The following is a 212,924-nucleotide window of genomic DNA, read 5'->3' on the forward strand; positions in this document are numbered from 1 at the left end:
TGGCGATGCCGCCGGGATGGCCGGTGTTCCAGGCCTTCAGCATGTCGAGTGCTTCGGGACCGCGCACCTCGCCGACGATGATGCGATCGGGACGCAGGCGCAGCGTCGAGCGGACGAGATCGGCCATTGTCACGACGCCCGGGCGCGTGCGCAGTGCCACCGTGTCGGCCGCCGGGCTTTGCAGTTCGCGCGTATCCTCGATCAGGATCACGCGCTCGTCGACCCAGTCCATTTCGGCGAGCAGGGCGTTGGCGAGCGTCGTCTTGCCGGAACTCGTGCCGCCGGCGATCAGGATATTGTAGCGCTGCGTGACGCAGGCCTTCAGCCGATCTGCCGCCGCTTGGCCCATGATGCTATCGGTCACATAGTCGTCGAGGCTGTACAGCCGCTCGGCGGGCTTGCGGATCGAGAAGCAGGGCGCAGTCGATACGGGCGGGAGCACGCCTTCGAACCGTTCGCCAGCGCGTCCCTCGATATGCGGCGGCAGTTCTGCTGACACGATGGGCGCGTCGCTATGCACTTCGGCGCGGGCATGCGATGCGACGAGACGGATGATGCGCTCGACCTGGTCCGCATCCATGCGGATGTGGGTATCGGATCGCGCGCGCCCTCGTCGGAGATCCGCGCATTCTCATCCTCGACGAGGCGACCTCGGCGCTTGATGCCGAGAGCGAGGAGATCATCCAGACGAACCTCAAGGCGATGGCGCGGGGACGGATCGTCATCATCATCGCGCACCGGCTGTCAGCGATACGTCAGTGCGACCGCATTGTTGCCCTGGAAGCAGGGCGGATCGTGGAAGCTGGCACGCATGACGAGCTGTTACGCCGCCAGGGACGCTATGCTGATCTTCATCGGCGGCAGATGGGTGTCTCTCACGGGGGTGCGGCATGAGCAGTTTGGGCCATCACTGGCGCGTGCTGCGGCAGGCGCTAAAGGACGACCGGGACCGATCCGGGCAGAAGCGCCGTTTCAGCGATCCGGAGTTCCTGCCAGCAGCACTGGAGGTGATAGAGCGACCCGTATCTCCGACGGGGCGCATAACGCTTTGGATTCTGATGGCGGGCCTCGTCGCCACCATCGCTTGGCTGGTTTTCGGGCGCGTGGACGTGGTGGCTTCGGCGCAGGGCAAGATCCTGCCCACCGACGCGGTCAAGCTGGTGCAGGCTTCCAACACGGGCGTCGTGCGTCGGATCTACGTACGCGACGGTGAAGTGGTTCGTCGCGGTCAAGCGTTGATCGATCTCGATCCTACCGTGTCGACCGCCGACGAAGCCCAAGCTCAGAAGGCGCTTCTCGCCGCTGAGATCGACGCGGCTCGTGATCGAGCTATCGCGGATGCGCTTGGAGGCCAGGCAATCACCTTCAACGCCCCTGCCGGAACGTCTCCGGAAGTGGCGGAAACGCAGCGCCGTCTTATAGCGGCGCAGGTGGCGGAAAACATGGCGGCGACCGCCAGCATGGCAGCCGCCCGTCAATCCTCCCTCGCCGAGGCGCGCGCAGCCGCAGAGCAAATCCGCAAGTACAACGAGACCTTGCCGGTGCTCGACCGCGAGGTCGATGCCATGGACGGGCTCGCGGCAAAGGGCTATGCTCCTGGTCTCAGGTTGCTGGAACTTCAGCGGCAGCGGCGCGCCGAAAAAGGCGATCGTGACGTTGCCGCCGCTCAGCAAGCCCGCGGCTTATCCGACGCTCGCAAGCTCGGGCAGTCGGTTACCCAGACCCGGGAACAGGCGCGGCAGCAAGCACTCGCCGATCTTGCCAAGGCACAGAACGAAGTGATCATCCGGCGAGAGGAACTTACTAAGGCCCGGCGGCGCTCCAAGTTGCAGCGACTGGTGTCACCGGTAGACGGCAGCGTGCAGCAGCTCGCTGTTCACACGGTTGGCGGTGTGGTCGAGCCGGTTCGTACGCTCATGGTGGTCGTACCGCGGGGCGCACTGAGCGTTGAGGTCAAGGTGTTGAACAAGGACGCCGGCTTTGTCCGCGTGGGTCAACCTGCTGCCGTCAAGCTTGAGGCATTTCCGTTTACCCGTCATGGTACGATCCCGGGTCGGATTAGCTAGATCAGTAGCGACGCCGTGGAAGATCGTAAGTTCGGGTTGGTCTATTTGGCACGAGTTACCCTGCTGAAGACAACCATCAACCGCGGCGACTCGGTTGTGTCCTTAGGACCCGGAATGAATGTCACGGCTGATATCCAGACTGGCTCGGGCGCTGCTTACGCAAGCGTTGAAAACAGTCCCGGGAACAGTTCAGGGGAGGGTATAGTGTAATAGAAATTTGTGTCGCTCGCCGATGTGCGATGCTGCAAGTTAAGATGGAAGCGGGTCCCGGCAACCACAAAACTAAGCAAATACACTACTTTATCAAAAGCTCTCTTTCTCCGAAGAGGGCTTTTTGCGTTAGCACGCCGCCGCGCTCGTCACGCACATCCAACACGCGTTCGGAATGTTGATCGAGTCCTCGGCTCAGCGATGGCGCGGCGGTCGAACCACCGCCGCGATCACCGTCGTGATTGAACCTGGCCCGGCCTGCACCACGTTTCCGCCTGTCATCGCGATACGGCTTGCCTGATGGGTTGCGTCGGTGACGAAGATGTCGCGCACGCCGATCTCCGGCGATGCGATCTTCAGCGTCCGCTGGACTGGGCCTGCGTTGAGGTGGATGAGCACCAAAGTCCGCTGGTCCGTCCTTGTTCAGCACGACGCCCGGTGCGGCGAGCGCGGCCCAAGGCAGAAAATCGGCGAGACAGGCCGCGTGCCCGCGATATTCGCGCAAAGACATCATGGCCGCACCCATGTCGGATAGCGAAGGTGCCGGCGGGCGACGTCGACGAACCGGGCGTCGCGCCGTGCTGCCCAGACGCCGAGCATGTGCCCGATCGCCCAGATCGCGAGGCCCGCGACCCAGAGCCGCAAGCCCAGGCCGATCGCGCCGGCGAGCGTTCCGTTGAGGATCGCCACCGCGCGCGGCGCGCCGCCGAGCAGGATCGGCTCGCTGAGCGAACGGTGGACCGGCGCGTAATAGCCCGGCACGAGGTCGGCACTGCCCTCCATCAGATCAGCGCTCCGCCGCCGAACGAGAAGAACGAGAGGAAGAAGGATGAGGCGGCGAACGCGATCGACAGGCCGAACACGATCTGGATCAGCCGGCGGAAGCCCCCCGACGTCTCGCCGAAGGCCAGGCTGAGGCCCGTCGTGATGATGATGATCACCGCGACGATCTTGGCCACCGGCCCCTCGATCGACTCGAGGATCGAGTTGAGCGGGGTTTCCCAGGGCATAGACGAGCCCGAGGCATAAGCCGGATTGGCGAGCAGCGGCAGACTCAGCGCCAGGGCGAGGGTGGCGTGGCACGCGTGCCGAAGACGGCGCTGAAGGACAGCGGTCATTGGGTATCTCCATGGTCGGGGGAAGGAAGAAAGGTCAGGCGGTAGTCGCCGGTCGCAGCATCGAGGCCATCGATGCGCGCCAGTTCCGAGAGCCGCCGCCCGGCGCCGTCACGCACCAGCACCGCGACGAGATTGATGGTCTCGGCGATCAGCGCACGCGGCACCGTCACCACCGCCTCCTGGATGAGTTGCTCCATCCGCCGGAGCGCGCCGATCGCGCTGCCGGCATGGATGGTGCCGACGCCGCCGGGATGGCCGGTGCCCCATGCCTTCAGCAGGTCGAGAGCTTCGCTGCCGCGCACCTCGCCGATCGGGATGCGGTCGGGGCGCAGGCGCAAGCTGGAGCGGACCAGATCTGACAGGGAAGCTACGCCGTCCTTGGTCCGCATCGCCACGAGGTTCGGCGCCGTACACTGGAGCTCGCGCGTGTCCTCGATCAGCACGACGCGGTCGCTGGTCTTGGCGACCTCTGCCAGCAGAGCGTTCGTGAGCGTCGTCTTGCCGGAGCCGGTGCCGCCGGCGACAAGGATATTGGCGCGCGAGGCAACGCCGTCACGTAGGACCGCAGCTTGAAGGAGCGACATGATCCCGGCCTCCGCGTAATCCTCGAGCGTGAAGACCGCGACAGCGGGCTTGCGGATTGCGAAAGCTGGCGCGGTGACGACTGGGGGCAATAGCCCCTCGAACCGCTCCCCGGTTTCCGGAAGCTCGGCCGATACGCGCGGGCTGCGAGGATGGACCTCGACGCCGACGTGATGCGCAACGAGACGAATGATGCGCTCGCCATCCGCAGGCGTCAGGCGCTCGCCGCTGTCAGCGATACCGTCGCCGAGCCGATCGACCCAAAGCCGTCCATCGGGGTTGAGCATGACCTCGATCACGGCGGGCTCGGCGAGCCAACGCGCGATCGATGCGCCCATCGCCGTGCGCAGCATTCGCGCGCCCCTGACAATGGCTTCCGATCGGATTGCCTCTGCGCCCATCTTGATCCCCGCTTCAATGGCGGGGCCAAGCGTCCCGCGTGCTGGGGATGATTAAGAGACGCAGAAAAAGGCGAAGTTCAATATGGATTTAGCGTCGTAGCGCGGTGGCGCAATAATACAGGCGTTGGCGTAAGACTGTCCTGAGCTTCGGGGAATCGAACGGGTCGACACGAACAGCGCGACACCTACTTCGTCGAAACGCCGCGCCGCTCCGGCGGGATGCGCGACCGGCGCGCGTATCAGCGTGGAGAGACTGGTGTCAGCTCTGGCAGCGTAGCATGCCAAGGCGGAGGACTTGAGTTCGTGTCGTCGCTTGCCGACCCGGATCCCCAACGCCGGTATTCCAACGATGCTGAGCATCGCCGGACCCTTAACCGGCTCCGCCCATCGCAGGTGATCGCGGACTTTCGGGCGAAGATCGTGTCGCCGCAGTCGATGACATATTGGACATCGCGCAGCACGTGAGCGAGGCAGACCTGATGCGCCTTGCCCAGTTCCTGCTGCCCGGCATAGCGATCCGAGATCCAGACGTCGGGCTGGTGTACCGCGTTCGCTTTGACTGCCGGACCTGTAAAGGCCAGTTCGATAACCGGACAGCCCGTTTAAGCTCAAGCCAATCGGTAAGGGTGCAGAATAGGAAGTTCCCGCTAGGCGGGGAACACCATGGGGTAAGTGTTCCGAAAAAACCGACCTAAAAACCGACCTAAAATGAAAATTAGGTCGGTGCTGCCTTGGCGGCACTCGTCTAATTTGTTGATTTCTTTAAGGAAGTTATGGTGGACGCACTTGGGCTCGAACCAAGGACCCGCTGATTAAGAGTCAGCTGCTCTACCAACTGAGCTATGCGTCCATTCCGGCAGCGGTAGGAGATGCTTGGCAGCACCACCGCGTCGGGAGGTGCGCTGTTACCATCCGCGCGGCGGGATGCAACCCCTTTTTCGTTACCAGCGCACAGTTTTGCGATTTTGCCGGTCGATCGACATCAACACGCCCAGACACAGCATGACAGTCATCTGCGCGGAGCCGCCAAAGCTGATCAGCGGCAGCGGTACGCCGACCACGGGGGCGAGGCCCATCACCATCGCCATGTTGATCGAAACGTAGAAGAACAGCGTGGTTGCCAGCCCGGCGGCGGTCAGCCGGGCGAAGCGGCTTTCGGCGTGCTGTGCGACGTTCATCCCCCAATAGATGATCGTGAAGAACGCGGCGATCAGCAGCACGCCGCCGATCAGGCCCCATTCCTCCATCATCGTCGCCAGCGCGAAATCGGTGTGGCCCTCGGGCAGATAATCGAGGTGGCTTTGCGTGCCGTTGAGGAAGCCTTTGCCGAAAATCCCGCCCGATCCGATCGCGATCTTCGACTGGCTGATGTGGTATCCGATGCCGAGCGGATCGCTTTCGGGATCGAGGAACACGAGGATGCGGTTGCGCTGATAGCCGTGCAGCACGAAATTGACCGCGAACGGCACCGCGATACCCACCGCCAGCGCACCGCCGATGAACAGCCTGAGCGGCACGCCGGCCAGGAACATCACGGTGATGCCGCTCGCCATGATCATCAACGCCGTGCCGAGATCGGGCTGCTTCATCACCAGCGCGGCGGGCAGCAGGATCAGCGCCGCAGCCGGCCAGATCGCGCTGAACCGTCGCGTCTCGCCCGCCGGCAGACCATCGTAGAATTTGGCGACGGCCAGCACGATCGCGAGCTTCATCAATTCGGAAGGCTGCAAGCGGATGATGCCGAGATCGAGCCAGCGCTGGCCGCCGCCGCGCACCGCGCCGATCAGTTCGACCAGCACCAGCAGTACGACCAGCACACCATAAGCTGGCAGGGCGGCCTTGCCGAAGGCGGACGCGGGTACGCGCGACAATGCGATTGCACCCAGCAGGAACACGAAGAAGCGGACGCCTTGGGACAGCGCCCAGGGGCGGATGCTACCGCCAGCCGCCGAATACAGTACGAGCAAATCGAAACTGCCGATCGCCAGCGTTAGCAGAATGATGAGCCAGGGCAGTTGCGAGACGGCTTTGGGGACGTAATCGCGTGCACTCATTGGTCCCGCTCCGTGGTCCCGTCGGCGGCGATGCTGTTGCCGGCGGCATTGGTGCGCGCGACCGATTCGGCGGTTGAGACGTCGGCGGCGGTCGCGGCATTGACGGCGGGGGCCTCGGTCGGAGCGGTGACGTTGAGTTCGGTCTGCACCGCGACCGCCGGGGGCGGTGCGTTGGCGGCGGCGCGATAGGCGGTCGCCTCGGCAGCCATGCGCGTGCGGATGTCGCCGCCCCAAGTCGGCTCGAGTTCGGCGAGCGTCGCCATCGCTTTGTCGCGGTCGAACATGTACGTCATGATGTCGCGGCCGATCCCCGGCGTATCGAGGTTGCGCACGGTATGCCCGCCATGTTCCAGCACGACGGCGGTGGCATAGCGTGGCTTGTCGGCCGGCGCGAAGCCGATGAACAGGGCATGGTCGCGCAGCTTGAACGGCAGCGACGCATTCTTGAGCACGCCGCCAGCGCGCTCGGCCATTGAAATACGACGGACCTGCGCGGTGCCGGTCTTGCCGGCGAGCGCAACGCCGGGAATCTGCATGCGGGCCGCGCCACCGGTGCCGCCACCGTTGACCACACCGAACATCGCATCGCGCACCACCGCGAAATGCTCGGCGGAAATCGACAGGTCGGCCGGGGCGGTGGCGTGACCGGCAAGGATGCTGGGATGGAGAATTTTGCCCGACGCGAGCCGCGATGCCATCACCGCAAGCTGGAGCGGGTTGGCGAGCACATACCCTTGGCCGATCGATGCATTGAGCGAATCGGCGACGGTCCATTGTTCCTTATATTTCCGTAGCTTCCATGCCGGATCTGGCACGGTGCCATAACGCTGACTGCCGAAGGGCAGGTCGAACTTCTGGCCCAGGCCCATCGCGCGCGCGACCGGCGCGATCGCGTCATAGCCGACCCGGCGCGCCATCTCGTAGAAATAGATGTCGCAGCTCTGCATGATCGCGTTCTTGAGATCGAGCGGCCCGTGCCCGCGCTTCTTGTGGCAGTGGAATACGCCGTTGCCGACGCGCAGCGCACCCGAGCAATTGACGCGCGTGCCCGGATCGACGCCGGCTGCAAGCAACGCAAGCCCGTTCATCGGCTTGACCGTAGAGCCGGGCGGATAAAGACCCTGCAACACCTTGTTCATCAACGGAACATGATCGTTATCCGACAGCATCTTCCATTCGAGATGGCTGATCCCGTCGGAGAAATTGTTTGGATCGTAGGCCGGCATCGACACCATCGCGAGCATTTCGCCGGTCAGGCAATCGATCACTACCGCAGAGCCCGAGTTGGTGCCGAGCCGCCGCGCCGTATATTCCTGTAGTCCCGCGTCGATCGTCAACCGGGTCGTCTGGCCGGGCGTGTCGGGGCGGGTAGCGAGCTCGCGCACCAGCTTGCCGCGTGCGGTGACTTCGACTCGCTTCGCGCCGGGCTGACCGCGTAACTGACTTTCCAGTGTCTTTTCAAGACCATCCTTGCCGAGTTTGAAACCCGGTACGAGCAACAGCGGGTCTTTGGTTTTGAGATATTGTTCGGCCGACGCCGCCCCGACATAGCCGGTGAGATGCGCCACCGCCGCACCTGCCGGATAGCTGCGCGCAAACCCGCGCGTCGGCGCGACGCCGGTCAGTTCGGGCAAATGGACGCTGACTGCGGCGAACCGTTCCCAATCGAGATTGTCGGCGACCTGCACAGGCTGAAAACCGGCGGCGTGCTTCAGATCGGCGGCGATCCGGGTCATTTCCTCCGGCGGAAGGCCGAGCAAGCGCTGCAATTCGCCAAGGATTCTCTCCTTGTCCTGAAGCAAATCGGGGATCAGATCGACGCGAAAATCGGTACGATTGTTGGCGATCGGCGCGCCGTGACGATCGACGATCCAGCCGCGGCGCGGTGGAATTCGCGTCATGCTGACGCGGTTGCTTTCGGACAACAGGCTGTAATGCGCGTTCTCTGCGATCGCGAGCCAGGTCATTCGGCCAGCCAGCAGCAGCGCGACCCCACCTTGCGCCGCGCCCAGCATCAGCGCGCGGCGAGAAAAGCTATAAGTCTGCGTAGCTTCGGTGACGATACGCGGCGGGCGGCTCATGCCGGTTCGTAATCCCGATCGAGCCAGGCGCAAAGCAAGGAAATGACCGGGAACAGCAGCACAGAGGTGGTCACCTGGAGCAGCAGCACGGTATCGACGTGGGTGCCGAACGGCACCGCGACCAAGCGGCCGCAAATCAGGTAGAAGGCGGTGCCGCCCGCCGCGATCAGCCAATTTTGCCAAAAATCGCGGAACACCAGACGCTCGTCGATCAGATCGATCATGAAAAAGCACAGCGTCCAGGTGGTGATGCCGAGTCCGAACGGCTGACCGCTCACCAGATCATCGAACAGCCCGAGCGCGAGGGGAGCCCACACCGGGATCGCCTCACGCCGGTTCAGTCGCCACGCGAGCAGCATTAGCAGCCCGACGGGTGGCAGAAATGGAAAGGAGGCGATCGTCGGCCAGATGGTGACGCAGGAGCCGACCATCACCGACAGCGCTGGCAGCAGCCGGCCGACGCTTGAATCCGGGGTCTCGTCGAAGGGCCCGCGGCGGCGCGGCGATCTCACGGCTTTTTCGCCTTGGGGGTCGGCACTGGCGTCGGCGTCGGGGCAGGTGCGAGGGCCGGCAGATAGGCACGCTGCACCAGCGCGAAATCGAGCGTGCTCGGCCGTACTGCGGTTTCGGCGAGGACGATGTCACGGCCGTGGCGCAGAACCCGCGCCACCGGAATGTTGGGCGGGTAAATTCCGCCCGCGCCCGAGGTGACGAACACCTCGCCCGGCGCGAAAGTCGCGGCGGCGTTGCTGACCGAGCGGATATCGACCAACCCGTCGCCGCGCCCCTGGGCGAGCGCAGGGAGGCCGTCGCGGGTGCGCCGCACCGGCACCGAGCTTTCGGGATCGGTCAGCAGCAGCACGCGCGCGGTGTTTGGGCCGGATTCGAGCACCTGGCCGATCAACCCCTCGGGGCCGAGCACGGGCTGACCATGTTCCACGCCCTGCCATGCACCGGCGTTGAGCGTAGCGAAGCGTCGCGTGCTCGCTGCGGTGGAACTCACCAGCCGCGCGGTGGTCACCGGCACGCCGACCCGCTCGCGCAGTGCGAGCAGACCCTTCAAACGGCGGTTCTCATAGTTGATCGCGCGCGCGCGCATCGTGATTGCGCGCTCGTCGGCGATCTGTTTGCGCAAGACGGCATTCTGGTCATGGACCGCGATATAGCTGCTCAAGCCCGTCGGCACCGAGCCGACCGAGCGGCCGACGAAGGCGAGCACCGAAGACACCGGCGCGCTCACCTCGGCGATCGCGGTGCGCGCCGCGCCGAACGTGTTCGGATCGAAATAGGACAAAGCGAGCAGGATCGCGCCGACCAGCGTACCCGCCACAGCGAACACATAGGTTGCGAAAACGCCATATTGCGCCCGGCGCGAAAACCCCGGACGCCGGTTATTCGACGGCGCCATCAATCCCTCGTTCGAAGCCCGCTCCGGGGCAATTGGAAGTCTGACGCCCCGTACACAGGGCCGATGATATTGGGTAGCGGTATCGCACGTCGCGACACCGCTATCCGAAAAACATCAGGCGCTGTGCAAGACCCCGCGAAACACCGGGTCTTCGAGCGCGCGGCCGGTGCCGAGCGCGACGCAGATCAGCGGATCGTCGGCGACGGTGACGGGCAGGCCGGTCTCGTCGCGCAGCACCTCGTCGATGCCCTTGAGCAGCGCGCCGCCGCCGGTGAGGACGATACCCTGATCGACGATATCGGCAGCCAGTTCCGGCGCGGTATTTTCGAGCGCGATGCGGACGCCTTCGACGATCGTACCGACCGGCTCGCTGAGCGCCTCGGCGATCTGGCCCTGGTTGATCTGAATTTCCTTGGGCACGCCATTAACGAGATCGCGGCCCTTGATGTGGATCGTCAGGCCGATGCCGTCCGCCGGCGGCTTGGCGACGCCGACTTCCTGCTTGATCCGCTCCGCCGTCGCATCGCCGATCAGCAGATTGTGGTTGCGGCGGACGTAGGAGACGATCGCCTCGTCCATCTTGTCGCCGCCGACGCGCACCGACGTGGTGTAGGCGAGGCCACGAAGCGACAAGACCGCGACTTCGGTGGTGCCACCGCCGATGTCGACGACCATCGAACCGATCGGTTCGGTGACGGGCATGTCGGCGCCGATCGCGGCCGCCATCGGCTCCTCGATCAGCCAGACCTGGCTCGCGCCCGCATTTGAGGCCGCGTCACGGATCGCGCGGCGTTCGACCGAGGTCGAGCCCGACGGCACGCAGATCACGATCTGCGGCCAGCGCATGAAGCGCCGCTGGCCACCGTGGACCTTGTGGATGAAATGCTTGATCATCTGCTCGGCGACATCGATGTCGGCGATCACGCCGTCACGCAGCGGGCGAATCGCCTGGATGCTGTCGGGGGTCTTGCCCATCATCAGCTTGGCGTCGTCGCCGACCGCCTTCACGCGCTTGACGCCGTTGAGCGTCTCGACGGCGACCACCGACGGTTCGTTGAGGACGATGCCGCGACCGCGCAGATAGACGACGGTGTTCGCGGTCCCGAGATCGATCGCCATGTCGTGCGACATGAATTTGAAGAAACGCGAGAAGAAGGCCATTGATCGTTCCGTTCTGAGCCGCCCCTAAAGCAAGGTTGCGGCAATTCGCACAACTCCCAGCGTCGTCTTCATGGCCGGTGCGTCAGAGCTATCGCCCTGATCGCGTGAGATGAATGCGGGTCGCGGGATGGCTGCGCTTGGGCTAGAGCATGACTCATGTCAATACGGCGCCTACCCGAACATCTGGTCAATCGAATCGCTGCCGGCGAGGTGGTCGAACGCCCGGCGAGCGCGCTCAAGGAACTGGTCGAAAACGCGATCGACGCCGATGCGTCGCGTATTTCCATTCGGCTCGTCGCAGGCGGGACAGACCTCATCGAAGTTACCGACGATGGCAGCGGCATGACGCCCGCCGACATGGCGCTCGCGCTGGAACGGCATGCGACGTCGAAGCTGCCGGACAGCCTGTTAATCGATGGGGCGATCGAAGCCGTTGCGACGTTGGGTTTTCGCGGCGAGGCGTTGCCCTCGATCGCGAGTGTCGCGCGGCTTTCGCTCGAAAGCAGGGTGCCCGGCGCGGAAGGCTGGTCGCGAATCGTCGATAACGGTGCGTTGGTGGGTGAGGGGCCGGCGGCGATTCCCCCCGGCACGCGTGTCCGCGTGGAGGCGCTGTTCGAACGCGTGCCGGCGCGGCGCAAGTTCCTGCGCTCGGCACGGTCGGAATATGCCGCCAGCCTCGACGTGGTGAAGCGGCTCGCGATGGCGCGGCCTGATATCGCTTTCAGCCTTGAGCATGACGGCCGTCGTGTGCTGACCGTCGCCGCCAGCGAGACCTTGCCCGACCGCGTGGCCGCGCTCACCGATCGCGGGTTGATCGAGAATGGCATCGGCGTCGATCTGGAGCGCGAGGGCATCGTGCTTGGCGGAATCGCCGGATTGCCGACCTTCAACCGTGGCATCGCCGACCATCAATATCTGTTCGTCAATGGGCGTCCGGTGAAGGACCGCCTGCTCACGGGCGCGGTGCGCGGCGCCTATGCCGAACTGCTCGCGCGCGATCGGCATGCGGTGGTGGCGCTGTTCCTGCAGGTGCCGGGCGATCTCGTCGATGTGAACGTTCACCCCGCCAAGACCGAAGTGCGTTTCCGCGAGCCGGCGCTGGTGCGCGGCCTGATCGTCAGCGGTCTGCGTCGCGCGCTCGACGAAGCCGGGCATCGCAGCGCGCAACGCCCCGACGCCGCCGCGCTGGAGCTGTGGAAATCCGAGCCGATCGCGCCACCAACGCCCTCTCCCCACTTGTGGGGAGAGGGTCGGGGAGCGGGGCAGTACGAAGCGCCGTCCCCCGCGCTCCATGCGGTGTACGACCGCCGCCCATCCTTCGCAGCGCCACCCCCGCAGGCCCGCGCCGAACCGGCCTATCAGCCACCCCCGCAAACCGAACGCTATCCGCTCGGCGTCGCGCGTGGCCAGGTCGCGCGCACCTATATCGTCGCCGAGGCCGAGGACGGGCTGGTGCTGGTCGATCAGCACGCCGCGCACGAGCGGCTCGTGCTGGAGCGGATGCGCAAGGCGATGGCGGGCGGTGGGGTCGCGTCGCAGGCGCTGCTGCTCGCCGAAGTGGTTGAACTCGACGAACCCGCCTGCGACCGGCTCGAAGCCCGCGCCGCCGAACTCGCCGAATTCGGCCTCGACCTCGATCGCTTCGGCCCGCGCGCGATGCTGGTACGCGGCGTACCCGCATTGCTCGGGCAAGGCGATGTCGTCGGCCTCGTCACCGATATCGCCGACGAACTCGCCGCGTTCGACGAAGCGCTGAGCCTCAAGGAACGGCTCGACCATGTCGCCGCGACGATGGCGTGCCACGGATCAGTCCGGGCCGGGCGGGTGCTGTCGGTCGCCGAAATGAACGCGTTGCTTCGCGAGATGGAGGTGACCCCGCATTCGGGCCAGTGCAACCACGGCCGGCCGACCTGGATCAAGCTCGCGCACGGCGACATTGAGAAACTGTTCGGGCGCAAATAGTTCGAGTCAGCCTCCGCCCAGTTGCTCCAGGTACGTTTGGCTGATGCAGGGGGAGTGAGGGATCATCCCTCGCTCACGCGCACCCGTTTGATCCGTGGCATCCGCTCCATATCGGCGGCCTGCTTGATTCCCTGACGCAGTTCGTCGCGCTTTTCGTGGATCGAAGCGATCACCGGGCCGACCGCCACGCCGAGATCGGTCAGCACCGCTTCCGAGAGCTGAAGCGAGCTTTCCAGCGTCTCAGGCACCGCATCGGTCACGCCCGCGCGGTACAACTCGGCGGCATGATCGACATCGCGCGCGCGGGCGATGATCGTCAGATCGGGCACCCAGCCGCGCACGCGCCGCGTAACCTGCACCGTCAGCACCGGATCGTCCATCGTCAGGATCAGTGCCTTGGCCCGTCCGAGGTTGAGGCGATCGACCAACTCGGGTCGCGACACGTCGCCGAAGATCAGCGGATAGCCTTCGCGCCGCGCCGCCGTAACCGTATCGATATCAGCCTCGACAGCGACATAGGGCTGGTTGTGTCTCGCGAGCATGTCCGCCACCATTCGGCCGACCCGCCCGAAGCCGATGATGACCGTGCCTGGCCCATCGCGCGGTATCATCAGGTCTGGCGTATCGTGGCCACCGCTGCGTTGTTCGATCTGCGCCGCCACGCGCCGCCCTGCCCAGGCGAGCAACGGGGTGATGGTGAGGCCGATCGCCGTGACGGTTTGCCAATAGGCGGCGGTGGACGGCGCGATCAGCGCCGCCTGCGCGGCGGTGCCGAGCACGATCAACGTCGTCTCCGACGGACTCGACATCAGCACGCCGGTTTCCGTGGCGATGCCCGATTTGACGCCGCCGAGCTTGAGCAAGGCGAACGTCACCACGGTCTTGACGACGATCACGCCGAGGATGCCGAGCAGCAGCGCGCCCCAATTGTCAGCGATCTGCCGCAGATCGAGGCTCATGCCGACGGTGAGCAGGAACACGCCGAGCGCCAGGCCCTTAAACGGCGCGGTCATCACCTCGACCTCGCTGTGATAGTCGGTCTCGGCGATCAGCAACCCGGCGAGCAGCGCACCGACAATGGGAGACAGACCCGCTGCAGCAGTGGCGAGGCTCGCCACGATCACGATCAGCAGTGACGCGGCCAGGAACAGTTCGGGGCTTTTGGTCCGCGCGGCCTGCGCGAACAGTTTCGGCAGGATGAATCGCCCACCCAGAAACATGACGGCCACGGTTATCAGCCCACGTCCGAGTACGCCGACGAACGCCCAGTCGCCGCCGGTCGCGTTTGGCGAGAAGGCGGCGAGCACGAAGATGATCGGCACCAGCGCGAGATCCTCGAACAGCAGCATCGCGAACGCGGAGCGACCCACCGCGCTGGTCGTGCCCGCGATCGGCAGCACGAGCGCGGTGGAGGACAGCGCCAGTGCGAAACCGAGGCCGATCGCGCCTGGCCATTCCTGCCCGAGCAGATGCAGCGCGGTTCCGATGATGAGGCCAGACCCGATCAGCTCTGCCGCACCGGTGCCGAACACTTGCGCCCGCATCGCCCAGAGCCGCCTGAACGACAGCTCCAGCCCGATCGAGAACAGCAACAGGATGATGCCGAATTCGGCGAACGGCTCGATCGAATGCGCGTCGGAAATGGTGATATAGTAGAGCCACGGGTAGCTCCCCACCAGTGATCCGAGACCAGCCGGACCGACCAGAACGCCGACCAGGATGAACCCGATCACCGGACTGATACGGAACCGAGCGAACGTCGGGATCACGAGACCCGCCGCCCCGAGGATGACGAGCGTATCGCTCAGTCCGTTATTGTCGAGCGCCAATGCCATGACTATCGTGTAGCCAACGCGGAAGGGGTTTGTCAGCCGCCGACTGACGTGAGGGGACGATTGTTGGCAACGATCATGCGTCTCGACCACCGGCGTTGGATGGGAGGGAAGTGATGGCCGCGTTCGCAACACTGATCGCTATGGCTCTTGTCGCGGCGGGGCCGTCCGACGCGCCGGAGGAGGCCAAGGTCGAACGGGCCGCTGGATTACTCCACAACGGCAAAGCCGGTGATGCTCTTGCGCTGCTCGAAACGGCACTGGCCGGTTTCGAGCGCCGTTACTCCAAGGAGAAACGGCGCATTTACTGCGCCCATGCGCCGACGGAAACGTTGTTCTATCTTGTCGGTGCGGCGAAGGATCGGCGCGACGCCGTCGCGATCGGGCCGGGATGGTGCGACGCTCTGTTCATGAAAGGGTACGTGTTGGTCGAGTTGGGTCGGGTAGCCGATGGCCGCCCCGTGCTGGAAAAGGCGGTGGCGATGGCGCCGGCCAACTCGCATTATCAGAACGAATTGGCTTTTAATTATCAGGCGACACGCGAATGGCCGCGCGCGCTCGAACTATACCGCAACGCCTATGACAGCGCGATGATCGGCGAAGCGAGTTCCCGCGTCCTCGAACAAAGCCGCGCGTTACGTGGTCAGGGCTATGTGCTCGTCGAACAAGGCAAATGGGATGAGGCGAAGGCCGTCTACGAAAAGGCCCTCGCGCTCGATCCGAACGATGCGAAAGCGAAGGGCGAGCTTGGCTATATTGCCGAGCATCGCCCCCGCTGACGCCTGATTTTACGCCGAGAGAACGTCGCCCATCTTGGCTTCGAGGTTGACACGAACCGCCTCGAAGAACTGCTCGGTGGTCATCCATGCCTGGTTGGGGCCGATCAGCAGCGCGAGATCCTTGGTCATCTTGCCGCTTTCGACGGTCTCGATGCAGACCTTCTCGAGCGTTTCGGCGAACTTGGTGACTTCGGGCGTGCCATCGAACTTGCCGCGATAGATCAGGCCGCGAGTCCATGCGAAGATCGACGCGATCGGGTTGGTCGAGGTTGCCTTGCCCTGCTCGTGCATGCGGAAGTGGCGCGTGACGGTGCCGTGCGCGGCCTCGGCCTCGACGGTCTTGCCGTCTGGCGTCAGCAGCACCGAGGTCATCAGGCCGAGCGAACCGAAGCCCTGCGCGACCTGATCCGACTGGACGTCGCCATCATAGTTCTTGCACGCCCAGACGAATTCGCCGCTCCACTTGAGCGCCGAGGCGACCATGTCGTCGATCAGGCGGTGCTCATAGGTGATGCCCGCTTCCTTGAACTTGTCCTTGAATTCGGTCTCGAAAACCTCGGCGAACAGATCCTTGAAGCGGCCGTCATAAGCCTTGAGGATGGTGTTCTTGGTCGAGAGGTACACCGGCCACTTGAGGTTGAGGCCATAGTGCATCGAGGCGCGCGCGAAATCGCGGATCGAATCGTCGAGGTTGTACATCGCCAGCGCGACGCCGGGCGACGGGAAATCGAACACTTCGCGGTCGATCTTCGTGCCATCTGCGCCGTCGAACACAAGGCGCAGCTTGCCGGGGCCGGGGACGAGGAAATCGGTCGCGCGATACTGGTCGCCGAAGGCGTGGCGGCCGACCACGATCGGCTTGGTCCAGCCCGGAATCAGGCGCGGCACGTTCGAGATCACGATCGGCTCGCGGAAGATCGTGCCGCCGAGGATGTTGCGGATCGTGCCGTTGGGCGATTTCCACATCTGCTTGAGGCCGAATTCCTCGACGCGCGCTTCGTCCGGGGTGATCGTCGCGCACTTCACGCCGACGCCGTATTTCTGGATCGCCTTGGCGCTGTCGATCGTGATCTGGTCGTTGGTCTCGTCGCGCTTCTCGACGCCGAGGTCGTAATATTCGAGATCGATGTCGAGATAGGGGAGGATGAGCCGCTCGCGAATCCACTGCCAGATGATCCGCGTCATTTCGTCGCCGTCGATCTCCACGACGGGCGTCTTCACCTTGATCTTCGCCATTGATGTCTCTCTTGTGCAGGAGGAGTTTGAGCCAGCGTCTAGGAGCAAGCCGGCGCGGGATCAACCACTGCGGGATGATGCGGCGGTGATTGTGTTGGCCGGCGCGGCGGCGTAGGTCTGCGGCCATGCCTTCTCTCGAAAAACCCGAAATCACCACCTACACCGTCAAATGGCGTTTCGCCGACATGCACCCCGAGGGGCGGAAATATGTGCTGATTGCGGCAGCGCTCACCTTCGCGATGTGGTTGTTGGTGCCGATCCTGACCTGGCCGATGATCGCGGTGACAGCGTGGGTCGCCTTGTTCTTTCGCGATCCCATCCGCGTAACCCCGCAGGCCGAAGGGCTGGTGATCGCGCCCGCCGACGGCCTCATCACGATGATCGAGCGCGTGTCGGTGCCGCGTGAGATCGCGGGGGAACTGGGCGAGTTGCCGCTGGTGCGCGTGTCGATCTTCATGTCGGTGTTCGACGTCCATATCAATCGCACGCCGATCGCGGGGACGATCCGCCAGGTCGTCTATATCTCCGGCAAGTTCCTCAACGCCGATCTCGACAAGGCGAGCGAGGAGAACGAGCGCCAGCATATCGTCGTCGAGGGCCGCGACGGCCGACGCATTGGTTTCACCCAGATCGCCGGACTGGTCGCACGACGGATCGTGCCGTTCGTCAAGACCGGCGACATGGTCGCGCGCGGGCAGCGGATCGGCCTGATTCGGTTCGGTAGCCGTGTCGATGTGTATCTGCCCGAGGATTGCGCCTGTCAGGTCGCGCTCGGCCAGCGCAGCATCGCCGGTGAGACGGTGCTTGGCCGCGTCGGCGGCATCGTCGCGACCGGAATTTCGCAGTGATCGTAACGGTCAGGGCAGTTCGTTAAAATGCGCCGCCCGCTCCGCCGCTCACGACGCGGCCTGCCGCTGCGCGCGGTCGCACCCAATGCCGTCACCGCTTTGGCCTTGTGCTTCGGGCTGACCGGCATCCGCTATGCGATCTCGTCGGATTGGGAAGCGGCGGTGACGATGATCATGATCGCCAGCGTCCTCGACGGACTCGACGGCACGGTGGCGCGGCTGGTGCGCGGCGAGAGCCGGTTCGGCGCGGAACTCGATTCGCTATCGGACGCGATTTCTTTCGGGGTATCGCCCGCAGTGATCCTCTATCTCTGGTCGCTCAAGGACGTGCCGCGTGTGGGCTGGCTGTGCGCGATGGTGTTCGCGGTGTTCTGCGCGTTGCGGCTCGCGCGTTTCAACGCCGCGATCGACCTGCGTGACCAGCCGCACAAATCCGCCGGCTTCTTGACCGGAGCGCCCGCGCCGGCCGGCGCGGCGCTGGCGATGTTGCCGATGTATCTCTGGTTCTGGACCGGGCAACCGTGGTTCCGCTCGCCGGCAATCGTGCTGCCCTGGGTCGCATTGATGGCGATCCTGATGGTTTCCAGCGTCGCGACATTTAGCTGGGGATCACTCAAACTCCGCGATCACATCCGTTTCGAGGCGATCGCGGTCGTCGTGCTGCTCGGGGCCGCGCTGATTTCAGCGCCGTGGCACACCTTGTCGGCCTTGTGCGTGTGCTATCTCGCCACGCTGCCGTTCAGCATCACCGCGTATCGGCGTGTCAGGCGGCTTCGCGAAACGACGCCGGCCGGACCCGCTGTGCCGATTGCACTCGAACCCGCACGCGGCGATCACTGACCACACAATACGGATCGGACGCCGCGATCTCGACTTCACCGCGCAGCAGTGCGGTGATCCGCGGCAGCGCCGGGACGAGCGTGAAAGCGAAAACCCAGATGGCCGCCGTGAACGCCGCGGCGAAGACCATGCAATCGAGAACTGCGACCATTGCTCAACTTCCTGTTTACGCGCGAAGTCGAAGATCAGAAAGCTTCGGGCCCCGGCGATGTTCCATGTACCGCTGATAGACATGGTATGTTCCACCTTTGTACCATTCGTCAAGCTTGATTTTCGCGGAAAGCTCGGCTAACGGGTCCGCCTTCACACCGCATGGGAAGCACACATAGCCGGTGTCCACGGGGTATCCCCGACGGATCACACGCTTCCCAGAGGCACAACCGGAAAGGAACTATCCTATGGCGGCACCTGTCGTCTCCATGCAGCAATTGCTCGAAACGGGCGCGCACTTCGGCCACCAGACCCACCGCTGGAACCCGAAGATGAAGCCTTACATCTTTGGCGACCGTAACGGCGTCCACATCCTCGATCTTTCGCAGACCGTGCCGCTGCTCGCGCGCGCACTCGAGTTCATCAGCGCGTCGACCGCCGCTGGCGGCAAGGTGCTGTTCGTCGGCACCAAGCGCCAGGCGCAGGAGCCGGTCGCGGACGCAGCCCGTCGCGCTGGCCAGCATTTCGTCAACCATCGCTGGCTGGGCGGCATGCTCACCAACTGGAAGACGATCTCGAACTCGATCAAGCGCATGAAGGCGCTCGAAGAGCAGCTTTCGGGCGACACGCACGGCCTCACCAAGAAGGAAGTGCTCCAGCTCACCCGCGAGAAGGACAAGCTCGAACTGTCGCTCGGCGGCATCCGCGACATGGGCGGCATTCCCGACGTGATGTTCGTGATCGACGCGAACAAGGAAGAGCTGGCGATCAAGGAGGCCAACACGCTCGGCATCCCGGTCGTGGCGATCCTCGATTCGAACGTCTCGCCTGACGGCATCGCCTTCCCGGTTCCGGCGAACGATGACGCGAGCCGCGCCATCCGCCTGTACTGCGAAGCCGTGGCGATCGCCGCGACGCGTGGCGGCCATGAGCAGGCTACCCGCCGCGGCACCGATTTCGGCGCGATGGAGCAGCCGCCGGTCGAGGAAGCGCTGACCGTCGAGACGCCGGCCGCTGAGCCGGGCGACGTTCCGCCGGTCGCGGCCGAAGTCGAGATGGCTGTCGAGTCCGAGCGCCAGCTCGACGCCTGAGCGTCGTTGAACTGACATATGGGCGGGGTAGGGCGCAGCTCTTCCCCGTCCTTACCCATATCTGCAAAGCCAAGAGGAAATCGACATGGCAGAGATCACAGCCGCTGCGGTGAAAGACCTGCGCGAGAAGAGCGGCGCGGGCATGATGGATTGCAAGAAGGCGCTCACCGAAGCTGCCGGCGATACGGATGCTGCGATGGATTGGCTTCGCGCCAAGGGCCTCGCCGCCGCCGCCAAGAAATCGAGCCGCACCGCTGCCGAGGGTCTCGTCGGCGTCGAAGTGTCGGGCACCAAGGGCGCCGCAGTCGAGGTGAACTCGGAAACCGATTTCGTCGCGAAGAACGTCCAGTTCCAGACGTTCGTGCGCGATGTCGTCTCGGTTGCTCTCGAAATGGGCGACGATATCGATACGATCAAGGCGACCTCGCTCGGCGAAAAGACCGTCGAGGAGACTTTGGTCACCAACATCGCGACGATCGGCGAGAACCAGACGATCCGTCGCGCCAAGCGCCTCGAAGTATCGGCCGGCGCAGTCGTTCCCTATATTCACAACGCGCAGGCGCCCGGCCTCGGCAAGATCGCCGTGCTGGTCGCGCTGGAAAGCGAAGCGGGCGCGGATGTGCTCGAGCCGCTCGGCAAGCAGATCGCGATGCACATCGCCGCTGCTTTCCCGCTGGCGCTGAACGCCGACGGGATCGATCCTGCCATCGTCGAGCGTGAAGCCGCGATCGCCAAGGAAAAGAACGCCGACAAGATCGCGGGCAAGCCGCCCGAGGTCGCCGAGAAGATCATTCGCGGGCCTGTCGACAAGTTCCTGCGCGAGAACGCGTTGCTCACGCAGGCGTTCGTGATGGACGGCAAGACGCCGGTTCAGGACGTCATCGCCGCCGCCGCCAAGACGGCGGGCACGGCAATCGTGCTCAAGGACTATGTCCGCTTCCAGCTCGGCGAAGGCATCGAGAAGGAAGTCAGCGACTTCGCGGCCGAAGTCGCCGCTGCCTCGGGCGTTCCCGCCAAGGTGTAAGCCTCTGCACCGCCCGCCGCCGATTGCGGCGGCGGGCGGCGTTTATCGTCTGCACGGTTTGACGATATGTTCAGCGTGGTTTCCGCGCTTCCAATCGCGGAGGGCCACGACTAAGGTCCGCCCCGCACCCGCCACTCAGCATGATGGACTCCCGTGAGCGATCCTAAGTTCAAGCGCATCTTGTTGAAATTGTCGGGCGAAGTCCTGATGGGCGAGGGTGGGCTGGCGATCGACCCCGCCGTGACCGCTCGCGTTGCCGGCGAGATCGCCGATGCCCGCGCCGCCGGATATGAGTTGTGCGTCGTCGTTGGTGGCGGCAACATCTTCCGTGGTTTGTCCGCTGCGGCCAAAGGCATCGAGCGCGCGACCGCCGATTATATGGGCATGCTCGCGACCGTGATGAACGCGCTCGCGGTCCAGAATGCCCTGGAGCAGATCGGCGTCGATACGCGTGTGCAGTCGGCGATCCCGATGCAGTCGGTATGCGAACCCTTCATCCGCCGCCGCGCCGAGCGTCATCTCGAAAAGGGCCGTGTGGTGATCTTCGCCGCCGGCGTCGGCAGCCCGTTCTTCACGACGGATAGCGGCGCTGCCTTGCGCGCGGCTGAAATGAAGTGCGACGCGTTGTTCAAGGGCACTTCGGTGGATGGCGTCTATGATGCCGACCCGAAGAAGGTGCCGACCGCAAAGCGTTTCGAAACCGTCGCTTACAGCACGGTTCTTGCGCAGGATCTCAAGGTTATGGACGCCAGCGCCATCGCTTTGTGCCGCGACAACAATATTCCGATCGTCGTGTTCAACATCCGAGAGCATGGCAATCTCGCCGCCGTGCTGCGTGGCGAGGGCGTTTCGACGGTCGTTCAGGCCCAAGGAGAATAACATGGCAGCCTATGACAAGGCCGATCTGGAACGCCGCATGGCGGGCAGCGTTGAAGCGCTCAAGAGCGATCTCGGCGGCTTGCGCACCGGTCGCGCGTCGATCTCGCTGCTCGATCCTGTCACGGTCGAAGTATACGGCTCGCACATGCCGCTCAACACGATCGCGACCGTCTCGGTGCCCGAGCCGCGCATGATCTCGGTGCAGGTGTGGGACAAGAGCAACGTCGGCCCGGCCGATAAGGCGATTCGCTCCGCTGGCCTCGGCCTCAACCCGATCGTCGATGGCACCACGTTGCGCTTGCCGATCCCCGACCTGACCGAAGACCGTCGCAAGGAACTCGCCAAGCTCGCCGGCAAATATGCCGAGGGCGCGCGCATCGCTGCGCGCAACGTGCGTCGTGACGGCATGGACAGTCTCAAGGTCGACGAGAAGAAGGGCGTCATCTCCGAGGACGAGCGCAAGCGCCTCGAAACCGAGGTGCAGAAGCTGACCGATGCGACGATCGCCGATATCGATGCGGCGGCGACGGCAAAGGAAAAGGAAATCCTCGGCAAGTGAGCACCCGGCCTGCCCCGGTTGCACGGATGGCCGCAGGCGGAGCGGTGCCCCGCCATGTCGCGATCATCATGGACGGCAATGGCCGCTGGGCCAAGAAGCGCTTTCTGCCGCGCGTTGCCGGCCACAAGGCGGGCATCGATGCGGTGCGTCGGGTAACGCGCGCCGCGCGTTCGATGGGGATCGACGCGCTCACGCTGTATGCCTTCTCGTCCGAGAACTGGCGGCGGCCCGAGGACGAGATCAGCGACCTGATGACGCTGATGCGCGTCTTCATCCGCTCAGATCTCGACGAATTGGTGCGCGAGAATGTGCGGCTGCGGGTGATCGGCGATTATCGTCGCTTCTCGTCCGATCTGGTCGTGATGGTCGATGACGCGATCGCGCGGACCGCCTCGAATACCGGCCCGATCCTCGCGGTTGCGCTCAATTACGGTTCGCAGGCCGAACTCGCCGACGTCGCGCGTCGTCTCGCCGAGCGTGCGATGCGGGGCGATCTCGATCCCGCCACGATCGACGCCGGGCTGATCGAGTCGCAACTCGACACCTATGATCTGCCGCCGCTCGATCTGTTGATCCGCACCTCGGGCGAGGTGCGGCTGTCCAACTTCCTGCTGTGGCAGGCGGCCTATGCCGAACTGCTGTTCACCGAAACCTTGTGGCCAGATTTCGACGGTGACGCTCTGGCCGATGCGGTCGCGATCTTCGGCCAGCGGCAACGCCGGTTCGGGGGCCTGTGAACGAGGCCAAGGCGCCTAAGCGGCCTTCCGAACTGGCGCTGCGTACGATCGTCGGTATCGCGCTGATTGCGGTCGCATTGGGAGCGATCGTCGCTGGTGACATCGTGTTCTGGCTGGTGTGCGTAACACTTGGGCTGCTTATGATGGCCGAATGGGCCGATCTTCAGGCCACGCCCGCCACTACCAAACGTCTGGCGCAACTCGCGCTGTTCGTGCCCTTGTCGGTGATGGCGCCGATCATGGCCGGACCGAGTTTCTTCACGCTTGGCCTGCTGGCGGGAGCGGGGTTCTTCATCGTCATCGTCACACAGCGGCCGATGCTGGCGGCGGGTGCGATCTATGTCGGGTTGCCGACGCTCGCGCTGCTGGTGATCCGCGAACAGAAGGAAGGCATCGTCTTCACGCTCTGGGTGCTGGCGTTGGTGTGGGCGTGCGATATCGGCGCGTATGCGGCCGGCCGGTTGATCGGCGGGCCGAAGCTCGCACCTGCGATCAGCCCCAACAAGACCTGGGCGGGATTGCTTGGTGGGATGGCGATGGCGGCGATCTTCGGCGCGTTCCTCCACGCCATGTACGGCTTGCCACTGCGACTCACGCTCGCCACGCCGTTCCTCGCGGTGATCGCGCAGGGCGGCGATCTCTACGAAAGCTGGCTCAAACGCCGTGCCGGCGTGAAGGACAGCGGCAATATTTTTCCCGGCCACGGCGGCGTGCTAGACCGGCTCGACGGGCTGGTGCCCGTGGCGCCGGTCGCGGCGTTTCTGGTCATTTTGCCGAGATTTTATTTCTGATGAAGACGATTACGATTCTCGGTGCGACGGGCTCCGTCGGTCGCTCGACGCTGGATCTGGTCGAACGTGAGCCGGACGCGTTCCAGGTGCTCGCGCTGACCGCACACCGCGACGTAACCAAGCTGGCCGAGGCCGCGATCCGCACCAAGGCCAAGCGCGCCGTGGTCGCGGACGAAGCGTGCTTGGGTGCGCTGCGGGATGCGCTGGCCGGCACCGGCATCGCGGCTGCAGGCGGCGCGCAGGCCGTACATGATACGGCCGAGCTTGGCGCGGACCTGACAATGGGCGCGATCGTCGGCTGCGCTGGACTGGAGCCGGTGCTGGCTGCGATCGATCAGGGGCGCACCGTCATCATCGCCAACAAGGAGCCGCTCGTCTCGGCGGGCGACGTGGTGCTGGCGGCAGCGGCGAAGAGCGGCGCGACGCTGCTGCCCGCCGATTCCGAGCACAATGCGATCTTCCAGTGTTTCGACGTGGCGCGACCTGGCCGCGTGCGGCGCATTATCCTCACGGCCAGCGGCGGACCGTTCCGCGACTGGTCGCTGGACCAGATGCGGGGCGTAAGCGTCGAGCAAGCTGTCGCGCACCCCAATTGGTCGATGGGCGCGAAGATATCGGTCGATTCGGCGACGATGATGAACAAGGGCCTCGAACTGATCGAGGCTGCGCGGCTCTTCCCGGTGCCGCATGACGCGATCGAGATCATCCTGCACCGCCAGTCGGTGATCCATTCGATGGTCGAATATGTCGATGGCTCGACGCTGGCGCAACTCGGCCCGCCCGACATGCGTGTGCCGATCGCAAGCTGTCTCGCCTGGCCCGACCGGATGGCGACGCCGATGGCACCGCTCGATCTCGTCAAGATCGGCCGGCTCGATTTCGAAGCGCCGAACTCGGTACGCTTCCCGGCGCTTCGGCTCGCGCGTGAAGCGCTCGATGCGGGTGGTGCGCGCCCGGCGATCCTCAACGCCGCCAACGAAATCGCGGTCGCCGCGTTTCTCGACAGGCGGATCGGCTTCCTCGAAATTGCCGCAATCGTCGAAGATACCCTAACCCGCTACGATCCGCCCGCGCCGGGGGCACTCGCCGACGTTCTCGCCGTCGACGCAGAGGCGCGGGTGATCGCGCGTGAGCGAGTGAAGGATTGCGTTGCGTGACCCACAGCCCCGGCTTCCTGCTGACCGTGCTCGCGTTCGCGCTGGTGATCGGCCCGCTCATTTTCCTGCATGAGATGGGGCATTATCTCGCCGGGCGGCTGTTCGGCGTGAAGATCGACGCTTTCTCGATCGGCTTCGGACAGGAAGTGTTCGGCTTTACTGACAAGCGTGGCACGCGCTGGAAATTCTCGTGGATGCCGCTCGGCGGCTATGTGAAGTTCGCTGGCGACATGAACGCCGCGAGCCAGCCCGGCGCCGACTGGCTGATGCTGCCGCCGGAAGAGCGCGCGAAGACGTTGCAAGCGCGGCCCGTTTGGCAGCGCGCGATTGTGGTGGCGGCCGGGCCGATCGCCAATTTCATCGTCGCGATCGTGATCCTCGGCGGGTTTGCGCTGACATATGGTGTGGATGCCACGCCTTCGGTAATCGGCATCGTCGCGCCGAAGAGTGCGGCGGCAAGCGCCGGTCTCAAGACGGGTGACCGCATCACCAGCCTTGGCGGGCGCGGCGTCACCACCTTCGCCGATCTCGCGCAATACACCGTGCTTCGCCCCGACGAACGGGTGAGCGTCCGCTTCGAACGCGATGGCCAACCGCTCAGCCGCGACGTGACGATCGGCGCGCTGGTGCAGCGTGACGCGTTCGGCAACGAATTCCGCAAGGGCCTGCTCGGCATCGGCCCGGTCAAGCCGGTGCTTCGGCCGGTCAGCCTGATCGAAGCACCGTTCGCCGGAGCGAAGATGACCGGGGAAATCCTGCGCAGCACGCTTGATGGGCTAGGCCAGATCCTCACCGGGCGCCGCTCGGTCGACGAACTTGGCGGGCCACTGCGCATCGCCAAGGTGTCGGGCGAGCAGCTTTCGCTCGGCGCACCCGCGCTGATCTGGATGATCGCGGTGATTTCGATTAATCTGGGATTCATCAACCTCTTGCCAGTCCCGGTGCTCGATGGTGGCCACCTGTTCTTTTACGCTATAGAGGCGATACGGCGGAGGCCGGTGCCGCTTCACGTACAGGAATGGGCGTTTCGCGGCGGGCTTGCGGCGATGCTGGCGTTGATGTTGATGGTGACGTTCAACGATCTGGGATCGTTTGGGCTCTGGAAAAACCTCACCGGCTTGATCGGCTGACGAAGGTGAGGCAGGGCGGGTCCGCGGTGTTGCGATCCGCGAGTATTTTCTCCGATTTGGGGTGGGAAGTGACAGCGATCAAGGTTTCGACGTTCGGAAAGCATGCGCTCGTCACGCTTCTGGCGGGTACGGTGCTTTCCACGATGCCGAGCGCGGCCGACGCCCAAGGTGGCATGCGCGGCGGTGGTGGGCACCGCGGCGGCGGTCAACGCGGTGAAGGCCCGCGCGGCGCTGCGCAGCCGATCCCAATGCCGCCAGCGCCGACCACCGGCGCGGCCGTGGTCGTCAGCGATCCCAACGCCAAGAAGATCCTGACGCTTCGCGTCGAGGGATCGCAGCGTATCGAGCCTGAGACGGTGCTCTCGTACACGCGGCTGCGCGTCGGCATCGCCTATAACAACGAACTGCTCGATCAGGCGATCAAGGATCTGCTGGCGAGCGATCTGTTCGCCGACGTGTCGATCAGCGGCGTCGAGAGCGGCAATATCGTGCTGCGCGTGCGCGAGAACCCGATCATCAACCGCGTGATTCTGGAGGGCAACAAGCGCCTGAAGGAAGACAAGATCACCAAGGAGATCAAGCTCAAGCCGCGCCAGATCTTCACGCGCACCGCCGTCCGGCAGGACGTGGCGCGCATCGTCGAACTGTATCGCCGGCAGGGCCGATTCGCCGCCGCGATCGAGCCGAAGATGGTCACGCTCGACCAGAATCGCGTCGATATCATCTTCGAAATCAACGAGGGTCCGAAGTCCAAGGTCCGTCAGATCAACATTCTCGGCAACGAGGTGTTTTCGGACAAGGCGCTGCGTGGCCAGATGGCGACCAAGGAAGCGCGGCTGACGACTCTGCTTAGCTCGAACACGAGCTACGATCAGGATCGCCTCGCCTACGACCAGCAGAAGATGCGTCAGTTCTATCTGACCAACGGCTATGCCGATTTCCGTGTCACCTCCGCCGTCGCCGAGCTGACGCCCGACAAGAAGGACTTCATCATCACGTATGTGGTGGAGGAAGGGAAACGCTACAAGTTCGGCGACGTGACGGTCGATAGCGACATTCGCGACTTCGACGGCAAGAAGGTCGCCGCCGGCCTGTCGATCAAGAAGGGCGACTGGTACGACGCCAAGAAGGTCGAGGATACGGTCGACAGCCTGAACCAGTCGGCTGGTCTCGTCGGCTATGCGTTCGCGGATACGAACCCCGAGTTCAACCGTGACAAGGACACGCTGACGATGGGGATCAATTTCCACATCGCAGAAGCCAAGCGCAGCTACGTCGAGCAGATCAACGTCACCGGCAACACCCAGACGCAGGACAAGGTGATCCGGCGCGAAATCCGTCTCGCCGAGGGCGATGCGTTCAACAGCTTCCAGGTCAAGCGCTCGCAGGACCGCATCAACTCGCTCGGCTACTTCCAGGACAAGTTCGAGATCAAGCAGAGCCAGGGCTCGGCGCCCGATCGGGTCGTGCTCGATGCCAATGTCGAGGAGAAATCGACCGGCGAGCTATCGCTGTCGGTCGGCTATTCGAGCCTCGAGAATTTCATCATTCAGGCATCGATCACGCAGCGCAACTTCCGCGGCAAGGGGCAGGAGCTGCGCGCGAGCGTCAACTACTCAAGCTATTCGAAGTCGGTCAATCTCGGCTTCACCGAGCCGTATTTGTTCAACAAGAACATCGCCATCGGTGGCGACCTTTTCCGGCGCGATTACAACGCATTCAATTTTAGCGGCAGCGATCGTCAGACGACCTACACACAAGTCTCGACCGGCTTCCAGATCCGTGCGGGCGTGCCGCTCACCGAATATTGGTCGCTCGCGGGGCGCTACGGCCTTACCTACGATCAGGTCGGACTGAATGGGCAGTATTTCAACTCCGACGGCAGTTGTAACGTTCTCGCCGCCGGCAGCTATCTGTGTCAGGCCATCGGCAATCGCTGGACCTCGTCGGTCGGATATTCGCTGATCTTCGATTCGCTCAACAGCCGGTTGCGCCCGACGGCAGGGCAGAAGTTCAGCCTCAGCCAGGATTTTGCAGGGCTGGGCGGCGACGTCCGCTACGTCCGCACGCGCGTCGATGCGACCAAGTACAAAAACCTCGGTGCCGGCTTTATCGGCTCGTTGCACGTCGAGGGCGGCTATATCTTCTCGCTCGAAGGCAAGAAGCCAGCCGGCGTCGACAAAATCCGTATCACCGACCGCTTCTATCTCGGTGAGCCGGACTTCCCCGGCTTCGACATCCGCGGCGTCGGCCCGCGCGTAACGCGCACGCCGTACACCACCGATGCGACGGGCAAGCAGATCCTCGTCACCGACAAGAACAGCATCGTCGACGACGCGCTGGGCGGCAACAAATACTATGTCGGCCGGCTCGAAGTGCAGATTCCGCTGGGGTCGGGCGCGCGTGAACTCGGTCTGCGGCCGTCAATCTACGTTCAGGCGGGTGCCTTGTGGGGCGTGACCAAGCCGGTCGCGACGGCAAGCTTCCCGACCACGATCGATCCGGTTACGGGCCGCGCCACGGTGCAGCCGCAGGTCACGCCGGTTTTGGACAGCACAAGCGGCAAGCCGCTATTCGCCGTGCCAGCCACCGATGGCGCCAATGCGGGGTTGCAGACGATCTGCGCGGTCGGCTATTCAGCGAGCGCGACCACGCCCTGCGTCGGCTCGTCGGTGAACACCGCCGTGACCAGCACCACCGCGCCGTTCCTCGAACAGTTCCTGGGCAATTCGGGGGCGCCGCGAATCTCGGTCGGCGCGGGCGTGAACTGGAACTCGCCGTTCGGGCCGCTCCGAATCGATATCGCCTACGCCTTGAAGAAGGTGAAGGGCGACGACACCAAGCTTGTGACATTCAACGTAGGGACACAATTCTGATGAACACGTTCAAGAAGCTCCTGATCGGCGGCGCGATCGTCGTTCCGGCCGCGTTCGCAGCCAGCGCGGCCACCGCGCAGGTTTCCGGCATCGCGTTCTCCGACCCGGAATCGGTCATCCTCAGCGCCAAGGCGCTCGATGCCGCCAACCAGACGATCGCGAGCACCTACAAGGCGCAGCTCGATCAGGCGCGCGCACGTCAGCAGACGCTCGACACCGAGTTGCAGACGCTGATCGCCCCGCTCGACACCAACAAGGACAAGCAGCTTTCCGACGCCGAAGTCCAGGCCGCCCAGGCTGCCAAGAACCCGGCGCTTGCGAAGCTCGAAGCCGCACAGAAGGCCGGCCAGCAGGAAGTCAGCCGTTTGCGCCAGCCGGCGACGCTCGCTCAGGCCTATGCGATCGAGCAGATCGCGATGAAGTATGATCCCGCGATGAAGGCCGTGGTCGCCGCCAAGAAGGTGAGCCTGCTGCTTTCGGCCGGCGCGATCCAGTATAATGCGCCCGAGGCCGATCTGACCGACGAGATCAAGGCAGAACTCGATCGCCAGACCCCGTCGGTGTCGGTGACGCCGCCCGCCAACTGGCAGCCAAGCCAGCAGACCGGTCAGCTCTTCCAGCGCTATCAGCAGCTCGTCTATTACAGCGCGATGCAGCGCCAGCAGGGCGCGGCTGCCGCACCGGGCGCTCCCGCCCCGGCCAAGAACGCGCCGCAGGGTCGCTGATCGCCTCGCGATGACGGATCAAGCAGAAGTCCGCAGCACTGGCCCGTTCGATATCGCACGGGTCATGGCGGCGCTCCCGCATCGCTATCCGATGCTGTTGGTCGACCGTGTCGAGGAGATCATCCTCGACCGGTCGATCACGGCGATCAAGGCGGTGACGATCAACGAGAGCTTCTTTCAGGGGCATTTCCCCGGTCGTCCGATTATGCCGGGCGTGCTGATCGTCGAGGCGCTGGCGCAGGCCGCCGGCGTACTGGCGGTCGAGAGTCTCGGCCTCGCCGGCTCGGGCAAGCTCGTCTATTTCATGGCGATCGACGGCGCGAAGTTCCGTAAGCCGGTCGAGCCGGGCGTATTGCTCAAGCTCGAGGTCGAGTTCGTCCAGAAGCGCAGCAGCGTCTGCAAATTCGCGGGCCGGGCCACGATCGACGGGCAACTTGCGGCAGAAGCGAACTTCACCGCGATGATCGCCGATCCGCCCAAGGCATAGCGCGGTTTTGGACGCGCTGACCTGGTTCGGGCTGCTCGCGCTGTCCTTCACGCTCGTCTGCTACGCACTGGAAAGCCGATCGCATTGGTGGACGCTTGGCTTTGCGGCTGGCTGCGTGCTTGGGTCAATCTACGGATTTCTCCAAGGGGCGTGGCCGTTCGGCTTGGTCGAGGCGATCTGGGCGGTGGTGGCGCTACGGCGGTGGCTTTCGCTACGCACCTGAGTTGCACTCCCGCTAAGGCTCTGATAGGGGCCGCGCCTTCGCCGCTGGTCGGAAACCAGTGGCTTTCACCGGAGATTTGACGTGAAGAGCAACATCCACCCCGATTACCACATGATCAAGATCCAGATGACCGACGGCACCACGTTCGAGACGCGCTCGACCTGGGGCAAGGAAGGCGATCTGATGCAGCTTGAAATCGATCCGCTCGCACACCCGGCCTGGACCGGCGGCAAGGGCCAGATGCTCGACGCGGGTGGCCAGGTTGCACGCTTCAACAAGCGTTTCGGCGGCATTTCGCTCTCCGGCAAAAAGTAAGCGTTCGGTCGGCGGTCGCGACGCGGCAACGCGTCGCGCGATCGCCGCCGAATTCGAACACGCGGTTGCCGAGGGCGCCGCTGCGGCCGTTCGCAACCGATCTCTTCTACGGAGATTGGTAGCGAGCGGTTTTCGCATGTCCGGCTAAGGGATGCGCCCCAGCGCGACGGCGGGGCGGGGCGTGGATCGGCTGACATGAACGATTAGTGTGTTTTCTTTGCAACTGCGACGTTGTAAGGAAAGCACGATGGTGTTGCGCTTAACCCCGAGTTCCAGTCACCGTGCGTTTCGGTTTCCCGAATTCGCCGTCGCGATCGAACTGGCTGCGCTCGGTATAACGTTCGCGACCGCCATCGCGACCTATTCCGTCGTCCGTACACACGCGCTCGCCGAACAGATGGTGCCGCCCGCGCTGAGCGCGTTCCTGCTGCTTGCCAATTTGCTTCCGCTCGTCGCGATCATCATTCTGGTCGGGCGACGCATTGCCCGCCACCGCGCTCAGCGTTCTGCGGTCGCAGGGGGTGGCCAGCTTCACGTCCGGCTCGTGGCGATCTTCTCGTTGCTGGCCAGCATCCCGATCGTTTTGACCGTGATTGCCGCTTCGTTCATGTTCCAGTCCGGTATCGAATTCTGGGTGTCGGACCGGGCGCGCAGCTCGTTCGAAGCCTCGATGAACATGGTCCGCGATTCGCAGCGCGAGATCATCACGCGCTGGTCGAACGAAGGCCGTGTGATGGCGGCGGATATCGCCAGCGAGTCCGCGCAAATTCCGGTCGGCTCGCCGCGCTTTCCCGCATTCCTGCAATATCAGACATACCAGCGCAGTCTCAGCCAGGCCGCAGTGTTCCGGTACACGCCAACCACAGGAATCGAGCCGATCACGGTGGTGGCGGTGCCCGATCTCGCCGTTCTCGCCAAGCGTGCGGACCCCAAGATCCTCAATATCGTCAAGCGCCAGAACCGGGCCTATGTCGATCTCGCCAAGGATATGGTGTGGGTCGTCACGGCGTTGCCTGCATCCGACAATCTGTATTTGTACGTCGGCACCGGCACGAACGCGGACTTCCTCAACCAGCAGCATGTCGCGGCCGAGGACGTGCTCAAGGATTATCGCGGCACCCAGTCGCGCGCGCGCGCTCTGCAACTCCAGTTCAATGCGGCGCTGTTCGCGGTGGCGCTGCTGATCGTCGGTGTGGCGGTGTGGATCGCGCTCGCCGTGGCCGACCGGCTGGTACGGCCGATCGATGAATTGGTCGGCGCGGCGCGCTTGATCGCCGATGGTGACCTTACCGCGCGCGTTCCCGAACGCGAGGAGCGCGACGAGGTTGGCACGCTCGCCAATGCGTTCAACCAGATGACGAGCCGCTTGCAGGCGCAGACCAGCGCGCTCGAAAGCCGCCGCGCGCTGATCGAGGCGGTGATGTCCGGCGTGACGGCCGGCGTCATCTCGATCGCGCATGACGGCACGATCCGGCTCATCAACCGCTCGGCGGCGACGTTGCTCAAGACCGGCGACGACAATCTCGTCGGCAAGCCGCTGTCGCTGGTCTCACCCGAGCTCGGTGCCTTGATCGAGAGCGAGGATCGCGAGGCGATCGTCGAAGTCGAGTCGACCGGCGAGGCAAAGACGCTCGCGGTGAAGATCACGCGCGCGGGCGAGGGGCCGATCCTGACCTTCGACGACATCACCGGCCAGTTGCTCGATCAGCGCCGCGCCGCCTGGTCCGACGTGGCGCGCCGTATCGCCCACGAGATCAAGAACCCGCTTACCCCGATCCAGCTCGCCGCCGAACGGCTCCAGCGCCGCTACGGCAAGCAGATCCCCGCCGACGACGGTACGTTCGCGCGGCTGACCGAAACGATCATCCGCCAGGTCGGCGATCTCCGGCGGATGGTCGATGAATTCTCATCGTTCGCGCGCATGCCCAAGCCGGTGTTCCGCAGCGAATCGCTCCTAGAGGTCGCCCGGCACACGTTGTTCCTGCACGAAGTCGCGCATCCCGCGATCCGCTTCGTGCTGCAATATGACGAGCCCGGCCCGCTGCTGGTGTGCGACCGCCGCCAGATCGGCCAGGCGCTCACCAACATCATCAAGAACGCGGTCGAGGCGATCGAGGCCAAGGGCGACAGCGAGGGCGGGGCGGTCTCGATGACACTCTCGCAGGAAGCCGATGCCGCGACCATCGTCGTTCGCGACAGCGGCATCGGTTTGCCCGCCGCGCGCGACCGTATCGTCGAACCCTATGTGACGACACGCGCGCGCGGGACCGGCCTTGGCCTCGCCATCGTCAAGAAGATCGTCGAGGAGCATTTCGGCACGATCAGTTTCACCGACAATGAAGGCGGCGGCACCTGCGTGACGATCCGCTTCGATACCGTGGCGCTTGCCGCACTGGACGCCGGTGAGGCTCCCGCCTCCGAAACCCGCGCGGCCGACTATAACCAGAACCGGACCTGACCTATGGCACTCGATATCCTTATCGTCGACGACGAGCATGACATTCGCGATCTCGTTGCGGGCGTCCTTGAAGACGAAGGCTATGGCACCCGAACGGCCGCCAACAGCGACGCCGCGCTTGAGGCGATCTCAATGCGGCGGCCGTCGCTAGTATTGCTAGACGTGTGGCTGCACGGTTCGCGGCTCGATGGTCTCGATTTGCTCGACGAGATCAAGCGGCGCGATTCGACCATCCCGGTGTTGATGATCTCTGGCCACGGTAATCTCGACACCGCCGTCGCCGCGATCCGGCGTGGCGCCGCCGATTTCATCGAAAAGCCGTTCGAGGCCGAACGCCTGCTGTTGATGGTCGCGCGCGCAACCGAGACCGAACGGCTCCGCCGCGAGGTGGCGTCCTTGCGGGCCGTCGCCGCACGCGATGCCGATCTCACTGGCAATTCCGCCGCGATCAACGCGGTTCGCGCCACCCTCAAGCGCGTCGCCGCGACCGGCAGTCGCGTGCTGGTGATGGGCGCGGCCGGCGTCGGTAAGGAAATCGCCGCGCGGCTGTTGCACGGCTGGAGCCAGCGCGTCGATGCGCCGTTCGTGATCGTCAATGCCGCGCGCATGACGCCGGAACGCGTCGATGAGGAATTGTTCGGGGTGGAGGAGGGGGGTGATCTCGTCCGCTCCGGGCTCCTTGAACAGGCGCATGGCGGCACGCTGTTCCTCGACGAGATCGCCGACATGCCGATCGCGACGCAGGCCCGCATCCTGCGCGTGCTGACCGACCAGAGCTTCACCCGCGTCGGCGGCACGCGTATCGTCAAGGTCGATGTCCGCGTCGTCTCGGCGACATCGCGCGATCTGGCCCATGAAATCGCCGAAGGCCGCTTCCGCGAGGATCTCTATTACCGCCTTAACGTCGTGCCGGTGCAGATCCCGCCGCTCGCCGAACGGCGCGAGGACATCCCGGCGCTGATCTCCCACTTCGTCGCGCATTATGCCGCTGATCGCCGCGTGCCGACGCCAGAGATCGCGCCCGACGCAATGGTCGCGCTGCAATCCTACGAATGGCCGGGCAACGTGCGCCAGCTCCGCAACATCGTCGAGCGAGTCATCATCATGGCGCCGGGTGACCGGATTGGCCGCATCGATCTCGACATGCTGCCGAGCGAAGTGCTGGGCGATCCTGGCGAACTCGGCAGCGGCGCAACCGCGATCATGGGATCGCCGCTGCGCGAGGCACGCGAGACCTTCGAACGCGAATATCTGCGCGTCCAGATCAAGCGCTTCTCCGGCAACATCTCGCGCACCGCGAACTTCATCGGCATGGAGCGTTCCGCGCTGCACCGGAAGCTCAAATTGCTCGGCATCACCGAAGGCCGCGAGGAATAGTGGACGAAACCGCCGCGCGCGCCTAGATTGGCGCCGCGACAATCGCACAACCGACGCCGTAAATGGCGCGCTGCGGGAAAAAACCCGCCAAGAACAAAGGATCGACCGATGGCCGACAAACCAGCTTCGCTTCAGGACCTCTTTCTCAACGCACTGCGCCGCTCCAAGACCCCGGTGACGATGTTTCTCGTCAAGGGCGTCAAGCTGCAGGGCATCGTGACGTGGTTCGACAATTTTTCCGTGCTGCTGCGCCGCGATGGTCAATCGCAGCTCATCTACAAGCACGCCATCTCGACGATCATGCCGTCGAGCGCGGTCGATATCGCCGCGATCGTCAACGCGGTCGGCGAGGCGCAGCGTAAGCAGCCGCTGCTTCAGGAAATCTTCCTGAACGCGGTGCGCAAATCGAACGACAACGTCACGATGTTTCTCGTCAACGGCGTGATGCTGCAGGGACACATTGCCGCGTTCGATCTGTTCTGCATGCTGCTCCAGCGTGATGGCATGTCGCAGCTCGTCTACAAACATGCCGTGTCGACGATTCAGCCGGCCCACCCGCTGAACCTCGCAGATGAGCAGGCCGAGACGGAAGAAGATTGAGAGTGACGCTTTGAGTACTGGCTTCGATCGGGACCGCGACGAGTTCGCCCGCGGCGCCCGCGCCATCGTCGTATATCCCGATCATGGCGCCTCGGCCCGCGATGCCGATGCGCGCCTCGACGAGACCGCCGGCCTCGCTGCCGCGATCGGCGTTACGGTGGTGGACAAGGTCGCGCTCCGCCTTCGCGCGCCCAAGCCCGCCACGCTGATCGGCAGCGGGCAAGTCGAGCAGCTCGCCGCGACGGTGCGGATGGAGGAGGCAGGTCTCGTCGTGTTTGACGCGGCGCTGACGCCGGTGCAACAGCGCAACCTCGAAACCGCGCTCGAAGCCAAGGTGATCGATCGCACCGGGCTGATCCTCGAAATCTTCGGCGAACGTGCCGCCACCGCCGAAGGGCGGTTGCAGGTCGAACTCGCGCATCTGGACTATCAGGCTGGCCGGCTCGTACGGAGCTGGACCCACTTGGAGCGTCAGCGCGGCGGCTTCGGCTTTCTCGGCGGCCCGGGCGAAACCCAGATCGAAGCCGATCGCCGATTGATCCGCGACCGCATGGCACGGCTGCGCAAGGAGCTCGATTCGGTCAGCCGCACGCGCGGCCTGCACCGCGAACGCCGCCAGCGCGCGCCGTGGCCGGTGATCGCCTTGGTCGGCTATACCAACGCCGGAAAATCGACCTTGTTCAACCGCCTGACCGGCGCGCATGTGATGGCCGAGGATTTGCTGTTCGCCACGCTTGACCCGACGCTTCGGCAGATCTCGCTGCCCGGCATCGACAAGGCGATCCTGTCCGACACGGTCGGCTTCGTATCGGAACTGCCGACCCAACTCGTCGCCGCGTTCAAAGCGACGCTGGAGGAGGTCGTCTCCGCCGATCTGCTGATCCACGTCCGCGACATCGCGCACCCGGATACGCAGGCCCAGCGCGACGATGTCGAAGGCGTGCTACGCGATCTCGGCGTGACCGAAACGACGCCGCGCATCGAAGCGTGGAACAAGCTCGATCTGCTCGAAGGCGAGGCGCGCGAAGATATGCTCGTCGAAGCCAGCCACCGCGAGGACGTGGTGGCGATCTCGGCCTTGAGCGGGGAAGGGATCGACACTTTGGTCGCGACGATCGGGGCGCTGTTGACCGAGGGGCATCGCCGCTATGCGATCACGCTGGACTCGGCCGATGGTGCGGGCGCGGCCTGGCTCCACGCGCATGGCGAAGTGCTGGGGCAGGAGGTCGATGGCGAGCATGCGCTGTACGATGTCCGCATGTCACCAAGCGATTACGAGCGGTTCCTCACACGCGGTTAGAGGAGTGTGGCCCGCTCTTCGGCAGATGAGGGGTAACGCGAGCATGCAAAAGCGCGATGAGCGCCGGGTCCATGAAGGCGTAGTGGTCAGGGATGTCGAGGCAAATGATCCGCTGACCCTGTAACGCCGATCGGAAACGCTGCTGGAGCTTACGACGGTGAGTCCGCTCCATGACGAAGATGATGTCAGCCCAGGTCACCAGTTCGGATGTCAGCGGATTGTCGGCGTCCGGCTTCGTGCCGGCGGACGTTACCTCTATCGCGGCATGGTTAGAAAAGACGGTTTCCGCTGTGGGGCTGCGCAAGCGATTCTGGCTGCAGACGAACAGGACGTTTTTCACGCGGTTGGGCGTTCGCCCGCCTTCACCGCCACCCAGAGCCGCTCCTGCGCTTCCAGGTCGCGCGTGGCGAAACCTGGATCGGCCGCTTCCATCGCTTTGAACCGCCGCTCGAACTTCGCGTTACCGGCCCGTAGCGCCGCTTCTGGATCGACACCCAGCTTACTTGCCCAGTTAGCGACCGCGAACAGGAGATCGCCAACCTCTTCCTCGCGCTCAGCCTGCGTCGCCGCACCAGCGACCTCGGCCAGTTCCTCGTCGATCTTGGCGCGCGGACCGCTCTCGTCTGGCCAATCGAAGCCGACGCGCGCCGCGCGCTTCTGCAATTTCTCCGCGCGCAGCAAAGCGGGCAGGCCGATTGCGACACCGTCAAGCGCGCCCGGAGCCGCTTTGGCGGCGCGCTCCTCGGCCTTGATCTGTTCCCAGCGGTGCTTGCCGCCTTCGATGGCATCGCCGAAGATATGCGGGTGCCGGCGCTCCATCTTGTCGCTGATCGACGTCACCACGTCGGCGAGCGTGAAATGACCGGCTTCCTCGGCCATGCGACTGTGGAACACGACCTGAAGCAGCAAGTCGCCGAGTTCATCGCGCAACTCCGCCATATCGCCACGCTCGCACGCGTCGGCGACCTCATAGGCTTCCTCGATCGTGTACGGCGCGATCGAGGCGAACGTCTGGGCGCGATCCCATTCACAACCGCTGACCGGATCGCGGAGGCGGGCCATGATCGCTACCAGACGCTCAACCATTGCTGCCCCTCACATGATCCATCAGTTCGATAATATATATTATGTTAAATAAACCCTCATAGGCCGAGGAAGCCGCGCATCCCCGCGCCGACGCCCATCGCCTCCTGCCAAGCCACGACAACGAAATACAGCAGCAGAAAGATCGCCAGCCAGGCCAGCGCCATCTTGATCACCTCGCCGACCGGCAAACGCCGTGCGACCAGCGCCGAGATCGGTAACACCAGCATGATCACGTAGAACATCACGTCGCCGGTCACAGTTCGATCTCCAGCCCATCATATGCCGGCTCGATGCCCGCCGGCAGCCGCGCCGCGAGCGCGGCATAATCCATCGACTGATCCATATGGGTCAACACTGCGCGGCGCGGCCTGACCGTTTCGATCCAGCCCAGTGTCGTAGCGAGATCGGCATGCGTCGGATGATAGCGTTCGCGCAACGCATCGACAATCCAGACGTCGAGACCCTCATAAAGTGACTCAACGATACCAATCATCTCATTGATATCCGTTGCATACCCCAGGCTCTTGCCATCGGCCTCGAAGCGCAATCCCGCAGACGTGATCGACCCGTGCGGCTGATCCGCAACCCGGATCGCAATATCGCCGATCACGAGCGTGTCGCTCAAATCCGCCACCGCCACTGTCGGCGGATAGCCGCCGGCACCCGCGAAGACGTACGGAAAGCGCGTCATCAGCGAGCGCGCGGTCCAGGGTCTCGCGAAGCCTCGCACCGGATGTCCGAGTGCGTGATAGACCTGTCGCAGATCGTCGATGCCGTGCGTGTGGTCGGCGTGATCGTGAGTCCAGATCACCGCATCGACGGTCGCGACCTGCGCCGCCAGCAACTGCGCGCGCATATCGGGTCCGGTATCGACGAGGATGCGCGTCGTTGCGGTCTCGACCATAATCGAGACGCGCGTGCGGGCGTTGCGCGGATCGGTAGGATCGCACGCGCCCCAATCATTCCCGATCCGCGGCACGCCCGATGACGTGCCCGATCCGAGAACCCGCACCTTCATGCGCGCACTTTGCTGAACAGCGCGTAAAAGTTTCGCGCGGTTGCCCCTGCCAATTCCTCGACGCTTTGCCCACGCAAGCCGGCAAGGAACGCGGCGGTGTCCGCGACGAACGCAGGTTCGCCGGTCTTGCCGCGGTGGGGCACGGGCGCGAGGAACGGCGCGTCGGTTTCGATCAGAACCCGGTCGAGCGGCAATCGCGTCGCGGTCGCCTGCAAATCCTTGGCGTTCTTGAAGGTTACGATGCCGGAGATCGAGATGTAGAAGCCAAGATCGAGCGCGATATCCGCGAAGGCGTCGCTCGCGGTGAAGCAGTGGATCACACCGGGGAAGGCCCCCTGCTCCATCTCTTCGCGCAGGATCGCGGCGGTGTCGTCCTCGGCATCGCGGGTATGGACGATGATCGGCAATTGCGTTTCGCGCGCGGCGGCGATGTGGGCGCGGAAGCTCGCTTGCTGTCGCTCGCGGTCGCTCTTGTCGTAATAATAGTCGAGCCCGGTCTCGCCGATGCCGACGACGCGCGGGTGGCGGGCGCGCTCGATCAGCCGCGCGGTGCCGACATCGGGATGCTGATCGGCCTCATGCGGGTGAATGCCGACCGTCGCCCACACATCCGCCTCGCGTTCGGCGGTGCCGAGTACCATGTCCCATTCGCTCTCGCGCGTCGCAATGTTGAGCATCACCTCGACACCGCGCGCGCGCGCGTTGGCGAGCACCTCCTGCTGTCGGTCGCCCAAGCCGTTGTAATCGAGATGGCAATGGCTGTCGGCGAACATCAGGCGTCCGCCTCCGCAGGCAGTTCGAGTCGCGGAAACAGCCCGACCGGCTGATCGAGCTTGAAATCGCTTTCCGCTAACGGCGAATACCAATGCGATCCGATCGCGGTGAAGTTGCGCAGTCCGGGTGCGATCCCCATCCGGTCGAGCAAGGTGGCGGCGCTACCCGGAATGATCGGCGCGATACCGACGGCAAGCTGCGCGATGCAGATATACAACGTCGCCAGCACCGTCTCCATCCGGGCCGGGTCGGTCTTGCGGAGCGCCCAGGGCGCTTGCTCATCGATATACGCGTTGCAGGCATAGACCGCTTGAATCCAATGCTCGGTCGCGTGCGACAGCGCGAGATCGCCGAATGCCGCCGGCATCGTCTCGTGAACCGCCTTCCCGACAATCTCGAACAAGGCCTCGTCCGCTGCGTCGTGACCGTGAATCTCAGGCGGACCGCCGTTGCAGTTCTTGAAAATCTGCGCGAGCGTGCGCTGCGCAAGATTGCCGAAGCTGTTGGCCAGTTCGGCATTGACCCGCGTCACGATCGCCTCGGCCGAATAGCTGCCGTCCTGACCGAAGCTGACTTCGCGCAGCAGGAAATAGCGCACTGCATCGACGCCGAACCGAGCGATCAGGTCGGCCGGATCGGTGACATTGCCGAGCGACTTCGACATCTTCTCGCCGCGGTTGAGCAGAAAGCCGTGGCCGAACACCGTCCTGGGCAAAGCCAACTTCGCAGACATCAGGAAAGCCGGCCAGTAAACCGCATGGAATCGCACGATATCCTTGCCGATCAAGTGGAGATCGGCCGGCCAATATTTTGCCATCGTCGCGGCGTCGTCGGGATAGCCCACGCCGGTCAGATAATTGGTCAGCGCGTCGACCCAGACGTACATGACGTGCCCGTCACTGCCCGGCACCTTCACGCCCCAGTCGAAGCTGGTACGTGATACGGATAGGTCGGCGAGTCCGCCCTCGACGAAGCGTAGCACCTCGTTGCGGCGGCTCTCCGGGCGGATGAAGTCGGGGTTGGCGGCGTAATGGTCGAGCAGCGGCTGCTGGTATTTGGAGAGCCGGAAGAACCAGCTTTCCTCGGCGGTCCAGGTGACCGGCGTGCCCTGCGGCGAAAGCTTCACGCCCCCTTCCCCGTCAACCAGTTCCTTCTCGTCGTAATAGGCTTCGTCGCGAACCGAATACCAGCCTTCGTAGCGGCTCAGATACAGGTCGCCGGCGTCCGCCATCGCCTGCCAGATCGCCTGGCTGGCGCGATGATGGTTCGGTTCGGTGGTGCGGATGAAACGATCATACGAGACGTCAAGACTGTCGCACATCGCCTTGAACAAACCAGACATTTCATCGGCGAGCGCGCGCACCTCGACGCCTTTGTCGCGCGCGGTCTGAACCATCTTGAGGCCGTGTTCGTCGGTGCCGGTCTGGAACCGAACGTCGCGCCCGGCCTGCCGGTGGAAGCGGGCGATCGCATCGGCGGCGATCGCCTCATAGGCGTGGCCGATGTGCGGCTTGCCGTTGGGATAGCTGATTGCGGTCGTGATGTAATAGGGTTCGGACATAGGCGGCTCCTAGAACATCACACCAAGCAATTGAAGCCTCCGCCGAGGCGCCGGCTATTTCGCGAGCGCTGCCACCAGCCCCGCCATCTCGTACACCGTTCCCTGCGCATCGAGCGACAACCCGCGTGCGCTCGCTGAGAGCGCCCGCGCGGCATCATAGCTGTCCAGCGCGACCCGCAAGCGTTCGCCACGCCGATCGCGCGCGCTTTCGGCGATGAAGGCAGGTGCGCGGTCTAGAAACGCTTCGTAGCGCGGCTGCGCAGCCTTCAGCGCGAGCGCCTTGGCGAGTTTCACCCGCCGCGCGTTGCTGCGGTCGCCATCCTGCGCGATCGCCGCCAGCACGCCGTCGAGCGCGGCGAGATCAAGGCCGGCGAACCCCAGCGCCCGTCCCGGCGAACCTGCGCCAGCCCGGACCAGCGCCGCCACCTCGGCGTCATCCGCCTTGCCGAGATGTTCGCGCACGATCCGCTTCATGTCGCGCTCGCCGAGCGGATCGAAGCGCAGCAGCCGACAGCGCGACCGGATCGTCGGCAACAGCCGCCCCGGCGCATGGCTGATGAGGATGAAGATCGTCCCCGCTGGCGGCTCCTCAAGGCTCTTGAGCAACGCGTTGGACGCGCCGGGCCGCTCGACATCGTCGATCGCGTCGATCAGCACGACACGGCGCGATGACAGCGACGGCTTCATCGCGAACATCGGTAGCAGCGCACGCACCTGCGCGATCGGAATACTGCGCGCCAACTCCTGCCCCGTCTTGTCCGATTCTTTGGGCAAGCGCCTGAGTTCGCGGTAATCCGGGTGCGATCCCGCTTCTATCAGCCGGCGTGTCTGATGGTTTTCGGGCACGTCGAACCCCGGCGGCAGCGTGTCCGGCGCTGCCGCATCGGCGAGCAGCCGCATCGCGGCCGCACGCGCGAAGCTGGCCTTGCCGATCCCCTCGGGGCCGGCGAACAGCCATGCGTGGTGGAGCGTATCTCCCGCCATCGCCGCCGCAAAGGCCGCGTGCGCCGCATCGTTGCCGACCGGCAAAGTCATGGCAGCAAATCGGCCAACCCAGCCAGCAGCGCCACGGTCACGCTGTCGGGATCGGCCGCCGCGTCGATCATTCGGAAACGCGTCGGCTCGTTCGCGGCGAAGCGCCGGAACGCGGCAGCGACATCGGTGTGGAAGGCGTCATCCCGCGCGGCAAAGCGATCCGCCGCCGCGCCATCGCGACTTTCCGCCCGCGCGCGCCCCTGTTCGACCGGCACCTCCAGCACGAAGGTCCGATCGGGCAACAGCCCGCGCGATCCGAAGCCATGCAGCGCGAGGATCGCGGCATCATCGATCCCGCCGGCCAGCCCCTGATAGGCGCGGCTGCTGTCGAGATAGCGGTCGCAAATCACCCACGCACCCTCGGCGATCGCCGGAGCGATCGTCTTCTCGACATGATCGGCCCGCGCGGCGGCGAAAAGCAACGCCTCACTGCGCACGCTCCAGCGCGTTTGGGCGCCGTGGAGAAGCAGCGCGCGGATCGCCTCGGCGCCCTCGCTGCCGCCGGGCTCGCGCGTGACGACCACCTCCAGCCCGCGCGCGCGCAACGCCTCGGCAAGCCGCCGCGCCTGAGTCGATTTACCCGCCCCCTCCCCGCCTTCCAGCGAGATGAAGCGACCGCTCAAGCGCCGAACAATCCCGTCAATCCGGCCCATACGCGACCGAAGAAACCGGCTTCGGCGACATCGGTCGCGGCAACCAGCGGCAGCCGCTGGGTCGGCATGTCAGGCGCGGTGACGACGAGATCGGCGATATGCTGGCCAGCCTTTATCGGCGCCTTGATCGGCCCGTCATACGCCACCTTGAGCGTCATTTCCGAACCGACACCGGCGGGCAGAGTGGCGGTCAGATCCTTGCCAGCGACGAGATCGACATGGTTGCTCGTGCCAAGCTGGACCTCGGCGGTTTCGACCTTCTTGCCCTTGCGTGCGATCGGCTTGGCCTGCCAAGAACGGAAGCCCCAGTTCATGAACTTGACCGATTCCTCGGCGCGCTGGCCGTAGGTGCCGAGCCCGGCCAGAACCATCACTAGCCGGCGGCCGTTCTGGATCGCCGAGCCGGTGAAGCCATAGCCGGCCTCTTCGGTATGGCCGGTCTTGAGGCCATCGGCACCGGCGACGCGGCCGAGCAGCGGATCGCGGTTTTCCTGCTTGATCGCAGCACCCGCGCCGAGCGTCTTGCCCCAGGTGAAATCGGTCCGCGAATAGAATTTTTTGTACAAATCCGGGTAGTTGGTGATCGTCGCCTTGGCGAGCGCGGCAAGGTCGCGCGCAGTCACATAGGTCACGCCGCCATCGGGCCAGCCGTTCGACGTGCCGAAATGGCTGTTCTTGAGGCCGATCTTCTCGGCATCGCGGTTCATCCGCTCGACGAACGCCGGCTCGGTGCCCGAAATCCCTTCGGCCAGCACGACGCACGCGTCGTTCCCCGACAAGGTCACAATGCCATAAAGCAGATCGGCGACGCTGACCTTCTCGCCGGCTGACAGGAACATCGTCGAGCCCTGCGAATGCCACTTCTTCCACGTTTCGGGCTGCATCTCGAACTGCTGGTCGAGCTTGAGCTCGCCCTTCTTGATGAGATCGAAAGCGACATAGACCGTCATCATCTTCGCAAGCGATGCCGGCGGCATGCGGCGGTCGGCATCCTTCTGGTACAGGATCGACCCGGAGGACATATCCTCCATATACGCGACGGGAGCGGGCGTATCGAATTGCGGCGCGGCGGCGAGGCCGGGCTGGACGACGAGCATCGCGAGAACAGAGGCGGCGATCAGTTTCTTCATTTCAGGCGGTCCCGTTACGCTAAAAGTCTACTCGGTATGGCTTACACGCGCGTCGCGATAGCCGCGCCGCGCCACTTCGTCACGCGCGCGATTGGCGGCGGCGACATTGCCATACGGGCCAAGCTGAACGCGGTACAGCCCGCCGCCGCCAACCACGCGCCCGCCGAGCGACCGCGCGAGATCATTGGCGCGTCCTGCCGCCGAAAGCGCGGCGACCTGCACCACATAGCCTGAGCGCGGTGCTGGCGCGCGCGATTCAACGCGAGGCTGGCTGCGCGCAATTGGCGCGGGCGCTGGGTAGCGTGCTCCCGCTACCGCCGCCTCGTCGATATGCGCTGGCGGACGCGGCGCGGCCGGACGGACATCGGCGTGTCGGGGCGGCGCTGCGGCGGACGCCTGAGCATAGTGCGGCACGCGCTTGCGCAGCGCTTTGAGCAGAACTTCGGGCGCGTCGATCCGCGCGGAGGCTGCCGCGCCGGATCGCAATGCGGTTTGGTCCTGCGGGCTGGGCATCGCTGATCGCACACGTACACCAGCGCCGGGCGCGATGCCGAGCGCCTGAAACGCGTCCGCCGACAACAGCGCCGTACCGCCCGGCGCGAGGTAATCGCCGACCCGCGCAAGGATCGTATGACCGCTGCCAAGTTCGGTCAGTTCGACGAAGCTGCCGGGCGCGGCGCCCGCCGCCGCTACAGAAACGCCAGCGCCGCCAGCATCGGGTTGCGCCACCGCGACCATATCGAACAGCGGACCGCCCGATGTCGCGCGTGGGCCAGAACCTTGCGGCAAGTCCCGCGGCGGCCCATCCTGTGGACCTGCGGCAGTTTGCATCGGCTGCGACCAGCCCACGCGCGGCTGGTCTGCGGACGGTGGCAATTGCCTGTCAGCGGCGCCAAGCGCGGCGGAGAGAGCGATCAGCAGCAGCATTTACTGCGACACCGCATCCGACAGCAGCCCCACCGACAACGCGTAGAAATTCGAACAATTGTAATCGAGGATCACACGGTAATTCCCGGTCAGCAGATACGCGGTGTTGCCAGGGCCGTCGGGTTCGATGAGCGTCGCCAGCACCGAATCGCCGGGCCAGGCGCGGGTCTGCGACGCGATGCCGAGCGCGCGCCATTCGGCCATCGTCTTCCAGCCGCTATGCCGCTGGAAGACGCGCGGGCAGCGGGGGCTGAGCGTCCGGTTGACGATCTGCGACCGATCAAATCCAGCCGGCACGTTTACCGCGAAGCCCCAAGGCTGGCCCGGCCGCCAGCCGGCATTGGCGAAATAATTGCCGATCGAAGCAAGCGTGTCGGCATCGCTCGTCCAGATGTCGGCCCGTCCATCACCGTCGCCGTCGCGCGCGAGCCGGTTGTACACCGATGGCAGGAACTGTGGCCCGCCGGTCGCCCCCGCCCAGCTTCCCACCAGCTTGGCGCGCGGTACGCCGCGATCGATCATCTTGAGTGCGCCGATGAACTCGTCGGTGAACAGATCGCGGCGCCGTCCTTCATAGGCGAGCGACGCGAGCGCGCGCGGCAGATCGAACCCGCCCATCACCACGCCGTAATTGGTCTCATTGCCCCAGATCGCCACCATGATCGATTCGGGAACGCCGGTTTCCTCCTCGATCTTCTTGAGGCGCCAGCGCTGTGCCTGATACGCGCTGCGGCCTCGGCTGATCCGTTGCGCATCGACATGCGCGATTCGGTACGGTGCGAACGGCGGGACCGCCGTGCTGGCCGGATTGCCGGGCTGCTTGCGATCGAGATCGATCACGCGCTGGTTGAGCGTCAGTGTCGGCATCACCGCATTCAGCGTCGCCTCCGACACGCCTTGCGCGCGCGCCTGCACACGCAACTGGCCAAGGAAGGCCTGAAAACCGGCATCGTCCTGAGCGCACGCCGGTAGCGCAAGCATGGCCGCCAACGCCGTGCCGATCGCCGATAAGGTTTTGCAAAACACCCGCATGCGAAGACTCTGGCACAAGCCCGCGCCGACATGAACCCCCAAAGGCCGTAGCTCTTGCACAAATCGGCGTTCCGGCTCTAAGCGGGGCACGCACGCGGAGAGATGGCCGAGTGGTTTAAGGCAGCGGTCTTGAAAACCGCCGTGGGTGCAAGCTCACCGTGGGTTCGAATCCCACTCTCTCCGCCAATCCCGCTCTATTGCGGGCGAGCAATCGATCCACCGCTTGCCCGCGCAGATGTAGCTTCGAACCGACATCATCGTGTCTCGCGAATGCAGCGTTACTGACACAAATCGCCCCTAGTTGGTCGCCAGCCGGCCAAAACAACGCGAAGCCGGCTCTGCCCAAGGGGACATCATTTGACGAAATTCATATCGGCCGGCGCGCTCGCCGCGCTGCCAATCGCGCTGTGCGCGCCCGTTCTCGCGCATGCCGCGCCCATCGCCGCACCGGCTGATGCGCCCGCCACCGAGCAGATCGCCGACGCGGACATAGTGATCGTGACCGGCACGCGCGATCGTGGCGTGACTCAGTTCAACTCGCAATCGCCGATCGATGTACTGCCGGCCACCGCGCTCGACGCGAGCATCTCGGGCGATCTCACCGACACGCTCGCGCAATTGCTGCCCTCCTTCAACGTGCAGCGGCTGCCCGCCGCCGACGGTCAGGCATTCGTGCGCCCCGCCACGTTGCGCGGGCTGTCGGCCGATCAGACGCTCGTGCTGGTCAACGGAAAACGCTACCACCGTTCCGCCCTGCTCGGCACGCGCGGCGCGCAGGCGCCAGATCTCGCGACGATCCCGGGCCTGGCCATCAAGCGTATCGAAGTGCTGCGCGATGGCGCCTCGGCGCAATACGGCTCCGACGCGATCGCGGGCGTGGTCAACATCATCCTCGACGATCAGCCCGGCCTCAGCGCCTTCGGCCAATATTCGCAATATTACAAAGGCGACGGCAAGGAATATCAGAGTGGTATCCAGGGCGGCGTGGCGCTCGGCGACCGTGGCAGCTTCGTCTTCACCGGCGAGTACGACCACTCCGAGGCCACTTCGAGAACCCGGCAGCGCCCCGACGCGATCAAGTTCCAGGCCGCCAACCCGACGCTGTCGGTGCCGAATCCGGTGCAGCGCTGGGGCCAGCCCGATCTCGAAAGTATCCGTGGCGGCTACAACACGCATTTCGATGTGTCGGACGCGTTCAAGCTCTACAGCTTCGGCACGTTCGGCGAGGGCGAAGGCGTCACCGATTTCAACTGGCGCAATCCCGCCGGAACCGCATCGGTTTATGGCGCTAGCCCGGCCTTTCCGGGCTTCAGCTTCACCAGCCTGTACCCGACCGGCTTCACGCCGCGCTTCGGCACGCAGACCAGCGACGTGCAGGCGACCGGCGGCGCGCGTGGCGCACTCGCCGATGCGTTCACCTATGATCTCAGCGCCTCTTACGGCCAGAGCGTGATCGACTATACGCTAAGTGAAAGCCTGAATGCGTCGCTCGGCCCGACCTCGCCGACCGCCTTCTATCTGGGTCGCTTGCGCCAGCGCGAATTCAACCTCAACGCCGATTTCGTGTACCGCCTGCCGGTCGGGGGCCTCGCACCGATCAATATCGCCTTCGGCGGCGAGCGTCGTCTTGAACAGTACAGCATCCGCCCGGGCGACCCGGCTTCTTACGCGATCGGTGCCGGCGCGGCTGCGGGGCTCGCGCCCAATTCCAACGGCTTCCCCGGCTTCAGCCCGCTACAGGCAGGCCGGTTCAGCCAGGAAAGCTATGCTGGCTATGGCGATCTCGAATGGCAGCCCGTCAAGATGCTCAGCGTCGGCGCGGCAGGGCGTTACGAGAACTTCTCGGCGTTCGGCGGCAAGTTCACCTACAAACTGAGCGCGCGCGTTGAACCGATCGACGGCATCGCGCTTCGCGGTGGCTATTCGACCGGTTTCCGCGCGCCGACGCCGGCGCAGCTCAACACGTCGAACACCTCGCAGGGCCTCGATACAACGACCTTGCAGGTGTTCAACAGTGGCCGTCTCGCGACCACCGATCCGATCGCGGTCGCGCTCGGCGCCAAGCCGCTCAAGCCGGAGACGTCGGATACGATCACTGCCGGCCTGACCTTCAGGACCGCGTTCGGGCTAACCGGCAGTGTCGATGCCTATCAGATCAGCGTCGATGGCCGCTTCAGCCAGTCGGCGTCCGCCCTGCCGCCGACGAGCGTGGCCAATCCGTTGCGCTTCACTTCGGTGAGCTACTTCACCAACGACTTCGACACGCGCACGCGCGGCATCGAGGCAGTGCTGAACTATACGCAACAGGTCGGACCGGGCAAGGCGACCGCGACGATCGCCTATAATTACAACCGCACGAAGGTGACGAGCGGCATCTCGGCGGCGATCCCGAACGAGTCTCAGCGGATCGTGTTCGAGCAACGCCTGCCGCAGCACAATGCGACCGGCTCGATCGGCTATGACATCGGTCCCATCGGGATGCTGGTACGCGGGCGCCATTATGGCGGCTGGACCGACGTGTCGGGCAACGGGACCGGCGACATCTACCAGAAGTTCGGCGGCATCGCGCTGTTCGACGTGTCGGCCAGCTACACCTTCGACGAGCATTTCACAATCCGCGCCGGTGCGGAGAACGTGTTCAACACCTATCCGGCCGAAGCCACCAACCAGGCGGTGCGCGGCCTGATCTATTCGCGAAATGCCCCCTATGATACCGATGGCGGCCAATATTATGTCCGCGTGGGCATGAAGTTCTCACGGAAGGGGACGGCATGCCGACGATCAGCCGAAGGACCATGATGGCGGCGGCGGCGGCTCTGCCCGTCGCCGCCCGGCTGAACGCGGCAATGCCGTCCGATCCCAAATCGGGTGGCCGCGCAGCGCGAGCGAACGACGAAGCCTATTGGGCGAAGATCGCCGCTCAGTACGATGTTGCCCGCGACGTCATCCAGCTCGAAAACGGCAATTGGGGCATCATGGCGAAGCCCGTGCTTGCCGCCTATGAACGCGCGGTCGAGCGGGTCAATCGCGAGAACAGCTTCTACACGCGACGCGGCTTCGGGTCCGATTACCATGCGGTGCATCAGCGCGTCGCGGCTGCGCTTGGTGTCGGCACCGACGAGATCGCGCTGACCCGCAACGCCACCGAGGCGCTGCAGGGCCTGATCGATGGGTACAACAAACTGCGCCCCGGCGACGCGGTGCTGACCGCCGATCTCGATTACGATAGCATGCTGGGCTGTTTCGACGGGCTGAAGGCGCGGCGCGGCGTGCAGGTGGTACGGATCGCCCTCCCCGAACCGGCAACATATCAAGGCGTGATCGACGCTTATGCGAAAGCGTTCAGCGCGAATCCCAAGATTCGGCTGGTGCTGCTCACCCACCTCAGCCACCGCACGGGATTGGTGGTGCCGGTCCGCGAGATCGTCGCGATCGCGCGGACACGCGGGATCGACGTGATCGTCGATGCCGCGCACAGTTGGGGCCAAGTCGATTTCGATTTCGCCGATCTCGGCGTCGACTTTGCCGGCTTCAATTTGCATAAATGGTGGGGTGCGCCGCTCGGTGTCGGCGTCATGTACCTACGCAAGAGCCGGGTGCGCGATATTGATCCCGATCCCGCCAATGGCGAGGGCGGCCTCGACAGCGTGCAGGCGCGCATACACACCGGGACGAGCGATTTCGCCGCGATGTTGACCGTACCGGACGCGTTCAACTTCCAGCAGGCGATCGGCACACCCGAGCGCGCCGCGCGGTTGCGCTATCTGCGCGACCGTTGGGCCGAGCCGCTGCGCAAGCTCGACGGTCTGCAGATCCTGACGCCCAGCGATCCGCGATTGCACGGCGGCATCACCTCGTTCCGTATCCGCGGCCTCGTCACCGCCGCCGACAACATCGCCGTCGCAAAGATGCTGCTCGACGAATTCGGTATCTTCACCGTCCACCGCACGGGGGTGGAGGCCGGCGCCTGCGTGCGGGTGACGCCAGCATTGTTCACCAATCCCGCGCAGATCGACGCACTCGCTGCGGCGCTGCAGATATTGGTCAAGCGGCTTGCGAAAGCCTGATGCGCGCGAGGAATCCGTCGGACCGGCTGCTGCCGGCTGTTGCGGGGTCGTACAGCGGAAGAGGTGATAGCAGCGTCGCCGGAAGTTCAGCAATGACACTTCGTAGTATTTCAGCTAGACGATCCACAATGCTGCGGAGGTTACAGTCCCTTTTGCTCGTCATAATCGCGTCGTCGCTGGTGATGACAGCGACTGTGCATGCGCGCGAGATACCGGGACCGGCCACGATCGAGTGCAACGGCACTGTACATAGCGACGGCGACGCAGACCAGTCGCAAGGTGACGCCGACAAGGCGATGCCGCATCATCATGGCACCTGTCATAGTCAGGTGTTGGACGTTCCGGTGACGGATGGGCCGTCCTCAATGGCGCGCACCGATACCGTCCGTCCGTTTCCCACCCCCGACAGTTCAACCGCGTCGCATTCGGTTGCCCCTGCGTTGAGGCCCCCGGCCGCCTGACGATACCCGCTGGCCGCTATCGGCCGGCTTGACGTATCTTGTTAGGATCAATGTGCCATGAAAAAGATGTGCGCGGCCGTGCTGGCTGCGGCGTCCTGCGCTTCGATAGCGCAGGCGCAACGGGTGCAGGCGCCGCAAGCGCCAGCGTCGTCAGCGGTGATGCCAACGGCGGCGAAGCCCGTATTTACGCTGGATCAGGCGGTCCTCGACGCAGGCGGGGCCGCGCCGTCGGGCGCCGCCGCAACGGCGGCAATCGAGGCGGCTCAGGCCGGGCTCACGGTGGCCGGGCTGCGCCCCAATCCAGTCGCGCAAGGGCAGGTCGAAAACATCGTCGGCTCGGGTTCCTACCGGGGCCTGCGCAGTGCCGAGACAACGATCGGGGTCGCCGTACCGATCGAGCTGGGCGGCAAACGTAGCGCCCGCGTCGCCGTCGCAGGCGCGCAACTCTCGCGCGCCGAACTACAGGCCGCGATCGTCGCGGCCGATATTCGCGTGCAGGTCACGCAGCTCTATGTCGAAGCGATCGCAGCCGAGCGTCGATTGGTGACGGCGCGCGACCAGGCGCGCATCGCCAGCGAAGTGCTGCGCGGTGCCGCAGTCCGTGTCCAGGCGGGACGCGCGTCCCCGCTCGAGCAACAACGCGCCGACGTCACACGGATCAACGCGGATGCCAGCGTCGAACGACTGACACGGCTCGGCGAAGCGGCCAGGACGAATCTAGCGCGACGTCTCGGCCATCCGATCGACGGCATACTGGATACAGGGTTGCTCGATCGGCTGCCTGCGGCGACCGTTGGCCCGAGCGCGCCGCCTCAGCCAGCCGGCACGCTGGCGCTGGCGGCGGCGGATGCCGATCTCGCGATCGCGGATGCCGGCATCCGTCTCGCGCGCGCCAACCGCGTGCCCGACATCACCATCGGACCCGCGCTTCGGCGCCTGGAGGCAACCAACGACACCGCCGCCGTGTTTGCGATTTCGATCCCGATCCCATTGTTCAACAATGGTCGTGCCGCCATTTCTCAGGCGACCGCGGAACGGACGCGAGCCGGAGCGGTGCGGCGCGTGACCGCGCTCGACGTCGAGCAGGCGATCACCGACGCACAAGCGGAAGCGGCCAACGCGATCATCACCGCCCGCGCCGCATCCGGCCCGGCCCTCGCTGCGGCGCAGGAGGCTGCCCGGATTGCCCGGATTGGATACCGAGAAGGCAAGTTCGGTCAGCTCGATCTTCTCGATGCCGAACGCACGCTCGCCGAGACCCGCGCCGCGTCGATCGACGCGCTCGCCAACTATCAGAACGCGCGTGCTCGGCTGGAGCGGCTGACCGCCCCCGCCACGGCGTCCAACGCTCCGGGGGGTATCAATCGATGACGCGCTTCACGACCTATCGCGCACTTCCAGCTCTGGTCGCGCTGCTTCTCGGGGCCTGCGGCTACGTGTCGGAAGGCGACAACCAGACCGAAGCGGCATCCCAAATCACCCGGAACGAAGCGTCTCACGCGGACGAGGGCGCGGTGACGCTCTCGCCCGACCAGATCGCCGCCGCCGGTGTCCAGATCGGACGCCCCCTCGCCGGGGGCGCCGGCGCGATCGATCTGCCGGCCACGATCGAGGGTGATCCGCAGGAAACGCAGGTGGTATCGGCCGCGATCGGCGGTCGCGTCGTCGCCCTAACCCGCAACCTCGGCCAGTCGGTGGTACGCGGCCAGACCATCGCGATCATCGAAAGCCGCGAGGCCGCGCAGATGAAAGGCGAGGTCCAGGCGTCGCGGGCCCGCCTGGCGCTCGCCAACTCCAACCTCGCGCGCGAGCAGCGGCTGTTCTCCCAGAAGGTCTCCCCCGAACAGGATTTGATCGCGGCGCGCACTGCGGCGATCGAGGCACGGATCGCCTACAGCCAGGCGCGGGGGCAGGTTTCCGCAGCCGGCGGGGGTGGTGGCGGCCTCAACCGCCTGGGCATTACCGCTTCACTCTCCGGTCAGGTCATCGCGCGCCCCGTCGTCCTCGGGCAGACGGTGGCGGCGGACGCTGAGCTCTACCGGATCGCCAACCTCCGCAAAGTTTCGGTGTCGCTGAACCTGAGGCCAGAGGACGCCGGGCGCGTGAAGCCCGGCAACGTCGTCTCCATCACGGCGCCCGGTCGTCAGGCCACCGCCCACATCAGCTTCGTGTCGCCGGCGCTCGATCCACAAACGCGGCAGGTGCCGGTGATCGCCACCCTCGGCAACGGCGCAGGACAGTGGCGCGTCGGTGAATCCGTCACCGCGTCGGTTCAGCTATCGGGCAGCGGCGGGTCGAGCGCGATCCGCGTGCCGACCACCGCTGTCCAGACGGTCGAGCGCAAGTCGGTCGTCTTCGTGCGGACACCAAAGGGGTTCCGGGCGACGCCGGTCAAGCTCGGCGACGCCGCAGGCGAGACCGTCATCGTCCGCTCCGGTCTTACCGGCCGCGAGCAAATCGCCACCACAGGCAGCTTCACGCTCAAGGCCGAACTCGGCAAGGGCGACGCCGAGCACGAGGATTGATGTCATGATCGCCCGCATCGTCACATGGGCGGTCGAGAAGCGCTGGCTCGTCCTACTCCTCACCGCCGTCGTCGCCGTCATTGGCACCATCTCGCTCGCCCATCTGCCGATCGACGCAGTTCCCGACATCACCAACAACCAGGTTCAGATCAACGTCCGCGCTCCCGCCCTCTCGCCCGAACTGGTCGAGAAGCAGGTGTCGTTCCCCATCGAAACTGCGCTCGCCGGTATACCGGGCCTCGACAATACGCGCTCGCTAAGCCGCAACGGCTTTGCGCAAATCACGGCCGTCTTCGACGACTCGACCGATATCTACTTCGCCCGCCAACAGGTCGGCGAGCGACTGCAGAGCGTCGCCGAAAGCCTGCCTGACGGCGTGAATCCAGAGATGGGGCCAATCGCGACGGGCCTCGGCGAAGTCTACATGTGGACCGTCCGGCTCGACCATCGCCAGGACGATACGCATCGTCCGGGCGAGCCGGGGCAGCAGCCCGATGGCAGCTACATCACACCAGAAGGCGAGCGGCTAACCACCGAGGAGGACAAGGCGACCTATCTGCGCACCGCGCAGGACTGGATCGTCACGCCGCTGCTCAAAAACACGCCGGGCCTCGCCGGGGTCGACTCGATCGGGGGCTACACCAAACAATATCTCGTCGTCCCGGACGTGCAGAAGCTCGCGGCGCTCAAGATCACGCTGACGGATCTTGGCGTAGCGCTCGAGAAGAACAACACGAGCATCGGCGGCGGGTTCGTCAACCGCAACGGCGAGGGCCTCGCGGTCCGATCGGATGCGCTGGTGCGCAACGCGACCGAACTGGCGCGTATCGTCGTCGCGACCCGTGAAGGCGTACCCATCGTGCTTGATCAGGTCGCGACCGTCCGCACGGGTCAGGCAATCCGCATGGGTTCGGCTTCGGAGAACGGCACCGAGGTCGTCGTAGGCACGGCGATCATGCGGATCGGCCAAAACAGTCGCAACGTCGCGACTGCGGTCGCCGACAGACTGAAGGCGATCAACGCGTCGCTTCCGCCCGACGTCGTGGTGCAGCCGGTTCTCGACCGGACCGCGCTGGTGAACTCCACGATCACGACCGTTGGGCGAAACCTCGGCGAAGGCGCGGTGCTTGTCATCGTCGTCCTGTTCCTGCTGCTCGGCAATTTCCGGGCGGCGCTGATCGCCGCGCTAGTGATTCCCATCACCATGATGTTGACGGGCTTCGGAATGCTTCGTCTCGGCGTATCGGCGAACTTAATGAGCCTTGGCGCGCTGGACTTCGGCCTCATCGTGGACGGCGCGGTCATCATCGTCGAGAACGCCCTACGACGGCTTGCCGAGCAACAGCATCACCAAGGCCGCCTCCTGAAGGTGAAAGAACGGCTCTCGAACGTGGCCACCGCCGCGCGCGAGATGACCGGCCCCTCGGTCTATGGCCAGGCGATTATCGTGCTCGTCTACGTGCCACTGCTCACTCTAACCGGCGTAGAGGGCAAGACGTTCGTGCCGATGGCGCTCACCGTCATCATCGCGCTCGCTTTCGCATTCGTCCTATCGATCACCTTCGTGCCGGCCATGATCGCGATCTGGCTTTCAAACACGGTTGAGGAGAAGGACGGCTGGATCATCGGGTGGCTGAAGAAGGGTTACGAACCGAACCTGAACCGGGCGATGAACCGTCCTGCGGTCACGATCGGCGCGAGCGTGGTCAGCCTCGTGCTGGCGGCCCTCGTCTTCACGAAGCTGGGGCAGGTCTTCCTGCCCCAGCTCGACGAAGGCGATCTGCTGATCCAGGCGCTACGCATCCCGGCGACCTCCGTGCAGCAGAGCCAGGCGATGCAGGTTCCGATCGAGCGGATGATGTCGAAGCAGCCCGAGGTGCGCTTCGTCTTCTCGAAGACCGGCACCGCCGAACTCGCCTCGGACCCGATGCCGCCCAACGCGACGGACATGTTCGTAATATTAAAGCCTCGGGAACAATGGCCCGACCCGAAGCTCGCCAAGGCGGATCTGGTCGCACGGATCGAAGGCAGGCTCGCCCGCTTTCCGGGGAACACCTACGAGATCACGCAACCCATCCAGATGCGTTTCAACGAACTGATCGCGGGTGTGCGCGGCGATATCGCGGTCAAGGTGTTCGGCGACGATTTCGCTACCATGAACCGCACTGCCGAACAGATCGCCAGCATCCTGCGCAGGACGAAGGGCGCGGTGGACGTGAAGGTCGAGCAGACGACCGGGCTTCCCATGCTCGACATCCGCGTCAACCGCGACGCCATGGCGCGTCTCGGCGTCACCGCTCAGGACGTGCAGGATACGGTTACCGCCACCGTCGGCGGTCGAACGTCCGGCATGATCTTCGAGGGCGATCGACGGTTCCCGGTCGTCATTCGACTGGGGGAGGCGCAGCGATCCGATCTCAAGGTGCTCGAACAGGTACAGGTGCCGGTCTCGGGTGGGTCCTACATCCCGCTCTCCAGCGTTGCCGACATCGCCGTGGTAGACGGTCCGAACCAGATCAGCCGCGAGAACGGCAAGCGGCGCGTCGTGGTTCAGGCCAACGTCCGTGGCCGTGACGTCGGCTCCGTCGTCGCGGACACGCAAGGCGCGATCGGCAGCCAAGTGCGGCTTCCGGCCGGCAGCTATCTGGAATGGGGTGGCCAGTTCGAAAATCTGGAGTCTGCGAGGGCGCGGCTGCAGCTCGTGATCCCCGCCTGCTTCGTGCTGATCCTGATGCTGCTCTACGGCGCTCTGCGCAGCGTGCGGGACGCGGCGATCGTCTTCACCGGAGTGCCGTTCGCGCTCGTCGGCGGCGTCCTGCTGCTATTCGCGCGCGGCATGGATTTTTCAATCTCGGCGGCGGTCGGCTTCATCGCGCTGTCGGGGATCGCCGTCCTCAACGGCCTCGTCATGGTCAGTTCGATCCAAGACCTCATTACGTCGGGAATGAAAAGGGAGCAGGCCGCGCATGTGGGGGCGATGCAAAGACTGCGGCCGGTGGTCGTGACCGCGCTGGTCGCGAGCCTCGGCTTCGTGCCGATGGCCCTTGGTCATGGTGCGGGCGCCGAGGTCCAGAAGCCGCTGGCGACCGTCGTCATCGGGGGCCTCATTTCGGCGACGCTGCTCACGCTGTTCGTCCTGCCCACCCTCTACGCGCGGTTCGGACAGCAAGAGCTCAAGGTCGAAGACGATACGCCGGATGACGACGCTTCGCTGCCGCAGCCAGCATGATCATCAACGCGGGCGGGCGGAATCAATCCACTCTCATGCTCGCCTCTTCAAGCGGTGAGCGCGCCGATTAGCTGCGCCAACCGTGACGCATCGTGCTTGGCGGTTGAACGTTGCCGGCAATCGCGCCACGATCGGTCCATGCGCATCCCCCTCCCCCCGCTCCTTTCTGTCGCCATCCTGTTCGCCTCGCCCGCCGCCGCCGAGGCACCCGATCCCGCGCGCCTGAAGGCCACCGTCGAGAAACTGGTGAGCTTCGGCACCCGCCACACGCTTTCCGCGCCCGATGATCCTGTGCGAGGCATTGGCGCGGCACGGCGCTGGGCCGGCGCGGAGCTGACCCACCTCGCCGATGCCTGTGGCGGCTGCATCACCGTCGCCAATATCGCGCGCACCTTCACCGGGCCGCGCGCGCCGCAGGGGGTGGAGATCGTCGATGTACTCGGCTTCCAGCAGGGCACTGAACCCAAGCGCGTCATCATCGTCGGCGCGCATATCGACAGCCGCGTCACCGATGTGATGAACACCACCGCCGACGCGCCCGGCGCGAACGACGACGGCTCGGGCGTCGCGCTCGTGCTGGAGGCGGCGCGAATTCTGTCGAAAGAGAAGTTCCGCGCCACGATCGTCTACGCGATCTTCTCCGGCGAGGAGCAGGGGCTGTGGGGCGGCCAGTTGCTCGCGGAGACCGCCAAGGCGAAGGACTGGACCGTCACGGCGATGCTCAACAATGACATCGTCGGCAACACGGTCGGCCAGAATGGCGTGCGTGTGGCAGACCGCGTGCGGGTGTTCTCCGAAGGCTTGCGCGCCGCCGACGATCTTCCCGCCCACCTCGCGCGGCGCGGCAATGGCGGCGAGGACGATTCGCCCTCGCGCAGCCTCGCCAAAGCGGTGCGCGGGATCGCCGGCACGCTGCCGGGCGGGCTTGAGGTGTTCGTCGATCGCCGGCCCGATCGGCTCGGGCGCGGCGGCGATCACGAACCTTTCCTCAAGCTTGGCTATCCGGCGATCCGCTTCACCGTCGGCGCGGAGAATTGGAACCAGCAGCATCAGGATCTTCGCACCGACAATGGCGTCACGTATGGCGACACGGCCGACAAGATGGACTTCGCCTATCTCGCCAAGGTCACGGCGATCAACGTCGCGACGATCCGCCGCCTCGCCGCCGCACCTGCCGCCCCGACGGGCGCGACGATCACCGGCGGCGGCAGCGACGATACCACGGTCGCATGGCAACCCGTGACGGGCGCAGTCGGCTACCGGATCCACTGGCGCCGCACCGACGCGCAGGATTGGCAGCAGGCGCTCGACGTGCCAGCCACCGATACCTCGCATGTGCTGAAGAACGTGGTGGTGGACGACAGCTTCTTCGGCGTCGGCGCGCTCGGCCCGGACGGGGCGGAAAGCGTGGTGACGTTCGCAGGCCCGCCGGCGCGGTAGGTAAGCTTCTCTGATCGTCCGATCCGATCAGTCTCATTAGGCCAGATCGATGGTCGTGCGGCGCGGTGCTTGCTACGGGAACCCGCATGTCTTTCAAACTGCCCGATACCGCGACAGCGCCCTTCTGCCCGTCGGAGATTCGCGGCGCGGTCGCCGTTCCTACCGGCTTGCCGCTGTGGCGCAAGCTGCTGCGCGCGACCGGGCCGGGGCTGCTCGTCGCGGTGGGTTATATGGACCCAGGCAATTGGGCGACCGACATCGCGGCGGGATCGCGCTTCGGTTATGATCTGCTGTTCGTCGTCTTGCTCACCAGCCTCGCCGCGATCCTGCTGCAATCGCTGGCAATGCGGCTCGGGCTGGTGGCGGGACACGATCTCGCGCGGATGGCGCGCGAACGCTATTCGCGCGGGGCGACGTTGGGGCTGTGGCTGCTCGCCGAACTGGCGATCATCGCCACCGACGTTGCCGAGGTGCTGGGCAGCGCGCTCGCGTTCAACCTGCTGCTCGGCGTGCCGCTTTGGCTCGGCGTGCTGCTGACCGGGCTGGATACGATCGTCGTACTCGGGCTGAAAGGCGGCGGCTTCCGCCAGATCGAGGCGATCATCCTTGGGCTGGTGACCACGATCGCGGTGTGCTTCGCGGTGCAGCTCGTCATCGCCGGGCCGAGCCTGTCGGGCATCCTGCACGGGGCGGTGCCAAAGCTCGCGGTGTTCGCCGATCCGCAGGCGATCTATCTCGCGGTCGGCATCCTCGGCGCAACGGTGATGCCGCACAACCTGTATCTGCACTCGTCGATCGTCCAGACGCGCGTGACCGAACCCGGCGAAGCGGCGCTGAAGGAATCGTTGCGCTTCGCGACGATCGACATCGTCATCTCGCTGTTGCTCGCCACCCTCGTCAACGGCGCGATCCTGACGCTGGCGGCGGCGACTTTTCACGAAAGCGGCTACGCCAATGTCGCCGAAATCGAGGAAGCGTACCACCTGCTCGCGCCGCTCACCGGCGCTGCGGCGGCGGCGATCCTGTTCGGCATCGCGCTGTTCGCCTCGGGCCAGAGCGCGACCTTCACCGGCACGATCGCGGGTCAGGTGATCCTCGAAGGCTTCCTTGATCTCAAGATCCCGTGCTGGCAGCGCCGCATCATCACGCGCGGGCTCGCGCTGGTGCCGGCGCTGGCGGGCGTGCTGTGGCTGGGCGACCATGCCGTGGGCAAGTTGCTGGTGCTGACTCAGGTGGTGTTGTCGCTGCAATTGCCGTTCGCGATCTACCCGCTGATTCGCTTCACCAGCGACAAGACGATCATGGGCGTCCACGCCAGCGGCGCGGTGGTCCGCACGGTCGCGTGGGGCGTGTTCGCGGTGATCGTCGCCGCCAATCTGTGGCTGATCGTAACGATGCTCTGAGCCGCGCGGAACATCGCCGACGTCGGGGCATTCCCTGTGTTCACAACAGGAAGAACCCCGTGACCGAACAGCCACCGCCCCGCACAGCCGGCAAGGCCGCGATCATCGTCGTCGCGATCATCATCGCGATCATCGTAGCGGTCTTCATCGGACTAAACCTGTCGCACTACAAATCCGTTCAGCAGCCCGGCCAGCCCGAACCCGGCGCCGCCAAACAGGGTCCGCAGGATCTCGGCACCGCGAACCAGCAGTACCGACGGGCCTCGACGCGGGTCGCGTCGCGGCCCTTCGCACCAATCAGGCGGCTGTGGTCGCCAGACCGTCGAGTTCGGCGAGCACAGCGTCGGATAGGGTGAGTTCGGCCGCAGCGAGGTTCTCGGCCAGATGCGCGACGCTCGACGTGCCGGGGATCAGCAGGATGTTCGGCGCGCGCGCCAGCAGCCACGCGAGCGCGACTTGCATCGACGTCGCGCCGATCCGCGCAGCCAACGCTGCGAGCGCGTCCGACTGGATCGGCGCGAAGCCGCCGAGCGGGAAGAACGGCACATAGGCGATGCCCTCCGCCGCGAGCGTATCGACCAGCGCATCGTCCTCGCGGTGGACGAGATTATACTGGTTCTGCACGCACACCAAAGGCGCGATCCGCTGCGCCTCCGCGACTTGCGCCGCTGTCGCGTTGCTGAGGCCGAGGTGGCGGACCAGTCCCTGCTCGCGCAAGCCCGCCAACGTCGAGACTTGCGGTTCGATCGGACCTTCCAGCGGGCCATGTACCGCACCCATCAGCCGCAGATTGACCACGTCGAGCACATCGAGCCCCAGGTTGCGCAGATTGTCATGCACCGCTTGGGTCAGTTCGGCCGGGCTTTGCGCGGGCAACCACGAAGCATCGTCGCCGCGCACCGCGCCGACCTTGGTCACGATCGTCAGATCGTCACGATAGGGATGCAGCGCCTCGCGGATGATCTGATTGGTAACGTGCGGGCCGTAGAAATCGCTGGTATCGATATGGTCGACCCCCGCCTCGACCGCCGCGCGCAACACCGCGACCGCCGCGTCGCGGTCTTTGGGCGCCCCGAACACGCCCGGCCCGGCGAGCTGCATCGCGCCATAGCCCATGCGGCTAACGGTGCGGTCGCCCAGACGGAACGTTCCGGCTTTGGCAAGATCGGTCATGGCACATCTCCTTGGTGATGGCGCGGATATGGACTTCCCCCGATCATCCGATAAGTCGGTCCAATCGGAACGGGCTGTGCGGATATTCGGACAATGGCGGCGGAACTCGATGATCTCTCCAGCTTCGTCGCGATCGTCCGCGCCGGCGGCTTTCGTGATGCCGCGCGCGTCTCGGGCGGTTCGGCGTCGAGCTTGAGCGAGGCGGTGCGGCGACTGGAAGCGCGGCTCGGCGTGCGGCTCCTCCATCGCACCACCCGCAGCATCGCGCCGACCGAAGCCGGGGCGCGGTTGTTCGAGCGACTGTCGCCAGCGCTCGCCGAGGTGCGCGCAGCGCTCGACGTAGTGAACACCTTCAAGGATCGACCCGCCGGCACGCTGCGGCTCAACGTCCCCGCCAATGTCGCGCGCACTGTGCTGCCGGGTATCGTGCCCGCGTTCCTCACCGCCTATCCCGACATCCGCTTGGACGTGACGGTCGAGGACAGCTTCGTCGATATCCTCGCCTCGGGCGCGGACGCCGGCATTCGCTACGAGGAGCGGCTCGAACAGGACATGATCGCGGTCCCGATCGGCCCGCGCACCCAGCGCATCCTCACCGCCGCCGCACCCGCCTATCTGGCCGCGCATGGCCGGCCGGCGCATCCCCAGGACTTGCTCCAGTACGCCTGTATGCGCAGCCGCTTCTCCGGTGGCGCGATCGCGATATGGGAGTTCGAACGGGCCGGAGAGATCGTGCGGGTCGATCCGCTCGGCCCGCTGCTGGTGCAGCCCGGTCTGGCCTGCGACCTGCTCATCGACGCCGCCATCGCCGGGCTGGGCATCGTCCATCTGTTCGAGGACTGGCTCAAACCGCATATCGCCAGCGGGGCGCTGGAGACGGTGCTCGACGACTGGTGCGAGCCGTTCTCCGGCCCGATCCTCTATTATTCGGGCCGCCGCTATCTGCCGACGCCGCTGCGTGCCTTCGTCGATTTCATCAAGGCGCATCCGTTTGCGGAACGGTGAAGAAATCGGAACATGTTCTGGCGGCAGCGTTATTTGCGATATACCGATAACCTCGCAGCCGCGATCACGGCGCGACGGGAGAGGATTAATGATGACGATCTGGAAAACGATCGCGGCGACCTTTGCACTGGCAGGTCTCCCCTTCCCCGCGCTCGCGCAGGACGGCACACCACGCCAGGTCTCCGTCATGATCGACGCCAGCCGCAGCGTCGGCACGTTACGGCCGACGTGGCGGTTCTTCGGCGCCGACGAGCCGAACTACGCGACGATGAAGGACGGCCGCAAACTGCTGGTCGAACTCGGCGCGCTCAAGTCCGGCCACGTCTATTTCCGCGCGCACAATCTGCTGACCAGCGGCGACGGCACCGCAGCCTTCAAATGGGGCAGCACCAACGCCTATACCGAGGACAAGGCCGGCAAGCCGGTCTATGACTGGACGATCGTCGACGGCATCATCGATACGTACCGCGCACAGGGCATCCACCCCTATCTCCAGATCGGCTTCATGCCCGAGGCACTGTCGAGCGCACCGGCGGGCTTGCCTTACCGCCACAACTGGAAGCCCGGCGTCGATTACGGGAAGATTGCGACCGGCTGGAGCTACCCGCCCAAGGATTACGCGAAATGGGGTGAACTGGTCTATCAATGGACTCGCCACAACGTCGAGCGCTACGGTCGCGCCGAAGTCGAGCGCTGGTTTTTCGAGGTCTGGAACGAACCCAATCTCGACTTCTACTGGCGCGGCACGCCTGAAGATTTCTACAAGATGCACGATTACGCCATCGCCGGCGTGCGCCGCGCCCTGCCGAGCGCGCGCGTCGGCGGGCCTGACGTGGCGGGCGCGGGCGGCACCTTCATGGACGGCTTCCTTCAGCACGTCACCTCCGGCAGGAACTATGCGACCGGGCAGATCGGCACCCCGACCGACTTCCTCTCGTTCCACGCCAAGGGCAAGCCGAGCATTGTCGATGGCCATGTCCGCATGGGACTAGCCACGCACCTGATGGCGGCGGACGGCGGCTTTACCAAGGTGCTGTCGGTTCCGAGCCTGGCCGCCAAGCCGGTGGTGATCGGCGAGAGCGATCCCGAAGGCTGCGCCGCCTGCCCCGGCCCGGAGAACGCCTATCGCAACGGCACGATGTATTCGAGCTACACCGCCGCCAGCTTTGCGCGGATCTGGGAACTGGCGGCCAAGCGCAAGATCAACCTCGCCGGCATCGTCTCCTGGTCGTTCGAGTTCGAGGGCCAGCCGTGGTTCGCCGGCTATCGCCAGCTTGCTACCAATGGCGTCGATCTGCCCGTGCTCAACGTATTCCGCCTGTTCGCGAAGCTTGGCGAGACGCGGTTGGCGAGCACCAGCAGCGCGGAAATCCCGCTCGAAAGCGTGATGGCGGACGGCGTGCGCGGCACCCCGGATGTCGGCACGCTCGCCACGCGCGCTGCCAACGGCAAGCTCGCCGTGCTGGTGTGGCATTATCACGATGACGATCTTGCCGGCCCCGACGCGCAGATCCACATTGCCCTGAACGGCTTGCGAAACACACCCGCGGCGGCGACCGTGTGGCGTGTCGACCCCACCCACGCCAACGCCTTCGCGGCATGGCAAAAGATGGGGTCTCCACAGGCCCCGAACGCCGCGCAATACGCGGCGCTGGAAGCCGCCTCGCGGATGCACCCGGAAACCGTGAGCATCGCGCGCGGCAAGGCCGGCGCGGCGACGCTCGACGTGCCGCTCGCCCGGCAAGGCGTCGCGCTCGTTCTGCTCGACGGGGCATGAGCCGGACCGGCGGAAATCGAGAATTGGCAAGCCGTAACGCTTGCGTTAGATGCAACGCCGAGGCCCATGATCGGGTCTTGATGATCGCGCCGGTGCCCCGCGAGGGGCTTGAATGGGAATGCGGTGCGGGGTTCGCCCCAAAACCGCGGCTGTCCCTGCAACTGTGAGCGGTGAGCGACGGCATCAGGCTCTTTCGGGAGCAGCCACTGGATCGGCGCATCTGCGGATGCGTCCTCTGGGAAGGCGATGCCGCAGCGTTGACCCGCAAGCCAGGAGACCTGCCGGCGATATGGTCGCTCTTGCTTCGGCCCAGGGGATGGCTGCGGCACGGTTCTCCGTCTGAGCGACGAGCCTGTGCGGCTGGGGCTGCATCGGTGCGTGGCGCGGGCGGCATTCGGCGCCTGTCCGTCGTTGCGCGCCGACCGATATCGGTCCCCGCCGGTCGTTGCTTGCGCCGTGGGGAAGAGCATGTCCGATTTATCCAAGGTTCCCGTAACCATCGTCACCGGCTTTCTGGGCGCTGGCAAGACGACGCTGATCAACCATTTGATCCGGGAATCCGGCGGGCGTCGGCTGGCGGTGGTGGTCAACGAATTTGGCACCCTGGGCGTCGATGGCGATATCCTGAAGGGCTGCGCGATCCCCGATTGCCCGGCCGAGAATATCGTCGAACTGGCCAATGGCTGCATCTGTTGCACCGTCGCCGACGATTTCATTCCCACCGTGGAGACGCTGCTCGCGCTCGACCCCCGGCCCGATCACATCCTGATCGAGACATCGGGCCTCGCGCTGCCCAAGCCCCTGCTCAAGGCCTTCGACTGGCCCGCGATCCGATCCCGCATCACCGTCGATGGCGTGATCACGCTGGCCGATGCCGAGGCGGTCGCGGCCGGGCGTTTCGCACCCGACCTGACCGCGCTCGACGCGCAACGCGCCTCCGATCCGAGCATCGATCACGAAACACCGCTGTCCGAGGTGTTCGAGGATCAGCTCGCCTGCGCCGACATGGTGCTGCTGACCAAGTGCGACCTCGCCGGCCCCGACGGCATCGCCGCTGCCCGCGCGGTGATCGCCGCCGAGACGCGCAAGCCGCTGCCGGTGGTTGAGATGGTCGACGGCGTGATCGATCCTCGCGTCGTGCTCGGCATCGGCGCGGCGGCGGAGGATGATATCGCCGGACGCCCCTCGCATCATGACGGTGAGGACGAACACGAGCATGACGATTTCGACAGCGTCGTCGTGGATTTCGGTGAGATCGCCGCGCCGGACGATCTGGCGAAGCGCATCGAAACGCTGGGACAGGGCGGCGATGTGCTGCGGGTGAAGGGCTACGCCGCCGTCGCCGGCAAGCCGATGCGGCTTCTGGTGCAGGCGGTCGGCGCGCGGGTTCGGACGCATTACGACCGGCCCTGGCGCGGCGACGAACCGCGGCGCACCCGGCTGGTCGTCATCGCCGAGCGCGACCGGCTCGATCCGACTGCGATCCGGGCCGCGCTGACGGTCTGATCCGGCGATGCACGTCATCTTCCGTGAAACGCACGGGCTGGAGGAGAGCGCCACGCCACGCGATCTGGGGCAGGATGCCGCCGATCTCGTGGTGCTGTCGTTCTCGGACAGCGATCTCGGCGCGTTCGCGGCCGGGTGGCGCGCAATGATGGCGGAGGTGGGTGATGGCGGGGTGCCGACCTTGCGGCTCGCCAACCTCGCCGAACTGACGCACCCGCTCTCGGTCGATACCTATGTCGAACGCACACTCGGCGCCGCCAAGGGCATATTGATCCGGCTGATCGGCGGCACGGCCTATTGGTCTTATGGGTTGCAACAGGTGGAGATGCTGGCGCGCCAGCGCGGCATCGCGCTGGCGGTCATTCCAGCGGACGGGCGACCGGACTCCCGGCTCGACGCCGCGTCGACGATGCCGGTCTCCACGCTGCGCCGGCTCGCGCAGCTTTGCGATATCGGCGGCGCAGCGGCGGCGCGGGCCGCACTCGCCCAATTTGCGCTGGCGGCGGGTCTGTCTGTCAAACCCGGACAGGCTGCGCGCGCCATCGCGGCGGTGGGCGGATGGTCGCCGGATCACGGCGTCGCCTGCCCTGCCGCATTCGCGATGACGGCGGCGCGACCGCGTATCCTGATCGTCTTCTACCGCTCATATCTGACCGCAGCCGATCTCGATCCGATCGCCACGCTGCACGCGGCGTTCGGCGCGCGTGGGTATGATGTGCTCGGACTGTTCGCGCCGTCGCTCAAGGATGTCGAGGCGCGGGGCTGGCTGCGCCGGTGGGTGACGGCGCTGGCACCGGCCGCGATCGTCAACGCGACCGCTTTCTCCGCACGCGACGAGAGCGGCGAAACCCCGCTCGACGGCGCAGGGGTGCCGGTGTTCCAGATCGCGCTCGCCACCTCCGACCGGGAAGCGTGGATCGACGCGCCGCGCGGCCTCTCGCCCGCCGATCTGGCGATGCACGTCGTGCTGCCCGAGGTCGATGGCCGTCTGTTCGCCGGCGTGGCGAGTTTCAAGGACAGCGCGACGCGCGATCCCGACCTGCAATATGCCCGCCGCGAACATCGTGCCGATCCGGCGCGGATCGACGCTATCGCGGCGCGCGTCGACGGCTGGATCAGTCTTGCGGCAACGCCCACAGTCGAACGCCGCCTCGCCATCATCCTGTCGACCTATCCCGGCAAGGCGCACCAGATGGCGCATGCCGTTGGCCTCGACGCCTTCGCCTCGGTTGAGGCGATGCTGAACGATCTGGCGGACGCCGGCTATGCGACCCTGCCCGCCACCGACGTGCCTGGAGCGCTCGGATCACGGTGGCTGGAATGGCCGATCGCCGACTATCGCGCGGCGCTCTCGCGCTTGCCGGCGGTGTTGCAAGCCGATCTCGCCTCCGCATGGGGTCGGCCCGAGGATGATCCCGCTGTCGTCGGCACCCTATTCCGGTTTGCCGCAATCGAAGTCGGCGGCAGCATCGTCGCGCTTCAGCCTGAACGTGGCGGCTTGGCAGCGCGGACGGCGGAATATCACGATCTGTCGCGTTGCCCGCGCCACGGCTATGTCGCCTTCTATCTGTGGCTCCACGCGCGCGCCGATGCTGTGGTCCATGTCGGCGCGCATGGCACGCTGGAATGGTTGCCCGGCAAGGCGGTCGCGCTGTCAGGCGACTGCTGGCCGGAGGCGCTCACGGGGGCGATGCCGGTCATCTACCCCTTCATCGTCAACGATCCCGGCGAGGCCGCGCAGGCCAAGCGCCGCATCGGCGCGGTCACGATCGGCCATGTGCCCCCGCCGCTGGAACGCAGCGGCAGCGGCGTTGGGCTGGGCCGGCTGGAAGCGCTGCTCGATGAATTTTCCAACGCGGATGGACTCGATCCGCCGCGCCGTGCGCGCCTGCGCGGCGATATCCGCGACGAAGCCGAGGCACTCGGGCTGGAAAGCGTGCTCGGTCTCGACACCGCCCGCTCGGATGCGGAAGCGATCACCCGGATCGACACGTTCGTCTGCGACGTGAAGGACGGCCAGTTCGGTGACGGACTCCATGTGTTCGGACGCGGCGATCAGGGCGCGGCGGAACGCGCCGGGCTGCTTGCTGCGCTCGACGGGCGGCGCGTACCGCCGGGTCCGTCGGGATCACCCTGGCGCGGGCGGCGCGACGTGCTGCCAACCGGGCGCAACCTCTACACCACCGATCCGCGCGCGGTGCCCTCGCGATCGGCGCATGCGCAGGGCGTACGGCTTGCCGACGAACTGATCCGCCGCCATCTCCAGGATCAGGGCGACTACCCCACGGGATTGGTGGTCGATCTGTGGGGATCGGCGACGATGCGAACGGCGGGCGAGGAATTCGCGATGGCGCTCCATCTGCTCGGCGCTGAGCCGGTGTGGGATATGGGTTCGGACCGCGTGACCGGTGTCGAGATCCTGCCGCTGGCGATGCTCGACCGGCCGCGCATCGACGTGACGTTGCGCGTGTCCGGGCTATTCCGCGATGCCTTCCCGACATTGTGCGCGATGTTCGGGCAGGCGGTTCGCGCGATTGCCGCTCGTGACGAGCCAACGGATCGGAATCCGTTCGTCGGCACGGCGCCCACCCCGCGCGTCTATGGCCCCGCGCCGGGCCGCTACGGTGTCGGCATCGGCGACGCTGCCGACATCTACACGCCCGAAGCGCGCCACAGCGCGGGCGAAGCGTGGCTCGCCGCTTCGTCGCATGCGCTCGATAGCGCGACCGATCACGCCGATCCGGCGGGCCTGCGTCAGCGCGTCGCCGCCGCCGACACGTTCCTCCACGTACAGGATCTGCCCGAAACCGACCTGTTGCTCGCCGCCGACTATGCCGCGCATGAGGCAGGCTTCGCGGCCGCGCAGGGCGTGACCGGCGGCACCGCCACGCTGTACCATCTCGACGCGACCGATCCCGACCGTCCCCGCGCGCGTCCGCTGGCCGAGGAGATCGCCCGCGTGGTCCGTGCCCGCGCCGCCCATCCCGGCTGGGTGGCGGGCATAATGCGCCACGGCTTTCGCGGCGCGGCGGAGCTTGCCGCCACGCTCGATCACCTCGGCGCGTTCGCGCATCTCGCCGGCGTGGTGACGCCCGAATCGATTGATCTGTATTACGATGCGACGCTGGCGCGCGACGATGTCCGCGCGTTCATGGCCGCCGCCAACCCGGCGGCGCTGGCGGCGATGCAGGCGCGTTTCGCCGCGCTCCATGCGGCGGGCCTGTGGCAAACGCGGCGTAACTCGATCCTCGCCACGTTGGACGGCACCGCATGATCCGTGGCTGGTGCCCGACAGCGTGGCGGCCGATGGCGGCCGGCGACGGCCTGCTGGTGCGCGTTCGCCCGCAGCTCGGGCGGCTGACGCGCGAGCAGATGCTCGGGCTGTGCGACGCCGCGCTCGCTTGGGGCAACGGCCAGATCGACATGACCAACCGCGCCAATCTGCAAATCCGCGGTGTCACTGAACATGGTTTGGAGCCGCTGGTCGCAAAGCTGGTCGCGCTCGGCCTGGTCGATCCCGATCCGGCGCGAGAGGCGCGACGCGCCATCCTCGTTGCGCCCGAATGGACGGTGAGCGACGACACCCACCGCATCGCCGCCGAACTGGAACGCCGGCTCAGCGAGCTTCCCGACCTGCCGGGCAAAGTCGGTTTCGCGATAGACGCCGGGCCGGCGCCGGCTTTGCACGCCGATCCCGCCGATTTTCGTATCGAGCGCGGTGCCGAAGGTGGACTGATCCTGCGCGCGGACGGGCGGGAAAGCGGCGTCGCTTTGCCCCCCGGCAGCGAGGTCGATGCGCTGATCGCGCTGACCAAGTGGTTCGTCGCCACCGGAGGCTGTGATGCCGGGCGGATGGCACGTCATCGCGCGCCGCTGCCGGGCTGGGCAAACGGGTCGGAACGCCCCGCCCCGCCCCCAGCGGGATTGACGGCGGGACGTCACGATCTCGGCGCGGCGCAAGGGCTGCCATTTGGGCGCATCGACGCTGAAACCTTCCGCGCCTCAGACGCGCGCGCGATCCGCACCACGCCGTGGCGGATCGTCCTCCTCGAAGGGGTGGCACACGCGTCCAACACCAACGTCCACCTCCCCACCGATGCCTGCGTGGGCGCACCCGCCTGCCCGCAAGCGAGCGTCGAAACGCGCAATCTCGCCACGCGGCTCGCACCGCTGATCGCTGGCCGGCTCCACGTCTCGGGGTGCGCGAAGGGGTGCGCCCGCGCGGCCCCGGCCGACGTCATGCTGACCGGGCGTGGCGGGCGCTACGATCTCGCCTTCGATGCCCGCGCCGACGCGACACCCATGCTGTCGGGGTTGAGCGCTTCCCAAGTCCTGACCTATTTCGGAACTGTCTGATGCCGCACGTTTATGAAACCGATGGCGCGGCGATCTATCGCCAGTCCTTCGCCACCATCCGCGCCGAAGCGGCGCTGTCGCGCTTCAGCGCGGAGGAGGAGCAGGTCGCGGTCCGCATGATCCACGCCACCGGGCTGGTCGATCTGGCGGCGCACATCCGCTTCTCACCCGACTTCGCTAACGCCGCGCGCGCCGCACTGGAGCGGGGTGCATCGATCCTGTGCGACGCCCGCATGGTCACAGAAGGCATCACGCGTGCGCGCCTGCCCGCCGACAATCCGGTGATCTGTACGCTCCACGCGCCCGAAACGCCCGAGCTGGCACGCACGATGCGCAACACACGCTCCGCCGCCGCGCTGGAACTCTGGAGACCGCATCTCGCCGGCGCGTTGGTCGCGATCGGCAATGCGCCTACGGCTTTGTTCCATCTTCTCAACATGCTCGAAGACCCGGCGTGCCCCCGCCCCGCCGCGATCATTGGCTGTCCGGTCGGGTTCGTCGGCGCTGTGGAGTCCAAGGCGGCGCTCTGGGCCGAACAGCCCGTGCCCTGCGTGATCGTCGAAGGGCGAATGGGCGGCAGCGCGATCACCGTCGCGGCGATCAACGCGCTGGCGAGCCGCGCAGAATGACGCCCGGCATCATCCACGGTGTCGGCCTCGGCCCCGGCGCGCAGGATCTGATGAGCGTGCGCGCCGACCGGCTGGTGCGCGGCGCGCGCCATATCGCCTTTTTCCGCAAGGCGGGCCGGTCCGGGCAGGCACGGCGGATCGTCGATGGCATGCTCCGCGCCGACGCGACCGAGTTCGCGATGGAATATCCCGTCACCACCGAGATCGCGACCACCGATCCGAGCTACAACGCACACCTCAGCGGCTTCTACGCTGACTGCGCGCGGCATCTCGCCAAGCTGTCAGAGGCGGGCGAAGACGTGGTGGTGCTGTGCGAGGGTGACCCGTTCTTCTACGGATCGTTCATGCACCTCCACAGCCGGCTGACCGGAATCGTGCCGGTGCGGGTGGTGCCGGGGATGACCGGCATGTCGGGCGCCTGGACCGCCACCGACACGCCGATCACCTGGGGCGACGACGTGCTGACCGTGCTGACCGCGACCTTGCCCGAGGCCGATCTCGTCCGCCGCATCCGCGATACCGATGCGTTGGTGGTGATGAAGATCGGCCGCCATCTCGACAAGCTGCGCCGCGCGGTCGCCGCCGCCGGGCGCGAGGAAGGCGCGTGGCTGGTCGAGCATGCCGCGATGCCCGACCAGCGCGTCACCCGCCTCTGCGATGCGGATAGGGTCGCGCCGTATTTCTCGATCCTGCTCATCCACGGCCAGGGGCGCCGGCCGTGAGCGGTTGGCTCGCCATCGCCGGCCTCGGCCCCGGCGACGCGGCGCTGGTCACGCCCGAAGTCACCGCTGCGCTGGCGGAAGCGACCGACGTGATCGGCTACATTCCCTATGTCGCACGGGTGGCGCCGCGCGCTGGGCTGACGCTGCATCCGTCCGACAATCGCGTCGAATTGGACCGCGCGCGCCACGGGCTCGATCTGGCATTGGCGGGGCGGCGGGTGGTGGTGGTGTCGTCGGGCGACCCGGGCGTCTTCGCGATGGCGGCGGCGGTGTTCGAGGGCGTAGAGCAAGGCCCGCCCGAATGGCGCGCGATCGACATCCGCGTGCTGCCCGGCATCTCGGCGATGTTCGCTGCCGCCGCGCGCGCGGGCGCGCCGCTCGGCCATGATTTCTGCGCGATCAACCTGTCGGACAATCTCAAGCCGCAAGCGGTGATCGACCGGCGCATCCGGCTCGCGGCCGAGGCGGATTTCGCGATTGCTTGCTACAATCCACGATCCAAGGCGCGGCCGGATGGGTTGACGGCGGCGTTCGCGATTGTGCGAGCGGTGTGCGCGGACGATCGCCCGGTGCTGTTCGCCCGCGCGGTCTCGACGCCCGAGGAACATCTGCGGATCGTACCGTTGCCCGAGGCGCGCGCCGAAATGGCGGACATGCGAACGGTCGTCATCATCGGCTCAAGCCAGACGCGCGTGATCGCGGGAACGCGCTTCCTCTACACGCCCCGGTCGGCGGCGTGATCGATCCAGCGCAGCACGGCGGCGACGTCATGGACTTCCGTTCGCTCGGGCAGTCGCGGACGGTCGATCATCAGCACGGGCAGCCCCAACACGCGCGCGGCGGTCAGCTTGGCCTCGGCACCACGTCCGCCGGCATTCTTGCAGACGACGAGATCGATCGCCTGTGCGCGCATCAACGCTGTGTCGGCCCCTGCGGTGAAGGGTCCGCGATCGACCACGACGTGGTGATGCGGCAGGGCGATGGTTTCCGTCGGGGCATCGACAAAGCGCAGCAGATAGCGATGCTGCGGCTGAGCCGCGAAGGCATCGACATGCATCCGCCCGAGCGCGAGCATCACACGACGCGCCGGCCCGGCGAGCGCGGCGACGGCACCGGCGATGTCTGGGGCGTATTGCCAGCGATCACCGGCCTCTGGCGTCCACGCGGGCCGAGTCAGCGCGAGATGCGCGACGCCGGCCCGCGCCGCAGCGGTAACCGCGTGGGCGCTCATCTGCGCGGCAAACGGGTGTGTGGCATCTACCAGATGCGTGATACCGGAATCGCGCAGATACGCGGCAAGGCCATCGATACCGCCGAAGCCGCCGATCCGAACGCGCACCGGTTGCGGCTTCGGATTGGCGACGCGGCCTGCGTAGCTGAGCGTGGCGCGCAGGCCGCGCTCCGCCAGCGCCACCGCGAGCGCGCTGGCTTCGGTGGTGCCGCCGAGGATCAGGATGTGCGGCATGACTGAGCGGAATCCGTGGCTGACGATCGTCGGGATCGGCGAGGATGGACCGGCGGGCCTCTCCGCCGCAAGCCGCGAAGCGATTGCGCGCGCCGATTGGGTGACCGGCGCGGCGCGTCACCTCGCGCTGCTGCCCGATCTGCCCGCCGACGCCGTGCCCTGGCCGGCGCCGTTCGCGGATGGCATAGCGCCGCTGCTCGCGCGACACGGCAGCAATGTGGTGATGCTGGTTTCGGGCGACCCGTTCTGGTTCGGCGCCGGATCGGTGGTGACACGCCATCTCGCGCCCGACGAATGGGTCGCACACCCTGCCCCTTCCACCTTCGCGCTCGCCGCCGCACGGCTCGGCTGGGCGATCGAGGAGACCACCTGCCTCGGGCTGCATGCCGCGCCGTTCGAGCGTTTGCGTCCGCACCTCAGTCAAGGCGCGCGCGCCATCGTGTTGGTACGCGACGGCGCGGCGGTTGCGGGGCTGGCCCGCTATCTTGCGGCATGCGGGCTCGGCGCGAGCGATCTGTGGGTGCTGGAGGCGCTCGGCGGCCCACGCGAACGCATCCGCCGGACACAGGCAGCGGCGTGCGATTTCGCGGATATCCTTCACCCCGTCGCGGTCGCGCTTGAGGTGGCGGGCACCGGCGCGGTCCTGCCGGCAGCGTCGGGACGACCGGACGACTGGTTCGCGCACGACGGGCAGATCACCAAGCGCCCGATCCGCGCGCTGACGCTCTCCGCGCTCGCACCCAGGCCGGGCGAGATGCTGTGGGACATCGGCACGGGATCAGGCTCGGTCGCGATCGAATGGCTGCTTGCCCATCCCGCGACACAGGCGCTGGCGTTCGAGGCCGATGCGACGCGGGCGGCACGCGCGCGCGACAATGCCGCCGCGCTCGGCGTCGATCGGCTGCATGTGATCGAGGGGCGCGCCCCCGACGTGCTTGGCGGCCAGCGCTTGCCCAACGCGGTCTTCGTTGGCGGCGGGCTGTCGGACGCGCTGCTCGAATGGCTCCGCACGACCCTGCCGCACGGCACGCGGCTGGTCGCCAACGCGGTGACGCTCGAATCTGAAGCGCTGCTGGCGCGCTGGCACGGCGACATGGGTGGCGAGCTGATGCGGATCGAGCTCGCCGACGCCGCGCCGATTGGCACGCGGCGGGGATGGCGGTCGCAATATCCGATCGTGCAGTGGAGCGTGACGCTGTGATCGTCGCCGGCTTCGGCTATCGCAGTGGCGCGAATGTGGCATCGTTACGCACGGCGCTCGCGCTGGCGCAGAACGGCCATCCGCCCGTCACAACCTTGGCCGCCCCTGCAGACAAGGCCGCGCTGCTGGCGTCTCTCGCCGAAGCGCTCGAACTGCCGCTGATCGTCGTGACGCCGGAGGCATTGCGGGCGGTCGAGACGCCGACCCGCTCGCCTATTAGTCTCTCCGCACGCGGCACCGGCAGCGTCGCCGAAGCCGCCGCGCTCGCCGCAGCCGGCGCGGGCGCGCGGCTTATAGCGCCGCGCCACATCTCCCCGGATCGCATGGCGACCTGCGCCATCGCTGAAGGATTTCAATCATGACCGTCCATTTCATCGGCGCCGGCCCGGGCGCACCCGATCTGCTGACGTTGCGCGGACGCGACCGCATCGCCGCATCGCCGGTCTGCCTCTATGCCGGATCGCTGGTGCCCCGCGCGCTGCTCGATCATTGCCCGCCGGGCGCGCGGATCGTCAACACCGCGCCTCTGTCGCTCGACGCGATCCTCGCCGAGATCGTCGATGCACAGGCACAAGGGCTGGACGTGGCCCGGCTCCATTCGGGCGATCTGTCGATCTGGTCGGCGATGGGCGAACAGCTTCGCCGCCTGCGCGCGCTCGGCATCCCCTTCACCATCACGCCGGGCGTCCCCGCCTTCGCCGCCGCCGCCGCCGCGCTCGAGTCCGAACTGACCTTGCCCGGCCTCACCCAATCGGTCGTGCTGACCCGCACACCGGGCCGCGCGAGCATGATGCCGCCAGCGGAGACCCTCACGGCCTTCGCCGCGACCGGCGCGACGCTGGCGATCCATTTGTCGATCCACGCGCTCGACCGCGTGATTGCCGATCTGACTCCCGCATATGGCGGCGACTGCCCGGTTGCGATCGTCTGGCGGGCGAGTTGGCCTGACGAGCGGATCGTGTGTGCCACCTTATCGACCGTGGTACAGGCGGCAGCGGGCGGCCCCGAGCGGACCGCGCTGATCCTCGTCGGCCCGGTCCTCGCGCCGGCCGATTTCGCCGAAAGCAGCTTGTACGCGCGCGAGTATGACCGTCGTTTCCGGCCGCAGACCGCCGCCTCGCCTTTCGCCGGAACCCGCGAATGACACCCGGATTGATGATCGCCGCACCGGCCTCCGGCACCGGCAAGACCACGGTGATGCTCGGCCTGTTGCGCGCGTTGCGCGACGACGGTCTCACCGTCCAGCCGTTCAAGAGCGGCCCCGATTATATCGACCCCGCGTTCCACCGCGCGGCGAGCGGGCGGCGGTCGTTCAACCTCGATAGCTGGGCGATGGCGGAGGCGATGCTGCACAGCCTCGTCGCGCAAGGACGCGATGCCGATTTCGTCCTCGCCGAGGGATCGATGGGGCTGTTCGATGGCGTCGCCACGCCTGGCGCGGCCGGTAACGGCGCCACCGCCGATGTGGCGAAACGCATGGGCTGGCCAGTCGTGCTCGTCATCGACGTGTCCGGGCAGGCGCAGTCCGCCGCCGCGACGGCGCTCGGCTTCGCGCGCTATGATCCCGATCTGGCGGTCGCGGGCGTGATCCTCAACCGGGTGGCGAGTCCGCGCCACGAGCGGCTCGCGCGCAGCGGCATGGCGGCGATGGGCATCCGCGTGTTCGGTGCGCTGCCACGGCGCGGCGACCTCAAGCTGCCCGAACGGCATCTCGGGCTTGTCCAGGCCGCCGAGCATCCCGATCTCGACGCGCGCATCGCCGACTATGCGGCGTTCCTGCGCGAGCATGTCGATCTCGCCGCGCTGCGCCACGCCGCCACCGCTGCCCCCAAAGACGCCGCCGAACCGTGGCGGTTTACACCGCCGGCCCAGCGTATCGCGCTGGCGCAGGACGCCGCTTTCTCGTTCACCTATCCGCACATGCTTGATGCATGGCGGCGCGCGGGCGCGGAAATCCTGCCCTTCTCTCCGCTGGCCGATGAAGCGCCCGATACGAGCGCCGATCTCGTCTGGTTGCCGGGCGGCTATCCCGAGCTTCACGCCGGGCGTCTCTCAGCGGCGGCGACGTTCCACGCCGGTCTGGCCGAACACGCGCGCACCCGCGCCGTTCATGGCGAGTGCGGCGGCTATATGGCGCTGGGCGAGGCGCTGATCGATGCCGATGGCGCGCAGCACCGCATGGCCGGGCTGCTGGGCCTCGTCACCAGCTATGCGCAGCGGCGGATGCACTTGGGCTATCGCCGCGCGACCTTACGCGCGCCGATGGCGGGCGTCGGCGAAGGCACCGACCTGCGCGGGCATGAGTTTCACTATTCGACGATCCTCGAACAGCCCGATTCACCGCTCGCGTTTGTCACCGATGCCGACGGAAATGCCGTGGACGAGACGGGATCGTACCGTGGGCGCGTGTCGGGCACGTTCTTCCATCTGATCGCGCCTGCGCGATGAGCGGGTTCGTCTCGTTCGTCGGATCGGGGCCGGGCGATCCCGAACTGCTGACGCTGAAGGCGGTGGCCCGGCTCGGTGCAGCCGACGTCGTGCTGTTCGACGATCTCTCCTCGGGGCCATTGCTCAGCCATGTCCGGCCCGGCGCGGACCTCGTCGCGGTCGGCAAGCGTGCCGGGCGCGCCTCGCCCACTCAGGCGCATGTGTCGCGGCTGCTGGTCGATCATGCCGCCACCGGCGCGCGCGTGGTGCGGCTCAAATCGGGCGACCCCGCGATCTTCGGACGGCTTGAAGAGGAAATCCTCGCGCTGCGCGCCGCGCGCATCGCGTTCGAAATCGTGCCAGGAGTCACCTCCGCGTCGGCTGCGGCCGCTGCGGCGGCGATTCCACTGACGCGCCGGCTGAACGCCCGGCGCGTCCAGTTCGTCACCGGTCATGACGTCACCGGCGGCCTGCCCACCCTCAACATGGCCGCGCTCGCTGATTCTGATGCGACAACAGTCGTATTCATGCCCAAGCGCACCTTCGCCGAACTGGCGGCGCGACTCGTCGATCACGGCCTGTCGCCCGATACGCCGGCGCTGCTGGCGGAGAATGTCGGTAATTCCGGCCAGCGGCTCGTGCGCTCGACCATCGCCGCATTGGCGCAAACCCTGCGCGTTGAGATCGGCACCGCGCCCGCGCTGATCCTCTATGGCCCGCTGATGGAGGAAGAAACGTGATCGACCTCCACCTGATCGGCATCGGCACCGGCAACCCCGATCACCTCACCCGCCAAGCCGAGGCAGCGATGAACGCGGCCGATCTGATCCTGCTCCCGCGCAAGGGCCAAGCCAAATCAGACCTGATCGACCTGCGCCGCACGCTCTGCGCGACGGTGTTGACCAAGCCCGTGCGCGTCGTCGAGTTCGACCTGCCCGTGCGCGCAGACAGCAGCGACTATCTCGCCGCCGTGGGCGACTGGCACGATGCGATCGCCGCGACATGGGCGGCTCAGATCGCCCGGCATCTGCCGCATGGCGGGCGGCTGGCATTGCTCGTCTGGGGCGATCCGTCGCTATACGACAGCACGCTGAGGATCGCGGAGCGGTTGCAGACAGGCGGCATGGCGATGCGCGTTCATGTCGTCCCCGGCATCACCAGCCTGCAGGCACTCACCGCCGCGCACGCGATCCCGCTCAACACGCTCGGCGCCCCGATCGTCGTCACGACTGGTCGTCGGCTGCGCGACGATGGCTGGCCTGAGGCCGCAGATACCATCGCGGTGATGCTTGATGGGGCGTGCGCCTTCACCACGCTCGACCCGGAAGCGGTATTGATCTGGTGGGGCGCGTATCTCGGTATGGCGCATCAGGCACTGATCGCGGGCCCGCTGGCGGAGGCTGGTCCGCAGATCGTGACCCGCCGCGCAGCGCTGCGGGCCGAACATGGCTGGATCATGGATACCTATCTACTCCGCCGTGAGCGATCCGCCGCATGACCGAACCCACGTTCGATGCCGGGTTCCTCGCGCAACTCGATGACCTGCTCCGCTGGCGACGCGACGTCCGGCATTTTCAACCCACGCCGATACCCGAAGCCGACATGCGCCACCTGCTCGCCACGGCGGCGCTGGCGCCATCGGTCGGCAACGCTCAGCCTTGGCGCTTCGTCCGTATCCGGTCGGAAGGCTTGCGCGCGCGGCTCGCCGATCACGTCGATGCCGCCAGCCGGGAGGCAGCGGACGCCTTCACCGACGACGGCCTGCGCGAGCGCTATGGCGCGCTGAAACTCCACGGTCTGCGCGAGGCGCCCGAACTGCTGGCGGTGTTCTGCGACGACGATCCGGCGGCGGGTCACGGCCTCGGCCGCGCGACGATGGCCGAGACGCTTCGCTATTCCACCGTCACCGCGATCCATACGCTTTGGCTGGCCGCCACCGCGCGCGGGCTTGGGCTGGGCTGGGTCTCGATCCTCGATCCCGTGGCCGTAACCGCGATGCTCGACGTGCCGGCGCGCTGGTCGTTCGTCGCCCTGCTGTGTATCGGCACGCCGCTTACCGGCTCCGATATCCCCGAACTCGAACGGCGTGGCTGGCAGGCACGCGAACCCCTCGCCGACAGGGTGTTCGAACGCTGAGCCGCTGCTTGCACGGCCCCGATCGTTTCGGTACGAGATGAATCGAGGCGCGCGGTCGCAGGATCGTTCGCCTTATGATCGCGCTGGTGCCCCGCAAGGGGCTTAAAAGGGAACGCGGTACGGGACTTTGGTCCCTAAGCCGAGGCTGTCCCTGCAACTGTAAGCGGCGAGCGCGATGCACATCGCGTCTGATCCCTCGGGACAGGCGCAGCCACTGAGTCCGAGCGACTTGGGAAGGTCGTGCATCGTCGCGTTGACCCGTGAGCCAGGAGACCTGCCGGCGTGGGTCGCTCTTGCTTCGGTCCAGGGGATGGCTGCGGCACGGTGAACTCCGTTCGAGCGACGAAGGTGCGGGGGGCCGCACGGGCAGGCGTGACGGTCGCGATGGCGTCCGGTCGGCGCGGCTGCCGTCGCTCACGCGGAGGCCCCCCGGTTCGTCCGACGCCGGGGGACTCCATGAATGCGATATCTTACAAGCTGCGCGGCGCTGGCCATCACGGCCGCTACCGCGCCACTGCACGCGCAGACCGCGCTGAATACGAACAGCGACGCCGATAATATCCTGGTGATAGGCGAGCGCCAGCAACCGAGCCTGACGATACCGAACACGACCGGTAGCCGCCTCGGCCTCACCGCGCTGGAAACACCTGCCACGCTCTCGACGATCGACGGCGACCTGATCCGCGCGCGCGGCGATATGTCGGTGGTCGAGGCGGCGAGCCGTGCTCCCGGCATCAGCAACGTCGGCAACCTCGGCAACGGCGGCACCGCGCTGGCCGCGCGCGGGTTCAGCGGTCAGGGATCGGTGCTGCAACTGATCGACGGCGTGCGGCTGTTCCCGGTCGCCGGCACGATTACCTTCCCGACCGATCCGTGGATGGTTCAGCGGATCGACATTCTGAGCGGCCCTGCGTCGGTGCTCTACGGCCAAGGCGCGCTGGGCGGCGCGGTCAACGTCGTGATGCGCAAGCCCAACACCGATCGCACCGAGGCAGAAGGCGAGATCGGCTATGGATCGCAGAACACTTTCCATGTCGCCGCCGGCGTCGGCGGACCTTTGAACGATCGCCTCTCGTATCGGATCGATGGCAGCTATCGCCGCTCGGACGGCTATGTCGATCGCGGGCAATCGCGCAGCTACGCGCTGTCCGGCACGTTGCGCTGGACGCCGACCGAGACACTCGTCGTCACCGTGCGCGACGATTACGGTAATCAGCGGCCGATGCGCTATTTCGGCACGCCGCTGATCGACGGTCGCCTCGACACCGCCGTCCGCGACCGCAACTATAACACGCGTGACGGCCACGTCCGCTATCAGGACAACCGCACCAGCCTGCAGGTGGACTGGACGCCGAGCGGCTCGCTCACCTTCAGCAACCAGGTGTATCGGCTCACGAGCAAGCGGGCCTGGCTCAATCTGGAAAGCTATTGCTGGGTGGGGGCCAATGGTTTCTGTCCGAGCGGCCTCAACGAACAACCCGCCACGCCTGGGCAAATCTATCGCACCGGCATGACCGGCATCGTCCACGATCAGACCCAATGGGGCGATCAGGGTAGCGCGACGTGGCGGACAAGCCTTGCCGACGGCATCGGCAACGATCTCGTCGTCGGGTTCGATGCGAACCTCATCAAGACACGCTACTCGCACAATTTCGGTGCGGACCCGCAGGTCTCGGTGGTGGACCCGTTCGACTTCGACCCCGGCGTGATCGTCGATACGCAGGGCATCGCACCACGCTATCGCACGCGCACCGACGAAGTCTCCGTTTTCGCCGAGGACCGGCTGAAGGTCGGCGATCATGTCTCGATTGTCGGCGGCGTCCGTCACGAACGCGATCGCATCAAACGCTGGAGCATCGCGCCATCGGGTGCCGATAGCTTCGCGCTCGACAAGACGCTGACCAACACCACCTGGCGGGTCGGCGGCGTCTACCAGCCGATCAAGACCGTCTCGCTCTATGCGCAATATGCCACCGGGGTGGACCCGCTCGGCACGCTGACCACCTATTCGACTGGGCAGGTCCAGTTCAGCAACGCCACCGGCGATCAGGTCGAGATCGGTGCGAAGGCGGTGTTTCTCGGTGGCCGGGGCACCGCGACGATCGCCGCCTATCGCATCGTCAAGAAAGGGCTGCTCGCGCAACGCACGCCGACGAGTCCCGTCGAGCAGATCGGGCAAAGGTCGGCCAAGGGGATCGAGGCGACGGTGTCGCTCGATCTTCCGCACGGCTTCGGCATCGATGCCAACGGCAGCATCCTCGATGCGCGGTTCGACGCGTTCCGCTCCGGCGGCGACAACCTCGCTGGCAACACGCCGCCCGATGTTCCTGAACGGATGGCGAACCTGTGGCTGCGCTGGGACGCCACCCGCCAACTCCAGGCGCGCGCCGGCCTCCGCTATGTCGGGCGCCAGCTCTCGGACAATGCCAATCGCTTCCGGTTGCCCGGTTACGCGACGATCGATGCCACTGTGTCCTATGCGGTGACACGCAACGTCGCGGTCGATGTCCACGCCTACAATCTGCTCGACAAGGATTACGCGACCAACGCCTATGGGGACCAGCAATGGGTGCTCGGTCGACCGCGCTCGGTGGATGTGTCGCTTCGTGCCGGTTTCTAGCGCCTGGCGCATCGCCCGGCGCTGGCTCTACCTGACGCACCGCTGGATCGGCATCGCGAGTTGTCTGCTGTTCGCGATGTGGTTCCTGTCGGGGCTGGTGATGGTCTACGTCCCCTATCCCTCGCTGCAGGCCGGGGAACGGTTGGCGCGGGCGGAGCCGATCGATTGGTCGGTGATGAACGTGCCACCACCACTCGACCGGGGCAGGATGCAGCGCGCGCTGTCGCTGGAAATGCGCGACGGCGTTCCGGTCTGGCGCGTCGGCGGATGGGATGGGCGCGAAACCACGATATCCGCCGCGCGCGGCGCCGTGATGCGGCCCGTCGATGCCGCTTTCGCCAAGCGCGTGGCGCGCCGCTTTGCCCGCGCGCCGGTCGCGAGTCTCGAGCGATTGGAGCGCGACCAGTGGACGGTGGCAGGCGGGTTCGACCGGCATCGCCCGCTCTGGAAGGTCTCGATCGACGATCCTGCGGGGACGGAACTCTATGTCTCCTCCACAACCGGCGGCGTGGTACAGCGAACGACCCGCCGCGAGCGGTTCTGGAACTGGCTCGGGTCCGTACCGCATTGGCTGTATCCGACCATTTTGCGGCAGGACAATGCGGCCTGGCGGCAAGTCGTGTTGTGGGTGTCGGGGCCGTGCATCGCGGCGGCAGTGGCCGGTATGTGGATCGGCATCCTGCGCACTCGCCTCGGCGCGCGCCGGTTCAAGGGCGGACGGGTGACGCCGTATCACGGCTGGCTGCTCTGGCATTATGTCGCCGGAATGGTTGGCGGGGTGTTCCTTATCGCGTGGATCTTCAGCGGCTGGCTGTCGGTGGACCCCGGCCATGTGTTCCGCGCCGCCGATCAGGACGAAGCGGCGGTGCGTGTCTATTCGGGTGGGATGATGCCCAAGGTCGCGCTGCCCGGGCTGCGAAACGTGGCGGCAGGTGCGGTGGAGGTTCGCTTGACCGATCACGCCGGCGTGCCGCAGCTGACGGTCGCATACCCCGATGGCCAGCGACAGGTGCTCGATCCAACCACGCTCGCCCCTGCCCGCCCGCCCCGCGCGGCGATCGTCGCGGCGGCCCGCAAGCTGATGGGCGATGCCCCGATCATCGCGGTCGAGCGACTGACTGCGCCCGACATATATTGGTATGAGCGCGGCGCGCCGCCGGCCCTGCCGGTGCTGCGTGTCCGCTTCGATGATCCGGCGCGCACCTGGCTGATGATCGACCCCGCCACCGGCGAAGTGCTCGCCACGCTCGACCGGCGCCGTCGCGTCTATCGCTGGGCATTCGACCTGCTCCACACATGGGATCTCAACGCGCTCACGCTGCATCGGCCGGCGTGGGACATTCTGCTCTGGCTGCTCTCGGCGCTGGGGCTGGTGACGTCGGTCAGCGGGATCTGGCTGGGCTACAAGAGGCTTGTACGATGACGACAGACTCCGCTTCCCGTCCTCGCGTCCGGCGGCGTATCATCGTGCTGCTGGCACTGCTTCTCGCCGCCAATGCCGGCGCGTGGGTGTGGGCCGGCAGCCTGTTCCACGCTGCGCCCGCTATGCTCGGCACTGCGCTGCTCGCCTGGACGTTGGGGCTGCGCCACGCCGTCGACGCCGATCATATCGCCGCGATCGACAACGTCACCCGCAAGCTGATGCATGGCGGCACGCGCCCTGTCACCGTCGGACTGTGGTTCGCGATCGGGCATAGCACCGTCATCCTGATCACATCGGTGGCGATCGCCGCCACCGCCAACGCGCTCACCCGGTTCGAGGCGTTCAAGGTCGCTGGCAGCGTGGTCGCGACGATCTTCTCGGCGGGTTTCCTGTTCGCCATCGCGGCGATCAACCTCGTCATCCTGCGCTCGGTGTGGCGGACGTTCGCACACGTCCGCGCCGGTGGCAGCTACCGCGAGGACGATCTGGACGTGTTGCTGGCCGGGCGCGGCCCCGTCTCCCGGCTGTTTCGCCCGCTGTTCCGGCTGGTGACGCGGCCGTGGCACATGGCGCCGCTCGGCTTCCTGTTCGGCCTCGGCTTCGATACCGCGACCGAGGTCGCCATCCTCGGCCTGTCCGCCGCGCAGGCCGCACACGGCTTCGCGTTCGCGCCGGTGCTGGTGTTCCCGGCACTGTTCGCGGCCGGCATGGCGCTGGTCGATACCGCTGATGGCATCCTGATGCTCGGCGCCTATGAATGGGCGTTCGTGCGACCGATCCGCAAGCTCTACTACAACATCACCATCACCGCCGTTTCCGCTTTGGTGGCGGTGATGATCGGCGGGATCGAGACGGCGGCGCTGCTCGCGGACAAGCTCGGCCTTTCGGGTGGCGTGTGGGACGTCGCGGTCGATCTCGGCGGGCGCTTCAACCTGCTCGGCTTCTTCATCATCGCACTGTTCGCCACCGCCTGGACGATCAGCTTCGTGATCTATCGCTGGAAACGCTTCGACGACATCCAGGTCCGTCCAGCGACGCCATAGCGCCTGCGAAGCGCGTCGATCGCCCTCGTCCTCTCCTCACGGGCTAGACAAGGCCTCACAGAAATAGAATACTATATTCTATAGGGTGTGGACGACGTTAGGGTTGCCATTGAAGCGCCGCGATCTTTTGACGAGTCTGCCGGTCGCCTGCGTTGCCGGACACATCGCGCCCCGCGCATTCGGGGCGGTGCCACCCACCTCTGGTACAATCCGCAGCGACTCCGGCCCGTTCGCCGTCACGCTGGACACCGCGTCGCAGGTTCTCTCGTCGCTCTCGCCGCGAACCGCGCCGGACTTCGATTTCGCGCCGAAGCGTCGCAACGGAATCACCGCCGGCGATTATGCGCTCGGCGATATCGACATTCGCTTTCGCGCCGGCGGGGCGTGGCTCGACGTTTCGACCGCTTTCCATCGCGCCACGGTCAAGGCTCTGCCGGCCACAGGAGACGTGCTCGCCGCCGCCGACCTTACGCCCACTTTGCCTGCGGGTTGTCCGTTGCATGTCGAACGGCGCTGGATCGTCGCGGCCGATACTCTCATCCTGCGGTTCATCGTCACCAATCGCTCCACGGCGGCGGTGGATATCGGCGGACTCGGCTTCGCCATGCCGTTCGACAATGTCCTCACCGGCCGAACGCTCGAACAGGCGCACGCGCTGGCGAGCTTCGCCGATCCGTATGTCGGACGGGATGCGGGCTATCTCCAGGTCACGCGTCTCAACGGACAGGGTCCGGCACTGCTGGTCCTGCCCGAGCCGGGCACCCCGTTCGAGACCTGGATGCCGATCGCCGACGGCAAGGCCGCCGATGGCGGCGCAGCGCTCCTGAAAGATCGCACCAAGCGCGAGCTGACCTTCGAGGGTTTCTACCGCTGGATGGTGGCGAGCAAGGGGTTCGCCGATCGCGAATGGCGCGGCGCCGAGCAATGGAACGAGCCGACCGGCTTCACGCTCGCGCCGGGCGAGACGCGCAGCTTCGGGCTGCGGCTGGCGCTCGCCCCCGATATCCGGTCGATCGAGCGCCGGCTGGCGGCAGCGGGTCGGCCGGTTGTGGTCGGCATCCCCGGCTATGTGCTGCCGACCGACCTACCGGCCGACCTCTTCGTCAAAGCCGGTCAGCCGGTATCGCGGATAAACGTCTCTCCGCCCGGCGCGATCACCGTCGATGCCGCGCCGCCGGCGGGCGGCTGGATGCGCTACCGCCTGACGGGACGAACCTGGGGCCGTGCCCGCGTCACGCTTCATCATGGCGACGGCAGCCGGCAGACGGTCCATTACACCGTCATCAAGCCCGCGCGCGAGGTGGCGGGCGACCTCGGCCGCTTCCTTTTCACGCGGCAATGGTACGAAGACCCCGCCGACCGCTTCGGCCGCAGCCCCGCGATCATGAGCTATGACCGCGAGCGCGACGCGATCATCACGCAGGAAAAGCGCGTCTGGATCGCCGGTCTGAGCGACGAGGGCGGCGCCGGCGCATGGCTCGCGGCGATCATGAAGCAACTCGACAATCCGGTTGCCGCCGAGATCGCGAAGTTCGAGCGCTTCCACGTCGAGGTCATCGAGCGCCATTTGCAGGTCGGCGACGGGCCGGAGCGCGAGGGCGTGCGCAAAAGCCTGTTCTGGTACGATCCCGCCCACGCCGCCGAGTACGACCCGGCGATCGACTGGACGACATGGGCGAGTTGGAAACCCGAACGGGCGCGCTCGGTGGTGCGATCATTCAACTACGTCCATGTCGCGGCGGCGCAATGGGTGCTCTATCGCCTCGCGCGCAACCGCGTCGGGCTGGTCACGGCGCATGACTGGCGCTGGTATCTCGATCGCGCCGCCCGCACCGCGATTGCGATGTCACGGCTCGCGCCCGAATACGTCAAGTTCGGGCAGATGGAGGGCGATGTGTTCGTCGCGATCCTCGCCGATCTGCGGCACGCGGGGCTGACCGCGCCGGCCGACGCGCTGGAAGCCGATATGCGCAAACGTGCCGACCTGTGGAGCACGGAGACGTTTCCGTTCGGCAGCGAGATGCCGTGGGATTCGACCGGACAGGAAGAAGTCTATGCGTGGATGCGCCATTTCGGCGACCACACGAAGGCGGATCTCACGCGCGAGGTGATCCTCGGCTATGATCCTTTGATCCCGCATTGGGGCTATAACGGCAGCGCGCGGCGCTATTGGGATTTCCTGTTCGCCGGCAAGACCGCGCGGATCGAGCGGCAGTTGCACCATTACGGATCGTCGCTCAACGCGCTGCCGCTGTTCGACAGCTATCGCCGCGACCCGGCGGACATCCACCTGTTGCGGGTCGCGTATGGCGGGTTGATGGGATCGTTGACCAACGTCGATCGCGACGGGTTCGGCGCATGCGCCTTCCACTCCAATCCCGACATGATGCGGTTCGACGCCTATTCGGGCGATTACGGCATGAGCTTCTTCGGCCATGCCATCGCGACCGCCAGCTATCTGGTGCAACACCCCGAGTTCGGCTGGATCGGCTTCGGCGGCACCGTGACGGAAACTGGCGGTCGCGTCACTATCGCTCCAAAGGACAGCGCGCGGACACGTATCTTCATCGCACCCGTGAAGCTGTGGCTGGTGCTGGAAGCCGGGCGCTTCGCGGCGGCGACATTCGATCCGGGCAGCGGTGCGGTGACGCTGACACTCGAAGCGCGCGACGCCTACACGCCGGTCGCTCGGCTGGTGATCGAGGGTGAAGGCTATCACCTCACCGGAGCACGCGCGCCCGAACGTGGCGCGCATGTCGTTGCGCTGGGCGACGACGAGACACTTATCAGGCTGGCGCGCGCATGAGCGACGCGCGGTAAAGTGTATTTATCCTCAAGGGCAAGAATGAATATCGTATATTATATTTGACATACAGATGACATCGTGGTGCATTCGTCGCCAAGGCAAAACGCCATTGGGGGTTTCCACATGGGACAGACGGCACGCACCACCTATCGCACGGCGGCATTCGCGGCGGTTCTCACGGCATTGATGTCGACGAGCGCGCACGCGCAGATCGCAGGGACAACCACAGCCGCAGAACAGGACGCGAGAACCGCTGACGCGAGCGCCGACACGATCGTCGTCACCGGCACCCGCATCAAGCGCCCGGACCTGAACAGCAACAGCCCGCTCACCGCCGTAAGCGAATCGGAAATCCGCTATCAGGGCGCGACGAGTGTCGAGAGCGTCCTCAACAAGCTCCCGCAGTTCACAGCCGACGCGAACGAGAACGTCTCGAACGGGTCCGACGGCACCTCGAACATCAACCTGCGCAATCTCGGCCCCAATCGCGTGCTGGTATTGCTGAACGGGCGGCGGATGCTGCCGCAGCAAACGATCGACGTGAACTTTGTGCCGTCCGCGCTCGTACAGCGCATCGACGTCGTCACCGGCGGCGCTTCGGCGGTGTACGGCTCGGACGCGATGTCCGGTGTCGTCAATTTCGTGCTGCGCGACAATCTCGACGGCCTCCGCTTCGATGCGCAAAGCAGCATCGCTCAGCATGATAATGGCAATGCCTATCTCCACGGCCTGACCGACGCCAAAGGCTACGCGCGCGCGCCGTCTTCCGTGTTCGACGGCGGCAAGACCGATATCAACGGCGCGTTCGGCAAGAATTTCGCGGATGGTCGCGGTAATATCACAGTCTACGGCGGCTATCGCCAGACCCAGGCGGTCACGCAGGATAGCCGCGACGTATCCGCCTGCGCGCTCGACCCTGCCGACGATGCCGGCACCAGCCTCACCTGCGGCGGATCGAGCAACAACACTTATGGTCTGTTCACGCTGCTGACCGGCCCCAACAAGGGGAAAACGCTCAACAATACCAAGGACGGCCAGCACACCTGGGTGCCCTACACCTCGAGCTTCGCCTACAATTATGCGCCGACCAACTATTTCCAGCGATCCGACGAGCGCTACACCGCCGGCGCTTTCGCCAAGTTCAAGTTCAGCCCGCTCGCCGAAGTCTATGGCAGCTTCATGTTCATGAAGGATCACACCTTCTCGCAAGCTGCGCCATCGGCTCTGTTTCAAGGCACGACCTTCACGATTCCCTGCAACAACCCTTATATGTCCGCCAGCCAGGCGACGACATTGTGCGGCCCGGCGGCCGGCACGTCTCAGACCGAGGACACCTTCATCGGCCTGCGCCTCTCCACGCCGCGGCGCGACGATCTGCGCCACGCGGACTACCGCTATACCGCAGGTGTGCGCGGCGATTTCGCCACGGGCTTCAGCTACGATCTCAACTACCTGCGCTCGCTCGTCCGCTACAACGAGACCTATTCGAACAATGTCGACAACGTGAAAGCGCAGCGCGCGTTGAACGCGGTCAGCGTCAACGGCACGCCGACCTGCCAGTCGGTGATCGACAAGTCCGATCCGAACTGCCTGCCGATCGACGTCTTCGCAGCGGGGGCGATCAGCCAGACGGCGCTGCCCTATCTGTTTTCGAACAGTTCGACTCAGAGCCGCAGTTCGCAGACGATATTTTCTGGCTCGATCAACGGCGACCTCGGCGAATACGGCATCCAGACTCCTTGGGCCGAGAATGGCGTCGCCATCGCGCTGGGCGCCGAGCATCGCCGCGAGACCCTGAACGAAACCGGTGACGCGATCGCTATCCAGAATGGATATGTCGGGTCTAACGGCACGATCAGCGTGAACGAGGGCTATGGTGAGATCGAGGTGCCAGTTCTCTCAAATCTCCCCTTCGCCAAATCGCTGACGATCAACGGCGGCGTACGCTATTCGACCTATCACAACGAACAACGATCGACCGGTTTTCAGTCTGATTTCAACGCCTTCACCTACAAGGGCGAACTATCTTGGGCACCGAGCAGCGACCTGCGGCTGCGCGCCAGTTACAACCACGCATTCCGCGCTCCCAACATCAGAGAATTGTTCAACGCCGTCTCGTTGGGCAACGTGACCGCGACCGACCCCTGCGCCGGCGCCAGCCCAACCGCGTCGTTCGAAGTGTGTCAGCGGTCGGGCGTGACCGCCGGGCAATATGGCAGCATTCCCGAATGCCCGGCGGGCGTTTGCGTCCAGCAGTTCGGCGGCAATCGCGACGTCAAGCCGGAACAGGCGGACACCTACACGATCGGGATGATCCTCACGCCGCGCATGGTCCGCAATTTCACGCTGACGGTGGATTATTTCCACATCAAGGTGAACGACTATATCAACTCGATCCCGCCATCGCTGACGATCAGCCAATGCGGTTCGACGGGCGACCCGTATTATTGCAGCCTGTTCCACCGCGATCCGCGCAGCGGCGTGCTGTTCGGCAACGACGGATACGTCGTCGGCACGACGATCAACACCGGCTCGCTGAAGACCTCCGGCATCGATATCACCAGCAGCTACACGCTCGATCTCAACCGCTTCGGCAAGCTCAACTTCGATCTGATCGGCACCTTCCTGCTCGATCTCAGCACCGAGCCGCTGCCGGGTCTCGGCAGCTATGACTGCAAGGGCCTGTACGGGTATTCCTGTGGTCAGCCTTCGCCGAAGTGGCGCCACCAGTTGCGGAGCACCTGGATGATCCCCGGCGACAACCAAGCGACCCTCTCGCTGGCTTGGCGCTATCTCGACAGCGTGAAACTTTCCACCCTGTCGGACAATGCGTTTCTCAACGAACAGGGGCCAGGCAGCGTCATCAACCGCAAGATCGGCGCCTACAGCTACTTCGATCTGAGCATGACATCGAACTTCACCAAGAACCTGACGCTGCGCGCCGGCGTCAACAACCTGCTCGACAAGGACCCGCCGGCGATTGCGCAGGGCGTCCTGTCCAGCTTCGGTAACGGCAATACCTATCCGGGCGTCTATGATCCGCTCGGCCGCACCATCTTCATCGGCGCGACCGTCAACTTCTGATCGTCCACATACAAGGATCGTCCATGCCCCGCCCGTCCCGCCGCGATCTCCTCAAGACCGCCGGCGCGGCGGGCGGACTCGCGTTCGCGCCGCCACTTGCCGCAACCGCGCGTGCCGAACCCGCCAACCCGCGCGGCGTGGTGCCGCTCGAACGCGGCTGGCGCTTCCATCTGGGCCATGCCAGCGATCCCGAAAAGGACTTCGGCTTCGGCACCTCGCACGACACCTATGGAAAATCCGGCGACGTCGGCACGCCGGTTGCCGCCCGCACCTTCGACGACAGCGGCTGGCAGGCGGTCAACCTGCCACATGACTGGGCGGTGGACTTGCCGTTCGAACGCTTCGGCCCACCCGACTCGGCGGCCGATCACACCGGCGCGTTTCAGGGTTTCAAGCCGGTCGGCCGGATGTGGCCCGCGACCAGCGTCGGCTGGTATCGCCGTAGCATCCCGATCGCGGCAGGCGACGCGGGCAAGCGCCTGTCGCTCGAATTCGATGGCGTCTCGCGCGATTGTCTCATCATCCTCAACGGCTTCGTCGTCGGATCGAACGAGAGCGCCTATGCGCCCTTCCGCGTCGACATCACCGATTTCGCGGTTCCCGGCGAGGAGAACATCCTCGTCGTGCGCTGCGACGTCAGTCTTGGTGAGGCATGGTCGTATGAAGGTGCGGGCCTCTATCGCCACGTCCGGCTGGTCAAGACCGCGCCCGCACACATCCGCCAATGCGGTGTCGCGATCCGCCCCGAACTGCATGACGCGGGCGCAGTGCTGCGCACCGCCACCGAGATCGACAATGACGGCCCGGCCACCACCGCGCGGCTGCGTGCGACCGTCACCGCGCCGGATGGACAGAGTGTCGCGACGTCGCTGTCCGATCCCGTCACACTGCCGGCATGGGGGCAGATCACCATCCCGCAGGCCATTCGGATCGCCAGTCCAGCGCTGTGGTCGCTCGATACGCCCGTGCTATATACGCTCACGACCGAAGTGGTGATCGCCGGCGCCGTGGTCGATCGCGACGATAGCCGCTTCGGCATCCGCACGATCCGCTTCGATCCCGACCGGGGCTTCTTCCTCAACGGCGCGCCAGTGAAGATCAAGGGCACCTGCAACCATCAGGATCACGCCGGCGTTGGCTTCGCGGTGCCCGATAGCCTGCACGTCTGGCGGCTCGAACAGCTCAAGGCGATGGGCGCGAACGCCTATCGCTCCACCCATCACTCACCCGCGCCGGCGATCCTCGACGCCTGCGACCGCATGGGCATTCTCGTCATGGACGAGACGCGCCAGATGTCGAGCAACCCGGAGGGTATGAGCCAGCTCGATCGCATGGTCCGTCAGGGCCGCAACCACCCCAGCGTCATCCTGTGGAGCATCGGCAACGAGGAAATACATCGCGGCACCGAGACCGGCGCCCGCATCGCCGAGACGATGAAGCGCCGCATCTACGAACTCGACGGCACGCGCCCCGTCACCGAAGCGTTCAACGGCAAGTTCGGGCAAGGCGCCTCGCGCGTCCTCGATGTGCTGGGTTGCAATTACTATCTCGACGAGATCGACGCCTATCACGCCGCGCACCCGACCATGCCGATGATCGGCACCGAAACCGGCAGCACGGTGATGACACGCGGCGAGTACAAGCGCGACGACGCCGCCGGGATCGTCCCGGCCTATGACACCGACTATCCGAAATGGGCGACCACCGCCGAGCGCTGGTGGAGCTTCTACGACGCCCGCCCCTTCCTCGCCGGAGGGTTCGTCTGGACCGGATTCGATTATCGCGGCGAACCGACGCCGTTCGAGCGCTGGCCGGAAAACGCGTCGAACTTCGGGCAGATGGACAGTTGCGGCTTCCCCAAGGACAATTACCAGTATTACCGCGCCTGGTGGGGGTCGAGGCCGGTGCTCCACCTCTTCCCGCACTGGAACTGGGCGGGGCGCGAGGGGCAGGACGTCGCTGTCTGGGTCCACAGCAATTGCGATGCGGTCGAACTGTTCCTCAACGGTCGCAGCCTCGGCCGCAAGCCGGTTGAGCGCAACCGCCACCTCGAATGGCAGGTGCCCTATGCACCGGGCCGGATCGAGGCGCATGGCTTCACCGGCGGCCGTCGTATCCTGACCGACGTGCGGGAAACCGCCGGCACCCCGGCCCGGCTCGCGCTGTCGAGCGATCGCCGCTTGCTGGCGCCCGGCGAGGTCGCGGTCGTTCGCGCCGCCGCTCTCGACGCGCACGGCCGCGACGTGCCGACCGCCACGAACCGGATCGCCTTCGCGCTCGATGGCGATGCGACATTGCTCGGCGTCGGCAACGGCGATCCGCGCTGCCTCGAACCCGACCATGCCACCGCACGTTCGGCGTTCAACGGCCTGTGCATGGCGATCATCCAGGCTGGCGACCAGGGCGGGCCGATCCGCCTCTCGGCTTCGGCCGACGGACTGCGGGCAGCGGCCCTGCCGTTCCTTGGAACGCCGGCCTGAGCCGACCTCAGGCCATCACTGCCGCGCGGTAAACAGCCGCACCCCGAACACCGGCCCGGCGGTATGCCCCTGATGCGGCTGGAAGCGCACCATGACACGCGCCTTGCCCCGCGTCAGCGCCTCGGGCACCGGATAGTCGATGTCGATGAACTGGCCGGGCTTCTGCGCCTCCAGCACTTGCGTCGCCACGACGGTGCCATCGACCACGATGTCGAACGCACGCTTGCGCTCGTCGCCCCAATAGGTCGCCTCCAGCACCAGCGGGCCGGGTTTCACCTTCATGCCGAACTGGAAGAAACCGCCGCTCCGCGCATCACGCCCGTTGCGCCCGCGATACACCACCGGGAAGGAGATGTCCGAGGTCAGCGCGTGGTCCCGCTCGGGCTGCATTTCGCCGAGATGCATGACATCGACCGATCGCGCGGTGAGATCGGCGAGGCGCGCCTGCTCGGCGGCGATCGCGATCTTTTGCGTCTCCCACTGCGCATCGGTGAAGCGTTTGAAATAGACCGCGCTGCGCCGGTCATAGCCGCGGTAGAAGGGCGCGAAGTCCATATCGCCCGGCCGGCCAAGCCCCTGCGTGCGATACACCGCAGGCGCCGCACCCGCCTTGAACCCGCCGAGAATATCGCTGCCGACCAGCGCAGGCGCGCCGCCATCGGCCAGCGGCTGCGCCGCCGGGCCGAGATCGGCGGCGAGCACCAGCGGACCGCGCAAAATTGCGATCGTGTCAGGGTCGTCCGGGGTAGATTCCGTGCGCAACTCCATTGGCAGCACCATCGCGAGTACATCGCCTGCCTGCCAGCGGCGGCGCACCACCGCATAGCCGGCGCTGCGCTCGGCTTCGACCGGCGTGCCGTTGACGGTCAGCGTGGCGGTCTTCGCCCAACCGGGCACGCGCATCGCGATCGTGAACACGCCGCCACGCTTCAGCGTCGACAGCGTCAGCCGCACCGCACCGTCATAGGGATAGGCGGTGGCAAGCTCGACATCCGCGCCCCTGCCCGCCCAATGCGCGCGCGAGGGGATGAACAGGTTCACGAGCAGAGCATCCTTGCCCTGCCAATAGATCGACTCGCCGTGCTTGGCATGGCTCTCCATTCCCGAACCGACGCAGCACCAGAAATCCTCGGTCGGCGAGGAGAAGTCGCGTTTGATGCCCGACATCAGCGGCGTCATGTAGGTGAACATGCCCGTCTTCGGGTCTTGCGCGGCAAGAATGTGGTTGAAGTGGGTGCGCTCGTAATAATCGAACATCGCGCCATCGGGCGCCCATGCGTAAAGCTGCCGGGTGAGCTTGAGCATGTTGTAGCTGTTGCAATGCTCGCACGTCTGTTCGGTCAGATGCTGCGAGATCGCATCGGGCGCGAAGAAATACTCGCGGTCGGCATTGCCGCCGATCACATAGCTGTGGTGATGCGTCACCGTGTTCCAGAAGTAGCGCGCCGCCGTGCCGGGCGCGGCGCGGCCGGTGAGGTCATGGATGCGCGCGAGGCCGATCAGCTTGGGGATCTGCGTGTTGGCGTGAATGTTGGGCAGATCGTCCTGTTGGCGTTCGAGCGGATCGAGCACGGCGTCGTCATGGAGTCGCTCAGCCACGCTCAGCCATTGCGGATCGCCGGTACGCGCCGAAAGCTCGGCATAGCTTTCGTTGAGGCCACCATATTCGCAGCCCAGCATCTTCTGCATCTGCGCCGCGTCGAGCGCCGCAAACACGCGCTGGAAATAGCGCGCCATGCCGACCGCAACGCCGAGCGCCTGCGCGTTGCCACACAACGCCTGCGCGTCGAGCAGCCCCGCGAAGGTCTTGTGGATGTTGTAAAGCGGTGACCAGGCACCGTTGAGATCGAACCCGCCCGAACGGATATCGCCCGTCATGATCTCGGGAAATATCTCCTCGCCATCGACCAAGGTACCGTCCTTGCGCTTGCGCAGCAGCCCGGCGACATAACCGGTGCCGCGCGCGGCCTGGCACTCGGCGAGTTCGGCGACGATATAATCGACGAGCCGCTTAGCCTCGATGTCACCGATCTGCGCGTGGATCAGCGCGAGCGCCGAGAGATAATGGCCGAGCGTGTGCCCGGCGATCGTATCGCCCTCCCAGCCGCCATACACCTTGCCCTTGGGCGCAAGTCCGGCGCCGGTACGGAAATTGTGCAGCAGACGATCGGGTTCGAGGGCGAGCAGGTAGCGGCGATTCGCCTCGACCGCGTCGAGGAACGGCGACGGCAGCAGTCGAACATCCTTCAAGGGCAACGGCTCGGGATGTGCAGGCAGCAGCGCGGCGCCAGCCGGCGCGGCGGCAAGCGCACGTCCGGTCCAGCCGCTCGCGAGCGCCAAGATGCCCGCGCCCGCCAGCCAGTCCCGCCGCGTACCAACAAGCTGCAACGTCATCCCGCTCTCCCTTGCGAATACGTAGAATACGTTATACGATCCATAAGACATTGCAAGGGCGGGGCATATATGCGGGTTCTCAAAAGCGGCGTGATGATGGTCGCGTCCGCTTCGGCGATCATGACAGCGCCCAGCGCCGTCGCGAAAGATACCGCCGATGCGCGCTTCAAGGCGATCTATACTGCCGAATGGACGTGGCGCCAGAACCAGAAGGCGGACGATGAGGACAGCGGCGACCATATCTCGGCGCACCTCCCCGATGTCGGACCGGCCGCGCAAGCCGAGCGCCTCAAGATGTGGACCGAGGTGACGGCGAAGCTCGCGACGATCGATCCCGCTCAGCTCACGCCGGAAAACCGTATCGACCTGCAAATCTACAGCAACCAGATCACCACCGCGCTCGCCGCGCTTCGCTACCGCGAGTATGAAAAGCCGCTCAACGCCGACACCAGTTTCTGGGGCAATGTCGTCGGCACAGCGCGGCAGAGCTTCAAGACCGAGCAGGATTATCGCAACTACCTGACCATGCTCGGCGAGATGCCGCGCTATTTCGCGCAGCAGATCGCCAACATGAAAGCGGGCGAAGCGCGCGGCTTCACGCCGCCGAAGATCACGCTCGTAGGCCGCGACGCGACCGTCACGCCGATCACCGACGCCAAGACGCCGCAGGACAATCCGTTCTACGCGCCGTTCAAGACGATGCCCGCTGTCATCCCCGCCGCCACGCAGGCGGCCCTACGCGCAGAGGCGGTCGCCGTCATCCAGAACGCCGTCGTGCCCGCGCACAAGAGCCTGCTCGCTTTCCTGCGCGACGACTATATCCCGCACGCGAAGACCAGCCTCGACGCCTATTCGCTGCCCGACGGCAAGGCCTATTACCAGTCCAAGATCAAGGAATTCACCACCCTCGATCTGACGCCCGCGCAAATCCACCGGATCGGGCTGGACGAGGTGGCCGGCATCCGCGCGCAGATGCTCGGGGTGATGAAGGAGGTCGATTTCAAAGGCGACCTGCCCGCTTTCCTCACCTATCTCCGCACCGATCCGCGCTTCTACGCCAAGACGCCGCAGGCGCTGCTCGATCGTGCCGCCTGGATCGCCAAGACGTTCGACGGCAAGGCGAAGGACTGGTTCGGGCATCTGCCGCGTAGCCGCTTCGCGATCATTCCCGTTCCCGCCGACATCGCGCCCATCTACACGGGCGGTCGCGGCGGGCCGGGCGTGTACCTCGTCAACACATACAATCTGCCGGCGCTGACGCTCCACGAAAGCGCGCCCGGCCACGCCTTCCAGATGCCGCTCGCCGCCGAGAACAAGGATTTGCCACCGTTCCGCCAGCAATCCTACATCTCGGCTTACGGCGAAGGTTGGGCGTTGTATTGCGAGAAACTCGGCGTCGAAATGGGCATCTACGACACGCCCTATGATCGCTTCGGCATGCTGAGCTACCAGATGTGGCGCGCCGCGCGCCTCGTAGTCGATACCGGCATTCACTCGATGGGTTGGACGCGCGCGCAGGCGCAGGCCTATCTTCACGACAACACCGCGCTCGCCGATCACGAAATCGAGACTGAAGTCGATCGCTACATAGCTTGGCCGGGGCAGGCCTTGTCCTATTACCTCGGCGAAAAGGCGATCGTCGATGCGCGCGCCAAAGCCGAAAAGGCGCTGGGGCCGAAGTTCAACATCCGCGCCTTCCACGACACCGTGCTCCAGCTCGGATCGGTGCCGCTGCCGGTGCTGCAAGCGCGGGTCGATCGCTTCATCGCCGAGGGTGGCAAGGGACCGTACCCCGACGAGGAATAAGCCGGCGCGGCGATCAGTCGAACGGCCGGTCGATCGCCGGCTGCGGTTGCGTGAACCAGCGCGGGCCGGTGTCGGTCATGTAGAAATGGTCCTCCAGCCGCACGCCGAAACGATCGGGCACGACGATCATCGGCTCGTTGGAGAAGCACATGCCCGCTTCCAGCGGCGTGCGGTCGCCGCGCACCAGATAGGCCGGTTCGTGGATCGACAGGCCGATGCCGTGGCCGGTACGGTGCGGCAGGCCGGGCAGGCGATAGTCCGGGCCAAGTCCCGCCGCTTCCAGCACCGCGCGCGCGGCATAGTCGACGCTCTCGCACGGCGCGCCCGGCACCGCTGCGGCGAAAGCAGCCGCCTGCGCCGCCTTTTCGATATCCCAGATCGCACGCACCTCGCTGCCCGGTTCGCCGAACGCATAGGTGCGCGTGATGTCGGAGTGATAGCCCTCGATCGTGCAGCCGGTGTCGATCAGCACGAGTTGCCCGTCCTCAAGGCGTTGCTCGCCGGGCAGGCCGTGCGGGAAGGCGGTGGCGCGGCCGAACTGAACGATGCAGAAGCTGTAGCCCGACGCGCCCATTGCGCGGTGCGCCTCGTCGATGAAGCGCTTGACCTCGGAACTGGTGATGCCCGGCGCGAGGATACGCGCGGCGCGGCGATGCACGTCTAGCGTCATATCCTTCGCCTGCTGCATCAGCGCGATCTCGGCGGGCGACTTGCGCATCCGGCACCCGTCGATCGCCGGCGCGCCATCGACCAGCGCAATGAACGGCGCCGCGCGGCGCAACCTTTCCGACATCTGGAACGGCAGCGCCGGATCGATCGCGAGCGTGCGCGCGCCCAAACCCGCCAGCGCATCGGCGACAAGCGCGTGCGGGTTCGCATCCTCCTCCCACAGGCGGATATCCACGTCGATCAGCAGGTCCGCCTGCAACGATCCCAGTTCGAAATTCGGGCAGATCATCACCGGCTCCCCGCGTACCGGCAGTACCATCGCCACCAGCCGCTCGGTCGCTCCCCAGGGAACGCCCGCGAAATAGCGCAGCGACGCACCCGCGCTGATCAGCAACGCGTCGGCCCCCATGCCCTCGGTCAGCGCGCGCGCGCGCTCGATCCGGGCGAGCCGCTCGGCCCTGTCGATCGCGGGCGCCGTCGCGGTCCAGGGGCGGATGGCGGCGAGTTCGGCTGCGGCGGTGGAGCCTCCGATGGTCATGTCATGCCTTTCTGGCGAAGCGATCGAGATCGAACGCGGTGATGTCGAACGGTAGCGCCTCGTGCGCCACCAGCGCCCCGACGATCTCGGCGGTGATCGGCGCGAGCGTCAACCCGAGATGCTGATGTCCGAACGCATAGACCAGATTGTCGGCCGATCCGCTCCGGCCGATCGCGGGCAGATAATCGGGAAAAGTCGGGCGCGATCCCATCCATCGATCGAACGGCCCACGCATCGGCAGGCCGAGTTCGGCGATGTGGCGTTCAAGCCGCTCCCACTTGGCCGGATCGGGCGGCGCGTCGGGATCGCCGATCTCGACGAAGCTCGCCACCTGCACGCAATCGCGATAGCGCGTGACGATCATCGAGCGATCCTCGAACACCACCGGCGGCAACCCGGCAGGCCAGTCGTGATCGCGGGACCGCAGATGATAGCCACGCTCGGCGACGATCGGCGCGCGGTGGCCGAGCGGCGCGATGAGCGACCCCGAGCGCACGCCGGCGGCCAGCACGATATGATCGGGCACCGTCACCGCGCCACCGTCGATCGACACTCCTGCCCGCCCGGCGACGCGCGACAGATGCGCGCGACCCCGCACGATCCGCCCGCCGGCCCGTTCGAACGCACCCTCAAGCGCATCCGCCAGCCGCCCCAGATCCGCGACCGAGCCGGTGTTGGTAAAGCGGATCGCTCCGGCCGGCGCAGTGCCGACCAATGCCGCCAATTCCTGCCCTTCAGCCGCGTCGATGTCGCGAAACGATGCGGTGCCGGTGTCCGCCGCCGCCCACGCCGCCCGGCCCGCTCGCGCCGCCGTCGGCGATTCCCAGACCACGAAATGCCCGTGGTCGCGCAGGATATTGCCGGGCAGGTCGGCGGCAAGCCGAAGCCACGCCGGCATCGCCTGCCCCACCAGCATCGACAAAGCCTCCTTGCCGGATTCGAAACGGCGCAGCCGCGCCGCGCTGAGCATCCGCCACGCGAAGGGCAGCGACGCTCGCCACTGCCCGCGCGGCAACGCGAGCGCGCCGCCCCGCCAGAACAGCCGCTTCGGCGCAGACCGGATCGCCGCGCGCGAGGCCAGCGGCTCGACCTGCTCGATCGCGATATGTCCGGCATTGCCCCAGGACGCGGCAGTGCGCCCGGGATCGGCATCGCCCAGCGTCACGTCGATTCCGCGCCGCGCCAGCGCCAACGCGCTCGCCAGTCCCACGACACCGCCGCCAATGATGATCGCCTTTTCGCCCATGTCCCACCTTGATGATCGGGCGGCCCTATCGTATACGATATATGTAGACAATCAGCGGCGGCGCCATGTTCCAGAAAAGTTTCTGCTCAGGATCGGCAGTCTGGAATGTTTACCGCTTGGTACATGCCGTCGGATCGGGGCACAGTCGGATCGATCCTGTGGAGCCCCTTTCCCGATGAGCATTGTCGTCCGCAACCTGTCTGAGCAAATTTTCAACATCGTCCGTGAACAGATCGTGTCCGGCAAGCTGCCCGTAGAGCGGCCGATCCGGCAGGATGCGATGGCCAACGAACTCGGCGTCAGCAAGATACCGCTACGCGAGGCGCTGGCGCGGCTGGAGCAGGAAGGGCTGCTGGTCAGCCAGGCCAATCGCGGTTTCTTCGTGCGCCAGATGTCGGCGAGCGAGGCCGAGGAGATTTTCGCGCTGCGCCTCGCGATCGAGCCGCAGGCGCTCGCCGCCGCAGCGATGGACGCGAGCGAGGAGGAGCAGCAGGACGCGCGCGATGCGCTGGCCGCGCTCGACCTCGCCGCAGTCGATCACCTTGACGATGTCGCCGCGCGCAACCGGGATTTCCACATGACGCTGGTCCGCCCCGGCCGCCGACTGCTGACGACCCAGTTGATCGAACGCTTGCATGTGATGTCGGAGCGCTACGTCCACAAGCATCTCGAACCGGCTGGCCGCGAGCACCGCGCCCATCTCGAACATCAGATTCTGCTTGAAGCCTGGACCACGCGCAACGCCGAGCGCGCCAAGGCGCTGGCCGCCGAGCATATCAACGGCACGCTGAGCGATCTTCGCCGGCAATTAAGCTGGTGATTCACGGGCCAGCTCCGAACCGACCCGGCTGACCACGCTGGCGGCACGACCTTTTTCGACCAAGGACATTGCGATGATCGACTCCTGCGTGAGGGCATCCGTGCTCGCGTTCGCGCTTCTGTGCTTGCCGACCAGCCTGAACGCGGCGCCCGATGCCGCCGCGTTCACCCGTTCGATCGGGCTGCGCGAGCAGTGGCAGTATTTGACGCGAGAGGTCGCGTGGCCGGCGCACTGGACACCCGATGGCACCCGCTTTTCCTACCGAAAGACGGTCGAAGGCGGCTTCGCCTTCGAGACCGTGGACGCACGCACACTCGCCAAGTCGCCGGCGTTCGATCACGCGAAGATGGCGCAGGGCCTTGCCGCCGCGCTCGGCCATCCGGTCGATCCGCTGCGGCTGCCCTTCTCGGCGTTCGACTATAGTGAGGACGGCAAGGCAATCCGCTTCCAGATCGAAGACGCGGCGTGGCGCTGCGGACTCGACGGACAGGGCTGCGGAATCGAACCGGACTATCGCCGCCCACGCGGCTTCGGTGTCGTCCGCGATCTCTCGGTGCCCGCCGACAATCGCCCTGTCCTGTCCCCTGACGGCCAATGGCAAGCGCTGGTCGAGGACAACCAACTCGTCGTTCGCAAGCCGGGCAGTAAAGAGTCGGTTCGCCTCAGCCGCGACGGATCGGCGGGCGACTTCTACGATCCCGAGACGTTGGTCTGGTCGCCCGACAGCCGCCACATCATGATCTATCGCGTCCGTCCCGGCTATGCGCGCCGCGTGCTGCGCGTCGAGGCCGCGCCCGCCGGGCAGCTCCAGCCGGCGCTGCGCAGCCAGCTCTATCCCAAGCCCGGCGACCCGGTCGATCAGGAGCAGCCCGTGTTGTTCGATGTCGCCACCCGGCGCGGGATGGTGATCGATACCGCCCTGTTCCCAAACCCTTACGAGCTATCCCAGCCACGCTGGCGCAAGGACGGGCGCAGCGTGGAGTTCGACTATGTTCGGCGCGGCTTCCAGCAAGCGCGCGTCATCGCCGTCGATGCCGAGACCGGAACGCCGCACGCGGCCGTGACCGAGGATGCCGCGACCTCCGTCTATGCGGATCGCCGCTTCGCGCAGGATGTCGGCGGACTGGGTAACGAGATCCTCTGGGCGTCGGAACGCGACGGCTGGAACCATTTGTACCTGGTCGATGGCCGCACCGGCCGGGTGAAAACCAAAATCACGCATGGCGATTGGGTGGTGCGCGACGTCGTCAAGGTCGATGATGCCAAACGCCAAATCTGGTTTTCCGCAAGTGGGATGAACCCCGGCGAAGACCCCTATTTCCGGCATTATTACCGGATCGACTTCGATGGCCGACACCTGACCGCGCTGACGCCGGCGCGCGCCGACCATGATGTCGCCTTCTCGCCCGACATGACTCTGTACGTCGATACCTATTCGCGCGTCGATCTGCCCAATATCTCCGAACTGCACCGCGCTACCGATGGCGCGCTGGTCGCTACCATCACCAAAGGCGACGATACCAGGCTCGTCGCCGCCGGTTTCCGCCCGCCCGAGGTGTTCACCGCCAAGGGCCGCGACGGACGCACCGATATCTGGGGCGTCGTGGTCCGCCCGCGCGACTATGATCCCGGCAAGACCTACCCGGTGATCGAGAACATCTACGCCGGCCCGCACGACAGCTTCGTGCCAAAGGGCTTCTGGCCGTTCGGCTATCATTCGGGCGGCGACAAGGTGATCGGGATGCAGGCGCAGGCCGATCTCGGTTTCATCGTCGTACAGATCGACGGCATGGGCACCGCCAACCGATCAAAGGCGTTTCAAGACGTCGCGTGGAAGAACCTCGCCGATTCCGGCTTCCCCGATCGTATCGCCTGGCACCGCGCGATGGCCGCGCGCGACCCGTCCTATGATATCAGCCGGGTCGGCATCTACGGCGCCTCGGCGGGCGGACAAAGCACGCTCAACGCGCTGCTGTTCCACAGCGATTTCTACAAGGCCGGGGTCGCCTACGCCGGCTGCTACGACAATCGCATGGACAAGATCAGTTGGAACGAACAGTGGCTCGGCTGGCCGGTCGACCAGAGCTACGCCGCCGCCTCGGGCGTCGATAATGCCTGGCGGCTGACCGGCAAGCTGCTGATGATCGTCGGCGAGCAGGACAGCAATGTCGACCCTGCCTCGACGATGCAGGTCGCCGATGCGCTCATCAAGGCCAACAAGGATTTCGAATTGCTGGTGGTGCCCGGCGGCGAACATTCGGTCGGCCGCTCGACCGGCCCGATCGATTATGTCGCGCGCCGTCAGTTCGGCTTCTTCGTCCGCGCCCTGACCGGCGCGCCGACGCCGGACTGGAACCGCTAGACGCGCACCGCCTTCATGCGCCCGAGCAGGCTATGCGAACGGCCATATGCGAAATAGGCGCCCAGCCCGATCAGGTTCCAGATCGCGAAGCGCACCAGCGTCTTCTCGGGCAGCGAGAAGAGCAGATAGACGCACCCGAGGATCGCCGCGGTGCCGACCAGATACGGCTGCGGGCAGCGGAACACGCGGCGCACCTCGGGCGCGCGGCGGCGCAGGATCATCATGCACGCGCCGACCGCGATGAAGGCGATCAGCGTGCCTGCATTGGCGAGTTCGGCGATCTCGTCGAGCCGGAAAAAGCCCGCCACCGCCGCGACGAAGATGCCGGTCATGCCCGTCACCGCGACGGGTGATCCGGTCCGCTTCGACACCTTGGCCAAGGCGCGCGGCAACAGCCCGTCGCGCGCCATCACGAAGAAGATCCGGCTCTGCCCGTACATCATCACCAGGATGACCGACGGCAGCGCGACCAACGCCGCGCCCGCGATCGCCCAGGATGCGAACGGATGCCCGAGCGTGCGCAACACCAGCGCCAGCGGCTCGGCTGACTGGCCGAGCGCGGTGAACGGCATCGCCCCGATCGCGGCAATCGCGACGAGCACGTAGATGATCGTACACAAAGCCATCGATCCGATGATGCCGATCGTCAGATCGCGCCCCGGATTGCGCGCTTCCTCGGCAGAGGTCGCCACCGCGTCGAAGCCATAAAAGGCGAAGAACACGATCGCGGCGGCGGCCATCACGCCGCGCGTGCTGCCGCCCTCGACGTGGCTGGCGAAACCATAAGGCATGAAGGGGTGGAGGTTCTGCGCATCGAACGCAGGGATCGCCAGGATCACGAACGCGGCCAGCGCGACCAGCTTGATGACGACCAGGAAGATGTTGAACGTCGCGCTCTCGCGCGTCCCCGCCATCAACATGCCCGCGATGCCGAGCGACACGGCCACCGCCGGCAGGTTGATGATGCCCCCGGCATGCGGGCCGTTGAGGATCACGGCGGGCAGATGCACCCCGACCGCACTCAGCCAGCCGACCAGATAGCCCGACCAGCCAACCGCCACCGTGGAACAGGCCAGCGAATATTCGAGGATCAGGCTCCACCCCACCACCCAGGCGAGCGTCTCGCCCATCACCGAATAGGTATAGGTATAGGCGCTGCCGGCGGTCGGGATCATCGTGGCGAGTTCGGCATAAGCGAGCGCGGCGCACGCGCACACCGCACCGGCGATGGCGAAGGCGAGGATCACCGCCGGCCCGGCGCGCTCTGCGCCCACGCCGGTCAGCGTGTAAATGCCGGTGCCGACGATCGCGCCAACACCGAGCGCGATCAGGTGCGGCCAGGACAAGGTCGGCTTCAGACGATGGGCGGCATCCGGGTCGCTACTGCGTGCAATCGGCTTGATCGGCCCCAGAAAATTCATTTAGCCACCCTTTGTTGTCACGAACTCAAACCACCGAGAAGCCCGCCCAGAAGCGATCCTCGCGGTCGATCCAGACCGTGTTGAAGCCGGTCGCGATCGCCGATCCCTCGATCGAGGGGATAATGCCCGCTACACCGCCGACGTCCACCCTTTCCTCGACACGCCCGATGAAGCGGCTGCCGATGTAGCTTTCGTGGACGAAGCGCTCGCCGACCTGCAACTTGCCCTGATGGACGAGATGCGCCAGCCGCGCCGATGTGCCCGTCCCGCACGGGCTGCGATCGATCGCGCGCTCGCCGTAGAACACCGCGTTACGGCCATCCGCGCCTTCGCCTTTGGGCACGTCGGCCCACAGCACATGGCTGACGCCGCGAATGCGCTCGTCGAGCGGATGCACCGGCTCGAACGCTTCCTGCATCAGGCTGCGCACCGTGCGACTGAGTTCGACGATGCGCGATGCACCGAGATCGTCCAGCCCGGTGTAAGCGCCCTGCGGTTCGACGATCGCATAATAATTGCCGCCGTAGGACACATCGACGCTGAGCGGGCCGAAACCCGGCACGTCGATCGCGATCCCCGTCGCGGCGACATAGGCGGGCACGTTGCGGATGCGGACCCATTGGACGCGACCACCCTCCTCGCCATAGGCGATGTCGATCACGCCGGCGGGCACCTCGATCCGCAGCCTGCCCGGTTCGCGCGGGGTTATCAGGCCATGCTCCAGCCCGAACGTGACCATCCCGATCGTACCGTGCCCGCACATCGGCAGGCATCCCGACGTCTCGATGAACAGGATGCCGCAATCGGCATCGTCACGCGTCGGCGGATACAGGAACCCGCCCGACATCATATCATGGCCGCGCGGCTCGAAGCACAGGCCGGTGCGTATCCAGTCGAACCGCGCGAGGAAATCCGCGCGCCGCTCGATCATACTGGCGCCGCGCAACAGCGGTGCCCCGCCTGCCACGAGGCGGACCGGATTGCCCGCCGTGTGGCCGTCGATGCAGAAGAAGGTGTGCCGCATCGATCGGCTCAGGCCGCCTTCGCCATCTGCTTGCTCGGCTGAGTCGCCGCCGCCTGCTCAACCCAGGCGATCACGTCCTTGCGGCGCTGTCCGGCGAGCGGAAGGCGCGGCATCCGCACGCGCTCGCTGCCACGGCCCATGATCTGCTCAGCGAGCTTGATCGACTGGACGAGATCATGCTCGGCATCGAGGTGAAGCAGCGGCATGAACCAGCGATAGATCGCGCGAGCCTCTTCCCACTTGCCCTCGTTCACCGCAGCGACGAGCCGAACCGATTCGACCGGGAAGGCGCTGGTAAGGCCCGACACCCAGCCCGACGCGCCGAGCAACAGCCCTTCGAGCGCGATATCATCAAGCCCGGCCATGACCTCGTAGCGGGTGCCGAAGCGGTTGATGACGTCGGTGAAACGGCGCGGATCGGGTGCGCTTTCCTTGACCGCGACGATGTTCGATACGTCGGACAAGCCTTCCAGCGTCTCGAAATCGATGCTGACGCGGTACGCCGGCGGATTGTTGTAGAGCATGATCGGCAGCGACGTCGCCTCGGCCACGGCGCGGAAATGCGCCTGGAGTTCGGCTGCGGTCGGCACATAGACCATCGCCGGCAGCAGCATCAGCGCATCGACACCGATCGCCTCGGCATCCTTGGCATATTGAATCGCGCGCGCCGTGGTGAGCTCGGAAACGCCCGCGACCAGCGGCACGCGACCGCCGACCGCCTCGACCCCGCCGCGCAGGACGGTGCGCTTCTCATCAGGTTCGAGCGAATTGTTCTCGCCGCACGTCCCCAGCAGGATCAACCCGTCGACACCGTCCTCGACGAGCGCGGACTGGATGCGCTGTGTCTCGTCGAGATCAATCGAAAGATCTTCGGCGAACTGCGTCGTCGCTGCGGGGTAGACACCTTTCCACAGCGTTGGCGAAACGGTCATAAAGCACGGCCTCCAAAAATATCTAATTTCGTATACTATATTATTTTAGCGAAGCAATCGCTTATTGTAACGGACTGCCTTGCCCGCGCGGTTGCTGCAACCTGCGCTTGCTCGCGGCGAAGGCACACGCACCGACCGGCATTCTTCCGATTGACAGCGTGATAACCCATAATATAATAGTTGGTGCCATAATATGAGATTGTAACAGAGAGAGGACGGCGTGATTAACGCTTCTCATCGCACCCTGATCGCAGCCGTACTGATGATGACACCGGTTAGCGCGTACACGCAGAGCGTGCCGCGCGATTGGGTCGATCCCGCCACCGGGCATCGCATCGTGCGCCTCTCAGACGAGCCCGGCAGTTCGAGCCTCTATTTCAATTTCAACGGCTACACGCCGCAGGGCGACCAACTGGTGATCTCGACGCCGAAAGGCATCGCCAAGGTCGATCTCAAGACCCACAAGCTGACGACGATCGTCGCCATCGCGACGCCGTTCCGGCTGCTGTTCGTCGGGCATCGCACCCGCACCGCTTTCTACCAGACGCAGGCCGCTGACGGCACAGGTGCGAAGACGATCTTCGCCGCCGATGTCGACAGCGGCAAGACCCGCAAGATCGCGACGATCGAACGCGGGGATATCCAGACGATCAACTCGGACGAAACGCTTCTCGCCGGCGTCGATACCGATCCCGCAGCGGCCAACGGCGCGCTCGCCGTGTTCCAGAAGCGCGATGCCCGCTTCGACCAGTCCGAATACAAGGCCACCGGCGCCGACGGCAAACCCCTCCCCTATGCCGAGGCGAAGGAGGTGCGGATGAACGAGCGCCTCGAAGCCAAGATCCCGATGGAGATGTTCACCGTCGATGCCCGCACCGGCGAGAAGCGAGTCATCCACCGCGCCACCGACTGGCTCAACCACCTGCAATTCTCCCCGACCGATCCCAAGCTGTTGATGTTCTGCCACGAAGGGCCGTGGCACAAGGTCGATCGGCTGTGGCTGATGCGGCTCGACCATCCCGAGACGCCGCCGGTCAACCTTCACCAGCGCACGATGAACATGGAAATCGCCGGCCACGAATGGTTCGCCCAGGACGGCAAGACGATCTGGTATGATCTGCAAACCCCGCGCGGCGAGGATTTCTGGGTCGCCGGCTACGACATCGCGACCGGCGCGCGCACCCGCTACCACCTCCAGCGCAACGAATGGTCGGTGCATTTCCACAGCGCGCCCGACGGCAGCGTCTTCTCCGGCGACGGCGGTGACCCCGAGATGGTCGCGCACGCCCCGGACGGGAAGTGGCTCTACCTGTTCACGCCGCACGGCATTCCCGACGTGGCCGGCATCCATGCGCCGGGCGCGGCGTCGCTCATCAAGCCGGGCTATTTCACCGCCGAGAAGCTCGTGAACATGGCCGGCCAAGATTACCGGCTCGAACCCAACGGCAACTTCACGCCCAACGGCAAATGGATCGTGTTCCGATCCAACATGTACGGCGGCACGCAAGTCTATGCCGTGGAGGTCGCCAAGTCCCGCTGAGGCGGCGCCAGCGAACACCGACAAAATCAAAAAATCGAGGGAGTGGAAGTATGACGAACTTTTTCGCAACGCGGCACCGACTGGGCACCCGCACGTCGAGCCTCGCGCTGATGGGCCTGTTGGCGATGCCGACCGCAGCGATCGCCCAGCAGGCGCCCGCGACGCCGCCCGCCGCACAGCCGCAGGATTCCACCGCCGACACGCAGACCGAGGACATCGTCGTCACCGGCTTCCGCCAGAGCCTCCGCTCGGCGCTCAACGTCAAGAAGCAAGCGACCGGCGTGGTCGACGGGATCAACGCCTCCGACATCGCCTCCTTCCCCGATGCCAACCTCGCCGATTCTCTCCAGCGCATCCCCGGCATCTCGATCGAACGCGACGGCGGCGAAGGGCGCCAGATCACCGTGCGCGGCCTCTCCGGCGATTTCAGCCGGACCCGGCTGAACGGGCTTGAATCGACGATCGCGACCACCGGCTCGACGCTTGGCGCGGGCATCAACAAGGGCCGCAGCTTCGATTACAGCGTGCTCGCGTCCGAACTGTTCAACTCGATCGTGGTGCGCAAAACCCAGTCGGCCGAGATCGACGAAGGCTCGCTCGGCGCGACGGTCGATCTTCAGACCGCGCGGCCGCTGGATTTGCCCGGCTTCCAGGCGGCGATTTCGGCGCAGACCGCGTATTACGATATCAACAAGAGCTTCGCGCCGCGCCTCGCCGGTTCGGTCAGCAAGACCTTCGCTGACGGTCGCATCGGCATCATGCTCTCCGGGGCGTACAGCAAGCGCAACGTCCAGGAGGACGCCTATTCGAACACCGTGCTCGCCGATTTCGGGGACGTGAACGGCGGCTTCTGCCCGATCGTACCCAATACGCCCGTCACGCCGGTCGATCCGCTGGTCGGCAGCAAGCCCGTCACCAATCCGTGCATTCCCGCGCCCGGCCAATTCCCCGGCTCGACCCCGTCAGCGTACAACACCGTCAATCGGCCCAACGTATTCGTGCCCAAGCTGCCCGGTTACGGTCGCTTCGTGAACAAGGAGGAGCGGATGGGCTTCGCCGGCACGTTGCAGGCCAAGCCGACCGATACCACGCTCATCACCATCGACGGCGTGTTCGCGCGCTATAAACAACGTCAGAACGATCTCGCCACCAACCCGATCAGCCTCAACCGCGCCAACGGCACCGCGACCGCAGGGCTAACCGCCGCGCAACTCACTGGCCGCCCGAACATGAAGATCCGCGACGCGCAGGTCGATGCGAACGGCCAGCTCGTCTACGGCGTGTTCGACGATGTCGATTTCAGCGTCACCAACAGCGAGAACCGATCGACCACAACCTTCTATCAGGCCGGTATCAACATCGACCAGAAGATCGGCGATACGGTCGATCTGCATCTGCAATACGGGCAGAGCCAGTCGATCTTCGACAATCCCTATTCCCGCCTCGTCACGTTCAGCCGCTTCGACAGCGACGGCTTCGTCTACGATGCGCGGACCAGCCCGACCCGGCCGATCCTCAGCTACGGGTTCGACGCGACCAACCCGAACAACTGGCAGTTCCTCAACGGCTACGACAACATTCGCGAGTTCACCAACAAGGTGACCAACCGGCTGCACACCGCGAAGGGCGACCTCAAGTGGCAGGTCAACGACCAGTTCACGGTCAAGGTCGGCGGCGCGTACAAGCGTTTCAACTTCATCTCGGCGCGACAGCAGCGCATCGCCTCGACCACGACGATCCCGACGCTCGGCTCGGCGGGGCTGACGATCGGCGATGTCAGCACGGCGCCGATCAGCATCAACACGATCGGCCTGCCGAACGGCGCAACGTCGAGCTTTGTCGTGCCGAATATCGGCAAGATCATGGATGCGTTCGGGGTCGATTGTTACTGCGTCAACCAATATGGCGATTTCCGTCTGGGAAGCCTCGGCACCGGCGCGCAGGGCGACAATCGCTCGGTCCAGGAAGAGGATGTCAGCCCGTACCTTCAGTTCGATTTCAACATGGATCTCGGCAGCATGGCGCTGCGCGGCGACGCCGGCATCCGTTACGCGCACACGCATCAATATTCGGAAGGCTTCGTTGGCATCGGCACCCCGGTCAACTTCACCCGAAACTACGAAGACTGGCTGCCGGCGTTGAACCTCGCGCTCGACATCACGCCAAAGCTGACCGCGCGCTTCGCGGCAGCCAAGGTGATGTCACGCCCGTCGCTCAGCTTCCTGACACCGGGCGGGTCGATCTCGACCGCCAACCCGCCCTTCTCGGCAACGGTCGGCAATCCGCAGCTCGATCCGTATCGCGCCACCAATCTCGACGCATCGATCGAATGGTATTTCCAGCCCGGCGCGCTGCTCTCGGTGGCCTATTTCCACAAGGACGTATCGAGCTTCGTCCAGCAGATCAGCTCGATCACGACCTATGCGGCGGCCGGCCTCCCGCTCGAACTGCTCACCCCGTCGCAAGACCCGAACACCACCACCACCATCACCTCCTACGCCAATTCGGCGGGCGGCAAGATCGACGGGGTCGAGGTGCAGTATCAGCAGCCGTTCACCTTCCTGCCGGGCTTCCTCAAGCATTTCGGCACGATCCTCAACTATACGCACATCAAATCGAACATCAGCTACATCCTGACCACCAATGCCGCCGGGCCGACGTTCATCAGGCCGCTGACCAACGTCTCGCCGAATTCGGCGAATGCGACGCTGTATTACGAGGATGCGAAATTCTCGATCCGCGGTTCGCTCGCCTATCGTGACGAATATCTGCGCACGGTGCCGCTGCGCGCGGGCTATGCGGATACGACCGGTTCGTATTCGAGCACCAACTTCGACATGTCGGCCTCCTACAAGCTGACCCCGCATGTCACGCTGACGGTAGATGCGATCAACCTCACCAACCAGCCGACCAGCTATTGGGACGGCGAGGATCGCCGCGACCAGCAGATCTACAGTTCCACCGGACGCCAGTTCTTCTTCGGCGCGCGCTACAAGTTCTGATCGACCGGCACAGGCGTGAAGGCCGCGATCAGCGCGCGGTCGGATCGCCCGCCTGCCAACCCCCGCCGAGCGCCTGAATCAGCGCGACGGCGATGGTCTGGCGATCCGACTGGATCTGGATCAGCGCGCGCCGCGCCGACAGCGCGGTCGCCTGCGCGCTGACCACGTCGGTGAAGACGACGATGCCCGATTGATACTGGAAGCGCACCGATGCCTCGCTGCGATCCGCCGCGACCGACGCTTCGCGCAACAGCGCCTCCTGCCGCGCGAGGATCGCCGTCGCCGCGAGATTGTCCTGCACATCCTGGAACGCGGTCAGCGTCACTTGCCGGTAATTGGCGACCGCCGCGTCATAAGCGGCGCGATCCGCCGCGACGCGCGCACGCCGGGCGCCGGCATCGAAGATCGTCTGGGCGAGCGATGCGCCAACCGACCACAAAGACGCCGCCGAACTGAACAGCCCGGACAGCGTGTTGTTGTTGAACCCACCGCTGCCGGTCAGGCTGAGCGCGGGAAAGAAAGCGGCGCGATCGACGCCGATCTGCGCGTTCGCAGCCGCCACCTGCCGCTCGGCGGCGGCGATGTCAGGCCGGCGTTCAAGCAGCGTCGATGGGATCGCGACCGGCACGTCGGGCGTCGCGGGCGACCAGCCCGGCACCGCCGCCAGCGTGAAGGCAGCGGCATTTTCGCCGACCAGCACCGCGATCGCATCCTCGAACTGCGCGCGCGTGCGCTTCTGGCCTTCGAGGTCGGATCGTGCCGAGGCGAGTTGCGACTGGCCCTGGAACACGTCGCTATGCGGTGCGATCCCGGCATTGTAGCGGTTGGTCGCGATCTGGAGTGACCGCTGATACGCCGCGACCGTCGCGCTCAGGCTGGCGATCTGCGCGTCGGTGGCGCGCAGGCCGAGGTAGTTGGTGGCGAGTTCGCCATCGATCGCCAGTTGCGCGGAGGCGAGGTCGGCGCGGCGTGCCTGCTCGGTCGCGCGCGCGTTGGCGACGGTGTTGGCGATTTGCCCGAACAGATCGGGCTGCCAGCTTCCGTCGAGCCCGACGCGGTAACTGGTCTGCGCGTTCCCGCCGCCCGGCGACGCGACGCCATTGGTGACGATGGTGCGCGATCCGCCACTTTCCGAATGCGTTACCGATCCGCTCGCCGAGACGGTCGGAAACAGGCTGGCACGCGCCTCGCGCGTCGTCGCCCGTGCCTGTCGGTAGCTCGCGGCGGCCTGCGCGATCGTCTGGTTATGGGCGTGGGCGCGCACGATCAGATCGTCGAGCGTCGCGTCGCCGAAGCCGCTCCACCAGTCGGCACGCGGCGCCTGATCGGACGGGTTCGCCGGCTGCCAGCCGTCGACCGGCTTCCACGTCGGGGCCGCCGCGACCTCGGGCCGCGCATAGTGCGGCGCCAGCGAGCACCCCGCCAGCGCCAGCAGCGGAAGAAGCGAAGCGGAAAGGATCGGCTTGGTCATGCGGGAAGCTCGCTAAGGGTCGATCGCCGCGCGTGCGCGCGGCGCGAGGTCAGGCGGTCGAGATAGATGTAGACGACCGGCGTGGTGATGAGCGTCAGCAACTGGCTGGCGATCAGCCCGCCGATGATCGCGATGCCGAGCGGCTGGCGCAGTTCCGCCCCCTCGCCGAAGCCGATCGCCAGCGGCAGCGCGCCGAGTGCCGCCGCGATCGTCGTCATCAGGATCGGGCGGAAGCGCAGCAGGCTCGCCTCGCGGGCTGCGGCCTCGGCGCTGATGCCGCGCGTGCGCTGCGCATGGATCGCGAAATCGATGATGAGGATCGCGTTCTTCTTGACGATGCCGAGCAGCAGGAAAACGCCGATCAGCGCGATGATCGAGAAGTCCATGCCAAACAGCATCAGCGCCAACACCGCGCCCACGCCTGCGGCGGGCAAGGTCGACAGCACCGTCAGCGGGTGGACCAAGCTTTCGTAGAGGATGCCGAGCACGATGTAGATCGTGACCAGCGCTGCGAGGATCAACAGCGGTTGCTCGCCCTGCGATTGCTGCGAGGTCGCCGCCTGTCCGGCGAAGCGGCCGTGGACGGTGGTCGGCATGCCGATCTGCGCTTCGGTATCGGCGATCGCGGCCTGCGCGGTGGAGAGCGCGACGCCGGGCGCGGTATCGAACGAGATGGTCGTAGAAACCTCGGTCCCGTCATGGTTGACGCTGGCGGCGGTCGCGGCCTGCCCGAACGACGAGATCGCGTCCAGCGGCACCATCGTGCGCGGCGTGTTGCTGAGCGCGGCGCCGGTCGAGGGGCTGCGCAGCGCCGGATTGGTCGGCACCGCCGCCGTCGCGGCGGAGGCGGATTTGCCGGTCGAACTTGTCGTCGCGGCGGCGCCCGTCACCGTCGTCGCCGACGTGGCGGTCGTCGTGGCGTTGTTGGTGGCGGTCGCGTTCGGACCCGTGGCGATCACCGCATCCGCCCTGGCGGGCACGCGCACATCGGGGAGCGCGTGCGGGCCGGTAGTCGCGGTCTCGGGCCAGCCGAGGATCACGCTATACTGGTTCACGTCCTGGTAGATGTTGGCGACGCTGCGCTGGCCGAACGAATCGTACAAAGCGTTATCGACATCGAGCGAGGTGATGCCGAGCCGCGCCGCGCTGTCATGGTCGATGGTGACGAAGCTCTCGACGCCATTCTCGGCGAAGTCGCTGTCCACGTTCTTCAACTCGCGCCGCGCCTGAAGCGCGGTCGCAAGCTTCTGCGACCACAATTTCAACGCGGCGCTGCTGTCGGCGACGAGCGTATATTGATAGGTTGAATTGGACTGGCGCGCGCCGACCCGCAAATCCTGCACCGGCATCAGGAACAGCCGGATGCCCGCGACCGGCTGGAGCTTGCGCTGGAGCCGCGCGATGATCTCGGGTTCCTTCGCGCCGTGGCGCTTGCCGACAGGTTTCAGCGACACCATCATGAACGCACTGCCCGCGCGGCTGCCGCCGGTGAAGCCGACCACGGTCGAGACGGCGGGATCGGCCTTGATGATGCCGACCACCTGCTTGAGCTTGCCCTGCATATCCTGGAACGACACGCTCTGGTCGGCGCGCACGCCCGCCATCAGCAGCGGCGATTGCTGTTGCGGGAAGAAACCCTTTGGCACGGCGACATACAGCCACGCGGTCATCACGATCACCGCGATCAGCAGGAAGACGACGAGCGGCTTCATCACCAGCGCCCAATCGAGCGCGCGCGCATAGCCGCGCTCGATGCGCTGATAGCCACGCTCCAACACGCGCGCGACGCGGCCGGGCTGGCGGTCGTGCTCGGGGACTTTCAGGAACCACGCACACAGCATCGGCGTGGTGGTGAGCGACAGCACCAGGCTGATGAGCACCGCCGCCGACAAGGTCACCGCGAATTCGCGGAACAGCCGCCCGACGATGCCGCCCATGAACAGCAAAGGGATGAACACCGCGACCAGGCTGATGCTGATCGACAGCACCGTGAAGCCGACCTCGGACGCGCCTTTGATCGCCGCCTCAAACCGCCCCATCCCCGCTTCGAGATGCCGCGTGGTGTTCTCCAGCACGACGATCGCATCGTCGACGACGAAGCCCGTCGCCACCGTGATCGCCATCAGCGACAGGTTGTTGAGGCTGAACCCGAGCAGATACATCACGCCGAACGTGCCGAGCAGTGACATCACCGTCGCCGTCGCCGGGATCATCGTCGCGCGCAGATCGCGCAGGAATGCGAACACCACCACGATCACGAGGATCAGCGCGACCAGCACGGTGATCTCGATCTCACGCAGCGAAGCGCGGATCGAGCTGGTGCGGTCCATCGCCACGTCGAGCTTAATGTCGGGCGGCAATTGCTCGCGCAGCGCGGGCAGTTCCGCCTTGATCTGGTTGACCATCCGTATCAAATTCGCGCCCGGCTGCTGCGTGATGTTGACGATGATCGCGCGCTTGCCGTTGAACAGCCCGAGCGTGCGCGTGTCGGCCACGCTGTCCGTCACCGTCGCGATATCGCCGAGCCGCACCGCCGACGCACCGCGCCACGCCACCACCAGCGGGCGGTAATCGGCGGCGCTCTTGCCGGCCGCGTTGGTGTAGATCTGCCACGAGCGGCCGTTGGCGCCCTCGACCAGCCCCTTGGGGCGATTGGCGTTCGACGCTTCGATCGCGGCGCGGACATCCTCCATCGCGATGCCGTAAGAGTTGATCTGATACGGGTTCACCGACACCCGCACCGCCGGCAACGACCCGCCGCCAAGCTCGACATCGCCGACGCCCTGGATCTGCGACATGCGCTGCTGGATGATGTTCGACACCGCATCGTAGATTTGCCCGGCGGTGCGCGTGTCCGAGGTCAGCGCGAGCGTCACCACCGGCTGGTTGGCGGGGTTGACCTTGCGATAGGTCGGGTTCTGCCGCAGCGTCGCGGGCAGATCGACGCGTGCGGCGTTGATCGCCGCCTGCACCTCGCGCGCGGCGCCGTCGATGTTCTTCGACAGATCGAATTGCAGCGTGATCCGCGTCGAGCCGAGCGAACTTGACGAGGTCATTTCGTTGACCCCGGCGATCGTCGACAACCGCCGTTCGAGCGGCGTCGCGATGCTCTGCGCCATCACGTCGGGGCTCGCGCCGGCAAGGCTCGCCGATACGCTGATGACCGGGAAATCAACCTGCGGCAGCGGCGCCACCGGCAGCGAGAAGAACGCCGCGATCCCCGCCAGCGCGAGGCCGATCGTCAGCAGAATCGTGGCGATCGGCCGCCGGATGAAGGGTGCCGAAAGGTTCATGGCCGCGCTTCGGGGCCGATGTCAGGCGACGAGCGCACACCCCATCCGCGCCGCGCCAGCGATTGCTGCGCGCGGTCGAAATAGAGGTACACGACCGGGGTCGTGAAGATCGTCAGCAACTGGCTGACCAGCAACCCGCCGAAGATTGCAATGCCGAGCGGGCGGCGCAGTTCCGCCCCCTCACCCATGCCAACCATCAGCGGCACCGCCGCGAACAAGGCCGCCAGCGTCGTCATCAGGATCGGGCGGAAGCGCAAAATCGCCGCCTGCCGGATCGCCTCGATCGGCGGCAACCCCTCGTCGCGCTCGGCGGCGATGGCGAAGTCGATCATCATGATCGCGTTCTTCTTGACGATGCCGATCAGTAGCACGATGCCGATGATGCCGATCACGTCGAGATCATGCCCCGTCACCCACAAAGCGAACAGCGCGCCGACCGCCGCCGAGGGTAAGGTCGACAAAATGGTGACCGGGTGGATGAAGCTCTCGTACAGCACCCCCAGCACGATGTAGACGCACACGATCGCGGCCAGGATCAGGTAGAGCTGGTTGGTCAGCGAATTGGCGAATGCACCCGCGGCGCCGAGGAAGGTCGTCGAAATACCGGCCTTGACGTTGAGCGTCGCGAGCTTGGCCTTGATCGCATCGACCGCACTGCCCAGCGACACGCCCGGCGCGGTATCGAACCCGATCGTCGCCGCCGGGAATTGCGCGACGTGCGTGACCTGAAGCGGCGAACTGCCCTCGCGGATCGTTGCGATCGCGCTGAGCGGCGTCGCCCCCCCGGATGCCTGAAGGTGCAGCAGCCCAAGCGATTGCGGATCGGTCAGCAGCCCCGGTGCCGCTTCGAGGATGACACGATACTGCGTCGTCTCGGTGAAGATCGTCGAGACGATGCGCTGGCCGAACGCCGAATACAGCGCATCATCAACGCTCGACGCGGTGATGTCGAGCCGCGCGGCGGTGTCCCGGTCGATGTTGATGAACGCGGCCGAACCTTGCGCGCCGGCGTCGGTGGTCACGTTGCGGACCTTGCTAACCGATTGCAGCGCGGCGGCGATGCGCTTGGCCTCGGCGGTAACATCGGCGGTGTTCGATCCTTCGACAGACAGCCGGTATTGCGTTGGGCCGCTCTCGGCGTCGATCGTCAGATCCTGCGTCGGCTGGAGGTACAAAGTCACCCCGGCGATGCGATCGACCGCTTGGGTCAGCCGCTGCATCACCTTGGCCTGGCTGTCGTGGCTTTCCTTGAGGTTGATGAACATGCTGCCGGAGTTGAGCGTCGCATTGTCCGAGCCATCGACCCCGACGAATGCCGACAGCGACGCGACATCGCCATCAGCGAGGATCGCCTTGGCCGCTTGCGCCTGAAGCGCGGCCATCTTGTCGTAGGATACGCTTGTCGACGCGACGAGCCGCGCCTGCAACTGGCCGGTATCCTGTGTCGGGAACAGCCCCTTGGGAATGACGAGGTACAGCAGCACGGTGAGCGCAAGCGTGCCGATCGCCACCAGCAACGTCGCGAACCGCCGATCGAGCACGAAGCCGAGCGCCTTGGCATACCGCTGCTCGACCCGCTCGAACAGCGCGGCGGACCGTTGCGCGACCCGGCTCGGCTTCTCGTCGGCAGGGGCTTTCAGCCAGCGCGCCGATAGCATCGGCGTCAGCGTCAGCGACACCACCGCCGAAATCAGGATCGTCACCGCCAGCGTCACCGCGAACTCGCGGAACAGCCGGCCGACGATATCGCCCATGAACAACAAAGGGATCAGCACCGCGATCAGCGAGACGGTGAGCGAGATGATCGTGAAGCCAATCTCCGCCGCGCCCTTCAGCGCCGCCTCGAACGGCGGAACGCCCTCCTCGATATGGCGCTGGATATTCTCGATCATCACGATCGCATCGTCGACGACGAAGCCGGTCGCGATCGTCAGCGCCATCAGCGAGAGGTTATCGAGGCTGTAATCGAGCAGATACATCACCCCGAACGTGCCGATCAGCGAGATCGGCACCGCCAGCCCCGCCACCAACGTCGCGCGGCCGGAGTGCAGGAAGAAGAAGATCACCAGCACGACGAGCAGCACCGCCAGCACCAGCTCGAACTCGACATCGCTGACCGAAGCGCGGATGCCGGTGGTGCGATCGGCGATCACCTTGGCGTCGAGCCCGGCGGGCAGGCTCTTGAGCAGCACCGGAAGCTGGGTCTTGATCGCGTCGGTGGTCTGGATGACGTTCGCGCCGGGCTGGCGCTGGACGTTGAGGATGATCGCCGGCGTGGTGCCCGCGAGCGCGCCGAGCCGCGCGTTCTCCGCACCTTCCATCACCTGCGCGACTTGCGACAGCCGCACCGGCGCGTTGCTGGCGTAGCTGACGATCAGGTTCTTGTAATCATCGACCGTTTCCAACTGGTCGTTGGCGTTGATCTGGTACGATCGGTTCGGCCCGTCGAAGCTGCCCTTGGCGCTGTTGGCATTGGCATTGTCGATCGCGGTGCGAAGTTGCGACAGCGACAGGCCATAGCTCGCCAGAGCCTGCGTATCCGCGCGAATCCGCATCGCCGGCTTCTGCCCACCGGCGAGGCTGACGAGGCCGACACCGCTGATCTGGCTGATCTTCTGCGCGAGCCGCGTATCGACGATCGACTGCACTTGCGTCAGCGGCATCGTCTTCGAGCTGATCGCGATCGTCAGGATCGGTGCATCGGCGGGGTTGACCTTGGCGTAGACCGGCGGCGCGGGCAAATCGGCTGGCAGCAGCGCCGACGACGCGTTGATCGCCGCCTGCACTTCCTGCTCGGCGACATCGAGGCCCTCGCTCAGCCCGAATTGCAGCGTGATGACCGAAGCGCCCGCCGAACTGGTCGAGGCCATCCGCGTCAGCCCCGGCATTTCGCCGAACTGGCGTTCAAGCGGCGCGGTGACCGTCTGGCTCATCACCTCCGGGCTGCCGCCCGGATAGAGCGTCGTCACCTCGATCGTCGGGTAATCGACCTCGGGCAGCGCCGACAGCGACAGCATGCGGAAGCCGACGAGGCCGGCCAGCACGATGCCGACCATCAGCAGCGCGGTCGCGACCGGGCGGAGGATGAATATGCGCGAAGGGCTCATGGCGTGCGCCGATCAGCCGCGATTGCGCCGACGACGCCCACCACCAGCACCCGCCGCCGGCTTGTCACCGGGCAATGCCACCTTGGCACCTTCGCTCAGCCGGTCGCCGCCATCGGTGATGACGATGTCGCCGACGTTGAGGCCACTCACCACCTGCACCTTGTCGGCGGAGGCGATGCCGGCGTTGATCGTGCGTTGGGTCACCGTCTTGTCCGGCTTTAGCAGCCACACGAAGCTGATATCCTGCCCCGATCGCACCGCCGCCGGCGGTATCGTCACCGCCTGACGGATCGTATCGACGGTCAGGCGGACGTTGACGAACTGGCTTGGGTAAAGCTGGCCGCTCGCATTGGCGAAGCGCGCCTTGCCCTTGATCGTGCCGGTGGTGGTATCGACCTGATTGTCGAGGGTCGAGAACCGCCCCTGATCGAGTGTCTGCGTGCGAGTCCGGTCGAGCGCGATCGCGGGGATATCGGCGCCCTGCGCGATGCGCTTGCCGATCGCCGGCGCCTGATCCTGCGGCACCGCGAATTCGACATCGATCGGCTGGAGCGTCGTCACCACGGCGATGCCGTTGGTATCACCCGCGCCGATGTAATTGCCGACATCGACCACGCGCAAGCCGACCCGCCCGGTCACCGGAGACACGACGCGGGTGAAACCGAGGTTGATCTGCGCCTGCTGGACCTGTCCGCGATCGATCGCGATCGTGCCTTCGAGCTGTTTGGCGGTCGCCGCCTGCGTGTCGACATCCTGCCGCGCGATCGAATCCTGTCCAAGCAACGTCTGGTAGCGGCCAAGTTGCACGCGCGCGTTGGCAAGCTGGGCACGATCGCGGATCAGCGCGCCCTGTGCTTGCAGCAACGCCGCCTGATACGGTCGCGGATCGATGATCGCGAGCGTCTCGCCCTTACGGACGAGCTGCCCCTCGCGGTAGAGCACTTGCGTGATCGTGCCCGACACTTGCGGGCGGATCGTGACGGTCGCGGCGGGCGTGACCGTGCCGAGCGCCTCGACCTGGATCGGCAGATCGGCGCGGACCGCCTTGACGGTGCCGACCGTGGTCGGCTGCCCGCCGCCGCGTCGGCCACCGCCACCACCCGGGCCGCCGCCGCGCGTACCCGTACCCGAGCTGGAATGCGCCAGCCACACCGCGCCGAGCACGACCAAAACCAGCACGACGATGCCAGCGATCCAGCTCAACACACGTCCCCGCCGACTGATCGGTCGCGGCGCATCCGCTACGATATCGTCTCGGTAACGTGGGGAGGAAGGGTCGACCTCGGTCATGGTAGTTCCGCGCGTGATTTCGTTACCCTTACCGTCTCGGAACTGGGCTTTGTGTCAATCCAACAATTGTCGCAGAGTGTCGCGAGCGCTCAGCGCAACGCGCGTTGGAACAGCGCCAGCGTCCATCCGATCGCTTGCAGGAACAGCGCGGGATCGTAGCGCGGACCTTCATCGCGAAGGAACGCGTGCTGTCCGTTGACCTCATGCCATTCGTAGCTGGCACCGACCGCTTCCAGGCGCGCGCGGATGATCTCGCGGCCTTCGAACGGAACGTGCGGGTCTTGCCGCCCCCAGACGAACATCGCCTCGGCCTTGAGCTCAGCCATCCGCGCGAGACTGTCGTCGCTTCGGCCTTCGCCCAGGGAACCGGAATGGACGTCGGTCGCGTAGAAGCACGCGGCCGCCTTCACGCGCGGATCGAGCGCGGCACGATACGCAAGATGCCCGCCGAGACACACGCCGAAGGTCGCCAACTGGCCGTTGCAGGCCGGGTGCGCGGCGAGTTCGGTCAATCCTGCGTGCGCGTCCGCATCATATGAGGCGATCGGCTTGGTGAACTTGAGTGCATTGCCGCGATCGGTGCCAGCCTGATCGTAGGCGAGAACGGTGCCAGCCGGTTCATATTCGTGATAGACTTCCGGCACGGCCACCACATAGCCATTCCCCGCGAGCATCGCCGCGAGCCGCCGGATCGGCGCCGTGACCTGATAGATTTCCGAAAACAGCAGCACGCCCGGGAAACGCCCGTCCATCGCGGGACGGAACAGATGGAGCCGCATCATGCCGCCGCCGGCGATGGCAATGTCCTGGGTTTCGTCGCTGCGTAAGATCATGCTGCTCCCCTCTGGCTGACGCGCGCTTGGTGGCACCGCATCCGCCTGAGGGCAACCGGGCCAGCTTGGAACTTCACCGTTACCGTGCGCGGCTTGCCGGGATACCGGCTTTCTCCGGCGCCCGGATCGCCCTGCGTGACAAGTGAAGGTCTCGCACTATCGCCTTAGTGGCTTTTCCCGAGGTGTGTTCGCGCCGGACCCTCAACATCGTCTCCAATACCAACATCCCGATCTTGCCGCCTGACACTGCCAAGCCGATCACCAGCCACAGGCGCCTGCATAACTGCCGTCACACATAGTTCATGCATCTGTCATGTCGCCGGCACTGAACCGCATCAAAACCGCAACGACGGGCATCTAAGCGCCCCTCCAACAGCAAAAGCTGTCCACGGGGAACCATCACATGTCGAGCTATTCACGCCTGTTTCGGGCGACGCTGCCGTTCACTCTTGCGGCATTAGGGTATACGCAGCCGGCGGCGGCGCAACTAAAGGCCGACACGTCGAATCCGGGCGCGCAGACCGCAGACGCGAACACCGCTGCCGCCGACGGCGCGAACGACATCGTGGTGACCGGCTCTTACGCGGACAGCCTTGCGGCGGCGACCGAGACCAAGCGCCGCGCGGCGTTCGGTGTCGATGCGATCAACTCGACCGACATCGGCAAGTTTCCCGCACAGAACGTCGCGGAAGCGCTCCAACTGGTGCCGGGCGTCGCGATCACACGCCCGCGTGGCGAGGGGCTGTACATCAGCGTTCGAGGGCTCGGGCCGCAGTTCCAGAACACGCTGCTGAACGGGCGCCCGGTCGCAATCAACGATCTTATCGAGAACGGCGGCGCCAACGGCCGCCAGTTTCGCTTTGAGATGCTGCCGGCCGAATTCGTGTCCCAGATCGACGTCGTGAAGACGCCGACTGCGGACATGAACGAGGGTGCGCTCGGCGGCAACATCGACGTGCATACCTTCCGGCCGCTCGAGGTGGGCACCAAGACCACGCTCAACCTGCGCGGCACCTACACCACTCTGACGGAGAAGGTGAAACCCAACGCGACCGCCCTGACGAGCTTCAAGAGCGGCGACGGCACCTTCGGCATCCTCGCCGCCGCGCAATATTGGGGCAAGTCGGTCCGCAACGACCGCACATACAACACCGGCTGGTATCTCGATAAGTTCGCCTCGGCGCTCGGGTCCGGCTTCTACACGCCCGGCCGCACCCGACCGACCGTGGAGACCGAGGATCGTAAGCGCCTATCCGGCCTGATCTCGGCGCAATGGCAGCCGACGCCGGAATTGCAGACCACGCTCGACGTGCTCGCGACGCGACTGGATGTCGCCTATGACGAGTTCGGGCTCGACATCTATCCCGACGATTCGAGCGTCGCCGGGCACAAGCCGGTCATCGTGCCGGGTTCGGTCAAGCTCGACGGCGACACCGTTGTTGCCGCGACGATCAACGATGTGCGCTTCATGGGCACGCGCGAATACAGCCTCAACCGGCATGACCTGATCACGATCGGCCTCAAACAGGCGTGGAACCCGGAAGGCTGGCATATCGTCGCCAATGCCAACTGGTCTTACGCGCACAGCTTCCACCCAAGCTACGCCGAAGGCACGGTGCGTAGCCGCATCCAATTCTTCGCGCCGCTGAGCTACGACGCGTCCGGTGGCTACAAGGTCGCCCCGACGATCACCACGCCGACCGATGTGCTTAACCCGGCCAATTACACGCTGTACCCCTTCAACATCGCGCCCAAGAACAGCCGGGATTGGGATCGCTACGTTCGGCTCGATGTCGACCATGAAATGGATGGCTTCATTACCAAGCTGTCGGCGGGCGGAGAGTATCATTCGCGCAAGCGTGACTACCGGCGCCGCGACTTCACCGTGAGTCCGGCCGCCAACACGTCGCTCAACGGCTTCGCACCCAACGGTTACGAGCAGATGCCGTTCGACAACTTCCTGTCGGGCGTACCCGGCAATTATCCACGCACCTGGATCGTGCCGATCACCAGCGTATTCTATGACAAGCTGTTCACCGACGCGATCGCCAACGCGCCGCTGGCCGTCGGCGATCTCCGCGCCTCGTATGTCGTCACCGAGAAGACAGCGGGCGGCTACGTGCGCGCCGACTACGCCTTTGCGCTCGGTGCCGTTCCGGTCACCGGCAACGTCGGCGTCCGCTATGTCCATACCGATCAGGTTGCGAGCGGTACGCTCACGACCGGCAGCGTGGCGACCCCGGCAAGCTTCCCGCAGACCTTCAACAACTGGTTGCCGAGTTTCAACCTGCGCGCCGAACTGACGCACGACTTGGTCGGTCGGCTGGCCGCCAGCCGGGTGCTGACCCGCCCGAACGTGACGCAGAGCGCGCCGCAGATCAGCGTCTCCACCGACCAGCCGACCGCGAGCGGCGGCAACCCGGCACTGAAGCCCTTCCTCGCCACGCAGTTCGATGCCTCGCTCGAGTGGTATTTCAGCCGGCAAGGCTCGCTCACCGGCGCGCTGTTCTACAAGTCGATGGACGACTACATCACCGCGCAGAACATCAACGTCGAAATTCCCGGGCGCGGCACGGTGCTGCTCAGCACGCAGGTCAATGGCGGCAATGCGAAGGTCTACGGCGCGGAAGCGGCCTACAATCAGGTGTTCACCTTCCTGCCGGCGCCGTTCGACGGTCTGGGCTTCCAGGCGTCCTACACGCACACCTCGGTACAGGCGAGCTACACGGCCGGCGCGCGCCCGATCAAGGATCAGTTGATCGGCTTGTCGAAAAACAGCTTCAACGTCGTCGGCTTCTACGACAAGGGGCCGCTCTCGACCCGGCTGTCCTATACGTGGCGCGATAAATACCTCACCGGCATCGGCAGCACCACGCAGGCGACCACCACGCAGGCGGCGTTCGGATCGCTCGATGGCAACCTCTCGATCCGCGCCACCAGCCACCTGATGTTCAGCGTCGAGGCGATCAACATCGCCAATGCGAACAGCTACAGCTACAACGAGAAGGAGATTCAGTTCGGCGAGATCAACAATTACGGTCGCACCATCCTGTTCGGTGTGCGGGCGCAGTTCTGATGATCAGAGCCACGCTTCTGGGGCTCGCCGCTCTGGCGCTCGGCGCAGCCGCCCCACCGCTCAGGATGAACGACATCCAGGTGATCGGCTCACACAACAGCTTCAAGGCCCGCATCCCTGACGCGGTCATGGCCAGGTTGCGTGCGATAGAGCCGAAACTGGCCGACGGCCTCGATTATTATCATCTGCCGCTGGCTGAGCAACTCGATCACGGCGTACGCCAGATCGAGATCGACATCTTCGCCGATCCCAAGGGCGGCCGATACGCCGACCCCAAGGGCGAGGTCTGGGCGCGCGCCGCCGGGGAAACCACCGCGTTCGACCGTGCGGCGATGCGGCAACCTGGCTTCAAGGTGTTCCATATCCCCGATGTGGATTACATCAGCACCTGCGTGACGCTGCGCCGCTGTCTCGGCGAGGTCGATCGCTGGTCGCGCCAGCACCCCGATCATCTGCCGATCATGATCACCATCAACGCAGCCGATACGCCATCGGACCGACCGGGCATCACCGATCCGATCGCGCTCGATGATCCTGCGCTGCTCGACGCGCTGGACGTCGAAATCCGGTCCGCGTTCCGGGGCAACCGGCTCATCACGCCGGACGAGGTTCGCGGAAACGCGCCTTCGCTGAGCCAGGCAGTCCGACAGCGCGGGTGGCCGAGCCTGTCTGCGGCGCGCGGCCGGGTCTACATCCTGTTCGACGTACGCAAGGCGGTCTCGGACACGTACCGCCAGGGGCATCCATCACTCGCCGGCCGCGCGATGTTCGGCTGGTATCCTGGGGATGACGCGGATTCTGCGGTACAGATCGTCCAGGACCCGCTGGTGGACGAGGCCAAGATCCGGCGATGGGTGCAACAGGGCCTGATCGTGCGAACCCGCTCCGACGCGAACACCGCCGAGGCGCGCGCCAAAGACTATCGCAAGGCCGAGGCCGCGATGGCGAGCGGCGCCCAGGCCGTCAGCACGGACTATTATCCGGGCGCGCCCGATCCGCTGCACACGGGTTTCACGGTGACGCTTCCGCGAGGTGAGATGGCGCGCTGCAGTCCGGTTCGTGTTGCGTCGGGCTGCCGACTGCGGCGGTAAAAGCCCCCGCGCTCGCGCTCTGCGCAGTCGCGATACTGTGCCTGTCGGCGGGCGCGTCCCGCGCGACGCCACGCGGCAGGTTCGTGGTCGAAGCGGCAAGCCGAATCACGCCGCACGGCGCGCGGGCCTTGGCGATCGTCGCGGCAGCCGACCGACGGCTGCTCGCCTCGCACCGACGATTCCGGGCGTGCTGCCCGCCACGCCAAAGGTGATTGTATCCTTCCTGCAAAGGAAGGCCGCTAACCACAGTCTCGACCGTCGCCGCCTGGCGCGGTGCCCCGAGCCGACCAAGGACCGCACATGACCTTTCTGCCACGCTGCTCGCTTGCCTCCGTTCTCGCTCTCGCCGCAGCAACCGCTGCCAGCGGGCAGTCAGCACCGGCTGATCTCGCACGCGCGGCGCAAGGGGATCTCAGCCAGCCCGGCGGCGCGCGCCGGATCAAAGGCGACATGACCGCCACCTACCGCACGCTGATCCGCGATGGCGTGGTGCGCAACGTTATCCTGCTAATCGGCGATGGCATGGGCGATTCCGAAATCACCCTCGCCCGCGATTATGCCGAGGGCGCGGGCGGCTATTTCAAGGGCATCGATGCGCTGCCGGTGACCGGCCAGTACACCCATTATGCGCTGGAGAAAGCGACCGGCAAACCGAATTACGTGACCGATTCCGCCGCTTCGGCAACAGCGTGGAGCACCGGCGTGAAGAGCTACAATGGCGCGATCGGCGTCGATATCCGCGAAGTCCCGCATGCCTCGCTGATCGAGCGCGCCAAGGCGGCCGGCTATGCGACCGGTGACGTCACCACCGCCGAGATCGAAGATGCCACCCCCGCCGCGCAGATAGCCCACGTCACCATGCGCGCCTGCTTCGGCCCGGTCGCCACCAGCAAGCTTTGCCCGACCAACGCGCTCGAAAACGGCGGTGCCGGTTCGATCGCCGAGCAACTGCTCAACGCCCGTCCCGATGTCGCGCTCGGCGGCGGTGCCGCCGCGTTCGCGGAAACCGCGCAGGCTGGCGATTGGCGGGGCAAGACGCTGCTCGACCAGGCGCGCGTGCGCGGCTTCGCCGTGGTGGAGGATGCGGCCGGGCTGGAGGCGATCACCCGCGCCGACACTACTCGCCCGCTGCTCGGTCTGTTCGCACCGGGCAACATGCCGGTGCGCTGGCAGGGGCCGAAGGCCAGCCACCACGGCAATATCGACCAGCCGCCCGTCCGCTGCGCGGTCAATGCGGAACGCTCCGCCAGCGTGCCCACACTCGCGGCGATGACGACCAAGGCGATCGCGCTGCTGCGCAAGAACCCCAAGGGCTTCCTGCTGCAGGTGGAGGGCGCTTCGATCGACAAGGAAGATCACGCCGCTAATCCGTGCGGCCAGATCGGCGAGACGGTCGATCTCGACGAGGCGGTTCAGGTCGCGCTGGCCTTCGCCAAGGCCGACGGGCACACTTTGGTGATCGTCACCGCAGACCATGCCCATACCAGCCAGATCATCGGCAACGGCAGCCAGGCACCGGGGCTGACCGAGGCCCTGCTGACCAAGGACGGCAGTGTGCTGACGGTGAATTATGGCACCTCGGAAGTCGGCTCGCAGGGTCATACCGGCACGCAGTTGCGCGTTGCTGCCTACGGCCCACGCGCTGCCAATTTCGCCGGACTGACCGACCAGACCGACATGTTCTACACGATCCGGGACGCGCTCGGCCTGAAATGATGCTGTACCGTCATGCGCGCGTCACCATGTCGTGTGCAGTCGCGGTCCTGTCATAGCTACCTGAGGCCCTCCACCATGATCGACCGTCGCTCGCTGCTTCGCCACTCGCTGCACGGCGCTGCGCTTGCCGCGATATCGCCCGCGCTCGCCCGCGCCGCCGCGATCGGCCCAGACCGGCGCAGCGGCGGCTTGCGCGACATCGACCATATTGTCGTGCTGATGCAGGAGAACCGCAGCTTCGACCATTATTTTGGCACGATGGCCGGCGTGCGTGGCTTTGGCGACCGTTTTCCGATTCCGGTTGCGGGCGCGCCGGGTGGCCCTCCGCGCACCGTCTGGGATCAATATGACGGCACCGCGCAGCCGCCGCGCATCCTGCGCCCGTTCCGAATGGAAACCCGCGAGCATTTCGAGCTGATGCGCGTCCCCGGCACGCCGCACAACTGGCCAGACGCGCAGGCCGCATGGGATCACGGCCGCATGGGCCATTGGCCCGAGGCCAAGACGCAGCGCACGATGGCGCATTACGGCGCGGAGGATCTGCCCTTCCAGTTCGCGATGGCCGACGCCTTCACGCTGTGCGACGCCTATCATTGTTCGATGCAGACCGGCACCAACTGCAACCGGCTGTTCCAGTGGACCGGCACCAACGATCCGTTCGGGCGCGGCGGCGGCCCAACCATCGAGAACCCCGACGATGACCTCGCCAAGCCGGATGCCGCCAGCAGCCCGCGCTTCTTCTGGACGACCTATCCCGAACGGCTCGAGGCCGCTGGGGTGCGTTGGGCGGTCTATCAGGACATGGCGGACAATTTCACCGACAATCCGCTCGCCAACTTCCTCCAGTTCCGCGCCGCCTATCGCGGCGATGCGGGATCGCGCAAGGCGTTGCGCGACAAGGGGCTGGCGACACGCGCGCTTGACGCGCTCCGCGCCGATTGCCTGGCGGACCGCCTGCCGAGCATCAGTTGGGTGGTCGGCACGGCGGAAGGATCGGAACATCCCGGCCCGTCCAGCCCAGCGCAGGGCGCTGCCTATACCGCACAGGTGATCGCTGCGTTGACCGCAAATCCCAAGGTGTGGGCGCGCACCGCTCTGTTCATCAACTTCGACGAGAATGATGGCTTTTTCGATCATGTGCCGCCCCCAGCCCCGCCGTCTCCCGATGCTGGCGGTTTCGCCGGCGCCAGCACGGTCACCACGGCGGGCGAATATCACCACCTGCCCGCGCCCGGCGCCGACAGCGACCACCTGGCGTTGCGCGGGCGGCCCTATGGGCTGGGTCCGCGCGTGCCGATGTACGTGCTGTCTCCCTGGACGCGCGGCGGGCGCGTGTTCTCGGAAGTCGCCGACCATACCTCGGTGCTGCGCTTCATGGCGGCCCGGTTCGGCGTCGATGAACCCAATATCTCCGCGTGGCGGCGCGCGGTGTGCAGCGATCTCGTGCCCGCTTTCGATTTCGCGCAGGGTGGTAAACCGGCGGCGCTGACCCAGTCGCTGATCGACACCATGACCGACGCACCGACGCGCCGCGCTGCGGCGCAAGCGATCGCGCATCAACCGCACCCGATCGCCCCTGAGGACCAGCCGCTGCCGCAGCAGGCGACCGGCATCCGCCCGGCGGTGGCGACGCGCTACCAGCCTGAGGTTCATGGCGCAGTTCACGGCGACGCCTTTCGCCTGACGTTCGCAGCCGCCGGGGGCCTCGCCGTGGTGTTCCATGTCTATGACCGGCCGCGGCTCGACGCGATCCCGCGCCGGTACACGGTCGAACCCGGCAAGACCCTCCACGCCGACTGGCCTCTGGCGGGCGAGCAGGGCTATGATCTGTTCGTGCTGGGGCCAGCGGGCTTTCACCGGCTGTTCGTGGGCAGCGGTCGCGCCGAACCCTTCGTGACATGGCGCATCGTTGATACGGGCGCGTCGGGCAAGGCGCTGCGGATCGACGCGCGACCGGCTCACGGCGTGGAGGTCGCGCCGGGCGCCTATCAGGCTGAACACGCCACCTGGACGCCCGATGCAACGGGCACGCACACCTGGCCGCTTGCACCGACGCACGGCTGGTACGACCTCATCGTCACCGCGCCCGATGGCTGGCGACGACGGCTGGCGGGATGCGTCGCCGGGCCTTGGCCCGCGATCAGCGATCCGGCTCAGGCATGAGTTTTCGGAGGCGGGAATGACGGACGACGCGCCGCGTTGCTCGTTGCGCCCTATAGGCCGGCATCGGGACACGGCGCGCCGCCCCGGGCGCACCAATGCGGCGACATGAAAATACCTCCGGCGATTCGGCATGCTCGGCTGTCCCGCGATCAGGCGACGGTTGCGCTCGATATAACTGCCAGCGGAAGTGAGCAGCAGTCGATCGCCGGAAGGCGGTGTTCTGAGAACGAGCATCCGCTACGGCATAGACGGACGCTGGATCATACGGTTTGCCTATCTGAACGGGTGACCCAGCGACTGGCCATAAAAATATTCAAGGCAGAAAATTCCAATCCTTCAGCCCCTAAAATTTGAACTGAAGGCCGGCGAACAGCCGCCGTCCGGCATAATAAACTTCCGAAGTGCCGATGCCCTTCACATAGGAGCGCGAGTAAGCCTTGTTGATGTTCTGCATTTCGACAAACAGGCTGGTATGATATTTTGGGAAGCGCAGTGTGATCTTCCCGTCGAGATACCCTTCACCCTGGCGGTAGATCGGCAAATTGCCGTTGTTCGAATCCGCCGCCGTAACCAGCCAGTCGGAGCGATAATTGTAGCTCAGCCGCGCGTTGAGAAAGCCCTTGTCGTAGAAAATGCTGGCATTGTACGTCCATTTGGACAGGCCGGGATATTCAAGCAGCGGCTGACCGGTCGCCGAGTTGGTCAGATTGGTCCTGATCGCGCGCGCAAAGGTGACGTTGCCCGAGGCGCCGAAACCATCGAATGGCTCGGGCAGGAAGGTGAACGCAGTTTGCGCGCTGCCTTCGATGCCATCGAGCAGCGCGCCGAACCCATTGACAGGCTGGCGCACGGTATAAAGGACGCCATCCTTGAACAGATCAACGCCCGAGCGGGTGACGTTGGGAACGACAAAGCTGTTTTCGTACTTCTTATAATAGCCGAGGCTTACCAGCGTATCGGGGTTGGGATACCAAGCGAGGTTCAGCTCCCACTGGTCGGCGCGGTATGGGACCAGATCGGGATTGCCCGCAGTGCAGGTATCATCCGCCGCGACGACGGTGGCGTCATCGGTGCAAGTTATCGTCGCAACCAAATCCGATGGCTTCGGACGCGCGAGGTTCTTGGCCCAATTCGCGCGCATGACCAAGTTTGGCATAATTTCTAGCGCGGCGTTGAACGCGGGCAGGACATCCGCATAACTGTTCTTGAGCGTCGATTGCTGAGCTTTGAGCACCACCGTTTCGACCGAACCGGTCGGGGAAAAGCGCGTCACCCGGCTGATGTTGACCCCCGTGCCGTCGTCGCGCGTATAGGTATAGCGCACCCCGGCATTGCCAGTCAGGCGCATACCTAGAACGCGCGTTTCGAAATTGGCTTTGACATAGCCGGCGGCGATCTTCTCGTTGATTGTATAGGACGGGATTTGCGGCAGACCATTGGCGTTGAGTGTCAAATCCTGGTCGAAACCCGACAGGTCATAATATTTGGAAATCTCGCTTGCGTTGAAATTGGGAAAGGCGATGCGGCCGGGAATTCCGCCGGGCGTCCCCTGTAGCCCAGTGAACAGCGGAGACCCTGCGCTGGTGACGCCAAGTGCGTTGATCAGCGACGCATATTCCGCCTGCGTAAGTTGATTGGTGTAGGTGCCGTTGCCGGTCTTGGTGGTGCGCGCCGTCACCGCCGAGACGATGTTGGTCGAATAGGACACGTTGGCGGTGTCCTGATAGACTTGCGGCGTCACCCCGGCGGCGGTGAGGAGCCGCGAGCCGCCACCAGTGTACAACACATAATCCTGATCGCGATATTGACCACCATATTCGATGCTCTTGAGCGGCCCTAAATCGACCTGCCAATCGATGTCGAGCTTTGCCTGCTTCTCGCTGTTCGAGGACTGCGACGGGCGGTACTGGACCGTCGGCCCCGATTGCGCGACGTTACCAGGGCGCGTCAGGTCGGTGTAGATGCCGGCGTTAGCGGGGTCGACGCTGCTCGGATAGGTGAAGACCGGGACGCCAAGCGAATTGCCCGTATCAAGCTTCACGCCGGCGATGCCAGTATTGATCGAAATGAGGTTGGTTTCGCCCGTGGTATTGCCCTTGGCGTAGGACACCATGCCCTTGGCCTGGAAGCGATCGAGATTCCAATCGAAGCCGCTTTGGAAATATTGCGACTTCTGATTGTTTTGGAAGTCACGACGCTGCACGCCGAGGATATTGCTCGACCCGCTGGTGACGGTGCTGCTTACCACCACCGAATTGAGTGCCGTCGTATAGCCGGTGACGACATGGTCCGCATTCACCGTCGCGGTGCCGAGCTTTACTTGCGGGATCGAACTGGTGCCCAGCACCGGATCGAGCTGGTAGCGCTGGTAGCGGCCCATATCGAGCGCGTAGTTGGTGTCGAAGAGACGCTGGTCGCGATTGTTGATCTGCGCCTCGGCATAGGCGCGGAAATTGTGCGCGAACTCATATTGAACGGTGAAGTCGCCCGACAGGCGCTTGTCGCGGCGCACCAGGTTGCGATAGCGCGGCGCGGTCGGCGCCCAGTCGAAGAACTGGTTCTCGCACGCACCCCGACGCGTTGCGAAGGTGGCGGTCGATGTGCTGCCAACGTTGGCGCAGCTCGCATAGGTGGGGAAGGCAGAATATGCGGCGTTGGCGACTGTCGGCTTGTCCGAATGATCGAAGTCGGCAAGGCGACTGTAATTGGTGTTGCTGGCGTAATCCTGCCGCGTGGACTTGTCATCATAGGTGACGTTGAGCAGGACGCCGAGACCGTCGAGCAGGAAATGCGGGGTGCCGAGTACGATTGTGCCGCGTGGACGCCAGTCCCGCGTCGTCTCGAGATACTGCTCCGACAAGACGACGCTGCCGAGCGCCTTCTTCAATTCGAGCGGCTTGCGCGTTTCGACCAACACGGTGCCGCCTATGCCGCCCTCGGTCAGGTCGGCCGCGTAGCCCTTATAGACGTCGATCGATTTGACGAGTTCGGTGGCGAGTTCTCGGAAATCGCCAGCGCGGCTGCCGCTGGCCGAGACCTGGCTGACACCGTTTATTTCGATGCGGTTGAGATCAGGCTCGACGCCGCGGATCGAGACCTGCGTGCCTTCGCCGAAATCGCGGGTGAGTTGGACGCCGGTGATACGCGACAGCGAGTCCCCGACGTTCTTGTCGGGGAAGCTCGCAATGTCATCGGCGACGATCGAGTCGACCACCGTGCCGGCGTTGCGCTTGCGATTGATGGCCGACTGCAACGAGGCGCGAGTGCCGACCACGACAACCTCCTGACCCGTTGCGACATCGGGGCTGGTCCGCCCCGCGTCGTGCGGATTGTCCTGGGCGGACTGGGTTTCGACCGGTGGCGACACGTCGGCGGAGGCGCGGTCGCGCGTCGCCGGCTCGACCGTGGCGGAGGAGGGCGCGATGTTCTGGTCGTTCCGGGGCGCGGTCTTGGGCTGCGGCTGGAGAGCGGGACCCGGTATCGCGCTCCGCGCCGCAGCGATCGCCGGCAGGGCGCAGCCCAGCGTCAGCGCGACGACCGATGTGGTGCGGAAAAGCCGGTGACGCGGAGCCGAACGAATATTGGTCATGATAATCCCCCCTAAGGCGTCCTGGCTTTCGAGCCATTCGGACGTCCTGCTATGATCTGATGCTGCGTTAGGTGTGCTGCGTGCTGTCGAGGCCGCGCGTATCGGGCCGGCATTCATGCATGCGTTGGCGGTCTCAGGTTATCCCCTCGTAGTGCAGCGCGGCTCTTGCCGTCGCATCGACTTGTCGCTTATCACCCATATTGTGGGCTGCCGTTCCGTTATATGTTGCGAAATAGTGAAGCGCAAATCATAATTGTTGAGATGTGACGACGCAGTCGCCGCGAGGGAGAGACAGGATGATCGGGAGGTGCAGCTATTTTTTGGCTACCGTGGCGCTCGGTGCCGTGGCGCCTGCATCGACGGCTGTCGCGCCAGCACACGAAGTCGAGCGGCTCGACCGTGGACTGGTTGCGACGCCGGCGAAGGATGGCGGCTGGCTGGTCAGTTGGCGCCTGCTTTCGAGCGATCCGTCCGCGATTGGGTTCGACGTCTATCGCGACGGTCGCAAGATCACGCCGCATCCGGTGACTGACGCCACCGCCTTCGTCGACCCGCAGGGAAGTGCCAAAGCGCGCTATACGCTTGCGATCGCGAACGGCGCTGCACAGGGAAAACCGGCGCTGATGGCGCCTGACGGTTATCTGGCGATCCCGCTCACGCCGCCGGGTGGTACGACGCCCGATGGCGAGGCGTACAGCTATACCGCCAACGATGCCGGTGCGGGAGATCTCGACGGCGACGGCCGCTATGAGATCGTGTTGAAATGGGATCCGACCAACAGCCACGACAACAGTCAGGCGGGGTATACCGGTGATGTGTTCGTCGATGCCTATACGCTCGAGGGCAAGCGGCTGTGGCGGATCGACTTGGGGAAGAACATTCGCGCCGGGGCACATTATACGCAGTTTCAGATCGCCGATTATGACGGCGATGGCCGCGCCGAGATCGCGATGAAGACCGCCGATGGCACCATCGACGGTACGGGCACGGTGATTGGCGATGCCAAGGCAGATTGGCGCGAGCATGGCGGCGAAGTGCCCCAGCCCGACCGCACCGGCGCCAAGCTGCTGGCCGACGGGACCAAGGTGGCACCGCTGGTCGGCCGGATACTCAAGGGACCGGAATATCTCACCGTTTTCGACGGCCGCAACGGTCGCGCGCTCGATACCAAGCCGTATGATCCGCCGCGCTATCCGGGCGGCAACCCGACGTTCGAGCAACTCCGCGACACCTGGGGCGCTGGCTATGCCAACCGCGCGGACCGGTTTCTTGCCGGAACTGCATATCTCGACGGGCAACACCCCAGCATGGTGTTCGGCCGTGGCTATTATGCGCGCACTGTGATCGCGGCTTTGGATTTTCGCGCCGGCAAGCTGGTCAAACGCTGGACGTTCGATTCGGCTGCCCCTGGCAATGGCGATTATGCCGACCGAGGCAATCACCAGCTAAGTATTGCCGATGTCGATGGCGACGGGCGGGACGAGGTGCTCTACGGATCGATGGCGCTCGACGACGACGGCAAAGGCCTGTGGACCGATCCGCTGTTTCATGGCGACGCAATGCACGTCGCCGATCTCGATCCGGCCCGGCCAGGTCTGGAGAAATGGGGTGTGCACGAGCAAGTTAGGACCAATGGCGGCATCGGCTCGGCATTGCTCGACGCGCGGACCGGGCAGGTACTGTGGACGAAGCCGGCCGACACCGACACCGGTCGCGGTCTCGCTGCCGATATCGATCCGCGTCATGTCGGCGCGGAATTCTGGGGCTCGAACAGCCGCGATCTGTTCGACGTGAAGGGCGACGTGATCGGCCCGGCACCGCGCCAGACCAACTTCGCGCTCTATTGGGACGGGGATTTGCTGCAGGAGCTGCTCGACAAGACGACGATCAGCAAATGGAACTGGAAGACCGCCACCACCGTCCCGCTGCTCGCCCCCGCCGGGCTGATGTCGAACAACGGCACCAAGGCGAACCCGGCGTTGCAAGCCGACCTGTTGGGTGACTGGCGTGAGGAAGTGGTTTGGCGCACCGCCGACAATCGGGAATTGCGGATCTACGTGACGCCATATCCGACCACGCACCGGTTGGTGACGCTGATGCAAGATCCGGTCTATCGCGCCGGAGTGACCTGGCAGAACACGGCATATAACCAGCCGCCGCACCTCGGCTATTTTCCGGGCAGCCTGACCGCGTCCGGGACGGCGAAATAGTCCGGCGCGGCACAACGCCCACCAGCCGCAGTACTGCTGTATATACCCACAATATGGTATTTAGTTATATATTTCGGGATCGACTTGGCAAAGTAGCGCGAGCCGGCCTATGCTGGCTCGAACGCTAGAAAGCTAGGAGAGGGCATGAGCGTCGGAGGGGTTCTCGGCAACGTCGCGGCGCTGACCGTGTCCGGCATCGCAGCGCAGGCGCCGCTCACCGACTGGCGGATCGAGGCCGAATCGCGCGATTCACAGGTCACCGAACGCGGTGGTGTGATCGACATCGACACGCCCAAAGGCCTCACCTTGTGGTGGACGAAGCCGATCACCGCGCCGACGACGATCACCTTCGAGGCGATGGCAGTGTCCGCCGGCGGTGCCAATGACACGGTGAGCGACCTCAATGCTTTTTGGATGGCAACCAACAGCGACGGATCGTCGGTGCTGTCCAAGCCGCGATCCGGTGTATTCGCCGCTTATGACGACCTCCGGGCATATTATGTCGGAATCGGCGGCAACCGGAACACGACGACGCGATTTCGCCGCTATATCGGCGTGCCGGGCAACCGCCCGATCCTGCCCGAGCATGACAAGGCCGCACCCGCCGATTTACTGGTCCCCAATCGCTGGACCCGCATCGCGCTGATCGCCGACGGTCGCACGGTCGCGGTCGAACGCGATGGACAACGGCTGTTCACGCTCGACGACACCCGCCCCTACACGCGCGGCCATTGGGGACTGCGCACGACGTGGAGCCACCTGCGCATTCGGCGTGTGTCGGTGACGCATCTTTGATGGAGACAGAGACATGCTGAATCGCCGCGAGACGCTGAAGGCGGCGCTGGCAGGTGCCGCCGCGGTGCTGCCGGTGCGGTTACGCGCGGCCCGTGTCGCAGCATTCCAGCCTGCGGCGGTGCGCTGGCTTGATGGCGTGGCACCAGCGATGCACGCCGGACAGACGTTCGGCGTCGCCTGGCCACGCGGTGCGATCAAGCGTGGCACGCTGTTGAGCGTTGTGGCTCGCGACGGCAAGCCGGTGCCCTCGCAGTGTTGGATCACTGCGCGTTGGCCCGACGACTCGATCAAGTGGAGCGCCCACGCTATCCCCGCCGACATCGCGCCCGATGGCTTGATCGTCACGCGCGGTCGCCCAACGCTGCCCGCCCGGCCCGTCCGCGTGACCGAAAGCGCCGATGCCGTGACGATCACGGTCGGCGATCTGCAATGGCGCATCGGCACGTCGGGCGCGGCGCTGGTGCAGCAGGCGAGCGTCGCCGGCAGGACGGTGCTCGGCCCAGTGACGCTGATCGGTGCCGCGCGAACCGAGCCGCTGCACGGCGCCGACCTGCCGTTCGCGGGGCGGATCGAGCGGGTCACGGTCGAGCAGACCGGGCCGGTGCGTGCAGTGGTGAAAATCGAAGGCGCGCATCACTCCGGCGAGCGTCGCTGGTTGCCGTTCGTCGTGCGGCTCTATGCCTATGCGGGGTCTCCCGGGCTGCGGATGGTCCACAGCGTCGTGTTCGATGGTAGCGCATCGAAAGACTTCGTCTCGGCACTGGGCGTACGGGCAAGCGTGCCGGTGAAGGACGCCGCGCTCCACGATCGCCATGTGCGCTTCGCCACCGACGCGCAAGTCTTCGCCGAAGGCGTGCGCCCGTTGACCGGGCTGCGGCGCGACCCCGGAATGGCGTTCAAGGCGGCACAAGTTGCGGGCCGTGCGGTGCCGCCGCTCGACACGATGGCCAAGGCGGTGCGCTCGACGCTTGAGCGTATCCCGGCCTGGGGCGACTTCCGGCTTGAGCAGCCGACCGCCAATGGCTGGACGATCACCAAGCGAACCGCCCCCGATTACGGCTGGATCGATGCGGACGAAGGGCATCGCGCGCCGGGGCTTGCCTATATCGGCTCGGCCCTGGGCGGAGCGGCACTGGGCGTGCGCTATTTCTGGCAGCGGCATCCGACCGCGCTCCATATCGATGGCGCGACCGGCGACGATGCGGCGTTGACGGCGTGGCTTTGGTCGCCCGAGGCGCCGGCGATGGATATGCGGCCCTATCACGGGACGATGGGCATGGAAGGTTTCGACGCGCAGAACGAAGGCTTGTCGGTCACCTATGAAGATTATGAACCCGGCTGGGACGACGCGGCGGGGATCGCGCGTACCAGCGAGCTCATGCTCTGGGCGTTTCCGGCGACGCCTGACACCGCGCTGCTCCAGGGGATGGCCAGGATGCAGGCCGAGCCGCCACAACTGATGGTCGCGCCCGAGCACCTCCATGCCGCGCAGGTGTTCGGCGACTGGGGCCTCCCCGATCGTTCGACGCCCAACCGCGCTGCAATCGAGAACCAACTGAGCAACCTCGTCGATTTCTATGCCGGCGAAGTCGATCGTCGCGCCTGGTACGGTTTCTGGAACCACGGCGATGTAATGCACACCTATGACAGCGACCGGCATCGCTGGCGCTACGACATTGGCGGATTCGCGTGGGACAATAGCGAACTCTCGCCGGACCTGTGGCTATGGTATCAGGTGCTGCGCACCGGTGACGCCAGGACGTGGCGTTTTGCCGAGGCGATGACGCGGCATACCGGCGAGGTCGATGTGTATCACAGCGGCCTCTTCAAGGGGATGGGCACGCGCCACGGCGTGCAGCATTGGAGCGACAGTTCGAAACAGCCGCGCGTCAGCAACGCGAGCTATCGCCGGCCGTTCTACTATCTCACCGCCGACGAGCGGGTGGGCGATCTGCTCCACGACTTGATCACGTCTGACCAGACGCTCACCACGGTCGAGATCGGACGCAAGGTGCCTAACGTCGCGAAGAAGCCCGCGCTGCCGGCGGGCACGATCGAGATGACCTTCGGCACGACCTGGTGCCCGCTCGCCGCCGCCTGGCTGACCGAATGGGAGCGGACCGGCGACGTGCGGTGGCGGGATCGCGTGGTCGCGGGGCTGGACAGCATCGGGCGCCTGCCCAAGGGCTGGATGACGGGCAGCGCACCCTTCGACCTTGTAAGTGGACGCTTCATCGATCAGGGGCGCGGCGTCCAGGTGTCACATCTCAACGCCGTGTTTGGCGCGGTGGAGGTGAGTGCGGAACTGATCCGCCTGTTGGACGTGCCGCGCTACCGCGCCGCGTGGCTGGACTATTGCCGGTGGTACAATGCGCCGCAGGCCGCCTACCTCGCCAGGTTCGGCCCACCCTTCGGCCCGCGCAACCTGCGCGAGGGGCATTCGCGGCTCACCGCATATGCGGCGTTCGAGGAGAAGGACACGACACTTGCCGCGCGCGCCGCAGACGAATTTCTCTCTGGCGATGCCGGGCTCGGGACGTGGCCTTCGGATCCTCGGCATCGCGTGGACGGGGTGCTCGAATGGCCAGGAGTCTCGACCAACGCGTCGGCGCAATGGGGCCTGGCGGCAATCCAGAACCTCGCGTTGATTCCCGAGGCGCTGGATCGCGCGACGATCGTCGCCCCCGACGCGCCGGGGCGGCGGCGGCAGGGCGATGCTGGCCGGGATTAGGCGAGCATCCCGTCCGAAGGGTCCATCGATCTTTATAAGTCTCGGATGGCAGTTCCTGTCCGATCCTGACATTCGGTCGGCCCGCCGTGGCTAAGGTCCGGTTGCGGACGCTCGGGCGGCCCCGGCGGGTTTGCTTCCCGTGAGCCAGGCAATGCTGAGCCCTTCAGGTCAAACCCTGATCCGCCTCCCGGCAGCGTCCAAGCCGCATGGCCCGCGCGTCATCTCCACCTTAGTCCCGCTCCCTTGCATAGCCTCGGCTCAGATCGGCAGGGTTTCGGGAAAGTGTGGAGGCGGAAGAAGCCTGCGCTCAAGCATGGCGCGCGACGCACGGATCGGGCAGAGCGTCGGTTATGGTGGATCACGGATCGGTTCGGCGGGAGGTGCATCTCGTGGCATGGGTTGCCCGAAGCGTTCGTCCATCTCCACACAGACGCGCCGACGCGTGACCGCCGCCGATCCCGATCTGGATCGGGTGGCTGCAGCCCGTGCCGGCGATCGCGCCGCGTTCGAAAGCCTGCTGCGCCATCATTACGACCGCATCCACGGCCTCGCCTGGCAACTGACCGGATCGCGCGCGGATGCCGACGATGTCGCGCAGGAGGTCTGCTGCACGCTCGTCGAGAAGATCGGCGATTTTCGTGGCGAGGCGAAATTCTCGACCTGGCTCTGCGCGATCGTGTTCAACGCCGTACGCGATGCCCGCCGCCGCCGCCGGGCCTTCGCCGGCTTGACCGGGCGCCTCGCGGTGCTGGCCGGGCTGGCGCGCGGGCCGGACGGGCGCGACCTGCACGATGCGATGTGGCTGAAAAGCGCGATCTCCGGGCTGAAACCGGCGCTGCGGGATACGGTGGTGCTGGTGGCAGGGCAGCAGCTTTCGCATGCCGAGGCTGCCGCGATCCTCGGCGTTGCCGAGGCGACCGTCTCGTGGCGCATGCACGAGGTTCGTCGGCTGCTCGCCGGCCGGGCATGATTTTTTTCTAAAGACGCTCAAAGGATTTCGGGCGCTCGCGCTTCCAAGGGGCATGCGGACGATCATGCGCCGCTGTCACGAGGAGTGAAGCATGCCCAGAATGTCTCAGGTCGTCCGTCGTACCGCCGTCGGCGTCGCGCTGCTGCTGGTCGTATCCTGCGCTCGGCCAGGCCACGAAGCGGCGAGCAATTCGGATATCGTTGTGACGAGCCAGCGGGTCAGCCAAGCCGATGGTCGCGCAAAGGTTGCGGATATGGTGCCGATGGAGCCTGTCGCGCCGGCTCCGCCCCCGCCCCCGCCCCCACCGCCTGGTATGATCTCCGCACCGATGCCGATCGTGGCGAGCCGCATGGCGATGCCGGAGAATTACGCCGCACCGCCTCCCTATCACGATATCGGCCGCGATAATTTCACCACGACCGCGCAGAACGCGTTCAAGGTCGTTCGCGAAGAGCCCGTCTCGACCTTCTCGATCGATGTCGATACCGCCTCGTACGCCTTCGTCCGCGCCTCGCTCAATCGCGGCGTGCTGCCGCAGCCGGCGGCAGTGCGCACCGAAGAACTCGTCAATTATTTTCCCTATGACTATGCCGCGCCGCGCTCGGCCGCCGAGCCATTCACCAGCAACATCGTGGTGTTTCCGAGTCCGTGGACGGCGGGACGGAAGCTGGTTCGCATCGGCATCAAGGGATACGCGCTTGCCCAAGCCACGCGGCCACGCGCCAATCTCGTCTTCTTGATCGACACGTCGGGCTCGATGAACGAGCCCAACAAGCTGCCGCTCGTCAAGCGCTCGCTGGCGATGCTGGTCGACCAGCTTGGTCCCGACGACCGCGTCGCGATCGTCACCTATGCGGGATATGCCGGCACCGCGCTCGAGCCGACTCCGGTCAGCCAGAAGAGCCGGATTCTCGCGGTGATCGACGGGCTTGGTGCGGGCGGCGGCACGGCGGGCGCGGAGGGCATCCGCCAAGCCTATGCGCTCGCCGAGCGCAACCTCGACCCGCACGGCGTCAACCGTGTGATCCTGTCGACCGATGGCGATTTCAACATCGGCATCAGCAACACGCAGGAGCTCAAGGGCTACATCACGCGCGAACGCGAGAAGGGCGTGTTCCTGTCTGTGCTCGGGTTCGGCATGGGCAATTACAACGATGCGCTGATGCAGGCGCTCGCGCAGAACGGCAATGGCGCCGCCGCCTACATCGACACGATCGGCGAGGCGCGCAAGACGCTCGTGGACGAGGCGACATCGACCCTGTTTCCGATCGCCAAAGACGTGAAGATCCAGGTCGAGTTCAACCCCGCCACGGTCGCCGAATACCGGCTGGTCGGCTATGAGACGCGCATGCTCAACCGCGACGATTTCGACAACGACAAGGTCGATGCGGGCGATGTCGGCTCAGGCCAGAGCGTGACGGCGCTGTACGAGATCGTGCCGGTCGGCGGCCCACGCGCGATCGGCGATCTGCGCTACGCGCGGCCGGCGTCGACCGTAGCGGGGGGCTCCGAATACGGCTTCGTGAAAATCCGCTACAAACTGCCCAAGGCGCAGACCAGCCGGCTGATCTCGACGCCGATCAACCACGCGGTCGAGGTTCCCCGCTTCGCCGATGCACCACAAGACGCGCGCTTCGCGACCGGCGTCGCGACCTTCGCCGAGCTGCTGCGCGGTGGCCGCTACAGCGGCACTGCGGATTACGATGCGGTACTGCGTATGGCGGGCGGTGCCCGTGGCGACGACACGTTCGGCTACCGTGCCGAATTCCTGCAACTCGTCCGCGCCGCCAAGGCGGCACCGGCGGCGCAGTCGCTTTCTGAGCAATAAGCGAGAGCGGCGCGCGTGACGACCGCGCCGCGCATCGTTCATTCGACCCGGCGGCGAATGGCGGTATAAGGCCCATCGATCATGCTGCTGTCGTCGCCTTGCCGTTCCCTGTTGCTGCCCATCCGGTTCCAGTGAATGGAGAATGATGTCGATCTCGCCGGCGCGCTTCCGCCGTCTCCGCCACCACGGCCGGTGCGGCGCGAAGGCGCGATCGGTGCCGCGATGGAGCGGTTCGATGGCAAGAGCGCGCCTCGCGCGGCAGGACGGGAACGTGGACGGGGCGGATTTCGGCCGCAGCTTGCCGGTCTTGTGACCATCGCCCTGATCGGAGTGGTCAGCGTGCCGCTTTGGATGTCGGGCACGTACCGGCACCCCGCGACGGAGGCGCCGACGAATGGCACCGTGGCCGAGCGGGACCTCTCAGTGACCCATGGGGAGAGGGCACCCACCGCCGCATCACCGCCGCCGGCTGCGGATTCGGCCGATCAAGCCGCCGATGCACCGCCCACGATGGTCGCGCCGCCCGCCGCGACGGCAGCGAAGCCGGCACCGGCTCGCGTTCACGCCGACGCGCAACCCATCGCCGGGGATATTGCGGCGCTTCCGCCACCTCCACCTCCACCACCGCCCCCTCCCCCGCCTGAACCGGCCCCGTCACCACCGCTAGCCAGAGCGGCAAGGGCCTCGAACCTCGCCTCGGACCTAACCGCCGCGCCGCGTGTCGCCAACGCTCAGGAGATCGTCGTCACCGGCGCGCGCATCGCCGCATCGCCGCGTGGTGACTGGAACGCCTGTACGATCGACGATCCGCGCCGCGATCCTGCTCGCTGCAAGCCTGTGGCGCGCGAAAGCAGCGATGCCGCAGCGGGCCTGGAATCAGGTTGGCAGCATGACGACGACCGCGCCATTGCCGCGTTCGATCGCGCGATCGCAGCCACACCGAGATCGCCCTTCGCGCTTTTGAACCGTGGCCTCGCTTATGCCCGGCGCGGCGACCTCACCCGCGCACTCGCCGATCTCGACGAGGTCGTCCGACTGCGCCCTGATGCAGCCCAAGGCTATTTCCAGCGCGCGCAGATACTGCGGCGGCGCGGCGATGATGCGCGTGCCGCAGCCGATGAACGCCGCGCCGTCGCGCTCGACGGTCGTTACGCGAAGGCGCTGAAGTCCAGCCGATAGCGACGATTGACCCGGATTGCGCCTGGCGCGCGCGATGCTTTGTCTGTCGACCAAGCATCATGGGTTGCGCCATAATCCTCTCAAGCGCGTTATGTCTGCGAATTGAACGTCGACAGAAAGCTTTCAGATCATGCGCTACAACAAGCTTGGCCGTACCGGCCTGTTCGTGTCCGAGATTTGCCTTGGCACCATGACGTTCGGCGGCAGCGGCGACGACATGTGGAGCAAGATTGGCCAGCTCGGCCAAGAGGACGCGGACGCGCTTCTTGGCGTTGCGATCGAGCGCGGCGTCAATTTCATCGACACCGCCGACGTCTACGCCGAGGGGCGCTCGGAGGAGATCACCGGCCAGGCGATCCGCAATTTAGGCTTGAAGCGCGACGAGATCGTGGTGGCGACCAAAGGCTTTGGCGCGACTGGCGAAGGTCCGAACGGCCGCGGCGCTTCACGCTACCATCTGATCGACGCCTGCAAAGCGAGCTTGAAGCGGCTGCAGCTCGATCATATCGATCTCTATCAGGTCCACGGCTTCGATCCGGCGACACCGATCGAAGAGACGCTGCGCGCGCTCGATACGCTCGTCCAGCATGGTCACGTCCGCTACGTTGGCGTGTCGAACTGGGCCGCGTGGCAAATCGCCAAGGCGCTTGGCCTGGCGGAGCGACTGGGGCTGCACCGCTTCGCCTCGCTTCAGGCCTATTACACGCTGGTTGGGCGCGATCTGGAGCGCGAAATCGCACCCATGCTCGTGTCCGAGGGCGTCGGCTTGATGGTTTGGAGCCCGCTTGCGGGCGGCTTTCTGTCGGGCAAGTACAGCGGCACCGGCTCTACGGAGGGCCGCCGTGCCGCCTTCGACTTTCCGCCGGTAGACCCGGATCGCGGTGACGCCGTAATCGCTGCGATGCGTCCGATAGCCGAAACACGCGGCGTATCCGTGGCTCGCATCGCGCTGGCTTGGCTGTTGCATCAGCGTATCGTGACCAGCGTGATCGTCGGTGCGAAGCGCCCCGAACAACTGGCAGACAATCTCGCAGCGACAGAGATCGAGCTGACCGGTGACGAGCTCGCCGCACTCGACGCGGCCAGCAAGCTTGCGAGTGAGTATCCAGGGTGGATGCAGGAGCGTCAGGGGCAACAGCAACGCGACCTCCTCGCCCGGCGTCGCTGAACCGCAGTGCGCGCGGCCGATCTACAGAGACGACCCAGCCGCTCAATCGCTTGGCAGAGCCTCACCATCTGGCCGACGGTGGATGATATCTGGCGATAGATCCTGATCGGTGCGTCCACCCTCCTTTCCACAGAGGAGGTCTGCGAAAATGATCGTCCTTCCGCGATTTCAGCCGCTAAAAAAATTTGAGCGACCGCCATGCTCGGCGGTGCGGCTTTCTCGATCGACATTACCGCCCACTGCCGCCGCGACGGGTCAGTTCAGCTTTTCCGTAAAGAAGCGCACCACCTCTGCATCGAAGCGGGCATGAAACGCCGTGCGGTCGAACCCCGGTGCGCTGGCACAGAGCTGTGGCATGGTCGCGGGATCGGCACAGGGCGCGAGGAAGGCGAAGTGCCCCGCGCCAGGCACGGTATGGAACTCCGGCTTGTTCGGCAGCGCTGCGCGAACTGCATCCGCATAGAAGGGAGCGGGCAGAATCCGATCGTCATCGGCGCGCCAGAGCTGCACGGGGATGCGGACCCTCGCAAGTCCCGCGCGATCGAAGGTAAAGCCGATCGCCGGCGCGGCGACGACGATCGCCTTTATGCGCGGGTCTGTCATCGGCGGCCAGGCGCGGGTCAGCATTCGAGGCTGCGACTTCAGAAGCGTGCACACAAAGACGGCGGGATGCTGCGCGCAGTGATCGGCAAAGCGTGTCATGTCCGGCGTTCCCCCTGCCGCAGCGAGAACCGTGAAGCCACCTGCCGAAAAGCCGAAGGCGCCGATGCGATCGGGGTTGATGGCAGCACGACCCGGCCATGCCTGCAACATGTACGAGATGGTGGCGCTGAGTGCGACTGGCCGCCCCTCGATCCGGGTTGCCCTGCTATTGTCGCGCCAATTGTCCCCCGGGTGGGTCAATGCCGCAACAATGAAGCCGGCGCGAGCAAGCGCCACGGCCGTATCGACGTGGCCGGCGAAATCACCGCCCGTCCCATGCGAGATGACGATCAGCGCATGCCGCCCATGCGGCACAGGCGCGCCGGGTACGACATCCTGGGCGTAGAGTCCCAGCCGCTGGTGCGCGGAGGTGCCCGATGCGGGATACCAGATGCCGACCTCGATACCGTCGGCCGTTACCTGGCGCTCGAAACCGGCTTGTGCGGATTGAGCTTTTGCCGGTGACGCGACGACGCTGAGCAATAGGGCGACAAGGACAAGGCGTAACGGCATGACGGACTCCATTTTGATATGAAGCCTCATGACCCGAGCCAAATCCCTGCCGGAAGACGGAATTTCGCCAATGGGCGAACGGGTTCGCCAAGTGGTGAACGGGCTTCGCTCGTCGCCGTGACCGCGTTAGAAGAGAGTGTGTCCCGCGCCATTCCCTCTGTTGCCGCTTTCCGCCGTATGGCGACGCTGTCACTACGGTGGATCGGTCTGACCGTAGCCGCTGGCGCTCTGCTGGCGATCCTCGGGCCGTTCGGCAGCTATATGAATGGTGGCCCGATCCGGCTGCTCAGCTACTGGATCGGCGCCATGTTGCTGGGCTTGGTGCTGTACGGTTCGGCGTACAGAATCGTGAGCGCCCGGGCCGCGTTTGGCTCGCGAATATGGTTGGGCGCGCTGGTCGGGGCGACGCTGCTCGCCAGCATTCCTGAAGCCCTCGTGACGCGCGCAGTGGCGTTTTGGCTATGGCCGGAACTGATGCAGCTCCGCCTGCCGCTTCCGGTTTGGTTCGCGCAGACGGCGACGATCGGAATGATCGCGATGGCAGGCGTCGGCTTCGCTCTGCGTCGCTCCGCATCGGCATCGCGCGACGATCTTGCGGGACTACCTTCGACCGGACCGATTGTCGCGCCGCTTGGGGGAGACGTGCTGGCACTCCAAATGGAGGACCATTATGTCCGTGTGCATCGATCGACCGGCTCCGAGCTGATCCTGATGCCGTTGGGCCGGGCGATCGAGACGATGCAAGCTGAAGGATTGCGGACGCATCGGTCGTGGTGGGTCGCAACCCATGCTGTTACGTCCGTACACGGTAATGCCCGATCCATGCGGTTGCTGCTGTCGAACGGTGTGGCGGCGCCGGTCGCTCGATCCGCCGTTACGCGCCTCAAGGCAGCCGGATGGGTCGCGCATGACGAAAATCGTCCGGCGGACGGCAAACGGTGAAACCGGCGCCTTTGGAATCAGCGCGGCCACGGTGGCAGCGGACGCCTGCTGGAGCCGCCAGCAGGAAGTGCCATTCCGACGGAAGATCTTGTCAAATTTGCACGGAATTTGAGTCAGACCGCCGCTTCGACGCCGATCCACACATGCGCTAAACACACGGCCCCGCGGTAGCGACACGCAAGAGTCCGTGGTCGGCGATTGTCCTTGAGGGTATTTCGGTAAGGATAGAGTAGGGATACGGCCCTGAGAAATCCGATGTTGGCGGGGTAGTGCCGGCAAGCATGCCGGCCGTCTGAAGCAGTTTGTATGGATCGTGGCACCAGCGGCGAAACAGGAACACCGGCCCAGGCGGCACCGGCTGGGCGAGCGGGGTCGCAGAGCCAATGCCCCATGCATCGAGCTGCGGTCCTGATGTGACCAACGTTACCACCGGAAACGGGCAACGCGGCATGCGCAGATCTACCGCGCAGGCCATGCGGACGGCCACGCTCACCGCCTCGCCATTGACTACCAGGATGGCGCCGGGCTGGCGTGCCAGGCTGACAACGGGGGTACGCCAATCCTCGACCTGCAGGTTTAAGATCATGTGCGCGAGGTTGGGCATCAACAGAGAGATTACCACAGCGGGGGCGAGCCATCGGACACGGCGAACACGTATGCTGGCCAAGCCTGCGGCAGCGAGGATGATGTTGAACAGAGAGAGCCAGAAGACCGTCCGGTCGATGATGATGGGCTGTCTGGCGTTGGCGACCAGGAAGAACAATGCTGATAGCACGTAGCACGCCAGAGCCAGCCGCGTGGCGGAGTTCCGCCATGTGCGCGCCACTCCGAACACTGCGGCTGCGCCTGTGGCGACCAGGCCGAGCCAGTCCCAGCCGTGCGGCTCGTGCGCGAGCAACGTTCCCGTGGCGAAGGTCGTCGCCACCTCGATAGCCTTCGGATGGCCGATCCAGCCGATATTGCCTTCCGGGGAGCGCATCTGATGTACGGTGATCCACATCCACCACAGCGAACCTGAGAGAACCAGAACGTCGGCGAGCAGGAGGTGGCGCCAGCGGTCGCCGAGCAGAGGCACATAGCGACGATCGACGAGCATGAGCGCGATCGTCACGGCCGCTGGCCAAAGTAGCGCGGTAGTGTGCAGATAAATGCCGACCAGCGCACCACCGACAAAAGCAATCCACGCACGGCGCTGCGCCGGGCCGGGTTGGACTAGCCCTACCGCGCCGAAGAACGATACCGAGATCGCCAGAAACAGCGGCATGTAGCTGCGTGCCTGCACGGCGAAATAGAATTGCTGCGCGGACGCTGCCATCAGCAGAGTCGCGATCACCGCCGCCCTATGACCATAATGACTGCGAATGCCGGTATGAACAATTGCCATTGCCGCGAGGCTGGCGAGGATACCGGGTAGCCGCAGCGCAACCTCGCTGAGCCCGGCAAGGGCCGTCCAGCCGTGCAGCACAGTGTAGAACAGCGGCGGGTTTGTTTCACGGAGCATCCATGCGCTCCACAGCCGCGCGACAGGCTGTGAAGCGAAGAAGACCGACGCAAGTTCATCGAACCACAAGGAATGACCTGACGAGGCGACACGCATGATCGCCGTGAACACGACGATCACGACGAGGAACACGGTGGCCGGGGCAAAGCGGATCGGGACCACGCCGCGGGGCTGAGCATGGCGGTGTCGGACGTCACTCATCATGCGTTTTCCCGTACCCTGCTCCGCACGATGGCGGCGCGATCCGCTTAACGTACGTGTTTGCCGGCGGTTCACAAATGTTCGCGATTGAAGTGATGCAGTGGATGCCCGTTCGCCCGGCGTCATATGATGCCGGAGTAAATATCCCCCAATAGAGCCGGGCGCTTTATACTGTAAGCCGCTCAAAGCGGCTGATCCACACCGCTGACACAGTCTGACGGACGAGACCGCAGCCACCCTGTCGATGGGAAGGCAGATTCGCCGTTATGCAGCCCGCTGGCGTCATCCGCCATTTCGGGCTGCTCGCCGGCGCCCGATGACGACACGCGCGATGAACCAGCCGATATCCGCGCTGTGCCCGTGTTGGGGTGGACATCATGCGTGGCCTTCGGCGCGGCACGGGTCGCGGTCGCGCCACCGTATAAGGTCCAGGGGCCAGTCGTCCGACCCCTGGAAAGAGCTTCAGAGCTTCACCTTCACCTGCAGACCGCCGGCTCGGAGTTCGGGCATGCCGACCAACAGGGCAGAATAGTTACCGGTATATTCGAACATCGGAGTGAACATGAAATTGTCATAGACGCTGACATATTTCTTGTCGTTCAGCAGGTTGGTTACGAACGCTTCGACCGACACGATGCCCCGGCTAATCCCGGCGCGCACGTTGAAAACATGGCGGTCGGGGGTGCGGACGATGTTTGCCTGATCGGTCCAGACGCCTGCCTTGTAGTTCCAGTCGAGCCGGCCGAACCATTTGGCGTCATTCACTCCGCGCACGTCGCCACCCAACTGGATCGCGCCGACCGCCGAATATTTGGAGCTGTTCGGCTGTTCCTTGCCGGTGAAGTCGGTGATGCCGGACAGCGTCGTCAGCGATCGGTTGGTAAAGGCGTTGATGTGGCTCAGATTGACCGCGCCGCCCAGTTCGAACGTTACCAGATCGCTTGCGCGCCACGACGTCTGCGCCTCGACACCGTACAGGTCGACCGATCCGGTATTGGCGCTGCCGTAGAAGAAGGCGCCAGCGCCGCCGACGACCACGACGATCGAATTGATCTGGTCGCGCCACGGCGCATAGTAACCGGCGAGCGAGTAGGTGAGCGTGTTGTCGAACGCCCGGCCCTTGATGCCCACTTCATAGTTGGTCACCTTTTCCGGCGCCACGCGCAACGTCACACCCGCTGCAAGCGCCAGCGCCCGCACTTCCGGCGTGGCGGTGATGAGGCCGGTGCTGAACGCGCCCGGGTTCACGCCCTTTGCCACCGAAGCGTACACCATCGTGTTGGGCGTCACGTCATAATTGACGATCACGCGCGGCAGGAAGTTGCGATAGGTCGAATCCACCAGCAACGTGCCCAGCCCCGACGGCACCGGCGCACCGGGGCGCGGATTATAGGCATAGGTGTGGTCGATTTGATACCGGCCCTCCAGGCTGACCGACAGCGCGCGGGTCAGGTCGTAGGTGGCGCCAAAGAAGAAGCCCAGCGTCTTTGCCCGATCGGTGCCACCGCCATTGGCGAACACAGTAGTGCCGAGCGCACCGTTACCGCCGCCGATTGAACCCCGGTTGCGGCCATCCAGCAGGCTGGCGCCAGCAACGCCACGGAACTTCCCAGAGTCATAGGACAGGCGGCCTTCGACCGAATAGTCCTTCGAAATACGCTCGCTCAGATACGGAAAGTCGAAATAGCTGCGGGAACCCGGGCCGCCGAACGGATTGGGCACAGCAGTGCTGTCGAAGCTGTCGAGATCGGAGAACTGGCTCCAGCTCTCGTTATTATATCCTGCCAGCACGGTGGCGGTTACGTCCGGCATCAGATCCACGTCCACGGTGCCGTGCAGGTGGAAGTAACGGCGCACCATGCCATAGCCCTGCACACCCTGCGACGGATCCAGCACGCGCCCCTGCGGGCTGGACAGGAACTTTTTGACGAAGCTGTCGGTAACACGGCTCGTCGACAGTTGATCGGCGGGCGGTGGCAGCGTGCCGCAGATGAAGGGGTTCTTCACCGGAGCGCCAGCACCATCGAAGCCGTTCAAGGTGCAATTCGATTGGCCCTTGTAGACGATGTTCCCGGCCGGATCGCGGATGTCGACCGCCGAAATCCGGGTGCTGGCCGAAACACCGTCCTCATCCTTGGAATAGGATGCGTACACCTTTGCCCTGAGCCAGGAAGCCGGCTTGGCGGCGATGAGCAGCGAGCCCGACGTGCTCTTCTGGTCGCCCAGCGTGCCGCCATCCTTGGCGACCCACGACCCGTCCTTGCCGAAGCGATCGAACGTCGCGCGGAAGGTGAGCGCCTCGCCGGCGATCGGCCCTTCCAGATCGGCGCGGAGGCGATAGTTCGAGCGCGTGCCCACCATGGTGGTGACGGAACCGCCCCATTCGCCGGTTGGCACCTTGTTCACCACGTTGATCGCGCCGGCGAAGGTGTTGCGGCCGAAATAGGCGCTCTGCGGCCCGCGCAGCACTTCGATCCGCTCCGCCGCGCCGACGCTGTTCAGCGCGCTGGGCGAGGAAACCGGCACACCGTCGATAAAGGTCGACGTTGTCGTCGCAACCACGGTCGATGGCGTAAAGCCGCGGATGATCACGCCCTGGATGGTGCGATCGGCCCGGCCTGAGGAATTGTTGTTGACGTTGAAGCCGGGCGTATTGGCAGCGACGTCGGCGATCGAGACGATCGAGCGCTTCTCGATCTGGTCTGCCGTCATCGCGGTCATCGTGACCGGCGTCTTGAGGATGTCTTCCTTGCGCTTACGCGCGGTGACGACGATGACGTTTTCCGGTTCGGCGCGTTCCGCCTTCGGTTCTTCCTGCGTGTCCTGCGCAATTGCCGCCGTCGGTAGGCCGATTGCGAGGATGATAGCGATCGCCGCCATAGATGCACTGTTTTTCATGAAGCCCCCGTCGCTGAGTTTTTTTGTGATGGCCGCTGGTGCAGATCGTGCGTTGCACTCCAGGCGAGACCGAAGATCATTAAAAATACAGATCCGGCCGAGTCTTTAATATTACCTATCCGACAGACGATTACTTCGTCTATTTATAGACAAATGTTAGCGTGAACACGCTCTGGCCCACGCGATTAGCGTGGACTGCAACCAATTATACTGAAAAATCTTTTATGTAATCTTGAAGATTGTCTGTGCGAAATCCCGCAGATAGCTACGCCAGTTGGTCCAGGTGTGCCCGCCCTCGCTTTCGACATAGCGATATTGGATGCGGTAGCGGTCCATCATCGCACGGGTCGGGGCCACCGCCGCGTGGAGGAAATCAGACTTGCCCATGGCGAAATAGACCGGCGTCGCCGCCTTTGCCCGTTCACGCAGCTTGGCATCATTGGCAGCAACAAAGCGTTCTTCTTGGCCCGGCTGGTAGAAGCCCATGCTGAACACGCCAATCGGCCCGAACGTCCCGGCATTGGGCAGGCCCCAGGCGAGCGTGTGCGCCCCGCCCATCGATAACCCGGCCATCGCGCGGTGTGCCGGATCGGCGATGCTGCGATAATCACGGTCGATCAGCGGCACGAGGTCCTTGAGCAGATCGTCGCCGAAATCCTTGTTCATGAACAGGTCGCTGCCCGGCTTGAACACGGTATGCCCCGCCGGCATCACCACGATCATCGGCACCGCCTTGCCGGCGGCGATAAGATTATCGAGGATGTAGTTGGCGTGGCCGCGCGACGTCCAGCTATCGTCGCTGTCGCCGGCGCCATGGACGAGATAGAGCACCGGATAGCGGCGCGTGCCGTTCCTGTCATAGCCCGGCGGCGTATAGACATGGGCGCGGCGCACTTCGCCCAGCGACACGGAGCGATATTCGATCGTTGCGACCGCGCCGTGCGCCACTGCGGCATCGAAGCTCTGGAACGCACCCTGCGGCCCCTTCACCTCCACCACCGACGACACGCCGCGATAGTTCATCGAGAACCGATCGGCCTGCGGATCGGCCAAAGTGAGCCCGCCGATGCGATAGCCATAGGCATAGGTGCCCGCCGGCACCGGCGCTGCTGTGGTGGCCGACCAATAGCCGAGATCGTCGCGCGTCATCTCCAGCCCGGCGGCCTTGCCGTCAAAGCCCGAAGGGATCGCTTCGATATCGGAACTGATCACGCGGGGATCGGTGGCGTCCGGCGCGCACAGGCGGAAGCGCAGCCGGGAATCGGGCAGTTGTTCGACCGGCTGATAGAAGAGCGGATTGGCGAAGTTCGGCTTCTCGCACTTACGCGGTGCGTCCTGTGCAGCGGCGGCCGTAACCAGCGCGCAGGTGGACAACGTTGTCGCCATCAGAGCAAGCCGTTTCATCCGCCGTTTCCCCTTACCGAATTGTTATGCAGCATAAGGATGGAAATCACGGGCGAATGCATCGGCAAGCGAAACAAATGTTCGCAGTGCGAACAAAGCGCTCAGTCGAGAAAGGCGAGGATGCGCGCGGCCACCACCTCCGTCGCGGCACCTGCCGGAAACAGCACCGCAGACGCATCCGGGCGCAAGGCCTGTGCCTTGGGCAGGTCGCCATGCGTGGGATCACTTGCCGAACACGCCAGCAACACTGGATGCACGCTTGCCGCCAGCGCGCCGGCCATGTCGTAGGAAAAGGCCGCGCGATAGGCGATATGATAGGTGGTCAGCGCCTTCAGCACATCAACGACGAAAGCGTGGACCACCTCCGGCGGCGGCACGCCATTGCCAGTGCGGTGGGCGGCATCGCGATCGAAATAGGGGTAGAACAGGAACATGTCCCGACAGAATTGATACGCCCAGGCAAGCTGCCCGCCATGATCGTCGGGCAGTTTCGCCGGCGCATATTGCCGCAGCATCCGGGCGCGTTCGGCCCGATCCATCAGCACCACGCCGTCGAGGATCAGCTTGCCGATCCGATCGGGCGCCCGGGCGGAAAGCGCGATGCCGATCATCGCGCCGGTGTGGCTGCCATAGAAATCCGCCTGCTCGATGCCGAGCGCGTCCATCACCCGCAGGGCGGTGTCGGCATAATAAGCGATCCCGTGGTCGCCCGGTGTCGGTGCATCGGAATCGCCATTGCCCAGCATGTCGGGCGCGATCACGCGGCGGGAAGGCGCCAGCGCGCCGATCAGCGGGACCAGCCACCGCGACGATCCCGGCCCGGCATGCGCCATGTACAGCGGCCGCGCCGTGGCATCCCCGGCGGCGCGATAGTGCACCAACCCTTCGGCAAGGCGGACAAAGCCGCGATCGATCTCAGGCCGCGGTGAAGACAAGCCGGACATTGACGAACTCCATCATGCCCCAGCGGCCCAGTTCGCGCCCGATGCCGGAACGCTTGGTCCCGCCAAAGGGCAAGGCCGGATCGGAGACGGTATTGGCGTTGAAGAACGTCATCCCGCAGGCGAGATCGGCCGCAAACCGCGCGCGTTCGCCGGCATCCTGCGTCCACACGCTGGAGCCAAGGCCAAACGGCGTTTCGTTGGCGACGCGGATGGCATCGTCGACATTCGCGACTTCGAACACCAGCGCGACGGGGCCGAACAGTTCTTCCCTCCGCGTGGCCGCGCCTTCGGGCAGGCCCTCCAATATGGTGGGGGCATAGAAGGCGCCGGGGCCGGGCAGCGCCTGTCCCCCTGTGACCAAGGTCGCGCCTTCGGCCAGCGCCTGCGCCACCTGCCCGGCGATCTCATCGCGCGCGGCGTCGCTGGAAAGCGGGCCGAGTTCGGTGGACGAATCCGTGGGATCGCCGACCCGCAACGCCTCGACCGCCGTGACGAATGCCGCGCGGAATTGCGGATAGATGTCGCGGTGGACCAGGATACGCTTGGCACAGACGCACGATTGGCCGCTGTTCTGGAACCGCCCGGTCACGGCAGCGGCGACGGCGCGATCCAGATCGGCGCTTGGCATCACGATCAACGGATCGCTGCCACCCAGTTCCAGCACGCACGGCTTCAGCGCACGCCCGCTGGCCGCCCCGACCGAAATGCCCGCCCCTTCGCTGCCGGTCAGGGTGACGGCGGCGACGCGAGAATCCTCGATCACGCGCGCCACCTGATCGCGGGTGAGATACAGGTTCTGGAACACGCCCTGCGGTAAGCCTGCATCGATCCCGGCACGTTCCAGCGCGGCGGCGCATTGCGGCGTGTTGGAGGCGTGTTTGAGCAGCACGACATTGCCCGCCATCAGCGCTGGCGCCAGGAAGCGCACCACCTGCCAATAGGGGAAATTCCACGGCATCACCGCGAACACGATGCCGATCGGTTCGTGGCGGACCTCGGCATGGCCAGCGGGGTGCGGCACGGTTTCAGGCGCCAGCATCGCCGCGCCGTGCGCTGCATACCAACGGCAATTGGCGGCGCATTTCAGCACTTCGGCACGGGCGGCGGCGAGCGGCTTGCCCATTTCCAGGGTGATCAGCCGGGCATGATCGTCCGCGTGGCGCTCCAACTGGTCAGCCAGCCGTTCCAGCGCCTGCGCCCGCGCCGCGATCGGCGTGCCGCGCCACGCATCGAAGGCGCGTGAGCCAGCAGACAGCGCTGCCTCCACTGCTGCGGGATCGGCATCCTCAAAGCTCGCCAGATGCGCGCCGGTCGCGGGATTGATGGTGCGGTACAAGGGCTGCCTCTCCGATGGGGATGGGCCGGCAGATGCGCCGCCGGGCCGCCCGCCGTCTGCGCATCCCGCTCGCCCTATCCGCCAGTCGAACAGGCGGCGTGGGGGATGCTGCATTGGCAGCGGCGGGGGAGATACCTAAGCTACCACGCAAACAGGCGCTCCGGGCAGGTCGCGGATGGGGCAGCCGAGGGAGGCCTTGATGCTCAATACGTTCCAACAGGCACCGCACGCGGTGCTCCCCAAGGCGACGCCCCAGGAAGCGTCGCGGCAGGAATTCGCCAAGAGCCTGAAGCACTATATCCAACAGGGTCTGCTGCCGGGGCTGCAGCCGGTCTATCGTGGCCGCGCTGCCCGCCGGTTCGAGAAGGAAACCGGCCGCGCCCCCGCCGACCGGCATGACATCCGCAAGGCGATGGTGCCGGACACGTACTTCCAGCATTATGCCGCGGTGAACCGGATCAGCCAGGAGCTGCTCTGGGACAGCGTGATCGACAGTATCGACAGCGATGCCGATGCGCTGCGCGCCGAAGCGGCGGCGGCATCGGCGGCGAATGCCGGCAAGCTGGTAGTGCCTGGCGCCTTCGACGTCCCCCGCTATGTCAACGCGCTCGACATTCACTGTATGCCGGGCGGCTATGCCGGTGCGCCGGGCGAGCAGGACGTGACGCTGGGCGCGCTCTATGATCGCGGCGTGTTCCTGTATGCGATGGGCTATACCGGGCCGAACAACGACGACATGGGCCGGTCGGTCTGCAACTATATCAAGCGGCGGCTGGACGGGTTTTCGCCCAAGCGCATCCTCGATCTGGGCTGCACCGTCGGCCATTCGACCCTGCCCTATAAGGAACTCTTCCCGGAGGCGGAGGTGTGGGGTGTCGACGTCGCCGCGCCGCAGATCCGCTATGCCCATGCCCGCGCCGGCGCATTCGGACTGGACGTCAACTTCGCCCAGATGAACGCCGAGCGCACCGATTTCGAGGATGGCAGCTTTGACCTGATCGTCAGCCACATCCTGCTGCACGAAACATCGGGCAAAGCGATGCCGAAGATCTTTGCCGAATGCTACCGGCTGCTGGCGCCCGGCGGCTATATGATCCACGCCGATCTGCCGCCGTTCGACCTGATGGACCCGTTCACCCAGTTCATCCTGGACAATGAAACCTATTATAACAACGAGCCTTTCTGGGGGGCGATGCGCGATCTGGACCAGGTGGCGCTGGCCAAGGCTGCTGGCTTCCCTGCCGACAGCATCCGCTTCGACACCGCGCCAATGGCAGTGATGGAATTCGCTGCGGCGGCGGCAGCCGGATACAGCCAGGACGCTGCCGACAGCGTCGCCGACCGCGAATTCACTGCGGGCGAATTCGCCCCCGGCGGCGGATGGGAAGTCCTGATCGCACAGAAGGATGGGGCAACGGCATGACCGACACGAGCAAGATGCGCCGCGACGCCCGCGGCAAGCGCCCCGGCTTTTACGACACGCCGGGGATGGATCAGGTGATGTCGATGGTGATGGTGCTGGCCAGCGAGGTATCGGTGCTGGCCGACGACCTCGACCTGATGCAGCGCGTCGCCGCCAGCCAGGGCATCGATCTGAAGGCCGGCATGGCCAGCATCGAACTGGATCAGGCGGCGCTGGAAGAGCGCGAAGCGCGGCGCCAGGCGCTGCTCGACCGGCTGTTCTACCTGATGCGCAAGGAGGCGAGCGAACTCGCCACGCAGGAAACCAGCGACGCCTATATTCGCACGATCGACGAGATCGCAGTCGGATGACCCAGGTTCTGGAGCGGCCCGAGGTGCTGGCCGCGATTGAAGCCATCACCGGCCCGGCACATGTGCTGACCGGCGACGCGACGCTCGCGCTCGCCACTGATGTCTATCGCCGGGCGGAGATGCCGCTGGCGGTCGTGCGCCCCGGCAGCGTCGAGGAGTTGCAGGCGGTGGTGCGCGTCGCGGCATCGGCGGGGACCAAGCTGTCGCTGCGCGGTGGCGGCGCGTCCTATACCGACGGCTATATCCCGTTCGCACCGGACATGCTCCTGCTGGATCTGACGCGGCTGAACCGGATCGTGCGGATCGACGAAGTAAATGGCCATGTCACGGTGGAGGCCGGGGTCACCTGGGCCGCCCTGCGCGACGCCTTGGCCGAAATGGATCTGCGCACGCCATTCTGGGGGCCGTTTTCCGGGCTGGCGGCGACGATCGGCGGATCGATGTCACAGAACACGATCAGCCACGGTTCCGGCGCCTATGGGATCTCGGCAGATTCGGTGCTGTCCTATGACGTGGTGACCGCCAGCGGATCGCTTCTGTCGACCGGCGTCGCGGCTGCCAGCACGGTGCCCTTCACCCGTCATTTTGGCCCCGACCTGACCGGATTGTTCAGCGGCGATTGCGGCGTGCTGGGGATCAAGGCGCGGGTGACGCTGCCCGTGATCCGCCGCCGCCCGGCGCATCGGCCCATCTCCTTCGCCTTCCCCGACCTGGCAGCGATGCATGAAGCGATGCGCCGTGTGGCGATCGAGCGGATCGAGGATACCCATTTCTCGCTGGATGCCGCCCTGTCACAGGGCCAGATCGCGCGGCAGGAACGGGCCGGCGCAACGCTGGACATGGCATTGTCGATCCTGCGCACCTCTCCGTCGTTAATCGCGGGTGCCAAACAACTCGTGCGTGCCGCCACCTCGGCACGGCGGACGATCCGTAAATCGGCCTTCATGGTTCATTACATCGTCGAGGGGTTCGACGATGCCGAGGTAAAGGCCCGGCTGCACCGCATCCGCACCCTTGTGTCCGGCCTTGGGCATGAAATCCCCGCCACGGTTCCAGCGATCGTGCGCGGGATGCCCTTCGCGCCGTTGTTCAACACGCTGGGTCCGGCGGGCGAACGCTGGGTGCCGCTGCACGGCATCCTGCCCAACAGCGAAGTCGCGGCGTTCGAGCTGGCCTATCGCGCGATGCTCGCGGATCGCGCAGAGGAACTGGAGCGGCTGGGCATCTGGCTGGGCGGCATGTTCGCCACCGTGGGATCGGGCGGGTTCCTGTACGAAATCGCGATGTACTGGCCCGATGAGATCACCGATTATCACCGCGGCGCCGTGCCCGCAGACTATCTGAAGAGCCTGCCCGTCTATCCACCCAACCCGGAAGCGCGGGCCTATGTCCACCAGTTGAAGGCAGACATTATCGCGCTGTTCGTCCAGCACGGCGCCACCAACTTCCAACTGGGCAAGGCCTATCCCTATGCCCGCCGGTTGCAGGCGGAACCGCTGGCGCTGGTGCAGGCGGTGAAGATGGCGCTGGACCCCGGCGGACTGCTGTCCCCCGGCAATCTGGGGCTTTAGGCGCCTTCGGGGGCGGACAATTCCTGCTCGGCCGGGTCGGTTTCGACCAGGTTGAGCAGGATGCCGTCGCCATCGCGCAGGCACACTTCCAACTGGGCACGGTGCGCCATGCGGAACTGTTCCGGCTCGGGCGACCAACTGGCCCCCGCCGCGCGCAGTGCCGCCAGTGTCGTGTGGATATCGCGAACGTAGAAGACCAGAGCGATCTCGCCGATCTGGGCGGGGCCGGTGCGCAAGGGGGGCGCCTCGGGTGCCAGCGCGGGATCGATGCGGAACAGCCCGATCATCCCAAAATTCGGCCCGCCGCTCTTTACGATCCGCACTGCCAGCGGGCCGTGCCCGGCAAAGCCCAGGATCGTCGAGGCGGAGGGGTCATCCAGCACCCCTTCCCAATAAACCTGCGCGAAGCCGAGCGCGGCGTAGAAATCCGCCGTACGCTCCAGATCGCGGACAAAGATCGTGGCGCGGATCAGCGAGGAGACGGCAGGTTCAGTCATCGATCGCTCCCAGTTCGTACCATGGGCGATCAGTTCGAACCGCTCGCGGCCCGTTTCCGCGCCATTCGCGCCGCGATAGGCGATGGTGCCGATCAGGGCAGCGTCGCGACGAAATCGGCGATCGCATCCGCCCAGGCCTGCGGTTCCTGATCGACAATGTCGATGCCGCCGCCGGGGATGACGACCAGCGGGAAATCGGGCCGCAGCGCGTGCGCCGCTACCGCCGCATCGTGGATCATGTCGCCGCTGTTGCTCAGGATCATCGCGGGGACGGCCACCGCCTTGATCGCGCTGATATGGTCATAGCTGAACGCGGCATGGTGACCGAACCAATAGGGCCCGCGCGAGACCAGCGCCTGGGTGACATAGTCGCTGATCCGCGCAAGGCTGATGGTGCCGGCGGCGAAATGTTCGCGCGTTGTGAACAGCTCGACCATGTGCTGCCCGCCCGGCAGCGGGCCGTATTTCTTCTCCCGCTCGGCAAAGGTTTCGCGCATCCCCAGCCGTTCTTCGTCCGGCATCACCATGGTCCCGCCCATTACCAGCCCGCGCACCCGATCCGGGTGCCGCAGCGCGGCTTCGGTCGCGACCAGCGAGCCGGTATGGTGCCCGCCGACCACGGCACGCGCGATCCCCAAGGCATCCAGCACGGGCAACACGACCTGAGCATAATCCGCGACCATCGGCACATGCTGGGTCGCGTCGGACATGCCGAAGCCCGGCATGTCGATTGCGATGGGGCGGATGCCGCGTGCCATCAGCGGCGCGAACACATTGGTGAACTGGTCCGAATGCATCACCGCCTGATGCAGCAGGACCAGCGGCACGCCTTCCGCTGCGGACTGGAAGTGAATCTGGCCGAAGGGGCCATCGGTATAAGCGCGGCGCAGATACGTCATGTCAGGGCACCATGATCTGGCGGATGGCATTGCCATCGGCGAGTTGGTCGAGAAGGTCGTTGATATCGGCCAGCGGCCGTACCGAGGTGAGCAGCACTTCGACCGGAAGCCGCCCCGCGCGCCATAGCGCGATGTAGCGCGGCAGATCGCGCGACGGCACCGACGATCCCATATAGCTGCCGATCAGCGTCTTGCCCTCCGCGACCAGCGCGACGGCGGGAATGGCGAAGGTCTCGACCGGATTGGGCAGGCCGACCGTGACGATGCGGCCACCCCGGCGCGCGGCGGCATAGGCCGCCTGCAGTACAGCCGCCTTGCCCACCGTTTCGATCACCACGTCCGGCGCGCCTTCGGCAAACAACGCGGCAAACGCCTCACCCGGCGCCAGCGCAGTCGCGCCCAGTTGCTCGGCAATGGCACGCTTCTCCGGCGAAGGATCGATCGCCACCACGGGCGCCGCACCCGACGCAAGCGCCGCCAGCAACGCCGACAGGCCGACGCCGCCCAACCCATAGATCAGCACCGATTCGCCGGGCCGGACGGCCGCAGAGTTCATCACCGCCCCCGCACCGGTCAGCACCGCACAGCCAAACAATGCGGCGATTTCGGCCGGCATGTCCGCATCCACCTTCACCGCCGATCGCCGATCGACGACGACGTGGCTGGCAAAGGCGGAGACGCCGAGGTGATGGTGCACTTCCCCGCAAGCATCGTGCAGCCGCCGCCCGCCGTTCAGCAACCTTCCCTCGCCATTGGCCGCAGCGCCCGCGCCGCACATGAACGGCTCGCCCGCACGGCAGCGCGGGCAATCGCCGCACGATGGCAGAAAGGCGAGGATCACCCGGTCGCCCACCGCAAAGCCGGGATCGTCCACCGTGCCGGTCTGTTCGACGATGCCGGTCGCTTCATGGCCCAGCGCCATTGGCATTGGGCGCGGCCGATCGCCATTCACCACCGACAGGTCCGAATGGCACAGGCCGGCGGCGTCGATGCGGATCAGCAACTCGCCCGACCGCGGCGGATCGAGCGTCAGCCGCTTGAGTTCAAGCGGCGCATGCTCCCGATAGGGCCGGGCATGGCCGCCCGACTGCGCCAGCACCGCCGCCACGATCTCCATTACCGGTCCTGCCCCCATTTGCGATCGAACGCCCAGACGTCTTCAAACCCGATCATGCTGCAAAACGTCTTGAAGTCGAACAGCGGAATGTCCGCCGGCTCGCCGTCCAGATCGTCGCGCAGCCGCACGAGCGCCTGTTCGATCGCGGCGGCGGAAACCAGGCTGGTCAGCGACGGATAGATGGCGAACGCAAAGCCGATATCGGCCAGCACATCACCCTTCATCGGCGGGGTCAGCCCGCCATTGGCCATGTTGCACAGGATCGGTTGTTCGAACGTCTCGCAGACCTTGCGCATCTCCTCTTCGCTGGTCAGCGCTTCGGGAAACAGGATGTCCGCCCCGGCCTTGGCATAGGCCTCCAGCCGGCGCAGCGTGCCGTCCAGCCCTTCGGACTGGCGGGCATCGGTGCGCGCGATGACCAGCATCTGGTCGCGCGCTTCCACGGCAACCTTCACCTTGTCGGCCATGTCCTCGACCGAGACGACGCGCTTGTACGGCGTGTGACCGCACTTTTTGGGGAATTCCTGATCCTCAAGCTGGATCGCGGAGATGCCCGCCGCTTCATAGCCGCGCACGGTGTGGTTGACGTTCAACAGGCCACCAAAGCCGGTATCGGCATCGGCGATCAGCGCCGCGCTGCACGATCGGCGCACGGTGCTCATCCGATCGAGCATCTGGTTATAGCTGACCAGCCCCGCATCGGGCAGGCCGTAAGCGGACGCGGTCAACCAATAGCCGCTGCCATAAACCACGTCGAAGCCGACGCGTTCGACCATGACGGCGGTGATCATATCCTGCACGCCCGGGACGACGAAGAACTCGCCGGTCGCCAACTTTTCGCGCAATCTTGTGTCAGCCATGTGCCGGTTCCTTTTGCCAGAGCCAGGGGAACGCGGTGCGCTGCCCGGCTTCATATCGTTCGATGTCGTGCGCGTGGATGGCGCGGATGCGGGCGATCTCGTTCCAGCCGTTGAGCAACGCCTCGCGCCGTTCGTCGGGGACGGTGAAGGCGATGGGCGCCTCGCCCTGCACGGCGAGGGTGCGGGTGCGCAGATCGACGTGGAAGCTGCACCCGGCTTGCGCGGCGGCGTGTAGCACTGCAACCCGCTCGGCGGGCAGCACGATCGGGAGCAGCCCGTTCTTGAAGCAGTTGGAATGGAAGATTTCGCCGAAGCTCTCCGCCACGATCACCCGGATGCCGAGGCCGGCCAGCGCCCAGGGGGCATGTTCGCGGCTGGACCCGCAGCCGAAATTGGGGCCGGCGATCAGGATCGGCGCCGCGCTGTCCTGCCCCGGTGCCAGCGCGAAGCCGTCGCAGCGGCGATCGTGGAATGCATAGCGGCCAAGGCCGAGCTTCTCGGTAATCAGCAGGAAGCGCGCCGGGTAGATGATGTCGGTATCTACATCGGCGTCCGGCAGCGACCAAGCAGCGCCCGTGACGGTGACGAGCGCCGTCATGCCAGCGTCCTCACATCGACGATCCGCCCGGCCAGTGCAGCGGCGGCGGCCATCGCCGGGCTCATCAAATGGGTGCGCGCGCCGGGTCCCTGCCGCCCTTCGAAATTGCGGTTCGACGTGGAGGCGCAGCGGGCACCGGCGGGCAGGCGATCGTCGTTCATCGCCACGCACAGCGAACAGCCGGGTTCGCGCCATTCGAAGCCGGCGGCGAAGAACACCGCATCCAGCCCCTCCGCCTCTGCCTGTCGCTTCACCGCCATCGATCCGGGGACGACCAACGCGCGGACGCCCGGCGCCACCTGTCCGCGGCGGGCGACGGCGGCGGCGGCGCGCAGATCCTCGATCCGGCCATTGGTGCAACTGCCGATAAAGACATGGTCGATCGCCAGCCCGGCAATCTGCGCGCCCGCCGCCAGCCCCATATACGCCAACGCCTTGGCCACGCCCGCGCCCGGCACGATACCGTCCACCCGCATCACCTGCCCCGGGCTGGTGCCATAGGTAATCTGCGGCGCGATCTCGCTCGCATCGATCGTCACCTCGGCATCGAACACGGCATCGGCATCGCTGGGCAAGGTCCGCCAATAGGTGACCGCAGCATCCCATGCGGGACCCTGCGGCGCGCGCGGGCGACCATGCAGATAGGCAAAGGTGGTTTCATCGGGCGCCACCAGCCCCGTACGCGATCCCGCCTCGATCACCATGTTGCACAGAGTCATCCGCCCCTCCATCGACAAGGCACGCACCGCCTCGCCCGCGAACTCAACAGCATAGCCGGCCGCCCCCGCCGCGCCGACGGTGCCGATAAAGGCCAGCGCCATGTCCTTGGCGCTGACACCGGGCGAGAGCGCACCAGTGAAGGTCACCCGCATCCGCCGCGCACGTTCCTGCCACAGCGCCTGCGTGGCCATGACAATGCCGCACTCGCTGGCCCCCACCCCGAACGCGAGCGCGCCGAACGCGCCATGAGTAGAGGTGTGGCTGTCGCCGCAGACCAAGGTGATGCCGGGCAGAGTAAAGCCCTGTTCGGGGCTGATGACGTGGACGATGCCCTGCCCCTCGCCGGCTAGCGCCAGATATTCGATGGCGAAGTCCGCGCAATTGCGTTCCAGCAACGCGATCTGTGCTGCGGCCATCGGATCGGCGACCGGCTGGTCGCGGTGCCGCGTCGGCACGCTGTGATCGGCCACCGCCAGTTGCGTGGCGGGGCGATGCACCGCCAGCCCGTCCTCGCGCAGCATCGCGAAGGACTGCGGCGTGCTGACTTCGTGCAGCAGATGCCGATCGATATAGAGCAAAGTCTGGCCGTCGCCGCCCTGGGCGATCGCGTGCGCGTCCCACAGCTTGTCATACAGAGTGCGCGGGCCGCCGGAGGGAGCAGATTGGGTCATGATGTTGCCCGTTCGGTGCGCCCGGAGCCCGCGCCCCGCAAGCACCAGCCGGCCGCTCTCCGCTCTACGATCAATCGCGGTTCAGCGGGCGTTCTTCAGCCAGGCGAGAACCAGTTCGGCATAGCGATCCGGCACTTCGACCGGGGGATAATGCCCGACATCGTGCAGCGCGATGAACGAGCGCGCCTTGGCATTGGCCAGATAGCCATACAGCTTGTCGCCCAGATAGGGCGGCAGCACCGGATCACGCATCCCCCACAGGATCAGCACCGGCGCCTTGACCCCGGCCAGCCGCGCCATCGTCACGTCCTTGTTCGACGTCAGCGCGGTCAGCCCGGTATAGTTCGGATCGATCCCGCGCAGGTTCATGCCGTAATAGCTGTCGACCTCGTGTTCGGTGATGCGCGCCTTGTCGCCCCACAGCCATTCGAAATAGGTGCGCCAATAGGGGCGATCCTCCAGCCCGTTTTCCTTGGCGCGCGCATTGGCCGCGATCATGTCGGGCGTCAGCACTGGCTTTAATTCGCTCACCGCATCCGACGGTGTGTTGGACAGGATCAGGGCGTCGACGCGGTCGGGGTAGGTTGCGGCGAAATAATACGCGAGCGTGCCACCGCTGGACGTGCCGAGCACGGTGGCCTTGTCGATCTTCAGCCCATCGAGAAACATCCGCACCATCGCCTCGGGCGAGCCGACGGCGGCCAGCGCTTCCTTCGATACCGGGCCTGAAAGTGCCTGAGGCGGCTGATCGAAACGGACGACGCGATAGTGCCGCACAAGCCGCGCGACCACCGGATCCCAACTGTTCAGCGAACTGCGGGATCCGTGGAGCAGCAGCAGCACCGGCCCCTTGCCTTCATCCCGGTAGCGGAATTCGACGCCGCCGGCGATCCGCAGATAGTGGTCACCCGGCTTGCCAAGCTTGGCGCGCAGTTCGGCCAGCGGCACCGGCTTGGGCTTTTCCGCCGGTTGCGCCCGGGCAGGCGCGATCAGCAGAAGCGCGATGAGGGCGGCGATCCAGCGGCGCATTGGCATATCCCCTTTAGCGCTTCGGCGCGAAGCACATCAGCAGCGCGCCGACGAAATTGAGCACCCCCGGCACGACGCCGAAAACAACCATCACGCCGATCAGCGCACTATCCGACTGCGGCAGGCCCGCGACCGCGCGGGCGCTGTCGAACCCGAAGGCGCTGAAAATCAACCCGGTGAGCAACGTGCCGCCCAGCGCAAAGGCGATCTTGTCGGTGGAGATCCAGGCAGCGGAATAGAGGCCGGCGCGGCGCTCATCTTCGGCCGCGACATCCGCGACCATCGAAAAGCCCAGCATCGCCCAACCAGAATTTCCGATGGCGGCCAGGAATGCCAGCGCGATCGCGGCACTGGCGCCCCAGGACGCGCCAAAGCCCCAAATGAAATAGAACAGCCCGTGGATGGTCGCACCAGCGATATAGCAGTTCCGCTTGCCGAACCGCGCCGCCAACCCGACCCAGAGCGGCTGCGCGACCAGAATGCCGGCACAGGCCGCGATCACCAGCCCGCCGATCAGCGTCAGCGCATCGGGGCGACCCATATTATAGCTGAGGAAGTAGAGCATCGCGGCATAGGACATGCCCTGCCCGACCAACTGGAGCAGGTTGGCGCACAGCATAATGAAGAATTTGGGGGCGAGCAGTGCGCGCGCGGCCTCCCCCGCCGTCATCCGCACGCGGGGGGCATGCGACGCAACCTCCGTGTCCCTGCGATTGGCGGCGCGGGTGCCGAACCAGGCGATGAGCAGCGCGATCGGGCAGATCACCGCCAGCGTGATCGCCATCGTCTGAAAACCATGTTCGCCGCCGCCGGCGCGCTGGACCAGCGCGGGGGCAATCCCGCCGGAAACCATCACGCCCACTGCGGTGAAGGCCAGCCGCCACGCCATCAGCACGTTGCGCTGGCGCGGGCTCGACGTCAGTTCGCCCGCCAGCGCCAGATAGGGCACCGAAAAGCTGGCGAACACCAGCATGTACAGGCTGAACACGATGGCGACATAGCCGATGCGCAGGCTGTCCGATCCGTGCGGCACATGGAACAGCAGCAGCATCGCCGCCGGAGCGCCCAAAGCGCCGATCAGCAGCCAATTACGGCGCGGAAAGCGGCGCTTCCAACGATCGGACAGGATGCCGACCAGCAGATCGCTGCCAACACCCCACACCAGCTTGGGCACGAAGATCGCCGCGCCCGCCACCGCCGGCGCGATGCCGAGCACCGACGTCATGTAGAACAGCAGCAACAGCGACGGCAGGTCACGAAACACCTGCCCCGCAATCTGGCCGAAGCTATAGCCGATCAACGGCACCAACCCGGTGCGCCGCGCCGGCTCTGCTTCGAAAGCGTCCTGGGCCGTCGCGGCAATCATACCATTACTCCTGAAACGCAGCTGGGATCATTTGCGGGCAAGCCGCACGGGGCCGGTATCGGCAAGGCGCAGGTCGAGCGCGCGGCGGGCGCGCGCATCCTTTGCGAAATAGGCCTGCAGGAACAGGTCGGCCAGCGCAGACGCCTGTTCCAGTTGCGCGCTCTGGGGCGGGCCGGGCAAGGCGCGGCAGATTTCCCCCCCGAAATAATGGTCGACCCCGGCGAGCACCAGCGCATAGCGGTCTCCCCCCGGCGCGGCCGCTTCATAGGCGGCAAGGTGCGCGCGCCAGCCGGCAGGATCGGTGCCGCCGATCGGCACGTCCTGATCGCCGGTCTGGATCAGCGCCGGCACCGCCAGCTTGGCATAGCCTTCCGCCGAGATCAGCCCAGGCATGATGCCCGGGGGTGAAAAGGCGACGACTGCGGTGACACGGGGATCGCGTTGCGCGCCCTTCAGCCCTTCGGGCATCATCGCCTGCGCCCCGCCCTGGGTAAGCGCCATCAGCCCGCCATAGCTGTGCCCGGCGGCGATGAAGCGCGGTGCGGAAATCGCGGCAGAGACCACGCGCATATCCTCGATCCGCGCTTTCCAACTGGCGAATCCGGGAAAATCCTTGGTTCGCGGGTGATCGGTTGAATCGACGTGCAGCGGCGCGAAAATCTCGTATCCCGCCGCAGCGAGCGGCCCCATCAGCTTGGCATATTTCCACGGCGCCGATGCCGCGCCGTGCGAAAAGGTCATGGTGCCACGGCGCTTGCCCGTCGGCAGCCAGTGCCAGACTTCCACCGTACGCCCGCCCGGCGCCTGCAGCACGATCTTGTTCGGCTCCGCGCCCACCGCAAAGCCACGCGCGGGGATCAGCGCTGCACCCAGCCCGGCCGCCAACAGGGTCCGGCGGGACACGATAGCTGCGTTCCTTGTCTCCATTTGCGGACTCCATGTTGCACCTGCACAACGATCCACGCTTGCGGTGCGGAGTATCCGCACGCAAGCCCGCACGCGGCGAGCGCATGCGGCACATCTATCCGCCTGCCGGAGAGCCGCATGCGCCTCGTCTTCTCGCGCGCGCGGTTTCATGGTGGCTTTCGCTGACAAGATTTGAGGATATTCCCGGCATGCTCGACCTTCTCCAGCCCGCGCTCCGTCCCGACGTTCGGGCCTTTCTCGATCGGCGCGGCGGCGGCGAAGGGCTGCTGATCGGCGGCGAATGGCGCACGGCGGCTGGCGGGGCGACCTTGCCCACCTTCGATCCCGCCACCGGCAAGGAAACCGCGCGAGTTGCCGCGGCGGACGCAGCGGATGTGGACGCCGCGGTACGGGCCGCCCAGGCCGCGTTCGATGGCTGGCGCACCACCACGCCGGTCAGTCGCGCCCGCATCCTGTGGGCGATCGCCGACCTGATCGAAGCGCATATCGACGCATTGGCCGAACTGGAGACGCTGGACCAGGGCAAGCCGCTGTTCGTCGGCCGCTGGGCGGAAATCCCCGGCGCGGTGAACCAGTTCCGCTTCTATGCCGGCCAGGCGATGGCGATCGAAGGCCAGACGCTCAACAGCTCGATCGACTATCAGCCGGCGGGCAAACAGATTTCCGCTTGGACGGTGCGCGAGCCGGTGGGCGTGGTCGCGGCGATCGTGCCGTGGAATTCGCCTTTGGTGCTCACCGCGATGAAGCTGGCCCCTGCGCTGGCAGCCGGCTGCACTTTGGTGCTGAAGCCCGCCGAAGATACCTCGCTCAGCGCATTGCGCCTGGCCGAGCTGATGGTCGAGGCCGGGTTGCCCGCCGGCGTGCTGAACGTCGTCACCGGGCTGGGGTCCGCCACCGGCGCGGCGCTGGCGCAGCATCCCGGCGTCGACAAGATCGCCTTCACCGGCTCCACCGCCACCGGCCGCGCGATCCTCGATGCGTCCAAGAGCAATTTCAAGCGCGTCACCCTGGAATTGGGCGGCAAATCGCCCGCGATCGTGATGCCCGATGCCGATCTGGATCTCGCCATCCCCGGCGTCGCCAACGCGATCTTCTTCAACGCAGGGCAGGTCTGCATCGCCGGATCGCGGCTCTATGTGCACCGTTCGATCTTCGACAAGGTGGTCGACGGCGTCGCCGCTTATGCCCAAAGCCTGTCGATGGGCCACGGCCTCGACCCCGCCACCCAGATGGGGCCGCTGGTATCGACCCGCCATGCCGAACGCGTTGCTGGCTTTGTCGACGGCGCGCGCAGCAGCGGCGCCACGATCCTGACCGGCGGCGACCGCAGCGGCGCGGCGGGCACGTTCGTTTCGCCCACCGTGGTCGTCGATGTGAAGCCGGACATGGCTATCGTCCGCGAGGAAGTGTTCGGCCCGGTGCTGGTCGCCCAGGCCTATGACGATGTCGCCGATGTCGTCGCCGCCGCGAACGATAGCGATTATGGCTTGGCCGCCAGCGTCTGGACCCAATCGCTGTCCGACGCGCACCGGATGAGCGGCGCGATCCGCGCCGGCACGGTGTGGATCAACTGCCACGCCATGTACGATGCCACCCTGCCGATCGGCGGCGTCAAGCAATCGGGCTGGGGCCGCGACAGCGGGCGCCAGGCGCTGGAAAGCTACCTCGAATGGAAGACCGTCTGCGCGGTGATCTGATCCGCCATGCTCGCATGGTGGAGACTCGGCGCAGAGTGCGCTGCCACCCTGCCCCCACTGCTGCACATTCCGCCAATCAACGGGCCGTCCCAGCGGCGGCCCGCCAGCGGTTGGGAAAGGGTTGCGCGTGGCATATCGCCTTGGGGTCGATGTCGGGGGGACGTTTACGGACCTGTTGCTGCTAGAGGAAGAAAGCGGTGCCTTCTGGCGGCATAAAACGCCGTCGACGCCCGCCGATAGCTCGATCGGCATTCTGAACGGGGTGGAGTCGATCTGCGCGCAGGCGGGGATCACCCCGTCCGCGATCGAAGTGTTCCTGCACGGCACCACCGTCGCTACCAACGCAATCCTGGAAGGCAAGGGATCGCGCGTCGGCCTGATCGTGACCGAAGGGCACCGCCAGATCATGCAGATCGCGCGCAGCTTCGTCCCCGGCGGTCTGGCCGGCTGGATCGTCTGGCCCAAGCCCGAACCGCTCGCCGCGCTGGAGGATACGTTCGAGATCAAGGGGCGGATGGATGCGTTCGGTAACGAACTCCGCCCGATCGACGATGCCGACATCCGCGCCGCGCTGGAAAAGGTGAAGGCGCGCGGCGTCGAGGCTCTCACCGTCAGCCTGATGAACAGCTATATCAACGGCGCGCACGAACAGCGCGTCGCCGAACTGGCGGCAGAGATCCTGCCCGAGGTGCCGCTGTCGCTCAGCCATATCGTGCTGCCCGAAATGCAGGAATATGAGCGGACGCTGACCACCGTCGCCAACGCCGCGGTGCGCCCGGTCGTCGGCCGCTATGTCCGCAACCTGCGCGCCAAGCTGCGCGATGCGGGCATGGCCGGGCGCATCTCGCTGCTGCGATCGGACGGCGGGTTGATGTCGTCCGAGGCATCGGAAGAACATCCGGTCGCACTGCTGATGTCGGGTCCGGCGGGCGGCGTCACCGGGGCTTTGTGGGTGGGCAAGAATGCCGGCATCCGCAACATCCTGACGCTCGACGTTGGCGGCACCTCCACCGACGTGGCGCTGATCGAAAATCTGGAAGCGCGCCGCGTGCGCACCACCGAAGTCGGCAGCCTGTCGGTCCGCGCCTCGGCGCTGGACGTGAAGACCGTCGGCGCGGGCGGCGGATCGATCGCCTATGTCCCCGAACTCACCCGTGCATTGCGCGTCGGCCCGCAATCGGCGGGCGCGGTGCCGGGGCCGGTCGCCTATGGCAAGGGCGGCAAGCTGCCGACCGTGACCGACGCCAATGTGGTGCTCGGCTATCTGCCCGAAGCGCTGCTGGGCGGCACGTTCAAACTGGACAAGCCGGCCGCGGAGAAGGCGGTGCAGACCATCGCCGACGCGCTCGGCATCGGGCTGTACGAAGCGGCGCGCGGCATCATCGATATCGTCAACGAGAATATGTTCGGCGCGCTGCGCATGATCTCGGTCCAGCAGGGCTATGATCCGCGCGACTTTGCGCTGATGGGCTTTGGCGGCGCCGGCCCGCTGCACGTCAACGCCGTCGCGCGGCTGATGGGTAGCTGGCCCGCCGTGTCGCCGGTATCGCCGGGCGTGCTGTGCGCGCTGGGCGATGCGACCACCCAGATGCGGTCCGAAACCGCGCGCTCCTTCTCCCGCCGGTTCAGCGAGACCGACGAGGCGGAAGTCCGCGCGATCCTCGACGAAATGGCGGCGCAGACCCGCGACGCGCTGATCGCCGACGGCGTCCCCGAAGCCGAACTGACCAGCCTGTTCGAAATCGACGTCCGCTATGAAGGCCAGGCGTTCGAAGTGCCGCTGGCGATCGATGCCGAAACGCTGGCCCGCGACGGGTTGGCCGGGATCACCGCGCGCTTCGATGCGGAGCACAAAAGGCTATTCACCTTCAACATGGAATCGGCGCACGAACTGGTGAACCTGCGCGCCGTGGCGCTGGGCAAGCCGCTGGAGCTGGAGGCGGCCGAACTGGCGGTAGGCAATGGCGATCCGATCGCCGCGAAGCTGCGCGATCACCAATTGTGGATCGACGGCGCCCTGCGCCCGGCGGTGATCTATGATCGTGCCAAGCTGCGCCAGGGCGACCGCATCCCCGGCCCCGCGATCGTGACGGAAATGGATTCGACCACGCTGATCGAAGCCGATTGCAGCGGGATTGTCGACCGCGTCGGCAACATCCTGATCACCCCCACCAACGCTTGAAGGAGCAGCCCGCGATGCGCGCCCAGATCATCCAGAGCAACCCCGCTCCCTTCAACCCCAAGCCGATCGACCCCGTCACGCTGGAGGTGATCGAAAACGCCTTGCGTAACGCCCGCGTCGAAATGGACGCCACGCTGGTGCGGACCGCCATGTCGCCGGGCATCCGCGAACAGGGTGACGCCTTTCCGCTAATCGCCGACCATCAGGGCCGGATGATCGTCGGCCAGTTCGGGTCGTATATCGGGCCGTTCCTCGACGGCTATGACGGCACGATCGAGGATGGCGACATGATCATGCTGTCCGATCCCTATTCGGTCGGCGGCGCGATCAGCCATTCCAACGATTGGCTGGTGCTGTTGCCGGTGTTCAAGGACGGGCGGCTGATCGCCTATACCTCGATGTTCGGGCACCAGAGCGACATTGGCGGCATGGTCGCCGGATCGATGCCGATCCACGCCACCTCGATCTTCCAGGAAGGGGTGCGCATCCCGCCGGTGAAGATCTACAAGCGCGGCGAGTATAATAGCGACCTGATCAACCTGATCATGACACAGGTGCGCACCCCCGATTGGTGCAAGGCCGATCTGAACGCGCTGATCGCGTCCTGCCGGGTCGCCGCGCGCCGCGTGGTCGAAATGGCGGAGCGGTTCGGCGACGACGTCTTCGTCGCGGCCACCGACGAGCTGCTCCAGCGCAACTACCGCGCGATGAAGCAACTGATCGAAACCTCGGTCGGCGCGGAGCCGGTGAGCTTCGAGGATTATATCTGCGACGACGGCATGGGCTTCGGCCCGTACAAGATCAAATGCACCATGTGGCGCGACGGCGAGAAGGTCGTGCTGGATTTCGCCGGCACCGATCCGCAGAGCCCGGCATCGGTCAACTTCTTCCTCAACGAGAATATGCTGAAGATGTTCTTCGGCATCTATATGATCATGGTGTTCGATCCCCGGATCCTGTTCAACGATGGCTTTTACGATCTGATCGACGTGCGCATCCCCAAGGGATCGCTGCTCAAGCCCGAATTTCCCGCCGCGCTATCGGGGCGCACCCATGCGCTGGGCCGCATCTTCGACGTGCTCGGTGCGCTGCTAGGGCAGAAGACGCCGGAATTCCTCAACGCCGCCGGCTTCTCCTCCTCGCCGCATCTTTTCTATTCGGGCACCGACAAGCGGGGCAAGTATTTCCAGCTGTTCCAGATCGGTTTCGGCGGCATTCCGGGCCGGCCGCTGGGCGATGGGCCGGACGGGCATTCGCTGTGGCCGGGCTTCACCAACGTGCCCAACGAGTTCCTCGAACGCTATTTCCCGATGGTAATCGAACGCTATGAAACCGCGGCGGATTCGGGCGGCCCCGGGCTGCACCGCGGCGGCAACGGCATCCACATGACCTATCGCTTCCTCGAAGCAGGCCAGATCGCCATCCATGACGATCGCTGGTTCGTGCCGCCCTGGGGCGTCAATGGCGGCCAGCCCGGCGCCCGCGCGCGCAAGATCCTGGAAAAGGCCGATGGCAGCCAGACGATCGTCGGCAACAAGCAGGAAGACATTGCGGTCGATGCCGGCGACCAGCTGCACTTCATCACCTGGGGCGGCGGCGGCTGGGGCGATCCGCTGGAACGCGATCCCGCGCTGGTCGAAAAGGAAGTGCGCCAGGGCCTCGTAACCGTCGAAGGCGCCCGCGCCTACGGTGTGGTGATCGCTGGCGGCATTGTCGATGCAGAGGCAACACAGGCCCTGCGCGATGCGCTCCGCCGCGAGCGTCCCGATACGCTGCCGACCTTCGACTATGGGCCGGATATCGAAACACTGCGGGCGAACTGCCTGGCGGAAACCGGCCTACCGGCACCCCGCCAGCGGCTGTGGACCGCGACGGCGCTGGCGGCGGAGTAACCGGAAAAGCGGCGCGGCGTCACAGTCGCGCCGTCACCGCCTTCGTTTCCAGATAGGCGTCGAGCCCTTCCTGGCCGAATTCGCGGCCCCAGCCCGATTGGCCAAAGCCGCCGAACGGCACATTGGTGCCCACCGCGCCGTGGCAGTTGATTGAGACCTGCCCGGCACGAATGCGCGACACCAGCCGATGCGCGGTGGACAGGTCGCGCGTCCAGACGCTGCCCGACAGGCCATAGGGCGTGTCGTTCGCCAGCGCCGCAATCGCGTCCAGATCGGTCCCGACAAAGCTGCGCACCGCCATCACCGGCCCGAAAATCTCCTCGCGCACCACCGCCATGTCCGGCGTCGTCGCGGTAAAGATCGTCGGTTCGATGAAATTGCCCGGCCGGTCCAGCTTCCTGCCGCCCGCGACCAGCACCGCCCCGGCGGCCGTGGCGCCTTCGATATGCCCCATCACCTTGGCGGTGTGCGCGTCCGAAATCATCGGCCCCAGCATCGTGCCCGGCGCCAACCCATGGCCCAGCGTCATGCCCGCGGCGAACGCCACCAGCCCCTCGACAAAGGCGTCGTGAATGTCCTGGTGCACGAAGATGCGCGTACCGGCCATGCAGTTCTGGCCCTGCAGGAAGAAGGTCGCCATCGCCACGCCGGAGATCGCGATCTCCAGATCGGCGTCGGGCATCACCACCACCGGCGATTTGCCGCCCAGCTCCAGCGACACCTTCTTCAAATTGCCCAACGCCGCCTGCACGATGCGGCGGCCGGTGGCGGTCGATCCGGTGAAGCTGATCTTGTCGACGCCGGGATGCTCGGCCAGCGCCGCGCCGGCATCGGCGCCCAGCCCGTTGACGATGTTGACCACGCCGTCCGGGAACCCCGCATCGAGGATCATCTGCCCCAAGGCGAGCGCGGAGAGCGGCGTTTCCTCCGAAGGCTTCATCACCACCGTGCAACCGGCGGCAAGTGCCGGCGCCAGCTTCAGAATCGCCGTCGACAGCGGCACGTTCCACGGCACGATCTGGCCCGCCACGCCCACCGGTTCGCGCAGCGTATAGGTCAGCGCCTCGCCCGCAGCGGCGATGTGGCGCGGCGGCGCCATCGTCGTGCCTTCGATGCGCAGGATCGCGCCGGCATAATAATCGATCATCTCGACATTATTGGCCACCGTCAGCTCGGCGATGAACAGCGGCATGCCGTTGTCGATCACGTCCAGTTCGGCCAGCAGCCGCGCATTGTCGTGCAGGATGCGGGCGAGCCGCTGCATCAGCGCGATCCGCTCCGCCGCCGCCATCCGCCGCCACGGCCCTTCAAACGCCCGCCGCGCCGCCGCCACCGCCCGGTCGATCTCCGCCGCGCCGCCCATCTGCACCTCGGCCAGGACCAGCCCCGTCGCAGGATCGCGCGTAACCAGCGTGCCGGCGCCACCCTCCACCCATTGCCCACCGATCAGCAGCCGGTGCGGCTGAGCCAGGAAGGCGCGGGTAACGTCCGAAATGGCGTGCCCGTCAAAGGGGGTGGCGTCGGTCATACCGGCACGGTCCTGCAATCATAGGTGAACAGCCCCAGCGATTCCTCATCGCGCATCTGGCCCAGGCCGAACATCTCGCTGTCCTGCCCCTGCATGCGATCGGCATTGGCGTTGCTTTCGGCCTGGATGAAGGTCGCGCGGTCATGGCGCGCATCGACATAGCGGCGCAACCCTTCCGGCACGTCCGCCGCCGCGGCCAGCGCGCGGGCGAGCACCACTGCATCCTCGATCGCGGACGCCGCGCCGTGCCCCAGAAACGGCGTCATCGCGTGCGCCGCATCGCCGAGCAGCGCGACCCGCGCGTCCACCACCCAATCGGGCAGCGGGCTGCGCGCGTTGATCGCCCATTTGAACAAGGGCTGGCGCGAGGCGGCGGCGATCAGCGCCTGCACATCGTCGCCCCAGCCGGCATAGGTAGCGGCCAGTTCAGCCGGTTCGGCGGGGATCGTCCAGCCCTCGTCGGTCCAGCCCTCCTGCCGGGCAAAGAACACCATGTTCAGCCACGCATTGCCGCGCACGCCATAGCGGGTGATCATCCGCCCCGGGCCGATATGGATGCCGGGATATTCGGTCAGCGCGCGGATGCTGTCGTCCACCGGCGCCATCGCCCGCCACGCGACATGGCCGGTGAAGATCGCCGGCCCGCTTTCGAACCGGCGACGCACAACCGACTTCACCCCATCCGCACCGATCAGCGCCTCACCTTCGACCCGCTCGCCGCTCGCCAGGATCGCCGACGTCCCTGCGGTGTCGACCACCCCCGCATCGGTGCGCAATTCCACGCCCGAACGGACCGCCGCGTCGACCAGCAGCTTGTGCAGATCGGCGCGGTGCACGGTCACATAAGGGGCGCCATATTTGGCACGCTGGCTGGCGCGTTCCATCGGCACCAGAATGCGATCGTCCTGCCAATGCTGGATGCGCTGGCGGCTCGGCTCGATGCCGGCGGCGGCCACCTCCTCGCAGATGCCAATATGGTCGAGGCCTTTCATCGCGTTCGGCGACAGCGTCACCCCTGCCCCGATCTCCCCGAACACCGGCGCGGATTCGAGCAGCACCGCGTGCATCCCCGCCTGTGCGATGGCGGTCGCAGCGGTCAGCCCGCCGATACCCCCGCCAACGATCACGATCCTTTTGCCCTGCTTCACCGTTCCACTCCCCCGCATTTGCCTGCGTTGATAGGGTGTTCCGGGAGCAAGCGCCAAAACCCGCCCGGCAAATGCTCGCCTTGCGGAGAGCGTCAGCCGACCTCGACCAGTTCGACCAGTTCGCCAGCCGGCCCCAGTAGGGTAACGGCACGCCGCCCGGCATAGAGCGGCCCATCGCGCACGACCGGTGCCGCGATGCCGGTAAGGTTCAACGCGTCCAGATCGCGCACCGCCAGCGTCACCAGCGCATTGCCCGGCGGTAGCGCCCCCGGCCGGCAAGATCGCACCACGGATTCGGGTGGAAATGCATCGATCTCGACCACCGGCAACCGCCCCTTCTGCACCACGGTGATCGTGGTCAGGTGATCGGCGGGCAGCCCGAACGCCTTGTTGATCATCGTGTACGGAATCACATGCGTATCGACGATGTCGAGGTCCAGGGTCTCGGCATACCAGTGCACGCTCGCCAGCCGATCGGGCGCGGCCAGCACCGCAACGAAGATGTGGTCGGTCGGCGACTGGGCCTTGGGCAAGTCACAATTCGGCATGTCGGCCGCGACCTCGTTCAAATAGAGCATCTCGCCGCCGGTGCCGAACACCTGCATCGGCACAAAGAACGGCATGCTCGCGATCAGCTTGGGCGGTCCGACGACGTCGAATCCGCTGTCCGCGAGACGATCCGGCAACGAAAACACGCTCTGTACCGTCAACTCATAGGCCGCCCAGCCATAGCTGCGCATCGGCAGATAGCCCGCCGGCACTTCCGCTTCGATCAGGCGGAGAAAGCAGGGTGCACCGCTCGCCGGCTGCAGCGTCGCGATGCGGGCACCGGCACTGGCGGGACAGCCCCAGCTCTCGGCAAGGTCGCCGGCCAACATGCCCCGTTCGAGCAAGACCAACCCCAGCCGCCCCTGATAGTCAGCCAGCGCCGCATCCAGATCGGGCACCGTGACGACCCCGCCCAGGATGGTGCCATGGGTGGCTGCGTTCATGCGAAATCGGGCTTTCGGCGGGCGAGAAACGCGGCAACGCCCTCCGCAAAATCGGGCGCCGTGAACGCCGCGGCGAACAAGCCGCTGGTTACCGCATCGTCTTCCGCCTGACCGTCCAGGATACGGCGGATCACCTGCTTGCCGTGGCGGACGCTGAACTGCGAATTGGCCGCGATCGTCTCCGCCCATTCCAGCGCCGCATCGGTGGCATCCTCGGCGATCGTCTCGACCAGCCCGATGCGCAGCGCCTCGCCTGCATCCAGCAGCGCCCCGGTGAACAGGATGCGCTTGGCCTGCCCCGGCCCGACGAGATCGACCAGCAGCTTGGTATCGTGCAGCGAATAGACCAGCCCCAGCTTGGCCGGGGTAATGCCGAACCGCGCGGCCGGCCCGGCCACGCGCAGATCGCAGGCAATCGCCAGGCCGCAACCGCCGCCGACACAGTCGCCCTCGATCGCCGCCACCACCGGCTTTGCCGCCCGCGCCAGCCGCAGTTGCGCCGTCGCAATCGCCGACTGGTTGCGCGCGCGCCATTCCGGGTCGGTCGCGCCTTCGCCGAACTCGGCGATGTCCGCGCCCGCACTGAACGCACCGGGTTCGGCCGCACGCAGCAACAGCACGCGGATCGCCGGATCGGCTTCGGCCTCGGCGATGCGTTCGGGCAGGGCCGTCCACATCGCCTGGGTGAACGCATTGCGCTTCGCCTGACGATCGATCAGCAGATGCCCCACCGCGCCCGCGCGCTCCAGCCGGATGGTCATGCCGGCTCGACCCGCGCAAGATGCTCGGCAATTTCGCGCCGGGTTGCGATCCACACGCCTTTGCAGGCGGTGACGTGGCGCAGGAATTCCTCCAGCGCCCAGATTCGGCCGGGGCGCCCGATGATGCGCAAATGCAGGCCCAGCGACATCATCTTCGGCTTGCCGGCATCCCCTTCGCGGACCAACTGGTCAAAGCTGTTGCGGGCGTATTCCAGCCACTGCGTCGGCGTCATCGCCGGATCGGTCCACATCTTCATATCGTTGGTATCGATCTGGTAGGGCACGATGGCAATGGGCCGGCCGGGCACGGTGTCGCGATCCCAGAAGGGCACGTCACCCGAATAATCGTCCATATGGTAGGTAAAACCCTCCTCGATCAGGAGGCGGCGGGTATTGTCGGTGTGCAGATACCGGCTCAGCCAGCCATAGGGCCGCACGCCGACGGTGCTTTCGATCGAGGCCACCGCCTTGCGGATGAAGGCGCGCTCCTGCGCCTCGTCCATCTTGAACTGGTGCACCCAACGCCAGCCATGGCTGACGGGCTCATGGCCGAGTTCGGCGATGGTACGGGCGATTTCGGGATGGTTTTCCAGGCTCATCGCCGCCACCGTCCAGCTCGCCTTCACGCCATAGCGTTGGAGCAGGGCTGCGACCCGGGGCGCACCGGCCTTAATGCCGTACAGGTAATTGGATTCATTACCATAGTTGCGGATCGGCGCCTTCAGGTGGATGCCCAGTTCGTCCACCGCCTCCGGCCCGCGATCGCCGCGCAGGATCGATGCTTCCGACCCTTCCTCGACATTGACGACGATCGACAATGCGATCCGGGCGCCGTTCGGCCAGTCGATCCGTTCTTCGCGCATCAATGCATTTCCTCCCCGCCGGAGACATTGATCGCTTCCCCAGTGATATAGACGGCATCGTCCGACGCCAGCCAGGCACAGGCCCCGGCGGTATCGCCCGGCAGGCCGGGCCGTCCGAGCGGGTTCTTCCGCTTCATATTCTCGACATAGGCGTCGACGCTGTCGAACCCGAGCAGGCGCGAGAAATAGGCGTTCTGTTCGGCGCCCAACGCAGTGGTCACATGGTTGGGGCATACCGCGTTGACGGTGATGCCGTGCGCGCCGAGTTCAATCGCACTGGCGCGGGTCAGGCCGATCATGCCGTGTTTCGAACTCACATAGGCGGGCAGATGCGGAAAGCCCGATTTCGCCGCCTGGCTGGCGATGTTGAGGATCCGCCCGCCCCGGCCACCGGCGATCATCGCCCGCGCCGCCGCCTGGGTGCAGTAAAAGGCGCCCGACAGATTGACGCCGATCACCTTGTCCCAATCGGCCGGATCGACGTCGAGCAGCGGCTTCATCATGAAGCCGATGCCGGCATTGTTGACGAAGATGTCCACCCCGCCGAACGCCGCGACCGTGCCCTCGACCAGCGCAGAGCAGGCGGCGGCATCGCTGACGTCGCAGGCGATCGTCGCCACCTTGGCGCCGCGTGCGCGCAATTCCTCGGCAACGCCCTCCACCTCGGCGGTGATGGCAATATCGGAAACGACGCAGTTCGCGCCCTCATCGGCAAAGCGCTGGAGGATTGCCTGACCCAGCCCCTTTTCGCGCCCCGATCCGGTGACGACGATCGTCTTACCCGCAAAGCGCGCCATTACAGATCCTCGGTCAGCAGGAACTGCGGATTATCGGCGAAGTCGCCGAACGCCGCCGCGACCTTTTGAAAGGCTTCGGTGGAAACCTGGGCGACGAACGGATCGATCCCGATAATGTCGATGATCTCGACATAGGCGTAGGGTGCCGGCACGCCCGAACCGAACAGCCCGGTTACCCGGTGCACGGTGAAGTCGGTGACCGACGACAGCGCGTTGACGCCGGGAATATCGGTGCCCTTGGCCCAGGCTTCATAGGCAGCAGGATCGACACCGGGCTTCAGGTTGAACAATACGACGATACGCATGGGCACGCTCCTTCAGGACAACAGGATGGGGGATGGAACGAAACCGGTGTCGATCCGGCGGGCGAGGCGCAGCAGCGCGCGGTCCGCACCCGACGCGCCAATCAACTGCACCGCGACGGGCATGCCGGCCGCGTCGGTGCCGGCGGGGACGACCAGCGCGGGCAGGCCGGCGACATTGGCCAGCGCGGTGAACATCGCCTGATTGGCGGGAGGGCGGTTCGTATGCGGAAACGCCGCCTGCGGCGCGGCGGGGGTCAGCAGCACGCCGTCTTCGCCGATCGCCGCCAGCAGCGTAGCGCGCGTGCGGGCCAGCACTGCAGCAGACCGTTCGGCGTCCGCGCGGGCGGCATAGTCTAGCAGGAAGCATAGTTCGGGCGACAGCCGGTCGCGCGGGGTATCGCCCAGATACACCTCCAGCTCCCGTGCGACGCTGACGAAACCCGCCGCCTGCACGCTACCGGGACTGTCGGACAAGGTGATCGTCTCAACCGGCAAGCCCAGCGCGGTGCACGCGCGGGCATGCGCGGTGGCGATAGCGGGTTCGCAGGGTTCAATCAGCGCAGCATCGGGCACGAACAACCGCGTCGGGTCACAGCCCTCACCCAGCCCCGGTGCGAGGACGTCGAGCAGCACCGCCAGATCACCGATCGAACGCGCCAGCGGGCCGATCGTATCGAGCGCGCGGCCCAGCGGGACAAGTCCGTCGTCCGGCACCTGCCCGTTGCTCGGCTTCAGACCATAGATGCCGGTATAGGCCGCCGGAATGCGTACCGATCCCATAGTGTCGGTGCCCAGAGCGACGGTGCATAGGCCCCCCGCCACCGCCGCACCGCTGCCGCCCGACGACCCGCCCGGCGTGCGACCCGTATCGTGCGGATTGGCCACCCGGCCGAAGAACGGATTGTCCGATGTCGCGCCCAACGCCGCTTCGTGCATGTTGAGCGTACCCAGCACGATCGCCCCCGCATCCCGGAGCCGCGCCACCGCAGCAGCATCGCGCCCGGCGATCACGCCGCGCCGCGCGCCCATGCCGGCGTTCCATTCCAGCCCCGCGACCGCCAGATTGGCTTTCACCGCCACCGGCACGCCTTCCAGCGCCCGTGCCGTGCCATCCCGCCAGCGCGCAGCACTTTCCGCTGCAGCCGCCTGCGCACCGGCCCGATCCAGCGCGATGAAGCTGCGCAGCGCCGGATCGATCCGTTCGATCCGCTCCAGATGGTGCGCCAGCACCGCCTGCGGGTCGGCACTGCCGGCGGCATAGGCCGCATGCAATCCCGCGATATCGATCCGGTGCCAGTCGTTCACTTGCCGCGCTCGTCGATCAACCGGATCGGCTTCTGCCGCACGTCGATCTGGGTGACGGCGGCGGTCTCGCCCGGCGCCACCAATGCGATCGCCACTTCGACGCCCAGGCCCTTGCGCAGCATCGTGCCCAGATCACCCGCATCGCTGCCGCCGCGCGTCTCCAGCGTCACCCGCATATCCTCGCGCCCGGTCGCGTCGCGGGTCAGGTGGCAGACATATTCGCCGGTCAGGTCGGCCCGGTTCTCGATCAGCACGCCGATCGCGTGCGGGAACACATTGATCCCGCGCAGCTTGACCATATTGTCGCTGCGGCCCTTGAACCCGGCGATCCGCTTGAACGCCATGCCGGTCGCATTGGTGCCGGTCAGCTCCTGCGTCACGTCATGGGTGTTAAAGCGGATGCAGGGGGCGATATCGTCCTTGAACAGGCAGGTGACGACCATGTCGCCCAGCCCGCCCGGCGCCACCGGCGCGCCACTGTCGACATCGAGCAGCTCCAGATATTGCGCGTCTTCCCAAACATACAGCCCGTCGCGTTCCGGCCCCTCTCCGGCGATCGCCCCGGTATCGCCGACACCGTACCAGTCGAACGCCTTGGCGCCGCCCCAGGCGCTTTCGATCGCGCTGCGATCATCTGAGCCGAGATGGCCGCAGATCATCTTGATGGCGATCCGATCCGCCAGCCCCTCGGCCCGCGCCACGTCCGACAGCTTGCGGATGTAATCGACAAAGCCGACCAGCGCGGTGACGCCGAAATCGGCCATCAGCGCCACCTGGGCCGTCGATCGCGTCTCGATCCCCGTACCGGCCGACAGGAACAAGGCGTTGGTGAAGTGGGTGACGGCCTCGCGCACATAATGGCCGCCGTTGATCATGCCATGACCATAGACCGACTGCACCACGTCGCGGTGGCCCATGCCCTGCCAGCGATACATGCGGCCGACGAGCAGGTTGGTCACCTCCCGCCCCTTCGGCCCGAACAGCAAAGGCTGGGGCCGCCCGGTGGTGCCCGACGTGGTGTGGAAGATCACCGGCGGCCGCGCCGGATCATCGGCCAGCCCGGCAAAGTCGCCGAACGGCGGATGCGCCGCCACCGATGCCATCAGGTCGCTCTTGTCGTACACCGGCAGCAGGACGATGTCCTCCAGGCTGCGGATATCGCCCGGCTCGATCCCCTTCGCGCCCCAGAGCCGTTGATAGAAGGGGATCTGCCACCCGCGCCGCATCAGCGTGAGAAAACGCTGGTTCTGCAGCGCGAACAGTTCATCGCGGCTCATGCCGGTATAGCGCGCAACAAAGGCGTCGCCGACCGGATAGTCCGCCAGCATCTGGCGCGCGTCGAAGGATTCGAAATAGCTCGGGGGCGTCATCATGGCTCCGGACAGGCGAAATAGCCGAGCGGATCGGTGAAGATCCGGGGATCGGCCTGGGGGGCAAGCTCGGCGGCAAGCGCCAGCTTCGCGCGGGTTTGCGTGGGGGTCATCGACGCATCGGGATGGCCCAGCGTGTTCGGGATGGCGCGTTCGATGGTGGTGCCGTCGGTCAACGTCACCACCATCCGTTGGGGGCCAAGCGCGTTGGGATCTGCATTGCCGTCCAGCGTGATCCGAACGCGCGCGGCCAGCGCCAGCACTGAGGGATCGTCCAGGCTTTCGGGGGTGAAGCGGCGAGGATCAATCCGCCCGTCCTGCAGCATTAGCGCCGTCAGCAGCGGCAGGCACAGCCGGGCATAGCCGGGCGCCATCCCCACCACCGGCGCGCGACCGACCAGCCGGGCGATCAGCGGCGGCGCGAACAGTTCGATCGTGTCGATCCGCTTCGCATCGATCGCGCCTTCGCCCAGCAGCGTATCGATCGCGGAAAGCAGGGCATGGCTGGCGCGCCCCGATGGCCAGGGCTTGATCGAACATTCGGCGATCCGCCACACCGATCCGGCCCGCGCGGTATAGCTGCCCAGATCGCCTTCATCGAACAGCTTGAGGTATCCGAACGGCCCCTCCAGCGCGCCGTGCGGGCCGCTCAGCCCGACCGCGACTAGGTCCACCGCAGCGATCGCGGCGCGGGCGGCATTGGCGACCTGCAACGGCAGAGCGATCGATCCTTCGACATGCGCCTGCATCGTGCCGGCAACCTGCGCGACGGCAAGGCCGAGCACATCGTCGAACCGCTCGATGCCCTCGATCCGCGCCACCGCCAGCGCAGCGCCGACCGTGCCGGCAGTTGCCGGGCGGAAGAAACGCAACGGCGTCCGCGCGATCAGGCCCAGCCCGCTCGCTACGTCGACGCCCACGGCAAGCGCCGAGAGCGCCGCCTCAGGATCGCATCCGCCCCGCCGCCCGATCGCCGCGAGCAGCGCGGCGGTGACGGTGGACAGCGCATGGACCACCGCCGGCTCGTGCAGCGCATCCCATTCGAGGCAATGGATCTGAAACGCGTTGACGAAGGCCGCGCCTGTCGCGGGCAGCTTCGCGGACATCCCGAGGATGCGGCAATCTTCGCCTGCGCCCCAACCCGCAGCCGCGGCGCGGACACCCTCGGCACCCGGCGCGCGCGCACCCGCTGCACCTACGGCCAGCGTATCGGCCAGCATCGCCAGCGCCGCCGCGCGGACCGGCGGCGGCAACCGGTGTTCGGCGCGGGCAAAGGCGATCAACTGGGCAGTGGCGCTCACAGCCACGCCTCCAGCCAGTCTAACAACGGCGTTGTGTCGTCGGCCTCCAGCGCAGCCGCAACGCCCGCCTCTGTGCCGGCAGCATCGATACCGCCCCACGCCATCAGCGTGCGCGCCTTCGCCACAATATCGGCCTCCGCCATCGGCCGCTCGGGATCGCCGAAGGTGTCGGTCCGCAGCACCGATCCGGCCGCGCTCGTCACCCGCGCGCCGAAATGCTTGGGATAGGCGGCGGTCAGCGCCGGTTCCTCAAAGACCCGCACCAGCGCCCGCTCCGGCGCGAGCGCAGCAATCGCCTCCGGCTCGAAATCGGCGAGCTGCGGCACGCCCCGCGCCATCACGATCGCGATGGCATGTTGCAGCGAGAATTTGGCCTGCACCACTGATTGCGGGTCGGGCCGGTCGCAAAAGGTCAGCGCATCGCGATAGGCGGCGACGGTGATCTCGCCGGTGAGCTTGCCCTCGCGCTTCAGCGACAGCGCGGCATCGATCGCTGGATGAGCATGGCGGCAGGCACCCCAAGGCTTGAAGCTGACCTCTTCGATCCGCCAGCCCTCGCCCAACACCATCGGGCGAGGTGCTCGGCAGGCCGCCGCGTACAGCCCCTGCGGCCCTTCCAATATCTGGCGCGGTCCCCGCGCACCGTGGCGGGTATGATGCGCCGCCGATATCCCGGTCGCACGGGCGTGGGCAAGGTGCCATTGCTTGCCGTCCCCGGGCGCGTGCCGCATCTGCCACAGCCCGCCCGTCACTGATCCCGCCAGCCCCAGCGCGTCCGCAGTCGCGCCAGCGTCCAGATCGAGCAAAGACGCCGCCGCCGCCGCCGCACCGAAGCTCCCCGCGGTGGCTGTGGGGTGCCAAAAAGCGTAATGATGCGCGTCCAGCGTCGCCGCCACCGCCACCATCGCCTCATAGCCGCGCACGCCGGCATCCAGGCAGGCATCCATGCTCGCACCGGCCCTGAGCGCAGCCGGCCAGATCACCGGGCCGGGATGAACGATGCCGGTGCGATGGATGTCGTCCATTTCCAGCAAATTGCCCAGCCATGTCGCCCGCTCGATCGCACTGCCGCCCCCGCGCCGCTGCAGCGCCGCCGTATCCGACCGGCGCGCACCGGCCACGCAGCCCAGCCAATCGAGCAGGTGCAGCCGCGCCCGCTGCCGCATCGCCAGCGGCACCGACCGGCGCAGATGCGCGGCCAGTTGCTCGGTCAGGCTGGCGGCCGGTTCAACCATGCGCGTCCAGTTCCGGCGCGGGCACGGGTGCCCAGTCGGGCTGGCTGGCAAAGCGGATCGCGGGGGCAATCTGATGGGCGCCGTCCGCCTCAACGACCAATCGCCGCTCGGCGATTTCCGGCGCCGTCATCGCCTCGCGCAGATCGAGCACCGGCGCATAGGCAACGTCGATCGCCGCCATGAACGCCGTCCATTCGTCCTGCGTTCGCATCGCAAAGGTTTCGCGCAAGAAAGCAATTAGCGGCGCCTGTGCTTCGCCCGCCGGTGCCGCAGCCATCACGATCAGGTCTTCGCGCCCCAATGCCCCCAGCAACGCCGCAGCGAATTTCGGCTCGCGTCCAGCCAGCGCGACATGGCGCCCATCGCTGGTCGCATAGACGTTGTAAAACGCCGCCCCGCCCAACGAGCGCTGGCTGGCCGAGCGCGGCGCGTCCCCGCCATGGATCGCGTCGCCCACCACATGCGCGCACCACGGCAGCAGCGCGTCGAACATCGCAACATCAATATGATCGCCCCGTCCGCTCTTCTCGCGCCCGATCAGCGCCATCAGCACCGCCGACAGGCCGGTCAGCCCCGCCGCCATATCGGTCGACGGCACCCCCGGCACCACCGGCGCCCCATCCGGCCCGTCGTTCAGCGACAGGAACCCGGCGAGCGCCTGCACCGCCATATCATGCGCCGGGTGATGCGCCCGCGCGCCGCTCTGGCCAAAGGCGGAGATCGAGCAATAGACGATCTGCGGATTGCGCGCCGCCACCGCCGCATAGCCAAAGCCCAGCCGCTGCATCACGCCGGGGCGGAACCCCTCGACGAACACATCCGCATCGTCGATCAGCGCCCATAAAGCCTCGCGCCCGGCATCGCTTTTCAGGTCGAGCGCCACGCTCTGCTTCCCGCGATTGGTGTTGCGGAACCAGATCGACTGGCCGCCCTCGAACGGCTCCAGCCCGCGCGCCGGATCGCCCGCCAGCGGCTCGACCTTGATCACCTCCGCCCCCTGATCGGCGAGCATCAGCGTCAGCATCGGCCCCGGCAGGAACTGCGACAGATCGACGACGCGAAGACCCTCAAGCTTGCCCATCAGAGCACGGCCCCGGCGCGCAAGGACGCGATCTCCGCCGCATCGTAGCCCGCTTCGGCCAGCACCGCATCGGTGTCCCCGCCGAGCAGCGGCGCAGCGCGTGCGGGCAGCCGATCGCCGTCCAGCCGGATCGGATTGGCGAGCACGCGCAGATCCGCGCGATCGGCATGCGCCACCGTGTCGATCATCGCGGTTTCGGCCAAGAACGGGTTATCGAGAGCCCCTGCCAGATCATAGACCGGCGCCACCGGCACCGCCCCCCCCAGCCGATCGACCCACTCCGCCACGGTAGCGGTCTCGAACCGCGCCTCCAGCAGCTCGGTCAGCACCTCCCGGTTCGCCAGCCGTGCCTTGGGGCTGGCGAAGCGCGGGTCTTCAGCCAGTTCCGCGCACCCCATCGTCTCGATCAGCCGCAGCCAGAATTTCGGCATCTGCGCCATCACGAACAGCCAGCCGTCGCTCGCCCGGAACAACTGGCTCGGCACCACCGAAGGATGCGCCGATCGTGGCGCCCGCCCGGTCACATCGCCTTCGTTCAGATACCAGGTCGCCGGATAGCTGGTCTGGTGAATCGCGGTGGAGAGCAGGTCGACATCCACGTCACGCCCCTCGCCGGTCTTCGTCGCATCCAGCAACGCCGCCAGCAGGCCGACACACATCATGCTGCCGGTCATGAAATCGACCATCGACAGGCCAAAGCGCACCGGCGGCCCGTCCGGCTCGCCGGTCATCGACAGATAGCCCGCCTCGGCCTGCATCAGATAATCATAGCCGGGCCATTTGGCGCGGCTGTTGTCGCGTCCATAGGCAGACAGATGCGCGCACACGATCGCCGGGTTCGCCGCCGCCAGCCTGGCATAGGTCAGCCCCAGCCGTTCGGGCAGGTCGCCGCGCAGATTGTTGGCGACGGCATCTGCCCCCGCCGCCAGCCGGTGCAGCACCGCCTGCCCCTCTGCACAATCAATGTCGAGCGTCAGCGACCGCTTGTTGAGGTTGAAGGTCTGGAAGAACAGGCTTTCCTTCTCGCGCAGGAAATGCGGCCCCACCGAACGCGCGGTATCGCCCGCGCCCGGCGTTTCGATCTTGATTACCTCCGCACCCAATTGGGCGAGCAGCATCGTGCCGTACGGCCCGGCGCCATATTGCTCGACCGAAAGGATCCGGACCCCGGCAAGCGGCAGGCGCATCAGGCGGGGTTCCGCTTCAGCCACTGCTTGGCGATGATCATGCGCTGCATTTCGTTGGTGCCTTCGCCGATGCACATCAGCAGCGCGTCGCGATAGTAACGCTCGATTTCATATTCCTTGGAGTAGGAATAGCCGCCGAAGATCCGCATAGCCTCTTCGGCATTGCGCACCGCCGCTTCGGACGCGAAATACTTCGCCATCCCGGCTTCCATGTCGCAGCGCTCGCCACGGTCATAGGCCTGCGCCGCCTGCTCGACGAGCAGCCGCGACGCCTCCGCCCGCGTCACCATCTCGCCCAGTTTCAACTGGATCGCCTGGTGCTGGGCGATCGGCTTGCCCATCGTCTTGCGGATCTGGGCATATTCGGTCGCCAGCCGCAGTGCGCCCAGCGCCAGCCCGACGCCGCGCGCTGCGACGTTGATCCGGCCCAGCTCCAGCCCGCCGGTCGCCTGGAAAAAGCCTTCGCCCTCCACGCCGCCGATCAGGTTCGCCGCCGGCACGCGATAGTCGATGAAGTTCAGCTCGGCGCTATCGATCGCCTTATAGCCCAGCTTCTCGAACTTCTTGCTGACCTCGAACCCAGGCCCCTTGGGCACGATGAAGAAGCTCATGCCCTTGTATCGCGGCTCGGCGGTGGGATCGGTCTTCACCAGCATCGCAAAGCAACTGCCTTGGACGCCGTTGGTGATCCAGGTCTTGGTGCCGTTGATCACATAGTCATCGCCATCGCGCACCGCCAAGGTGCGGATGCCCTGCAGATCGGTGCCCGCATCCGGCTCGGTCAGCGCCAGCCCGCCGCGGATTTCGCCGCTCGCGAATTTGGGCAGCCATTCCTGCTTTTGCGCCTCGGTGCCAAAGCGTTCGACGGCGGCGGCCATGATCAGGTGCGAATTGACGATGCCGGTGATCGCCATCCAATAGGAAGCGATGCGCGCGATGATCCGGGCATAGGTCGTAGCGGGCAGGCCCAGCCCGCCATATTCCTGGCCGATCGTCGCGCCGAACAGGCCCATTTCCTTCATCTGTTCGACCAGTGCGGCCGGCCAGATATCGCCGTGGTCATGGTACATGACGACGGGCCGCACTTCGCGCTCGATCCACAGGTCGATGGCATCTAACAGCGCCGCTTCGTCGGCAGGATCGATGGTGCGGATGTGATGGGTGCCGCTCATCAGTCGTTCACCGAGCCGAAGCCGCGCTTCCAGATCAACATGGTGCGGTTGAAGGTGCAGACCACTTCGCCGTGCTGGTTCCTGCCCGTCGTTCGCACGGTCACGATCCCCTGTTCGGGGCGCGATGCGGACTCGCGCTTTTCCAGCACTTCGCTTTCCGCATACAGCGTGTCGCCGCAGAAAACGGGGTTGGTCAGCCGAATATTGTCCCAGCCCAGATTGGCCACGGCCTTCTGGCTGACGTCGGAAACGCTCATCCCCACCATCAGCGCGACGGTGAACGGCGAACAGACCAGAGGCTTGCCGAACTCGGTTTTCTTCGCGAATTCATAATCGAAATGCGCCGGATGCGTGTTCATCGTCAGCAACGTGAACCACACATTGTCGGCATCGGTGATCGTCCGTCCCGGGCGATGTTCGTAGATATGGCCGACTACGAAATCCTCATAGGATCGACCGAAAGTTTCCCGAAACCGCCCGGGGGCGACCTCGATCACACCGTCACGCATGTGCTTGCTCCGCTTGGCTCAGGATTCGGAAATACCGGCGCATGATCGGAGCCTCGAGCATGCGCCCCTTGTGGCGAACGGCCGCGCCGCCGGCCGCAGCAAACGCCGCCGCCGCCGCTTGCGCGTCCGCGATTTCTTGGGGTGTGGGGGCGAGGCCAGCGCGGATTGTCGCGATCTGCGCCGGATGGATCGCCGCCTTTGCCGCAAAGCCCAGCGCGCGGGCGCGGCGGGTTTCGTCGGCAAGGCCGGCAGCGTCGTCGAGATGGAGGAACGGCACGTCGATCGCGGGCACCCCGGCTTCGGCACAGGCGAGCACGAACTGGCCGCGCGCCGTGAACAGCGGCTCCCACGCCAGCGCCACGCCCAACTCACCGGCCAGATCGCCGCCGCCGAACATCGCCGCAGCCACACCGGGCGCGCTGGCGATGGCGTGCGCGCGGCGCAGCCCCTTCGGCGTTTCGATCAGCGGCACGATCGGCGGGCAAGAATCGCCCAGCGCGCCCCGCACCACTTCGATCGCCTCGGCGCTCTCTACCTTGGGCACCAGCAGCAGCGCGGGCATCGTGCCGGCAGCGGCAAGCGCGACCAGATCCTCCAGCCCTGCCCGCGTCGTCACGCCATTGATGCGCAGCGACAGGCCGGGCGTAGCAGGATCAGACAGCGCGGCGATCGCTGCCGCGCGGGCCGCTGCCTTGTCGGCTGGCGGCACGGCATCTTCCAGATCGACACACACCGCGTCGGCACCGCTCGCCAATGCCTTGGCAAAGCGATCGGGCCGTCCACCGGGCACGAACAACAGGGTCATCAGGCGTTCGACGGACACGGGTTTCAGAGCTTCCTCGCTTTTGCAGTGCGGGTCTGTGCGGGCAGCGGTGGCAGCCGGTCCATGCGGAGATCGCGGGATCGCCGCCTGCCGGACAAAATCGAATGTACGCTGGCACGCTCGCCCCTGCGGCATAGCGTGTGGCCCAATCGATAGGGGAAACCATGCACGCACCCGCGCCACGTTCGGAATTCCGCCTGGGCACCAAACCGCTGATCGCGGCGTTGCTCGGCGTCACCTGCGGCGCCTCGCCTCTGCCGTTCAACGTGCTGCCGCTGATGATCGGGCCGATCCACGCCGAACTGGGCTGGAGCTTCGCGCTGATCAGTGCGGGCGTCACGGTGTTCGGGGTGGTCGCGGCACTGATGGCGCCACTCTTTGGCGCGGCGGCGGATCGGATCGGGGTCCGGCGCGTCGCCTTATGGTCGCTCGCCGCCTTTGGCCTTGGCTTCGGCGCCTTCTATTTCCTGCCGACCCATCCCGTCGGCTATATCGCGTGCTGGGCCGCGCTGGGCCTGGTCGCGATCGGGTCCACGCCGGTTTCCTGGAGCCGGGCAATCAGCATGTGGTTCGATCGCCAGCGTGGGCTTGCCCTGGCAATCATGTTGATGGGCACCAGCCTTGCCGCATTGGTCGTGCCCCAGATCGCCGAGCGCGCGATCGAGTGGGGTGGCTGGCGGGCCGGGTTTCCGGCGCTGGCGGTGCTGCCCCTGCTGGTCGCGCTCCCCGTCGCGCTGCTCTGGTTCCGCGAACCCCGGCACGACGAATGCCCGCCCGGCGTCACCGATGCTTCGGGCGCCGTCTGGGGTCTCACCCTGCGTCAGGCGGTGCGCAGCTATCGCTTCTGGGTGCTGATCGCATCCATTCTGTTCATCGCCTTCGCCTATGGCGGCGCGCACATTCACATGGTGCAGATCGTCGCGCTGCACGGCTTCCCGCCCAAGGTGGCGGCTGGCGTGATGGGGCTGGTGGCGATCGGCATCCTGTCCGGTCGGTTGATCGTCGGATTCCTGTTCGATCGGCTCTGGGCGCCCGGCGTCGCCTTTCCCGCGCTGCTGCTGCCCGCCTTCGCCTGCATGTTGCTGATGGGCACCGGCACGTCGCTCACTTGGCTGATGATCGCCGGCTACCTGCTCGGCGTGGCTGCGGGCACGGAGGCGGACGTGATCGCGTTCCTCACCGCCAAATATTTCGGGATGGCGCATTTCGGCCGGATCTACGGCATGCTCTACATGCCGTTCGGGGTGGGTTCGGCGATTTCGCCCATCCTCTATGGCGCGGTGCGCGATGCGACTGGCCGCTATGATGCGATGCTGATGGCGGCGATGCTGTTGTTCGGGGTCGGCGGCGCCCTCCTGCTCACCCTCGGCCGCTACCCGCGCATCGCCGAACACGGGGTAAAGTGATGAAGCAAGACGTTCCCCCGCCCTATACCGCCGTCACCCAGCACGCGATGTTCCCCAAGCCCAGCCATGACGAGGCGGCGCGCTACAATTTCCTGGCGAACTTCAACAAGCACATGTCGGGCACGCTCGGCGCCGGCAACAAGCTGGCCTATGAAACGCGCGTGCTGCCCGCCTTCCGCGCCGAACAGGGCCGAGATCCGCAGGACCGGTTCGAGGTCCGCCACGCGATGAACCGCGATCCCTGGCACCGGCTCTGGTCCGCCTGCCGCCGCAATGCGATGGAGATGCGCCAGCAGAACGGGCGCTCGATCGTGCTGCGCCAACTCGACGAACTGGATGCACTGGCCCAGCACTTCAACGCCGGTCGCGACACGCTGGCGCTGAACCCGGACGTAGCCGTGCCGCGCTATCAGGCCGCCGTCGACATCCACTGCATGCCCGGCAGCTACCACGGCGAGGAACGCCCCGGCGACGTCTCCGCCGGCGCCAATTACGACAGCGGCCTGTTCGCCACCACCGGCGGCCAACTCGGCGCACTCAACGATGGCGGGGGGCAGGCGCTGGTCGAATGGATCCGGCGCGAGCGGCCCGACTGGAGCCCGCGCCGCATCCTCGATCTGGGCGCCACCATCGGCCACAATATCGTGCCGCTGGCGCAAGCCTTTCCCGATGCGGAGGTGATCGCGATCGACACCGCCGCGCCGGTTCTCCGCTATGGCCATGCCCGCGCGCAGGCTTTGGGCGTCCACAACATCCGCTTCGTCCAGATGGATGCCGAGCATATGGGCGCCTTCCCCGACGGCCATTTCGATTGGGTGCAGACGACGATGTACCTGCACGAACTGTCAGGCAAATCACTCCCCGCGATCATCCGCGAAGGCGTTCGCGTGCTCGCCCCCGGCGGGCTGATGTTCCATCTGGAGCAGCCGCAATATAGCGACGACATGCCGCTCTATGAGCAGTTCCTGCGTGACTGGGACGCGTTCAACAACAACGAACCCTTCTGGTCGGCGATGCACGCGCTCGACTTGAAGCAGATCATGGCAGAGGCTGGCCTTCCCCGCGACTGCCAGTTCGTCACCGGCGTGCGCGCCGTCGCGGATCGCAGCATCTTCCCGGACGCGCCCGCCCCGGACGAAGAGGATTATGGCCGCACCGCCAAGTGGAACGCCTATGGCGCATGGAAGCCCGCAGCATGACCGAGATCGACTGGATCGCCCGCGCCGGCACCCGCGCCAAGGGCAAACGCCCTGATTTCCTGGGCGACCCCATCGCGGAGCGGATGCTGTCGATCCTGCTGGCGGTGGCGGGCGAAGTGTCGGTGCTCAAGGAACGGCTCGACACGGTCGAACGGCTGCTGGAGACAAACGGCACGATCCGCCGCGAGGACATCGAAGCCTATACGCCCGATGCCGACGCCGCCTATGCGCGCAGCGTGCTGACCAAGGAATATGTCGCCCGCATCTTGCGCGGGATGCAGCAGGATATGGAATCGATGCAAGCGGCCGAAAAGCCGCTTGCCGATATCAGCGCCGACCTCCGCGATAGCTGAGCAGCATCAGGGCTGCGGCCCGAACGTCCGATCAAAATACGCGATCGTCGCGGCCAGCGCCTTGCGATGTGCTGCGGCGGTGGCTTCGGGGGTCTTGGCGTGCCAGCCGTGATTGGCGCCCGGCAGAATCAACGTTTCCACCGGCACTCCAGCCGCCTTCAGCACCGCCGCCATCCGCTCGCTTTGTTGATAGGGCACCGCCACATCGGCATCGCCGTGGATCAGCAGCATCGGCGCATCCGTTTTGTCGACATAGGTGACCGGCGACACCCAGGTCTTCTGGGCAGTCGTGCACTGCGCCGTCGTGCATCCCACGAACAACCGTGTCGGATCTTCCGGCGGCTGGGGCGGGATTTTCACCGGCCCTTCAAAGTTGAAATCGTAAATGCCGAACCAGCCCACCGCTGCCTGCACGCAGTCGGACGGTGGTGTCGCAGCGGGCACGTCGGTCGTGCGCCGACGCCGCTCGTCCACGGGATCGAATTTGGCCACGCCGCACGTCGTCGCCGCCACGCCGATCAGGTGACCGCCTGCGGATTCGCCCCAGATGCCCACCTTAGCGGTATCGATGCCGAACGCCGCATCCTGGCTGCGTAGCCAGCGGATACCCGCCTTCACGTCACGAATCGCTGCCGGGAACGGCGCCTCCTTGGCCAGCCGATAGCTGACTGCTGCAACCACATATCCCCGCGCCGCCATCCGCGCGAGCACGCCCGGCCAGTCGGCATAGGCTGCGGCACCCTGCGGCGTCCCCGCGACCCACCCGCCGCCATGTACCCAGATGAGCAGCGGACGCTTCGCCGCGATCGGCTTGGCAGGGCGGTAAATGTCCATGCGCAACGGGCGATAGCCCATCGGCTCAGCAAAGATCCGCTCGCTGTGGATCACGGTGCCGCCCAGCATCGGCGTGTCCGCCGCCAGTTCGGACGGCGGCGCCGGCTTGCCGCGCTCCAGGATCGGGACGCCTGCAGCAACCTCGTCGGCGCTTTGCGCCAGAGCGGACGACGCGGAGAGCAGCAACGCCGCCGCCGCGATCAGGCGGGCGCTCATTTGGACACCTTCACGAAAGCGGCAATCCGCTGCGCCGCATTGGCGCGGATATCGGCATAGAACAGCCCCATGTCGTGAAAATGCATGCTTCCCCCCATTAATGGCTTCATATCCAGTGCAGGATCGGGCTTCGCCACCAGATAGCCGTCATCCTCGCACCGCACCGCGACCAATCCCTTGCGCAGCGGCAGCACCGGGCCGGCACCCGCTTCGCCCGGCACCGCGCCCTTGCTCGCTTCCCGGCTGGCCGCCGGCCGGGCGCGATCGAAGGTCAGCGGATTGATGCACAGCGCGCGCTTGCCCGGCGTATCGCCGTATTTGGCGACATAGTTCTTCGACATCATCGCCGCGGCCGGCGCCCGGACCATCGTCGGCAATACGGTGTTCCATCCGATCACGCAGCCGGTCTGCGCTGGCCGGTCGCACGGCCGCAGCGCCTTGTAGCGCGTGCCGAAATCGCCCTCGAGCAGGTTGATCCCCACGACATAGGCCGCCACCATGCGCTTCGCGAGCGGCGTGCCGTCGATGCGGCGCTCCAGCAGTTGGGCGATGTGCCACGCGCCCTGGCTATGGCCGACCAGAATGAACGGGCGGCCATGATTGTCGCGCTTCAGATAGTCGTCGAACGCGCGCTCCACATCCGAATAGGCCAGGTCGAACGCCGGACGCCCGGCGCCGTCGAGCTGGAACACCGCGCGGCCCACTGCCTGGCGGTATCGCGGTGCGAACACCCGGCAGCATCCGTTGAAGATCGCCGCCTGCCGCGCGATGACGCTGCCATCGGTCCGGCGATTGGTCTCGGCATCGCCCAGATCCTGGTTCCACGCCGTCGCGCTGCTAAACGTCGTGGGGTGGACATAAAACACATCCACTTTGGGCGCCTTTGCCAGCCCCGAAGCACCCTGCGGCACGGTAGCGGCGACGCCTTCCTGCCCCGGCCGCGCGGCCCAGCTTTCCGCCTTGGCGTAATCGGGAGCGGTTGGCGCAGTCGCGGGATCGAAGGCCTGCGCCAGTACCGGCGCGCTCCACCCCAGCAGCGCCGCAGCGACGATCGCGCGGATCATGCGGTCAACACTTCGATGGCGACACGCTCGGACGATTCCAGCGCACCTTCCAGCCCGCGCGCCCCTTCGGCGGTATGCTCGCCGCAGAAATGCAGCCGCCCCATCGGCGCGGCCATCACCTTGGCGAACGCCGTTACCTGGCCCGGCTTGAAATAGGCGATCTGCCCCAAAGTGAACCGCTCCTGCGACCAACTGAACATCGCGGCGCCCTTCACCTTGCCCTTGGCGGCGGGGCGCAGCGCCTCCAACCGCGCGACCACATTCTGCAACGCCGCTTCCTTGCCCATGCTATCCCACATCTGGGCAAGGTTGCCGCGCGCCTGAACCGTCAGGCCGGTGATTTGGCTGGGATCGGCGCCAAAACGCTGCGGCATCACCACGCCCAATTGGTCATCGGTGAACATCGCCGGCGACAGGCCGTCGTTCAGCCAGAACGGCTCGCTCGCGGTCAGGAAGGCGATGGTCAGCCCGTTATAGCCGAGCGTCTGCACCGCCTGCGCCTGTGCGCCGGTAAAGCCCGGCGTTACCGCGATGTTGCGCAGTGTCGAAAACGGCAGCGAGCACACCGCCCGCGCCGCGCGGTACACCGATCCGTCGAGACAGCGGACCTCCACCCCGTTCGGCTGCACGTCGATCGCGACGATTTCCCTGCCGAGCAGGATGTCGCCCTTGATCAGCTTCGCCATGCCCAGCGGCAGGTGGATATTGCCGCCCTTCACCGCCAGCGACTTCTTCCCCACAGCGATCTGCGTCTTGATGAAGCCGTCGTTGAACTCCATCATCAACTGCGACATTTCGAACGCATTCATCCCGTAATAGGGCGACAGATCGTTCGCCAGGCGGATGGCCGGATCGCTCAGGCCCTGCGTCTTCAGGAAGGCGTTCAGCGAAATATCGAGCGCAGTGTTGGCCGGATCGTTCCAGGTGCTGAAATCCGCCAGCCTTGTGTGCTGCGCGACCAGCTTGCCGACCACTTCGCCGGGCAGATTGGCCTTCAGCGCATCCGGGAAGGGATTGACTGGCGACCGCGCCCATTCCTCACGCGTCATCCGCTTGCCGTTCAGCCACAATTCCTGCGGCGGGCCGCCATAGAAGCGCGGCGTGATGTCGACCATCTCGACACCGGCCCGCTGGGCAGCATCCAGCCCGCGGCCATAGCCTTCGCCCATCGAGTTGAAGCCCATTTCGGGGTAGCCGGGCTGGTCCAGCAGCGTGAACACCCGCCCGCCGACGCGCTGGCGCCCTTCCAGCACCAACACCTTCTGGCCCTCTTTCTCCAGCAGCGCCGCAGTGTTTAGGCCAGACACACCGGCGCCGAGAACGATCGTGTCGATCGGCCGGTCCGTCTTCGCTTTGCCCTGTGCCCGCGCCGATCCGATCGCCAGCGTTGCGCCGGCGGCGGCCATCCCGATGCTAAATCCCCGACGCGTAAGCTGCACCCCGGCCTCCCTGAAAATTCTTCTTGCGGGAGAGTGCACCGCAGCGGCGATGCCGTCGAGGTGGTGCCGGTCCCTGCTCGCTTGTCGGATAACCGGCGGGCGCCCTTTTGACGCGCCAGTGTCGGGGTTTAGGCGATGGACGCCCCTGTTCAGTCCGGGTCAATTCCCGCAGTGCGACAGGAACGGCTGATTATCAGGATGATGCTTATGCGTTCACGGGTTCCCTTCTTCGCCTTGGCCGTTTCTACCGTCGGCCTTGTCGGCGCCCTGGTGATGCCGCGCGCCGGTGTCGCTGCTGCCCCTGCGGCCCCCACAGGCAATTCCGCCACCGGCGCCAAGCTGTTCCTGCAATGCCGCGCCTGCCACACGGTCAACCCCGGCGGCACCAACGGCGTCGGCCCCAACCTGGCCGGCGTGATCGGCACCAAGGCGGCCAGCAAACCGGGCTATACCTATTCGCCGGCGCTGAAGAACGCGGCGCTGCGCTGGGACGCTACGACGATGGACGCCTGGCTTACCCGCCCGGCCAAGGTCGCGCCGGGTAACAAGATGGCCTTTGCCGGCATCGCGAATCCGCAGTCGCGAGCGGACATCATCGCCTATCTGAGCACGCTCAAGGCGAAGTGATCCCCACCGAACCACAAAAGGGGCCGGATCGTGCGTTGCGACCGGCCCCTTTTCGTTTCCCGCTCTGCTCGATCAGGCAGGCTTGTAGATCGGATCGAGCAACCCGCCCGGATTTTCAAGGATCTGCGGCCATTTCTCGCGCGTCGCCTTGGTCCAGCGTTCGGGCAGGTCCGCCATCGTCACGCCGAACCGGCCATTGCCCACCGCGCTCAGATGGCCGGGATGGCCGGCCATGTTCATCCACGGGCGCCAGTCGACGAAATTGGTGAAGTTCGATTCGGTCGGCACGCGCTTCACGCCGGGCTTCATCAGGTCCGCCACATGCGCGTGCATCGACACGGTTTCGCTATAGCGGAACGGCTTGGGCGCGCCCGGGATCGGGGCCTGGGTGCGCGTCACGTCGGTGAACCAGATATCGTCGCCGCGCACTTCGGGATCGCGCACATGATGGTCCGTTACCATGCCCGGCAACACGCGTGAAAATTGCAGTTGCAGGTCGGGCAGGATCGCATAGCGCGACGGCGGCAGGTTGGTGCGCGGATCCTTGGCGATCTTGCCGGTATAGGGAATCAGGAACTCGCCCGGAGCTTCGCCCGTCTTGGGGTCCAGGAAATGCGCGATCTCGCCGCTGAACACGTCGAAGCCGCCATCCACGCGTGCGCGATAGCGGGTGAAGGTCACGCCGATCACGTCCCACAACGGCGTGACTTCGGAATCGACCACACCGAAATAACACCCGCTGATATAGCTGATCACCAGCCGCTCATCGAGCGCCCCGCGCATCAGGATATAGGCGCGCAGTTTGCCTGCGGCCGATTGCACATCCAGCGTTCGCGTCCGCGCAACAGCGGGCGATGCCGCCGCTGCGAGTGCGCCGACGCCAATCAGCCCCAATGCCCCACGACGGTCGATTCCTGACATGGCGTTCCTTTGGCTCAACGCTTGATCGCGGCGGGCGGCTGCGGCGGGGTCCAGCCTGCGGGAACCGGCGCCGGCTTCTGGAAGCGGGCATAGTTTTCGAGGCTGGAATAGGACGGGCCGTAGTCTTCCGTCGGCGCGTGCAGCCACTTCTCGTCCATCGCGCGCGCGGCAGCCACGACGTCGGGGGAGAGTCCCTTTTCGCCCTTCGACTCCGAACCATAGTTGCAGACATAGCTGATGTGCCCGGGCGCCTGCCCCATCAGCATCCAGGGCAGCCAAGGCGTGATACGCGACCAGGAACCGACGTGCGGGATGTGCGTCAGGCGCGGATTCGCCACATCGGCGCGCTTCATGAAGTAGGTGAAATATTCCGACACCCGGTTCATCGGCCCCGACGATTCGCGCACCCATTTTTCCGGGTTGAGCGCGTTCGGGTAGAACAGGTCGATCGCGGTGTTGAGCAGGATATTGCCTTCGCCATCCTCGCTCCAGTCGAGCAGCAGCGGCCGGCGTGGCGGCTTGTCCTTGTTGAGCCCGCCATAAGAGGGCGGCTCGGGTGCGAATTCGCTGATCGTGAAATTGAACGGATCGTTCGCGATCGGGACCACCGCCACCTGTTCATTGGTATAGGGGTTCAGCCAGCTCTTCATGATCTCGCCGGTCTTCAGATCGCGGTAGAACACCACTTCGCGCAGCATCTTGCGATAGCTTCCGTCTTCGAGCTTCTTCAGGCGGGTAAAGCTGAAGCCTTCGACCTTGAACAGCGGGCGAACGCGCTCATTCTCGCGCACGCCGTACGCCGTACCCTTGATCCAGCCGCACTTTTCCTTGGCGGTGTTCAGGTCGCCGTCGAGCCGGGCAAACGTATCGCGGTTCCACTTGGGATCCTTGAAGTCGATCTTCGTCTGAAAATCGGGCTTGGGGGCTGCGGCCATGGCCGGCGCCGCCGCCGCCATGCCCATCGCAGTGCCCATCAGGCCCAATCCCTCGCGCCGTGTAAGTCCGGTCTTCATCGCGCTTCTCCCCAAGGGTATCTCTTCACCTCGCAAGCTGCCTCACCCCCGATGGCCGCGTCATCCGCTCGTCCGGGCCTATCCGCACAACGGATAGCGCCCCGAATGCGTGACGCAATGCCGCGCGTACCGCTCAATTGTCGTGGTGAATGCAGGGCGCGGAAACCGCCCGGCCCAATTTAGAGAGGACCGACATGCAGACCGATGCGCTGGCAGTGCTTGCCAATTCGACCATCGCGGATCTGCGCGACGCGCTGGCCACCATCGTCGGCACCGACCATGTCCAGGACGATCATGATGCACTGGCGCTGGTCAGCGAGGATATCTGGGAAAAGGCGCCGCACCTCGCCGCGCTGATCGCCGCGCCGGGGTCGCTGGAGGAACTGCGCGCCGTCGTCGCCGCAGCGGCCGAAGCGCGGGTGGCGATCGCGCCGCGTGGTGCGGGGATGAGCTATACCGGCGGCTATCTGCCGGCCAATGATCGCACCCTGTCGCTGGACATGCGGCGGATGAATCGCGTGCTGCGGATCAGCCCCGAAGACATGGTGGTGACGGTCGAGGCGGGCTGCAGTTGGTCCGATCTGCGCAAGGCGCTCGCCCCGCACGGGCTGCGCACGCCGTTCTGGGGGCCGTTCTCCGGGCTTTATTCCACCGTCGGTGGCGGCTTGTCGCAACAGAATGCGATGTTCGGCGCGGCGCGCTATGGCACCACCAGCGAAAGCGTGGTCGCGCTGACCATCGTCACCGGCGATGGCCGCATCCTGAAAACGGGTGCGCGCGGCGCTGATGGGAACAACCCCTTCTACCGCCATTACGGCCCCGACCTTGCCGGCCTGTTCTGCGGCGACAGCGGCACCTTGGGCGTGAAGGCCGAAATAACGCTGCGCCTGATCCGCACCCCGGCGTTCGAGGATTACGCCACCTTCTCGTTCAAGAGCGGCGCGCAGATGCTGCGCGCAATGGCGGAGATTTCGCGCGCCGAACTCGCATCGGAAATGTGCGCCTTCGATCCTGGCCTGACCAAGGTGAGGCTGCAGCGCCAGTCGCTGCTCTCCGACGTGAAGACGCTGGGCGCGGTGATCGGCAAGCAGAAGAATCTCGGCAAGGGGCTGCTCTCTGCCGCCAAGATCGCGTTCGGCGGTCGCAACTTCATCGAGGATGAGGAATATCCGCTCCATGTAATGACCGAAGGCCGGTCGAAGGAGGGCGTCGCCGCCGACATGGCCGCGATCCGCGCCATCGCCACAGCCGAAGACGGCGCCGAGGTCGAGAACACCATCGCCAAGGTGATGCGCGCCCAGCCTTTCCCCGAACCCAATTCGATCCTGGGGCCGAAGGGCGAGCAATGGGGATCGGTGCACGGCCACGCCTCGCTGTCCGCCGCCCCGGCGATGTTCGAGGAAATCGAGGCGATGTTCGCCACCCGCAAGGCCGATTTTGAAGCACATGGCGTCCATTACGGCTACCTCTTCACCTCGCTGTCGACCAACGCGATTACGGTCGAGCCGGTGTTCTATTGGCCCGATGCCTATCGCCCGGTGCACGCATCGATGATCGAGCCGGCGCATCTCGCCCGACTGCCGCGTATTCCTCCCAACCCGGAAGCGACCGCCGTCGTCGCCAGCGCACGCAATGCGGTGAAGGACATCGCCGCCCGCTATGGCTGCGCGCATTTCCAGGTCGCCCGCACCTATCCCTATCGCGAAAGCCGCGACGGCGCCTCGCGCGGGTTGCTGGATGCGGTGAAGGCCGAGCTGGACCCGCACGGCATCCTCAATCCCGGCGCGCTCGGCTTCCCGGCATGAGCGACTATCGCGCGATACAGTTGCAGCGCTTCGCCGACACCTTCCGGGCGGGGTGCGAAACCGTGACGCTGGCGGAGGTTGCCCCGGCGCCGGGGGAAATCCGCGTGCGCAACCGCTTCTGCGGCGTCAACGGCATCTTCGACACGCAGATCGCCCGCAACGCCGTCGACTATGTCCGCATCCCGCTGCCAAGCTTCACCGGCGTCGAGGCGCTCGGGCTGGTCGAGGCGATCGGCGAAGGCGTGACGGGGCTGGAACTCGGCGATCCGGTCGTCACCACCCGCTTTGGCCGCGGCTATCGCGAAGTCGCGATCGGCCCGGCGAGCGAGTTCGTGTCGGTGCCGGAAGGGAGCGCGGAGATGCTTGCGCTCGCCTCCACCGGCGTTTCCGCGCTGCTCGCGCTCGAACATATCGGCCAAGTCCGCGACGGTGAGACGGTGGCGATCTCGGCAGCCGCCGGGGGGCTGGGGCATTTGCTGGTCCAGCTTGCCCTGTTGCGCGGCTGCACGGTGTTTGCCGTCGCCGGCGGGCAGGTGAAGGGCGATTTCCTGCGGTCGCTCGGCGCGCACCGGGTAATCGACTATCGCACCGAGGATGTCGGGGCGGTGCTCCGCGACGAGGCCCCGCGCGGGATCGATGTCGCGATCGACACGGTCAGCGGCGCGATTTTCGATGCGTTCCTCGCCAATATGGCGTCCCACGGCCGGCTGGTCGTCGCGGGAGCTGCGGCGGATCTGGACGGTAAGCCGGAGATCGTCACCGGCCCGCGCATCGCCCATGCGATCTACTACAAGGGCGTTTCCGTCCGCGGCTTCATGAACGGCCTGCTGACCGACCTTTGGGCGCCGGCCCGCGCAAAGCTGTTCGCGCTGCATGCGGCAGGCCAGATCGCCGTCACGCGCGATGCGCGGGCGTTCGACGGCCTCGATTCAGTTCACGACGCCGTCGAATGGCTCCTGTCCGGCCAATCGATGGGCAAGGTGATGGTTTCTCTGTGATATTTGCCCTGGGGAGATGAGACGATGATCGACGAAATGAACAAACCCGGCGTCCGCGAAGCGATGCCGATCCTCGCCAGCAACGAAGGCGTTTGGGAGGGCTGGTATCGCTATTACGACGCCGCTACCGGCGCGCTGATCGACGAGCACCGTTCGCGGCTGATCTGCCGGCTGTTCACCGACGAAGGCGGCGTCGATCGCTATCACCAGACCAACTATTATTTCTGGGAAGATGGCCGCACCGACACGCGCGACTTCCCGGCATGGTATGAAAATGGCCGCATCTGGTGGGACAATGATCTGATCAAGGGTTGGGCGGCGCACATGCAGCCGGACGATTTCAACCGCTCGACCTGCCTCAACTGGGTGCGCAAGAACGAGCCGGGCATCTATCTGTACGAGATGATCCAGAACAACGACGCGCGCACCCATCGCGCCCGCACCTGGCAGTGGTTCCGCGACGGCATCTGCTACCAGCGCACGCTGATCGACGAAAAGTTCATCACGCCGGACTGGAAGACCTTCACCGACCAATCCGCCCCAAAGAACTGATCCAAATAGGGGGCGTCCACCACGCGGTGGGCGCCCCTTCTTTGGTCGCTACGTGCCCTGCAACGCCCGCTTGCGCGCTTCGGCCAGCGGCGAGACATAGCCCGGCGTTTCCGGCGGCACGGTCTCGGCATAGGCTTCCAGCGTGCCGCGCACCCCTTCGTCAGGGCCGTCGGTCGGCTCTTCCAGCAAATCAGGGCGATCGCGCTCGACACGCTTCAGCACGACCTTGGGAATATCCTCTTCGGTGCCGGTGATCTTATAACTGAACATGCGGCCCATCAGCACGCCTTCGACGCCGCTCTGCCCCATCTTCATCCACGGCCACCACGGCGCCTGCCGGGTAAAGCCCGCATGGAAGCGCGCCGACGTCACGCTGCGGTCGTCGATTTCGGCGGTCGGCGTGAACACGGTGAAATGCTCGGACGGATTAACCCGCGCGCCGCTCGACGCTTTCGGCCAGCCCTCCGGCGTCACCGGGTTGGTATATTCATGGGCATAGTCCCAGCCGAGCAAATACTGGTCGCCCACCCGGTTCCACGGCAGGCGGAACGGCGCGCCCTTGGCGGTCTTGCCCTTGCCCATGTCGTTATTGACCGTCTCGCTGTCGCCGACCTTGAACACCTTCTGCTCCAGGCCCAGCGTGCCGCGCCAGCGATCGTTGAGGAAGGGGAAGACCTCGCATTTCTCGCCGGTCCAGGGATTGTCCCACACATCCAGGATCTCGCCGGTGTGCAGATCGGTGAAATAGCCGCATTCCTTGCCCAGCACCTTCACCGAACCATCGGGCTGGATGATGTTGCGGTTATTGCCAAAGCCGTAATAGCCGAACATCGGCACCGCCCGCTTCGACCCGACGATCGCATATTGCACGCCGTAATAGCCGGATTTGACCGCCTTCGGGCCGATCGTCCCCCACATCTTGGCAAAGCCGTACAAATTCTCGCGCGGGTCCAGCACGTCGAGCGGGCGGAGATTGGGATTGCGCGACTGCGAGGCCGCAGCGGCGGCGAACGGCGGCACCAGACCGGCCGCCGCACCCATTCCCATGAACCCCAGCGCAGACCGCCGCGACACAGCGTTATGCATCGTTTCAAACAGCATCGAACTCCCCTCCAAAGAAAAGGGGGCCGGTTCCCCGACCCCCTTTGACCGCGCGCGTGGCGATCAGAATTTCGCCCCGACCGTCAGGCCGACGCGGCGTCCCTCGCCCCGGTAGATTTCGGGAACGCTGAACGCGAACGGCACGCCCGCGCGCGGCTGGCCGATCGCATTGGCGACATAGAGTACGTCGAAAATATTGTTGGCCCACAGCGCCACGCTGTACCGGTCATTCTCCACCGCGATCCGCCCGCTGGTCAGCGTGCGTTCGCCGAAGAAGGCGGTGTTGGGCAGGTTGGACGGCGATGCGCCGGTATGGCTGACATCCGCGCGGGCGAACAGCTTCCAATCGGCGCCCAGTGGCACATTGACGGTGCCGTAGAGATTCCACGACAGCTTCACCGAACGGGTCGGCCGCTTGCCTTCCAGCGAGTTCACGGCGCGCGTGCCGCTAGGCGTGGTCACTAGGATGACCGGCGGGCATCCCGGTGCCGCCACCGCCGCCGCACCGGTGCCGATCACGCATTGGACGGCGAGCGACGCATCATACGCGCCTGCCTGGAACTTCGGATTCGAATAAACCAAGCTGCCGCCGAGCTTGAAATACTCTGCCAGCCGCAACTCGCTCTGTACTTCAAACCCGGTCAACTTGAGGTTGCCGGCGTTGCGCACGATGCGGGTGGGGTTCACCGCCGTCGGGTTCAGCGTGAAGGCCGAAACCTGCGCATTGGTCCAGTCGACATGATAGACGGATGCGTTCAGCAGCAGCGCGCGATTGAACAACTCGCTCTTCACGCCCGCTTCATACGTCCAGTTCTTTTCTTCCTGATAGGCGACTTCGTCGGCCAGGATGCCGGTCGGGCCGACAGGGTTGGCGGTGTTGAAGCCGCCCGAACGCACACCCTTTGCGGCGGTCGTGTAGAAGAAGATGTCCCGCGTCGCCTGATAATCGATGGTAAAGCGCGGGGTGAAGCTGTTGAAGGTGCGCGCGAAGAGGGGGCCGGCGACCGGGAACGTGCCGGGCGCGGGAACCGTGGTGCCCGAAATCGGCGCATTGATGCCGGGCACGCTCAGCGGATTGGATACCGAGAAGACCTGGGCGCGCTTGCGATCGATATTATAGCGACCTTCTGCCCCAAATCGCAGATCGCCCAGGCGATAGCCCATGGATGCGAAGATCGACATCGTCCGCGTGCTGGCGGCCGAATAATTGGCGTATAGCGAGTTTGACAGACTGCTCGACAGGAACGGGTTGGCGGTGAAATCATAGGCGCCGACACCCGTTGCGGCAGGGGGCGTCGTCTGGCTCACCTGCACCAGCCGCTCATTCGCAGCCAGGCCGGTTCGATCGCTGGCGATACCCAGCCCGGCCAGCGGGATGCGCGAATTGAAGAAGCTGCCACCGAAGATCCACTGGAACGGCGAACTGTTGTCGGATTGCAGCCGGACTTCCTGGCTGAAGGTTCGCACGCGCTCACGGTTGGAGCTGAGCAGATTGACGTTCTGCAGCCGGGTATAGGCCCCCACGGGCGAACACGCCGCGCCCAGGGTGCAGACGCCGAAAACGGTACCGCCGGCAGTGACGTCATAATCGTTATATGCGCGGTTTTCCGCTTGGGTGAAGCCGGTGATGCTGGTCACGGCGACGCCGCTGCGCCGCCAGTTGAGGTTCAATGAAACCTGGCGCGCATTGGCAACCGTGTCGGGCGCGTTGGCGGTGATCGAGCTGACGTCCTTCGCCTTCAGCTCGCCGCAATACACGGTGCGCAGGCCGGTCGCCGCGTTGACCGAACCGCAGTTGAACGATGCCAGCGGCAACGCGCTGACCGCCGACAATTCGGTTGCCGAATGCGATGCGAAGCCGGACAGACGCGCTGTCAACTCGGTCGTCGGGCGGAATTCGAGCGCGCCGGTAACGGCATATTTCTTGGTGCCGGACAAATTGTCCTGCGGGTCGCCGCTGTTCTTCCCGAAGCCATCATAGGTTACGTATCCGCCACCGAGGCGAACGGCCAGCGTATCGGTCAGCGGTGCGGAGATCGAGCCGCGAACCCGGTAATCCTCGTTCACACCGACGGTCGCCTGAACATTGCCTTCGAGCTTGTTGGACGGACGGCGCGTCGAAATCGACATGGCACCGGCGAAGGTCGAACGGCCAAACAGCGCGCTCTGCGGGCCTTTGGCGATTTCGATCTGGCCGACATCCAGCACCGACAATATGTCGATCGTGTTGCGGCTGGTCTGATAGATGTCATCGATGAAGACGCCGACATTGGCCTCGACGTTCAGATCGTTGGTGGTGTTCGCCGGCGCCTGGCCGCGAATATAGATGTTCGTCAGTGTGCCACCCGAAATCGTCGTGATCGCAACGCCCGGCGTTGCGTTGGTCAGATCGTTCAGGCTGCTGATGTTGCGTTCATTCAGGTCCTGCGCGCTGAGCGCGGTGATCGCGATCGGCACCGTCTGGACATTCTCTTCGCGGAGGCGTGCGGTGACGACGATCTCGTCTTCCACGCCGCCCTTTGCCGGACCGCTGGCGTCCTGAGCGAACGCAGCCTGCGGCATGGCAGCAGCAGCGATCAATGCGAGTGCCGATACCTTGGCACGAATCGAACCCCGATATTTCATTATATAACCCTCCCTGATCGCGCCGCCCGCAGAGGCGGTGGCCGCATCTCGCAACCCCGGATTTGCGCGGGAACTGATGGGAACGGGATCTTCTGGCACGGCTCCCCTTGTGACCGTGCCAGTCCCCGTTCCGCCCATATGCGAAATCCGGTTGCCGCAACCTTGGCATAAGCAGGTTTTTCGCGGCTTCCTCCGCATCTGTGTTCGTATAACCGCTCTACGATCAGTTAACGCAGCCACCTTGCCCCAAGCGGCGTGAATCGAGATCGAGGACAGCATGGAGAAGCCCATGGCATCGGCGCAGCCTACGCGCACCCGCCGCGGATGGACGGCATTCGCCGCCGTCGCTCTGCTGTCCATGCTGACCGCCGCCAGCGACCCGGACGACGAGGCGCTGTATCGCGAGCGATTCGCCACGCTGATGCAGAATGGCGGCGTGATCCTGAAATATGATCCGATGGAGCCTGTCGTCGGCTCACCCGCGCCGCAGCCGCTGCCCGTGGCTGCCGCGCCTTCCATCGCCCCCCAGGCGCTCGATGCCGCAGTCGAGTTTGCCGCGCGGATGAACTCGACCGCGCTGATCGTCTGGCGGAACGGGAAGATCGAACGCGAAGCCTATTTCAAGGGGCGTGATCGCAGTAGCGAACTGGTGTCCAAATCGCTGTCAAAGCCGCTGTCTGCAATCGCTGTGGGACGTGCGATCGAACTGGGCAAGATCAAGTCTCTCGACCAGAGCGTCGCCGATTTCATCCCCGAATGGCGCGGTACGCCTAAGGCGGCGATCTTGGTCCGCCACCTGCTCGACATGCGCTCCGGGTTGCTGGAACAGATGGTCAGTCCCGATCCCGATCATCCCATCAATCGCGCCTATATCTCGCCGAATCTCACCAAGGCGTTGATCGACTATCCGCTGATCCACCCGCCGGGCACGCAATATGGCTATGCCAATGCCGTCGCAGACCTGATCGCCGTGGTCATCGAACGCGCGACCGGCGAGCGATACGCGGACTTTGTCGGCAAGCGCATTCTGGCGCCGATCGGTGCGCCGGGCGGCCAGATCTGGGTCAGCAAGCCGGGCGGGCTTGCTCATGCCGGCTGTTGCATGACGTTGCCGGCGGAAAGTTTCCTGCGCCTGGCCATTCTGCTGGCCGATGACGGCGTCGCGGGCGGCAAACGGCTGCTGCCACGCGGCTATGTGGCGCAGATGGTACGCGGCACGCCCCAGAACCCGCATTACGGCCTGGGCGTGTGGATCGCTGGGCCGTACGTTCAGCGCCGTGGTTTTGCTGCCCCCGAAAAGCCGGGGCCAAAGGTTCTGCACGCCGCCCCCTATCTCGACCGCGATCTGTTCCTGTTCGACGGCAATTCGAACCAGACCGTGTACGTTTCGCGGGCAGCGCGGTTGGTCGTGCTGCGGATGGGCGACAATCCGCCAGCACAGCCCGAATGGGACAATAGCTACCTCCCCAACCTCCTCCTCGGCAACATCCGCTGGAAGGCGGGCGCGCGTCGCCCCCTGCCCCAGCCCGCCCAGTGAAAGACAAGCCATGAAAGCCTATCGCATCGGCCCGCAGACCGGCCTCGACTCGCTCACGCCCGATAGCCGGCCCGATCTGGTGCCCGGCCCCGGGGAGGCGATCGTCAAAGTGCGGCTGGTGTGCCTCAACCACCGCGACCTGCTGGTGCTGGAGGGCAAATACGGCCCGCGCCGCCCGGAGGATCGCACGCCAGTATCCGAAGGCATGGGCGAAGTGCTGGCGATCGGCGCGGGCGTCACCGGCCTGGCGATCGGCGCGCGCGTGGTCGCACCGCATTTCGTCACCTGGATCGACGGCGATTTCCAGCGCAGCGCCTTTGCGCACGATGTCGGCATCACCCATGACGGCTGGCTGGCCGAACAGGTGCGTGTGCCCGCCGCTGCATTGGTGCCGGTGCCCGACAGCCTGAGCGACGTCCAGGCCGCGCCCCTCGCCTCCTCCGCGCTGACCGCGTGGAATGCCGTGGTCGAAGTGGGCAAGGTGAAGGCCGGCGACATCGTCCTTGCGCTCGGCACCGGCGGCGTTTCGATCTGGGCGCTGCAACTCGCCAAGGCCGCCGGTGCGCGCGTCGCGATCACCTCGTCCAGCGACGACAAGCTCGCCTTTGCCCGCAGCCTGGGCGCGGACATCACGATCAACTATCGCAGCACGCCCGATTGGGAAAAGGCGCTGCTCGACGCCACCGGCGGCGCGGGCGCGGACATCATCGTCGAGACCGGCGGCCAGGCGACGCTCGCCCAGTCGATCGACGCGGCGGCCACCAACGCGCGCATCGTCATCATCGGCGCGCTGGCGGGCAAGGCGAATGAAGGGCTCGCCAATTTCGGCACGATCATCGGCAAGAATCTGGTGCTGACCGGCATCGCCGAAGGCAGCCGCGCGATGCTCGCCCGGTTGGTCCGCGTGATCGAACTGCACGGCATCCAGCCGGTGATCGATCGCGAATTCACGTTTGACGAAGCAGCGGAGGCCTATCGCTACCTCGCCAGCGGCAGCCATGTCGGCAAGGTGCTGGTGCGGCTCTAATAGGCCCAGGGGCGCCGCGCTGCATCGGCAGCGCGGAACGCCGCAATCTCGTCGCGGCGTTGCAGCGTGAGCCCGATCTCGTCCAACCCGCCGATCAGCATCGCCTTGGCCTCCGCATCAATGGCGAACGGCCAATGCCCAGAGGCACCCGTTACGGTCTGGCTCGGCAAGTCGACGGTGATGGCGCCGGCTTCGGCGGCGATGGGCGTCGGATCGAGTTCAACCGGCACGATGCCGTTGCGCACGCAATTGGCGCGGAAGATCGGGTTGAAACTCGGCGCAATCACCACGCGAAAGCCATATTCGGCCAGCGCCCAGGCCGCATGTTCGCGGCTCGACCCACAGCCAAAATTCGCCCCGCCGAGCAGGATCGAAGCCCCGGCAAGGCGCGGCTGGTTGAGCACGAAGTCCGGGTTCGGCACCCGCGCCTTTGCGTCGCTATAGCGCCACCCGGCAAACAGCCCATCTGCAAGGCCATGCTTCGATACTGAGGTCATCTCGCGCGAGGGGATGATCGCATCGGTATCCACATTGTCGCGGATCAGCGGCACGGCGAGCGAGGTAACCTGGTCAAACGGCGTCATGCGAGAGCCCTCGGATCGGCGATCGCACCGGCAATGGCGGACGCCGCCACGGTTTCCGGCGAGGCCAGATGGGTGCGCGTGCCCGGTCCCTGCCGGCTTTCGAAATTGCGGTTGGTCGAACTGATCACCCGCTGCTGCGGACCAAAGCTCTCACCGCCCGCGAAGAAGCACATCGAACACCCCGCTTCGCGCCATTCGAACCCGGCCGCCAGGAAGATGCGGTCCAGCCCCTCGGCCTCCGCCGCCGCCTTGACCTGGCTCGATCCCGGCACGCAGATCGCGCGGATGCCCGGCGCGACGTGGCGCCCCTGCAACAGCGCAGCCGCGCGGCGCAGGTCGCTCAACCGGCTGTTGGTGCACGATCCGATGAACGCCGCGTCGATCGGCAACCCGATCAGCGGCGCCCCGCTCTCCAGCCCCATATAGGCCAGCGCGCGATCATAGGCTTCGCGGGTGTCGCGCCCCGCCACCGTGTCAAGCCCCGGCACCGCGCCATCCAGCCGCGCCGCCTGTTGCGGACTGGTGCCCCAGGTGACCATCGGGCACACCTCGGCCGCATCGACGCACAGCTCGGCATCGAACACCGCGCCCTCATCGCTGGCCAGATCGCGCCAATCCGCCACCGCCGCCTCCCACGCCGCGCCGCTGGGCGCATAAGGGCGGCCCTTCAGATAGGCGAACACCGTCTCATCGGCGGCGATCAGCGCAGAGAAAGCGGAGAATTCGGTCGCCATGTTGCACAGGGTCAGCCGCCCCTCGACATCCAGCGCGCGCACCGCCTCGCCGGCATATTCGACGACATGCCCCTTCGCGCCCGTAGATCCGAACCGGCCCAGCAGATGCAGCGCCAGATCCTTCGGCGTAACACCGGGCGCCAGCCGCCCGTCGATCGTGACCCGCATCGTCTTCGGCTTCTTCACCCGCAGCGTGGAGGTGGCGAGCGCATGCTCCGCCTCGCTCGATCCGATGCCCCAGGCCAGCGCCCCCAGCGCGCCCTGGCTGCAGGTATGGCTATCCGGGCAGACGAGCGTCACACCCGGCAGCACGATGCCCTGTTCGGGCGACAGCACATGCACGATCCCCTGCCGCGGATCGCCCAGATCGAACAAAGTGATCCCCGCCGCCTGCGCCGCCTCCCGCGTCGCGACGATGAAGTCGCGGCCCGTCGGCATGATCGTGCGATCGGTGCGGCCGGGCAGCGTATCGACGACATGGTCCATGGTGGCAAAGGCATGGTCCGGCGCGTGGACGCTGCGCCCGGCATCGGCCAGGCTCTTCAGCGCGATCCCGCCGGTGCGTTCGTGGAGCAGCACCCGATCGATCAGCACCAGCCCGGTGCCTCCGCCCAGATCGGCGATCCGATGCGCGTCCCACATCTTGTCGAAAGCAGTGCGCGGCTTCATCATGGTCGCGGCGTATCCGGGCATGGCCCCATTTGCCATCCTTCTATATCAAATGCATCCGACCAGCGGAGACAGCGGATTTCAGCGCCCCCCAAGTCCAGTATCGACCGCAAGAACGCCGTGCCGCTATACCACCAGATCTTCCTGGCGCTGCGCGACGCGATCCTGAGCGGCCAGCGACCGGCCGGATCGCTGCTGCCGACCGAGCATGAGCTGGCCGAGCAATGGGGCGTATCGCGCATCACCGCCCGCCGCGCGCTCGACGAACTCGCCCAGCATGGCATGGTCGAACGCCGACGCCGCACCGGCACGCGCGTCATCTTCCACGCGCCCGCCCCACCGATGGAAGCCGATCTGGACCATGCGGTCGAGGCGCTGATCGCCTTCGGTCGCGATACGCAGGTGCGCGTGCTGTCGATCACGCAAGAGGCCGTCGATGCCGAAGGCGCCGCCGCGCTGGCGCTGGCGCCCGGCGCGTCGATCATCCGCGCGGTGCGCCTCCGCCTGCAGGGCGACGAACCGCTGGGCTTGGTGGTCAGCCAGGTACCGGCCGCCGCCGCCATGGGCCGGATCGATGCCGCCGCCCTCGCCGCCAAGCCGATGCTCGCGCTGTTGCAGGAGCTGGGCCACCACCTGCAGGGCGGGCACCAGACCATTTCCGCGCTGTCCGCCGACTACGCACTGGCGACGGCGCTGGCGATCGAACCCCGCGCACCTGTGCTACGCATCGAACGGGTCGTGACCGGCGCGGGCGGCGCGCCGATCCTGCGCACCGTCGCCGACTATCGCGCCGATCGCTACCGGTTGCGCCTGGACCTGCACGGCCGCAGCGCGCCCGATCTCACCCCCTGATCGCGGCGATCTCATCGTCCGAATAGCCGATTTCGCGCAGGATCGCGTCGCCATCGGCATCGATTTCTGGAATGTCGTGCCACAGGCCGGGCCGTGCGCCGTCGAATTCGATCGGCAGGCCGGGCAACTTGGTCGCCGCGCCACCGGGGATAGTCACGTCGAGCAACCCGCCGGTGTTCAGATGCGGATCGTCGAACAGCTCGTCCGGCCGCGCGATCGGCGCGAAGGGCAGGCCCAGCCGCTCCAGCTTCTCCACCAGCGCGCCACGCTGCATCGACTGAAACAGCGCTCGCACCCGCGGCAGAATCACATCACGCGCCAGCACCCGCTGGTTGTTCAGCGCGAACTCGGGATCGTCGCCCAGATCGGCCAGATCGAACGCCGCGCAGAAGCTTTTCCACTGCCCGTCGCTGACCACGCCGACGAACACTTGCTCGTCCGCCTGCGCGGTTTCGAACACGTCATAGATCGCCCAGGCCGACACGCGCACCGGCATCGGCGCCGCCGCCTTCCCGGTAACTGCCTTCTGCGCCATATGCTGCCCAACCAGAAACGCCGTGGTTTCGTACAGCGCGCATTTCACTTCGCCGCCCGTCCCAGTGCGGTGCCGCCGCTCCAACGCGGCCAGCACGCCGATCACCCCGAACATGCCGCCGGTAATATCCACCACCGACGATCCGGCGCGCAGCGGGCGCCCGGGCGGGCCGGTCATATAGGCTAGGCCGCCCATCATCTGCGTCACTTCGTCCAGCGCGGTGCGATGCTCATACGGCCCGGCCAGAAACCCCTTGGCCGAACAATAGATCAGCCCCGGATTGGCGGCCGCCAGCACCTCATAGCCCAGCCCCAATTTGGCCAGCGTGCCGGGCCGGAAGTTCTCGATCAAGATATCGGCCTTCGCCGCCAGCCGCGTGGCCACGCCCAGCCCCACCGCGCTCTTCAGGTCCAGACAGATGCTGCGCTTGTTGCGGTTGAACATCGGGAAATAGCCCGCGCCCGATCCCAGCAGCTTGCGCGTCTGGTCCCCGCCCAGCGGCTCCACCTTAACCACATCGGCGCCCAGATCGCCCAGGATCACGCCGATCGAGGGACCCATCACCATGTGTGAAAACTCCACCACGCGGATACCCGCCAGCGGCAATGCGTCCCGATCCATCTTCGCTCCTCGACAGCCTTTCTTCATTTGATATAGATTGCATACAAATGGACAAGGAACCGGGGATGGCTGACCGCGCATCGGACAACGACATTCTGGTCAGCGAAGTCGGCCCGCGCGACGGGCTGCAAAGCATCGCTGCCGTCATGCCCACCGCCGCCAAGAAAGCGTGGATCGCCGCCGAGGCCGCCGCGGGCGTGCGCGAGATCGAAGTGGGCAGCTTCGTCCCCGCCAAGCTCCTGCCCCAGCTCGCCGACACCGCCGAAATCGTCGCTTATGCCAAGACGATCCCCGGCCTCGCCGTCGCGGTACTGGTGCCCAATGCGCGCGGTGCCGCCGCCGCGATCGAAGCGGGCGCGGACAAGATCACCCTGCCGCTCTCCGTCTCCGAAACCCACAGCCTCGCCAATCTGCGCCGCACCCATGACCAGGTGATCGCCGAAGCGCAGGCGATCGGCACGATGATCGCCGCCCTCCCGCCCGAGCAGCGCCCGCATTTCGAGGGCAGCCTGTCCACCGTCTTCGGCTGCACGCTGGAAGGGCCGATCCCGGATGCGCAGATCGCCCGCCTCGCCGCCGCGCTGATGGATGCGGGCTGTGACGAGGTCGGGCTGTCCGACACCACCGGCTATGCCGATCCCTCGGCGGTGCGCCACATGATCCGGCTGGTGCGCGGCGTGGTCGGCGATGCGGCGCTCACCGGCATCCACCTCCACAACACCCGCGGCCTGGGCCTCGCCAACGCCCTTGCCGCGCTGGACTGCGGCCTCACCACGCTCGACGCCTCGCTGGGCGGCATCGGCGGCTGCCCGTTCGCGCCAGGCGCCAGCGGCAATATCGTGACCGAGGATCTGGTGTTCATGCTGGAGGCGATGGGCCTGCGCACCGGCATCGACATCGATGCTTTGCTCGCAGTGCGAGAGATTGTGACGGCAGCCTTGCCGGACGAGCAGATGTTCGGGTTCCTTCCCGACGCGAAACTGCCGCTGGGCTTCACCCCTGCGGCGATGCGGAGGGCAGCATGACGACGGACGCACCCACTCCCGGCACCCGGATGGTCAGCGACGGGCGCACCGCGCGCGAAATCTTCGATGCGGTGATGGGCAATCCCGCCCGCGCCAAGTTCGGCTTCGGCAACCGGTTGGCGATCGTCAATGTCGATTTCCAGAACGCCTATACCCGGATCGATCAGTTCAAGACGGCGTATGAAACCGATCCGCGCCAGATCGAATGGACCAACACCATCTCCGCGCTCGCCCGGGCAAAGGGGATGCCGGTGATCTGGACCCGCGTTTGCTATCACGCCACCGCCGCCGATGCCGGGGTGTGGGGCACGCGCACCGATACGCCGGACAGCCTGCAGAACATCAAGCACGGATCGCCCCGCCACGCGTTCGACGATCGCTGCGCCATCGATCCAACGGTCGACATGATCTATGACAAGCACATGCCGTCGGCGTTTTTCGAAACGCCGCTGCAAAGCCTGCTCGTCTGGCACAAGGTGGATACGGTGGTCGTCACCGGCGGATCGACCTCGGGCTGCGTCCGCGCCACGGCGGTGGACAGCCTCAGCCGCGGCTATCGCACCATCGTCCCGATCGAGACCTGCGCCGACAAGCATGAAAGCTATCACTTCGCCAATCTGACCGATCTTCAGCTGAAATATGCCGACGTCGAACCGGTGCAGACGGTGATCGACTGGCTGAAGGCACAGCGCGATGCGTGAGGGCGAAGCGGACCCCGGCCTCTTTGATTTCCGCCCCTATCGCGGCCGCCCGGCGCTCGCATGGCCCGATGGCAAGCGGGTGGCGGTGTGGATTTCGCCCAACATCGAATTTTACGAACTCGATCCGCCGGCCAACCCGCATCGCAAGAGCTGGGCACGGCCGCATCCCGATGTGGTCGGCTATGGCCACCGCGATTATGGCAACCGCGTCGGCCATTGGCGGATGGCGGAAATGATGAGCAAACACGGCTTTCCCGGATCGGTCAGCCTGTCGGTGGCGATGTGCCAGCACCATCCCGAAATCGTCGCGGATGCGGCGGCGCGCGGCTGGGAGTTCTTCAGCCACGGCATCTACAACACCCGCTACAGCTATGGGATGGACGAAGCGCAGGAACGCGCCATCATCGAGGATTCGATCCGCACCGTCCGCGACGCGACCGGGCAGACGATCAAGGGCTGGCTCGCCCCCGCGCTGACCCACACGCCGCGCACGCTGGATCTGATCGCCGAATATGGCCTCAGCTATACCTGCGACCTGTATCATGACGATCAGCCGGGGGAAGTGCATGTCCGCCAGGGCCGCCTGATCTCCATGCCCTACAGCCTGGAGGTCAACGACCATTACGGCTTCTTCGTCTACAACATGAGCCCGCGCGAATACGCCGATACGCTGATCCGCCAATATGATCGGCTCGCCGACGAGGGTGGCACCGTGATGTGCATCCCGCTCCACGCCTACCTGATCGGCCAACCACATCGCATGGGCGCGTTCGAGGCGGTGTTGCGGCATATCGTGGCAGATGGCCGCGCCTGGATCACCCGGTCGGGCGACATCGCCGATCATTATCGCGCGCAGGTGCCGGCATGACGCTCGATCCCAGCTATCTCGAGTATCCGCTACGCCGCCACGGCATGGACCATGATTTCTATCCCTGGTCCAACCTGTTCGAACGCCCGCCGATCGCCTGGCCATCGGGTGCGGGCGTCGCAGTTGCCGTGGTTGTCAGCCTCGAATGGTTTCCGATCCTGCCGGTAGATGCGCCGTTCCGCGCGCCGGGGCATATGGTGACGCCCTATCCCGACTATCGCCACTATACCGCGCGCGAATATGGCACCCGCGTTGGGCTGTACCGGATGCTCGATGCGCTGGATCGCGTCGGCGCGCGGGCATCCTTCGCCACCAACGCCGCCATCGCCGATCGCTATCCCAGCATCCTCGCCGATCTGCGCGCGGCCGGACATGAGATCGTCGCGCATTCGACCGACATGAACGGCACCATCGCCTCCGGTCTGGCCGAAGCGGACGAACGCGCGCTGATCGCCACCGCGCTCGACACAATCGAGCGGGTAACCGGCGAGCGCCCGACCGGCTGGATGTCGATCGCCCGGTCGCAATCGTTCAACACCGCGCGCCTGCTCGCCGAAGCCGGCCTGCGCTACATGGCGGATTGGGTGAACGACGACCTCCCCTATGGTTTCGAAACCGGGGCCGGGCCGATCGTCAGCGTTCCGGTCAACCACGAACTGTCCGATCGCCAAATCATCACCGTCCAGCAGCATTCGGCCGAATCCTATGCCGAACAGATGCTCGACGCGTTCGCGCTCCTCCAATCGGAATCGGCCGGGTTCGGCGGGCGAATGCTGCCGCTGCACGTCACCCCCTATATCCTCGGCCTCCCCTATCGGATTGGCGCGTTCGAACGACTTTTGGCGGAGCTTTCGGCACAGCCGGATGCTGCGTTTCACATGCTTACGGAAATTGCCGGCGCCCGCTGAGTCGCGAGTCGCCAAGCGGGCACTTGGCAGTGGTTTTCCAGCCTGAATCTTCGATTGTTGCGAAAAGCGGCAGTTGATCGGACCATTGCGTAAAAATCATGCACGGCCCACCCATTTTACGACATAAAGGTCGTGGTAGCGGGTAGTGCCCCATGGCATGGTGTAAGAACACCGATCCTCGGCAGGGCCAAGGATGATCAGGCTGCCAGTGCTGGCAGGCTGATGCGCGGGTTATCGCTCAACGTGCCGATCGTTTCCAGCGTCATGTAGCGGCGTGACACCGACCACTCGTCGTTCTGTTCAAGCATGAGTGCGCCGACGAGGCGGATGACCGCAGCGGTGTTGGGGAAGATGCCGATGACGTCAGCTCTACGCTTGATCTCTTTGTTGACGCGTTCGAGCGGGTTGGTGGACGAGATCTGCGGCCAGTGCTCCTTCGGGAAAGCCATGTAGGCGAGCACCTCCTCGCGCGAGCCGTCCATCATCACGGCGAGCTTCTCGTATCGCTCGCGCAGCGCATCGGCGACGTGGTGCCACTGCTCGTGGGCAGCCTCGGCGCTCTCCTGGGCGAAGATCGTCTTGAGCATGGCGACGACGGCGGGGCGCTGCTTTGCACCGACATGCGCCAGTGCGTTGCGCATCCAGTGCACCCGGCAGCGTTGTTGGGTCGCGTTGAACACCTTGCCTGCGGCGCTGCGCAGTCCTTTGTGATCGTCGGAGATGACGAGCTTGACGCCGCGCAGGCCGCGATCGGCGAGCGAGCGCAGGAAGCTTTTCCAGAAGGGTTCGGCCTCGGACGGACCGCTCGCGACGCCGAGCACCTCGCGCTTGCCGAGCGTGTTGACGCCCACCGCCACTATCACCGCGGTCGAGACGATGCGGCCGCCTTCGCGCTCCTTCAGGTAGGTGGCGTCGATCCACAGGTACGGCCACTCGCCTTCGATCGGGCGGTTGAGGAAGGCGTTCACCCGCTCGTCGATCTCGGTGATCAGCCGGCTCACCTGGCTCTTCGAGACGCCGGTTCCGCCCATCGCCTTCACCAGATCGTCGACCGAGCGCGTCGAGATACCTTCACATGAGGAGTTTGGGGTCAAGCTATTATCAAAGTGACATGGCCGCCTCCTGGTTAGAGATCCATGGTCTGAGCCCATTGTATAATACCGGCCCGGTCACCGAGC

164 protein-coding genes, 2 tRNA genes, 4 pseudogenes and 2 riboswitches are annotated in these 212,924 nt (G+C 65.8%); of the genes and pseudogenes, 89 read left to right on the top strand and 81 right to left on the bottom strand.

The window, feature by feature from the left end; all coding sequences use genetic code 11:
- Window positions 1-616 (bottom strand): annotated as a pseudogene (locus tag EWE75_RS02560) (ATPase, T2SS/T4P/T4SS family); the annotation flags it as partial.
- On the opposite strand from EWE75_RS02560, the pseudogene EWE75_RS25445 reads away from it, so the two are divergent.
- Window positions 598-894 (top strand): annotated as a pseudogene (locus EWE75_RS25445) (type I secretion system permease/ATPase); the annotation flags it as partial. The pseudogenes EWE75_RS02560 and EWE75_RS25445 overlap by 19 nt on opposite strands.
- Window positions 891-2,066, top strand: a complete 1,176-nt coding sequence (locus EWE75_RS02570) for an HlyD family type I secretion periplasmic adaptor subunit (RefSeq protein WP_130155142.1) — start codon at window positions 891-893, stop codon at window positions 2,064-2,066. The pseudogene EWE75_RS25445 and the gene EWE75_RS02570, both read left to right, overlap by 4 nt.
- A 405-nt stretch (window positions 2,067-2,471) precedes the next feature.
- Here the strand turns inward: EWE75_RS02570 and EWE75_RS24890 are convergent, their stop codons facing one another.
- The 11 genes and pseudogenes from EWE75_RS24890 to EWE75_RS02625 form a co-directional block, all read right to left on the bottom strand.
- On the bottom strand, window positions 2,472-2,678 hold the full coding sequence (locus EWE75_RS24890; protein WP_165388248.1) for a hypothetical protein: 207 nt from the start codon (window positions 2,676-2,678) through the stop codon (window positions 2,472-2,474).
- A 108-nt stretch (window positions 2,679-2,786) separates the two neighbouring features.
- On the bottom strand, window positions 2,787-3,059 hold the full coding sequence (locus EWE75_RS02580; RefSeq protein ID WP_130155143.1) for a VirB3 family type IV secretion system protein: 273 nt from the start codon (window positions 3,057-3,059) through the stop codon (window positions 2,787-2,789).
- On the bottom strand, window positions 3,059-3,394 hold the full coding sequence (locus EWE75_RS02585) for a TrbC/VirB2 family type IV secretion system protein (RefSeq protein ID WP_130155144.1): 336 nt from the start codon (window positions 3,392-3,394) through the stop codon (window positions 3,059-3,061). The genes EWE75_RS02580 and EWE75_RS02585 overlap by 1 nt, the downstream gene beginning before the upstream one ends.
- Window positions 3,391-4,377 (bottom strand): P-type conjugative transfer ATPase TrbB, encoded by a 987-nt coding sequence (gene trbB, locus EWE75_RS02590; RefSeq protein ID WP_130155145.1) that lies wholly within the window; start codon window positions 4,375-4,377, stop codon window positions 3,391-3,393. Before trbB ends, EWE75_RS02585 begins: the two co-directional genes overlap by 4 nt.
- 210 nt (window positions 4,378-4,587) lie before the next feature.
- A pseudogene (locus EWE75_RS02595) lies at window positions 4,588-4,919 on the bottom strand (hypothetical protein); the annotation flags it as partial.
- 232 nt (window positions 4,920-5,151) lie between these two features.
- Window positions 5,152-5,227, bottom strand: a tRNA-Lys gene (locus EWE75_RS02600).
- 91 nt (window positions 5,228-5,318) lie between these two features.
- Window positions 5,319-6,431, bottom strand: coding sequence for a rod shape-determining protein RodA (gene rodA / locus EWE75_RS02605; RefSeq protein ID WP_130155146.1), 1,113 nt, complete (start codon window positions 6,429-6,431; stop codon window positions 5,319-5,321).
- The gene (gene mrdA / locus EWE75_RS02610; RefSeq protein ID WP_130155147.1) at window positions 6,428-8,512 is read right to left on the bottom strand and encodes a penicillin-binding protein 2; all 2,085 of its coding nucleotides are present in this window, start codon (window positions 8,510-8,512) and stop codon (window positions 6,428-6,430) included. The genes rodA and mrdA overlap by 4 nt, the downstream gene beginning before the upstream one ends.
- Window positions 8,509-9,024, bottom strand: a complete 516-nt coding sequence (locus EWE75_RS02615) for a rod shape-determining protein MreD (protein ID WP_130155148.1) — start codon at window positions 9,022-9,024, stop codon at window positions 8,509-8,511. Before EWE75_RS02615 ends, mrdA begins: the two co-directional genes overlap by 4 nt.
- Window positions 9,021-9,920 carry a rod shape-determining protein MreC gene (locus EWE75_RS02620; protein WP_130155149.1) on the bottom strand — a complete coding sequence of 300 codons (900 nt, stop codon included), beginning with the start codon at window positions 9,918-9,920 and terminating at the stop codon, window positions 9,021-9,023. The genes EWE75_RS02615 and EWE75_RS02620 overlap by 4 nt, the downstream gene beginning before the upstream one ends.
- 114 nt (window positions 9,921-10,034) lie before the next feature.
- Complete coding sequence (locus EWE75_RS02625; protein WP_069205666.1) at window positions 10,035-11,081, bottom strand: rod shape-determining protein; 1,047 nt, start codon at window positions 11,079-11,081, stop codon at window positions 10,035-10,037.
- A gap of 156 nt (window positions 11,082-11,237) precedes the next feature.
- On the opposite strand from EWE75_RS02625, the gene mutL reads away from it, so the two are divergent.
- Window positions 11,238-13,043, top strand: coding sequence for a DNA mismatch repair endonuclease MutL (mutL, locus tag EWE75_RS02630; protein WP_130155150.1), 1,806 nt, complete (start codon window positions 11,238-11,240; stop codon window positions 13,041-13,043).
- Between the two features lie 62 nt (window positions 13,044-13,105).
- On the opposite strand, the gene EWE75_RS02635 is transcribed toward mutL, so the two are convergent.
- Window positions 13,106-14,878, bottom strand: a complete 1,773-nt coding sequence (locus EWE75_RS02635) for a cation:proton antiporter domain-containing protein (protein WP_130155151.1) — start codon at window positions 14,876-14,878, stop codon at window positions 13,106-13,108.
- A 113-nt stretch (window positions 14,879-14,991) separates the two neighbouring features.
- Between EWE75_RS02635 and EWE75_RS02640 the strand changes: the two genes are divergently transcribed.
- On the top strand, window positions 14,992-15,654 hold the full coding sequence (locus EWE75_RS02640; protein WP_130155152.1) for a tetratricopeptide repeat protein: 663 nt from the start codon (window positions 14,992-14,994) through the stop codon (window positions 15,652-15,654).
- A gap of 9 nt (window positions 15,655-15,663) precedes the next feature.
- On the opposite strand, the gene EWE75_RS02645 is transcribed toward EWE75_RS02640, so the two are convergent.
- The gene (locus EWE75_RS02645; RefSeq protein ID WP_130155153.1) at window positions 15,664-16,890 is read right to left on the bottom strand and encodes an NADP-dependent isocitrate dehydrogenase; all 1,227 of its coding nucleotides are present in this window, start codon (window positions 16,888-16,890) and stop codon (window positions 15,664-15,666) included.
- 125 nt (window positions 16,891-17,015) lie between these two features.
- Between EWE75_RS02645 and EWE75_RS02650 the strand changes: the two genes are divergently transcribed.
- The 19 genes from EWE75_RS02650 (at window position 17,016) to hflX (ending at window position 36,457) form a co-directional block, all read left to right on the top strand.
- On the top strand, window positions 17,016-17,738 hold the full coding sequence (locus EWE75_RS02650; protein ID WP_130155154.1) for a phosphatidylserine decarboxylase: 723 nt from the start codon (window positions 17,016-17,018) through the stop codon (window positions 17,736-17,738).
- 27 nt (window positions 17,739-17,765) lie between these two features.
- Window positions 17,766-18,578, top strand: coding sequence for a CDP-alcohol phosphatidyltransferase family protein (locus EWE75_RS02655; RefSeq protein ID WP_130155155.1), 813 nt, complete (start codon window positions 17,766-17,768; stop codon window positions 18,576-18,578).
- Between the two features lie 398 nt (window positions 18,579-18,976).
- On the top strand, window positions 18,977-19,819 hold the full coding sequence (rpsB, locus tag EWE75_RS02660; protein WP_130155156.1) for a 30S ribosomal protein S2: 843 nt from the start codon (window positions 18,977-18,979) through the stop codon (window positions 19,817-19,819).
- Between the two features lie 85 nt (window positions 19,820-19,904).
- Window positions 19,905-20,843 (top strand): translation elongation factor Ts, encoded by a 939-nt coding sequence (gene tsf / locus EWE75_RS02665; protein ID WP_130155157.1) that lies wholly within the window; start codon window positions 19,905-19,907, stop codon window positions 20,841-20,843.
- A 207-nt stretch (window positions 20,844-21,050) separates the two neighbouring features.
- Entirely contained in the window at window positions 21,051-21,722 is a 672-nt protein-coding gene (pyrH, locus tag EWE75_RS02670; protein ID WP_427915763.1) for a UMP kinase, read from the top strand.
- Window position 21,723: 1 nt separating this feature from the next.
- Complete coding sequence (gene frr, locus EWE75_RS02675; RefSeq protein WP_130155159.1) at window positions 21,724-22,281, top strand: ribosome recycling factor; 558 nt, start codon at window positions 21,724-21,726, stop codon at window positions 22,279-22,281.
- Between the two features lie 26 nt (window positions 22,282-22,307).
- The gene (locus EWE75_RS02680) at window positions 22,308-23,018 is read left to right on the top strand and encodes an isoprenyl transferase (protein WP_130155291.1); all 711 of its coding nucleotides are present in this window, start codon (window positions 22,308-22,310) and stop codon (window positions 23,016-23,018) included.
- Window positions 23,015-23,809: a phosphatidate cytidylyltransferase gene (locus EWE75_RS02685; RefSeq protein WP_130155160.1), complete on the top strand. Its 795-nt coding sequence runs from the start codon at window positions 23,015-23,017 to the stop codon at window positions 23,807-23,809. Before EWE75_RS02680 ends, EWE75_RS02685 begins: the two co-directional genes overlap by 4 nt.
- Window positions 23,809-24,966, top strand: a complete 1,158-nt coding sequence (gene dxr, locus EWE75_RS02690; protein WP_130155161.1) for a 1-deoxy-D-xylulose-5-phosphate reductoisomerase — start codon at window positions 23,809-23,811, stop codon at window positions 24,964-24,966. The genes EWE75_RS02685 and dxr overlap by 1 nt, the downstream gene beginning before the upstream one ends.
- On the top strand, window positions 24,963-26,096 hold the full coding sequence (gene rseP, locus EWE75_RS02695) for an RIP metalloprotease RseP (protein ID WP_130155162.1): 1,134 nt from the start codon (window positions 24,963-24,965) through the stop codon (window positions 26,094-26,096). Before dxr ends, rseP begins: the two co-directional genes overlap by 4 nt.
- A 68-nt stretch (window positions 26,097-26,164) precedes the next feature.
- Entirely contained in the window at window positions 26,165-28,972 is a 2,808-nt protein-coding gene (gene bamA / locus EWE75_RS02700) for an outer membrane protein assembly factor BamA (protein ID WP_427915761.1), read from the top strand.
- Window positions 28,972-29,697, top strand: a complete 726-nt coding sequence (locus EWE75_RS02705) for an OmpH family outer membrane protein (RefSeq protein ID WP_130155163.1) — start codon at window positions 28,972-28,974, stop codon at window positions 29,695-29,697. Before bamA ends, EWE75_RS02705 begins: the two co-directional genes overlap by 1 nt.
- A gap of 10 nt (window positions 29,698-29,707) precedes the next feature.
- Window positions 29,708-30,184 (top strand): 3-hydroxyacyl-ACP dehydratase FabZ, encoded by a 477-nt coding sequence (fabZ, locus tag EWE75_RS02710; RefSeq protein ID WP_130155164.1) that lies wholly within the window; start codon window positions 29,708-29,710, stop codon window positions 30,182-30,184.
- 7 nt (window positions 30,185-30,191) lie between these two features.
- Window positions 30,192-30,407 (top strand): hypothetical protein, encoded by a 216-nt coding sequence (locus tag EWE75_RS02715; RefSeq protein WP_130155165.1) that lies wholly within the window; start codon window positions 30,192-30,194, stop codon window positions 30,405-30,407.
- Between the two features lie 81 nt (window positions 30,408-30,488).
- Window positions 30,489-30,722 carry a 50S ribosomal protein L31 gene (gene rpmE, locus EWE75_RS02720; RefSeq protein WP_069205648.1) on the top strand — a complete coding sequence of 78 codons (234 nt, stop codon included), beginning with the start codon at window positions 30,489-30,491 and terminating at the stop codon, window positions 30,720-30,722.
- 247 nt (window positions 30,723-30,969) lie between these two features.
- The gene (locus EWE75_RS02725) at window positions 30,970-33,180 is read left to right on the top strand and encodes a sensor histidine kinase NtrY-like (RefSeq protein WP_130155166.1); all 2,211 of its coding nucleotides are present in this window, start codon (window positions 30,970-30,972) and stop codon (window positions 33,178-33,180) included.
- Between the two features lie 3 nt (window positions 33,181-33,183).
- Window positions 33,184-34,557, top strand: coding sequence for a nitrogen assimilation response regulator NtrX (ntrX, locus tag EWE75_RS02730; RefSeq protein ID WP_130155167.1), 1,374 nt, complete (start codon window positions 33,184-33,186; stop codon window positions 34,555-34,557).
- 27 nt (window positions 34,558-34,584) lie between these two features.
- Window positions 34,585-35,157: an RNA chaperone Hfq gene (gene hfq / locus EWE75_RS02735; RefSeq protein WP_282432660.1), complete on the top strand. Its 573-nt coding sequence runs from the start codon at window positions 34,585-34,587 to the stop codon at window positions 35,155-35,157.
- 10 nt (window positions 35,158-35,167) lie between these two features.
- Entirely contained in the window at window positions 35,168-36,457 is a 1,290-nt protein-coding gene (gene hflX, locus EWE75_RS02740; protein WP_130155168.1) for a GTPase HflX, read from the top strand.
- On the opposite strand, the gene EWE75_RS02745 is transcribed toward hflX, so the two are convergent.
- From EWE75_RS02745 to EWE75_RS02795, 11 genes are read right to left on the bottom strand one after another with little or no spacing between them, the layout of a single operon-like run.
- Entirely contained in the window at window positions 36,444-36,797 is a 354-nt protein-coding gene (locus EWE75_RS02745; protein WP_130155169.1) for a low molecular weight protein tyrosine phosphatase family protein, read from the bottom strand. The two genes, hflX and EWE75_RS02745, sit on opposite strands and share 14 nt — an antisense overlap.
- On the bottom strand, window positions 36,794-37,543 hold the full coding sequence (mazG, locus tag EWE75_RS02750) for a nucleoside triphosphate pyrophosphohydrolase (protein ID WP_130155170.1): 750 nt from the start codon (window positions 37,541-37,543) through the stop codon (window positions 36,794-36,796). Before mazG ends, EWE75_RS02745 begins: the two co-directional genes overlap by 4 nt.
- A 56-nt stretch (window positions 37,544-37,599) precedes the next feature.
- Window positions 37,600-37,800, bottom strand: coding sequence for a hypothetical protein (locus EWE75_RS02755; protein ID WP_231708173.1), 201 nt, complete (start codon window positions 37,798-37,800; stop codon window positions 37,600-37,602).
- Window positions 37,797-38,561 (bottom strand): MBL fold metallo-hydrolase, encoded by a 765-nt coding sequence (locus tag EWE75_RS02760; protein WP_130155171.1) that lies wholly within the window; start codon window positions 38,559-38,561, stop codon window positions 37,797-37,799. The genes EWE75_RS02755 and EWE75_RS02760 overlap by 4 nt, the downstream gene beginning before the upstream one ends.
- The gene (locus EWE75_RS02765; RefSeq protein ID WP_130155172.1) at window positions 38,558-39,334 is read right to left on the bottom strand and encodes a TatD family hydrolase; all 777 of its coding nucleotides are present in this window, start codon (window positions 39,332-39,334) and stop codon (window positions 38,558-38,560) included. The genes EWE75_RS02760 and EWE75_RS02765 overlap by 4 nt, the downstream gene beginning before the upstream one ends.
- On the bottom strand, window positions 39,334-40,896 hold the full coding sequence (gene metG, locus EWE75_RS02770) for a methionine--tRNA ligase (protein ID WP_130155173.1): 1,563 nt from the start codon (window positions 40,894-40,896) through the stop codon (window positions 39,334-39,336). Before metG ends, EWE75_RS02765 begins: the two co-directional genes overlap by 1 nt.
- A gap of 54 nt (window positions 40,897-40,950) precedes the next feature.
- Complete coding sequence (locus tag EWE75_RS02775; RefSeq protein WP_130155174.1) at window positions 40,951-41,931, bottom strand: AAA family ATPase; 981 nt, start codon at window positions 41,929-41,931, stop codon at window positions 40,951-40,953.
- Window positions 41,928-42,554, bottom strand: coding sequence for a dTMP kinase (gene tmk, locus EWE75_RS02780; protein ID WP_231708174.1), 627 nt, complete (start codon window positions 42,552-42,554; stop codon window positions 41,928-41,930). Before tmk ends, EWE75_RS02775 begins: the two co-directional genes overlap by 4 nt.
- Window positions 42,551-43,714, bottom strand: a complete 1,164-nt coding sequence (locus EWE75_RS02785; RefSeq protein ID WP_130155176.1) for a D-alanyl-D-alanine carboxypeptidase family protein — start codon at window positions 43,712-43,714, stop codon at window positions 42,551-42,553. Before EWE75_RS02785 ends, tmk begins: the two co-directional genes overlap by 4 nt.
- A gap of 27 nt (window positions 43,715-43,741) precedes the next feature.
- On the bottom strand, window positions 43,742-44,641 hold the full coding sequence (locus tag EWE75_RS02790) for an SPOR domain-containing protein (RefSeq protein ID WP_130155177.1): 900 nt from the start codon (window positions 44,639-44,641) through the stop codon (window positions 43,742-43,744).
- Entirely contained in the window at window positions 44,642-45,622 is a 981-nt protein-coding gene (locus tag EWE75_RS02795; protein WP_231708175.1) for a lytic murein transglycosylase, read from the bottom strand.
- A gap of 147 nt (window positions 45,623-45,769) precedes the next feature.
- Here EWE75_RS02795 and EWE75_RS02800 point away from each other — a divergent pair.
- The 8 genes from EWE75_RS02800 to EWE75_RS02840 all read left to right on the top strand — a co-directional run bounded on the left by EWE75_RS02800 (window position 45,770) and on the right by EWE75_RS02840 (window position 58,798).
- A tRNA-Ser gene (locus EWE75_RS02800) sits at window positions 45,770-45,859 on the top strand.
- Window positions 45,860-46,030: 171 nt separating this feature from the next.
- Window positions 46,031-48,472 carry a TonB-dependent receptor plug domain-containing protein gene (locus EWE75_RS02805; RefSeq protein ID WP_130155179.1) on the top strand — a complete coding sequence of 814 codons (2,442 nt, stop codon included), beginning with the start codon at window positions 46,031-46,033 and terminating at the stop codon, window positions 48,470-48,472.
- A complete protein-coding gene (locus tag EWE75_RS02810) occupies window positions 48,445-49,740 on the top strand; it encodes an aminotransferase class V-fold PLP-dependent enzyme (RefSeq protein ID WP_130155180.1) in 1,296 nt (431 codons plus the stop codon). The genes EWE75_RS02805 and EWE75_RS02810 overlap by 28 nt, the downstream gene beginning before the upstream one ends.
- A gap of 518 nt (window positions 49,741-50,258) precedes the next feature.
- Complete coding sequence (locus tag EWE75_RS02820; protein WP_130155182.1) at window positions 50,259-51,572, top strand: TolC family protein; 1,314 nt, start codon at window positions 50,259-50,261, stop codon at window positions 51,570-51,572.
- A complete protein-coding gene (locus EWE75_RS02825) occupies window positions 51,569-52,726 on the top strand; it encodes an efflux RND transporter periplasmic adaptor subunit (RefSeq protein ID WP_130155183.1) in 1,158 nt (385 codons plus the stop codon). Before EWE75_RS02820 ends, EWE75_RS02825 begins: the two co-directional genes overlap by 4 nt.
- A 4-nt stretch (window positions 52,727-52,730) precedes the next feature.
- Complete coding sequence (locus EWE75_RS02830) at window positions 52,731-55,955, top strand: efflux RND transporter permease subunit (protein WP_130155184.1); 3,225 nt, start codon at window positions 52,731-52,733, stop codon at window positions 55,953-55,955.
- 138 nt (window positions 55,956-56,093) lie between these two features.
- Window positions 56,094-57,395, top strand: a complete 1,302-nt coding sequence (locus EWE75_RS02835; protein ID WP_130155185.1) for a M28 family metallopeptidase — start codon at window positions 56,094-56,096, stop codon at window positions 57,393-57,395.
- Window positions 57,396-57,481: 86 nt separating this feature from the next.
- The gene (locus tag EWE75_RS02840) at window positions 57,482-58,798 is read left to right on the top strand and encodes an Nramp family divalent metal transporter (RefSeq protein WP_130155186.1); all 1,317 of its coding nucleotides are present in this window, start codon (window positions 57,482-57,484) and stop codon (window positions 58,796-58,798) included.
- 297 nt (window positions 58,799-59,095) lie between these two features.
- Here EWE75_RS02840 and EWE75_RS02845 read toward each other — a convergent pair whose 3' ends face one another.
- Window positions 59,096-59,971 carry an aldo/keto reductase family oxidoreductase gene (locus EWE75_RS02845; protein ID WP_130155187.1) on the bottom strand — a complete coding sequence of 292 codons (876 nt, stop codon included), beginning with the start codon at window positions 59,969-59,971 and terminating at the stop codon, window positions 59,096-59,098.
- A gap of 93 nt (window positions 59,972-60,064) precedes the next feature.
- Here EWE75_RS02845 and EWE75_RS02850 point away from each other — a divergent pair, with 93 nt between their 5' ends.
- The 8 genes from EWE75_RS02850 (at window position 60,065) to cobJ (ending at window position 70,706) form a co-directional block, all read left to right on the top strand.
- On the top strand, window positions 60,065-60,976 hold the full coding sequence (locus EWE75_RS02850) for a LysR substrate-binding domain-containing protein (RefSeq protein ID WP_130155188.1): 912 nt from the start codon (window positions 60,065-60,067) through the stop codon (window positions 60,974-60,976).
- A 91-nt stretch (window positions 60,977-61,067) separates the two neighbouring features.
- On the top strand, window positions 61,068-62,753 hold the full coding sequence (locus EWE75_RS02855) for a GH39 family glycosyl hydrolase (protein WP_130155189.1): 1,686 nt from the start codon (window positions 61,068-61,070) through the stop codon (window positions 62,751-62,753).
- Between the two features lie 73 nt (window positions 62,754-62,826).
- Window positions 62,827-63,053: riboswitch (cobalamin riboswitch) on the top strand.
- 168 nt (window positions 63,054-63,221) lie between these two features.
- Complete coding sequence (gene cobW / locus EWE75_RS02860) at window positions 63,222-64,259, top strand: cobalamin biosynthesis protein CobW (protein WP_130155190.1); 1,038 nt, start codon at window positions 63,222-63,224, stop codon at window positions 64,257-64,259.
- A 7-nt stretch (window positions 64,260-64,266) separates the two neighbouring features.
- Entirely contained in the window at window positions 64,267-67,533 is a 3,267-nt protein-coding gene (gene cobN / locus EWE75_RS02865; protein WP_130155191.1) for a cobaltochelatase subunit CobN, read from the top strand.
- Entirely contained in the window at window positions 67,530-68,615 is a 1,086-nt protein-coding gene (locus tag EWE75_RS02870; protein ID WP_231708176.1) for a cobalamin biosynthesis protein CobG, read from the top strand. The genes cobN and EWE75_RS02870 overlap by 4 nt, the downstream gene beginning before the upstream one ends.
- Complete coding sequence (locus tag EWE75_RS02875) at window positions 68,615-69,244, top strand: precorrin-8X methylmutase (protein WP_130155192.1); 630 nt, start codon at window positions 68,615-68,617, stop codon at window positions 69,242-69,244. Before EWE75_RS02870 ends, EWE75_RS02875 begins: the two co-directional genes overlap by 1 nt.
- Window positions 69,241-69,966: a precorrin-2 C(20)-methyltransferase gene (gene cobI, locus EWE75_RS02880; RefSeq protein WP_130155193.1), complete on the top strand. Its 726-nt coding sequence runs from the start codon at window positions 69,241-69,243 to the stop codon at window positions 69,964-69,966. The genes EWE75_RS02875 and cobI overlap by 4 nt, the downstream gene beginning before the upstream one ends.
- On the top strand, window positions 69,963-70,706 hold the full coding sequence (gene cobJ / locus EWE75_RS02885; protein WP_130155194.1) for a precorrin-3B C(17)-methyltransferase: 744 nt from the start codon (window positions 69,963-69,965) through the stop codon (window positions 70,704-70,706). The genes cobI and cobJ overlap by 4 nt, the downstream gene beginning before the upstream one ends.
- Here the strand turns inward: cobJ and EWE75_RS02890 are convergent.
- Window positions 70,682-71,431, bottom strand: coding sequence for a cobalt-precorrin-6A reductase (locus tag EWE75_RS02890; RefSeq protein WP_130155195.1), 750 nt, complete (start codon window positions 71,429-71,431; stop codon window positions 70,682-70,684). The genes cobJ and EWE75_RS02890 overlap by 25 nt on opposite strands.
- Here EWE75_RS02890 and cbiE point away from each other — a divergent pair.
- The 13 genes from cbiE to galA all read left to right on the top strand — a co-directional run bounded on the left by cbiE (window position 71,430) and on the right by galA (window position 90,651).
- Window positions 71,430-72,632 (top strand): precorrin-6y C5,15-methyltransferase (decarboxylating) subunit CbiE, encoded by a 1,203-nt coding sequence (cbiE, locus tag EWE75_RS02895; protein ID WP_130155196.1) that lies wholly within the window; start codon window positions 71,430-71,432, stop codon window positions 72,630-72,632. The genes EWE75_RS02890 and cbiE overlap by 2 nt on opposite strands.
- Window positions 72,614-72,994 (top strand): cobalamin biosynthesis protein, encoded by a 381-nt coding sequence (locus EWE75_RS02900; RefSeq protein ID WP_427915762.1) that lies wholly within the window; start codon window positions 72,614-72,616, stop codon window positions 72,992-72,994. The genes cbiE and EWE75_RS02900 overlap by 19 nt, the downstream gene beginning before the upstream one ends.
- Window positions 72,991-73,776 (top strand): precorrin-4 C(11)-methyltransferase, encoded by a 786-nt coding sequence (gene cobM, locus EWE75_RS02905; protein WP_130155197.1) that lies wholly within the window; start codon window positions 72,991-72,993, stop codon window positions 73,774-73,776. Before EWE75_RS02900 ends, cobM begins: the two co-directional genes overlap by 4 nt.
- A complete protein-coding gene (locus EWE75_RS02910) occupies window positions 73,773-75,080 on the top strand; it encodes a cobyrinic acid a,c-diamide synthase CobB (RefSeq protein WP_130155198.1) in 1,308 nt (435 codons plus the stop codon). Before cobM ends, EWE75_RS02910 begins: the two co-directional genes overlap by 4 nt.
- Complete coding sequence (gene cobA / locus EWE75_RS02915; RefSeq protein WP_130155199.1) at window positions 75,077-75,799, top strand: uroporphyrinogen-III C-methyltransferase; 723 nt, start codon at window positions 75,077-75,079, stop codon at window positions 75,797-75,799. The genes EWE75_RS02910 and cobA overlap by 4 nt, the downstream gene beginning before the upstream one ends.
- Window positions 75,796-76,557, top strand: a complete 762-nt coding sequence (gene cobF / locus EWE75_RS02920) for a precorrin-6A synthase (deacetylating) (RefSeq protein WP_130155200.1) — start codon at window positions 75,796-75,798, stop codon at window positions 76,555-76,557. Before cobA ends, cobF begins: the two co-directional genes overlap by 4 nt.
- The gene (bluB, locus tag EWE75_RS02925; protein ID WP_130155201.1) at window positions 76,554-77,195 is read left to right on the top strand and encodes a 5,6-dimethylbenzimidazole synthase; all 642 of its coding nucleotides are present in this window, start codon (window positions 76,554-76,556) and stop codon (window positions 77,193-77,195) included. Before cobF ends, bluB begins: the two co-directional genes overlap by 4 nt.
- A 67-nt stretch (window positions 77,196-77,262) precedes the next feature.
- A riboswitch (cobalamin riboswitch) is annotated at window positions 77,263-77,491 on the top strand.
- A 164-nt stretch (window positions 77,492-77,655) separates the two neighbouring features.
- Window positions 77,656-79,815, top strand: coding sequence for a TonB-dependent receptor (locus EWE75_RS02930; RefSeq protein ID WP_130155202.1), 2,160 nt, complete (start codon window positions 77,656-77,658; stop codon window positions 79,813-79,815).
- Window positions 79,802-81,238 carry a PepSY domain-containing protein gene (locus EWE75_RS02935; protein WP_231708177.1) on the top strand — a complete coding sequence of 479 codons (1,437 nt, stop codon included), beginning with the start codon at window positions 79,802-79,804 and terminating at the stop codon, window positions 81,236-81,238. The genes EWE75_RS02930 and EWE75_RS02935 overlap by 14 nt, the downstream gene beginning before the upstream one ends.
- Window positions 81,235-82,281: a HoxN/HupN/NixA family nickel/cobalt transporter gene (locus tag EWE75_RS02940; protein ID WP_130155203.1), complete on the top strand. Its 1,047-nt coding sequence runs from the start codon at window positions 81,235-81,237 to the stop codon at window positions 82,279-82,281. The genes EWE75_RS02935 and EWE75_RS02940 overlap by 4 nt, the downstream gene beginning before the upstream one ends.
- Before the next feature lie 187 nt (window positions 82,282-82,468).
- Window positions 82,469-85,087: a DUF5695 domain-containing protein gene (locus EWE75_RS02945; protein WP_206364661.1), complete on the top strand. Its 2,619-nt coding sequence runs from the start codon at window positions 82,469-82,471 to the stop codon at window positions 85,085-85,087.
- 123 nt (window positions 85,088-85,210) lie between these two features.
- The gene (locus EWE75_RS02950) at window positions 85,211-88,171 is read left to right on the top strand and encodes a TonB-dependent receptor domain-containing protein (protein WP_231708178.1); all 2,961 of its coding nucleotides are present in this window, start codon (window positions 85,211-85,213) and stop codon (window positions 88,169-88,171) included.
- A gap of 23 nt (window positions 88,172-88,194) precedes the next feature.
- The gene (gene galA, locus EWE75_RS02955) at window positions 88,195-90,651 is read left to right on the top strand and encodes a beta-galactosidase GalA (protein WP_130155205.1); all 2,457 of its coding nucleotides are present in this window, start codon (window positions 88,195-88,197) and stop codon (window positions 90,649-90,651) included.
- A 15-nt stretch (window positions 90,652-90,666) separates the two neighbouring features.
- On the opposite strand, the gene EWE75_RS02960 is transcribed toward galA, so the two are convergent.
- The gene (locus tag EWE75_RS02960; protein WP_130155206.1) at window positions 90,667-93,045 is read right to left on the bottom strand and encodes a glycoside hydrolase family 127 protein; all 2,379 of its coding nucleotides are present in this window, start codon (window positions 93,043-93,045) and stop codon (window positions 90,667-90,669) included.
- Window positions 93,046-93,114: 69 nt separating this feature from the next.
- Between EWE75_RS02960 and EWE75_RS02965 the strand changes: the two genes are divergently transcribed.
- Window positions 93,115-94,851, top strand: a complete 1,737-nt coding sequence (locus EWE75_RS02965; RefSeq protein WP_130155207.1) for a DUF885 domain-containing protein — start codon at window positions 93,115-93,117, stop codon at window positions 94,849-94,851.
- 13 nt (window positions 94,852-94,864) lie between these two features.
- On the opposite strand, the gene EWE75_RS02970 is transcribed toward EWE75_RS02965, so the two are convergent.
- Window positions 94,865-96,058, bottom strand: coding sequence for a M24 family metallopeptidase (locus EWE75_RS02970; RefSeq protein WP_130155208.1), 1,194 nt, complete (start codon window positions 96,056-96,058; stop codon window positions 94,865-94,867).
- Between the two features lies 1 nt (window position 96,059).
- Entirely contained in the window at window positions 96,060-97,304 is a 1,245-nt protein-coding gene (locus EWE75_RS02975) for an NAD(P)/FAD-dependent oxidoreductase (RefSeq protein ID WP_130155209.1), read from the bottom strand.
- Window positions 97,305-97,479: 175 nt separating this feature from the next.
- Here EWE75_RS02975 and EWE75_RS02980 point away from each other — a divergent pair, with 175 nt between their 5' ends.
- Together EWE75_RS02980 and EWE75_RS02985 are read left to right on the top strand one after the other, a co-directional pair.
- A complete protein-coding gene (locus EWE75_RS02980) occupies window positions 97,480-98,124 on the top strand; it encodes a GntR family transcriptional regulator (RefSeq protein WP_130155210.1) in 645 nt (214 codons plus the stop codon).
- Window positions 98,125-98,197: 73 nt separating this feature from the next.
- Window positions 98,198-100,486 carry a DPP IV N-terminal domain-containing protein gene (locus EWE75_RS02985; RefSeq protein WP_130155211.1) on the top strand — a complete coding sequence of 763 codons (2,289 nt, stop codon included), beginning with the start codon at window positions 98,198-98,200 and terminating at the stop codon, window positions 100,484-100,486.
- Here the strand turns inward: EWE75_RS02985 and EWE75_RS02990 are convergent.
- The 3 genes from EWE75_RS02990 to EWE75_RS03000 are packed head-to-tail and all read right to left on the bottom strand — an operon-like array spanning window position 100,483 to window position 103,863.
- Window positions 100,483-101,907, bottom strand: a complete 1,425-nt coding sequence (locus EWE75_RS02990) for an amino acid permease (protein ID WP_130155212.1) — start codon at window positions 101,905-101,907, stop codon at window positions 100,483-100,485. The genes EWE75_RS02985 and EWE75_RS02990 overlap by 4 nt on opposite strands.
- 25 nt (window positions 101,908-101,932) lie before the next feature.
- Entirely contained in the window at window positions 101,933-102,931 is a 999-nt protein-coding gene (locus EWE75_RS02995) for a 4-hydroxyproline epimerase (protein ID WP_130155213.1), read from the bottom strand.
- 8 nt (window positions 102,932-102,939) lie between these two features.
- Window positions 102,940-103,863, bottom strand: a complete 924-nt coding sequence (locus tag EWE75_RS03000) for a dihydrodipicolinate synthase family protein (protein ID WP_130155214.1) — start codon at window positions 103,861-103,863, stop codon at window positions 102,940-102,942.
- A gap of 220 nt (window positions 103,864-104,083) precedes the next feature.
- On the opposite strand from EWE75_RS03000, the gene EWE75_RS03005 reads away from it, so the two are divergent.
- Both EWE75_RS03005 and EWE75_RS03010 read left to right on the top strand, forming a co-directional pair.
- Window positions 104,084-105,403: an oligogalacturonate lyase family protein gene (locus EWE75_RS03005; protein WP_231708179.1), complete on the top strand. Its 1,320-nt coding sequence runs from the start codon at window positions 104,084-104,086 to the stop codon at window positions 105,401-105,403.
- Window positions 105,404-105,453: 50 nt separating this feature from the next.
- A complete protein-coding gene (locus tag EWE75_RS03010) occupies window positions 105,454-108,405 on the top strand; it encodes a TonB-dependent receptor (protein WP_165388249.1) in 2,952 nt (983 codons plus the stop codon).
- Between the two features lie 28 nt (window positions 108,406-108,433).
- Here EWE75_RS03010 and EWE75_RS03015 read toward each other — a convergent pair whose 3' ends face one another.
- From EWE75_RS03015 to EWE75_RS03035, 5 genes are all read right to left on the bottom strand, one after another.
- Window positions 108,434-109,876, bottom strand: coding sequence for an efflux transporter outer membrane subunit (locus tag EWE75_RS03015; protein ID WP_130155216.1), 1,443 nt, complete (start codon window positions 109,874-109,876; stop codon window positions 108,434-108,436).
- The gene (locus EWE75_RS03020) at window positions 109,873-113,169 is read right to left on the bottom strand and encodes an efflux RND transporter permease subunit (protein WP_130155217.1); all 3,297 of its coding nucleotides are present in this window, start codon (window positions 113,167-113,169) and stop codon (window positions 109,873-109,875) included. The genes EWE75_RS03015 and EWE75_RS03020 overlap by 4 nt, the downstream gene beginning before the upstream one ends.
- Complete coding sequence (locus tag EWE75_RS03025; protein WP_130155218.1) at window positions 113,166-116,276, bottom strand: efflux RND transporter permease subunit; 3,111 nt, start codon at window positions 116,274-116,276, stop codon at window positions 113,166-113,168. Before EWE75_RS03025 ends, EWE75_RS03020 begins: the two co-directional genes overlap by 4 nt.
- Before the next feature lie 12 nt (window positions 116,277-116,288).
- The gene (locus tag EWE75_RS03030) at window positions 116,289-117,482 is read right to left on the bottom strand and encodes an efflux RND transporter periplasmic adaptor subunit (RefSeq protein ID WP_231708180.1); all 1,194 of its coding nucleotides are present in this window, start codon (window positions 117,480-117,482) and stop codon (window positions 116,289-116,291) included.
- 173 nt (window positions 117,483-117,655) lie between these two features.
- Complete coding sequence (locus EWE75_RS03035) at window positions 117,656-118,399, bottom strand: dienelactone hydrolase family protein (protein WP_130155220.1); 744 nt, start codon at window positions 118,397-118,399, stop codon at window positions 117,656-117,658.
- Window positions 118,400-118,802: 403 nt separating this feature from the next.
- Between EWE75_RS03035 and EWE75_RS03045 the strand changes: the two genes are divergently transcribed.
- The 4 genes from EWE75_RS03045 (at window position 118,803) to EWE75_RS03060 (ending at window position 126,445) form a co-directional block, all read left to right on the top strand.
- The gene (locus tag EWE75_RS03045) at window positions 118,803-121,475 is read left to right on the top strand and encodes a TonB-dependent receptor (RefSeq protein ID WP_130155222.1); all 2,673 of its coding nucleotides are present in this window, start codon (window positions 118,803-118,805) and stop codon (window positions 121,473-121,475) included.
- On the top strand, window positions 121,475-122,566 hold the full coding sequence (locus EWE75_RS03050) for a Ca2+-dependent phosphoinositide-specific phospholipase C (RefSeq protein ID WP_130155223.1): 1,092 nt from the start codon (window positions 121,475-121,477) through the stop codon (window positions 122,564-122,566). Before EWE75_RS03045 ends, EWE75_RS03050 begins: the two co-directional genes overlap by 1 nt.
- Window positions 122,567-122,866: 300 nt before the next feature.
- On the top strand, window positions 122,867-124,282 hold the full coding sequence (phoA, locus tag EWE75_RS03055; protein ID WP_130155224.1) for an alkaline phosphatase: 1,416 nt from the start codon (window positions 122,867-122,869) through the stop codon (window positions 124,280-124,282).
- Window positions 124,283-124,357: 75 nt separating this feature from the next.
- Window positions 124,358-126,445: a phosphocholine-specific phospholipase C gene (locus EWE75_RS03060; RefSeq protein WP_130155225.1), complete on the top strand. Its 2,088-nt coding sequence runs from the start codon at window positions 124,358-124,360 to the stop codon at window positions 126,443-126,445.
- 343 nt (window positions 126,446-126,788) lie between these two features.
- On the opposite strand, the gene EWE75_RS03065 is transcribed toward EWE75_RS03060, so the two are convergent.
- Window positions 126,789-130,034: a TonB-dependent receptor gene (locus tag EWE75_RS03065; RefSeq protein WP_130155226.1), complete on the bottom strand. Its 3,246-nt coding sequence runs from the start codon at window positions 130,032-130,034 to the stop codon at window positions 126,789-126,791.
- Between the two features lie 296 nt (window positions 130,035-130,330).
- Between EWE75_RS03065 and EWE75_RS03070 the strand changes: the two genes are divergently transcribed.
- The 7 genes from EWE75_RS03070 (at window position 130,331) to EWE75_RS03100 (ending at window position 140,915) form a co-directional block, all read left to right on the top strand.
- Window positions 130,331-132,244: a rhamnogalacturonan lyase gene (locus EWE75_RS03070; RefSeq protein ID WP_165388250.1), complete on the top strand. Its 1,914-nt coding sequence runs from the start codon at window positions 130,331-130,333 to the stop codon at window positions 132,242-132,244.
- A 144-nt stretch (window positions 132,245-132,388) separates the two neighbouring features.
- Window positions 132,389-133,039 (top strand): DUF6250 domain-containing protein, encoded by a 651-nt coding sequence (locus EWE75_RS03075; RefSeq protein ID WP_130155227.1) that lies wholly within the window; start codon window positions 132,389-132,391, stop codon window positions 133,037-133,039.
- Between the two features lie 13 nt (window positions 133,040-133,052).
- On the top strand, window positions 133,053-135,770 hold the full coding sequence (locus EWE75_RS03080; protein ID WP_130155228.1) for an exo-rhamnogalacturonan lyase family protein: 2,718 nt from the start codon (window positions 133,053-133,055) through the stop codon (window positions 135,768-135,770).
- Between the two features lie 442 nt (window positions 135,771-136,212).
- Window positions 136,213-136,740, top strand: coding sequence for an RNA polymerase sigma factor (locus EWE75_RS03085; protein ID WP_231708181.1), 528 nt, complete (start codon window positions 136,213-136,215; stop codon window positions 136,738-136,740).
- A gap of 91 nt (window positions 136,741-136,831) precedes the next feature.
- Window positions 136,832-138,568, top strand: coding sequence for a vWA domain-containing protein (locus tag EWE75_RS03090; protein ID WP_130155230.1), 1,737 nt, complete (start codon window positions 136,832-136,834; stop codon window positions 138,566-138,568).
- Window positions 138,569-138,790: 222 nt separating this feature from the next.
- Window positions 138,791-139,747, top strand: a complete 957-nt coding sequence (locus EWE75_RS25275; RefSeq protein WP_130155231.1) for a tetratricopeptide repeat protein — start codon at window positions 138,791-138,793, stop codon at window positions 139,745-139,747.
- A 130-nt stretch (window positions 139,748-139,877) separates the two neighbouring features.
- Window positions 139,878-140,915: an aldo/keto reductase gene (locus tag EWE75_RS03100; RefSeq protein WP_130155232.1), complete on the top strand. Its 1,038-nt coding sequence runs from the start codon at window positions 139,878-139,880 to the stop codon at window positions 140,913-140,915.
- Window positions 140,916-141,170: 255 nt separating this feature from the next.
- Here the strand turns inward: EWE75_RS03100 and EWE75_RS03105 are convergent, their stop codons facing one another.
- Entirely contained in the window at window positions 141,171-142,160 is a 990-nt protein-coding gene (locus EWE75_RS03105; protein WP_231708182.1) for an alpha/beta hydrolase family protein, read from the bottom strand.
- Between EWE75_RS03105 and EWE75_RS03110 the strand changes: the two genes are divergently transcribed.
- Window positions 142,149-143,072, top strand: a complete 924-nt coding sequence (locus EWE75_RS03110; protein ID WP_231708183.1) for a LytTR family DNA-binding domain-containing protein — start codon at window positions 142,149-142,151, stop codon at window positions 143,070-143,072. The two genes, EWE75_RS03105 and EWE75_RS03110, sit on opposite strands and share 12 nt — an antisense overlap.
- Window positions 143,073-143,220: 148 nt before the next feature.
- On the opposite strand, the gene EWE75_RS03115 is transcribed toward EWE75_RS03110, so the two are convergent.
- The 5 genes from EWE75_RS03115 to EWE75_RS03135 form a co-directional block, all read right to left on the bottom strand.
- On the bottom strand, window positions 143,221-144,777 hold the full coding sequence (locus EWE75_RS03115) for a glycosyltransferase family 39 protein (RefSeq protein WP_165388252.1): 1,557 nt from the start codon (window positions 144,775-144,777) through the stop codon (window positions 143,221-143,223).
- 459 nt (window positions 144,778-145,236) lie between these two features.
- Window positions 145,237-147,654, bottom strand: coding sequence for a TonB-dependent receptor (locus tag EWE75_RS03120; protein WP_231708184.1), 2,418 nt, complete (start codon window positions 147,652-147,654; stop codon window positions 145,237-145,239).
- Between the two features lie 240 nt (window positions 147,655-147,894).
- Entirely contained in the window at window positions 147,895-149,076 is a 1,182-nt protein-coding gene (locus EWE75_RS03125; protein ID WP_130155235.1) for an alpha/beta hydrolase, read from the bottom strand.
- Between the two features lie 101 nt (window positions 149,077-149,177).
- Window positions 149,178-150,020 (bottom strand): alpha/beta fold hydrolase, encoded by an 843-nt coding sequence (locus EWE75_RS03130; protein ID WP_130155236.1) that lies wholly within the window; start codon window positions 150,018-150,020, stop codon window positions 149,178-149,180.
- Complete coding sequence (locus EWE75_RS03135) at window positions 149,992-151,356, bottom strand: NAD-dependent succinate-semialdehyde dehydrogenase (RefSeq protein WP_231708185.1); 1,365 nt, start codon at window positions 151,354-151,356, stop codon at window positions 149,992-149,994. The genes EWE75_RS03130 and EWE75_RS03135 overlap by 29 nt, the downstream gene beginning before the upstream one ends.
- Before the next feature lie 199 nt (window positions 151,357-151,555).
- Here EWE75_RS03135 and EWE75_RS03140 point away from each other — a divergent pair, with 199 nt between their 5' ends.
- From EWE75_RS03140 to EWE75_RS03150, 3 genes are read left to right on the top strand one after another with little or no spacing between them, the layout of a single operon-like run.
- Window positions 151,556-152,779 carry a class I SAM-dependent methyltransferase gene (locus tag EWE75_RS03140; protein ID WP_130155238.1) on the top strand — a complete coding sequence of 408 codons (1,224 nt, stop codon included), beginning with the start codon at window positions 151,556-151,558 and terminating at the stop codon, window positions 152,777-152,779.
- Entirely contained in the window at window positions 152,776-153,129 is a 354-nt protein-coding gene (locus EWE75_RS03145) for a hypothetical protein (protein WP_130155239.1), read from the top strand. Before EWE75_RS03140 ends, EWE75_RS03145 begins: the two co-directional genes overlap by 4 nt.
- Complete coding sequence (locus tag EWE75_RS03150; RefSeq protein ID WP_130155240.1) at window positions 153,126-154,700, top strand: FAD-binding oxidoreductase; 1,575 nt, start codon at window positions 153,126-153,128, stop codon at window positions 154,698-154,700. Before EWE75_RS03145 ends, EWE75_RS03150 begins: the two co-directional genes overlap by 4 nt.
- Here the strand turns inward: EWE75_RS03150 and EWE75_RS03155 are convergent.
- The 9 genes from EWE75_RS03155 to EWE75_RS03195 form a co-directional block, all read right to left on the bottom strand.
- Window positions 154,697-155,197: a VOC family protein gene (locus tag EWE75_RS03155; RefSeq protein WP_130155241.1), complete on the bottom strand. Its 501-nt coding sequence runs from the start codon at window positions 155,195-155,197 to the stop codon at window positions 154,697-154,699. The genes EWE75_RS03150 and EWE75_RS03155 overlap by 4 nt on opposite strands.
- 92 nt (window positions 155,198-155,289) lie before the next feature.
- The gene (locus tag EWE75_RS03160) at window positions 155,290-156,096 is read right to left on the bottom strand and encodes an alpha/beta fold hydrolase (protein WP_130155242.1); all 807 of its coding nucleotides are present in this window, start codon (window positions 156,094-156,096) and stop codon (window positions 155,290-155,292) included.
- A gap of 1 nt (window position 156,097) precedes the next feature.
- On the bottom strand, window positions 156,098-157,213 hold the full coding sequence (locus tag EWE75_RS03165; RefSeq protein WP_130155243.1) for a zinc-binding dehydrogenase: 1,116 nt from the start codon (window positions 157,211-157,213) through the stop codon (window positions 156,098-156,100).
- On the bottom strand, window positions 157,213-158,073 hold the full coding sequence (locus EWE75_RS03170) for an isocitrate lyase/PEP mutase family protein (RefSeq protein ID WP_130155244.1): 861 nt from the start codon (window positions 158,071-158,073) through the stop codon (window positions 157,213-157,215). Before EWE75_RS03170 ends, EWE75_RS03165 begins: the two co-directional genes overlap by 1 nt.
- Window positions 158,066-158,671 carry a 3-isopropylmalate dehydratase small subunit gene (gene leuD, locus EWE75_RS03175; RefSeq protein ID WP_130155245.1) on the bottom strand — a complete coding sequence of 202 codons (606 nt, stop codon included), beginning with the start codon at window positions 158,669-158,671 and terminating at the stop codon, window positions 158,066-158,068. The genes EWE75_RS03170 and leuD (EWE75_RS03175) overlap by 8 nt, the downstream gene beginning before the upstream one ends.
- The gene (gene leuC, locus EWE75_RS03180) at window positions 158,668-160,062 is read right to left on the bottom strand and encodes a 3-isopropylmalate dehydratase large subunit (RefSeq protein ID WP_130155246.1); all 1,395 of its coding nucleotides are present in this window, start codon (window positions 160,060-160,062) and stop codon (window positions 158,668-158,670) included. Before leuC ends, leuD (EWE75_RS03175) begins: the two co-directional genes overlap by 4 nt.
- 81 nt (window positions 160,063-160,143) lie before the next feature.
- Window positions 160,144-161,091: an alpha/beta fold hydrolase gene (locus tag EWE75_RS03185; RefSeq protein ID WP_165388253.1), complete on the bottom strand. Its 948-nt coding sequence runs from the start codon at window positions 161,089-161,091 to the stop codon at window positions 160,144-160,146.
- 13 nt (window positions 161,092-161,104) lie between these two features.
- Complete coding sequence (locus EWE75_RS03190) at window positions 161,105-162,457, bottom strand: MFS transporter (protein ID WP_130155248.1); 1,353 nt, start codon at window positions 162,455-162,457, stop codon at window positions 161,105-161,107.
- 27 nt (window positions 162,458-162,484) lie between these two features.
- Complete coding sequence (locus tag EWE75_RS03195) at window positions 162,485-163,360, bottom strand: alpha/beta hydrolase family protein (protein WP_231708186.1); 876 nt, start codon at window positions 163,358-163,360, stop codon at window positions 162,485-162,487.
- Between the two features lie 212 nt (window positions 163,361-163,572).
- Between EWE75_RS03195 and EWE75_RS03200 the strand changes: the two genes are divergently transcribed.
- The 3 genes from EWE75_RS03200 (at window position 163,573) to EWE75_RS03210 (ending at window position 169,155) form a co-directional block, all read left to right on the top strand.
- Window positions 163,573-165,081 (top strand): aldehyde dehydrogenase family protein, encoded by a 1,509-nt coding sequence (locus EWE75_RS03200; protein ID WP_130155250.1) that lies wholly within the window; start codon window positions 163,573-163,575, stop codon window positions 165,079-165,081.
- Window positions 165,082-165,208: 127 nt separating this feature from the next.
- The gene (locus tag EWE75_RS03205) at window positions 165,209-167,263 is read left to right on the top strand and encodes a hydantoinase/oxoprolinase family protein (RefSeq protein ID WP_130155251.1); all 2,055 of its coding nucleotides are present in this window, start codon (window positions 165,209-165,211) and stop codon (window positions 167,261-167,263) included.
- Window positions 167,264-167,277: 14 nt separating this feature from the next.
- Window positions 167,278-169,155: a hydantoinase B/oxoprolinase family protein gene (locus EWE75_RS03210; protein WP_130155252.1), complete on the top strand. Its 1,878-nt coding sequence runs from the start codon at window positions 167,278-167,280 to the stop codon at window positions 169,153-169,155.
- 19 nt (window positions 169,156-169,174) lie between these two features.
- On the opposite strand, the gene EWE75_RS03215 is transcribed toward EWE75_RS03210, so the two are convergent.
- The 16 genes from EWE75_RS03215 to EWE75_RS03290 form a co-directional block, all read right to left on the bottom strand.
- Window positions 169,175-170,683 carry an aldehyde dehydrogenase family protein gene (locus tag EWE75_RS03215; RefSeq protein ID WP_130155253.1) on the bottom strand — a complete coding sequence of 503 codons (1,509 nt, stop codon included), beginning with the start codon at window positions 170,681-170,683 and terminating at the stop codon, window positions 169,175-169,177.
- Window positions 170,680-171,831: an FAD-dependent monooxygenase gene (locus EWE75_RS03220; RefSeq protein WP_130155254.1), complete on the bottom strand. Its 1,152-nt coding sequence runs from the start codon at window positions 171,829-171,831 to the stop codon at window positions 170,680-170,682. Before EWE75_RS03220 ends, EWE75_RS03215 begins: the two co-directional genes overlap by 4 nt.
- A 92-nt stretch (window positions 171,832-171,923) precedes the next feature.
- Window positions 171,924-172,823 carry a VOC family protein gene (locus tag EWE75_RS03225; protein ID WP_130155255.1) on the bottom strand — a complete coding sequence of 300 codons (900 nt, stop codon included), beginning with the start codon at window positions 172,821-172,823 and terminating at the stop codon, window positions 171,924-171,926.
- Complete coding sequence (locus tag EWE75_RS03230; protein ID WP_130155256.1) at window positions 172,820-173,584, bottom strand: enoyl-CoA hydratase/isomerase family protein; 765 nt, start codon at window positions 173,582-173,584, stop codon at window positions 172,820-172,822. Before EWE75_RS03230 ends, EWE75_RS03225 begins: the two co-directional genes overlap by 4 nt.
- Entirely contained in the window at window positions 173,581-174,402 is an 822-nt protein-coding gene (locus tag EWE75_RS03235) for a polysaccharide deacetylase family protein (protein WP_231708187.1), read from the bottom strand. Before EWE75_RS03235 ends, EWE75_RS03230 begins: the two co-directional genes overlap by 4 nt.
- Window positions 174,403-174,446: 44 nt before the next feature.
- Window positions 174,447-175,244 (bottom strand): SDR family NAD(P)-dependent oxidoreductase, encoded by a 798-nt coding sequence (locus tag EWE75_RS03240; RefSeq protein ID WP_130155258.1) that lies wholly within the window; start codon window positions 175,242-175,244, stop codon window positions 174,447-174,449.
- A complete protein-coding gene (locus EWE75_RS03245) occupies window positions 175,244-175,549 on the bottom strand; it encodes an REDY-like protein HapK (protein ID WP_130155259.1) in 306 nt (101 codons plus the stop codon). The genes EWE75_RS03240 and EWE75_RS03245 overlap by 1 nt, the downstream gene beginning before the upstream one ends.
- 12 nt (window positions 175,550-175,561) lie before the next feature.
- Window positions 175,562-176,854 carry an amidase gene (locus EWE75_RS03250; protein WP_130155260.1) on the bottom strand — a complete coding sequence of 431 codons (1,293 nt, stop codon included), beginning with the start codon at window positions 176,852-176,854 and terminating at the stop codon, window positions 175,562-175,564.
- Entirely contained in the window at window positions 176,851-178,224 is a 1,374-nt protein-coding gene (locus EWE75_RS03255) for a phenylacetate--CoA ligase family protein (protein ID WP_130155261.1), read from the bottom strand. The genes EWE75_RS03250 and EWE75_RS03255 overlap by 4 nt, the downstream gene beginning before the upstream one ends.
- Complete coding sequence (locus tag EWE75_RS03260) at window positions 178,224-179,525, bottom strand: MmgE/PrpD family protein (protein WP_130155262.1); 1,302 nt, start codon at window positions 179,523-179,525, stop codon at window positions 178,224-178,226. Before EWE75_RS03260 ends, EWE75_RS03255 begins: the two co-directional genes overlap by 1 nt.
- Window positions 179,522-180,760 (bottom strand): MmgE/PrpD family protein, encoded by a 1,239-nt coding sequence (locus EWE75_RS03265; protein WP_130155263.1) that lies wholly within the window; start codon window positions 180,758-180,760, stop codon window positions 179,522-179,524. The genes EWE75_RS03260 and EWE75_RS03265 overlap by 4 nt, the downstream gene beginning before the upstream one ends.
- Window positions 180,753-181,841: a CaiB/BaiF CoA transferase family protein gene (locus tag EWE75_RS03270; protein ID WP_130155264.1), complete on the bottom strand. Its 1,089-nt coding sequence runs from the start codon at window positions 181,839-181,841 to the stop codon at window positions 180,753-180,755. The genes EWE75_RS03265 and EWE75_RS03270 overlap by 8 nt, the downstream gene beginning before the upstream one ends.
- Complete coding sequence (locus EWE75_RS03275) at window positions 181,841-183,028, bottom strand: CaiB/BaiF CoA transferase family protein (protein ID WP_130155265.1); 1,188 nt, start codon at window positions 183,026-183,028, stop codon at window positions 181,841-181,843. Before EWE75_RS03275 ends, EWE75_RS03270 begins: the two co-directional genes overlap by 1 nt.
- Entirely contained in the window at window positions 183,028-184,200 is a 1,173-nt protein-coding gene (locus EWE75_RS03280) for an acyl-CoA dehydrogenase family protein (protein ID WP_130155266.1), read from the bottom strand. The genes EWE75_RS03275 and EWE75_RS03280 overlap by 1 nt, the downstream gene beginning before the upstream one ends.
- Window positions 184,200-184,709 carry a MaoC family dehydratase gene (locus EWE75_RS03285; protein ID WP_130155267.1) on the bottom strand — a complete coding sequence of 170 codons (510 nt, stop codon included), beginning with the start codon at window positions 184,707-184,709 and terminating at the stop codon, window positions 184,200-184,202. The genes EWE75_RS03280 and EWE75_RS03285 overlap by 1 nt, the downstream gene beginning before the upstream one ends.
- Entirely contained in the window at window positions 184,702-185,514 is an 813-nt protein-coding gene (locus EWE75_RS03290; protein WP_130155268.1) for an HpcH/HpaI aldolase/citrate lyase family protein, read from the bottom strand. Before EWE75_RS03290 ends, EWE75_RS03285 begins: the two co-directional genes overlap by 8 nt.
- Before the next feature lie 182 nt (window positions 185,515-185,696).
- On the opposite strand from EWE75_RS03290, the gene EWE75_RS03295 reads away from it, so the two are divergent.
- From EWE75_RS03295 to EWE75_RS03305, 3 genes are read left to right on the top strand one after another with little or no spacing between them, the layout of a single operon-like run.
- Window positions 185,697-186,938 (top strand): MFS transporter, encoded by a 1,242-nt coding sequence (locus EWE75_RS03295; protein WP_206364662.1) that lies wholly within the window; start codon window positions 185,697-185,699, stop codon window positions 186,936-186,938.
- A complete protein-coding gene (locus EWE75_RS03300) occupies window positions 186,938-188,137 on the top strand; it encodes a class I SAM-dependent methyltransferase (protein ID WP_130155269.1) in 1,200 nt (399 codons plus the stop codon). Before EWE75_RS03295 ends, EWE75_RS03300 begins: the two co-directional genes overlap by 1 nt.
- Window positions 188,134-188,490, top strand: a complete 357-nt coding sequence (locus EWE75_RS03305) for a hypothetical protein (RefSeq protein ID WP_231708188.1) — start codon at window positions 188,134-188,136, stop codon at window positions 188,488-188,490. The genes EWE75_RS03300 and EWE75_RS03305 overlap by 4 nt, the downstream gene beginning before the upstream one ends.
- Before the next feature lie 6 nt (window positions 188,491-188,496).
- Here EWE75_RS03305 and EWE75_RS03310 read toward each other — a convergent pair whose 3' ends face one another.
- From EWE75_RS03310 to EWE75_RS03320, 3 genes are read right to left on the bottom strand one after another with little or no spacing between them, the layout of a single operon-like run.
- The gene (locus tag EWE75_RS03310) at window positions 188,497-189,540 is read right to left on the bottom strand and encodes an alpha/beta hydrolase (protein ID WP_130155271.1); all 1,044 of its coding nucleotides are present in this window, start codon (window positions 189,538-189,540) and stop codon (window positions 188,497-188,499) included.
- On the bottom strand, window positions 189,537-190,604 hold the full coding sequence (locus EWE75_RS03315; RefSeq protein ID WP_130155272.1) for a DUF3089 domain-containing protein: 1,068 nt from the start codon (window positions 190,602-190,604) through the stop codon (window positions 189,537-189,539). Before EWE75_RS03315 ends, EWE75_RS03310 begins: the two co-directional genes overlap by 4 nt.
- The gene (locus EWE75_RS03320; protein WP_130155273.1) at window positions 190,601-192,010 is read right to left on the bottom strand and encodes a flavin monoamine oxidase family protein; all 1,410 of its coding nucleotides are present in this window, start codon (window positions 192,008-192,010) and stop codon (window positions 190,601-190,603) included. The genes EWE75_RS03315 and EWE75_RS03320 overlap by 4 nt, the downstream gene beginning before the upstream one ends.
- Before the next feature lie 240 nt (window positions 192,011-192,250).
- Here EWE75_RS03320 and EWE75_RS03325 point away from each other — a divergent pair, with 240 nt between their 5' ends.
- On the top strand, window positions 192,251-192,670 hold the full coding sequence (locus EWE75_RS03325) for a c-type cytochrome (protein WP_130155274.1): 420 nt from the start codon (window positions 192,251-192,253) through the stop codon (window positions 192,668-192,670).
- A gap of 72 nt (window positions 192,671-192,742) precedes the next feature.
- Here EWE75_RS03325 and EWE75_RS03330 read toward each other — a convergent pair whose 3' ends face one another.
- On the bottom strand, window positions 192,743-193,591 hold the full coding sequence (locus EWE75_RS03330; RefSeq protein WP_130155275.1) for a DUF1838 family protein: 849 nt from the start codon (window positions 193,589-193,591) through the stop codon (window positions 192,743-192,745).
- A 14-nt stretch (window positions 193,592-193,605) separates the two neighbouring features.
- Window positions 193,606-194,604: a DUF1838 family protein gene (locus tag EWE75_RS03335; RefSeq protein WP_130155276.1), complete on the bottom strand. Its 999-nt coding sequence runs from the start codon at window positions 194,602-194,604 to the stop codon at window positions 193,606-193,608.
- A gap of 194 nt (window positions 194,605-194,798) precedes the next feature.
- Between EWE75_RS03335 and EWE75_RS03340 the strand changes: the two genes are divergently transcribed.
- From EWE75_RS03340 to EWE75_RS03350, 3 genes are read left to right on the top strand one after another with little or no spacing between them, the layout of a single operon-like run.
- Window positions 194,799-196,409: an FAD-binding oxidoreductase gene (locus tag EWE75_RS03340; protein ID WP_130155277.1), complete on the top strand. Its 1,611-nt coding sequence runs from the start codon at window positions 194,799-194,801 to the stop codon at window positions 196,407-196,409.
- On the top strand, window positions 196,406-197,407 hold the full coding sequence (locus EWE75_RS03345; RefSeq protein ID WP_130155278.1) for a zinc-binding dehydrogenase: 1,002 nt from the start codon (window positions 196,406-196,408) through the stop codon (window positions 197,405-197,407). Before EWE75_RS03340 ends, EWE75_RS03345 begins: the two co-directional genes overlap by 4 nt.
- A 24-nt stretch (window positions 197,408-197,431) precedes the next feature.
- Entirely contained in the window at window positions 197,432-197,959 is a 528-nt protein-coding gene (locus EWE75_RS03350; protein WP_130155279.1) for a DUF3598 domain-containing protein, read from the top strand.
- 48 nt (window positions 197,960-198,007) lie between these two features.
- Here the strand turns inward: EWE75_RS03350 and EWE75_RS03355 are convergent, their stop codons facing one another.
- The gene (locus tag EWE75_RS03355) at window positions 198,008-199,060 is read right to left on the bottom strand and encodes a DUF1838 family protein (RefSeq protein ID WP_130155280.1); all 1,053 of its coding nucleotides are present in this window, start codon (window positions 199,058-199,060) and stop codon (window positions 198,008-198,010) included.
- A 63-nt stretch (window positions 199,061-199,123) separates the two neighbouring features.
- On the bottom strand, window positions 199,124-201,685 hold the full coding sequence (locus EWE75_RS03360) for a TonB-dependent receptor (RefSeq protein ID WP_165388254.1): 2,562 nt from the start codon (window positions 201,683-201,685) through the stop codon (window positions 199,124-199,126).
- Between the two features lie 289 nt (window positions 201,686-201,974).
- Between EWE75_RS03360 and EWE75_RS03365 the strand changes: the two genes are divergently transcribed.
- Both EWE75_RS03365 and EWE75_RS03370 read left to right on the top strand, forming a co-directional pair.
- Window positions 201,975-203,222 (top strand): serine hydrolase domain-containing protein, encoded by a 1,248-nt coding sequence (locus EWE75_RS03365; RefSeq protein WP_165388255.1) that lies wholly within the window; start codon window positions 201,975-201,977, stop codon window positions 203,220-203,222.
- Between the two features lie 10 nt (window positions 203,223-203,232).
- Window positions 203,233-204,249, top strand: coding sequence for a zinc-dependent alcohol dehydrogenase family protein (locus tag EWE75_RS03370; protein ID WP_130155283.1), 1,017 nt, complete (start codon window positions 203,233-203,235; stop codon window positions 204,247-204,249).
- Here EWE75_RS03370 and leuD (EWE75_RS03375) read toward each other — a convergent pair.
- Both leuD (EWE75_RS03375) and EWE75_RS03380 read right to left on the bottom strand, forming a co-directional pair.
- On the bottom strand, window positions 204,246-204,833 hold the full coding sequence (leuD, locus tag EWE75_RS03375; RefSeq protein ID WP_130155284.1) for a 3-isopropylmalate dehydratase small subunit: 588 nt from the start codon (window positions 204,831-204,833) through the stop codon (window positions 204,246-204,248). The genes EWE75_RS03370 and leuD (EWE75_RS03375) overlap by 4 nt on opposite strands.
- A complete protein-coding gene (locus EWE75_RS03380; protein ID WP_231708189.1) occupies window positions 204,830-206,260 on the bottom strand; it encodes a 3-isopropylmalate dehydratase large subunit in 1,431 nt (476 codons plus the stop codon). The genes leuD (EWE75_RS03375) and EWE75_RS03380 overlap by 4 nt, the downstream gene beginning before the upstream one ends.
- 96 nt (window positions 206,261-206,356) lie before the next feature.
- Between EWE75_RS03380 and EWE75_RS03385 the strand changes: the two genes are divergently transcribed.
- Entirely contained in the window at window positions 206,357-207,088 is a 732-nt protein-coding gene (locus EWE75_RS03385) for a GntR family transcriptional regulator (RefSeq protein WP_231708190.1), read from the top strand.
- Here EWE75_RS03385 and EWE75_RS03390 read toward each other — a convergent pair.
- The gene (locus tag EWE75_RS03390) at window positions 207,078-208,244 is read right to left on the bottom strand and encodes a CaiB/BaiF CoA transferase family protein (RefSeq protein WP_130155287.1); all 1,167 of its coding nucleotides are present in this window, start codon (window positions 208,242-208,244) and stop codon (window positions 207,078-207,080) included. The two genes, EWE75_RS03385 and EWE75_RS03390, sit on opposite strands and share 11 nt — an antisense overlap.
- A gap of 65 nt (window positions 208,245-208,309) precedes the next feature.
- Between EWE75_RS03390 and EWE75_RS03395 the strand changes: the two genes are divergently transcribed.
- The 4 genes from EWE75_RS03395 to EWE75_RS03410 are packed head-to-tail and all read left to right on the top strand — an operon-like array spanning window position 208,310 to window position 211,746.
- On the top strand, window positions 208,310-209,269 hold the full coding sequence (locus tag EWE75_RS03395) for a hydroxymethylglutaryl-CoA lyase (RefSeq protein ID WP_130155288.1): 960 nt from the start codon (window positions 208,310-208,312) through the stop codon (window positions 209,267-209,269).
- The gene (locus EWE75_RS03400; RefSeq protein ID WP_206364664.1) at window positions 209,266-209,970 is read left to right on the top strand and encodes an isochorismatase family protein; all 705 of its coding nucleotides are present in this window, start codon (window positions 209,266-209,268) and stop codon (window positions 209,968-209,970) included. Before EWE75_RS03395 ends, EWE75_RS03400 begins: the two co-directional genes overlap by 4 nt.
- A complete protein-coding gene (locus tag EWE75_RS03405; protein WP_130155289.1) occupies window positions 209,963-210,838 on the top strand; it encodes a polysaccharide deacetylase family protein in 876 nt (291 codons plus the stop codon). Before EWE75_RS03400 ends, EWE75_RS03405 begins: the two co-directional genes overlap by 8 nt.
- On the top strand, window positions 210,835-211,746 hold the full coding sequence (locus tag EWE75_RS03410) for a polysaccharide deacetylase family protein (RefSeq protein WP_130155290.1): 912 nt from the start codon (window positions 210,835-210,837) through the stop codon (window positions 211,744-211,746). Before EWE75_RS03405 ends, EWE75_RS03410 begins: the two co-directional genes overlap by 4 nt.
- A 197-nt stretch (window positions 211,747-211,943) precedes the next feature.
- On the opposite strand, the pseudogene EWE75_RS03415 reads toward EWE75_RS03410, so the two are convergent.
- Window positions 211,944-212,819 (bottom strand): annotated as a pseudogene (locus EWE75_RS03415) (IS256 family transposase); the annotation flags it as partial.
- Between the last annotated feature and the right edge of the window lie 105 nt (window positions 212,820-212,924).

The sequence above is a fragment of the Sphingomonas populi genome (genome assembly GCF_004208535.1).
Lineage (GTDB): Bacteria > Pseudomonadota > Alphaproteobacteria > Sphingomonadales > Sphingomonadaceae > Sphingomonas > Sphingomonas populi.

What these genes read in the sequence shown, in the direction of transcription:
- EWE75_RS02840 (WP_130155186.1), top strand. Translation starts at nt 57,482, where the DNA reads ATGTCTTTCAAACTGCCCGATACCGCGACAGCGCCCTTCTGCCCGTCG.
- EWE75_RS03080 (WP_130155228.1), top strand. Translation starts at nt 133,053, where the DNA reads ATGCTGAATCGCCGCGAGACGCTGAAGGCGGCGCTGGCAGGTGCCGCC.
- EWE75_RS02875 (WP_130155192.1), top strand. Translation starts at nt 68,615, where the DNA reads ATGCCGCACGTTTATGAAACCGATGGCGCGGCGATCTATCGCCAGTCC.
- EWE75_RS03300 (WP_130155269.1), top strand. Translation starts at nt 186,938, where the DNA reads ATGAAGCAAGACGTTCCCCCGCCCTATACCGCCGTCACCCAGCACGCG.
- EWE75_RS03240 (WP_130155258.1), bottom strand. Translation starts at nt 175,244, where the DNA reads ATGGCGCGCTTTGCGGGTAAGACGATCGTCGTCACCGGATCGGGGCGC.
- EWE75_RS03265 (WP_130155263.1), bottom strand. Translation starts at nt 180,760, where the DNA reads ATGGTTGAACCGGCCGCCAGCCTGACCGAGCAACTGGCCGCGCATCTG.
- EWE75_RS02625 (WP_069205666.1), bottom strand. Translation starts at nt 11,081, where the DNA reads ATGGCCTTCTTCTCGCGTTTCTTCAAATTCATGTCGCACGACATGGCG.
- EWE75_RS03405 (WP_130155289.1), top strand. Translation starts at nt 209,963, where the DNA reads ATGCGTGAGGGCGAAGCGGACCCCGGCCTCTTTGATTTCCGCCCCTAT.
- rodA (WP_130155146.1), bottom strand. Translation starts at nt 6,431, where the DNA reads ATGAGTGCACGCGATTACGTCCCCAAAGCCGTCTCGCAACTGCCCTGG.
- EWE75_RS03230 (WP_130155256.1), bottom strand. Translation starts at nt 173,584, where the DNA reads ATGACCATCCGGCTGGAGCGCGCGGGCGCGGTGGGGCATCTGCTGATC.
- EWE75_RS02910 (WP_130155198.1), top strand. Translation starts at nt 73,773, where the DNA reads ATGACACCCGGATTGATGATCGCCGCACCGGCCTCCGGCACCGGCAAG.
- EWE75_RS03115 (WP_165388252.1), bottom strand. Translation starts at nt 144,777, where the DNA reads ATGATGAGTGACGTCCGACACCGCCATGCTCAGCCCCGCGGCGTGGTC.
- EWE75_RS03015 (WP_130155216.1), bottom strand. Translation starts at nt 109,876, where the DNA reads ATGACCAAGCCGATCCTTTCCGCTTCGCTTCTTCCGCTGCTGGCGCTG.
- EWE75_RS02705 (WP_130155163.1), top strand. Translation starts at nt 28,972, where the DNA reads ATGAACACGTTCAAGAAGCTCCTGATCGGCGGCGCGATCGTCGTTCCG.
- EWE75_RS03335 (WP_130155276.1), bottom strand. Translation starts at nt 194,604, where the DNA reads ATGAAGACCGGACTTACACGGCGCGAGGGATTGGGCCTGATGGGCACT.
- mrdA (WP_130155147.1), bottom strand. Translation starts at nt 8,512, where the DNA reads ATGAGCCGCCCGCCGCGTATCGTCACCGAAGCTACGCAGACTTATAGC.
- EWE75_RS02765 (WP_130155172.1), bottom strand. Translation starts at nt 39,334, where the DNA reads ATGTTCGCCGACAGCCATTGCCATCTCGATTACAACGGCTTGGGCGAC.
- EWE75_RS02825 (WP_130155183.1), top strand. Translation starts at nt 51,569, where the DNA reads ATGACGCGCTTCACGACCTATCGCGCACTTCCAGCTCTGGTCGCGCTG.
- EWE75_RS02640 (WP_130155152.1), top strand. Translation starts at nt 14,992, where the DNA reads ATGGCCGCGTTCGCAACACTGATCGCTATGGCTCTTGTCGCGGCGGGG.
- EWE75_RS03090 (WP_130155230.1), top strand. Translation starts at nt 136,832, where the DNA reads ATGCCCAGAATGTCTCAGGTCGTCCGTCGTACCGCCGTCGGCGTCGCG.
- leuD (WP_130155284.1), bottom strand. Translation starts at nt 204,833, where the DNA reads ATGACGCCGTTTGACCAGGTTACCTCGCTCGCCGTGCCGCTGATCCGC.
- EWE75_RS03140 (WP_130155238.1), top strand. Translation starts at nt 151,556, where the DNA reads ATGCTCAATACGTTCCAACAGGCACCGCACGCGGTGCTCCCCAAGGCG.
- EWE75_RS03010 (WP_165388249.1), top strand. Translation starts at nt 105,454, where the DNA reads ATGACGAACTTTTTCGCAACGCGGCACCGACTGGGCACCCGCACGTCG.
- EWE75_RS03280 (WP_130155266.1), bottom strand. Translation starts at nt 184,200, where the DNA reads ATGAGCGGCACCCATCACATCCGCACCATCGATCCTGCCGACGAAGCG.
- EWE75_RS02975 (WP_130155209.1), bottom strand. Translation starts at nt 97,304, where the DNA reads ATGGGCGAAAAGGCGATCATCATTGGCGGCGGTGTCGTGGGACTGGCG.
- EWE75_RS03410 (WP_130155290.1), top strand. Translation starts at nt 210,835, where the DNA reads ATGACGCTCGATCCCAGCTATCTCGAGTATCCGCTACGCCGCCACGGC.
- EWE75_RS02930 (WP_130155202.1), top strand. Translation starts at nt 77,656, where the DNA reads ATGCGATATCTTACAAGCTGCGCGGCGCTGGCCATCACGGCCGCTACC.
- EWE75_RS03160 (WP_130155242.1), bottom strand. Translation starts at nt 156,096, where the DNA reads ATGACGTATCTGCGCCGCGCTTATACCGATGGCCCCTTCGGCCAGATT.
- EWE75_RS02980 (WP_130155210.1), top strand. Translation starts at nt 97,480, where the DNA reads ATGAGCATTGTCGTCCGCAACCTGTCTGAGCAAATTTTCAACATCGTC.
- tsf (WP_130155157.1), top strand. Translation starts at nt 19,905, where the DNA reads ATGGCAGAGATCACAGCCGCTGCGGTGAAAGACCTGCGCGAGAAGAGC.
- EWE75_RS02725 (WP_130155166.1), top strand. Translation starts at nt 30,970, where the DNA reads ATGGTGTTGCGCTTAACCCCGAGTTCCAGTCACCGTGCGTTTCGGTTT.
- EWE75_RS02620 (WP_130155149.1), bottom strand. Translation starts at nt 9,920, where the DNA reads ATGGCGCCGTCGAATAACCGGCGTCCGGGGTTTTCGCGCCGGGCGCAA.
- EWE75_RS02655 (WP_130155155.1), top strand. Translation starts at nt 17,766, where the DNA reads ATGCGCCGCCCGCTCCGCCGCTCACGACGCGGCCTGCCGCTGCGCGCG.
- EWE75_RS02835 (WP_130155185.1), top strand. Translation starts at nt 56,094, where the DNA reads ATGCGCATCCCCCTCCCCCCGCTCCTTTCTGTCGCCATCCTGTTCGCC.
- EWE75_RS03350 (WP_130155279.1), top strand. Translation starts at nt 197,432, where the DNA reads ATGATCGACGAAATGAACAAACCCGGCGTCCGCGAAGCGATGCCGATC.
- leuD (WP_130155245.1), bottom strand. Translation starts at nt 158,671, where the DNA reads ATGACGGCGCTCGTCACCGTCACGGGCGCTGCTTGGTCGCTGCCGGAC.
- EWE75_RS03170 (WP_130155244.1), bottom strand. Translation starts at nt 158,073, where the DNA reads ATGGCTGACACAAGATTGCGCGAAAAGTTGGCGACCGGCGAGTTCTTC.
- EWE75_RS02990 (WP_130155212.1), bottom strand. Translation starts at nt 101,907, where the DNA reads ATGAATTTTCTGGGGCCGATCAAGCCGATTGCACGCAGTAGCGACCCG.
- EWE75_RS25275 (WP_130155231.1), top strand. Translation starts at nt 138,791, where the DNA reads ATGGAGCGGTTCGATGGCAAGAGCGCGCCTCGCGCGGCAGGACGGGAA.
- metG (WP_130155173.1), bottom strand. Translation starts at nt 40,896, where the DNA reads ATGTCCGAACCCTATTACATCACGACCGCAATCAGCTATCCCAACGGC.
- cobN (WP_130155191.1), top strand. Translation starts at nt 64,267, where the DNA reads ATGCACGTCATCTTCCGTGAAACGCACGGGCTGGAGGAGAGCGCCACG.
- EWE75_RS02995 (WP_130155213.1), bottom strand. Translation starts at nt 102,931, where the DNA reads ATGCGGCACACCTTCTTCTGCATCGACGGCCACACGGCGGGCAATCCG.
- EWE75_RS02650 (WP_130155154.1), top strand. Translation starts at nt 17,016, where the DNA reads ATGCCTTCTCTCGAAAAACCCGAAATCACCACCTACACCGTCAAATGG.
- cobM (WP_130155197.1), top strand. Translation starts at nt 72,991, where the DNA reads ATGACCGTCCATTTCATCGGCGCCGGCCCGGGCGCACCCGATCTGCTG.
- pyrH (WP_427915763.1), top strand. Translation starts at nt 21,051, where the DNA reads ATGGGCGAGGGTGGGCTGGCGATCGACCCCGCCGTGACCGCTCGCGTT.
- EWE75_RS02850 (WP_130155188.1), top strand. Translation starts at nt 60,065, where the DNA reads ATGGCGGCGGAACTCGATGATCTCTCCAGCTTCGTCGCGATCGTCCGC.
- EWE75_RS03060 (WP_130155225.1), top strand. Translation starts at nt 124,358, where the DNA reads ATGATCGACCGTCGCTCGCTGCTTCGCCACTCGCTGCACGGCGCTGCG.
- EWE75_RS03190 (WP_130155248.1), bottom strand. Translation starts at nt 162,457, where the DNA reads ATGATTGCCGCGACGGCCCAGGACGCTTTCGAAGCAGAGCCGGCGCGG.
- rpsB (WP_130155156.1), top strand. Translation starts at nt 18,977, where the DNA reads ATGGCGGCACCTGTCGTCTCCATGCAGCAATTGCTCGAAACGGGCGCG.
- trbB (WP_130155145.1), bottom strand. Translation starts at nt 4,377, where the DNA reads ATGGGCGCAGAGGCAATCCGATCGGAAGCCATTGTCAGGGGCGCGCGA.
- EWE75_RS03330 (WP_130155275.1), bottom strand. Translation starts at nt 193,591, where the DNA reads ATGTCAGGAATCGACCGTCGTGGGGCATTGGGGCTGATTGGCGTCGGC.
- EWE75_RS03345 (WP_130155278.1), top strand. Translation starts at nt 196,406, where the DNA reads ATGAGCGACTATCGCGCGATACAGTTGCAGCGCTTCGCCGACACCTTC.
- EWE75_RS03270 (WP_130155264.1), bottom strand. Translation starts at nt 181,841, where the DNA reads ATGGGCAAGCTTGAGGGTCTTCGCGTCGTCGATCTGTCGCAGTTCCTG.
- EWE75_RS03065 (WP_130155226.1), bottom strand. Translation starts at nt 130,034, where the DNA reads ATGACCAATATTCGTTCGGCTCCGCGTCACCGGCTTTTCCGCACCACA.
- ntrX (WP_130155167.1), top strand. Translation starts at nt 33,184, where the DNA reads ATGGCACTCGATATCCTTATCGTCGACGACGAGCATGACATTCGCGAT.
- EWE75_RS02845 (WP_130155187.1), bottom strand. Translation starts at nt 59,971, where the DNA reads ATGACCGATCTTGCCAAAGCCGGAACGTTCCGTCTGGGCGACCGCACC.
- EWE75_RS02950 (WP_231708178.1), top strand. Translation starts at nt 85,211, where the DNA reads ATGGGACAGACGGCACGCACCACCTATCGCACGGCGGCATTCGCGGCG.
- EWE75_RS03120 (WP_231708184.1), bottom strand. Translation starts at nt 147,654, where the DNA reads ATGGCGGCGATCGCTATCATCCTCGCAATCGGCCTACCGACGGCGGCA.
- cobW (WP_130155190.1), top strand. Translation starts at nt 63,222, where the DNA reads ATGTCCGATTTATCCAAGGTTCCCGTAACCATCGTCACCGGCTTTCTG.
- EWE75_RS03050 (WP_130155223.1), top strand. Translation starts at nt 121,475, where the DNA reads ATGATCAGAGCCACGCTTCTGGGGCTCGCCGCTCTGGCGCTCGGCGCA.
- EWE75_RS03200 (WP_130155250.1), top strand. Translation starts at nt 163,573, where the DNA reads ATGCTCGACCTTCTCCAGCCCGCGCTCCGTCCCGACGTTCGGGCCTTT.
- EWE75_RS03105 (WP_231708182.1), bottom strand. Translation starts at nt 142,160, where the DNA reads ATGAGGCTTCATATCAAAATGGAGTCCGTCATGCCGTTACGCCTTGTC.
- EWE75_RS03275 (WP_130155265.1), bottom strand. Translation starts at nt 183,028, where the DNA reads ATGCGCCTGCCGCTTGCCGGGGTCCGGATCCTTTCGGTCGAGCAATAT.
- EWE75_RS03315 (WP_130155272.1), bottom strand. Translation starts at nt 190,604, where the DNA reads ATGATCCGCGCGATCGTCGCTGCGGCGCTGCTGGGGTGGAGCGCGCCG.
- EWE75_RS02585 (WP_130155144.1), bottom strand. Translation starts at nt 3,394, where the DNA reads ATGACCGCTGTCCTTCAGCGCCGTCTTCGGCACGCGTGCCACGCCACC.
- EWE75_RS03360 (WP_165388254.1), bottom strand. Translation starts at nt 201,685, where the DNA reads ATGAAATATCGGGGTTCGATTCGTGCCAAGGTATCGGCACTCGCATTG.
- EWE75_RS02790 (WP_130155177.1), bottom strand. Translation starts at nt 44,641, where the DNA reads ATGCTGCTGCTGATCGCTCTCTCCGCCGCGCTTGGCGCCGCTGACAGG.
- EWE75_RS03110 (WP_231708183.1), top strand. Translation starts at nt 142,149, where the DNA reads ATGAAGCCTCATGACCCGAGCCAAATCCCTGCCGGAAGACGGAATTTC.
- mazG (WP_130155170.1), bottom strand. Translation starts at nt 37,543, where the DNA reads ATGGTTGAGCGTCTGGTAGCGATCATGGCCCGCCTCCGCGATCCGGTC.
- EWE75_RS03150 (WP_130155240.1), top strand. Translation starts at nt 153,126, where the DNA reads ATGACCCAGGTTCTGGAGCGGCCCGAGGTGCTGGCCGCGATTGAAGCC.
- EWE75_RS03070 (WP_165388250.1), top strand. Translation starts at nt 130,331, where the DNA reads ATGATCGGGAGGTGCAGCTATTTTTTGGCTACCGTGGCGCTCGGTGCC.
- EWE75_RS03320 (WP_130155273.1), bottom strand. Translation starts at nt 192,010, where the DNA reads ATGGCCGCCGCCGGCGCAACGCTGGCGATCGGATCGGCGCGGGCACAG.
- cobI (WP_130155193.1), top strand. Translation starts at nt 69,241, where the DNA reads ATGACGCCCGGCATCATCCACGGTGTCGGCCTCGGCCCCGGCGCGCAG.
- EWE75_RS02785 (WP_130155176.1), bottom strand. Translation starts at nt 43,714, where the DNA reads ATGAAGAAACTGATCGCCGCCTCTGTTCTCGCGATGCTCGTCGTCCAG.
- EWE75_RS03390 (WP_130155287.1), bottom strand. Translation starts at nt 208,244, where the DNA reads ATGGATCGGGACGCATTGCCGCTGGCGGGTATCCGCGTGGTGGAGTTT.
- bluB (WP_130155201.1), top strand. Translation starts at nt 76,554, where the DNA reads ATGACCGAACCCACGTTCGATGCCGGGTTCCTCGCGCAACTCGATGAC.
- EWE75_RS03045 (WP_130155222.1), top strand. Translation starts at nt 118,803, where the DNA reads ATGTCGAGCTATTCACGCCTGTTTCGGGCGACGCTGCCGTTCACTCTT.
- dxr (WP_130155161.1), top strand. Translation starts at nt 23,809, where the DNA reads ATGAAGACGATTACGATTCTCGGTGCGACGGGCTCCGTCGGTCGCTCG.
- EWE75_RS02635 (WP_130155151.1), bottom strand. Translation starts at nt 14,878, where the DNA reads ATGGCATTGGCGCTCGACAATAACGGACTGAGCGATACGCTCGTCATC.
- EWE75_RS03035 (WP_130155220.1), bottom strand. Translation starts at nt 118,399, where the DNA reads ATGATCTTACGCAGCGACGAAACCCAGGACATTGCCATCGCCGGCGGC.
- leuC (WP_130155246.1), bottom strand. Translation starts at nt 160,062, where the DNA reads ATGACCCAATCTGCTCCCTCCGGCGGCCCGCGCACTCTGTATGACAAG.
- EWE75_RS02645 (WP_130155153.1), bottom strand. Translation starts at nt 16,890, where the DNA reads ATGGCGAAGATCAAGGTGAAGACGCCCGTCGTGGAGATCGACGGCGAC.
- EWE75_RS03020 (WP_130155217.1), bottom strand. Translation starts at nt 113,169, where the DNA reads ATGAACCTTTCGGCACCCTTCATCCGGCGGCCGATCGCCACGATTCTG.
- EWE75_RS03225 (WP_130155255.1), bottom strand. Translation starts at nt 172,823, where the DNA reads ATGAACGCAGCCACCCATGGCACCATCCTGGGCGGGGTCGTCACGGTG.
- EWE75_RS03380 (WP_231708189.1), bottom strand. Translation starts at nt 206,260, where the DNA reads ATGCCCGGATACGCCGCGACCATGATGAAGCCGCGCACTGCTTTCGAC.
- EWE75_RS03155 (WP_130155241.1), bottom strand. Translation starts at nt 155,197, where the DNA reads ATGACTGAACCTGCCGTCTCCTCGCTGATCCGCGCCACGATCTTTGTC.
- EWE75_RS03210 (WP_130155252.1), top strand. Translation starts at nt 167,278, where the DNA reads ATGCGCGCCCAGATCATCCAGAGCAACCCCGCTCCCTTCAACCCCAAG.
- EWE75_RS02810 (WP_130155180.1), top strand. Translation starts at nt 48,445, where the DNA reads ATGCCGACGATCAGCCGAAGGACCATGATGGCGGCGGCGGCGGCTCTG.
- frr (WP_130155159.1), top strand. Translation starts at nt 21,724, where the DNA reads ATGGCAGCCTATGACAAGGCCGATCTGGAACGCCGCATGGCGGGCAGC.
- EWE75_RS02985 (WP_130155211.1), top strand. Translation starts at nt 98,198, where the DNA reads ATGATCGACTCCTGCGTGAGGGCATCCGTGCTCGCGTTCGCGCTTCTG.
- EWE75_RS03325 (WP_130155274.1), top strand. Translation starts at nt 192,251, where the DNA reads ATGCGTTCACGGGTTCCCTTCTTCGCCTTGGCCGTTTCTACCGTCGGC.
- EWE75_RS03100 (WP_130155232.1), top strand. Translation starts at nt 139,878, where the DNA reads ATGCGCTACAACAAGCTTGGCCGTACCGGCCTGTTCGTGTCCGAGATT.
- EWE75_RS02775 (WP_130155174.1), bottom strand. Translation starts at nt 41,931, where the DNA reads ATGACTTTGCCGGTCGGCAACGATGCGGCGCACGCGGCCTTTGCGGCG.
- EWE75_RS03245 (WP_130155259.1), bottom strand. Translation starts at nt 175,549, where the DNA reads ATGCGTATCGTCGTATTGTTCAACCTGAAGCCCGGTGTCGATCCTGCT.
- EWE75_RS03400 (WP_206364664.1), top strand. Translation starts at nt 209,266, where the DNA reads ATGACGACGGACGCACCCACTCCCGGCACCCGGATGGTCAGCGACGGG.
- EWE75_RS03185 (WP_165388253.1), bottom strand. Translation starts at nt 161,091, where the DNA reads ATGCGCCGCTGGATCGCCGCCCTCATCGCGCTTCTGCTGATCGCGCCT.
- cobA (WP_130155199.1), top strand. Translation starts at nt 75,077, where the DNA reads ATGAGCGGGTTCGTCTCGTTCGTCGGATCGGGGCCGGGCGATCCCGAA.
- EWE75_RS03290 (WP_130155268.1), bottom strand. Translation starts at nt 185,514, where the DNA reads ATGACCCTGTTGTTCGTGCCCGGTGGACGGCCCGATCGCTTTGCCAAG.
- fabZ (WP_130155164.1), top strand. Translation starts at nt 29,708, where the DNA reads ATGACGGATCAAGCAGAAGTCCGCAGCACTGGCCCGTTCGATATCGCA.
- galA (WP_130155205.1), top strand. Translation starts at nt 88,195, where the DNA reads ATGCCCCGCCCGTCCCGCCGCGATCTCCTCAAGACCGCCGGCGCGGCG.
- EWE75_RS02965 (WP_130155207.1), top strand. Translation starts at nt 93,115, where the DNA reads ATGCGGGTTCTCAAAAGCGGCGTGATGATGGTCGCGTCCGCTTCGGCG.
- EWE75_RS03370 (WP_130155283.1), top strand. Translation starts at nt 203,233, where the DNA reads ATGAAAGCCTATCGCATCGGCCCGCAGACCGGCCTCGACTCGCTCACG.
- EWE75_RS03310 (WP_130155271.1), bottom strand. Translation starts at nt 189,540, where the DNA reads ATGAGCGCCCGCCTGATCGCGGCGGCGGCGTTGCTGCTCTCCGCGTCG.
- EWE75_RS02970 (WP_130155208.1), bottom strand. Translation starts at nt 96,058, where the DNA reads ATGACCATCGGAGGCTCCACCGCCGCAGCCGAACTCGCCGCCATCCGC.
- EWE75_RS03255 (WP_130155261.1), bottom strand. Translation starts at nt 178,224, where the DNA reads ATGACGCCCCCGAGCTATTTCGAATCCTTCGACGCGCGCCAGATGCTG.
- EWE75_RS02760 (WP_130155171.1), bottom strand. Translation starts at nt 38,561, where the DNA reads ATGAAGGTGCGGGTTCTCGGATCGGGCACGTCATCGGGCGTGCCGCGG.
- EWE75_RS03025 (WP_130155218.1), bottom strand. Translation starts at nt 116,276, where the DNA reads ATGAGCCCTTCGCGCATATTCATCCTCCGCCCGGTCGCGACCGCGCTG.
- EWE75_RS03395 (WP_130155288.1), top strand. Translation starts at nt 208,310, where the DNA reads ATGGCTGACCGCGCATCGGACAACGACATTCTGGTCAGCGAAGTCGGC.
- cbiE (WP_130155196.1), top strand. Translation starts at nt 71,430, where the DNA reads ATGACTGAGCGGAATCCGTGGCTGACGATCGTCGGGATCGGCGAGGAT.
- EWE75_RS02680 (WP_130155291.1), top strand. Translation starts at nt 22,308, where the DNA reads ATGGCCGCAGGCGGAGCGGTGCCCCGCCATGTCGCGATCATCATGGAC.
- EWE75_RS03165 (WP_130155243.1), bottom strand. Translation starts at nt 157,213, where the DNA reads ATGGAGATCGTGGCGGCGGTGCTGGCGCAGTCGGGCGGCCATGCCCGG.
- EWE75_RS03130 (WP_130155236.1), bottom strand. Translation starts at nt 150,020, where the DNA reads ATGTCCGGCTTGTCTTCACCGCGGCCTGAGATCGATCGCGGCTTTGTC.
- EWE75_RS03145 (WP_130155239.1), top strand. Translation starts at nt 152,776, where the DNA reads ATGACCGACACGAGCAAGATGCGCCGCGACGCCCGCGGCAAGCGCCCC.
- EWE75_RS03340 (WP_130155277.1), top strand. Translation starts at nt 194,799, where the DNA reads ATGCAGACCGATGCGCTGGCAGTGCTTGCCAATTCGACCATCGCGGAT.
- EWE75_RS02570 (WP_130155142.1), top strand. Translation starts at nt 891, where the DNA reads ATGAGCAGTTTGGGCCATCACTGGCGCGTGCTGCGGCAGGCGCTAAAG.
- EWE75_RS03285 (WP_130155267.1), bottom strand. Translation starts at nt 184,709, where the DNA reads ATGCGTGACGGTGTGATCGAGGTCGCCCCCGGGCGGTTTCGGGAAACT.
- EWE75_RS02855 (WP_130155189.1), top strand. Translation starts at nt 61,068, where the DNA reads ATGACGATCTGGAAAACGATCGCGGCGACCTTTGCACTGGCAGGTCTC.
- EWE75_RS02830 (WP_130155184.1), top strand. Translation starts at nt 52,731, where the DNA reads ATGATCGCCCGCATCGTCACATGGGCGGTCGAGAAGCGCTGGCTCGTC.
- EWE75_RS02940 (WP_130155203.1), top strand. Translation starts at nt 81,235, where the DNA reads ATGACGACAGACTCCGCTTCCCGTCCTCGCGTCCGGCGGCGTATCATC.
- EWE75_RS02890 (WP_130155195.1), bottom strand. Translation starts at nt 71,431, where the DNA reads ATGCCGCACATCCTGATCCTCGGCGGCACCACCGAAGCCAGCGCGCTC.
- EWE75_RS03125 (WP_130155235.1), bottom strand. Translation starts at nt 149,076, where the DNA reads ATGAAACGGCTTGCTCTGATGGCGACAACGTTGTCCACCTGCGCGCTG.
- EWE75_RS03295 (WP_206364662.1), top strand. Translation starts at nt 185,697, where the DNA reads ATGCACGCACCCGCGCCACGTTCGGAATTCCGCCTGGGCACCAAACCG.
- phoA (WP_130155224.1), top strand. Translation starts at nt 122,867, where the DNA reads ATGACCTTTCTGCCACGCTGCTCGCTTGCCTCCGTTCTCGCTCTCGCC.
- EWE75_RS02795 (WP_231708175.1), bottom strand. Translation starts at nt 45,622, where the DNA reads ATGCTTGCGCTACCGGCGTGCGCTCAGGACGATGCCGGTTTTCAGGCC.
- EWE75_RS02870 (WP_231708176.1), top strand. Translation starts at nt 67,530, where the DNA reads ATGATCCGTGGCTGGTGCCCGACAGCGTGGCGGCCGATGGCGGCCGGC.
- EWE75_RS03365 (WP_165388255.1), top strand. Translation starts at nt 201,975, where the DNA reads ATGGCATCGGCGCAGCCTACGCGCACCCGCCGCGGATGGACGGCATTC.
- EWE75_RS02820 (WP_130155182.1), top strand. Translation starts at nt 50,259, where the DNA reads ATGAAAAAGATGTGCGCGGCCGTGCTGGCTGCGGCGTCCTGCGCTTCG.
- EWE75_RS02580 (WP_130155143.1), bottom strand. Translation starts at nt 3,059, where the DNA reads ATGGAGGGCAGTGCCGACCTCGTGCCGGGCTATTACGCGCCGGTCCAC.
- EWE75_RS03075 (WP_130155227.1), top strand. Translation starts at nt 132,389, where the DNA reads ATGAGCGTCGGAGGGGTTCTCGGCAACGTCGCGGCGCTGACCGTGTCC.
- EWE75_RS03000 (WP_130155214.1), bottom strand. Translation starts at nt 103,863, where the DNA reads ATGACCGTTTCGCCAACGCTGTGGAAAGGTGTCTACCCCGCAGCGACG.
- mutL (WP_130155150.1), top strand. Translation starts at nt 11,238, where the DNA reads ATGTCAATACGGCGCCTACCCGAACATCTGGTCAATCGAATCGCTGCC.
- EWE75_RS03215 (WP_130155253.1), bottom strand. Translation starts at nt 170,683, where the DNA reads ATGACCGACGCCACCCCCTTTGACGGGCACGCCATTTCGGACGTTACC.
- EWE75_RS03305 (WP_231708188.1), top strand. Translation starts at nt 188,134, where the DNA reads ATGACCGAGATCGACTGGATCGCCCGCGCCGGCACCCGCGCCAAGGGC.
- EWE75_RS03355 (WP_130155280.1), bottom strand. Translation starts at nt 199,060, where the DNA reads ATGCTGTTTGAAACGATGCATAACGCTGTGTCGCGGCGGTCTGCGCTG.
- EWE75_RS02960 (WP_130155206.1), bottom strand. Translation starts at nt 93,045, where the DNA reads ATGACGTTGCAGCTTGTTGGTACGCGGCGGGACTGGCTGGCGGGCGCG.